Consider the following 217090-nt stretch of genomic DNA (forward strand, 5'->3'; position numbering starts at 1 on the left):
CAGGCCGACTTCGCCAAGTCGGAGGACAACGCCGAGGTCGCGGCGCTGCGCTTTCTGAACTATCCCACGGTGGTGCGCGTCGATCAGGTCGGCTCGGACAGCCCGGCCAACGACGCGCTACAGCCCGGCGACGAGCTGATCAGCATCAATGGTGTCGCGGTGGACAGCGTCGCGGCGGTGCAGCAGACCGTCTCGTCGGCGTCGCCCGGCACCACCATCGAAGTCCGCTACCGGCGTGACGGCGTGGAAGGTACGGCGGCGATCCGGCTCGCGGCCCGTCCCGACGACGCCGAAAAGGGCTATCTCGGCATCACCCCGGTCGAAGTCCCGACCGTCCCGTTCACCATCGAGTTCAACCTCGCCGACATCGGCGGGCCCTCCGCCGGACTGATGTTCTCGCTTGCGGTGGTCGACAAGCTGAGCCCAGGGGAGCTGACCAACGGCACATTCGTCGCGGGCACCGGCACCATCGACGCGGCGGGCGAGGTGGGCCCGATCGGCGGCATCCCATACAAGATGGGGGCCGCGCGCGAGGCGGGCGCGACGACCTTTCTGGTCCCGGAAAAGAACTGTGACGAGGCGCGTCAACAGACGCCGGACGGGCTGCGGCTGGTCAAGGTCAGCACCCTCGACGACGCGGTGCACTCGTTGAATGCACTCGCAAGCGGTGGCGACGCACCGAGCTGCGGGTAACTCACTCCAGAGTTGCGTACAGGGCCTCGACCAGGTTCGGCGCCAGATCGGGGTAGCTCAGCAGTTCGGGTTCGGCGGCGGGGAAGTCGTCTTCTTCTTCGTCGAGTGGACGCAGCTGCATCAGGCACAGCGAGGTGCCGTTGCGCAGCACCCCGGCGAACAACCGGGCATCCCGGCGATCGGGATGCGCCGCCGCGGCGTCGCGTCCGGCCTGATCGGCGGCCTCGGGATCGGCGAGCAGCGGCGCGAGCGCGTCGTCGAGATCGGACTCGGCGTCGGGTGGCAGCACGACAATCTGCTGTGCGAGAACGCAGCCGCTGACCGCCGGTGGCCAGCTGGTGGTCGCGAGAAACTCGTCGAGTGCGGGGGAGTCGCCCTCGATGTGATCGGGGAACGCTTCCTGTGCGATCGGGGTCAGCGCGTGTTCGTCGTCGAGTTGATCGAGCAGCGCGGGCTCGGCGGCGACGAGTTCGGCGGTCGGGACGAGCGCGAAGATCTGCGGTGGCCCGTCCCAGCCCTGCGCGTCGACGAACTCGGCGACCTCTCGAATACAGCGGGCCAGGGACTGCTGGGTGGGGTCGTCCGTCACCGTTGCATCCTCTCATCCGTTCTTCGCGAGCATTTCCGTACAGTGGTGCGAAACGGGCGCGGCGTGCCCCGTTTCGAAGATCATGTGGTTGCGGCGCGGCGGCGTCGCCCGGAGAACACGGAGCGTGGCACGTGGGCATGAGGCCCCCCACCGGGTTACCGTCCTTGTCTCGTCGCAGCAAGGTGCTACTGGTGATTGCGCTGGTAGTCGCCGGTTTGCTGTTGATCGGCCCCCGGCTGATCGACACCTATACCAATTGGCTGTGGTTCGGCGAGGTCGGTTTCCGCGGCGTTTACGTCAAGGTGTTCGTCACTCGGATCGTGCTGTTCCTCGCCGTGGCGCTCCTCGTCGGCGGCCTCGTCTGGCTTGCGCTGTTCCTGGCCTACCGGTCGCGCCCGTTCTCGGTGGGGCAGATCGCCCCGAACGACCCGATCGCCCGCTACCGCACCACGGTGATGAGCCGGCTGAAGTTGTTCGGTATCGGCATCCCGGTCTTCCTCGGCGTGATCTGCGGCCTCGTGGCGCAGTCGAGCTGGGTCACGGTTCAGTTGTTCCTCAACGGCGGCGACTTCGGCATCAACGATCCGCAGTTCGGCCTCGACGTCGGCTTCTACGCATTCAATCTGCCGTTCTATCGGATGGTGTTGAACTGGCTGTTCGTCGGCGTGCTGATCGCGTTCTTCGCTAACCTGATCACGCACTACGTGTTCGGCGGGCTTCGGCTGTCCGGCCGCGAGGGCTCGCTGTCCCGCGCGGCTCGGGTCCAGCTGGCCGTGTTGCTCGGCACCTTCGTCCTGCTCAAGGCGATCGCGTACTGGTTCGACCGATACTCGCTGCTGTCGAGCAGTCGCAAGGAACCGACGTTCACCGGTGCGAGCTACACCGATATCAATGCGGTGCTCCCGGCCAAGCTGATCCTGCTCTCGATCGCGGTGATCTGCGCGCTGGCGTTCTTCGCCGCAATCGTGCTGCGCGACCTGCGGATTCCGGCTCTCGGTATGGCGCTGCTCGTGCTGTCGTCGATTCTGGTCGGCGCGGTGTGGCCGCTGGTCGTCGAGCAGTTCTCGGTCCGCCCGAACGCCGCGGACAAGGAACGCCCGTATATCGAAAGAAATATCGAGGCGACCAGACAGGCGTACGGCATCACCGACGAGAACGTCGAATACAAGGACTATCCCGGCGTGGGTACCAAGGCGCCGCGCGACGTGCCTGCCGACATTGCCACGATCGCCAACACCCGGCTGCTCGATCCGAACGTCCTCTCGCGCACCTTCACCCAGCAGCAACAGCTGAAGAACTTCTACGGCTTCCCGGCCTCGCTCGATATCGACCGATATCAGATCAATGGGGACAACCAGGACTTCGTCGTCGCGGCGCGCGAGCTGTCGCCGAAAAGCTTGACCGGGAACCAGACCGACTGGATCAACCGGCACACCGTGTACACGCATGGCAATGGCTTCGTCGCGGCGCCCGCGAACCGGGTCAACGCCGCGGTTCGCGATGCCGCGAACGAGAGCGCGAACAGCAACAGCGGGTATCCGATCTACACCGTCTCCGACCTCGCCTCGCAGGCCGCGGGCAACCAGATCATCAAGGTCGATCAGCCGCGCATCTACTACGGCGAGGTGATCGCGCAGTCCGATCCGGACTACGCGATCGTCGGCGCCAACGACGGCTCGCAGCCGCGCGAGTACGACACCGACACCGAGCGCTACACCTACGACGGCGGCGGCGGCGTGCCAATCGGCAACTGGTTCAACCGGTTCGCGTTCGCGGCGAAGTACGCCGAGCGCAACATCCTGTTCTCCGGAGCCATCGGCGCCGACTCGAAGATCATCTACAACCGCGACCCGCGCGACCGCGTGCAGAAGGTCGCGCCGTGGCTGACCGCCGACGGCGATGCCTACCCGGCAGTGGTGCAGGGCAAGGTCGTTTGGATCGTCGACGCGTACACCACGCTGGATTCCTACCCGTACGCCCAGCGCAGCTCGCTGGAGGGGCTCGTCGAGGACAGCATCGACCAAAGCACCGGCCGGCTGCTGCCGCGCAAGGAAGTGTCCTATATCCGCAACTCGGTGAAAGCCACCGTCGACGCGTACGACGGCACCGTCAAGCTGTACGAGGTCGATACGAAGGATCCCGTGCTCAAAGCCTGGGAGGGAGTGTTCCCCGGAGCGGTGCAGCCGGCGAGTGAAATCACGCCCGAATTGCGTGCGCACTTCCGGTACCCGGAGGACCTGTTCAAGGTGCAGCGCGAGATGCTCGCCAAGTACCACGTGAACGATCCGGGTGAGTTCTTCACCAACAACGCATTCTGGTCGGTGCCGAGCGATCCGACGATCGACGGTGGCGGTGGCTTCAATCAGCCGCCCTACTACGTGCTGCTCGGCGATCCGAAAACCGGGAAACCGTCCTTCAACCTGACCAGCGCGATGGTGGGTTACAACCGCGAGTTCCTGTCGGCGTATATCTCGGTGAAGTCCGATCCGGACGAGTACGGCAAGTTCACCGTGCTGCAATTACCAACGGACTCGCAGACACAGGGCCCTCAACAGACCCAGAACTCGATGACGTCGGACACGCGCGTGGCGTCCGAACGAACGCTGTTGCAGAACGCGAACCGGATTCAGTACGGCAATTTGCTGACCCTGCCGATCGCCGACGGCGGCATTCTGTACGTCGAACCGCTGTACACGGAACGAAACACCCAGGCGGGCAACAACTCGACGTTCCCGCAGCTGTCCCGCGTGCTGGTGAGTTACCGCGAGCCAGGGCCGCTGGGCGGAGTGAAGGTCGGCTACGCGCCCACCCTCGCGGAGGCGCTCGACCAGGTCTTCGGGACCGGAACCGGCAGCGCGGCCACCGCCCCGGGTGGCGATGCCACGACAGCGGTGCCGGCGGAACCGTCGGTGCCCGTGCCCCAGGAGGGGACGGCGGGCAGCCCGGCACCCGTGCCGGCGCCGATTCCGGCACCGAACCGGGATGCGGCGGTCGTGGAACTCGATGCGGCGCTCACGAATGTGCGCAATGCCCAGCAGAGCGGTGACCTCGCTCAGCTCGGTTCCGCGTTCGAACGGCTACAGGCTGCGATCGACGCCTACCAGGCTGCCGGAGGATAGCTACGGTCACCGCACGCCGTTCCCACCCGGTGGTGTGTGCTGCTAGTCTCACCCCGACCGCGCTGTGGTGGTAATCACTCCACTGCGGCGCTCGGGGTGGAAGGGTGGCAACGATGCCGGCTCGCGGCTCACGGCGGGGTAGTTGTTTTGCTGTGGTAGCGGCACTTTCGCTGGCGATGGGGCTGTGCAGCCCGGCCTCGGCGGCCGCGGGCACGGTGTACATCGGCGATGTGGGCACCGTCTCGGCCGCCCGAGCGGACTGCGGTCCCGGCTCGCTGCCCGAGACCGGGCTGCAGGGCGATGTGCCCGCCGAGGATCGCAATAGCGGCCGCAGTACGCAGGGCTACCGCTGCAACCTGACCCGGCTCGGCGGGTTCCAGGACAAGGGTGCCGGCATCGTATCGGCGAGCTACGACCATTGCTCCTACACCGGCACCCTGTTTCCGGGATCCGTGCTGAACGAGCCGCAGGGTGTGCAAGTCCTCGATGTGTCCGACCCGAACAACCCGGTGCTGTCGACGACATTGCGTGAGCCCGCGATGCTCGGCGGCACGTGGGAAACGCTGAAGGTCAACACCGAACGCAAGCTGCTCGCGGCGACTGCGGTTCCCCTGGTTTTCGGCGCCGGGTACTTCTCGGTCTACGACATTTCCGACTGCGCGCATCCGAGATTGCTCAACACCCGCGCCGGAACCGACCTCACCACGCCGCTCCCGTTTCTCACCCATGAGGGCGGGTTCTCCCCGGACGGCAACACATACTGGGCCTCGGGCATCGGGCCGGGCGTGCTCAGCGCGATCGACATCTCCGATCCGACCAATCCGCACGTCATCTGGAACAGCCTGCAGGGGCTGTCCGAGCACGGGTTCGGGATCTCGCCGGACGGCAACACGATGTATCTGTCGGTGACCAGCGGGATCAACATTCTCGACATCAGCGCGATTCAGCGACGAGACCCCTATCCCGTTGTGCCGCAGTACGGGACGTATTTGTGGCAGGACGGGCAGTTCAACCAGCACAGTGTGCCGGTGACCTACGGCGGCAAGCCGTTCATCTTCAGCCCGGACGAGGCGGGCTCGGGTGGCGTGAAGGTCTTCGATGTGTCCAACCCGGCCGACGCCAAGCTGGTCAACCGGATCAAGCTCGAAATCAACATCCCCGCCAATATCAACGCGAACCTCCGTTCCTCGGGTGGGGGCGGCGTGTTCTCCTACGACTCGCACTACTGCTCGGCCGATCGGCCGGCGGATCCAACCGCACTCGCCTGCTCGTGGTTCTCATCCGGGATCCGAGTGTTCGATGTGCGCGACCCGGCCAACATCCGTGAGATCGCCTACTACAACCCACCCGCGCAGAAGAACCGTGCCCTCGAGCTGACGAACTCCCCGCACGCGCTTTCCTCGTTCCTCGGTGTTCCGTTCCTCGAGTTCGCACCGATCGCACGGGCGATCGCCGACGGAAAAATCGATCCGGCAGTCGCGCTCGGACCGCGCGCGGGCAACATCATCGGCGACCTGTCGTCGGACTGGTGCTCGTCGCCGCCGGCGTTCCATGGCAACCAGGTCTGGGCGACGTGCAGCGACAACGGGTTCATGGCGTTGCAGCTGGACAACAACGTCTATCGGGCACCGGCGAATCAGCACACTGTTGTCGGGTCCTGACGTGCCGCGACGCCGCCTGCTCCGCACCGCGGGATATTGGGCGGCGGGGGTAGCGCTGCTGCTGGTGGGGGCGCTGATCGGATCCTGGTGGCAACAGGGCTCCGACGGCGTCGAAGTCACCTTGTCCAAGACGGACATCGCCTTCGCCCGGGACATGTCGGCCCACCATGCGCAGGCCCTGCTGTTGGCGCAGACGTTGCCGCGCGACGTGGACCCCCAGGTGCGGATGCTCGCGGATCAGATCGTCACCGCACAGAGCGCCGAGATCGCGACGATGCAGGGCTGGCTGACGCTGGCCGATCAGCCCCTCTCTGCTCCCGCAGGTGACGCGGGTACGCACCACGGCCACGACGGTCAGCACGACATCGCAGCGCACGATGCCGGGCAGAACGGGGCCGCGCCGATGCCGGGCATGGCCAGTATCGCGGAAATTTCGGCGCTCGGGCAGGCGCGGGGCGGGGCGGCGGAGGTGCTGTTTCTGCAATTGATGGTCCGGCACCACAATGGCGGGGTCGTTATGGCGCAGGCTGCCTACCAGGACGGTCTGTCCGGCCCGGTGTCGCGCACGGCGCTCGCGATGATCCGGGACCAGGTTGGTGAGGTCGGCCAGATGTCCGCGCTGCTGGCCGCCCGCAACGTGGCGCCCCTACCGTTCCCGTGACAACGAGAGAGCGCCGTCACCGACATTGGTGACGGCGCTCCTTCGAACGCTGTGTAGCTGCGGCTACCGATCTACAGGTAGGCGCCGCAGTGCGGCCAGGCGCCGGGGCCCTGGCTGGCCAGGACGTTCTCCGCGACGCGGATCTGCTCTTCGCGGCTGGCGTTGGCCGGGCTGCCGGAGCCACCGTTGGCGCTCCAGGTGCTCTGGCTGAACTGCAGTCCGCCGTAGTAGCCGTTGCCGGTGTTCGTGCCCCAGTTGCCGCCGCTCTCGCAGGCTGCGACCGAGTCCCAGTCGTTGGCGGCTGCGGTACCGGCGCCGATGCCGACCGGAAGGGCAACCAGCGCGCCGGTCACGGCGGTCATGCCAAGAGTGCGGGTGATTGTGCGTCGCATGTTCGTTCCTCTCTGCGGGTCGTGCTTTCGGCCGATGCACCAAGACGGTAAACATAAATCGCGGATTGGTCACATACCGATAACGACCGCTGGAATTGTTTTAACCAAGATCACCGACGCCATTCCTGCTGCTTAGCGCGTAAATGACATTGCGCGAATTCACTGGCAAATTCATTGGCAAGTTGTGATGCAAGTCACAATAAATTGGACGGGTTCGTCGTGTTTCGAACCGAAAAGGCGCCGCCATCGAATCGATGGCGGCGCCTTTTATGCGTCGAATGACGAACCCGGTATCAGCGAACCCCGAGTGCGGTGTCGATGACCGGAGCGTTCTGCGCGACGACGCCGTCGAGCGCGGGGCCGTTCGTCGCGACGAACCCGTCGATGGTGGCGGTGTTGTCGGTCAGGAATTGATGGAACTGACCCTCGACGCCGTTCTGCTTGGCGACATCGCCCGCAGTCGCCTTGAGCAGGTTCACGAGACCGCCGGTGCTCGACGGCGCCGGCGCGGGCGCAGGCGCAGGCGCCGGGGCGGGCGCGGGGGCCGGGGCCGGAGCGGCTTCCGGCTCGTGCGACGTGGTCAGGTACTGGCCACAGACCGGCCAGGCCCCGGCACCCTGCGTGTTCAGCACATTCTCGGCGACCCGGACCTGCTCGTCCTTGCTGGCGCTGTGCGCGCTGCCCTTGCCGCCGTTGGCGGCCCAGGTGCTCTGGCTGAACTGCAGGCCGCCGTAGTAGCCGTTGCCGGTATTGATGCCCCAGTTGCCACCGCTCTCGCACTGTGCGACGCCGTCCCAGTTGTGCTTGGCCGCCGAGGCGGTGCCGGTCGCGAGACCGAATGGGACTGCGACGAGCGCGCCGGTGATGACGGTCCAGCCGAGTGCGCGCGTTCCGAACTTGCGATTAAGAGCCATTGGTTAAGTCCTCCGTCGCCACCCGACACATGCGTGTCTCTGCCCTGCAAAAATCGGGAGTCCGGTCCGCGGGCAGTGCTGGCGGCGGCGAACCGGGTTGGCCCTCGAGGTTCATTCGGGCCGACACGTCGAAGGTATGTGGGAATCTCCAGAAGGTCACATCGCTATAACGGTGACATCACGCATCAATCGAATCGGCGACATTGAGGGAATTTGCAGTTCACGCAGTATTTCCCGAGTCGTATTTAGGGGGATTATTGCCCTGAAATAGTGACGGTCCTCACTGCCATTTTGTGGCGCGGGTCACGTTCCTGCGATGTCCGTCCCGGATGGCCATCTTCCTGGGGAAATGGCCGCCGCCAGCGCCCTCACGTGCCGATTTGCACCTGTCTCTTGCCGCCCTGTAACGTTGTGTTCACGACGCGGGGTGGAGCAGCTCGGTAGCTCGCTGGGCTCATAACCCAGAGGTCGCAGGTTCAAATCCTGTCCCCGCTACTAGGGAGAACGGCTCCGGAAGCACAGCTTCCGGAGCCGTTTTTCGTCGTTCGGGAACCTCAGCGATGCTCACGATATGACGAGCGCGTCGCGGTTACGAAGATCGGTGACGGGCTTGCCGATTCACGCCCAGGCGACTCGGACGACTAGGACGAGCGATGCCGCTGCGAACCCTGGCTTGGTACTGCAGGCAGGTCCTCTCGTCGAGCCTTTCAAACTTCCAGACGTTGCGGGTTCACATCCCGCACCCCATCCAGCAGGGCCCCGCAAGCGCTTCGGCGCCGTTGTTGTGCCCTGAGGGGGCGCAGCCATAAGATTGGCTTATGCCCCTGTTGGCCGAGTACCGAAGGGCCCGGAGTGACGAGTACGTCGCGCGGCTGCGCCGGGTCCTTGCCTTGCGGGCCATGGTGGCGACCGGGATGTCGCAGCGTCAGATTGCCGAAGCACTCGACATCTCCCAGCCGGCCGTCAGCCAGCAGCTCAAGTTCGCCCGGGATCTCGGCGACGTCCACCCCGAGGTGCTGATCCGAGCCGCGGCGCCGGTACTGAAAGCCCTTGCAGTCGACCACGGGTACTCACGGTTGGCAGTATTTGGGTCCGTCGCTCGTCAGCAGGCTCGCGCTGACTCCGACGTCGATCTGATCGTCGAAGCGCCGGAGGGGACTTCCTCGTTGGCGTTTGTCGGCTTCAAGCAACTCATCGAGAAGGTTCTCGGCCGCGAGATCGATCTCATCGAGTACGGAGGCCTGAAGCCGAAGTTCGACGACGACATTCGCCGCGAGGCCGTGCTGCTGTGATGGAGCGGAAAGCCGCGAAGGAGCTGTTGCACGTTCAAGGCCGGCTGGATCGCGTCGAGGAGGTCATTGAGCGCGGCAAGGAAACCTACCTGGGCGACGACCTGCTGCAGGAGGCAGGCGACTCGCTGATGATGAAGCTTGGCGAGGCCGCCAACCGGCTCTCGAAGCTCGGCGTCCTCGCGCCGGACGGCGTCGAGTGGGCACTTGCCGTGGCGAAACCGAAACTTCCTCATCCACCCGCTACCAGCGGAAATGGCTCCGAAAGCATTGCTTCCGGGGCCATCAACACCGGCGCGGTGTCGGTGATCGCGATCGACACCCCCAAGCCCAAGCCGCCGACGTTCGGAAGCAGCTGATCGTGGTCGTCCACGCATCCCGAGCGCGGACAACACACAGTCACCCGAATCGTGCAGCAGTCCCTTCAATCCGTAAGGACTTCCGATGCGGCACCGATAGGCCGATTGCACGTTGGGTTCGGTGCCGAAGAACAGGTTGGGCACATTGGTCGCCCACTCATCGGTCCGCGCGGCATTCCCGCGGTCGAGTTCGACCCCGAGCCCATCGAGCAGCCCAGCCTTCTCCAGCCCGACGAAGCCCATCGCGAACAGCACCAGACCGCCTCGGTTGACGCCTGACACGACACGACAAAGCCGCCCGGGCATAACGCCCGGGCGGCCCGTCACCGCTATCAGCCCTATCGGCTATCAGCCGAAGGCCAGGCTGCCGTTACCGCTGCCGGTTACTGCTGCCGTTACTGCTGCCGGTACCGCCGCCGTCACCGGGGTTCTCCGGTTCTTCCTCGGTGGTGACGCTGATCGTCTTCGCCGGAGATGTAGAACCGGTGACGCCCTGGGTCCCCGAGTACGCCGCCGTCACCGAGTAGTCACCGTCGGTGGCGAACACGTGCGTGGTGGTGGCGACGCCGTTGACCACGGTCACCGGGTCGCCGAGCGGTGCGCCGTCCAGCGAGAACACAACGGTGCCCGCCGAAGCCGGGCTGACATTCGCGGAAAGCGTGACCGTGTCACCGTTGCGCACTGCGTCCGGCGCGCTCAGCGTCGTCGTGGACTGGGACTGCGCGCCGTTAGTCAGGATGTGGGTGCTGGCCACCGCAGCGGCGCCGGAGTTGAGCTCGCTGGTCCCCGAGTCACGCGGGGTGCATCTGGTCGGAGCCCACGCGGCGATCCCGAGCGCCGTGCCCTTGGCCAGGAAGGTCAGGAAGTTCGTGTCCTTGTTCCACTCCCCGGCAGCACCGGCGGTGCGCACCTTGAGTTCGATGCTGCCGGAATTGCCTGCCTTCAGGTGGGCACGGATCGCGGGCAGTTGGAAGGTCGTGCTCTCGCCGCTGGTGGCCTTGGCAATGATCCCTCCCTCGCTGGAAGTGCTGGACGACGGGCCGTTCCCGATGGTGGCGTTGTTTCCCGACAGCCGGAGGATGGCGCCATTGGCGTCGACCGCACCGGAATCGTTGACACGCAGGACATTCGGGGCCACGCCGCTCAGACCCGAACCGGTGCCTGCGACGACCTCGGCGCCGAGGAAGGTGGCGTTGTCCGGAACCATGGTGTCGATCTTGATGCGCGATATGCTCGCGACCGTTGCAATCGACATCTTGTTGGGCACCGTGATCGGCGGCGGGGTGATGACAACGTCGAACGCCTCTCCCGCGTTGACGGTCGCCGGCATATCAACCGTGATAGTCGCAGCCTGCCACACCTCCTGCGGAGCGACAAGCGTGATCGTCGGGCTGACAAGGCAGCTCGCGGTAAATGCGGTGGCCGTCACGGCCGCTTGGGCCGGGACTGCACCGAATACGGTGACGCCTGCGAGCGCGGCCGCGCCCAAGGGCGTGACGAGCCCGCGAATTCGCTTCTTCTGCACGAGTTCTCCTATGAAATGAAGGTGGTCACGCGGATGTGCCCACCGTTGTCAGGACGCGACGAGGCTGTCCAGCGATCCGGTACCGCCGGTGCCTGACCGACGAGCTGATCTCGACGTTGTCGCCCCGCGGTCGCGGGCGCCGAGATGGTGGTGGCGGTGGCAGCGGTGACGTCGATGATCGACGCCGCGGCGGTGTACCCGAGGGTGGTCTTGTAGGTAACCGAGCCGCCGGGGTAGACGACGTTGCTGCCACAACTTCCTTCCTCAGCAGGACCTGCTTGTCCTGGATGGAACTCGAGGATGCCGGTGGATCGGCCGCGGCGACGCCGCTGCTCACCCCGAGCACCAGACCGGTCGCGGCCGCAGCCGCGAACAGGGTGTCGTGAGACGACGGGGCAGGGTCAAACGCACAGCTACCTCCACCGGACCACCTGCGACGAGGCCCTGTTGTGATCACGGTCATATTTCAGGACGGAAGCGTAGCTGTAACAAAGCGAGTTGAGAAGACCCCGCATTTCACTCACCCGAAAGGTCCGCGTAGGTCGATACGTTGCCTCGTTTGGGAAGGTCCGGATCGTTCTGCGCGTCTCCAACTGTGAGCTGGGGTTTTGCGGTACACGGGGGTGATAGGAGTGTCGTTGGCGAGTCGGAAGGCGATCACCAGGTCACAAGCGGTGAAGTACCGCGATGCGAGCAAGGCCGGCAAGGCGGCGATCTTGGACTTGGTGTGCGCGGTGACCGGGTTCAACCGCGACTACGCGCGGCGGGCGCTGCGGCAGGCGCTGGTGCCACGGGTGGTCTGATCCGCCCCGGTGTGTCCGGAGAGTTTGGTGTGTCCTCGCTTCCTCGGAGGTGGATTGTTGGATTCTTGTGCCACCCTGAGTTGGAGAAGCGGCATGGGGCGAAGCGGATATCCTCCGGAGTTTCGGCGCAGGGTGCTCGATCTGGTCGAGGCCGGCCGCAAGGTGGCCGATGTGGCACGCGACCTCGGTATCAGCGATCAAACGATCTACATCTGGCGGCGCCAGGAGCGGATCGAACGAGGTCTGGAGCCTGGGCTGAGCAGCCCGGAGAAGGCCGAACTCGCGGCGGCGAAGCAGCGTATCGCGCAGCTGGAGGCCGAACTCGCAGTGCATCGCCGTGCGACGGAGTTGATGAAGGAGGCGGTGCGCCCAAAAGACCGGTTCGCCGCAATCGCGGCGATGGCTGAGCAGGGGCTGTCGATCCAGATTGCGTGCCGCGTCCTGGGTGTATCGGAATCCGGCTTCTACGACTGGCGATCCCGGCCGCCGTCGGCGCGGTCGATCCGCCACGCATGGCTGACCGACCAGATCCGCGCCGTGCATGCTGCCTCGCGCGGCGCCTACGGTGCTCGACGCGTGCATGCCGAGCTGCGGCTCGGACGGGGCATCCTGTTCGGCCACAACGCCGTTGAGCTGCTGATGCGTCGCGCGGGAATCACCGGCGCGATCGGACGTCCGAAGTGGCGCCACGCCAAACCCGATCAGATCGCCACCGATCTCATCAACCGCGACTTCACGGCAGAGCGACCGAATTGTAAGTGGCTCAACGACATCACCGAGCGCCACACCCGGGAGGGCAAGGTGTACTGCGCGGTCGTGCTCGACGTGTATTCCCGCCGCGTGGTGGGCTGGTCGATCGATTCCTCACCGACCGCGGCATTGGTGACCAACGCGCTCGGCATGGCTATCGACAACCGTGAGCCGACGGGTGGGACGATCATCCATTCCGGCCAGGGATCGCAGTACGGATCTTGGGCATTTACCAAGCGCGCCAAGAACTCCGGGCTCGTCCCGTCGATGGGCAGCGTCGGCGACTGCTACGACAACGCGATGATGGAGTCGTTCTGGTCCCGCATGCAGGTCGAACTCCTCGACCGACATCGCTGGCAGACTCGCATCGAGCCGGCCAACGCGATCTTCGACTACATCGAGATCTTCCACAACCGACAGCGCCGTCACCCACGGTCGCTATGTTCACGCCGAGCATCCCGAGCCACAGGTTGTCGAGGTGCTGCGCCGACTCGACCTGGCCGACCGGATCGACCCGTTCACCCGCTGCCTGCGGTGCAACGGTCATCTCGAGGATATCGCCAAGGCCGAGATCGAGCATCGGCTCGCGCCACTGACCCGCCTGCACTACAACGACTTCCGTCATTGTCGCGAATGCGACCGGCTGTACTGGCGCGGCTCGCACCAGCAGCGCTTGGCAGATCAGGTCGCGACGATCCGGGCCGAACTCGGCATGGCTGCCGGGCCGATCGACACGGCTTCGGCGGGCACCGCGGCCGGCTGACGGCGGCGTGGTTGTCGCCGGGCGAGCGCTCGGTCGCGCAGCCGTGCGGCGTGGCGCTCCTGCATGCCGTAGAAGTCGAGCGAACCCTCGCCGAGCAGGCCGAGACCGACCGAGACGGCCAGCAAGCACGCGATAATTATGAGGACGGTCATGGTGACCACCGATCTTTCGCCGGAGTTGTGCAGCCGCTCGGACCGCGCGCGCCTCGATGCGCGATTGATGGACACGCCCAAGGTATGGCGGTCGCTCGGCGGTGAGATGAGCAGCGCGCTACTCGAATCGGCGGATCCCCGCTACTTGCGGGACGAGGCCGGTACTCGCTACGGCGGGGCGAAGGTGCTCGACGGAACTTCGAGATCTGCTGGTGACGGGCGAACTCTGGACGACATCGGTCGCAAACACGATTCGCGAGGCCGCCCGCAGCGGCCCCGCGAAATCGGGTGGCGTGCGATTACTGCGGGGGGCGAGAAACGCACTGGGCGAGGTAGAGCCCTTCGCCGAGCTTGTCCATCAGCTCGAGTTGCGTCTCGAGATAGTCGATATGGCCTTCTTCGTCGGCGAGGATGCCTTCGAGCAGCGCGGCACTCGTCGAGTCCTGCTTTTCGCGGCACATCACGATGCCCGGTTTGAGCCGGTCGACCACTTCCTTCTCGACCGCGAGATCGGCCTCGAATTGTTCGCGCACGGTCTGGCCGACCCGCAGCGAGAACAACCGCTGGTAGTTCGGCAGGCCATCGAGGATCAGGATGCGATCGGTGATCGACTCCGCATGGTTCATTTCGTCGAAGGACTCCTTGCGCGTGTACGCCGCAAGCTCGGTATAACCCCAGTTGTCCTGCAGTTTCGAGTGCAGGAAGTACTGGTTTATTGCCGTCAGTTCGCTGGTCAACTGTTCGTTGAGCAGCTTGAGCACATCAGGGTCTCCACGCATGACCGCTCCTCGGGATCATCATGTTCACGTAGCAGCGGGAGGGCTGGTCCCGGATGCCATGTTTCGTTGCCGCCGGGCTGGGGCGGTGATAATAAACCTAGATCAAAACACCGCCGTGGGAGCGCCTATGTCGAACAAACCCGGGACGTCGCCGGACACGTATTCATCCGGCTCGCCGGGCCGAGGTTCATTTGGCCCGCCGGGCCGTGGCCTGCCCTACGTCTTGGCGGCCGATTACCGGATCGACGACATGGCCCGACTGCTCACCACCGTCGGGCACAACCGCGATCAGGTGTTCGAACTCGGGGTCCGGCATCTGGCCATCTACCAGTCGCTGCGCGATCCGAACCGGGTGCTGGTGACGATGGGCATCATGGACCGCAAGCCGCTCGACACACTGTTGCGCTCACCTGCGGTTTTCTCCTGGTTCGACAGCGTCGGCGTCGAGGAGATCCCGCCGCTCTTCGCCGGGGAGCTGATGGAGGAAATCGACCTGGTCGACGACGAAGTGTTCACCGATCCGCCGGGTGGCATTCTCGTTGCCGCGGTGGCGCCGATCCGGGATCTCGACTCGTTGTTGGTCAACGTGCACGACCGGCACCGGCGACTGACCGCGGCCGGTGTGCGCAAGGTCTGGATCTATCGCGCCATCGACGATGGCCACGAGGCAATGGTGCTGCAGGAACTCGACACCATCGGTCACGCGCAGCACTGGATCGACCGGCCGGACTCGGTGGCCGAGTGGATGCGAGGTAACGGTGGGGGGGTCTATCCACCAATATTCGTCGGATCGGCCCGTCATGTATTAAGCTTTGGCAAACCTAAGTAGCCAACGGTGAAAGACGCCCGATGTACGTATGTCTCTGCCATGGAGTGACGAGTCACACCGTGACCGATGCGGTTACGTGCGGTGCCACGACGTCGCGCGAGGTCGCGAACGTGTGCGGCGCGGGCATGGATTGCGGCCGGTGCAAGCGCACCGTCCGGGCGATCATCGCCGCCACACTCGAGGAACGGGCGTGCGCCGGGTAGTAGTGTCTGCCGTCACATGAAGTGCGCCGCCTCGCGGCGCTCCCGCTCGACGGAGGAGACACGGGGTGCCGGACGGCAAGGTCGCGCTGGTGACGGGTGCGAGCCGGAGCGTGGGCAAGGGCATCGCTCTGGGTCTCGGATCGGATGGCTGGACGGTGTATTGCACCGCGCGCGGCCCGGTCGGTTCCGGTGGGCCGCTCGACGAGACCGCGGCCGAGGTGACCCGCCGCGGTGGCACCGGTATCGCCGTGCAGTGCGATCACCGCGATGATTCCCAGATCGAGCTGCTTTTCGACCGAATCGCCGCCGAGTGCAGTGGCCTGGGACTCCTGGTCAACAACGTGTGGGCCGCGCCGAAAGGCTTCCACGGTTTCTCCGAGCGATTCTGGGAGAGACCGCTGACCGATTGGGACTCGCTGGTCGGTGTGGGTTTGCGCGCACACTATGTCGCCTCGGTGCGCGCTGCAAAGCTGATGGTGGCCCGCGGTTCCGGGCTGATCGTCAACATCTCGTCGTTCGGCTCGCGCGGGCACCTGCATTCGGTTCTCTACGGCATCGCGAAGGCCGGGCTGGACAAGATGGCCGCCGACATGGCCATCGAACTCGCCGGCACCGGGGTCGACACGCTGTCGCTGTGGCCGGGGCTGGTTCGCAATGAGCTGATCGTGGCGAGCGGGCTGACCGACTTCGCTGGATTCTCCTTCGAAAAGGCCGAGACCCCCGAGTTTCTCGGCCGGGTGCTGGTCGCGCTCGCGAACGATCCGCGGATCGGCGAACTGAGCGGCTCGACAATCGTCACCGCCGAGGCAGGCGCGCACTACGGCATCACCAACGAGGACGGCACGGCTCCGGAGTCGCATCGCGCGGCGTTCGGCGGCGGCCCCGTTTTCGGCACGGATCGCGTGCTCGGCGCATAGCTGCGAACACCCCCTTTCGCGCGGCCGGTCCGTTAGTGTCGTTTGCGATGGCCCCCCACGGTGCGGCGGAAGGGCACGCGATGTATCGGACACGGCGAAAGCTGGCCGACGGTAGGGAAATTCTCTACTTCGACGCCATCCCGACCGAGCGAAATGCAGCCGACCAGCGCGATCTGCCGTCGACCACCACACACTCGCAAGCCCGTTACGATGCTCTCCTCGGAGAGTGGGTGGTGATCGCCTCGCACCGGCAGAGCCGCACCTTCCTGCCGCCTGCCGATCAGTGCCCGCTGTGCCCTTCCACGGACGATCGGTTCACCGAAATCCCCGAGCACAGCTACGAAGTCGTCTGTTTCGAGAACCGTTTCCCCTCGCTGTCCACGGCCCAGGCGGAGTTCGCCGAGTACGTCACCGGAGCGCCGTTGGCGTTGCTGCGCAACGGTTTCGGCCGATGCGAGGTGTTGTGCTTCACCAGCGACCATGCGGCCAATTTCGCCGAACTCGAACCGGAGCGAGTCCGGCTCGTGGTGGATGCATGGGCCGATCGCACCGCGGAACTGAGCGCGATCGACGGTGTGGAACAAGTCTTCTGCTTCGAGAACCACGGCGAGGAAATCGGCGTGACGCTCTCTCATCCGCACGGTCAGATCTACGCCTATCCGTTCATCACGCCCCGCGCGCAGAAGATCGCGGCCAGTGTCGCGCGGTATCGAGAGCAGCGCGACGGCAACCTGTTCGAGGATTTTCTCGCTGCCGAGCGGGCCGCCGGAATCCGGGTCGTGCAGTCCAACGAGCACTGGACCGCGTTCGTGCCGCCTGCCGCGCGTTGGCCCTACGAGGTGCAGTTGTTCCCGAACCGTCAGGTCGCCGACATACCCGATCTCGACGACGCCGAGCGCGATGCATTCGCCGAGATCTACCTCGACGTTCAGCGGCGCTTCGCGCGACGGTTTCCCGACCCGATGCCGTATATCGCGGCGTGGAATCAGGCGCCCGCGGGTCATCGCGATAGCTGGTGGCTGCACCTGCAGCTGTTCTCCATCCGGCGGGCGCCGGGAAAGCTCAAGTACCTCGCCGGCTCGGAGTCGGGCATGAACGTCTTCATCAACGACACCACACCCGAGGACGTCGCTGCCGAGTTGCGGGATGTTCGATGAATACAGGAGCGGAGCCTGCGGAGCGACCCACGAGCGCGCTCGAGAGCTACCGCGAGGTTTACGGCACAGCGCCGGACGGCTCGTGGGCAGCACCGGGGCGGGTCAACATCATCGGCGAGCACACCGACTACAACAACGGCTACGTGCTCCCCATCGCGCTACCGCACGTTGCGACGTGCGCGGTGGGCGTGACCGATGCCGACGTGGTCCGGGTGGCTTCGCTACAGAAGCCCGGTGAGGTGGTCTCCGTCGAACTGGCGCGGCTGGCGGACAACGACGTGGCGGGCTGGGCTCGCTACCTCCTCGGTGTGGTGCACGAATACCGGCAACGCGGCCACCCGATCGGCGGTCTGGACCTGCTGCTCGACGGTGCCGTTCCGGTCGGCGCCGGTCTCTCCTCGTCGGCGGCCATCGAATGCTCGATCGCGGTGGCTGCGCGAGACCTGTTCGGACTCAAGGTTTCCGACGATGATCTCATTTCGATCGCGGTCGCCGCGGAGAACGACTACGTCGGTGCCCCGACCGGCAGGCTCGATCAGTCCGCGTCGATGCTTTGCACGGCGGGTTGTGCGCTGTTCCTCGACGTCGGCACGGGGGAACGGGCGCAGGTTCCCTTCGATCTCGCCGCCGCCGGACTGGCCTTGCTCGTCATCGACACGAACACCCCGCACCGTCTGGTTGCGGGGGAGTACGCACAGCGGCGCAAGCAGTGCGAGCAGGCCGCTGCCGCGCTCGGGGTCGCCTCGCTGCGTGAGATCGCAGATGTCGCTGCGCTCGAGCCACTCGACGGGGTGCTGTTGCAGCGAGCCCGGCACGTGGTGAGCGAGAATGCCCGGGTACTCGAGGTGGTCGATTTGTTGCGTTCGGACCAAGATCCGAGAACTATCGGGCCGAATCTCACCGCAAGCCATGCATCCCTGCGGGATGATTTCGCAGTGTCGACCATTCAATTGGATACCGCGGTGGAAACCGCGCTCGAGGCGGGCGCGTTCGGTGCCCGCATGGTCGGCGGTGGATTCGGTGGCAGCGCGATCGCTCTGGTCGACACCGATCGGACCCACGCCACAGTGGATGCGGTGCTGCGGCGCTTCGCCGCCGCCGACTTCATCGCACCGCGAACATTCGTCGCGATCCCGTCCGCGGGTGCGCGCCGACTGACCTGATCGAACACGGCCGACGCGCGAAGGAGATTCGATGACGCTAGCAGCCGAGAGCACCCTGCGACTCGATGCGCAATTCGTCGATTACTCGCTGGTGGCACTCTATTTCGTCTTCGTGATGGGCATCGGGTTCATAGCCCGTTCGCGCATCTCGTCGAGTATCGACTTCTTCCTCTCGGGCCGGTCGTTGCCTGCCTGGGTGACCGGTCTGGCCTTCATTTCGGCCAACCTGGGCGCCGTCGAGATCATGGGCATGTCGGCAAACGGCGCCCAGTACGGCATGCCGACGATGCACTACTTCTGGATCGGCGCGGTGCCCGCGATGCTGTTCCTCGGTGTCGTGATGATGCCGTTCTACTACGGCTCGAAAGTGCGCAGCGTTCCCGAGTTCATGCGCCGCCGCTTCGGCACCGGCGCGCACCTGGTGAACGCGCTGAGCTTCGCGATCGCCCAGGTGCTCATCGCGGGCGTGAACCTCTACCTGCTCGGCACCATCGTCAACGTGTTGCTCGGCTGGTCACTATGGGTTTCGGTGATCGTGGCCGCCATCATCGTGCTGTCTTACATCACCCTCGGCGGCCTGTCCGCCGCGATCTACAACGAGGTGCTGCAGTTCTTCATCATCGTCGCGGCGCTGCTGCCGTTGACCCTCGTCGGTCTGCACAAGGTCGGTGGTTGGCAGGGACTGTCGGACAAGGTGAGCGCCGGCCCCGGCGGTCCCGAACAGATGTCCTCGTGGCCCGGCAACGAACTGAGCGGGTTCGAGAACGACTTCCTGTCCGTGTTCGGCATCGTGTTCGGCCTCGGCTTCGTGCTCTCCTTCGGCTACTGGACGACCAACTTCGTCGAGGTGCAACGCGCCATGGCTTCCGATTCCATGTCGGCCGCCCGGCGTACGCCGATCATCGGTTCCTTCCCGAAGATGTTCATTCCGTTCATCGTCGTGATCCCGGGCATGATCGCCGCTGTCCTGGTACCGGAGATGATCGACTACAAGGCCGACCCAGCCGCGCATCCGGACGTGAAGTACAACGACTCGATCCTGTACCTGATGAAGGACGTGCTACCCAACGGCATCCTCGGTGTCGCGATCGCCGGTCTGCTGGCGGCGTTCATGGCGGGCATGGCCGCGAACATCTCGGCCTTCAACACGGTGTTCTCCTACGACTTGTGGCAGCAGTACATCGTGAAGCACAAGCCGGACGACTATTACCTGCGGATCGGGCGTCTCGCCACGGTCGGCGCGACGGTCATCGCGATCTTCACCGCCTACATCGCGTCGAGTTACAGCAACCTGATGGACTATCTGCAGCAGTTGTTCAGCTTCTTCAACGCGCCACTGTTCGCCACGTTCATCCTCGGTATGTTCTGGAAACGCATGAGCGCCACCGCCGGTTGGGTCGGCCTCGTCTCCGGAACGCTGTCGGCGATCACGGTATTCGTCCTGCACGAGAACGAAGTGTTCACCCTGTCCGGTCAGGGCTCGAGTTTCGTCGCCGCGGGCGTGGCCTTCGTCGTCGATATCACGGTCAGCGTGATTGTGACCATGTACACGTCGCCGAAGCCGGCGGCAGAATTGGTGGGCCTGGTGTACTCCGAGACGCCGAGGGAAAGCCTGCGCGACGCGAACGCAGATACCGAGAAGTGGTGGCAGTCGCCGACCAAGCTGGCGCTGATTTCCCTGATCATGGTGACCGCACTGAACATCATCTTCTGGTGACCCGACCGATGCCGAATCGAGGAGGACCGTCATGACGAGTCCGCACGAACATGTCGAAGTAAAGAAGCAGTCGGCGGGTCTGTTCGATATCCGCAACATCATCGGCTCGCTCATACTGATCTACGGCGTAGTGCTGGTGATCATGGGTCTGGTCAACGACTCCGAGGAGGATCTCGCGCCTGCCGACGGCTTCAACATCAACCTGTGGGCTGGTCTCGGGATGGTCCTGCTCGGCCTGTTCTTCATCATCTGGTGCTATCTGCGGCCAGTGGTCGTGCAGACCACCGAGGTGGTGGTGGATGACGACACCGGTGCGGAGCACGTTATCGAAACCGCGGTGGGCGACGAGGTTCCCGGGGAGCGGAAGGCAGATTGAGGCCGTCATGTTGAGCACGATGCAAGACGAGCCGCTGTCGCTGGCCACGCTGCTCCGCTACGGAACCACATTTCATTCCACCGCCGAGGTGGTCACCTGGACCGGTGCCGGGTCCCGCACGATCAACTTCGGCGAACTTGGGTCTCAGTCGGCCCGGCTGGCGAACGCACTGCGCCGGCTCGGGGTGGGTGAGAGCGACCGTGTCGGGACGTTCATGTGGAACAACGCCGAACACATGACCGCCTATGGTGCGGTGCCCGCGATGGGCGCGGTGCTGCACACGCTCAACATCCGGCTGTTCCCGGCGCAGTTGGTGTTCGTGGCCAACCATGCCGAGGACAAGGTGGTGATCGTCGACGGCACACTCGTCCCACTGTTCGCGAAGTATCTGCCCGAGCTGACGACGGTCCGCCACGTCCTCGTCGCCAACGGTGATCCCGCGTCGCTGGAGGCTCCCGCCGGAGTCGAAGTGCACTCCTACGAGGAGGTGCTCGCGGCCGAATCCGACGAGTACGACTGGCCGGTGATCGACGAACGTGCCGCGGCAGCAATGTGTTACACGTCGGGAACCACGGGCGACCCGAAGGGCGTCGCCTACTCGCATCGGTCGATGTGGCTGCACTCGATGCAGGTGTGCACCACCAACGGGATGAATCTGTCCGGCGCGGACCGCACGCTGGCGATCGTGCCGATGTTCCACGCGATGTCGTGGGGCCTGCCGCACGCCGCGCTCATGGTCGGCGCGTCTCTGGTGATGCCGGACCGCTTCCTGCAGCCGGAGCCGATCGCACAGATCCTCGCCGCCGAGAAACCGACCTTCGCGGCGGCGGTGCCCACGATCTGGCAGGGCCTGCTGCATCACCTGGACGAGCACCCGCAGGACATCTCGCATTTGCGCGAGGTGGTGGTCGGTGGGTCGGCTGCGCCGCCGTCGCTGATGCATGCCTTCGAAGAGCGATATGGGGTCAAGGTGCTGCACGCCTGGGGGATGACCGAGACCTCGCCACTCGGCAGTGTCGCGCGTCCGCCGGCGGGTCTGGAGTCGGAGCAGGCCTGGGCCTACCGCTACACCCAGGGCCGGTTCCCGGCGAGCGTGCAGGCCCGGATCGTCGACGAGGTCGAGGGCGTGCAGCCCAACGACGGGGAAGCGGTCGGCGAAGTCGAGGTGCGCGGTCCGTGGATCACCGCCTCGTACTACTCGCCCGACGGCGCGCAGATCGATCCGTCGAAGTTCGACGACGGTTGGCTGCGCACCGGTGACGTCGGAAAGATCACCCCGGACGGCTACCTGACCCTGGTCGACCGGTCCAAAGACATCATCAAGTCGGGCGGGGAGTGGATCTCTTCTGTCGATTTGGAGAACGCGGTGATGTCGCACAAAGGCGTCGCGGAGGCGGCGGTGATCGGCGTGCCGGACGACAAGTGGGACGAGCGTCCCCTGGTGGTAGCGGTCATCGAGGAGGGCAGTGTCACCCCCGAGCAGCTGCGCGAGTTCCTCGACGAGAAGGTCGCGCATTGGCAGTTGCCCGAACGGTGGGCGATCGTCAGCGAGGTGCCCAAGACCAGTGTCGGCAAGTTCGACAAGAAGCGGATCCGGGAGCTCTACGGCAACGGCGAGCTCGACATCGTCACCTTCGACTAGGCCGGTCTACTCCTCGATATCCATCTCGGTGTCTACTCCTCGATATCCATCTCTACGAGCTTGTTGCGCAGCAGCTTCCCGGTCGCGTTGCGTGGTAATTCTTCGAGGAACACGACTTCGCGCGGCACCTTGTAGCGGGCGAGGTTGGCCTTCACGTAGCTCTTGATCTCCTCCGGATCCTTCTTCGCATCCGGGCCGGGAACGACGAAGGCACGCAACCGCTTTCCGAAATCACGGTCCTCCACGCCGACGACGGCGGCGTCGAAAACGTCGGATCGGTCGGCGAGCAGATTCTCCACCTCGAGCGGGTAGACGTTCTCGCCGCCGGAGACGATCATGTCGTCGTCGCGGCCGTCGACGTACCAGAGGCCACTCTCGTCGAAGTGTCCGACGTCGCCGCTGGAGAGCAGGCCGTCGATGATCTCCTTGTGCCGGCCGTCGGTGTAGCCGGTGAAGCTCAGGCCGCTCGAGACGAAGATTCGGCCGATCTCACCGGCCGTGGTGATTTGCTTGCCCTCGTCGTCGTAGAGCCGGACGCGGCAGCCGACCGGCGGCTTGCCGACGGTGCCGGGCGAGCGCCGCTGGTCCTCCGGGGTCGCGACGGTGGCCACCGCGCATTCGGTGGAGCCGTACAGGTTGTACAGCACGGGCCCGAAGACCTCATCGGTGCGCTTGGACAGGTCGGGCGAGATCGACGAGCCGGCGGCGAAGATGACGCGCAGCGCGGAGGTCTCGTATTTGCGGTGCACCTCGGGGGCGAGGTCGACGATGCGCTGCAGCATCGTCGGTACGACGACGAGCACGGCGGCACGGTTTTCGGAAACGTTGCGCAGCGTTTCCTCCGGATCGAATCTGCGCTGCTGGAAGACGATTCGGTTGCCGAGCGCGACCGCAATGCCGAACTGGGACAGGCCGGTGCCGTGGAAGATCGGTGCCGCCATCACCACTGTCTTTTGCTTGGGGAACGGGACGCGGTCGATGAACTGAGCGGAGACAAAGACCGAAACCTTGTCGCGCGGAGCACCTTTCGGAGTTCCGGTGGTACCGCTGGTGAGGATGACCAGGCCGCCCGGCTTGTCGGGCTTGGCGACCTTGGCGGTCGACTGCCCCTCGATCAGGCCCTCGATGGTGAGCGTCGCTGGGTCGACATTGTCCTTGGCGTCAACCCAGGTCAGGATGCGCGGGATGTCGTGCGAAATGGCGTCGAGCAGGCCCATGAATTCGCTGTCGAGCAGGACCGCGCTGACCTGTTCCCGCTTTGCTACGTCGGCGAACTGCGGCTTGGCGAAGCCGGTGTTCATCAGCACCAGGCGCGCGCCCAGCTTGCCGGCGGCAGCCAGGCTCAGCACCAGCCCACGGTGGTCACGGGCCAGCGCCGCGATGACATCGCCCGGCTTGATGCCCTGGTCGTGCAGACCGCGCACCAGCGCGTTGGAAAGCTCGTCCAGCTCGCGATAGGTCAGCTCGCCCTTTTCGTCCTTGATCGCGGGCGAGTCGGTGTACTCGAGCGCGCTGCGCATGATGCCGCCGGCGAAGACGCCGTAGTCGTTCACCAACCGGATGCCGCGGATCGCGTGATCGAGGCGCATCGGGTTCAGGATGCCGCGCTCGCGCAGGACGCCGACGGTCTTGACCAAGTCGCCGACCTTGCGCAGGCTTTCTTGCGGAGCGGAAAGAATTTCAGTCACGTTCTAACCTCCAGCGCCGACCTGGGCACAGGCCGACCGCATCATCGAATCGTCCGGGCGTAGCGAAAGACTAACAGTGGTGTGCGCCACCCAATGAGGCCGCGAGGCTACATCGGAACATCCATCTCGACCAGTACCCGGCGCAGCAATTTGCCGGTGGCGTTGCGGGGCAGTTCGTCGAGGAACACGACGTCGCGCGGCACTTTGTAGCGGGCCAGATTCTCCTTGACGAAAGCGCGGATGTCGTCGGGGTCGGGCTTGCTGCCGAGCTCGGGAACGATGAAGGCGCGCAATCGTTTTCCGAAATCGGCATCGTCCACCCCGATCACCGCGGCGTCGAACACGTCGGGTCGCCGCACGAGTAGATTCTCGACCTCGAGCGGGAAGACGTTCTCGCCGCCGGACACGATCATGTCGTCGTCGCGACCGTCCACGAACAGCAATCCGTTGTCGTCGAAATGGCCGACGTCCCCACTGGACATGAAGCCCTCGATGACCTGCTTGTCCCGTCCGTCGGTGTAGCCCTCGAACGGCGCGCCGTTGTGCACGAAAATCCGCCCGGTCTTGTTGTTGCCGTACACCCGCCGATCGTCGTCGTCGAACAGCGCGACGGAGCACGTTACGGGCGGGCGCCCGGCGGTGCCGGGCGCGATGGCTTGGTCCGCCGGGGTGCCGACGGTGGCAATGGCCACCTCGGTAGAGCCGTACATGTTGTAGAGCACGTCGCCGAATACGTCGCGGGTACGCACCGCGAGTTCGGGGGACAGCGCAGAGCCCGCGATGACGATGGCCTGCAGGGAGGAAGTGTCGCAGCCGGCCCGGACCTCGGCGGGAAGTTCGACGATGCGGTGCAGCATGGTTGGCACCGCGACGAGCATGCTCGCCCTATGCTCGGCGACCAGGCGCAGCGTCGCTTCCGGATCGAAGCGTCGACGCACCACCACCTTGTTGCCCAGCCCGGCCGAGACCAGCCAGGTGATCATCCCGGTGCTGTGGAACAGCGGGGACACGATCACCACGGAATCTTTGCGCGGGAATGGGATTCGATCAACCAACTGCACCGTCGCCAGCGGCGAGGCCTTGCCGCGCGGGGCGCCCTTCGGCAACCCGGTCGTTCCGCTGGTGAGGATGACGAAGCCGCCGAGTTGTTTGGGCGCAGGCAGTGCCGTGCCGGGATGCTTCTGCCCGATCGACTCGATCGTGGGCGCTGCGCTCGACGGTCGGCCCTCGTCCTCGACCCAGGTCAGCACCTTCGGCACGGACGATCCGATGGCATTCGCCAGTGCGGCGAATTCCTCGTCGTGCAGCAGGACATCGACGTGCTCGCGCTCGACCACCTCGGCGAACTGCGTTTTGCCGAACCCGGTGTTCAGCAGGACCACGCGGGCGCCGAGCTTTCCGCCTGCCGCGATGCCGAGCACGAGGCCGCGGTGATCGCGGGCGAGCAGCCCGATCACCGATTTGTCGTGCACACCCAGTTCGGCCAGCCCGCGGGCGAGCGAATTGGACTGTTCATCGATCTCGCGAAAGCTCAGCTCGCCCCGCTCGTCGGCGAACGAGGGAGCGTCTCCGTATTGACGTGCGCCGGAGCGGACCAGCGCGGCCTGCGGGCCGTACTTGCCGGACTCGACGGCGAGTGAGACCACCCGGTCCAGTCGTTTCGGGTCGATCACACCGCGTCGTACCAGGACCCGCACGGCTTGCACCGCCTCGCCAACCGCACCGACCTGTCGTCGCACCGCCGCTAACACCATCGAATCCGCCTCCACCCCGTCGTCTGCACAATAACGCCGACGGCACCCGATTCGGGGTGATTACTTGAGCTCGGCCGAGGACAGCCCGAGGACGCGACGCGCGACGATGAGCTGCTGGATCTGCTGAGTGCCCTCGAAGATGTCGAGGATCTTCGAATCGCGGCTCCACTTCTCCAGCAGTGTCCGCTGCGAGTACCCGATCGAGCCGGCCAGTTCGACGGCTTTGAGCGTGACGTCGGTGCCGGTGCGGCCCGCCTTCGCCTTGGACATCGAGGCTTCCAGCGAGTTCGGCTTCTTGTTGTCGGCCATCCACGCCGCGCGCAGCGCGAGCAGGTAGGCAGCCTCCCAGTCGGCCTCGAGCCGGATGTACTCGGCCGCGGCGGCGTGCTGGCTGTTGGGCGGGGTGTCGTAGGAGATCTCGACACCGGCCTCGGTGAGGATGCGGCGCAACTCCTCCAACGCAGCCCGGCCGACGCCGATGGCCATGCCTGCGACCATCGGACGGGTGTTGTCGAAGGTCTGCATGACCCCGGCAAAACCCTTTTCCACGTTGACTTCCGGGGTGCCGAGGATGTTGTCCGCGGGGATGCGGCAATCCTGCAGCAGCAGCACGGCGGTATCGGAGGCTTTGATGCCCAGCTTGTGCTCGAGACGGGCGACGCTCAGGCCGGGGGCCTCGCGCGGCACGACGAACGACTTGATCGCGGCGCGGCCCTTCGACTTGTCGACGCTCGCCCACACCACGATGTGGGTGGAGCGCTCGCCGGCAGTGACGAAGATCTTCTCGCCGTTGAGAACCCACTCGTCACCGTCGAGTACGGCGGTGGTGGTCACGGCCGCCGAGTCGGAGCCGAAGCCCGGTTCGGTGATGGCCATCGATGCCCAGACCTTGCCGAAGCGCTCGAGCTGTTCGTCGGTGGCGACCGCGGCGATCGCCGCGTTACCGAGGCCCTGGTACGGAATCGACAACATGAGGCCGACGTCGCCCCACGACGTTTCGAGGGCGTTCAGCAGCGCGGACATGTTGCCGCCGTTGGCATTTGCGATGACGTCGGACGTGGGGGCCGCGCCGTTGCGACCCCCACTCGCGCCACCGATTTCCTGGGTGCCGGAGTCGGACAGGCCCTCCACCATGGCGGCCATGGTGTCCAGCTCGACCGGGTATTCGTGTTCGGCGAGGTCGTACTTGCGTGAGATCGGGCGGAAGATCTCCGCGGCGACCTGATGTGCCTGGTTGGCGCTCGCCTTGAGCTTCTTGGGCAGTTCGAGGTTGATCATGTCGGTGTCTCCTGGGGGCTACGGCTCGGGTGGGCGATCGGAGGTCGCTCGATCAAACGAGGACGACGCCCTCGGCGACACCGATGGCACGCAGGTCGCGGTACCACCGCTCCACCGGGTGCTCCTTGGTGAAGCCGTGGCCGCCGAGCAGTTGGACGCCGTCGAGACCGATCTGCATTCCCTTGTCCGTGGCGAGCTTCTTGGCCAGCGCGGCCTCGCGGGCGAAACTGAGGCCCTGTTCGGCGCGTGACGCGCCGCGCATCGTGACCAGACGCATGCCGTCGAGTTCGATCGCGATGTTGGCCACCATGAACGCGACCGCCTGCCGATGGCTGATGGGCTCGCCGAACGCCTCGCGCTCGTTGACGTAGGGGATCACGTAGTCGAGGACGGCCTGGCCGGTGCCGATGGCCAGCGATGCCCAGCCGAGGCGGGCCAGCCGGACCGCGTCGGCGTAGTCGGCCGCGTGCTGGGCGGCGTCGCCGTCGCCCAGGATTGCCGAGGCAGGCACCGCGACATCGGTCAGGATGAGCCGGCCGAGTCCTGCGGCGCGCAGGCCCATGCTCGGGTCGGCCTCGACGACGACGCCCTTGGAATCGGACTCGACCACGAAAAGGGCTGGGCGGCCGTCGAGTTCGGCGGCGACGATGAACAGCTCGGCGTCACCCGCTGCGGGTACGAGCGACTTGACGCCGTTGATCCGGTAGCCGCTCGGCGAGCGAACGGCCTTGGTCTGCAGGGCAAACGGGTCGAACAGGGCGCGCGGTTCCGCCACCACGACGGCGGCGGCGGGCACGTTGTCGCCGGTGAAGGACGGCAGGTAGGTCTGCTGCTGCTCGTCGGAGCCCCACTGCGTGAGTGCGACCGCCACGCCGCTCGGCGCGAGGATCGGCAGCGCGAGGCCCATATCGCCGTGGGCGAGCGCCTCGGCAACGAGCGCGTTGGTCACCGCACCACGTTCGGTGGCCACCCCGTCGAGCTCCTCGGGCACGTTGATCATCGTGATGCCCAGCTCGGCGGCACGCTCGAGCAGGTCGCGCGGTGTCTTGGCCGCTTCGTCCGCGGCGTGCGCGGCGGGACGCAGGATCTCGTCGGCGAAGTCTTTGACGGTCTCGACGATCATCTGCTGCTCGTCGTCGGGCGTCAGATCGAAGTAGTCCTTGCCCTTGGTGGAGCTGTCGGGCAGGCGCTTGGGCTTGCTGCCACCGGCGACGCGGTTGAACGCGCGGGTCGCGGCGCCGAGGGTGCGGAAGCCGGTCTTGGTGCCCTCGTAGGTCACGCGGTTGATCGGTTCGCGCAGGTTGTGGCGCGCTGCGAACTCCGAGCCGGTGATGCTCGTGACCAGGCGCATCGCCGTCCCCATCAGGTCCCGCTTGGGGTGGGTGAGGCCGACGGCGGAAGTGTTGCGTGGGCCGGACGAGCGGCGCTTCGTTGCGTTGTCCTGCTTGGTCATGATCACCAGCTTCTGGAAGTCTCGGGTGCGACGTTGCCTATCTTACTTCAGAGTAAGGTAGCCGTCGAGCGTGAGCCAGAGCACGCCGAGTGCACAGTTGTTCCGGCGCGCGGCCCCCGATTTTCCGGAAGAGCTATGCGCTCGGCGTAAGGCGACCGAGCACGTCGTCGTGCAGCAGCCCGTTGGTCGCCAGTGCGCTACCGCCGTGCGGTCCCGCGGATCCGTCGAGCGCGGTGAAGCGCCCGCCCGCCTCGCGCACCAGCACGTCGAGCGGGGCGAGGTCCCACAGCGACACCTCGGGTTCGGCGGCGATCTCCACCGCACCCTCGGCCAGCAGGCAGTAGGAGAAGAAGTCGCCGTAGCCGCGGACCCGCCACACCGCGTCGGTCAAGTCGATGAACGGCTCGCGGATTCCGCGGTCGTGCCACCCGGACAGGCTGGAGAAGCTCAGGCTCGCCGAGGCGAGGTCACCGATCGCGGATACCCGGATCGGCCGGGCCTGCTCGTTCCCGGACGACGCGAACGCCCCGGCTCCCTGAGCTGCCCACCACCGTCGTTCCAGCGCGGGGGCACTCACCACGCCGACCACGGGCACGCCGTCGACGAGCAGCGCGATCAGCGTCGCCCAGATCGGCACGCCGCGAACGAAATTCTTGGTGCCGTCGATCGGGTCGATCACCCACTGTCGTCCGGTCAGCTTCGCGCGACCACCGAACTCCTCACCGAGCACCGCGTCCTTGGAGCGTTCGATCGTCAGGATCTCGCGCAGGCTCTGCTCGACGGCGAGGTCGGCATCCGTCACGGGCGACAGGTCCGGCTTGGCATCCACGCGCAGGTCGAGCGCCCCGAACCGCTCTCGAGTGATCGCATCGGCCGCGTCGGCCAAGTGCAGAGCGAGTTCGAGGTCGGGCGATTCGATGGTCACGCAGACGACACTATCTGTCGTGTCGGCGCGTCCCCGCGTGTGCGCCGCCGGACTCAGGCCGCTCGGTCGATGTCGCGCGCCGCGGCGAGTGCGCCCGCCCACCACTGCAGTTGGTCGAGCATCATCGCCGCCGCCGACGCCGGTTCGTCGGGTTCGAGCAACTGTCCGTCGCCGTCGAAGAGCTGGTAGTAGCGCGGGAACGAGACGTAGTACCGAACGGTGTGGGCGTTGAGCTCGTTGAAGATCTGGCGCAGGTGCTCGATCGCGAGCAGTCCACCGCTGCCTCCGCTGTAGCCGACGAAGCCGATCGCCTTCGCGTCCCACTGCGTGTAATGCCAGTCGATGGCCGCCTTGAGCGAGGCGGGCACGCTGCGGTTGTAGTCGGGGGTGACGACGACGAACGCGTCGGCCCGGTCGAGCCGGTGGGTGAGCTCGGCCATTCCCGCGGGGCGCGCCATATTCGGTTCGAGCGCCGGGGGTGTGGCAGGTAACTCGAGCGGGATGGGGACGTCGGCGAGGTCGACGACGTCCACCTCGAATCCGCCGTGCCGCCGCGCCTGTTCGGCGAACCAGGACGCCACGACCGGTCCGAACCGTCCCGCCCGAACGCTGCCGACAATCACCGCGAGCTTCAACGGGGCCTCGTACATGGTTCCTCCTCGAATGCGTTGCGGCCGGTGTGTGCCGTCGGTTCCACTCTCGGATCGGCCGCGCAAGTCAACAAGACCGCGCCGAGGGTGGTAGTGAGAGGGCCACCCTGAGCAGGGCAAATCTTGTTAGATTCGGATTCATGAGCGGCAACGAGCTCGGGCTCTTTCTCCGCAGCCGTCGCGAATCGGTGACGCCCGTGCAGGTGGGTCTGCCCACCGGGGCGCGGCGGCGCACACCCGGGTTGCGCCGGTCGGAACTGGCCACGCTGGCCGGGGTGAGCGTCGAATACCTCACCCGCCTCGAGCAGGGCCGTGATCGTCGGCCGTCGGCGGCGGTGCTCGCGACGCTGGCCGATGCGTTGCGGCTCGGCACCGCGGAGCGCATGCACCTGCATCGGCTGACCAAAGAGGCCGACCCGGGATTCCGGTGCCGCGGGGACGTCGCACCGAGCAGCGACGTGCGGCCCACCGTCCGGGCGCTGCTCGATCGCCTCGAACCCACGCCGGCGGTCGTGCTCAATCGCCGCACCGACATCCTCGCGTGGACCGAGGGCTATCGGCGTCTGATGGCGCCCGCCGGGCTGGACCCGACGGACGCGGCCAACCTGACCCGGTTCGTGTTCACCGAACCACGGGCCCGCGCGTTCTATCCCGACTGGAGTCATGTCGCCGACGAGACCGTCGCGCGGTTGAAACAGGGACCGTTCCGCAACGACCCGCATATCGCCGCGTTTGCCGATGAACTCACCCTGACCGCAGGCGCAGAGTTCGCCGATCGCGCCGAGTCCGTCCCGAGTCTGGCGCCGACGAGCGGGATCACCCGGCTCGCGCACCCCGACGCCGGCCCGTTGCGGCTGTCCTACGAGGTGCTCGAGCTCGCCGCGGACGACGATGCGCAACTGCTGGTGCAGCTGCCGGCCGACGAGGCCAGCGCCGCCGCGCTCGACCGGCTGGCCGGCTTGCGCTCCGGCGCGCTGCGCGCGGTCTCCGGCTGACTCGCGCGGTTTTCGGCCGACTGCTCCGGCCGGTAGCCTTGACTCTCGTGCATCCAGACGTCTCCGCAGATCTCGCCGACCTCGCCACCACGCTCGAAACGGTCGAGTCGGTCCTCGATGTCGAGGAACTGCGCCGGCGGATCAACGAGCTCGAGCATCAGGCCGCCGACCCGGACCTGTGGAACGACCAGGAACACGCGCAGCAGGTGACCAGCCAACTCTCGCACGCCCAGGGTGAGCTGCGCCGCGTCGAGGAACTGCGCCAACGCCTCGACGATCTCCCGGTGCTCTACGAGCTCGCCGAAGAGGAATCCGGTGACGCGGCAACCACGGCCCAGGCCGAGGCGGACAGCGAAAGGGCATCGCTGCGCGAGGCGGTCGGCGCGATGGAAGTGCGGACCTATCTGTCCGGCGAGTACGACCCGCGCGATGCGGTGGTCAACATCCGGGCGGGTGCCGGCGGTGTCGACGCTGCCGACTGGGCCGAGATGCTGATGCGCATGTACGTCCGCTGGGCCGAGAAGCACAACTATGGCGTCGAGGTCTACGACACCTCGTACGCGGAAGAGGCCGGCATCAAGAGCGCGACGTTCACGGTGAAGGCTCCCTATGCCTACGGGAATCTTTCCGTCGAGCAGGGCACCCACCGGCTGGTGCGGATCAGCCCGTTCGACAACCAGGGCCGTCGGCAGACCTCCTTCGCCGAGGTCGAGGTGCTGCCGGTCGTGGAACAGACCGACCACATCGAGATCCCCGACGGTGATGTGCGGGTGGACGTCTACCGCTCGTCCGGCCCTGGTGGGCAGAGCGTCAACACGACCGACTCCGCGGTCCGGCTCACCCATATCCCGACCGGCATCGTGGTCACCTGCCAGAACGAGAAATCGCAGCTGCAGAACAAGGTCGCGGCCATGAAGGTCCTGCAGGCCAAGCTGCTCGAGCGCAAGCGGCAGGAAGAGAAGGCCGCGATGGAGGAACTCGGCGCCGGCGGCAACGCGTCGTGGGGCAACCAGATGCGCAGCTACGTGCTGCACCCGTACCAGATGGTGAAGGACCTCCGCACCGAGTACGAAGTGAACAACCCGACCGCGGTGCTCGATGGCGACATCGATCGGTTCATCGACGAAGGCATCCGTTGGCGGATGCGTGAGCAAGCGCAGGTTTGATGACCTCCGTTGCGCTCTTCGAGACCACCGATATCAGCACCTGGCTCCGATCGACGTTCCTCGAGATCGTCCTGGTCGTGCTGGGCGGCATCATCCTGGGAAGGGCCGCGGAGTACACCGGGCGGACGATCACCGCTCGAATCGACCGCGATTTCCAGGACAGCGACGCCCTGGTGCGAAGCGAGGCGGCCAAGCATCGGCATGCGCTGACCCAGGTCCTCACCTGGGTGTTCAAGATCGTCATCTACTTCTTGGTCGCTCTTCAGGTGCTCGAGCTGACGGGTTTCAATCTGGCCGGGCTCACCGTCCCGGCGTCGGTCCTCGGTGCGGGACTCGGCTTCGGCGCACAACGCATCGTGCAGGACATCCTGGCCGGATTCTTCATCATCACCGAACGCCAGTACGGCTACGGCGACACGGTGCACATCGTGGTGACGAGCGCGGTCGAGGCCGAGGGCACCGTGGAGGACGTCACGCTGCGGATCACCAAGGTGCGGTCCCCGGATGGTGAGGTCATCACGATCCCGAACGGCCAGATCATCAAGGTGGATAACCTGTCGAAGGACTGGGCCCGGGCAGCGGTCGACGTGCCGGTTCCGACCGGCGCCGATATCGGCCGCGTCAACGAGATCCTGCACGAGGTCGGCGCGCGGGCTTATCAGGACCGCAAGATCAGCGCGCTGCTGCTCGACGAACCCACGGTGATGGGTGTCGAGAGCCTCGAGGTGGACCGGGTCAACATCCGCATGGTGGCGCGCACGCTGCCGGGCAAGCAGTTCCAGGTCGGCCGGCTGCTGCGCGAGCGGATCGTGGCCGCGCTCGGCAAGGAGGGGATCGGGCTCGCCGCGCCGGTCGCCACCGAAAGTTTGAAGGCTCCCGCCGAGGTTGCCGGAGACGAAGAATGAATCAGGTGCTCGAATCGCTGCGCGGGCTGCAGGTGCGGCGTTCCACGATCTGGCTCTGCGTCGCCTGGGTGGCGATCTTCGTCCTGTACCTGGGGGTCCGTCCGGAACCGGTCACCCCGCAGCAGCAGTCGACCGTGCCGGTGGTGCCGGCGACCCGTACACCCGTGCCGATCGAGACATACGCCCCGACGACCGAGCCGACCACCACGACCACGATCCCGCCGACGAGCACGACGCCGTCGGGCGCATTGAACCGGACCTCGCCGTCGGCTACGACGACCACGCAGGTGATTCCACTGATCCCGAACGAGCTGATCCCACCCGGCTTGCTGCCGGCGCAACCCACACCGACCCCGACCGAGACGCCGCGCTGAACGCAACGCGGGCCATTGCGCAGGTCCCGGGCGTGGTTCGCGTCCGCCGCTACACTGGCTCCCCGTGATCAGCGTCGAGAATGTCTCCAAGTCCTACAAGACCTCGACGAGACCCGCACTCGACAAGGTGAGCGTCGAGGTCGACAAGGGGGAATTCGTCTTCGTCATCGGGCCGTCCGGCTCCGGTAAGTCGACGTTCATGCGGCTGCTGCTCAAGGAGGAGGCACCGACCTCGGGGGAGATCCACGTGGCCGGTTTCCATGTCAACAAGCTGTCCGGACGCAAGGTGCCCAAACTGCGGCAGCGCATGGGATTCGTGTTCCAGGACTTCCGTTTGTTGCAGAAGAAGTCCGTCGAGCAGAACGTCGCCTTTGCCTTGGAAGTGATCGGTAAGCCGCGGTCGGTCATCGAACGCACGGTGCCCGAGGTGCTCGACCTCGTCGGCCTGGCCGGCAAGGCCGACCGCCTGCCGACCGAGCTTTCCGGCGGTGAGCAGCAGCGCGTCGCGATCGCCCGCGCGTTCGTCAACCGCCCGCTCGTGCTGCTCGCCGACGAACCGACCGGCAACCTCGACCCGGATACCAGCGGCGACATCATGCTGCTGCTCGAACGCATCAACCGCACCGGCACGACCGTGCTGATGGCTACGCACGACAACACGATCGTCGACGCGATGCGCAGGCGGGTGGTCGAACTCGATTCCGGACGAATCGTGCGTGACGAGTCGCGCGGCGTCTACGGGGTGGGTCGCTGATGCGCGCGAGCTTCATCTTCGGCGAGGTCTTCGCCGGGCTGCGTCGCAACATCACCATGACCATCGCGATGGTGCTCACCACGGCCATCTCGCTCGGCCTCTTCGGCGGCGGACTGCTTGTGGTGCAGATGGCCGACAAGACCCAATCGATCTTTCTCGACCGCGTCGAGGTGCAGATCTACCTCACCAACGACGTCTCCGACTCCGACCCGGATTGCAGCGGAGACCTGTGCCGCAACATCCGGGCCGATCTGGAGTCCACGCCTGGCGTCGTCGGGGTGGAGTACCTGAGCAAGAAGGACGCCCTGGTCGACGCGCGCGAGCGGACGTTCAAGAACCAGCCGGAGTACGCCGACCTGATCAGCGACAACGCGCTGCCCGCGTCGATGAAGGTGAAGATGAGCGACCCCGAGCGGTACGGCGTCATCTTCGATGCCTTCGAGCAACGCCCGGGCGTGGCGAGCATCCTCAACCAGAAGGACCTGGTCGACCGGCTGGTGAACGTGTTCAACGGCCTGCGCAACGCGGCCTTCGCGCTGGCCATCGTGCAGGCGTTCGCGGCACTGCTGCTGATCGCCAACATGGTGCAGATCGCCGCCTTCACCCGCCGTACCGAGGTCAGCATCATGCGTCTGGTCGGCGCGACCCGCTGGTACACGCAGTTGCCGTTCCTGCTCGAGGCGGTCGTCGCCGCGTTGCTCGGCGCGGTGCTCGCCGTAGTGGGACTCTTCGCGGCGCGCCCGCTGGTGATCGACGGGGTGCTCGGCGACCTGTACGACGTCAACGTGTTCGCCAAGATCACTGCGAGCGACATCCTGACCGTGGCGCCGCTGGTCGTCCTCGTCGGCGTGGGCTTCGCCGCCATCACCGCCTACGTCACGCTCCGGGTGTACGTGCGGGAATAATCCGCTTGCCCGGCGCGCTACCGTTTCGTTGGACCTGGCAACACGTTCGCCGCCGCCCCATCGTTCGACTGAACGGAACCGTTCAGTCGAATAGATCGACTGAACGGTTCCGTTCAGTCGATGGCGGCCCGACGGATTTGTTCGCGAACCGGTCCCTGAGTTGATCGATGAGCACGGAAGGAGGCGCGTCCGCGTGCAGGAAAAAGGCCGCAAGGTTATCGCGACCAACCGCAAGGCGCGCCACAACTACGCGATCCTCGAGACCTTCGAGGCGGGTATCGCGCTCGTCGGCACCGAGGTGAAGAGCCTGCGCGAGGGTAAGGCATCCCTGGTGGACGCCTTCGCCACCGTGGACTACGGCGAGGTCTGGCTGCGCGGTCTGCACATTCCCGAGTACGGCCATGGCACTTGGACCAACCACGCGCCGCGGCGCACCCGCAAGCTGTTACTGCACCGGCGGGAGATCGAGCACCTCGTCGGCAAGTCCCGCGAGGGCAATCAGACGCTTGTGCCGCTGTCGATGTACTTCAGCGACGGCAAAGTGAAGATCGAGCTCGCGCTGGCCAAGGGCAAGCAGGACTACGACAAGCGCCAGGATCTGGCACGCCGCACTGCCGAACGTGAGGTCACCCGCGAACTCGGCCGCCGAGTGAAGGGAATGCGCTGACCTCCGTTCTGCTCGCTCTCGTTGCCGCGGTCGGATACGGGGTGAGTGATTTCGTGGGAGGCGTGGCGTCGCGCCGGGTGGCGGCGCTGCGCGTCGTCATCGTGTCCTATCCCGTTTCGGTGGCAATCGTGCTCGCGCTCGCGCCGCTGTTCGGCGGTACCTTCGATCCGGCCTCGTTGGCCTGGGGTTTTGCGAGCGGTATTGCCAGCGCGGTGGCGGTGTGGTGGTTCTACCTGGCGCTGGCCGAGGGGCCGATGTCGGTGGTGTCGCCGCTGACCGCGATCCTGGTCGCCGGGATTCCGGTGCTGATCGGCCTGATGATGGGCGAGCGACCGGGCCTGCTGGCGTTGGTCGGTATCGCGCTTGCGCTGGTCGCGGTCGTGCTGGTGAGCCGAGAATCACCGGACAATCCGCTGTCCGAGTCGACCGACGGGCAGCAGTTGCGATTCACCCGCCGGGTGGCGCTGCTGACGGTGGGTTCCGGTATTGCCTTCGCGTTCATGTTCGTGTTCCTGCACCAGGTCGGTGAGGGCACGGGGCTGTGGCCACTGGCCGCCTCGCGCCTCTCGGCGACCGCGGTGATCTGGGCCGTCGCGTTCGCCACCGCACAGTTCGTCGCGCCGCGCGGCCGCACGCTGCGGCTCGCGGTCTATATCGCTGTGCTCGACGTCATCGGCAATGCGGCGATGATGTTCGCCCTGCAGGGCTCGATGTTGTCGATGGTCAGCGTGCTCGGTTCGCTGTACCCGGCGGCGACGGTGCTGCTGGCCATGGTGGTGCTCGACGAACGCGTCGCGTCGCTGCAGAAGGTGGGGATGGCGGTCGCGCTCGGCGCGGTCGGCCTCATCGCGGTGAGTTGAGCAGCGTGGCGAAATCGGGATGATTTCGGTCGGTACGCGGAGTTATAGTGTGTAGCCCGGCAAGGTGCCGGGACGTACGGGGCTGAACGGTTTCGACTGCGTACGTTGATTCAGGGGAAGCGTGTCGGTGCAGGCAAGAGACCACCGTAAGCGTCGTTGCAACCAATTAAGCGCCGATTCCAATCAGCGCGACTACGCTCTCGCTGCCTAAGTAGCGAAGCGTGTCTGTCAGTCCGATCCCGCCCTCGGGTCGGGTACTGGCATCAGCTAGAGGGCTTTACCTACCGGCTCGGTCACGGAGTCGGATGGGACATCGAACAGTGACTGGGATCGTCATCCAAGCTTGTTCGCGGGACTTGGAGATCCAAGCAGAGACATAGCGAACTGCACACGGAGAAGCCCTGGAGATGCGGCGGAGGACCCGGGTTCGATTCCCGGCAGCTCCACCCTAAAGAAGCAGGTCAGAGACACACTCTCTGGCCTGTTTTCTTTTCCCATCAACATCTCATCAACATTCGTCTATTACGCTGCCGTCATGGCCTCGCTTCGGAGCGGCACGCGCAAGGACGGCAGCACCTACGTACAGGTGCTGTACCGGCTCGACGGGAAGCAGACTTCGACCTCGTTCGAGGACATGGCGTCGGCGGTGAAGTTCCAGAGTCTGGCCCGCAAGTTCGGACCGGCCAAGGCGCTGGAGGCCATCCGGACGGCTCCAGAGTTGTCTGCTACGACGGTTGAGGAGTGGCTAGATCACCACATCGCGCACCTGACCGGAGTGCGGAAGTCGACCCTCTACGACTACCGGTGTTATGCGAAGAACGACATCGTTCCCGTCCTCGGCGACCTCCCGCTGACTGCGCTTTCGCGCGACGACATCGCCCGATGGACGCAGGTCTTGGCCGACAAGGGTGCGTCGGCCAAGACCATCGCGAACAAACACGGGTTCTTGTCCTCGGCGCTCAACGCTGCTGTTCGCGCGGGGCGCTTATCGGCCAACCCGGCAGCCGGTCAGCGTTTGCCGACGAGCGAGCGGCCCGACATGGTCTGTCTGACCCACGACGAGTTCGCCAAGTTACTCGCCGCGGTCACCGAGCCGTGGCGACCGCTCGTCGAGTTTCTCGTCGCCTCCGGCTGCCGCTGGGGTGAGGCCACGGCGCTGCGTCCGTCCGACGTAGACCGCGAGGCGGGCATCGTCCGGATCGCGCGGGCATGGAAGCGGACCTACGACCGGGGCGGCTACGAACTCGGACCGCCAAAGTCCAAGAAATCCATCCGCACCATCAACATGCCCAAGTCCGTCCTGGACAAGCTCGACTACTCGGGCGACTGGCTGTTTGTGAACCGGGCCGGCCGACCAATCCGACACAACGGGTTCCACGACCGGGTATGGCAACCCGCTATTGAGCGGGTGTGGCCCTCAGTCGATGCTGAAGGCAAGCCCATTGACAAGACCAAACTCGTCCGGCGCCCACGCGTCCACGATCTCAGGCACTCCTGCGCTTCGTGGCTGATCCAGGCCGGGGTGCCGTTGCCGGTGATCCAGGCGCACCTTGGTCACGAAAGTATTCAGACCACCGTGTCGGTCTATGGCCACCTCGACCGGCGGTCGATGCAGGCTGTCGCCGAGGCGATGGACCAGGTCCTGGCAGGCGATCGCTCTTAGTCCTGAAAAAGGCTATAACTTCTCTGTAGGGTTAAATACCAACTGGCACAACAGAATTCCGCAGCCCATGGTTGACAGGCGCGCCGCCCCGCCATACCTTGGTAAGCGGAAACCCGGAACGGATTGCGTCAGACATCGCCGGGGGACCAGATCACTCGGGCTGACAAGTGCAGCGGGGCGCCGGGTGGCGTGATTCCAGCGACCGGCACAGCAAATTACACCGCCATGTCTCTGTTTCTTTCACGCCGCCCGTGGAGGTTCCGCAATGCCCAGCAAGGCAGCCTTCTACAAAGCCCGTTCAGCCGTCGGCAACCTCACCCAGAGCCGATCGGCTGACGACCCCGTCCTGATCGAGGCGCAGCGTCGGATGGCGGAGGAGTCCTTCCTGATCGCCGTCAGTAAGGCGATCGACAAAGCCCCTCCTGTCACGCCGGAGTTGCGCCGTCGTGTAGTCGACCTCCTCGCGGTTATTACCGGGGCTATCGCCTGATGCCCGTCGCCGCTACGTACTCGATCGCCGAGGTCGCCGCCGTATTCGACTGCACCACACGTTGGCTCACCGAGCAGGTCCGCGCTGGCAGGTTCCCGGCCAAGAAAATCGGCAGACACTGGCGGTTGACAGAGCAAGATATCGCCGATGCGCTAGACGCTTGCGCGAACGACTTCCACTGTGCCCCATCTGATGTTGCCATGGTGACCGGTCTGACCCCGCGCAGCCGTAGGAAGGTGGCGGGACTGTGGCAGCCCCGGTGACATAGCGGCGCAGCCGCTTCAATCAGCATTGTCGCCGCCTTATCGGGGGCGCCAGAATCCGAATCTCCTCAGCACCAACCGAAAGGATCACCTTGATGGAATTTGGTGACGATGGGCCTCCCGACCTAGTCGGCCTTCGCGCGCAGCGCGAGGACCGCTTTGGTCGGGTCATCCCCACGCCGATCAAACCCGACATCGGCGACATGATCGAACAGATCAACACGGTCCGCCAGGAGGTCGAGGGCCGGCTCGGTTGGCTGGAAGGCGAATTCGGCCGCCTGACCACCGGCGATCTGTCTCTCCGAGGCTCCGCCGACCGATTCCATGGGGACTGGTGACCATGGCCGACAACATAATTCCGATATTCGACGGTCAGGAGCGTCGACGCCGGCGGGCCATCGCTGAATTCCACGAACGCCGCGAAGCAATCGGGCGGCACAATGCGCGCTTATACAACAGGCGGATCCCGCCGCCGCTGAATCCCTGCCATGCGGGCTGGGTCGCGCTGCTCATAGACGGCTACCGAGGGCTACTGCACAACACCCAGCGCGTGAACCAGACCCTCGCGGAGTTATCCGCGACGGGCAAGCTTCACACCTCGGCTATGCTTGCGCACCTCGGCGAGTTGTCCAGTGCCATCGATGCTGCGCTCGCAGCGGCCGAGGACTGGCGTCCGGGCGACGATTCCAAAGCCCTCACGCCCGAGCTGCATCGGATTGCGGACCACGCCAAGCACGTTTACGCCGTGGGGGCGCGCGACATCTCCGATCTGCAGTACATGCTCGAGCGGCTTGCTTACACGGGCTGCATCGACATCGAGGCGCACAACGAGCTGCAGCACACCGTCTGCTACGACCTCGGCGAGGCGATATACACAGCCACCACCTCTAACTTGCACGACGACGAGCTGTGGGATGGGGGATGGGACGGGGACGACGACACCTACTCGGACGGACGGCAGGTGATGTCTAAGGTGTTTGTCCCCGACTGGGGCGAACTGTTCGAGCCTGTCCTTCGTCGCGACGAGATCAAGGTCTACGGCGATGGAGTGATCAGCGCCTTCCCGGAAGGCATGGTGTGTCAGATCGCTCCACCGAATCCGCAAGAGGACGAGTGCTGGCATCCGCAAGTCGAGATCAGCCTCGCCACGCTACTGCAACGCCCGTGGACGAACGTCGTGCGGGATGGCAAGTAGGCGTGCTGACGGCGGGTCCATCAGGGACTGAGCCGGCACGGCTGTGCAAGCATGTCGTTAACTTCCTGCTCGAAAGCAGTTTCGCGGCAGCCTGCTGAGCGAGGAACGCCGCATGAGGATTCGCGCGGTGCCGATTCCGTAGCGCTCGGTGGGGTCGAGTCGGGCGGCGATTTCCGCGTCGACCTGGGTCGCCCCGCGGCCCGGGGTCGGTGCCTGTTCATGCGCGGAATCCGATCACGCACGTTCTCAGACCGGCCGCAGCGCGGGGTCTTTGGTCCCAGCGTCGTTGAGTCAGAGCAGATTGCCGCTCATATCGCCGCTTGTATTGACTCATTTGCAGGGTCGGACAGCTGCGGCGGGGAGTCACTGGTCGATCTCTATGTACCCGCGGCAGTTGCCGGCCGGGATCGCGAACGGCACCTTGCACAGCCAGCCGCCGGTGTTGATCCGTGCCTACGCCCACAATTTCCCGGGGACCGGGACGTCCAGGATCAGCCCCTCGGCCCTTACCCGGAGTGGGAGGTCGTTCGCGGTGCGGCCGTCGGTGGAGCCGATGTGCACGATGACCGGCGTCGGGGGTCTACGACGCGGTGCGGCGGGGGGTCGAACCCATCCCGCCAACTATCGAACAGACGTTCGATACTACTTCTTCCCGGCTTGCCGCGGACCACGCCCATCCGGCGGCCAGACTCACTGTGTCGCGCCCCACCATCGGGTGAACCCCGCGTTTACGGGGTCGAGAAGGTCGACTCGTTCTGATTCTTTCACGCCGGATAGCAGCGCGGCTTCGTAGTATCCGGACATGCCCCTGAGCGACGGCGACACCTTCGCCGGCTTCCGAATCATCCGCCTACTCGGGGCAGGCGGCATGGGCGAGGTCTACCTGGCCCAACACCCAAGACTTCCGCGACGCGATGCCCTCAAACTCTTGCCCAGGGAATGGTCGGCTGACCCCGACTACCGGTCGCGCTTCGCTCGCGAAGCCGACCTTGCCTCGACCCTGTGGCATCCGCACATCGTCGGCGTACATGACCGCGGCGAGCACGAGGGCCAGCTGTGGATTTCGATGGACTTCGTCGACGGCGTCGACGCGGGCCACCTGCTGGCCGATCGTTATCCAGCCGGCATGCCGCTGGACGAGGTGGCCACAATCGTCACCGCGGTGGCGAGCGCGCTGGATTACGCACACAAGCAGGGCCTGCTGCACCGCGACATCAAGCCCGCGAACATCATGCTGACTCACGTCGACGACGACGGTGACAAGCGAGTGCTGTTGACGGACTTCGGCATCGCCCGCAACGTCGATGACATCAGCGGGCTGACGACCACGAACATGACCGTCGGCACCGTCGCCTACGCGGCACCCGAACAACTTATGGGCGAGGACATCGACGGTCGCGCGGATCAGTACGCCCTGGCATGCACCGCGTACCACCTGCTGGCCGGAGAGCAACTCTTTCCGCATTCGAACCCGGCCGTGGTGATCAGCCGCCACCTCAACGCTGCTCCGTCACCACTGTCCGATGCTCGGCCAGACCTTGCCGCGCTCGATCCCGTGTTCGCCGTCGCACTGGCCAAAAACCCCGAAGACCGCTACGCCCGCTGCCAGGGCTTCGCCCGCGACATCACCGCAGCTGCCACACAGAACGGTGCGGGTTTGCTTGCGACAGCCCGAATCCAGCAGGCACCTGCCCGGACCGCTGTACTCCCGGTCTCAAAAGGCGGCCGCCGCGTGCCGGTATGGACTGCTGTTCTCGTCGTCGCGGTATTGGTCGGCCTCGTAGCTGTCGGCACGGTGCTGTGGAGCCCCTGGGATCAACGAGACGAGGCATCACTCCCCGCTCCCACATCGACTACACCCACAGCGAGCGCCGAACCGGCGCCGACCGCGACCGCCGCCGTCACCTCAAATGTCCCTCCGCCATTGGTCACGAGTAACCCGCCGCCGCCTTCCACAACGCCGGCCTGGACCCTGCAGTACCCACCAGCCTCTGGCGCCCTCGGCGAGCCGTGTTACCCCTCCGGGGCCGTCGCCACCGCCCCGGACGGCACCCTCTACTACTGCACCGATGACGAATGGTCGCTCACCGGCGACGTCCCGAACCTGCCGATGATCGGTGAGTGGTGTACGGCCCCGGGCGCTATCGGCACCGGGCCGGACGGCACCCGCTACTACTGCTCGACAGTGCAATACACCGACGGTCACCAATGGTCACTCACGCCCGGCTTAATCCCTCGACCGAAGCCGTCTCCCGTAGTCGTTACGCCGGGCGCTTCTTGCATGGTTCCCGGCAGCGAGGCTGATTCAGCCTATGGACCCGTGTGGTGTAAACCGACCCGTTACGGCTACTACGCATGGCTGCCATAGGACTAAACCCGATTACCTAAACGTTAGTGCGGCGGCTCACGCCTTCACGAGTCTCCGGTCACCAGCGTGGCCCCATGGTCGGCGTGTAGTCGGAGAACAACTCGCGGTGGATCGCCTCGGTCATGTTCGGCCCGGTCTCCGGGCGCTCGGGCGGACAGTCCGGGGCGCGCGCGGTCGGTCCCGCGGATCGCGGCGACGGTCGTTTCCTCGGGTGCTGCGATACCCCATGTGTGGATGAGCCTTTCGCTCAGTGAATGATTGCGCCGCCAGCGTCGGAGTCGATGTCTACGATGCTGTCCCACCGCTCCGGATCGTCCTCGACCACGATGCCGCGCCCCCTGCCGCGCCAAGCATGCCCACCATCGCACCCGGCCTGCCGGGGCGTTCTGGTGGCCGTCGGGTATCCGAATTGCGGCGCGAGCACATAGCCGCTTCATCGACCGGGGGCCCCGGGAACTGTGCCTGTCGCTGCCGTGAAACGTCGGGCCGCCCAATGCAGCTGGCTCGACGGCGACTCCTCCGAGCATGACGGCAGCTCCCAGAGCTCAATCAAGTCCGGCTGTTGGGGTGAGTCTGCTGCCGTTTCACCGATGAAAGGCCTTCTTGTCGGTCGATTCGTGGGTGGATCGTGCCAATTGGGCGCCCGGGCAGGTGATGTGGGGCCGGTCAGGGAGGTAGTGGTGTCGATTTCGCGTTTCCGGCTCCCATGATCGGGTCTATCGGATTCATCGGGCCGTTCCTGTCCTTGCAGGTCGGAAGGTGTTACCTCCAATTGGATAGCGGGGCTGGGGTCGAGGGGGGTGTCCCGGGCGGCGAGGACCTCGGGGTGGTGGTGTCCTGGACGATGTTGGGGGATACCCCCGGTGCACCGAGCGGTGGCATTGGGCGGTTGGTGGTCTTGGTCAGCGATGTCGGTATGTACCAGCGGTGACCCCGCGCCGATGAGATCCTCGATGGTGGTGAAGACGGCCCGGGATTCTTTGAGTTTGAGTGTTAGGCCGTGGTGTCGGGCTACCTCCTTCATCGTCTGGCGTAACGCCCCGGCGTCGATGTCGGCGACGAGGAATGAGTCATGGATGGGGAGTGGGCAGCGTCCTGTCCGGTGGATCATCTCAGTCATGACCTCAATGGCCATGTCGGAGTCCCGCCGTTGGAATCGGGCTCCGCAGTCTGAGTTGAAGTAGTCCTTGATTCGGCGGTGTTTGTACTCGATGGCCTTCAGGAGGCGGTTGGTGAATGTCTGGTGACCCCACCACCGCTGCTGAGCCTCAACCCCGTTCGCCGCGCGCAGCGCCGCGTCGTCGTGCAGCGCCTTGGCAACTGCCAGGACGGCACTGCGCCGGTTCTGGCCGTTGAACGCGATGTTGACCGCGATCTTGACCACCCGCCGGTCGAATCCGTCGATCTCGTAGGGGTCACCCTCCGGCATCGTCGCGCCGGCCTCCGCGTACGCCATCGTGGGGTGCAGGGTCGAGTAGTCGATTTCGACCATGGGGTGCAAGACGCCGTCGATCATGCACTCCAGTTGGCGACGGTCGCGGGAGCGCATGTTCTGGAACGAGGCGCCGTGGCAGTAGAACCGACCGCCACGGTCGAAGGATCCGTTGAAGATTCGTCGTCCGACGGGGATCTCGACGCGCTTCCCGAATTGCCGCAGATCGAGACGGGAGAGGCTCTCGTTCACCACCGCCACCTGCTCGCGATTGGCGGTCGTTTCGGCGGTGTCCTGGTAGTCGATGATCGTCTTGTCGGCGCCGCGGAGCACGATCGTCTCCGCAGGTAGGGTCAGCCGGCGAGGCGCGGACACGTCGAGGAGTGGCCCCACCAGCGCCACCAGGGCGCCGGTCGCCCATGCCACCGACTGGCGTCCCGGGCTGTTCGTGCACCAGATCCCGGGGGTTTGCAGGATCAGGCCGGCGCTGCCGAGGGTATCCATGCCGCGGACGGTGTAGTGCCAAGTGTTACGTGGGTCGCCGTCGCGGTATCGCCGCGGTGTGCGGTAGGCGTCCTTTCCGCGGGCGAAGTGCACCCCGTTGCCGGTGATCTTCTCCTCGGTGACGAGGGACCGTGCGATACCCGCGATGGCGAGCGTCATCGCGACGGTCAAGTCCTCCGGCAGGTACGGGGCGAGTCGGTCGGCGATCGGCCACAGCTGGTCATCGGCCCACCCCAGAACCAGGGGGCTGTGGTTGCCGAATACCGGGTTGTCGAACAGGGAGCGATAAGTCGTCGTCATGCCGGCCCGCCGCCGGCCCGGGTGGCCAGGATCGCCTGCAACATCGGGATCCGTGGTGGGGCGAGCGGGGATGCCTGGTCGGCCGGCTCCCGATGCTGCGCCTCGTACGACCTGAGTGCGCGCGGTGGTGATGTCCTGCACCGTGATTCGCCTCCAACCAACCGGACGGCCGTCGTTGGCGAGGCGATCTACCTCGTCGCCTCTTCTGGAGGGAACCGGCAATAAATGCAGTGAGCCGGCGTGAGATACGCGACGACGGCACCGGCCTCGCAGAATCCGGGTGGGTTACCGGCCGGATGAGAGGTACCGACGGTCGCGTCGATTCCGCGTGGCAGACAGTGAATCTGCCGACCGTGCATCACCGCGGCCGCACACCCGGACTGCTGGACAGCGCGCGTCCAGCAACACAGCGAACCTGGCGTTGACTTGCCGCTGCTCCACTCGGCAGTCAAGTGCAGGGAATCTGCATACATCCGCGATGCTGGCCAACTGTCCGGCATCCTCGGAGCCGTATCGACTTGGGATGGCACGCCGTGATTGTTTGTTCGTTCGTGCGCGGAGCAGGATTTCCGCGCGCGATTGGCCACCCCGGCGGATGCGCGGACAACCCGACCTTACGTATTGAGGTCGTTCACAATGGCGATCGCCAAGCCCGGCTGACCAATTCGCCGCGCCTGCCGATGCCCCCCACTTCTCTACGAAAGGCGAACTGCAAGTGGGCTATAGGCTGCTCTCGCTATGGTGTCGCACGGCGGCGCCGGCGTATCCTACGAGCAACCTGATTCACAGCACGTCTCGCGAATCGCGAGCGATACAGATGGGCCGATGTTCAGTCCCCACGTGAGGTCTGATCACCAAGCTCGCGCCGGACCCGGCCCGCCACGAGCGCTTTGAGACACACATAAACCCGTACCCGGCACGTCAGGCGACATGGACCGTCACGGCTGCGCCAGCGAAGGTCGTACCGCGTGCGAACGTCGGTTCGGTTTGGGTCCAGGTGATCGGCCCTGCGCGCCCCTGTGCGGCCAGCATGCCGTCGAGCATGGCCGACGCCGGCCCCTGGTGCGAGGTGACCTGGAACGAGCCAGCGGGAATGCACACGGTCGCGGTGTGCGTGGTGTCGAACAATGGCGCTCCTTTGGTGGTGGTGGTGTTCGTGCAGAGGGGTGTTCGTGCAGAACAATTCACACGGTCGCTACCCGCCGTCGGCTGCGGAACGCCATTCCGTCCAATGCCCTCGGAGCCATGCGCGCTGCTTCTCGCTGAGGTCTATGTGGACCCTTGTTCCGTGCAGATCTCGGTATGTCGGGTAGTCCAGCAGTTCGGCGGCGACATCTACAACGCCGGCGCCATCCACCGCGATGAGGCCGATGTCGAACAGCCGATGGATGTCTCGGCGAAGGAGGACGCCGCCCTGATCCTTGTGCTCGCCGACCTTGGCATAGCTGTAGAGGTGACAGGCTTCGAGCGCGTCGGTTGGACACGGCCCGGTGATCGCACATGTTCGGTCGTACTGGGCGAGCAATGCCGCTCGGAATGCGGCTTGCCCGATTCTCACCCGTACCGGCCGTGTCTTGTGCCCGCCGGCTATCTGCTCCGACGTCACGTCGAGGACGCGCAGCGGGTCACCCTGCGTGGCGCCACGTAGCGCGGCGCGAAAATCGTCCCACCTCAGCTGCCGGAAACTGTTCTGCGATTTGGGATACACGCACACGGATCGCAGCGTCGGACCGTCGAGCACACCCTCAAGATCGACCCAAGCTTGTCCGTGGTTGCTGCGATATGTCGTCACCGTCTTTGTCGTGAATTCGGGCTGGTCGAACTCCGCGTGGCAGTCGTCGCACCGATAGGGCGGCTGCATTGTTGACCGCATCACCACATTCGCGCGGCCGCATTCCGGGCATCGGCTGGTCCGTTTCTCTTTGGTGCCGTGCTCGATATGTTCGATCACGGATGCCCCGAGAAGCAGGTTGTCCCAAATGACGATCGCGTCGCCTTCGGCGACAGTGGCGTGGCTCGGCACCGAGCTATCCCACGAGTAGTGCGATGCTGCATCGTCGTCGTAGCGATCGCTGCCTATGAGGCGTCGATAATCCTCCTGCTTCGACTGCGCGAGCCATGCGCGCGCGCCTTCCACCTGTGTCAAACCTTCATCCCCTGGTCTCATCGTCGGCCAATACGTTGGATATACAGGACCGGGCTGACACACCACGGCAATAGGATGACTCGACCGCCAGGACGATCACCGTTACCTGCACTTGCAACCCGCGGCCCCCGGATGCGGACCGGGCAGAAATGCATGTTGTTCACCAGTCACGCCGGGCTGGTTCGGTTCCGCATCCTGGGTCACCGCGCCGGATACTCCAGGAGACCTAGAGCACCTGGCGAGCTCTGCCTACTTGGACTTCGCGGCGACCACATTGGTTCCCACTACCGGCGAGTGGTTCTCTGATTCCTGACCAGGCCGGCATACCCGAGAGGCTTGTCGGCCCGCCGAGTCATACTCGATTCCATGTCGTCCTTCCTTGCCGAACCCGGTGCGCTCACCTCGTGGCGTCAGGTCGTGCTCATGGGCGTGAACACGCGCACATACAAGTTCGCGCTGGGATCGGCGTTGCTCGATCTGGCGCGCGAGGGGCACGACGGTGTGCCATTGCGTGACCTCGCGGCGGCGTACGCGCAGGCTCTCGTGACGCGTCCCGGTGAATTCCCGCAAGCCCCGGCGGCGCAGACCCTCAGCGACGGAGACTTCTTGTCCGTGCTGCGGCGGGAACGGGCCGAATCGCTGGCCGAGGGCAGGCCGAGCGACGAACTCGTCGATGCGGCCGTGAAGTCGATGCCCGGCATGGTGATGCAGAAGTTTCACAACCTGCGCGCGATCGGTGAAGTGCCACATACGTTCTACGAGATCGTCGGCAGGGGGAACGCCCGAATGGTGCGCTTCACGTCCGAGCTGGTGAAGGTCGCAGCCGTGGACACGCTGCTTGTGTCCGAACTCGACGCTCGATGGTCGATCGTGGAAACGTCGTTCGATGCAGGGATCGGTCGAAGTCTGATCGGTGGCGTCGACGTCAGCGTCGACAGTGAGACGCTGTTGGTGCGCCGCGTTGCGGTGACCGGAGTAAGGCAGGCGATTGACGGCTTCCAAGGTGGTCGATGCTTCTACTGCGGTGCGCCGTTCGAAGATCTCGGCGTCGACGTGCACGTCGACCACGTGTTTCCGTTCTCCTGGATGAACACTGGAAGCTGGCGCGGCCCGGATCTCAATCACATCTGGAATCTCGTGCTCGCGTGCGCGCCGTGCAATATGACCAAGAGCAACCGCCCGCCGTCGGCATTGGAAATCAAGCGGCTGCTGGAGCGAAACGATGCTATCGACCTGTCGCCGCATCCGTTGCGCCGCACGATCGAGATCACGATGGGGACCATCGGGCCGACGGCCGCCGACCGAGCCCGTCAGCGACGCGAGTTTGTCGCTGCCGTCTGGCTGCTGACCACCGACGGACCCTCAGGACTTTCCTCACGCGTGTGAAGCAGCACTCGGCAAATACGCGCTGTCAGCGACTGTCGAGGTCCGCCGACCGGCACACGTCACCCATTGGCGGTGTCGCGACAGTCTCCCCACACACCTGGAATTAGTGCGTCCGGTGCGCGCTGCCGCACCGGCACGCCTGCCAGCCGACGAGCACCTTGGTACGCGGTGAACTCGTGCCGGTCGGGCGGTGCTCCGGAGCTACATCAACCCAACCTTTTCCGTGCGGCGCAGGCTCGTCGTTATACGGCTAATCATGCCGCCCGCCGGGTCAAGGAGAGCGCACCTGGCGGGCCTATCTGGTTCCGTTGATGTTTGGGTCAGTAGTTGGCGCAGTAGGCATAGCCGTAGTCGTTGGTGTCGCGGCATTGCAGCACGCCGTTGAGGTAGATCGAGACCGAGGTGTAGTCCGACCAGGAGGGCGCGTCGAAGGACACCAGCAGCGCGTCGGTGACGTCCGGGTCGTACATGGTCACGTCCAGGTAGCCGCAGTAGGTGCCGTTGCTCTGCCGGGTGGGCAGCGTGGTGTAGTACTCGCCGGTCATGTCGCCGTCGGCGGCGCGGTAGTCGAAGTAGCCGTAGCTCGCGTCCGAGCAGACGCCGTAGCGCACCACGTCGTAGGAGGGGGTCGGGGCCGGACCTTCACTGGATCCACTGGATCCCCAGGACTGAGCCGAGGCGGCGGGTGCGAGGACGAGCGTGCTTGCTGCGGCCAGGACGGCGGCAGCGATTGTGCGTTTCATTAGGGTTTGCTTTCTTCTTCGGATGTTGTTTGTTGGACTGGCGGTGGGCGGAGTCGGTTCCGCACGCCCGGCGACCTTGGCCCGCGATTCGCTGCTTCCGAATAGCGGCGGCTTGGGGATATCAGTAGCTCGCAGAATCACGTCGGTCGAGGTCGGCGGGGCTGTAGTCGCCGTAGAGTCCGCGTTGATCGCCCTGCAGGTAGAGCTGGTGCTGGTGTTCGGCACGTTCCGCGAGCGGGTCGGCTGCCGTGGCCATATCCGCGGCGTGGCGGCGGCTGCGGTGGTCGAGGTGCAGTTTCCAAAAGACCGGGGCGCACACGACACTGATGATCGCCATCGAGATCCGCTGCCCGAGCGGGGTCTCGGTGTCGAACAGCGACACCGGGATGGACAAGGTGAAGAACACCGCGCAGATGATGCGCCAGTGCGTCTTCCAGACGGGCACGAACCACCGCCACAGCCGCGCCCAGAACCCCTCCGAGGCTCGGGGAGTGCCTCGTACCGCGAACGGGGACGTGAAGGGGTGGGCGAGGGTCTGCTGCGCCCGTTGATTTGCCGGACGGAGCTGGCCGTCAGGATCGAGTACGAACAGGGTGATGCCGACTGTGTCGGCGTAGTCGACTGCTGCGCGGGTATAAGGCGCGGCAGCGAAGTAGTACAGCGCCGCGTGCTGGTCGGTGCCACGAACGCCCCAGAGTGCCTCCAGCTCGGTCCGTTCGGTCGGCGTGCCGCGCCAGTTCACCCGCGCAAGAGCGCCGCGGGCGCGCACATCGAGTCCGACATCCGAGTTTCCGCCGAGGGCGCGGGCGTCGCTGTAGCCGAAACGCTGTAGGTGTCTGGCCGCATTGGCGGCGGCGTCGGTGGCGGCGCGGATGTAGGTCACGACAGTGTTCTCTCTCGAACCGGAAGGAGGGCCTCGGGTTCGCGCTGGATCAGTTCAGGGTTGGTGACGGGTGATGGCGAACAGTTCGCCGTGTCGCACCGACGTTCGATGGAATGCGCGCTCGATTCCGCTTCGTGTTTCGTGGGAGCGGAAACGAGCGCGGACCGGGAGGTCTACTTTCAGACAGCGGGGGCGACGATTTGCGGGGCGACGATTTGCGGGGCGACGATGTGCGGGGCGACGGCCTCGGGGGCGACGTCTTCGAAGGCGATGTTCTCCCACTTCCACCTCTGGATTCGTGGACCGACCCAGAACAAGTAGATGCCCACCGTCACAACGATTAGCAGGAACCACTTGATCCACATACCGAAAAGCCCCCAGGCCGATCCGGTGAAAACCAGACGTCGGTCATCGATCCAGGAGTGCTTTGCGCGCCAACGTTCCTTGAGCACGAGTGCAAACGGGTAGCAGATCCCGAGGGTGCACACCGTGATCAACAGGGCGAGCAGGCCAGTCCCCACGTAGGTGCCTGCTCCGCCGTCGAAATGGAACCGGCCATGTTGCCGCGCCATGATAGAACTCCGATCTAGTTGTGGATTCACTCATTTCATCGGATCGGGCACGGTGGGCGTTCCGCGGCAAAAGTCACCGAAAACGAGGACGGACGACTCTTGTGCTTTTCCCATTGCTTCCTGCAGACCCCAGTACAGGGCAGTGGGGAGCACCGAGGTCGGAACGGATCGCACAAATTGTTACGTCGCGTGCCTCCGCGCTGAACGAGGGCCGCGAAGCCGAGTTGACCTGGCCTACGCGGACACCGCTGGACTACCCCATCGATCATGTCGACCGTAGTTCTGCCATAGTCCGCAACGTATACCGATGGTAGATCCGCCGACGCTATGGCGCTCTGCATCACGGCGAGGTCGAAACCTATAGTGCTGCTATAGAAGTCTCGTGGCGTGCCGACGATCAAGTAACTTCGAGCGCCGCAGAAAGCCCATGAAAGGTATAGGTGCTTTCGTGCTGCGCCTTGGGTGTTCGCCCTGCGAGACTGACTGGAAGCATCGACCACGGTGCGTCTCCGGTGGAGCGAGGAGTACAAGCCATGCCCTTGTCCGAATCGGCTGCCAACCGGCGATCCCTGGCCTCCCCTGAATTTTGCGTGCAGCCGCTGGGCCACCACCGTTGGGCGAGGGCGACGACGTGGGCGGCGGAGTCTGTGAGGGCCGACTTCGAGCGCAGAGAGCCGCGCTGCCGGATCTGTCGTGATGAGTCTGTCTGCATTGCCGTGAACGGCCTCCTGGACTGGCGCGGTGTCCCAATCATTCGGGAGGGCGGCAACTTCCACCGAATCACCCTGGCCGAGATCCTGCGCAGCATCGAGCCACTCAACGAGGGCCGCGACGCGAGGGACCGGATCACCTACGACAGCCTGTGGATCCACTCCCAGCGGCACTACAGCTTTGCTGGAAAGGTGGCCTATTGGAACGCCAGGGTGGTCAAGGACTTCCGGAATGCCCTACTTGGAGAAGGGGTGTAGCAAACCTATAGATTTGTTGCAGAGAACCGGCCACTAAGTACGAAGAATCGGTCCTCGAGGGTCCGCAACAGCGGCTCGTGAACGTGCTGTGAGGGGGCAGAGCCCGAGTCGGCATTAGATGTTGCGCCACCACTGGCTCACGCGCTCGCGTTGAATTTTGACGTCCTTAGGATCCCATGTGCCCCCCGGTTTGCCGTTCCTGTCGGTAACGAACGCGACCAGGTTCGGCTCGCCGCGCAGATGGCAGTCCCAGGCAATTGCATCGAGAAGACGAATGATTCCCTGGTCCTTGTACTGAAGCCTCCGCACCAGTTGCGTAGGTCCTGATAGGTCGACTCCCTGCCGAGGGAGCCACGCGCAACCAGCAACGGACGGACCTCGTTGACCGAGTCGACCAGTGGCGCAGTAACCGGGCACTCTCGCGGCTCGCTCGGCCACATCGCCTGTCCGACAGTCAGTCGGCTGGTTTGGGCTGAACCTCGCATCTCGTCTCCTCAAGTGTCTCCGATGGGTACACGTCCATCGAGAACACGTCGCTATGTGTTAGCTGCGAAGCCGTCGACCGGTGCAATGTCGCGACTCGGTCGGCGCATCCGCCAAGCTACCGAACGCCCCGGGTAACCCCGGCGAACTTTCGTCGCCGAACCCGGAGACTTGCCCCACTAACGTCCGCTCAACAAATCGTCTCCGCGCAGTTACCGCACTTCGGCACGTCGGCCCGATTCGCGTACCAGGTCGGGGATCAACTCGCGGACGAGCTTCCATCGGTCACCGTGGTGGCATGGCCAATCACACGGCTGTGGACCGACCGCAGGAACTCCAAACGGCAAACAGTTCACCGGCAAGTTCACCAGACCATTACCGGCCGAGGTCCTCTTCGAACGGATCTGTCGCGACAACGGCATCACCGCCCGATTAACCAAACGACGCCCTCCAACGACCACCGGCAGGGTCGAGCGCTTCCACAAGACGTTGCGACGCGAACTTCTCGACGAGACAGGCGCATTCGAATCGATCGAGGCTGCCCAGGCAGGAATCGACGAATGGGTTCACGCCTACAACACCGTGCGGCGCCACCAATCGTTGGACATGGCTACGCTAGCGAGCGGGTCGCACTCATCGCCGACGACCCGGACGTGGCGCTGGATGCTCGGGTCGAGTTGACGGACTTGCTCGTCGAGGCCGACCGGCGGGCGAACGAGAGCTAGCGACTCTGCTGTATGCCGGAAGGGTTTGTGGCAGCGTTATCCCAGCCGCGCCATGGGTGTGCGGCCCGTCGCCGTAGTCATCGCCTCCCGCAGTGGATGACTACTGCCGATCAGGCGTTCGTTGCGCTGCCACAGCGACTCCAGGAAATCTCCGTGCGCCCTCGTGGACGACGAGCAGCGTGCGGTGCTGATCGAGGCCGGATACGACCCGGACAACGCAGAGATCTTTGCGAGATCGACCGGGTGCAGTGGGATCTGTCAATGCTGCAAGACGATCAGAACGACTGACGTGCCCCGCTTGGCCTCGGCGGTCCAGATCATCATCGTGTGAGGTACGACTCCGGTGGATTGCCGATGGTGGTCTCCGGCCACGCGCGCGTATGCGGATCTTTACGCTCGGCAACGTGGAGAAGTCGAAAGCTATAGTGCTGCTATAGAAGTCGCACCGTCTGCCGACATTCAAGGTCGTTCAAGTGCCGCAAAACTACAGCGTTCTCGGCTACGCCGATGGCCCTCGCTCTGAGAGACTGGAACTGGTGCATCGACCACGGTGCATCTGCTGCGGATCGAGGAGTGAAAGCCATGTCCGTATCCGAGGCGCTCGCCACCCCCGTCGACGAACTCATGGATTCGATGCAGTGGGCCCCGCGCAACGGATTTCACATCGAACCCCGATGCCGCGTGTGCCGAAACGACGAGGCTCTAAAGAAGGTGAACGACCTGCTCGCCGGCGGAGCCAGCTACGCGATGGTCTTGCGCGCCCTTGGGGAAGACAACGCCGTGCTCGACAAGTGCGACCGGATCACGCTCGACTCGGTCAGGAACCATTGTGTGCGGCACTTTCCCGTGCAGAATGTGGCCAAGGCAACATACCGGGAGATCCTCGAACGCCGCGCTCGGGAGAACCACGTCGACTTCGTCGAGGGCGTTGTTAACGCGATCACACCGCTTGCATTCCTCGAAACGGTCTTGGTGAAAAGTTATGAGCACCTTGTCGACTCGGATACCAAGGTAGATGTCACTACGGGTATCGCTGCGGCTGGTCGGTTGCAGTCGTTGATCGATTCCGGGGACCAGGGTCGCGATATCGCTGTGTTGAGGACGCAGGTCGGCCAGCTCGCAGACGCGGTCAAGTCCGTAGTGCCGCGGGAGTTGTGGGGGGCGATCGTCGAGAAGCTCGACGAGCTGGAGCAACTGCCGCAGGCCCTCGACGCCGGCGTGGACTCGTTCGATGACGACGACCCGTACGACCCCTTGGAGTTCGCGGAGGCGGACGACGAGTTTTGACCCGTTGGCCGAGGACGATGAGCTTTGAGACCGGCCGCCGCTTTTCAGGCGCCGATGAGAGCTTTCGGTTCGGGAGAGCGCCCACCGATAGCGCGGAAGAGCGGGCCTATGCCAGATCACGATGAGCGGACGCCGGCCTGTTGAGTCGCTTGGTGATGGACGGTGGCGAGCACCGCGGCAACGCGAATCGCGGACGTCGCAGAGCCCCACACCTGCCCTCCCCGGGCGGTAACGTCGGTTAGCTTTCGGATTACCGAACGATGCCTACACCGTCCCCCACGGTCGTTGGGCCCGTTGGCGCAGTCACAACGCGGAGGGTAGTGGACATGTCAGTGGGAGGCGCTCCGGCGTTCACCGAGCTGGACTGCGCCTTGTTGGGGCAGTTCGCGGGCGGTACTCAGACCAGGGATCTGACGGAGGACCAGGTATCGGGCATCGCCGACCTGCGGACCCGCCTCCGCGCCGCGGCAACCTCGGTCGCTGACCAGCTGTCGGTCGACTGGCGGCCGTTCAAGTCGGATGTGAACCGGCCCAGCATCAGCGGCCACGTGGCCAAATTGCTCTGGTCTTGCGCATACCCGTCTGCTTCGCCCCACAAGTCGTTCGGGTTGCAGGTCGCGCTCATCGTCCAACCCAGCGGCGTCGAGCTGTGCTTCTGCCTCGGGTCTGGTGCCAGCCAGTCTAAGTCCGCCCACACTCGCGACGAGCTCGGTCGAGAGTTCGCGCGGGTACACGAGCGGATGCAGACCGCGCCCCGTGGCGTCGTTGAGGACGTCACCGAGCGACTTGGGTCCGACTGGTCGTTTCGCAAGAAATGGCTCATGCCAGCGGGGGCCGGCGAGTTCCGGACCTTCGAGGAGTGGCTCAGGTCCGCTGGCGCCTCGTCCGAAGGTGGAGCCAGCATCTCAAGGTATCTCACGCCGGAGGAGGTGGACGGTGCCGCACCGGCGTTCGTCGACGACCTGGTGCGATTGACGCGCGCAGTCCGCCCGCTCGTGGACTGGGTATACCCGGACGACCGCACGGACATACAGACCGCTGGTCTCGGCGCGGCCGACCTGGCCGTGGAGCCCGATGAGTCGGGACGGATCCCACCTGGGTTCCGACGGGACCTCTTCGACGTCGCCGTCGCCGAGTTGAAGCGTGAGCGCCTCGAGCATGGCGACCTCCATCAGGTGGCGTGCCGCCAGCTGGCTGCGTGGATCGAGCAGCGAGACACCCTGACCGATGATGCCCTTTGGGCTGGTCTTCGCGACCGCTTCCTGCCGTTCGGGTATGTCGAGATCGACGGCAATAGGTACGGCGCGAATTCCCCGACCCCGCTCAATGAGGCCGAGCTCCGTGCCGCGGAACAAGCGGGTCGCGTCACTGCACATGGCAACCTTCACTGGACCGGCCTCGCGAGAGCGGTCGGCAGGGAGCGGGACGATGTGCCGGCGATCAGGGCCGCGATCGACTGGATTCTCGATGAGACAAGCCCGTTCGACGTCCGCATCGCTGCCCTCGTCGGTGGTGATCGGCACGTCCGCGGCTTCGCCATCGCGGTGTGGACCGGCTTCTACGCGATGGTTCGCGACTGGGGACAGCCGGCGGTAAACGCGACGGTGCACGGGGCGTACGAGAAGCTCGGCTGGCCGCTGGTGGAGGACGGTCCCGCGGCTGGAGTGGCGGAGGTCCGCGCACGTGGGGAACTGCTACTCGCCGAGAGTGGGCTTCCTTCGCTCTCCGACATCGACTGGGTGTATTGGCGCGTCCTCGACATGGGGTCGACGGACACCCCCACGAAACAAGCAGGCATCGGACTCATCACTGCTGAACCTCCCGAGAGCCTGAATTGGATGGATGCGTCCGCCGTGCCTGGTGTCCTGCGAAGCGTCGCGGCTGGCGCTGGTCTCTGGTTCGAGTCGTGGGTGCTCGAAGACCTCTACCTCGCACTGCGTACCAAGCCGTTCTTGATCCTCACCGGGCTATCAGGCACGGGGAAGACGAAGGTCGCACTTGCGCTCCAGGATCTGTTGACCGACAAGGACACTCGTGCTTTCGTCTCGGTCCGCCCGGACTGGGTCGATGGCAAGGGCCTGCTCGGCTTCCACAACCTCCTCACCGATACGTTCGTCATGACCGACACGACGCGCCTGCTGCTCGACGCCGAGGCCGAGTTCAAGGCCAGGGGCCGCGATGCGCGTCCGTACATCCTTCTCCTCGACGAGATGAACCTCGCCCGCGTCGAGCACTATCTCGCCGACTACCTCAGCGTGCTCGAGTCGCGGCGCGTCACTCCGGATGGCCAGGTCACCGACGAGCAGATCGTGCTCCACACGATGGGTAGTAACCTCCCGACCAGTGGCGATGGGCGCGCCGTCCCGCCGACGGTCGGCCTCGCGCCGAATGTCTACCTCATAGGGACCGTCAACATCGACGAGACGACCCATCCGTTCAGTCGCAAGGTCCTCGACCGCGCGAACGTCGTCGAGCTGTTCGATGTCGACCTTACGAAGAGTGGCGTTGACGGCTCGACTGGTAACGCCGCGGCTGAGCGGCGCAAGACACGCGATCACTTCGCGCGCGGGGGTCGATTCGTTGACCTCACCGAGCCGAGCCTCGACACACCCTGGCTCACCGAGCTCGTCGCGGTCAACGCCGTGCTCGCACGCGACCGGCTGCATTTCGGGTATCGGGTCCGCAACGAGATACTCGCCTTCGTCGAGCAAGCCGGGGATGGCGGACTTCTCGGAGAGGGCGAAGATGCCAGGCGCGTCGCGCTAGATGTCCAGCTGCTCCAAAAGGTCCTTCCGAAGCTGGCCGGCTCCCGTGAGCGACTCGAGCGTCCGTTGCGTGGACTCCTCGCCGTGTGCCTCACCCCCGGCGCGCGCCGGAACGATCGCGCCGGGCTACTCGCGGATGACCCTGAGCAGCTGTTCACACGGATGGAGGCAATCGCGGGCGGCGATGGTTGGTCCGCCGTCGAGCAGATCCAAGCCGCGACCGGCGATGCGCCCGAGTTGATCGACGGCGAGGACGAGGAGGTCGCGGATGCGACCGAGAACGTCGCTCAGGCCGAATCCCCGGGGCTCCCAGCTGCCCGCGCAATGGTGCGGTCCGGTCCGTGGCCGCTTCGGACCGACGAGTTGCGGTATCCGCGCACCGCCAGGAAAATCGCTCGCATGCTGCTACAGCTCCGCGACGAGGGCTACGCCAGCTTCTTCGAGTGAGCATGCGACGATTCTCTGCGCTCCGTCGCGAACGAGATGGCGTTGTCGTCACCATCGTCGCGTCCGATGGTCGCGAGTCCTGGGACGACGCATTGCCCTTGGTCGCAGGTTGGCGGGGGATCGCTTCACCCCATCGGACCGGGATGTCAATCGAAGAGGACGGTGACTCCGCTCGAGTTGTCATGGAGGAACAGTCGACCTATACGGTGCGCGTGGCCGGTGCGACATGTGAGCGCGCTGGGTTCAGCGAGCCACGCGTGCAGGCCGTCTCCGCTGCGCGAGCCCAGGAGTCTGTATTCCGGCTCGAAACCGGGAACCTCATCGGGCTCACCTCGATAGTCTTCGACCCGACGAGCCCAGAGGACAAGTCCGCGGTCGCAGCGAGGATCCGAGTGCGCAAGCTGGGCGATCCGGACGCGGACTTCGAATGGCTCGTCATGAGCGTGGTCAAAGCCATCCGGGCCCTCGCGCTCACGGTCGCGAGTCCGACAGCGCTGAAGACCGCTCGGACCACGCGCGCAGCCTCTTACGCGTATGAAGACCTAGTCTTTTTGCGTTCGATCGCGAAGGACGTCTCGCAGGCCGTCGAGCAGATCTCCCGCAACCCGCAATGCCGGGTCATCCGGCGCGTCGAGTCGATGGACGCATGGCTGGCTCCGGAGATCGCCCCAGCGCAGCTCGCGTCGATCGCGACGGACCCACGATCGATCGCGATGGTTTCCGAGATAGAGCAGCGACGTCTGGTGTCGCCTGGGGCACGGCAGACGTTCACCAAGTCCGGGCGGACCTTCGGACCGGTGCGGCTGCCCGCGGGCCGGCGAGAGGTCGACTACGACACCTACGAGAACCGCTTCGTCCGCTTCGTGGTGACGAACTTCCGACAGCGGGCTCTCAGCATCGCTGACGCCGCTCGACGAGCCGAATGGCCTTCGCTCGCGCGAGACGCCGACGACCTCGCCGTGCGCTTCGCATCACTGCTCCGGCTCACGCCCTTCGCGGAGGTCGGGGACCTCACGACCTTCGCCTCCACCTCGCAGGTTCTCTTGCGGGAGGACGCATACAACCGGCTGCTGCGTCTATATCGGGAGTTCATCCTCACCGCGGATGTCGTCTGGGACCGGTTCCGGACACTTCAGGAGAACCGCGACGTGGCCCGCCTCTACGAGATATGGGTGTTCCTCGAGACGGTCCGTGCGGTGGGATCGGTCCTTGGCCGTGGAGCACAGGCCGAGGACTCGGCGACCGCGGTGATCCGCACGCTCCCCGACGGCCTTCACGTCAACCTCGCAGAAGGTCGGAAGAGTTCGGTAGCGTTCCGCTTGCCTCATGGTGACGTGCGGGTCACGTACAACGAGTCGTATCGGCATGCCAGCACGGACCCCCGCGAGTTAGGGACCGCCGCTTCGTACTCGCTGACCCTCCGCCCGGATGTCTCCATCGAGGTGCGACGTGGATCGAGGCGGCGCCGGATCTTCCTCGACGCGAAATACCGCCTCGACGGATTCGGTGCCGAGCTCGTGGGTGTCGGGGAGGAGGTCGACGAGCAGCCCGGCCAGCAGGGCACCTTCAAGCCGAGCGACCTCCACAAGATGCACACCTACCGCGACGCTATCGGGGGTGCCTTCGCAGCGGTGGCGGTATATCCGGGGGTCGAGCAGCGGCTGTACCCACCGAGGAGAGCCGACTTCACCACGAGGGGTGGCGTCGGGGCCGTCCCGCTCCGGCCCGGCGACTCGTATGACCCGGCTGTGTTCGTCGAAGCGGTCTCGGCGCTCATGAGGGCAGCCTGGGCGTCGATGAGTTCGACCTTCGAGAACGACGATCCGAACGAACCCCTGGGGTTCGCCGAAGCGGACAGCGGGGTTTGAACCGGTCGACGCCGGAGGAGCCCACGACTCCGCCCCCGGATGACGCCGCAGGTACCGGGTGGAAGCTCGCCGACCGGCTCACAACCGGGCAGATTGCCATTCTGGGTACTACGTCCGGGGCCCAGCGAAATCCGTTGGCGCCTAAACAAATGACCCGATGAAAAATTCCCTATAGTCAGTCTATACGTTGCAGGACAGCAAGATTCAGCATCTTGCGCATCCTTCCGAAGCTGCTACGCTGGAATGCGATCGCCCAGGCCGAAAGGGCTACGGGACCAAGGCGACACGCACCCGCGAGTAGTGAATACGATGACCGGGGCACAGACAACAGATACCGGGCCGACCAAATTTGTCGCACACGCATCAAGCGTTTCCTGGTCGCCTCGTCTGAAAGTTGCCCTATCTCATGGCTACAGCAGATTTTTACCGCTATCGCGGTGTGGTTGGATCGCTCACCCGAAGCCGTCCCGTCGACGACCCCGAATTGGCCCAAGCCCGTGCTGACATGGCCGAGGAGACTCTGGTCGACGCCGTCGCCAGGGCACTGAAGAAGGCCCCTCCGCTGGCACCGCAGGCGCGTGAACGGGTAATCGCACTGCTCTCCGCTCACCCGGTGGCGCAATGATCGTCCAAGACGACATCAGCGCGTTCTTCAACGCCCGGCAGTCGTGTTGGGACGCCGGCGAGCGCGGCGAGCACGCCGGCAAGAATCCGCCAGGGCCCGCCGTTCAGTGCCAGTGCAAGGGTGCAAGTCGCCGTGAACGGTGACTCGGTGCCGATGCGCGACAGCCTGGCGCGTGATATCGAGCATCTGATCCTGGCGGGAGCGACCTACAAGGACGCCCCCGACATCGGGTCGGAGGTGCTCGATCTCATCGACGCCTTTGCCGCCAGATTCCTCAGCCTCTCCCATGACCACTCCCGCCACATGTTCGTGCTGTGGGCGGCGCATTGCTGGTTCATGGATGCGTGGAACCACACACCGAGGCTGCTGTTCGTCTCGCCGGAGGCGGGCTGCGGAAAGACCACCGCGATGGATGTCACCGAGCAACTGGTGCCTCGGCCACTGTCCGCCGCCGACATGTCACCAGCGTCGGTCTATAGCTGCATTGACGAGTCGATGACCTACCAGGGTGGTCGGCCCACGATCTTGCTCGATGAACTCGACGCCGTCTTCGGCAATGGCAAGACTCGAGGCAGCGAGGATTTGAGACGGCTGATCAATGCAGGTCATGGCTGCAACGAGAAGGTGATGCGCAAGATCAACAACAAGGTCAAGCCGTTCCCGGTGTACGGCGCGATGGCCCTGGCCGGGAAAATGAGTATCTACAGCGTGCCCGAGACCGTGCGCACTCGCTGCACCGTCGTTCAGATGCAGAAGTCGTTGCCGGGTGAGGAGTCCGAGCCGTGGGACAGCTTCGTCAACGTGCCCGAGGCCGAACCGATCCGCTGGATGATGCGGTGCTGGGCCGAACTCGTTCACGGCGATGTCCTCGACTACCGGGGGCCGGGCCGTCCGATGATTCCGGCCGGCATCCGCAACCGTGACGCCGACATCTGGAGGCCGCTGTTGGTGGTCGCCGAACTGGCGGGCGGGGACTGGCCGGAGCGAGCACGTGTAGCCGCTGTAGCCGATGTAGCCGCTACGGGAGCACAGGCCATCCCGAGCGATGGCATCGACCTGCTGGCCGACATCAGGGCCACCTTCGACCGACTTGGAGTCGAGGTGATCCACACCACCGACCTGCTGGCCGCGCTGGCCACGATGGACCAGCGTTGGCGCAGGTTGGACGGAAAGAGGCTGGCCCGCACGCTGCACGACTACGGAGTGACCCAGGCGAACAAGAACCAGCGCATCGGTGACAAGGTCACCAAGGGCTATCGGCGGGAGTACTTCGCGACCGCCTGGCAGCGGTACCTGCCTCCAGCGGCTACATCGGCTACATCGGCTACGGACGAGGGGTCCGCCGATGAGTGAACTGCCGACCGACTTCGAGGTGGGTGGCGACACCTTTGCGGTGCGCACGTTCGCCGTGAAGGACGGCAGACTGACCTCCATCACCCACGGCAGCGGGCACTGGAACGACGGCAGGTGCCTGGCGATCTGCACCGTCCACCCCGATGACCCCGACCACATGGTGCCCTCGGAGGACTGCACGTGCGGTATCTACGCATGGTGGAGGCCCGAGCAACTGCTCGACCAATACGAGGATCACGCCAAGCGCGTCATCGCCGTCATCCGCATGGAGGGCGCATGCATCGAGGGCGACCGGGGCGTCAAGTCCAATGCCGCCGAAATCGTGGCGTGGTGGGTCGCTGATTGCGACGACACCGCCATGCTGGCCGCAGCGTGCGAGGCCAGTGCTCCAGGCGCTCGCCGGTTCTTCGACCGGGACGTGATGACCGGTCTCCACCCGACAGGAAGGAGCCACACCAATGGGTGACATCGGGACACCGCGGCGCCGAGTCATCAGGGTGCCGGCCACGCCGATTCGCAAGCCGGCACAGGAGCCAAGCCGTCCCGCCCCCAAGCACGCGCCAGGGCCCGTGCGGGAACCGGTTCCGACGAAATGACCCGCACACTACAAGCGCTGCCGGTGGCCGATGCGATCTGTTCGCCGGGTCGGCAGGTCATCTTCCCGGAGAGGGGCGACCACGAACTGCTCTGGGGAAGCGACCTCAAGGAGGCGCTGCTGTCACAGTGCACGCGGGTGAATTTCGGTGTGGCGCCGCCACATCAGGACATCATGCCGGTCGGGGACGAGACGCTGCGTGGCGCTCACCTGGCCGAGCGATTGGCCGAACACATCGGGCCCCAGCGCCTCCCGTTCGACAAGATGTGGTTCGAGGGAACCTGGCCGGGCCGGATCGGCGACTGGGTTCCGCGCGCGCAGGAGGTGGCCGTCTACACCTCGACGTCGATGCGAGACAGGACCACCGGCAGGTCCACCCTCATCACCGGTGAGTTTGCGCTGACTCTCTTCTTTTTGATGACCGACGGGTCCATCGCCCGCTTCCCGGTCGCCGTTCTGATGCGAGCCGACGCGGAGGGGATCCCGCAACGCATCCGCTATGCGTCGTACTCGGACGCGGGCTCCACCAACGAGCAGGATCGGGCGGCGATGGGAATGGTGCTGCCCACCTTGTGGGCCATCGGCCTGATGAACTGCCGCAACGTGAAGACGCAGGAGATCCACCGGCCGTCGATCAAGACCAAGAAGATGCGCCGGGCCCGCAACACCGGGGCGCTGAGCTATCACACCATCGTGCTGCCCCGGCAGCGCGGCGAGGGCGGCGGGGGTCATATCCCCACGGGCAGAACCCGGTTGCACATGGTGCGTGGTCATTTCGCTACTTACACCCGTGACGCACCACTGTTCGGCAAGCACACCGGAACCTTTTGGAAGCCCTGGCATCTGGCCGGCAGTCCCGATGCCGGAGTGGTCGAGTCGGACTACAAGCTCGATGCCAGCCGAAGAGGATGACCGCAATGACGGACTACCCGGTGACCGGCGGCGGCAGATCCGGCTGGCGATCTCGGTGCCGTCGGCATGGCTGCGTGTTTTGAGCGCCTCCTCAGGTCATGCTGGAGCCATGGCCAAGACAGAGAAGACGTCGTGGGCGATGCTCGCTGCCTTGGTCGAAGCGTGCGGTCCCGGACTCAGTGCAACGGCGGGTAAGTGGGGCCAGTGGATCCCGACGGACTGACTCCAACAGAGCGGATTGACGCAGCCCGGCAGACCGGCTGGAGTCTCATGCGCCTACTCGAGGCGATCGAGCGTGGGGAACTCCTCGCGACACCGCAAGAGATCGCCCGACTCCAGGGGGCGGTGGCGGCCCTCAGCGCGATCGCCGTCGACTTACTCGGAGACGAACCCTGATGGCACGGGACGAAGCTTTAAAATTGACGTCCCTCAATGTTAAACTGGAGCGGTGAGTCAGCCTGTCGTTAACCAGTCCGCACCCCGCCGGCGACGGCGCCGTGGCAGCGCTGTAGCGCCACCCGGAACTGTGGTCACCTACCTGCGCGTGTCGACGTCGGAACAGGCGCTCTCCGGCCTCGGGCTCGAAGCCCAACGCGCGACGGTCGCTGCGTACGCCGAACGCAGGGGGCTGACGATCGTGGCGGAGCACTGCGACGAGGGCATCAGTGCGAAATCCCTGAAGGGCCGCCCTGCCGCACTCGCGGCACTTGCAGCGGTGCGCGCCGGCAGTGCCGCTGGATTGCTGGTGGCCAAGATGGACCGGCTGAGTCGCTCGGTCGTGGATGGTGCGGGCCTGATGGAACGAGCCGCTCGCGAGGGCTGGGCGCTGCACTTCGCCGACCTCGATATCGACACGGGTACTCCCGCGGGTGAGATGGCGGCGAACATCATTATCTCGGGGTCGCAGTACGAGCGCCGATTGATCAGTCAGCGCACGCGGGATGCCTTGGCGGCCAAGCGTGCCCGAGGCGAGCGCCTGGGCGCTGTTCCATCGCTTCCAACGAAAGTCACTCGACGGATCATGACCGAGCGAGCCGAGGGGCTGACCTACCAGGCGATCGCCGACGGGCTGATGGCCGATGGCATCCCGACCGCCCGCGGTAAATCGAAGTGGTATCCGGCCACGATCAAGGCTGTGACCACGAGCGACAACGCGGCTGAACTCGTTTAGGAGGGTGACACCATCTGGCTCCCGCCAACGCTTCCAACAGCGCAGGAGCAGTGATTGCTTCATATCGGTAGCGCACTGGTGCCATTGGCCTGACTTTTCACTGTTGCGGGACGGCGCCGGCCGTCGGGCAATTCACTGCCTGTTCCGCATCCGCTCGACCATCTGCGGATCGGCAAGAGTCGTGGGCCGGCCACGCATCGGGCTGGTGACAAGGCGGACTCGTTCCGCGCCCTCGCGGAGAGTTGCTGGCGCACCGCGGGTTTGGGTGCAGTGGTTGCCGTGCCGGACGTGAACCTTATGGGCAACGAGCAAAATCAAGTTCATCCGACGCCCGCCGCAGCGCCCCGGGTGGACGAGTGGCCGTTTACTGCCGAATCCCGGGGCCGCTGCCTTGAGCGAACCCAGCCACCTAAGAGAACTTTCACGCGTTCATACTTGCTAGCCCGTGGCCCAGCACGGTGAGCCGTGCACGATCCGGGTTGGTTAGTCGAACGTGAAGACCTTGATTCCCGACTGCCCCGCACATGAAGCTCCGTTGGGATCGTTCTGCCGCCCGCCGCATTGGTAACCGAAATACACGTTCCGGGAAGTATCGATTGCCACCCCCCACGGCCAGCTGACTCCTGACACAAGGATGTTCGCCGAGGTTTGGCCAGGCGATAGTTGCATCAATGCGCCGGCTGGTGTGGCTGCGAAGTAGTTGTCTGACTGAGTGTAGTAAACAGTGCCCGTCTGATCTACCGCTAAGCTCAGCGCGGCAGCGCTGGCCAATACTGTCGGAGCGGCCTGCCCTTTTGGCAGCTTGTACAGCCGACCGTTATATAGGTCTGGAACTGAGTATATGACGTTTCCCGCCGTGTCGACTGTCACAGCGCTGAGGCCGCCGGCATTCTCCAGCAGCGTCGTCGGCACACTTTGACCCTTGGGTAACACAAACAACGAACCGCCATGCGACGAACTGTCCGTGAAGTAAACACTGTCCGCGGCGTCGACCGCCACTCCGTACGGAGAATCAAGTCCCGATACGACCGTCACTGCGGTTGTTTTACCCGGGGACCACTTCTTGACTGTGCCGGTGCGTTTTCCCTGGTTGTGTTCGTCAATATTCGCCTCGGTGAAGTACACGTTTCCGTTGGAATCTGCTGCAACTGCACGAGGAGAATTCAAGCCAGACAGCAGAGTCTCTGTCTGACCGTTTCTGAACACCTTCAGGGTGTTATTTGAGTCTGCGAAGAACACCGAACCTGCCGCGTCGACGGCGAGCCCGTTTGGTTGTGTCGCACTAGCAGGCAGGGTGCGCGCATTGCCGCTCGGCGGAGGCGTAGTTGTGGTCGGCGGAGTCGTAGTGGTTGGCGGCGGAGTCGTGGTTGTTGCAGGTGGGGTGGTGGTTGGTGACGTGTTGCAATGGTTAAAAATGTTCCAACCCGGTTGGGGAAATTCGAGGCGTGCAATGGTGTAGGCCCACTGCGTGATAAGGACGTCAACCACAACACCGAATTCGACCCCGATAGACTCGTCGACGTTTACGCAGTGCTTGTTCCATGTCACGCTCGTGTCGGCGTCGATCCCGCCGGTGAGGCCCGCGATGCCCGCGAGTTTGGTTGCGACGTTCAATCCCGGTGCGATCGTGATGTTGCTCTCGGTGGCGTAGTTAGTGACCGAACCGTGGCCTTTCAACGACGTGATCGGGTGGGCGCCGGAATCATCCACCTGCAGCCCTGCTGTGAGTTCGGGAGTGAACGTCGCGGTGAAATTGGTACCGGCGTTTGCGCTAATCGAGATCACCGGCGAGAGCTCAACGTCGATCGGTGGAGTCACCGAAACCGGTATCCGCCACTTTCTTAACGCATTCCCCTTCAAGGTGCATGAGAACGACGTCCCGCTTTCGAGAGCGGCGGTGAATGTGGGATGCGCGGATATGGTGAAGTACAACTTCGTTCGAGCGTTCATGTTGAACGCCCAACGGGTCGAGATCGAATTCCAGGCCAGATCGAACGACTTGATGGCGCTAGGGAATCCGCTACTGCAAGTGAAATGCTCCGAGCCCAGCCCAGCACTGGGGCCTGTGGAAAGGGCGGCTGGATGCATAACCCCAGGCGTGTTGGTGTCGTCGTAGTTGATGACGAAGTCCACGTAGGCCTGATCGAGCGTCGCCGGCGTAGTGGTCACGGTTGTGGAGCCATCGGGATCTGCGGTTACCGCGACGACGGTTCCCAACAAGCCGTCCGGTGCTGTGGCGCTTTCTGCCGCCACCAGGTGACCACCCACGACAGGTGCGTTCACTCCGGGATTGAGCACAGTGGTCTGCGTGCCTCCGGGTGCTCCGGTCACCGAACCCACCTGGTCGGGCGTCGTCACGACCGTGTCCGGTTTGGGCACAATGTTGGTCGGATCAGTCGGGAACGGTGGGACCTCCGCGTCAGTACCGTCCGAGGATCCCGAACCCGCCGACCCCGATCCCGACGACCCGGTATCCGGCAACGCGGTACTAATCGTCGCCGTGCCGACCATCAACGCGACGATCGCCACCATCAACACGACCAGCCGGGCACGCGGACCGGCACTCCCGGTCACAAAATCGCGCAGCACCACCCACATACGTCGAAACAACACACAAGCCCTTCCGTCGGGACCGTGGCCGAGACCAAACACCTCGACGCACCGGGACTGGCGCTGTCCCCCCCGCGGAAGTAAGCCAGAGCAATAGATATCACACGGATGCGCCTGCCTGTCACGGTGGGATCCCGGTCAGTGTGGTATCCGCGAGTACCGCGTCCCGCTCGGTGAACGTCGGTCCGCCACACCGGCATCCACGCGGTGCGCTCGCCGCGAGCGCTTACCGTTGGGCGCCCGCCGGCACCGCATCGCCGAATCCGCGCAATCCGCCTAATCCGTAACGAACCGGTCGAGTGACTCGATAACGCGGCAACGATCACCACTCGCGCCCTGCTCCGCCGGGGAACCAGGAGACGGTTGACCATCTTGAACACCCGTGCCACTCGCGCGGTCGGCGCGCTCGGTCCTGCCGCGGGCCTCGCCCCGGCCGCCCCCGCCGGCGCGAGCGTCGACATCATCGGATCCTGCTTCGGGCTCCGCTGCGATACCTCCAGCATCGACCTGGTCGACGCGATGAAACTCGCGGGCGCCGTTCCGGGCCAGAACGGCGCGCACGTGCTGTACACGAAGAACTCGATGGTGTGCCCCCCGTGGGCAACGCCTGGCAGATCACAACCCGATGCGGAGGGCAGCTTCTGTTCGAAGGGCTGGGGCACACACCTCATCCTCGCAGCGTCGTTGGACCCTCCGGCGGGCAGATCGTGGCTAACACGGCTTCGCATGTCTGGGCCGGGATCGTTTTCGGCGTTGGCACCGCGGTCAAGACCGTTCAGGCATGGTTCAACTCTGACCCGATCGACCTGGGGGCGTTCATGGTCGATGACAACGGTGTCGCAGTCGTCGATTTCGCCGTTCCAAATGTTGCTGTGGGGAACCATCACCTCGAAGTCCACGGCGATGACGGAAGCGTCTACAGCGTCCCGATCTACGTCACGGACGAACCTGTGGAGGAGGGTCCGGTCATCGTGTCCATCGGTGGGTCGAGCATGATCACCCCACCTACAGGTGGACCGGGGGATCCGGGTGGGAGTTCCGGCTCGGCAGATATGGGGAACATCTTCGGTCGATGAGGACCCATCACATCCGGGACGGGGAACCAGGAGACGGTGTGACCATCTCGAACCCCCTCTGTGCCCGCGCGGTCGGTGTGCTCGGTGTCGCGGCGGCACCGAAGCGGCAGCGCTTTGGCCACGGTATTTCGGGACAGGCCAAGCCTGCCGCGCGATCGCGGCCTGCGACAGCTTCTCCAACCGATCGGGAAGACTCGCGACGCCCGCACGGCACATTCGGGCAGTGGTCGCCGCGCACCTGCGTGACCAACCAAGGCCTAGGCCGGCCGGACCCGTTCATGACGAACCGAGAGGTAATGAGTTTCAGTTGAAGATAATGAACATCGCCGCCGCTGCAACCGCTGCGTACAGTCAGCCCGACGGACGATCCCGACTCCTGCGCCCACACAGCGTCCGTAGCGCCGGTGCGTACGGGTTCCAACCGCTGGCCAGGTAGTGCCGCGCTTCGCCCGAGAATCCCATGACCTCGGTCAATTTCACCCGCATGATCAACTCCCGCCTCGGGCAACCCGACCTGCTCGGAAATCTCGCTATGGGGAACGCTAACCGAGGTCGAGTGGCTACGTTCCCTTGCCACCGTGCCCGCCGCCACTGTGTCGAGACGATGTGCCTCCCGCAGGGCGGACCAGGCTGGACCTTACGGACTCGATGAACGGATATCCACCGGGATCGCGTCGCACACGACGTGACCGAACCGTAACAATCGCCGGGCGCACCGCGATGCAGTGCGGGATCGACAGGGTTTGGAAGCCAATGCGCTTCCTACCTGTCACCCGAATCGTGCAGCAGTCCAGTCAATCGTTAAAGGACATTCGATGCGCTACCGCGCTGTCGCTCTTCTCGCAGTCGCGTTCGGCGCGCTGGCCCTCATCATCGCGCCACACGTTGGCGCGACCACAGCGCGGGCTGACAGTGTGGTCACGACCATCCCCGTCGGCGAGTACCGCCCGATCGATGTGGCGATCACCCGCGACGGCGCCCGCGCCTACGTCACCAACCTCAACTCTGCCACGGTGTTGGTGATCGACACCGCCACCAACACGGTGACCGGCACCATCCCCGTCGGCAGTAACTCGTACGGTGTGGCGATCACCCCCGACGGCACCCGCGCCTACGTCACCAACTACAACTCTGCCACGGTGTCGGTGATCGACACCGCCACCAACACGGTGACCGGCACCATCCCCGTCGGCGGTGGCCCGCAGGGTGTGGCGATCACCCGCGACGGCACCCGTGCCTACGTCACCAACACCGCCTCCCTCACGGTGTCGGTGATCGACACCGCCACCAACACGGTCACCGGCACCATCCCCGTCGGCGGCCAACCGTGGGGTGTGGATATCGCCCCCGACGGCACTCGCGCCTACGTGACAGCATCCAACTCGGTGTCGGTGATCGACACCGCCACCAACAGGGTCACCAGCACCATCTCCGTCGGCAACGTTCCGTACGATGTGGCGATCACTCCCGACGGCGCCCGCGCCTACGTCACCAACCTTGACTCCAGCTCGGTGTCGGTGATCGACACCGCCACCAACACGGTCATCGGCGCCGCCATCCCGGTCGCTGGCCGCCCGTACGGTGTGGCGATCACTCCCGACGGCACCCGCGCCTACCTCACCGACCAACGGTCCGACACGGTGTCGGTGATCGACACCGCCACCAACACGGTCATCGGCGCCGCCATCCCCGTCGGCGGCCAACCGTACGGTGTGGCGATCACTCCCGACGGCACCCGCGCCTACGTCACCAACCTTGAATTCACGGTGTCGGTGATCGCAATACCCAAGTCGAACCCGAAGCCGCCGACATTCGGAAGCAGCTAATTGCGGTCGTCCACGCCCGAGTGTGGACAACCGAACGCTCGCGTGGCCTCTGGGCCGTGAGCCGAGCAGCAAGGTCCAAACCACCCGCCGTTTGCTCCGGACTGTCGCAGCCCCTTGCTACTCTCCGCGCGAATTGCATGTCCAAAAGAGGAGTTCCACATTATGCAACCGCCGCGGGCACCTGGCTGGTATCCGGACCCATCGGACCCTGCGAGAAACATTTACTGGGATGGCAATGCGTGGAGCCGACCAGTGTCAAGGCCCGCATCCGCGCCAGTCGAAGCAGACAAGTCCAACATCAGCAAGCAAACAGCGGTTGCGGTTGGCGTATTCGTGCTTGTCGGCATCGGGCTAGTGATGTCCGTGCAATCCGTCAGCCTCTTGACCGGCTCGGGACCGGTGTGGACCGGGGTTGCCGTCGTAGCAGGTGGCACCGCTGTTGCATTCTTCTTACGCGCTGCGGTGGCGGTTCGTGTCGTCGCAGCCGTGCTGTTAGTGGTGGCGGTGCTTAACGGTGCCTACATCGAGAAGCAACTCTCCGACAAGCGCAGTGAGCTGACGCACGTGTTTGACCACCAATAGCAGTCTCGGACAGTTCGACGCTGGCGGCGCGAGGCGTGTACCCGAATCGCGCGGGGCACCCCCACCCTTTTACTGGCTGACGAGAGAGTGCCATGAAACAAGCTGTCTGGGAGAAGTTTTGCGCTCGTTTCGACATACCTGCATCGTGCGTCCCGTTGTTCGCGATGGATGAGGACGGCAACGTTCAACGCAAGACCATCGGGAAGGGTCAGAAGCCGATCTTGATGAGGTCGGGAGACTGCGAGGCGTTGATCTTGTCTGTCACCGACGACCTAGTCCGGGACTGGGAAAGCGATGCCATCAATCATCTAGACGGGATGCTTTACATGATGGGGTGGGAGGAGGACGGCAGGTTCGTGCCTCTGTACATCGGTAAGGCAGAAACCGTTGGGAAGAACTCCGGCAACCTGTCCGCCAACATCATCAACCTGCACAAGAACAAGTCGTTCTTCGCTCGTTGGGGAGACAATTACGCCTACCACATCGGTGACCTGAGTGCTTGCGTGCTACCGGGCCATGAAGAAGTCAAGAAGTTGCCGAAGTATCGGGCATGGGCTAAGTGTCTGTTCATCGACGGCACGACGAAGCTGCACCGACCTGTGTACTTTTGGGCGACCGCGTGGGATTCGTCGCAAGTCGGGGTGTGGGAAGAGTTCGGCCCGACCTCGTTGTCATTCTTGGAGTACCTGCTCATAGGCGTGGCCGGGGGCATCTCGCCGAATCTGCTCAACCGCGAAGGGGTGTCGCGATAGCTGACTGGCACCGGGCCGAGGTTTAGCCACGTTGGAGGTAGTTAGTCGTCGGATAGTTCCGCCAGAGCGCGATAGACGGTGGCGCGGCTGACGCCGAGGGTGGACGCTATCGTGTTGGCCGACTCTCCGCTGTCGCGCATACGGCCGGGCCAGTGCTACCTGATCATCGCTGAGTCTCGAACCCACGGTCGCCCAGTGATCGGCTTTCACGCGTCGCCGACATCCGGGACGTTGTATCGCGCCCTGACATCTGGTCACTTCTTGCCCGGTCGGGTCGCTGCACTTACCATTACGACTCGGGAGCCGGTAGAAGCGAGGCGCGAGCCTCCACCGTCGCGGCATGGCATGGGCTCGACCGCGAGCCAATCGGATATCGCAGCTCCCGACCGTCCGAAGGCTCGCGGCCACTCGTTGTCCCAACACCCGTTAGGGGTAATTTGCCATGTCCAACACCGATCTGAACCGCGAGACGCGCATCGTTCGCGCCGAGCCTGAGCGCATAGCGGTGCGCATCGTGCGTGCCGAGCCTGAGCCGGTGGTGCACCAATCGGTTCGCATCGTGCGCGTCGACCCTGAGCGTGTGGAGCACGCGATGCGCGTCGCCGAGAAGCACCACCTCACCGTCAGACCGTTTACGGGCTCGTTGGGGCCGTACGCGCTCTTGCAGGGGCACATCTTCGTGGCGCAAGGGCTCAGCCTCGAGGAACTCGAAGAAGAATTGCATTCCCGCACAGGGGAATCGCTCGCGTAGTGCGCGAGTTCCGGCGAGGCACTTCGGTTTCCGGTAGTGCCTCACCGGGGCACACCTCACGGAGAAGTACCTACCGCCATTAAGGCGATAGGTACTTCGACCCAAAGGCCCATCGCGGTGGTGGCGCGTGGTTACGCGACCGGACGGCACGAGGCGAGCTAGTTCCTGTTCAGGCCGAACTTTCCCCACGACAACAGCACGTCCTTCCAGTAGTTCTCTCGCGCTCGCACGTGGTCATCTGTCGTTCGCATCGACCAGAACTCCAGGAGCGCGAAGCGCAGATTCACCCGCGCATCGGCTCGGCGATCGTTCCGACTCAGCGAAGCAGCTTCGCCTTCTGCGCTTCAAACTCTTCTGGCGTGAGCACCCCGGCATCCCTGAGCTGTGCAAGCTTCATCAGCTCGTCTGCGACGGATGTAGGCGCGAGGTGGGCTTGAGATTGTGGTTGCAGGGCGGGTCCGAAGTCTTGATGCGCACGAAACCAGTCCTCGATCTTCTGAGCTGTTCCGTAGTTGATCGCAACCTCGGCGAGCGTCGTTCCCGACCCCTGTACAGTCAGCACCTCCTGGAGACTTGAGGCCTTTAGTCGCTTCCTGTCGTCCCGAGTCGCCTTCCGAACCGAAAATCCCACCACGTCGCGGAGTCGCACTTTGAAGGCGGGCAAGAACTTCCCGGTCTGCCGATACTCGACAGTCCCGTCAGGGTTCTCAATCAAACTCCCGTTCCCGAAGCCCAGCCCGTGTGAGATCGGCCTATCTGCCATGCCCGGAGGTCCTTTCGTATTGCGATGTGGACGAGGAGTGTCACTACGCATTCAGTCTGCTGTATTGACGATCGGTCCAGGCCAGTGGCGACGGTCGAGTGTCGCTACCTGGTCGTGGATATTGTGCCGTGATGCCTGCCCGCGACACGCTGAAAACGGTGCGCGTGATCCCTGCAGTGACGTGGTCGGCCAACGAGACCTACGACGGCTTCGCGAACATGGGTCGGTTGGCTCTCGACACCGAGCACGGCCAGTGTGCCTCCTGATGCCCAGGGGCCGCAGAGTGTCTGGTCTGGGCATCGGTATTGCCGTCTGTGACTCGACCAAGTCCGCCACCGGGTAGGTGCCGACCGATCTACGATCAGAGCGTCGCGACAATCCTGTGCAACAAGGGTGCTGTCCGCGTTCGCGCTATGCGTCATCCTCGCCAGGAACAACACGAAGGGACGCGCTTCATGAACGGTCGCGCCGATCCCCGGCAGCGGTGGGATCGCGACATCAGAGGTGGTAGATGACAAGCTTGATTCGGCTGGCGGAAGTCGGATTCCATCCACCTCCCCCTCGTTGAGGAGGTGGACAGACAGACCGACCGACGAGCAACAAGAACCGCAACACCTTTGCCTCCAAGGAAGAGCGCCCGCGATGAGATCGGACAAGAGGCCCTTGACCCACCAGAGGATCAGTGGGCCCATCAGCCTCACGGTCCGGGTCGGCTCGTTGAACCGGCATCCGGCCCCCGGTCGGAGCCCATACTTCCATCGGGCGCTCATAGTGGGGTCCGGGGTCAAACCTCCTTCAACCCGGTCGGATGCCCCGTGATGGTTGTCACCATCTGCTGGGGGAACGGGCTGCCCGGCAGCATGTTGATCCAGTTGATGCAGGCGCGTGCGTCTCTCAGGAAATCGGAAGCAAGATTGTCGACCGCTTGGGCCGCCTTCCCCCGAGCCGGGTACTCGTACTGGGTCACCGTCAGACTGCCGTCCGGGTGTCGGAGCTCGCCACCGCCCGCCGACCGTGCAACATCAACAACGCCGCTGCCCGAGTTAGACACCGACGAACTGGAGAGATTGTGATGCACGAAGTCGCACAGGCTCGCATACCTCGTCTTCGCATCCTGATGGTCCGGCTCAGTAGTCAGACCGTCGATGCAGTTCCCGATGTTGAACGGCTTAAGTCTGGTAGGCGTGAGCCCCTCCGCCGCAAGTAGCGCACGGAACTGCGGGTGGGTTGTCGCGAACCGTGCGCGAACGATCAGACCGAAGAACTTCTCCCCCAAAGGCTTCCAGTTCCTGTCATCGAGCCGCAGCACCACATCCTGCAAACGTGTCGAAATCTCATGCAGGAATGCGCTCAGTTCGACCATGCTTCGGGCGACTCCATACAACGCGACAGGGTTCTGCGCCTCGATCAGCGTTAGAAACCCGTCGATCAGATACAGATGCTTGATCTGGTTGGCCGCCACGAAGTTCTCTCGGTGCAACATGCACGTCTGGTGGATGTGTTTGAACGCACGCACATCAGACTCGGCACGGTTAGCGAGGTCTAACGTGAAGCCCGGCTCGGGAAGTTGAATTGACCTGCCGACTTGGCCAATCAAGCGGCCACGGAGGGCGATGAGTTCGGTGACCGGCGACTCGCCGCCTGTTGATGATGTTGCCATTCGGCGCTCGTTCTCCGGCATGCAAGCGGACTGTACTAGTTCGGCGTCATCACTCGCTGTCGGCTCCCCAACCAGCCTCGATAACTGCTCCGGGCTGGTCAGGCCGTGTATTTGACAAATCTCTGCCGCACACGTTCTCGGAGAACGCCGAGCGATTTCAAGCGAATGAGCAGCCACTCAGGACGGTTGCCGACTACGAGTCCGCGCAGTCGAGCAACCTGTGTGATCCTCGATCGCAACCAACGTCGGTCCGGCTCTGCACTTCGTTTGGTGGACCCAACGACTTGGCGGGTTGAGCATGCGGCCAATCCATGGCCGGTCGTCCTAGACTGCCCACCATGTCGTCACCTGGTTGGGACGTTTCCTCCGGAGAGTTTCTGAGCCGCGAGGATAGGATGCGGCGCTTCGGCGGTAGCAAGCAGAACGGCATAGCCCCTTCGGGGCAGTCGCCGAACGTCTTCATTTATTCGGATCCAAACGCGGCAGCAGAGTTCGGCTACGTCGAAGAATGGGATGCCACCGGTGAGGTGCTCCTCTACACCGGCGACGGTCGGGTGGGGGACCAGAGTTTCGAGCACAGTCGCGGCAATACCGCTGTGCGAGATCACAAGTCGGATGGCCGAGCGTTACGCCTTTTCGAGTCTGCTGGTGAAAAGCCGGGCAGTCAGGAGGTGATCCAACGGTACGTCGGGCGGATGGAGATCGACGATGATGAGCCGTACACCCACCGGCCAAACGTCCCAGACGCGAACGGCGCCCTGCGTTCGGCCATCGTCTTCAAGTTGCGAAGGGTCCACGACGAAACGACACCAGAGGTCGATCGCCTTGCGCAACTATCCGTCGTGCAGAAGCCGGGCGACGACGGACGGGCCGTCGTTTCGACCATTCCGGTTGAGAAGAGCAGCACGGAGAGCTTTGTCGCCGAGTACAAGGCGCTGTCGAAGAAAGAACGCACACGCACCGAGGCCAAGCTGCAGAAGAAGTACACGGACTATCTCGCGACCGCCTATGACCGCGTCGTCTGCCAACACCAGATCCGCATCGACGGACAGACCCTGTACACCGATCTGTACGACGAAGCGATGGACGAACTCATCGAGGTGAAGTCGTCCATCGACCGCAACACGATGAGGCTCGCGCTGGGCCAGATACTGGACTACGCGGAGATCGTGAAACCTGCTCATCGAACGTTAGTGGTACCGGGACGTCCTGGCGATAGCCTCCTGACGTTATTTCATGCGCACAAGATCAAAGTTGTTTGGTGGAATGGCGACACCTTCGAGACTGGCGAGGAGATCGGAACAACGTGACCGCGCACGCCGCGACCCACCTTTCCGCGACACCAGCTGCGCAGACCGGACGCCCGCGACCTGTCGGAGACCGACCCGGTTGCCATACGGAGCGAGCGCCCGAGCAAAATGGCGCGCCAGCGTGAGCGCGGTGACCCGCGCCGGTCGGTTCCCCCGGCACCATCACCGAGTCTCGATTCGAGCAACCGCTGCGGGAATCACCCTGGTTCTGCTTGAGGCCATTGGATGATTGCGCGGGCCGCTTTCTCGGCAACTTCCCACAGCTCGTCGGGGTCGATGCCATCGACCTGTACGTACCGAGCGGGACCATTTTCATCCTGTCCCAGGAACGCGGCTAGTTCGGCATAGCCTGGGTGGCCTCTTATCTCCTTGAAGCTTTGCCAAGTGCCTTTGATTGTCAGTCGCCCGGCAGCGTTGATCGCGAGAGCGAACGGTCGGCGGGGTAGTCCGTGTGGCGTGTCCCCCGTGGATGAGTCCGGGTGGTTCTAGAGTCCTATGCTCCGGATAGGGGCTGGAAGGACGACGAACGGCATGGCTGGACGGAAGCGGCATTCCGCGGAGGAGATCGTGCGGAAGTTGCGGCGCGCGGACGAGTTGACCGCGCAGGGCTTGAGCGGGGACCAGGTCGCGGCGGAGCTGGAGGTGTCGGCGGCAACGTTGTACAACTGGCGGCGAAGCTATGGCGGGATGGACACCGACGGGGCCAAGGAGCTCAAGGAGCTGCGCGAGCAGAACTCCCGATTGAAGCGGCTGCTGGCCGAGGCCGAGTTGGAGAAGGACGCGCTGCGCGAGGTGGCGAAGGGAAAATTCTGAGCCCGACTGCCAAGCGCCGCGCCGTGGACATGCTCACCCAAACGATGGGCCTGTCGCAACGGTTGGCGTGCAAGGCGGTTGGGCTGGCCCGTTCCACCTATCGGCGTACCCCGCTGGCGCAGACTCCGGCCGATCCGGACGCCGAGATGAGGGCCTGGCTGCGCACGTACGCGGTTAAGCATCCCTGCCATGGATTTCGTCGTGCGTGGGCGGCACTGCGCCACGACGAGCACCGCCACGTCAACAAGAAGAAGGTGCATCGGCTCTGGCGTGAGGAGGGTCTGCAGGTGCGGGTGCACAGTCCCCGTAAACGTGCCGGCGCCTCGTCGTTCCCGGCGATCGCCGCGGATGCACCGAAGGTGGTGTGGGCGCTGGATTTCCAGTTCGATTCCACCATCGACGGCAAGGCGGTCAAGATCGCGTCGATGCTCGATGAGCACACGAGGCGGTCGCTGCTGAACATCGTGGAACGCTCGATCGCCGCCGAGCGGCTCGTCACCGAACTCGACAAGGCGTTCGCATTGTGGGGTGGACCGCCGCTGGTCTTGCGGATGGACAACGGACCGGAGCTGATCTCCCAAGCGTTGCAACAGTTCTGCCGTGATCGGGTCGGGATCAGCTACATCCCACCCGGGACACCGTGGAACAACGGCTACATCGAATCGTTCAACAACCGACTCCGCAGGGAGTGCCTCAACCGCAACCACTGGACCAACCTGCTCGAGGCCCGCGTGGTCATCGGCGACTTCAAGGACGACAACAACCATCGACACCGGCATTCGGCGCTGGGCTACCTCACGCCGGCCGAGTACGCTGCCGGATGCACTCACACGCATCATCCCGTGGGCTGCGAGATCGGCTGAACCGAATCAATCACAACGTGGCTCCAGAACCACATGGGCCGACTATCGGGGACCTTCCACGTGCACACGGCAGAACAACCCACCGCGAGGCCGCGTGCCGTACCAGAAGAGATCGCCGCCATCGGGTGGGTGATTCTCGTCGAGGTGGTTCAGAATCTGCGAGAGAATGTTCTGATCGTCGGGGTCTTCGACGGCGGCGATGAAGCTCTGCCGAGTCCATCGGTCGGACTGGCCGTCACCGTGTGCCGCCTTGGCTGCCGCGATCTCCCCGCCGAAGGTTGAAGGAACCAGTAGTTCAAGATCGTTATGGCGAGCATAGGAGAGTTGCAGGGCTGTCACCGAAATCGCGTCGTGGGTGATGCGGTTGAGGTACTCGACGAGCCGTTGCAACTCGCGGTCGATCCGGTCTACCGCAAGACACAGACCGATGGTTGCGTTGTCGATTCGCATGCGGAGTTCTTCAAGGCCTTCGGGTGCGATCCACGCACCCAGGTCCGGGCCACCGCGTGTTGTCCAGGCGGTGCGAAAGCTGTCGAACCCGTCGCCTGAAATGGCTGCGGCATAATCGATGACCTGCCCGATGACCATCCGGCGCTTCTCGGGGTTGGATTCAAGCTTGCATTCCACGACCGTCAACGCCCCGTCGGCGGTGACGATCACCACGTCGGCTGGTCCAGCAGAGGTGGGTAATTCGCGCACGCTCAGCGAACCCTCCGGTACGCCGGGAATCCAGTGCGGCGATGCCGCCAAGACTTCTTGCAGGTGCGCCTCGTTGGCATACGTGGACGACTCCGGGGCGCTCCACGGTCCTGGATCACCGAAGCGGTGCACGAGAATCCTGTTGCTGTCGCTCACTGCTTCTGCCCTGCGATGCTCACGAATGGTGAACCTACCGGCATCCCACCGCCCTGCGGATGCGTTGTTGGCGATTCGAGCTTCCTTGCCTATACCCGATTCAACCCCCTGGGGTGAGAGGGTCTGGCTAGGGTCACGCCGTGGCGATACCTGACTTTCAGACATTGATGCGGCCAGTGCTGGTTGCCGTTGATGGTCCGACCCCGAAGTCCCACGCGCAGATTCGCGACGTGGTCGCCCCCGTGCTCGGGGTCACCGACGAGGACCGCCAGGTGATGCTGCCCAGCGGCACCCAGGCCCTGTTCACCAACAGGGTGGCATGGGCGATCACTCACATGACTCAGGCCGGGCTACTGACCCGGCCCGAGCGGGGTCGCTATCTCCTCAGCGAAACGCGGTCGCACGGTGCTCAACGACAATCCGGAATCGGTTGATATGACCGTGCTGTCCAAATTTCCGGAGTATCAGGAGTTTCGTGCCCGCAAGAGAGGCAAGCCCGTTGAGCAGTCGGTGGCTGTGGTCGCTGATGAGGTTTCACCCAGTGAGTCAATCGGCCAGATTGTCGAGGACTCATACGACGAACTGGCGGCGGAGTTGCTCGACCGCATCCTGGCCCAACCGCCGACCTTCCTGGAGACCCTGTCGCTGAAGCTGCTGCGTGCCATGGGGTACGGCGGGAAGGAATCGCTGCTCGATCACACAGGGAAGCCAGGCGATAGTGGGTTGGACGGGATCGTGCGCCAGGATGCGCTGGCCCTCGAACTGGTCGGGGTGCCGGCCAAGCGGTTTGACAAAGGCAATACCGTGCAGCGGCCCGATATTCAAGCGTTTGTCGGGGCGCTCCAGGGCGCTCAGACGACACGCGGGGTGTTCGTGACAACGGGGAAGTTCTCGTTGGGTGCCCTGCAGTTCGCCGAGAACGTGCCAATGCGGCTGCGCCTCATCGATGGCAAGGAACTCACCCGCCTGATGGTCCGCTACAACGTCGGCGTGCAGGTCCGAGAGACGTTTGAACTGAAGCAAATCGACGAGGAGACCTTCGAGGACTAGCAGGATCGACCTCGTACCGGTTGGGCTGATATGGCCCGCGTAGCAGGTCGGCGATCTTCCAGATCAGGTTGGCATTGGTAGTTACCTGGTGTGGCCTGGCCCAGTGAGAACATCAACGGGTCTCTGCCCGGCCACCGTGTAACACGCCGCTGCGCACGGCGGCACCGTCTGTCGCGGGTTCTTCTACGATGACTCAATTAGTCGAGCCACATTCAGGGAGCGTCGATTTGGCTTACAGCGCGCTTGTTCTGCAACTACTGCTCTCGGCTCCGGGAGACCTCCCCGATGCCCATAAGTCGCAGATCCAACGGTCCATCCGGCTTTGGAACAACCAGCAGGCGCGGTTCTACGGCATTCATTTCAGCAGTGCCGATTGGAAGGAAGGTGGCACGCCTGAGTTTGGGGATTATGCCCAAGGTGTGCTGAACGAGCAGATCGTTGACGACTCAGATGCGGCTGTCGTGGTGTTCACGGATCGACTTGGAACACCCACCCGCGAGCACGAATCCGGCACAGCAGAGGAAATCGCGCTACTACGGGAAGTCGGCAAGGATGTCGCGCTCCTCCTAAACTACTGTCCTCGGCCTCCGCTGGCAGGTTCAGCCCTAGAGGAGAAGAAGCGGCTCGACACGTACATTGACAAGATCGGCAAGCAGGCATTCATCGGGCGATACGACTCTGAACAGCGCCTGGCGGAGGTCATTGGCGCGCTGTTGACACGTATTGCTGCCAAGTATCGGCGTGAGGCAGCACGGGATTTGACCACGCCCAGACCTGTAAGCGGAGTGCCCGGGGAGGACGAGCCGGAAGCCGACGCCAGAGGAGTTTGGCCGCGAATCGAGGTGACTCAATCCGTGTTAACGGACCTTCGGGGCGCTCGAACCCCGCGCCAATGGAGTCTGGTGCTGGAAAGCAACCTGGACGTCCCGGTCAACGACGTCACATTCCGGTACGAAGACGGTGACGGAAATGCCGTCGGAGACTTCGATCTGCGCTGGGACCGTCATAAAACGGTGGACGTTCTCGGGCCACGCGGGTCGGTAAGGTTCCCGATCATCCAGTCATGGGGATCCCCAAATTCCGCATTGTGTGTCGTTGAGTGGACTGACTCGGCGGGCGAACGGCGCTCGACCCGAGCAACCGTGCGTACGTAGAGGGCTACCGGTCACGCAGATAGCGGAACACTGTCGGAGAAGTAGCGGTACACAGTGGCACGGGACACTCCCAACATTTTCGCGATGTCGGTGGCCGGGATGCCCTTCTCCCGAAGTTGACGGGCTTTGGTGGCAGCGGCGTCGTCTACCTTGCGCGGGCGTCCACCCTTGCGCCCGTTCGCGGCGGCAGCGGCCAGCCCGGCGCGGGTGCGCTCAATCATGGTGTCGCGTTCAAGTTGGGCGAAGGCGGCCATGATCGTCAACATCGCTTTGCCCATCGGACCCTCGGTATGCAGACCCTCGGTGAGACTGCGGAATCCGATTCCACGGGACGTCAACTGCTCCACCACCGCGAGTACGTGTTGGGTGTTGCGACCGAGGCGGTCCAACTTCCAGACGGTCAGCACGTCGCCCTCGCGGAGGTGGTCAAGGCACGCATCGAGACCCGGTCGCTTCGCAGTCGAACCGCTGACCCCCTGATCGCGGAACACGCGCTCAACTCCGGCATCGCGCAGCCCGTGGAGTTGGAGCTTCATGTTCTGGTCGATGGTGCTGACCCTTGCGTACCCAATGACTGCCAACTACCGCTCTCGTCTCATAATCCCATAGTGATCTGGGTTTTGATACTACCAGGTTATGAGACTGGTTTTCAAGACACTCGGGGTCCGGGTTACGCCAGGTGAGAAATCGATGGCCCGCGAGTCGTCACGTTCTCATCAACCCATCGTTTTCGAGACACCCGGATCGTCCTCATGAATTCCTGGTATCTGCCGTCTTGGCCGTCGTATCGGTTCTGGCCTGATCGAGCTGGCCACCGATCCAGACTAGTTCGCGCTCATCAGTACTCCCCTATCTGGACAGGGCAGTAGTTCCAGATCGCGGCGCGTATCAGCAACGTGGCATTCTCTTCGGTCAGACCCCTGTCGACCACGGCCTGGTGCGCCGCGTTGTAGCCCCGCGTAGGGATCGCGGCGCAGGCGGTGTGCCCCTTCTCGATGGCCTCGTCGGGGGAGAAGACGCCGTAGTCGAGCATGATCCCCAGCGAAGGCGACTCCCGAAGCTGCCCGAGGTAGGAGCTGTCGACGGGCGAGAACGGTGGTCCGGGCAGCAGCGCCGCCGACCCCGAGTCCAGGAAGGCCGCGCTGGCGACAGCAGGGCACGCGGCGAGGCTGCCGATGGCGAGTGCGCCGATGGCGGCGAGTTTGGTGATAGTGATTTTCATGAGTCTCCACCGTTGTTGTTGATCGTCGGTTGTAGTACCACCGCACCTGGAGCAAGGATGCGCGTTCCGGTCCCCCTCCAGCCCGAGCGACTGGCCCTGCTCCGATTGTTACGGGTCGTTCACCCGTTTCGACACCTCGAAGCAGTCTCGGGATTCCGGTGGTTGATCGTGCAAAAGCCGTGTCTGTATGCCGACGAACTGCCATGTCGGATCGCGTAGACCGTTCCGGACTCCGCGAGTTCTTGCTCTTCCAGAGCACGGGCTTCAGCAAGTTCTTGCGCCTTCTGGGCGCGGGCCTCTGCCGCGAACGCGCGCTTATCCTTCGTCGCTACAAACCAGACGATGGCACCGACGATGGGACCGACGATGTACAGCGCCTCAAACAGCCAACCAGCGACAGTCCGCACTGTCGATGGATTGTCGGCACCAAGCTGGACGGCCAAGTAAGTGCCCAGGAGATAGGGGAAAGCCATCGCGAAGAAGACGTAGAGGGTACCGAACAATTGGACGTTTGCATCCTGTTCCGATCCTGATGATTGGCTCCTGCTCCTGGATGGTCGCCTTCTTCTCCCTGATGATCGCCTTCTTCTCCGGGGCCAAGATGTGCTAGCCGAGAACGGACCCGCACCAATCCCGATCCCGCGTGTCGAGATGCCGCCACGGAGGCCGAATGCGCCTCCACTTATCCCTATGCGCATGACTACAGGCCCGCGCTGCGAACGCCAAACTCGGCCTGGTCGGGTGTGAATCCCTCGCCGCTGGCCAGGGCTGCGTTCCCTGCTGTGGTCGCGATGTTCTTGTACTTCAACTGACTACTCATTACGTGTGTTGTTGGTGATGAACGGGGTCGACTCGACCCCTGGGCCTCATTACGCGGCGCATAGGTGCTCGGCGACCACTGCCTGCGTTCCTCGTGCGGGTGTTGCGTTCGGCCCGCTTCGGAGATCTGTCGCCGAAGAGCATCGCGGCGTTACCGCAGGTGGCGGGGATCACGAATACGTTTTTGATCCCGATGCCAACCGACTGGTGTTCGGCGCGTGTTTTTGCGGGATACCGCACGGTGACGCGCAACGGCTGTGGAATCTGGCGCCACGCATCCCCGAAGCCCGACGCTTCAGCCGCAAATATCGGGGACGCCCCGAACTGATCGACCACATCTTCGTCAGCCACGGCCCTGGTCGGAAGCATCGATCAAGACCACGTCACCACCAACGGTGTTGGACCGACGCCCTCCATCGATGACGCCCCCCAGCAGGCGCGGCGCACCGGGATCTGATCACCGTCCCGTAGCATCGTTCGACCTGTAGCCGGGTCGCGCTACTCGGGAATCCAGTCGGGCGCGCGATCACAACGGCGGGTTCGGCGAGGCGGCTCATCGCTACTGTCCGCCTGGTGGTGGTCCCGTCGCTGCTGGGCGTTCGCTAGGTCCGCAACTTCGGTGCGCTGGTCTTCATCTGTTGCTAGGCGCCAGAGTGATGGGGGGGTTGGGCGCGCGAATCGGCACGGAGCGAGTTCGGGCGCGACACCTGCTCCCATTCAAGCGATCCCAGGCCACCCGTCGGTATCTTCAACCCACCCACCACGCCACCGGGACCGTCGCCGCCGCGTCCACCAAGGAAGGGACTCCGCCGATGGCCACCACCGAACTGGCAGAACTTCTCCCCGCCGAGCGACGCCTCCTCGACACAGCTCGAGCCGGTGAATCCTGCGACCTCATCGACCCAGAAGCTGAACCCACACCTGACGAAGTCGCGGATTGGAACGATCCCGACCGCGAGATCCGCGCAGTGTTCCTTGCCAAATTGATCACCCACCGACACCCCGGCCCACATTTAGAGAAAGTCGCAATGCGAGGCGCGATCATCACCGGCAGACTCGAAGTCATCGGACCGATAGCGATCGTCGAGATCGATTCCAGGTACTGCAGATTCGACGATGATGTGAGCTTCCGCGACGAGGTGACGTTCAGCGGGCACGCGCGGTTCGACGCGGCGAGGTTCGACGGAGACGCGCGGTTCGACGCGAGGTTCAGCGGGGACGCGCGGTTCGACGCGGCGAGGTTCGACGGAGACGCGCGGTTCGACGCGGCGAGGTTCGACGGGCACGCCGGATTCGAGGCGGCGAGGTTCAACAGAGACGCGCGGTTCGACGCAGCGACGTTCAACGGGGACGCGCGGTTCGAGGCGTCGACGTTCAACGGAGACGCCGGGTTCGACACGGCGACGTTCAACGAGGTCGCCTTGTTTTACAAGGCGAGGTTCAGCGAGACCGCCTCGTTCGACGCATCGAGATTCAGCGAGGTCGCCTGGTTCCACTCGGCGACATTCAGCGCGGACGCCTGGTTCCACTCGGCGACATTCGGCGCGGACGCGCGGTTCGACGCAGCGACGTTCAACGGGGACGCGCGGTTCGACGCGGCGACGTTCAACGGGGACGCGCGGTTCGAGGCGTCGACGTTCACGGAACTGTCTTCACTGTCTCTCGATAAGACCCTTGGCGGGGTGGTGTCGTTTGAGCGGACGCGGTTCGGAGGCCCGATCAACGGTGTCTGGGCAGCACGGAGGGTCGTATTCGATGAAGTCCGATTCTTTGAGCCGGTCACTGTTCGGTTGTTCTGTCCGAGCCTGAGCCTTGTCAACGTCGAACTACGCTCGGGAGGCACACTCCAGGTACGCGGTGACATCGACGCAACCGCCGCGACGTTCGGTGCGCGAACAACGATCTCCGACCCGGGAACCGGGGACTGGAACGACTGGCTGGCCGGGCCGCATCAAAGGAGGGTCGTAGGCGGGAAAGTTTCCCACGAGGAGCGTGCCGCTCTCGCGGAACATGTTCTCTCAGCCATCGCCAAACCGACGTCGGTGTGGTCGCTTAGACGGGCGACTGTTGCCGACCTTGAGCTGTCCGCGATCGACCTCACCGACTGCCGCTTCGCTGGCGCACACGGCCTCGACAGAATGCGGATCGACAGCGCCTGCACGCTGCCCACAACCCCCACCGGCACGGGGTTCCGTCGACCTCTGCGGTTCACACGCCGGGACGCTATCGCGGAGGAACGAATCTGGCGCGAACAGCACGCGACTTGGGAGAAGGCATCAACCTCCGCGCCGGACGATCCGGTCGTTGTGGCCACCGATTCAGTGAACATGGACGACACCACCGACCCGTCCGCTCCCGACAGGGGCGCCGATACTGCTCCGCCGGACGCGACGCTGATCGCGGGAATCTACCGCTCGCTCCGTAAGGGCCTTGAGGACAGCAGCAATGAGCCTGGCGCTGCGGACTTTTACTACGGGGAAATGGAGATGCGCCGTCTCGCGCATCGCACAGCGAGCGCCACAGGACGTAAAACATCGCTCGCTGAGCACTGGCTGCTGACCGCGTACTGGGCAGTGTCTGGGTATGGCCTGCGTGCGTGGCGGGCGTTCGCTGCGATAGCTGCCCTGATAATGCTTGGCGCGATCGTATTCGCGACGGTGGGGGTGAAGGACCCTCCCGGGTCGACTCGCGAGGTGTCACTGGTGGACCGGCCCACCGGCGCGGTCTATTACGTGGACGTAGATAAGCCGTCGTTCAACTGGGGGGATGCGTTCGAGTTGGCGGGACGGAACAGCGTGGCGTTGCTACGGAACCCGAGCAACACGCCGGATCTCACCCCGATTGGAACCGCAACCGACATCGCGCTGCGGCTGTCGGTGCCCGTGCTGCTCGCGTTGGCGGTACTGGCGATTCGTGGTCGAACGAAACGCTGATAAGGCCCTACCTTTCACCAGCGGGCGCTGGCGGGTTAAGTAGCGTCGCATGCGTGGAATCGAGAGCAACAGCGTCGGAGGACTTCCGCAGCGTCGTCCTGCGGGGCGCCAACGTGGCGTCGTACAAGTTCGCGCTGGCCAAGTCGATCCTGACGCTCGCCGAGTCCGGCGCGACCTCGGCGTCACTGGAGGATCTCGCGGTTCCGTTCAGTCGCGAGCTGTGCGCGCACCTGGCCGAGGTGGATACGCAGTCCACGTCCCAGGGCAGCAGGTTCCTGGATGCCTGCCGTCACTTCAATGCCGGGGTGATCAGCGAGGACGAGCTGATCACCACGACGGCGCTGCTGGGCTTCAACAACGTCATCGACGCATTCCATGTGGTGGATCGCGCCGATGTCGGCACCCGGTTCTTCGTGGACGAACGGACCCAGACCCTGCGCGGTGTTCGGTTCACCGAGGAGCTACTGGAACTTGCCGCCGAACTCGACCGCAACAACCTGCTCCTGGCGGAGGCCGAGTCGCGCTGGCGGCTGGTGGAGTCCGCATGGGATGAAAGGCGCGCTACAGGAGCGGTTCTGCGCGTGGCGTACGACCGGCCCAGCGAGATGATTGTGCGCGGAATGCTCGGGCACCGTCGCTCCATCACCTGGGTACGTCCGGGGTTGAGCGGCTACCAGGCCAGCCGCTGCTTCTACTGCTCGGCACCGATCACCCCACTCCTTGGCCTGGATCACTCCGCCGACGTGGACCACTTCTTCCCGCACATGTTGATGGCTCGAGGCGTCCTTCTCGACCTCGACGACGTATGGAATCTCGTGCTGGCGTGTTCGGTGTGCAACCGGGGAAGTGCAGGCAAGTTCGACCGACTGGCCCACGGAGACTTTCTGGAGCGGCTGTGGGATCGCAACGAACGCCTGATCAGTAGTCACCATCCGCTGCGGGAGTCGATCATCGCCACGACCGGGCGCTCGCCCGCAGCGCGATTGAAATTCCTGCGCTCGGTGCAAACCCGCGCCACCGATTACGCCCGCGCCGATTGGAGACCGACGCAATGAGCGACGGCAAGCGCTCGTGCGCGACGGATACCCGAGCTGATCCAGCGATCCTGGACGCACAGTTAGGCGTACTCACCGTTCGTCGAGATCGCTTCCCTTGCACTGCGATCCCAGCGGCGGCGTGTAGACGGTCAGTCCGCGCGTCCTACAGAAGTGCGTCCGGTGGAGCCGTCCGCAGGCGCACCACTGCGACCCGACCAGCACGCGCCGGGGTCCGAGTCGGTGACCAGCGGGGCAATGCGTCGGGGCGTCTTTGGACCATCCACGTCGGGTTCGCCGGAATCACCAGCGCGAACATACATGGCGCTCCTCGGGTTTCAGTGGGCCGCTGACGACGGCCAGAGCCTTTTTTGGAAGCGGTTGACCAGCCCTGGATTAGGCTCCTGGACATGGGACCTGGGAAGCCACCCACCATTGTTGGCTTGGTGATCGGCTGCGCCGCCATGCTGACATTTGTCGGTTGTGAAGGAACGGAACTCGACGGCAATTCGTCAACGACCAGTTCGGCTGAAGCGAGTTCGACACCATCCGAGCAGATTCTCAATCAACCGCTCGAATACAACGGAGAAACGAGGTTCGCCTCGTTGACACTGCCCCCGTTACCGGAACTGCCTTTGCCCGACAGCGACGATGTCGGAGTATTCGAGTTCGGTGGGTCATGGGTCGGTACCCTGCGCCTACGCTCGGCATGCACCACCTCCGAGGGACACCGAAAGCAGAATCAGCCGCCGCTGTGGCGTTTCGTTGCTCAGTCCCCGATGTCCGACGATGTCTACTGGCCCAAAGTGGGAATCGACCGCTCGACCCTAGAAACAACCTCAGTCCCGATCCAGGGAAAGATCGTTTTCGAGGACACGAACGACAACCTGATCGAGGCGAGCTATGTTGATACGGCGGGTCAAGTGTGGGGGCTGTCCCAGCAGGGTGTATCGCAGATCAGCGATGACCGCCGTTCAATTTCCTTTAGCGGCATTACCTACAACGAGGAGATGTCCAGCGCACGCGGATCACGTGGGTCTATGACCGTTCGCGGCACGATTAAGTGCGCAGACCCCATGCCTACCACGCTGCCAACGCGGTGGACCGACGTGCCATGGAACTAGCGCGGCGTCAGTGGGCGATCCCGCCATCGCTTCCTGCGCTTCGGGCTGGGCCAGCATCGACTCGATCACCTCGATGACCACCGCGTCGATGGCACCACCTTTGCGGCCCAGGTAGGACAGCGCCGAGTAGCCCGACACCCAGGGCAGCGGCACCACCGGCGGGCCAGCGGGTTCCCCCGACAGCCACTTAAGGGGACGCCCGTGTCACCGCCGAGATCGAGCACCAACTTCTATCCGCACCCGCCAATGCACGCCAGGATTCGGTCACCAGTCGTCGCTCGCTTCCTCATAGCCGTTGTCCGGTTCACAGTCCTCATCGAGATCGTCGGCGTCGGTGCCGACCGTCGTGTCGAGCGCCGGGGAGTCGTCGAGCTTGTCCAGGATCTGCGACCACATCGCAGGCGGCACCGTCGTCCGGACCGCCTCGCCGATCTGGGCCACCTGTTTCTGGAGGCGGGTCAGGTCCGGTTGCGCTTGCTGGGTGTCGAGCAGTGCCTGGAGTTTCCCGGCTGCGGCGATTCCGGTGGACATCGAGATGTCGCAGGTCGATCCCCCACTCGGTGCGAGCGGAGATAAGCGCGGCCACGCCATCGATCACAGCGTCGCCACCGACGAGGACTGTCTGTCAATCTTGATAAGGAACGTCTTGAAGGTCAGCGAGGAGTCAGGGAACACTGTTGTCTCGGACGTGAAATGAGTTTTGCCGCATGCTGTCTCGGTCGCAACGACGATTTCGCGACCTGTGGATAACCGTCATCTTGACTGTTCAGTCGATTCTGACGAGATGGGCCTGGTTATCGCTCGTACGGTCGCAACGCCAGAGAGCCACATCCGACCGCCGCTTGACGGCCTCGATCAAGCCGCGTGTGCACGAGTTACCCCAAACGATGTGACCCAGCCAGTTGCCGCCACGGTCGCGCCTGAGTCCTTCGAGGTAGCGATCGAGCTGGACGAGAGTCGCGCTGGTGGCCACCAACTTGAACTCAGCCACAGCTCGGTCCGGCTCGCTGAACAGGTCGTACCGGTCTTCAGTTCCCCACCCAACCTCCGCCTGTGGTTTCTGGCGGAACATACCTTGCCATGCTTCCGTATTCAGCACGACGTCCCGCATCGGTCCTTCCAAACCCCAGACCTGACTGGCCCGGTTCCAGATCAATCCTTGGTCGGTGAAGTTCACTTCCGGCAGGAGGATCACCGGCGGAAGTGGATCGTCGAGGAGCGAGGCAATGCCTTCCGCTTGGCTGACCGATATGTTCTGGGTGCTTCGGGGCACACCCGGCTTGCCGAACAGTTTTTCCAGGCTGCCGAGCCTAGATAGCTCGGACCGAGGCAAAGGACGACGCAGGGGGCGAAATATGCAGGGTGCGGAGCGGCCAAAATTCTCGGTGGGGAAAGTCGGCCCCTGGAAGTCCACCAGTGCAGTGATTCCGTCGCCGCTCTCGTAGACGAACCCCCGCTCGCCACGGACGGTCCGCTTCAAGCAGGCCCCGATCCCCAAGGATTCCTCCCACCTCTTGGTGGGGAAGAAGTCCCAGTCTGTGTTCTCTGGTCGCCAAACCAAGAGTTGATCAGGCAGCATTCCGATGGTTCCCTGCGTCAATCCGCCCTGGGCGAGGAGAGCCTCCTCGAACTCTTGAATCTCTGCTCGGGTTGGCACTCGGCACCTCAACAATCTGTCTGCGGGATTTTGGTCAGAGCACAAGCTAGATCAGCCGTACGACAAGCACTGGACCGCCTCCAAAAATGTCCCGCAGACGGTCATCGACACCGTGCTCGCCGTCACCGGAACCCAGCTCGGCTATGGGGGGGTTAGCACGGCGCATTAGTCCCTCGACCAGCAGATGGATGCGCTGACAGCAGCGGGTGTTCACGCCGCCCGCATTTACTCGGACAAGCTGTGGGGAACTTCGACCCGCCAGCAGCGGCCTGGCTGCGCTCCTCGACTACGCAAGGCAAGGCGATGCCATCGTCGTGGTCGGTATTGACCGTCTTGGCCGCAACGCCGCCGAGGTCATGATGACGATCCGCGATCTTTGCGAGCGTGGCATCGTGCTGCGGTCAATCGCGACACCCCTTCGCGGTTGAGCAGATTCGGCGAGATGCCCCCGGCCACGCCTATGAGCAGGTACTCCAAGAATGACAACGAGGTCGGGCCGAACTCTTCCCACACCCCGACTTGCGACGAATCCCACGCGGTCGCCCAAAAGTACACAGGTCGGTGCAGCTTCGTCGTGCCGTCGATGAACAGACACTTAGCCCATGCCCGATACTTCGGCAACTTCTTGACTTCTTCATGGCCCGGTAGCACGCAAGCACTCAGGTCACCGATGTGGTAGGCGTAATTGTCTCCCCAACGAGCGAAGAACGACTTGTTCTTGTGCAGGTTGATGATGTTGGCGGACAGGTTGCCGGAGTTCTTCCCAACGGTTTCTGCCTTACCGATGTACAGAGGCACGAACCCGCCGTCCTCCTCCCACCCCATCATGTAAAGCATCCCGTCTAGATGATTGATGGCATCGCTTTCCCAGTCCCGGACTAGGTCGTCGGTGACAGACAGCACTCGCAGTCAAGAAGTCTCAGGGCGTTCGGCCGGGACGTCGCTCCGCGCTGCCCAGCGCCGTCGTTGCGCGCATCGTCGCCGATCGAGGGGCGGGGAAGTCGTTGCGCGCCATCGCCGCTGACCTCGAACGCGTCGGCATCCGCGCCGGGCAGGGGGCACGCAGTGGCGCGCGTCGAGCGTGAAGGCAGTACTCGACTCCCAGGACGCGGCAGCGCTGCGCGACTAGGCAGCGACCGCGTGATGACGGAGCGGGACGAGCGTGTACGCCTCGACCGCCAGGCCGTACTGGAAGGGGGGACGCAGCGTCGCTGCACGCGGCTGGGTGCTGACGAGCAGCCGACCGAAGGTTGGCCTACGGATCAACAGGTAACCTGATTGCCATCACGCGGCGTGTTCGACTCGGTCATCCGCCGTCCGTTCAGTTTCAAGCTTGTACGTGCAGACGGGGTGTGCGGTGGGCATCCGGTCCTGGATCGCTGCGATCGGTAACTTGCGCTCGCGCCGGCGCGAGACCACGGATACCCAAAGCGGATAGGTCGTGGATCATCTCAAAGTATTCGAGCGGCGAAACCGGTGTGTCTCCCACATTTGCGAGCGTTCGGAATCCCAGCACCACACCGCGGGGGTGTCGGTGACGGGAGCATTGTTCCCGCGCAGTCGGCGACGTTACGAGATCGAGTTGATCGCCGAATCGACAATGTCGGATGCATCGCCGAACTCTCCCAGCGGGACGATGATCGCATGCACGTCGAGGATGGAGAAAGGGAACGAGGGCGGGGCGCCGTCGCACGGCAGCCGCCATTGGCGTTCGTGTCGCCAATCGCTTCACGGTTTCTTGCCAGGTTCTGAGTTGTGGAGCTGTGTTCGAACGACCCAAGGCGTCGGCAAAGGATTACCGGAGGTACGGACTGCTTCGTATGATTCGTTGCGCGCGTACCACACTGGCCCTCCTCCACGATCGTAGATAGTGTCCTTGTTCTACGCCGCGCCGCGCCTGCCGCGGCTCTACGGCGGGGATCCTGACTTGCAGCAAGCGATCTTCGATGCGGTGAGCGCAGGCAGACTCAGCATTGTCGACGGCGCGGGGACCGAAGTTGCCGTGACCGCACCTGGGCAGGTCAACCTGACGAGTACGGGTTTGCGCATCGCGCGGCCGCAACTGGCGACCTGCCCGAATTGCGGTCAGTCGGCACACGCCGGTGCTTGTGACACAGCGGGCGTGTCAGGTGGATCTACAGCGGCAGCTGATGAGCAAGGAACCAGTGCGGGCACAGGTGCAACCGGTACCGCGACCGGTTCGGGCACTAGTGGCGGCGGTCAAGTGGCTGCGGTCGAACAGCGGATTGAGTTCTCATTCACTAGTAACCTACTAGCGGGTGCGGACGCTGCTGACCGGTACGCGGCACTCTTCAAGGCGCTCTACATGGTTCTGGACGAACGCCAGATCAGCTACCTCCAAGGCACATTGAAACTGGTCGCGGACGCGGCAGCTGTCGAGCACCTCCGGCTGCTACTCGACGACCTCGGCGTTTCCGCGACCGTCAGGGACGTCTAACGAACCGTTCGACGACACAGAATCCAACCAAGAGGTGTACGAACGGACACCTCCGAGCTCCGGGGGCCCGTGGTACTTCGGAAGAACCTGCGATAAGCGCGAGAGGCAGCACACCGCACCTTCCGGCATTGCTGACACGGCATCGACGTCGCATCGTTCCGCGGGGTACTCAAAGTCCATTGACTTAGCTCTATTTGAGCTGCCACGCGCGGATCTGCGTGGTGAGAACGTCGGTGCCCATGTGGTTCGTCCGGGCGACGTTCAGCGGTGAGATGACCTCGTTCTACAAGGCGACGTTCAGCGGCGAGGACGCCGCGTTCGCATCGCCGCCGACGGCCTCCACTCGCCGCGGCTAACCAGCCAACCGGCCATCGTCCCAGCGTGCGTATCTCCCGACTCGTAGGCACGCACATGCGGAAATAGACCGCCCGCAGCAGAGCCCGGCAGACCTAATGGAATCGTCATCGCGTCCTCCTTTCCGAGGAACAAGCCGACACTATCGACGCCTCGGCCACCGATAGCCAGGCCTCGGTCAAGGCCCTGGTTCATCGTTCGGCAATGCCTTAGCCAAACCCCTGTCAAGGGGCGTGTGCAAGATTGAGCTCGACGCAGGCGTATGTCCGTGGCGCAGCCACGATTACGTCGAACTCGCCACCGCGGAACGAGTCGACTGTTCGAATCTCCTCGACTCTGCGAATACTGCAGTGATGTCCACCGGTCAATTCGAAGAATGCCCACTACAGTCAGCACGAGCGTCAGCACCCTACTGAGGTCTCACACTCCTGAGTCTCCGGATATTTCGGGGCGGCTAAGACCGATTTGGTGCGTGTTCTCGATCGGAGGTCCTTCTGTGGCGGTTGTGGTTGGTGTGCATGGGATCGCGCAGGGGCGGTCGACGCCGGAACGACAGTTGAAGGTTTGGATCGACTCGCTGCGGCTGGGTATGGGGCGAGTTCCTAATGGTTCGGTGCCGACGTTGGCTGTTCCTTTCTACGGTTGGCTGTTCCGCGAGGGGTCTCACTACCTAAGTCCGGATGGGGAGCCGGAGGTCTTTGTCTCGGCAGAGGAGGCATTCGTCGCCGACGCGCTGGAGGAAGATCTGCGGGGTTTGTCGGAATCGGAGCTAGCCGAGTTGGACGAGAGCACGGCGACGCTGGGGCCCCCCGCAGTTCTGCCGCCGGCGTTGCTGCGCGGTGTGGCGGCGGTCGACCGCCGTTGGGGTGGTGGGAAAGGTCTGCTGCGGGTGGGGGTGTTGCGTGAGGTCTATGCGTATTTGCATCGCACAGGCGCGGGGGATGTGATCCGGCAGGCTGTCCTTCAAGAGGTGGAGGGTGAAACTCGGGTCCTTGTAGGGCATTCGCTGGGCAGTGTGGTGGTCTACGACCTCGTGCGGCGTGGCCAAGTTCCGCAGGTGACCACGCTCGTCACGTTGGGGTCGCCCTTGGGCTTGGGGACGGTGCGCCGCGCCCTCGACGTCTCGTTTGCTGGATCTGATACGGGTGCGACGAGTTGGTTCAATGTGTACGACGAGTGGGATGTTGTGACGGGTGGAAGCGGTCTAATGCCAGCAGCGCAGGAGGATTTTCCCGTCGACAACGGTCGGAGTGATCCGCACGCATTGACCCGGTATCTGCGACATGCGGAGACGGCTGCGGCCATCCTCTCGGGTGTACGGGGTTCGGCGTCGTGAGTCAAGCGGGGGCGTACCGTCGCCGCCTAGTGACGATCTCGGTGCGCGACTACCCCGACGAGCCGGAGTCCTTCGCGGCGCGGATCGACGAGCAGGTCAAGGTTCTAGTGACTTGGCTGACCGATTCCAGCCTCGGCGAACAAGCGTTTGAGCATAGCGGCGTCACCCCGAAAACCCGAGACGATATCGAGGATTTTGTTCGGATCAATCGGCTGCGTGAACTCGATCCTGCTGATGTGGTGGTTATCTACGTTACGGGGCATGGCGTGGAGAGTGGCGGAGGGCGCCATTTCTTGTTGCTCGGTGACAGTGATGAGGAGCGTCTTGCCCCAACCGCGTATCGGACGTCTGACCTGCTGGCGGCAGTGTTGGGTACCGATGCCGACCATGTGCTGGTGCTGGTCGATTCGTGCCACGCGGGCGCCGTAAACGAGGAGTGGGCGTCGTTGCGGAAGGACCTCCCCCGTAGCCGCCGCAAGCTGTCGACCTTGGGCGTGTTGGCGAGTGGCGATTTCGACGAGAAATCTCGGATCGGGGAATTCGCTTCGTTGTTGGCTCTGGTATACGAGCGTCTGCGTGGACCCGCTCAAATCGTTCACCAGTTCCTCAGCTTCTATGACCTGGTTACCGAGATCGGTGCGGTCCTGAAAGAGGATTGCAATCGAAACCTTCAGGCGCCGCTGTCGGTATGGCTGCCGAATCCGTTTCACGAACAGAGCCTCTGTCTGCCGAATCCCGGATACAGACCCCGCGTCGAGCTAGTCGAGCCGGCGCGGCAGCAGGTTGCCGTCGATTCGTCGGATTTGGATGACTACTGGGTGTCGCGTGCGAGCGGTCGCGTCGGTGCCGACGACGATACGTGGTACTTCTCGGGGCGCAAGAAACTCAACGAAGATGTGGTGTCATTCTTGCAATCCGGTTCCGGGGTGCTGGTGATCACCGGCGTTGCAGGGTCGGGAAAGTCGGCGGTGCTCGCTCGGGCGGTGACGTTGTCCGATCCGGGCTTCGTGGAGAAACACGTTGACATCATCGGCGGCGTCGACCAAGGCACTCGACCCCCGGTGCGCAGTATCGATGCTGCAGTGCTCGCCCGAGGAAAGCGCTCTGGTCAGATCATCGTTGATCTGATCATGGCTCTGGGGGGCGAGGTCGGGGCAGATGTGGATCCCGTTATTGACGATCTGCGCGGGCTGCTGACGTCCTCGGGTGTGCCGCGAACGCTGGTGATTGACGGTCTCGACGAGGCGCTGCATCCGAATCAGCTCGTCACGGATGTCCTCGTCCCGCTGATCAATCTTCGACACCCGCACACCGCGACACGAATGGTGCGGTTGCTGCTCGGCTTACGTAGCGCAAAGCCAGAGCAGGACATCGAGGTGGATGACGTGGGACGCGCGCTGGTCGACCAACTCCACTGCGCAGCAGCGGAGTTAACACCCGTTCGGCTGGAGCGAACCGACGAAGCGCCAGCGGTGACCAGGGACATCGCGGCGTATGTCGCGGCGGTGCTGCGCCGCTCGGGACCGTACGAGGACGCCTCGACCGAGGTCGTCGGCGCGGCTGCCGGCGCGGTGGCGGAGAGGGTATCGCCGTCGTTTCTCGACGCACGACTCGCCGCACAACAACTGCGCGACGCCGACATGCCGCAAGATCTGAATGACGAGGCATGGTTGGCAACGCTTACCCAGGGGACTGTGGCGTTGTTTCGGGACGATGTGGTCGACGTCGCCGCGGCCGTTGATTGCCGTGCGGTGGAGATCGTCGCGGTCTTGCGCGCGACCGCCTTCGCGTTGGGGCGCGGACTACCTTGGTCACAGGTATGGCCCGCGGTCGCGGCAGCGGTTATAGGCCGCGAGATTCCTGACGCGGACCGCGTCATCGAGGTGGTGATCGCGAGTCGGCTTAGCGGTTACCTGTCCCGGGATGTAGAAGGGGAACGGGTGGTGTACCGGCCCAACCACGAACGGTTGACCGAAACGTTGCGAGATGACGCCGCATCCCTTGTCGCGGACGCCACCGATTACGAACTGTTCGACATTGCGCGGCTGGATGACGATGCGGCGGATGTCCACCAGCGCATCACCGTCGAAATCATCAGTTCCGCAGAATATTTAGCGTCTATCCCACCAAACCCATATCTAAGGCGTTACCTGGTCGAGCACGCCTACCGGGGCGGTGTTCTCGACGACGGCCACATTCCTTCTGCGTTTATACCGTGGGAGCAGGGATCAAGAATACGGGGCAGGCTAGGACTGCCGCCCCCTTTGGACGCGGCGAGCAGTAGGCTCGCGGCGTGGGCGCGGATCGAACCCTACCTACACGACGCGGACGACATGTCACGTCATTCCAGCTACGCATTCGTCTGCGCCGCAGCAGGGTTGGATGCACACATAGACTCATCAAATCTTGCGCTGAAGCCTGTTTGGTCGAAGTGGCAACCGCCGGGAATTGTACTGGCGGCAGCCACCAACCCCGTCTTGAGTGCCGTTCCACTCCGTAGTGGACGATTCCTGCTCGCGATCGGTGACCAAGACGGGCTGCGGTTGTGGGACCCGGAATCTGCCACCCCCGTCGGCAACCACTTTCGGACCGATGGCGCGATACGGAAGTTGGCGGCAATCTCATTGCCGACTGGGCAAGTCTGGCTGGCCACCAGCGGAAACTTGGGTCAGGACGCGGTGCGTTTGTGGGATCCTGAAACCGGCCAGCAGCTAAAAGAACTCGACACCAACGGCGGTGCAGTTGAGGCGCTCACTGGTTTCTCATTGTCTGGCGGGCAGGTCATGGTGGCCGCCAGTATCAACCAAAGGGGTGTGCGGTTGTGGGATCCTGAGACCGGCGACCACTTGCGGGATCTCGACGCTGGTGGCGGCGTAGTGCGAGCCTTGGCGACGGTGACCTTGCCGTGCGGGCAAGTCCTATTGGCTGGTGGCGGCAGCATGGGGTCAAATGGTGTGCGATTGTGGGATCCCGGGACTGGCGAACAGTTGCGAGATCTCGACGCGAGCGGACTAATGGTGGGGAGTTTGGCGGCGATCTCGACGCTTGAAGGGCGAGTTCTGTTGGCAGGCGGGCTAGTTGGACATGTCGTGCGGTTGTGGGATCCAGGGACCGGGCGCCGGGTGCATGATTTCGGAGGCGACGGCGCCGGCCTGGTGGCGTTCTCGTTACCGAGCGGGCGACTCCTGTTGGCCGGCGGACAAGGTGGTCATGGTGTGCGGTTGTGGGATCCTGAGACCCGTCAGCACTTGCGAGATCTTGATGCTGGTGGCGGCGTGGTGTGGGCGTTGACGACGGTGACCTTGGCGAGCGGGCGGGTGATGTTGGTTGGCGGAGGAGGCCTAGAGCGGTATGGCGTGCAACTGTGGGATCCCGAGAAGGCACTAGTCGAAGGTCGCTCCGCCGCTGTCGCCGGCAATGGTGCGGTGGGGGCCATAGCCGCAACCTCAACACGACGTGGACGGGCGCTCTTGGCTGGGACCTTAGAGGACGTGGTTCGGATTTGGGATCCCGAGAGCGGTCAGCAGGTGCGAGATCTCGCCAGCAGCGGAGGTGTGCGGACCTTGACGCCAATCATATTGCAGAGTGGACGGGCGCTCTTGGCTGGGACCTTAGAGGACGTGGTTCGGATTTGGGATCCCGAGAGCGGTGAGCAGGTGCGAGATCTCGCCAGCAGCGGAGGTGTGCGGACCTTGACGCCAATCATATTGGAGGGTGGACGGGCGCTCTTGGCGGGAAGTTCACTGCAGTACTACCGCAGACCGCAGTCGGGGTCACTTATTTGGGATCCCGAGAGCGGCCAGCCGGTGGAAGATCTCGGCCTAAGCGGAGACGGTGCGGCGTGGTCTGAGCTGCTTACCGCAACCACCTTACCGACCGGTCGCGTGCTGTTGGCCGGTGTTAGCACGTGGACATTGCGGTCATGGGATCTCGGAACCGGCCAGGGGGCACGGGATTTCGACACTGGCGGCAGCGCGATAAAAGCCTTAACGGTCGCGAAGCTGGCAAACGGACAATTCCTGTTGGTAGGTGGATGCACGGGGGGTTTGGTGCGGTTATGGGATCTCGAAACCGGCCAGCGGGTGCGAGATCTCAAACTCGGCGGCGGCGCGGTGCGGGCGTTGGCGGCTGTTAACATGCCGACTGGCCGTGTTCTATTGGCCGCAAGTGGTACTGACGGCGTACGGCTCGTGGATCCTGAGACCGGAGGTGAGGTACTCCGGCTGGTCACAGGGAGGGCCGCCACGACGATCATTCCGGTGACTGCAGCTACGGGAATCGGATTGGCGATTTCTGGCCCGGGGGGTGTCGCATATTTCTCGCTTGATAGCGGCCTGTAGTTCGATAGCTGCTATCTTCCGGACCCCCGCGGCAAGGCGTTGCATTGCATCACCCCGAGAAGGGCCAAGTCGGTGTGCGGCCCCTCCGCCCGATCGGCCCAGACCAAGCCGCCCGAGACTGTCGCGCGAGACCGTTCGGCGTCGGTAAATTTGATGACTAGCCTCGACTTTTTCGCGCGGCCTGGTCTGGCTGACCAGCCAGCGCAATGATCTAGTCCCTCCCCGGGATGAACCGTCCCGGGATTGATGCCCTTCCTTCGGTGAGGAGAAGGAGCTTCGCGCCCGAACCCTATCCGGCCGAATACCGTGAGCGAATCAGCGGATGCTGTCTGCGCACTGCGCGGGCCTTGGTTCGCGCGCGGAAGGCAACGGTTTTGACCATTCCGTTCGGAGCATGCCACGGGGTGTTTGGTTGGCACGCCCTTATCATCACCTTTTCACCGACACACGCCTCGCAAGGCCCCGTCGAAGGCGCCACATCATGGCGGGCCATCAGTAGGCAGCGACTCAGTGGCCCCGCCGGGACGATGGGAGCCCGCCGAGCACCTGGCGTCGCGCCTGTTCCAGTCGGGGGCTGCCGACGAGGCCAGCGGGAAGCACGGCGCGGAGACCTTCCATTTGTCGCGGTAAAGGCTTCGGCGGAGGGACTTTGCTCTTCTGGATGAGCTTCGCGCGCTGGTGCAGCCGCCGGTACATCTTGCTGTTGTCCGTCGCTGCGATCGTCCGCGTCTCCTCGACGACGTCGTCGAGTCGCTGAAGTTCCTCCGGCTTGAGTGGACGGGTGATCGCCGCAATCCGGTCGAGCTCGCTATAGATTCGCCCGAACCCCCTACCCTTTTTCTTCGCAGCCGGTGGCTCGCCCGTGTCATCCGGGTCAGCCTTCCCCGCAGGCTGTTGGATGTCGCGGAGGTCGCCGATGCGCGCCTGGACCGCCGTCGCGCGTTCGTAGAGGTTCCTGTACCGCTTGCCACCAGATGCCGAGGCGCGCAGTCGCGCGACGAGGTGGTCGACCTGCTGTACCTCCCCGGCGGTGGGCTCCCGATCAGCCGTTATCTCTTCGGCTCGGCCGACATCCTCCGAGAGCTGTTGGTACTTGGTCTTCTCTGCCACCGGCACCTCTCCCATTCGCGGTCGCGTCAGCGTAAACCTGGGGCTGACACGGGCGAATGTTTCGGAACGTTCGGGTGTCGCTTGCCTGTTCATGTGGGTGTGTTGATGCCATCAACACGATTCGCGTAGCCGCAGGTCGTTTCACGTCTTTTCGCGGCGTCGGTTTCAGCGTTTCCGCAGGTCAGCGTGATTTCTGGCCGAGTTCGATTCCCGGCAGCTCCACCAAAACGAAGCCCGGGCCGGAATATCCGGCCCGGGCTTCGTCGTGTTCGGGGTGTGCCGTCAGCTCATTTCTCGAGCGGCACCATGTGGGGTAGCTCCGTACCCTCCCGCGGGACGAACTCGCCGTCGAAGTTCACGTATCCGGACCACTTCGAAGGCATCGGCATCGAGGGATCGGGGCAAGGCACCGGCTTGCCGTCGGGCCCCTCGCTGCCTTCACCACAGATATTGCTGGTGAAGTACGAACGCTCCTGGACATCGGCCGGCCACGCGTCCGCATGCATGGCGAAGAACTGCACGGGGATGTTGTAGAAGCAGAAGAAGATCGCGCTGACCGCGCCGAAGATCGAGAGGAAGCGGATGAACTGCTGCTTGACGACTCCGCCCTTGACGTTGTCGAGTCCGCGCTCGACAACCGTGCGGCCGCGATCATCGGTGAAGTAACGCAGGCAGCAGAACGCGGCCTGGGCGCCGCCCCACATCAGCGCTTCGTAGAGCGGGTACTGGTAGTAGTGCCCAGCGAAGATTGTCAGTGACTGGATCGAACCGGGGTATACGTAGAGCCCGATCCGGAGGAGCAGACCCTCCATGACGACATCGAAGAAGATCGCATACACGAAAATCACGCCGATCAGACCGAGGTTGCTGATCCCCGGCCACCGCGCCTTGACCTTGCGCATGACCGCACATCCGACGATCGTGCACAGCAGCACGCCGACCGCGTAGCCGGGGGCGTTCATGAGCAGCGGTTCGGAAACCTGCTTGCCGGGCTCCTCGGGCGAGAACCACCCGGGAATGTGCGAGGTCCACGCGCCGCGGTTCCACATCCAGGTGTTGTAGGTGCACCACGTGTTGAAGAAGTTGAGCAGCGGATCCTGGAAGAACATCAGGCCCATTGCGCCGACGAGCATGCCGTCGAGAGTGATTCGCCGTTCCCGAATCCACGGTCGAACGATGAACCAATAGATGGCAATCGGGAAAATGAGCACGATCCCGGCCGTCCACACGGTGAGGACAGTCTTCATCGCCGTCGGCACCGGGGTTGGGCCGGGTTCGATCCGGACGAAATAGGGCCCGGTGACCCACCGGAACCACACGTATAGCTGCAGCGCCAGTACCGCCGCGCCGATGCAGGCCCAGATTCGGACGCGCTTGCTCGACGGCTGGACCTGGGCACCGAGCGTGGCCGCGGCACCGATTGACTCTGTGGGTGGCGATTTCTTCTTCTGCGACAGGTCGCTCATAGCGCTGTCTCCTTCTGGACGGTGCAGTGCAGCTCTCGCGGAGTGGCTCGGCGCTGCGGCACGGATCGACGATGAGATCGACGTCGTACGGGGTCGTAGGCGTCTGGAACAGGTTGCAGATCACGCGTTGTTGACTTGCTGGCGTGCGTGAATATACCCGTGAGAATCTAAACATCCTAATAGTTTCTTAGATCCTATGGCAGAATGCCGGTATGGCTGAGCGCTGGACGCGGGACCGACGGCTCGAGCGCACCCGTTCGCTGCTGTTGGACGCCGCCGAAGAGGTATTCGCGGAGAAGGGCTTCACGACCGCGACTCTCGACGACATCGCCCATGCCGCCGGGTACACCAAGGGCGCCATCTACAAGCACTTCGCTACGAAGGAAGGCCTCTTCCTCGCCGTCAGCGACCGATATTGGCGACGCTACTTCGACAACTTCGCCGAGGTGCTGTCGGCGAAGCAGATCGGCGCGCGTGAACTCGACGAGATCGCGGAGCGCTGGCGGCAACTGAGCCGGGACCGCGGCGCCGAGCATGCTGCGCTGGGCCACGAGTTCACCCTCTACCTACTCCGCAACCCCGATGCGCGAGAGCGAGTGGCGGACAAGCGAAGAGAGGTCGTCGAAGCGCTCAGCGAATTCATCGTGCAGGGCGTCGAGCGAATCGGCGGCACGCTGCTGATATCGCCATTGGCCTTCGCGCACGCGCTCGTCGCGACCAGCGACTCCGTCGTGCTGGCCAGCGAAATCGATGATGTCGATCTGTTCCGGCCGATCATCGAGATGTACGTGTCGATGATCAAGCTGCCTTGAGTCAGCCGACCGGACCGAGCACTCGGTCGGTGTAGGCATTCGAGAACAATCCGCCGGGGTCCAGTTGCTTGCGCATCTCGGCGAAGCGATCCCATTCGGGGTAGCGCCAGCGCAAGGTGTCCGCGGTCTGGAAATGCAGCTTGCCCCAGTGTGGCCGGCCGTCGTAGCCCTCCAGTACTTCCTCGACCGCGTGGAAGTAGCCCTCCCAAGGCATTCCGGCATACATATGCACCGCGATGTAGCAGGTCTCCCGGCCCGTCGCGGGGGAGAGGAATGCGTCGTCGGGTGCGACCCAGCGCACCTCCATCGGGAACGGCACGGCGAAATCGTCGCGCTCGGCGACCTCCTTGACCCGCGCGACCGCCTCGGCGGCATCCTCGCGGGGAATCGCGTATTCCATCTCGTTCATCCGCACGTGCCGCGGCGTGGAGAACACCCGATACGAGCGGTCGACCGCGTTGTTGTACCCGCCTACCCGCGCCGCGAAGCGGTTGATGCTCGGGATGAGCGACGGTCGCGCCTGCCCGATCCGGCACAGCACCTCGAAGGTGTAGTTCTGCAGCAGTATCGAGTTCACCCACTCGAGTGCCGCGGGTGCCGGCTTCTCGGGCCGGTCGGTCCGGTTGTTGCACTTGGTCAGCGCGAGCGGGCTGTGCGGAAAGGCGTAGAACTCGAAGTGGTCGTTGCCGTCGACGTAGGAGTCGAGGTCGGCCAGGACTGCATCGATTTGATACGGCCGGTCGACCGCTTCGAGTACGAACGAGGGAACGGCCTGCAACGTTATTGCGGTGACGATGCCGAGCGTGCCGATGCTGACTCGGGCGGCGCGCCAGATATCGGGCTCGGACTCCGCGCTCACCTCGATCGTCGAGCCGTCGGCCAGCATCAACTCGATGGAGTGCATGGCGGCAGAGAGGTTCATCAGCGTTGCGCCCGTGCCGTGCGTTCCAGTAGCCGTCGCGCCGCCGAGCGACTGCACGTTGATATCGCCCATGTTCGGAAATGCCAGGCCGTGCCCGTGCATCGCTTCGCTCAGTTCGTTGAGCGAGATGCCCGCCTCGACGCGGACCAGTCCGCGGGATCGGTCGACCTCGAGCACCCGATTCATGCGCTCGAGCGACACCATGACGCCATCGGTGAGCGCCGCGCCGGTGAAGGAATGGCCGGCCCCGACGGCCCGGACGCGGTGGTCGGCCGACGACGCATCGGCCAGCACACGACGCAACTCGTCCGTCGTGCGCGGGCGCGCGATGACGGCTGGGCGGCACAGCTGAGAACCCGCCCAATTCCCCCAAGTATTGGTCATCCGTCCAACTATAGGCAAAGTGCTGCACGAGTTATGCAGGTCGCCCATAGAACCTCCCTTCGATGTGCGATGTGTCAGCAGTTGCTCGGGGCCGGCAGACCCGCGAACCGATCGCCGAGATAGCTCACGGCCCGAATCGCGCCCGGCACGATCGCACCGCCGTGGTCCGCGCCGGGAATGACATCGAGCTGCACCGGTGTGCCCGCTGCGCAATAGCGGCCCGTGGTCTGCCGGACCAGATCGAGGCGAACCGGATCGTTGGCGCCGTGCCACTCGTAGATCGGCGTGCGCGGTACGCCCGGGTAGAGCTGCAGGCTGTTCTCGTTCAGCACGGCCTCTCCCGCCGGGTCGGCCTGCAGCGGACCGTTCGCGACGTCGGAGTAGCTCTTGTTGGCTCCGGCCGCCACGATCTGATCGGTGCACGCGTTGGCGATCTGGCCGCGCAACTGCACACCCTCGGGCTTGAGCCGGTCGCTGATGTTGGCCGTCTGCGGATATTCGCGTTCTATGCCCAACGCTGCCGCGAACCCGAGCCCGAACAGCGGCGAACTGGTATTGCCCAGGTCGAGCGCGAGCTGACCGATGTTCACCGGAACCCCACCCTGCGCCGCGCCGACGATCCGCAGCTCCGGCGCATAGCTCGGCGCGAGTGCAGCGGCCCAACCGGTCGCCATGCCACCGCCCGAGTAACCCGCCATGCCGACCGGACTATTGCCGAGCGCGGCTGCGGGGAACCGTTGCACCGCGCGAATCCCGTCGAGCACCAGCCGGCCACCGAGCGCGGCGGCACCGTAGGAACTCTGCGGGCCGAGGTGATCGGGAACGGCCACCGCCCAGCCGCGGGCGAGCAGCGCGTTGAGCGCCGGCGCTTCCTGCAGGGTTCCGTTGAACAGGCTGTGCGATGGAGCGCATTGCAGGCCGAGCGAGTTGATGAACGGCTGATACGACACCAGCGGCCGGTTCGGGCCCCCGACCGCGGGGACCAGCAGCGTGGTCACGGCGGCGATCGGGGCGCCGGCGGAGTTGGTGGAGCGGTACTTCAGCTGCCAGGCCGTGGATCCCGGGAACCCGGGCGCGGGCACCTGACGCGAGGCGAGGACGTCCCCGTTCGCGTGCGCGGCCATATCCGGAGTCTGGGCGTAGAAGGCGTCTGTGTCGGGCGCCGGGTAGATCGGCACCGCGACGGCGGTGCCTGCCGTTGGGAGGGCGGCGAACAGCGGAAATAGCACGGTGGCGAGGGTCGCCAAAGCTCGTCTACGCGTGTCGTGCATGGGTCCGTGCCGCTTCCGAACCGTCATCGGTGTGACCTCCGTCATATTGTCCCCCTCTTTGTGCCCGGTCGGATCACCTTTCAATCGGGAGTACGACCCAGGCCGAGGATTCGGTCGTCCATCGGGCTATTCGGCACGGCATGCTGGATGGATGGCCGTCATTCCGATGTTTCCGCTCGGGGTTGCGCTCCTGCCCGGCGAGCGACTGCCGCTGCAAATCTTCGAACCCCGCTACCTCGCGCTGGTCGACGAATGCCTGAACCGGAGTCCGCAACCGGAGTTCGGTGTTGTGCTGATTTCGCACGGTCATGAGGTGGGCGGGGGCGACCAGCGCACCGACGTGGGCGTGCTCGCCCGGATCATCTCCGCCTACGACCTGCCCGGCGGCCGGCAGCGGCTCGAGTGCGTCGGGACCGAACGCTTTCGGGTGCAGGAATGGCTGCCCGACGACCCGTACCCCCGGGCCGAAGTCGAGAGTTGGCCCGATGACGCCGGCAGCGATATCGACGAAGATGCCGACGCCCTCGTCAATGGTCGGGTGACGGGACTGGCGCAGTTGGCGGCCGAGTTGGCCCAGCGATCCGGTGGACCGCCGCCCGGCGATCCACTCGCAGACCTGCCCACCGACCCGATGCGGCGTTGCTTCGCGCTGGCCGCGCGACTTCCGCTCGGTCAGGCCGACCGGTATGCCCTGCTGGCTGCACCCGATGCGCAGGCCGGGTTCGCCGTTTTGGCCACCGCGCTCGATGACCTCACGGCGGCCGTGAAGTTCCGGATGATGGACCCCGATTTGCCCTGACCAGCACGCCGCGATCGTGATCGAATGAAGTCGGCGGGGATCTCCGCCGGAGATTTGCTCGAAGAGGAGACCGACGTGGCTCACGAACGGGCCGGCCAGCTTGCTGGGCCGGAAGACCTGGAAGACCTCGCCCACCTGGTGACGGCCTATTACAGCCTGACCCCGGATCCGTCGGTTCCGGAGCAGATGGTGGTTTTCGGTACGTCCGGACACCGCGGCTCCAGCCTCAATCGGGCGTTCAACGAGGCGCATATTCTCGCGACCACCCAGGCGATCGTCGAGTACCGCGCCGGTGAGGGCATCACCGGTCCGCTGTTCATCGGCCGGGACACGCATGCGCTTTCCGAGCCGGCGTGGGTGACCGCCCTCGAGGTGCTCGCCGCCAACGACGTCCTCGTCGCGATCGACGCACGCGACCGCTTCACCCCGACCCCCGGAGTGAGCCATGCGATCTTGCGGCACAACCGATCCGGTGCGGCGGCGCAGGCCGACGGCATCGTCGTCACCCCGTCGCACAACCCGCCACGCGACGGTGGTTTCAAGTACAACCCACCCGACGGCGGTCCGGCCGGCGGTGATGCCACCGGCACGATCGCGGCGCGGGCAAACGAGTTGCTGCGCAACGGACTCGACGGCGTTCGACGCACCTCGCTGGACAAGGCGCTCGCCGTTGCCGAGCGCTACGACTACCTCGAGCACTACGTCGGCGATCTGCCCAACGTGGTGAATATGGATGCGATCAAGTCCGCCGGTGTGCGTATCGGCGCCGACCCGCTCGGCGGCGCGAGCGTCGACTACTGGGGTGCGATCGGTGAGCGCTACGGCTTGTCGCTCGAGGTGGTGAATCCGTTGGTGGACGGCACCTTCCGGTTCATGACCCTCGATACCGACGGCAAGATCCGGATGGACTGCTCGTCCCCGAACGCGATGGCTTCGCTGATCGCCTCGCGTGATCGTTACGACGTGGCCACCGGCAACGACGCGGACTCGGACCGGCACGGCATCGTCACCCCGGACGGTGGACTGTTGAACCCGAACCACTATCTCGCGGTGGCAATCGACTATCTGGTCTCGAACCGTTCGGGTTGGCCTGCGGCGGGCAAGGTCGGCAAGACGCTGGTCAGCTCGTCGATGATCGATCGCGTGGTCGCCAGCCTGGGACGCGACCTGTACGAGGTGCCGGTCGGGTTCAAGTGGTTCGTGCCCGGACTCGTCGACGCCGGCCTGGTCTTCGGTGGCGAGGAGAGCGCGGGTGCCTCGTTCTTGCGTCACGACGGCACCGTATGGACCACGGACAAGGACGGCATCATCCTCGCCCTGCTGGCCTCGGAGATTATCGCGGTCACCGGCCAGACGCCGTCACAGCGGTACGCCGAATTCGAGCAGCGATACGGCAGTCCGGCGTACGCCCGGATCGACGCGCCGGCGAGCAGGGAGCAGAAGGCGGAGTTGGCCAAGCTGTCGCCCGATCAGGTGCGTGCGACTTCGCTTGCGGGCGAACCGATCACCGGCATGCTCACCACGGCGCCCGGCAATGGCGCCGCGCTGGGTGGGCTGAAGGTCACCACCGAGAATGCCTGGTTCGCCGCGCGACCATCCGGCACCGAGGACGTGTACAAGATCTACGCCGAATCGTTCAAGGGTGCGGAGCATCTCGCCGAAGTACAGTCCGCGGCACGGGAACTGGTGAGCGAAACGCTTGGAAGCGGGAGCAGCGCGACCGGTGGCTGAGCGGGCCGCGCCGGCCGACACGACGCAGGATCGGCCCGAGCTACCGCCCGAGATCTGGGTGTTGGTGACGGCCAGTTTCGTCATCGCGCTCGGATTCGGCATCGTGGCACCGGCTTTGCCGCAGTTCGCCCGTAGCTTCGATGTGGGCGTCACCGCCGCCTCCGCGGTGATCAGCGCGTTCGCCCTGATGCGGCTGTGCTTCGCGCCGCTGTCCGGACGGCTGGTGCAGCGGATGGGTGAGCGGCCGGTCTACCTGATCGGTCTGATCGTCGTCGCGCTGTCGACCGGTCTCTGCGCGTTCGCGCAGGGCTATTGGCAGTTGCTCGCGTTCCGGTCGCTCGGCGGTATCGGTTCGACGATGTTCACCGTGTCGTCGCTCGGGCTAGTGATCCGGTTGTCGCCGCCGAAGCGTCGCGGGCGGGTGGCAGGCCTGTACGCGACGAGCTTCCTGATGGGCACGGTCAGCGGCCCACTGGTCGGTGGCGCGCTGACCGGGTTGGGTTTGCGGGCACCGTTCGCGATCTATGCGGTCGCGTTGCTGATCGCCGCGGCCGTCGTGTACTTCAGTTTGCGGAATTCCGCGATCGCAGCGCCGGATTCGAACACCGACGTCGAGACGATGACGTTCCGACAGGGCCTGGCGGTGCCCGCGTACCGCGCCGCGCTCGTGTCGAGTCTTGCCAACGGCTGGGCGCTGTTCGGCGTGCGGATGGCGATCGTGCCGCTGTTCGTGGTCGAGGTGCTCGACCGGGACGCAGCGGTGAGCGGGATCGCGCTGACGGCGTTCGCCGCTGGCAATGCGCTCGTGTTGTTCGCTGCCGGGCGGTACTCGGACCGCTACGGTCGGCGGGCGTTCGTCGTTGCGGGCACGGCGATCTCGGGTGTCACCACGGCCGTGCTCGGGTTGGCCGACACGCTGCCCGCGTTTCTGGGGATGTGTCTGATCGCCGGCCTCGGATCGGGACTGATCAACCCCGCCCAGCAGGCCGCCGTGGCGGACATCATCGGGCATGCCCGTGGCGGGCCCGTGCTCGCCGCCTTTCAGATGGCCACCGACGTCGGCACGGTGATCGGTCCGGTTTGCGCCGGCATTCTCGCGCAACACTTCTCCTACGAAGTCGGGTTCGCCGTCACGGGTTCCGTGCTGCTCATCGCGATGGTGGCCTGGTTGGTTGTGGACGACACGCTCGTTCGGTCGATAGGGGAGCAGGCGGACGGCTGACGAGCGACTTATGTCGGTGGCCATAGATAGACTTTCGAATATGAGTTCGAAGGCGGAAGCTGTGGGAGTGCTGGCGGCGCTTCGTGCTGCGGTGTCCGCTGCCTCGGGCCTGGACTTCGGCGGCATGTCGAATCAGGAGCGGCTCGACATGCTGCGAGAGCTGGAGGCCGTTGCTCGCAAGCAAGCGGGTATCGCTCACGAGTTGTTGTCCCTGTTCGCGGAGCAGCGGATCCCGGACGAGTTCGGCTGCGAGCACACGCATCAGGTTGTCGCGGATGCGTTGCGGATCAATCGGAGTGAGGCCAAGAAACGGTTCGCCACAGCCGACCAGCTGGCGACTCGATCGTCGTTCACTGGTGAACCGCTCGAACCCGAACTTCCCGCTACGGCCGCCGGGGTGCGCGAGGGTGTGCTTGGGGATCCGCATGTGCAGGTGATCCGGTCGTTTTTGCAGCACCTCCCGGCGGCGGTGGATGTGGGGACGCGGGAGCAGGCCGAGGCGCAGCTCGCGGGGTTCGCGGCCACGATGCGCCCGGATGAATTGAAGAAGATCGCGGACCGGCTTGCGGTGTACTTGAATCCGGATGGGGAGTTCTCCGATGACGATCGCGCCCGAAAGCGGGGGATCTGGCTCGGTAAGCAAGGTCCGGATCTGATGAGCCGCATCGACGGACTGATCGATCCGGAGTTGCGGGCGTATCTGGAACCGATCTTCGCCAAGCTTGCCGCGCCCGGGATGTGCAACCCCGACGACGAAACACCCACTGTCGATGGTGAACCCGATGCGGAGGCTGCTCGCCGCGATGCCCGCTCGATCGGGCAGCGGCAGCATGACGCGGTGCAGGCGATGTGTCGCGGACTGCTCGCCTCCGGCGAGTTGGGGCAACACCGCGGACTCCCGGTCACGGTGATCGCGTCCACGACGGTGCGTGAGCTCGCCGATCTGGCCGGCTCCGCCACCACCGCGGGCGGATCGCTGCTGCCGATCCGCGACCTGATCCGGATGGCCGGCCACGCGAACCACTACCTCGCGGTGTTCGACGACATCGACAACCGCCCGCTCTACCTGGGCCGTGCCAAGCGGATCGCGAGCCCGGATCAGCGAATTGTGCTGCACGCCCGCGACATCGGCTGCTCGCACCCGGGCTGCACCGTTCCGGGATACCTGACCGAGGCCCACCACATCCGTGAATGGTCGGATGGCGGAGCGACCGATATCGACAACCTGACCTTCGCCTGCCCCGAACACCACAAACTCGTCGGTTCAGCAGGCGATCAGTGGCACACTCGCACGAGGCGGGGCAGCCGGACTGTGTGGACCCCGCCGTTCCACGTCGATCCCCGACAACGCCCTCGTATCAACAGGTTCCATCACTCGAGCGAGATCCTGGTCGGCGGCGACACCGACCCGCCCTGACGCGCCTGGCGCCCAATTCATCTGCTACCCCCCGATCCCGACTCCGATCGCGGAGCCGACCGCATAGGTCGCGCCGATCGCGATGGCGCCGAGGATGAGCTGCCGGATCGCAGCCCGCCACGCCGATCGCGCGGTGAAGCGCGCGGTGAGGGCGCCCACCAGGAGCAGCCCGGCGCATCCGGTGAGCAGGCCCGCGGTCAGCGAGGAGAAGCCGAGCAGGTAGGGGATGAGCGGGATGAGGGCGCCGACGGAAAACAACGCGAATGACGAGATGGCCGCGACGTAGGGCGAGGGCTCCGCGTCGGGGTCGATACCGAGTTCCTGGGTGACGTGCACGTCCAGCGCCCGCTCCGTATCGGTACTGACCTCGGCCGCCGCGCGGGCAGCAGTCTCGGGTGTCATCCCCATCGAAACGAATTGGGCGGTGAGTTCATTGAGCTCGGCCTCCGGGTGGCGCTGCAGCGCGCCACGCTCCACGTTCACCTCCGCGGCGAATTGCTCGTTCTGCGTCGTGACAGAGGTGTACTCGCCGAGTGCCATCGAGAACGCGCCGGCGACCAGCCCGGCGACGCCGGTGAGGACGACGGTGTGCGCGTCGACGCTGGCCGCGCCGACCCCCGCGATCAGCGAGGTATTGCTTACCAGACCGTCCATTGCGCCGAATGTCGCCGCGCGCAGCCAGCCGCCCGAAACATCGGAATGGCGGTGGTCGTACTCGTGGGGGAGTCGGTCGTCGTCCCGCTGCGGGGCAGCCGACGGTTCGTTCACATCGGTAAAACTACGCTGTGCGATCGGTAGGCTCGAATGCTGTGTGGATTCGATGGGTCAGCCTGGCCGCCCGGCTCGGCCTTGCCGGGATCTGGCTGGTGTCCGGATGGCTGAAGGCATCGGATCCGACGCAAACCACGGTCGCGGTCGGCGCTTACCAACTGCTCTCCGACGACCTCGTTCGCCCGGTCGCGAACACCCTGCCGTTCGTCGAGATCGGCCTCGGGCTGTTCTTGCTGCTCGGGCTCGGCGTGCGCGTGGTCTCCGCAGCATCGGCGGCGTTGCTTGTCGTGCTGATCGCTGCGGTTGCCTCCGCCTGGGCACGGGGCCTGTCGATCGACTGCGGATGCTTCGGCGGCGGTGGCCCGGCTGCGGGGGTAACCGCCTGGGACTACCTGCGCGAGATCCTGCGCGACGTCGGGTTCCTATGTTTGGCGGCGTGGCTGATGGTGTTTCCGCGCAGTCCGTTCGCGTTGGGGCCGGGCTCGCGTCCGTTCGACGTCGAACCTGAGCAGACGTCTCAGGAAACGCTGGCACAGTAGCGCTCGAGAGCATCACCCACGACCACTAGAAGACAGTGAGGACACCCGAGTTGAGCCAGAAGCCGACCCGATCCAAGAACCTGCCGCAACCGAAGTCGGATCGTTCGACCTACCTGCTCGGTGGGCTCGCAATCGTGGTGGTTGCAGTGATCGTCATCGGCGGCGTGATCTGGCAGAGCAATCGCACCGAGACGCGCAACGAGGGGTACGGCAGCGTGCAGAACTCCGACGTCACCGCCACGCTCGAGGACAGCGGCGCGGTCCTGCTCGGCCTGCCCGGTGCGGCGAAGACGATCGACCTGTTCGAGGACCCGATGTGTCCCTACTGTGCGCAGCTCGAGGAAACACACGGTCAGGAAGTCGCGCAGGCGATCGACGACGGCAAGCTCGCGGTGCGGTATCACCTGCTGAACTTCCTGAACCGGCTGTCGGCATCGGGTGACTACTCCACCCGCGCAGTGGCCGCGAGCCAGTGCGTGGCGCAGACGGGTGACGGCCCGGCCTACTCGGCGTTCCACGCCGCACTGTTCTCGCCCGAGGGTCAGCCGAAGGAAAACGGCTCGTCCGACCACTCCAACGACGACCTGGCCACCATGGCAAAGGACGCGGGAGCGAACGACGACGCGCAACAGTGCATCAAGGACGGCACGAACGTGCAGTCCGCCGCGGAAGCCGCGACCGCGGGCCAGCAGGCGATGAACGATCTCGGTGCCAACGGCACCCCCGCGGTCTTCGACGGCACGGACGCCGTCGAAACGAATGATCCCGGCTGGGTCGCCGCCCTCATCCAGTAGGCGACGGGCCGCGATTTGTTGGCGTCACCGGCGATGGTGTAACTTCGTTCGAGCAGCCGGGGCCACCCGGAAGCGAAGTTAGGGGCTATGGCGCAGCTGGTAGCGCACCACACTGGCAGTGTGGGGGTCAGGGGTTCGAGTCCCCTTAGCTCCACCGAAACCGCAGGTCAGCGGGTTACGGCAAGATTCAACTAAGGGCGACGTCCCTATAGTGTCCCAAGCGGGTCGGATAATCGCTCCGAAATCCGGCGCAGGGCATCCCATTTCTGCAGGTCGGGCGTCGACCGGTGCACGGCAACCAACACCGAAATGTGGGGGTCTGGGCCAACGTGATTACTCGTCGCCGTGACTACCTTCGAGGCGTTTCGACGGAGCGGGAGCGATCTGTGTCTTGCTGCTTTGCAGGGATTGTGATCCGGTCACGGTAGGTTCCTTGGCGAAGATTTCGTAGGGGGAGACTTCAGCAGTGGCATCGGGGCTCGAGACACCGAAGACGTGGAACCGCCCCGCCTCGCGGACGGCCTTCAGTCCGTCCTCGAACCCGCCGAGCGACCCGGTGGCCTCGATGACGACCCCCCATCCCTCCCCGCTGATCGAGTCCGGGGATATTTTCGGCGGCGCGCTGGGCACCGATTCTCGACGAGCCGTTTGCCTGCGGATTGAATTGCGTAGCAATATCTCGACGAGGGTGCCGATCCCGAAAGGTCATGACCGGTATTCGTCCTCGGCTACGTGTTCGAGCCAGGTAACGACGCGGCCCTCGTTGTCGGCTTCCTGAATAGCGACGTGTGCCATGAATCGGTCGGGTGTCGCACCATGCCAGTGCTCTTCGCCCGGTTCGATGTAGACGACGTCGCCTGGCCGGATCTCCTGGACTTCGCCGCCGCGCCGGGCCACGAGACCGACCCCGTCGGTCACGTACAACGTTTGGCCCTTGGGGTGGGTGTGCCAGGCGGTGCGGGCACCGGGTGTGAAGCGGACGTGTGCGCACCCAACCGCAGACTGATCATCGGGATCGCGGAGGCCGTCGATGTAGACGGCGCCGGTGAACCACTCCGGGGGTCCGGTGACGGTTCGACGGTCGGTTTTCGTGACCTTCATTTCCTTTACCAACTTTTCTCTGTGGCGCGCTGGGATGTCAAAGATGTTGTGATACAAACGAATACGTCGAGATCAGCCAGCAACCAGGGATTGGCAGGTTGATCGGCTTTCGGTGTCGTCGCTAGCGTTCGGCGATGCCGCCATCGTTGCGGTCAGGGCTCTTTTGTTTGTGTCGCGTTGGGTAGGTGATCCGCAGAACGCCCCGGTTCCCCCGATTGGGTCCCGGAGGCGACGATGTCCAGGGTGGGGTGCTGTGCGGTCCATGATGCGAGCAGTCGAAGTCGTTCGGCCGACGGGGAGCCGGGTTCAGCGGCGTATATCAGCATCACGTGGCCGGGTTCGGCGGTGAGCGCGAGTTCCTCGTAGGACAGTACGAGTTCACCGACGATCGGGTGGTGGAATCGTTTCGTGCCGGCGCCGTGGGTGCGGACGTTGTGTGCGGCCCACAGGGTACGGAAGGTCTCGCTGCAGGTGGATAGTTCGCCGACGAGGTCTTGGAGGGCCTTGTCGTGCGGGTCGCGGCCGGCTTCGGCGCGCATGATGGCCACGCACATCTCCGCGAATCGCTCCCAGTCCGGGTAGAAGTCACGCGCGGCGGGGTCCAGGAACTGAAAGCGGGCCAGATTGGGGATCCGGCCGCCGTCGCCGATGACGGGTGAGTAGAAAGCGCGTCCGAGATCGTTTGTGGCGAGGAGGTTTTGGCGTTGATCGCGCACGAAGGCGATGGCATCGGTGATCGACGCGAGTGCCCATTGCAAGCTGGGCCGAGGTGTTGCCGGCTTGGTTGCGCGGCGCCGGGCGCGGCCGCTCGCGGGGATACCGTCGGCGGCACGCGCAAGGTCGAGCAGATGTGCCTGCTCGGTGTCGTCGAGTTGCAGCGCCCGGGCGATGGCATCGAGCACCGATGCGGATGCGCCGGCGATCGCGCCGCGTTCGAGTTTGGCGTAGTACTCGACGCTGACGCCGGCGAGCGCGGCGACCTCGCTGCGTCGTAGTCCGGCCACGCGCCGGTTGGCGCCTGCGGTGATCCCGGCCGTGTCGGGGGTGATCCGGGCGCGGCGAGTCATCAAGAACTCGCGTACCTCGGCTCGGTTGTCCACACCCACGAGGTTAGGACGAACGCGCGGGGTGAGGGGTGCCCTAGTGGTACACCCCTTGTCAGGGACTCCCGCGCCCGCGAACGCCGGGACAGGCTTGTGTCCATGACTCCACCGACATCTCCGGCAAACGTGAGCCGCTCGCTTCCGACCCTGCTGCTGGTGTTGACGGTGTTCGGCCCGATTTCGATGGACCTGTACCTGCCCGCTCTGCCCGCGCTGAGTGTCGATCTGGGCGCGGTGACGTCGGTCGCGCAACTGACGGTCACCGCCTGCCTCGTCGGCCTGGCTGCCGGGCAACTTGTTGCGGGACCGGTCTCGGATCGGTTCGGGCGGCGCGGTGTTCTCCTTGCCGGCACCGTTGCCTACATCGTCACGTCGGCGCTGTGCGCGGTCAGTCCGACCGTCGAGCTGCTGGTGCTCGCGCGGCTCGTGCAGGGCATCGCTGGTGGAGTGGGGATCGTCATCGCTCAAGCTGCAGGCCGTGACATCTACTCCGGGGGCGCACTGATCCGCTTCTACGGGCGGCTGACCGTGGTTGGCGGGTTTGCCGCCATCGTCGGACCACTGCTCGGCGGTCTTCTCAACACCATCACCGACTGGCGCGGCCTGTTCGCCTTTCTGGCCGCGATCGGCGCGGGCATCCTTGTCACCACGTGCGTTGTGTTTCGCGAGACGCTTCCGCTTGGCCAACGTACTCGTGGCGGATTCGCCTACGCCGTGCGGGACTTCGGCTCGTTGCTCGCGGATCGGGTCTTCGTCGGCGCGATCCTCACTCAGGGTTTTCTGTACGCGGCGCTGTTCGCCTACCTGTCCGGGGCGACGTTTGTGTTCCAAGACATCTACGGGCTGTCCGCGCAGCAATACGCGCTCGCATTCGGACTCAATTCGGCTGGGTTCATGACCTTCGGCTACCTCGCCGGACGTGCCTCGGAATCGTGGAGTGTTCCCGGCACACTGGCCGTCGGCGTCGTCTTCGCCGGCGTCGGCGCCGTAAGCCTGCTCACCTGCGGATGGGCGGGGGCGCCCCTGTGGGTGGTGATCGTCTCGTTTTTCGCCCTCGTCGGTGGCGTCGCAGTGTCTTCGCCTCCCGCCACCACACTCGCGCTCTCCGGGTATCCACAGTTGGCCGGAACCGCCTCGTCCTTGATGGGAATGGTGCGGTTCGGTTTGGGTGCTATCGCGGCGCCGCTCGTCGGGGTGGCCGGCGCCACCAGCATCCTTCCCCTCGGCGCGGTGACGACCATCGCAGTCCTGCTCGCCGGTGCCACGGCCCTGGTCCTCGTCGACCGCTCGGCAACCACGACGCCGACCCAAGCCGTGCCACCGATTCCTGTGAAAGTCAATCAGTAAAGGAGAACACCACCATGCGTGGAGTCGTCATGTACGCCCCCGGCGATGTCCGGGTCGAGGAACGGGAGAATCCGGCAATCGTCGAGCCCACCGACGCGATCATCCGTGTCGCGGCATCCTGCATCTGCGGATCCGACCTCTGGCCGTATCGAGGTGCTGAAGAGGTCGACCACACCCCGATGGGCCACGAGTACGTCGGCGTCGTCACCGAGATCGGCGACGAGGTGACCAACGTCAAGGTCGGCGACTTCGTCGTTGGGTCGTTCTTCGCTTCCGACAACACGTGCGAGATCTGCCAGGCCGGGTATCAGTCGCGGTGCGTACACGCCCATCCGATGGGTGCCATCGGCACCCAGTCCGAGTACGCCCGCATCCCGCTGGCAGACGGTACTCTCGTCGCGACTCCGGGACAGCCCGACGCCGATCTGATTCCGTCGCTACTGGCGGCATCCGACGTGCTGGGCACCGGCTGGTTTGCCGCCGTCGCAGCCGAAGCCGGCCCCGGAAAGACCGTCGCGGTGGTCGGCGACGGCGCGGTGGGACTGCTTGCAATCCTGGCCGCCAAGGAACTCGGCGCGGAGCGGATCATAGCGATGAGCCGGCATGCCGACCGGCAAGCCCTCGCCCGTGAGTTTGGGGCCACCGACATAGTCGAGGAGCGCGGCGACGCCGGGGTCGCGAAAATCCAGGAGCTCACCAGTGGGCTCGGTGCGCACAGTGTCATCGAGGCAGTCGGCACTCAGGAGTCGATGATGCAGGCCATCAACGCGACACGTCCGGGCGGGCACGTCGGCTATGTGGGTGTCTCCCACGGGGTGTCCCTCGACGGGCTCGGGCTGTTCTTCTCCGGCGTGCACCTGCACGGCGGTCCGGCACCGGTGCGGCGGTTCCTGCCCGACTTGATCACGTTGATCTGGGATCGAAAGATCGACCCGGGCAAGGTGTTCGATCTGACCATCCCCCTCGACCAGGCACCCGCGGGTTACCGGGCCATGGACGAGCGTCGCGCCACAAAAGTCCTGCTCACCGTCTGACCCGGCCGGCGCCTGGGTGCACGCGAAACCCAGCCGCCGCCAAAGGGTTACCGATGACCATCGACCCGAAGCACTTTCCGGGTGGCCACGTACGAGAAGCGATGCTCGCACTCGACGGACCGAACCGATGACTCGATGGATTCACATTGGCATCAGTACCAGGGTGCTTGTCGCGCTACTCGCCGGGTGCGGCACCATGAGCGGCAGCGAAGTATCGACAACCGCAACGAGCGCCGCCGCTGCCTCCGCCGCGACCGCGGACGCTGGTGAACCGATTGTCGGGACGGTCGTGCGGTTCACCTCCGACCGGACCAGGGTCGAGGTCACCATCGGCGACGACTCGACAGCTGTTCGCGATTTCTTCGGTCTCCCCGACAAGTTGCTGCAGACGGGGACCGGAGTCGCGTCTACCGGTGCGCAGGCGCGTTTCCGTGAGCTCACGGCGAGGCTGGTCGGTGTGTTGAGAGGCCTCGGAATCGATGCGCGGATCGGCGCGGTTCCCGGCGAGTACTGTCCCGGCGGGTGGTCCATCAATGGTGCCGGCCGAGTGAAGCTCGCCGGAACCGCGCAACGCATCATCTCTGGCGCTTGCCTTTTCGGCGCCGAGCTCGTCGTCACCGACCCGGATCCGATCCGGGCCGTGCTGGCCGACGTCAATGCGGCACTCGACGTGGAATTCGACCCCCGCACCGCGTCGGTGCTCACCGACCTCAACCCGGCTGTCACGCTTGACAAAACGCGGGCGGGCATCCGCACTGCTCTGGGAGCGGTACACGAGGTGACCGCAGGCCCTGACGTCATGGCGGAGGCAATCAAGGCGCGTGAATCGCACGCACCATGACAGGCGCGGCGAGCGCTCGCAGATTATGTGGGGAGCTGACCGAACGTCTTGGGAGCGTGTAAGGCGTGTAGCGCGTCCAGTCCTCGATCCCGTCGTGTCCTTCGTGACAACGTCGACGAAATCGACTGCGGTGCAGCTGTCATCGTCGAAGGAGCTAGGAACCGCCTGCCGATTGCCACGAACTTTGTCCGGCCGCGTGAACCGTCATCACCGTGTCCGTTACCAACCACCGCAGGAGCGTCGCGGTTCAGCGCAGTGCGGGGGGTGGCGGCGCGTCGGTCAGCAAGGGAGTGATCCGACGATGCACGCCGCGAGGCCCAACGGCATTGTGATGACAACGGGCAGTTGGATCGTCAGCGGTGCTGGTCCACTGCACAGCCACAGTGCCTCGGTGAACATCAACGTGACGATGGTCGAAATGAGGCCCGTCAGTACGCCGCAGACCGCGCCGGTGTTGTTGAACCGGCGCCAGTTCGGGCTGAGCAGCAGGCTCGGCAGGTGTGCGCTGCCGGCGACCATGAACGCCACGCCCATGAAGTAGGTGATATTGGTGGTGTCGCCGGTGGCCATGGTTTCTCGAAGACCCTCCGACCTGACGTTCCGACCGATCGAACTGCGGCGTGCGCACAGCGCTTCGCCACGATCCCTCAAAGGTTCGCCTGTGCACCTGGAGACAACGGTTGTGCGGCATCGATCGGGCACGCCGCCGCTGCTATCGCCCGCGTGGCGGGAGAATGGTGGAATCGGTTTATGCGCCGGCCGGGGGAGGGAAAAGTGCAGTGTCCCAAGAAAGTCCCCGATGCCGCCGAAACGCTGCGAAGCAGGTGAGACGGCGCGAAACGTGATCTGCCCGCTGAGCTGGGCACATCGGTATGCAGCGAAACAGGCCCGGAACAGCCGAGATTGGCTGCATACATTCTGGCAGTGTGGGGGTCAGGGGTTCGAGGTCCCCTTAGCTCCACCGAAACCGCAGGCCAGCGGGGTACGGCAAGATTCAACTAAGGGCAGTGCCCCTATAGTGGGCCAAGAGCGTCGCGTGACGGGCCCGAAATGGTCCTCGGGGAGTTCATTTTCTGCAGGTCGGCTGTGGGTCGGCGCGCGAGTCATGGTCGTCATATGAACGACGCGCGGATACGCCGTCGGTGTCGGCGACGAATGCCATGGCGGCTTTCCCCCGCGTGATCCGCACGACCGCGGAGTTGATCGCAGCGGCCGTTTGGAACACGACGTTGGTGGCGGTGGATTCCGGTCTGCTGTGTTGATTCAGTCGGCGGCGGCGGTGGTGCCGTCGACGGGGATGGCGCCGTCTACGGCCGTCCGAAAGTCGACGAGCGCCCGCTCGAGATGGTCCGGACTGGTGACGACCACGGCGCCGGTGGCGTGCCGAGCGGTCAGGAGTTTGCTCGTGAACGTGGCGTTTTCCACGGTCGAGCGGGAGGCGCCTTCCTCGGTGATGCGCTGCGGGGACACGCCATTGGCGACGAGCCAGCGTCGCATCGCGGCGGCTTCGGTGACACCGGAGCGGGGAACGCCACCGGTAACGATGATTGGGGCGGTCGGGTACGTGCGCGCCAGAAGCAGGGCCGCTTGCAGTCGCGATTCTAGGACCGGTCGGATCGATCCGTCGGGTAATAGTCCGGCACCGAGCACGACGATATGGGTGCCGGTCGGATTCAGGGTGAGCATCAGCGGCGTCTGGGATGAATTTATGTGCAGCCCGGTGCACAGTCTGATCAGTTGCGGGGTGGTGGATCGGCAGCCACCGACCGTGGATTGGACTGCCTCGGAGTCCGTGGTCGGCGCGACCGTCGGTTGGCTGTGCGCAACCCCGGCCCCGGCGGCGGTCAGTGTGATGGCGACGACGGCGGCGGCGGTGGCGGCGGTCGAGAACTTGCGAATGAACATCGGCATTGGTGTCCAGGGTTTCTGCGCTCGAGGGTTTTGGGGTTGTTGGGCGGGCAGTGGATGGTGTAGTTCCAGTCGGTGGGGTTGGCACCGGTGAACCGGATGTTTGCCGCGTTATCGAGTCAGTTGACCAGTTCGTTACCGGATTGCGAGTTTGGGTTGCCGAATGGCTCGCCAGTGCCGCGCCTGTAAGCCCGACGACACACGCGCCAGGCACCGCGGAACAGGTGACGTTGGCTGCATACACTCCGGCAGCTCGGGCCAGGGTCCGAGTCCCCTTGGCTCCCCGGAAACCGCAGGTCATCGGATTGCAGAAAGACTCAACTAGGGGCAGTGGCCTGTAGCGGGATGTGAGAGTCGGATGCTCGCGCTCGCACCACACAAGGGTGGTTCGAAATTTGCCGTATTGCAGCGAAGCGGTCAGCCCAGCGGCTTCGACCCCTAGTCTCGGTGTCGCTGCTCGCGTCGGTATTGCGATGCGCTGCGACGTGCCGACGCCTTCATGACGAACGTAGGTGGTAGGCCGAGCCGCAGCTGTTGCAACATCGTCGGGATGTCCTCGCAGTGCCAGGCCTCAGCGAGTTTGCCGTCGGTGACCTTGAAGATCTCTTGGCCACCCATCGTGACCGGCCTGCCGGTGGGTGGAATACCGAACAGCTCGATTGGGCCGGTGTTGGATGCGGTCATCGGCCATCGTCTGGTCACGTATCCTTCGTCGGCAAACACGACGTCTTTGTCGAAGTGCATGTCCAGCAATGCTTTTCGGATCTGGTCGGCCGCCCATGGTCACCGGCTGCCGCGTTCGACTGCCCCGGAATCGGTGTGTGATCGACCAAGCCGTCGGCGAGGATTTCGGGCTTGCACTGGACCCATTCGGCCAGTGCCGGATGCGGCCCGCCGAATCCGTCCCGCTCGCACGTCGGCTCAGACCTGCCAGGCCGGTTCGCGGGGTGGTCCTCGCTCAATCGTTCGTCGGGATGAGCGGAAGCGTGCAGAGGCGGTACCCGCCGCGGGGTGCGGGTACCGCCCGTATCGCGATCAGGCGGCCGGTACAGCCGCCAGCCCGTGAGCAATGCCGAGCACTGCGTGCAGCGCGGCGCTTGTGATGTCGGGCTGCGTCGCCGCAGTACCGGCGACCGAGAAGATGAGGATCAGTATCTTCCAGAGCTGTTTCGTGGTCAGTGTGCAGCGGAACGATGCGGAGCTTCCCTCCACGCTGAACGTGACTTTGCCCTTGCGTGCTTTTCGGGTCATGTCGGCCCTCCGATGAGATCGGAAGGTGCGATGTTTCTAGATATCAACGTGCCCTCGTAGGAGGGCGTCCATACAACCCAGTTCGCGCCTTCGGGTGTGAACTGCTGTTGTGGCCGAGCCGTCGCCGGACCGACCGGATGAAACCGGACGCCGACCCCGCCGGACATTCGGTCTCCGTAGGCCCCGGTGGGCCTATCTCCAGTAGGCCACGCGCTGCCACTGAAGTCGAGAGTGCATTCGCCGGACTGTCAGCGTGTATGCGCCGAAACGGGGTGCAAGCGGAACAGCCGAGCGCCTGCTCAGCCTGCGAAGTCGGGGCACAGGTTCGTGGTCGCTGCGCTGACGAACAAGGTGCCCTGGTTGAAGTGGTAGGTCTGTTCGACCGCGCTCATCTCGTCGAGGACCGAGGTTCCGTGGCGGAGGTGGTCGCACGTGGCGTACCCGGCCGCGACCATCTCGTCGGCGGTCTTACCGGGCAACCCGGCGTTGTTGATGCTGATCTCGTCGAGAAACGATGCGGGGGTTGCCGATGCCGTGCCGGCGCCGATGATGCCGGCGCTGAGGCCGGCGACGGTGAGGGCGAAGGTGGCGGCGATGGTGTTGCGGCGAATGCGGGTGGTGAACACGTTGTGGTCCTTTGCTCGGTCGCGATGATCGGGGTTGGGATGTTCTGCACACCGTTTCTCGGTATGGCTCTAACATTGCCCCGTCACGTGGGCCGCGGATACCCACCCTGGGGGTGCGGAGACCGCCCTGCGGGTGGCTCATTGCCGACACCCTGGATGCGGGTTCTGGGGGCCAGGCTCGCTCCCCGGGCGTGCACGACATAGCTGATCCGGCCGCGCCATCCATGCAAGGCGAAGGCCGAGGCGTATTGCGCGATCGATTCCGATCTGCCACCGTCCGGTCAGGTGCAGCAGTTCGGGTCGAGTACGACGCACAGCGCGCTGAGGGCGTCGCGGCGGGGCTGGTGGTAGACGTTCATGCCGCGGCGCTCGGACGTCAGCAGCCCAGCGTTGCGCAGCTGGCCCAGGTGGTGGCTGACGGTGGACTCCGACAGGGTCAGGGCGGTGGCGAGATCGCCAGTGGTCAACTCCTCAGCGGGGGTGGTGAGCAGCATCGACATCAGCTTCACCCGCGTCGGGTCGGCGATCGCCTTGAGCCGCAGCGCCACTTCCAGCGCGGCGCCGTCATCGATCGGACCCGCCGCGACCGGGGCGCAGCAAACGGGCGCAGACATATCGACCACCGGCAGCGTCTTCGGCATGAAGTCAGCATAGCTGATCTTTGACTTATATCGAAAAGGTGGCATCATGGGCCACGGCAGATAGTTCGACATATGTCTCACAGGTGGAGGTCCGGTCATGTCCCGTGTGCAGCTCGCGCTCAACGTCGATGACCTCGACGCGTCGATCACGTTCTATTCCAAGCTATTCGGTGTCGAACCGGCCAAGGTCAAGGACGGGTATGCGAACTTCGCGATTGCCGAACCCCCGTTGAAACTGGTGCTGATCGAAAACCCCAGCAAAGGGGGCTCGATCAACCATCTCGGTGTCGAGGTCGAGTCCAGCGACACCGTGCAGGCCGAGATCACCCGGCTCACCGACGCCGGGTTATTCACCCAGGAGCAGATCAACACGACATGTTGTTTCGCCACCCAGGACAAAGTCTGGGTCACCGGTCCGGCCGGTGAGCAGTGGGAGGTCTACACCGTGCTCGCCGACGCCGACACCTTCGGCACCTCTCCGGAGTCGCTCGCCGCGTCACCGTGCTGTTGAGCACCGGCACCGATCCCCGCGGCGTGGTCGGGAAACTCCCCGTCCTGGACCGGTTGCTGCCGGTATGGATCGGCGTCGCAATGGCCGCCGGTCTGCTGCTCGGAGGCGTGATTCCGGGCCTGGGTGACGTGCTCGGCGCCGTGGAGATCGACGGCATCTCCCTGCCGATCGCGCTGGGCCTGCTGATCATGATGTATCCGGTGCTGGCGAAGGTTCGCTACGACCGTCTCGACGCTGTCACCGGCGACCGCAAACTCCTGATCGGCTCGCTGGTCCTGAACTGGATCGTCGGTCCAGCGCTGATGTTCACACTGGCCTGGCTGTTTCTGGCCGACCTGCCCGAATACCGCACCGGACTGATCATCGTCGGACTGGCCCGTTGCATCGCGATGGTGATCATCTGGAACGACCTCGCCTGCGGCGACCGGGAAGCTGCCGCGGTGCTGGTGGCGATCAACTCGGTGTTCCAGGTGCTCATGTTCGGCGTCCTGGGCTGGTTCTACCTCTCGGTGCTGCCGGGCTGGCTCGGCCTCGAGCAGACCACGATCGACACCTCGCCGTGGCAGATCGCCAAATCGGTGCTGATCTTCCTCGGCATCCCTCTTCTCGCGGGCTACCTCACCCGGCGATACGGGGAGAAGGCGAAGGGCCGGGACTGGTACGAGTCGAGGTTCCTGCCGAGGATCGGTCCGTGGGCGCTGTACGGGCTGCTGTTCACGATCGTGATTCTCTTTGCGCTGCAAGGTGAGCAGATCACCTCGAACCCGGTTGACGTGGTCCGGATCGCGATCCCGCTGCTGGCGTACTTCGCGGTCATGTGGGGCGGCGGCTACCTGCTCGGCATCACCCTTCGCCTCGGATACGCGCGCACCACGACTCTCGCGTTCACCGCCGCGGGCAACAACTTCGAACTCGCCATCGCCGTCGCGATCGCCACCTACGGTGCCACCTCCGGGCAGGCGCTCGCCGGTGTCGTCGGTCCACTGATCGAGGTCCCCGTCCTCGTGGCCCTGGTCTACGTATCCCTCGCGCTTCGCCGTCGGCTGTTCCCCAGCGAAGCGGCCGAATCCGCCACCCCGACAAGGAGTTTCCGCCGATGACGCACGTCCCGAGCGTCCTGTTCGTCTGCGTGCACAACGCCGGCCGCTCGCAGATGGCCGCCGGATTGCTTGCCCACCTCGCCGGCGACCGCATCGAGGTTCGATCCGCCGGCTCATCGCCGGCCGGCGAGGTCAACCCGGCTGCGGTCACCGTCATGGCCGAACTCGGCATCGATATCTCCACGCAGACACCGAAAATCCTCACCACCAACTCCGTCGAGGCCTCCGACGTGGTGATCACCATGGGCTGTGGCGACACCTGCCCCGTGTTCCCCGGCAAGCGCTACCGCGACTGGATCCTCGACGACCCGGCGGGGCAAGGCGTCGATGCGGTGCGCGCGATCCGTGACGAGATCAGAGACAAGGTGGAGGCATTGATCACCGAACTGGCCCAGGGCCCAGTGCGTCGAATCGCAAGCCGTGAGCCTGACACTCGTGGTTAGGATTCGAGTCAGGGAGATGACCGGAAACGTGCGCGGAGGAATTCGCTATGCCCCACACAGTGGACTTCAAGACCGTATCGACAGTCGGCCTGGAAACATCACCGGTCGCATCGGCGCTCGCCGGTCTACGAGCGAACGAGGCCCGATATTTCAAGAACAAGTACGACCACGTCTTCACGGTGGAGCCTGCCGAGGACGCTGAGTCGACCATCAAGTGGGTGAGCCGAATCCTGGAGGACGAGCGCGGCATCGTCATCGCCTCCCGCCCACTCGAGGCCACGGCATTCGAGGTAGCGGGCATACGTTTCGCCTACGTCTTCTACGAGGACGGTCTGTCGATCAACGTCATGTACTCGGTCGACGAGTCCGGCAAGCGGGCGGTTGGGTTCAAGCTCTCCGAGGAGATGGAAATCCCCGCGGAACTTTCCTCGTTCAAGTTCGCGAGGCAGAAGTCGAAGCTGGCGGGCACGATTCGCGGGTCCTACTTCGTCATCAAGAGTCAGTACTGACCTCGAATTGCAGAGCCCGAGCGCGGTATTAGGGAGCGGTTCGGCGACCGTTCACGCCTGGACAGGCGTAGGCTCGAACCACGGATCCACAGCAGACCAAGGTCGGACCGGAAGAAAAGATTCCTCCTCTCGGTTGTGGCGCCCAGCACGAGTACTAGGCACCCACGCGAAGCGAGGCCCATCAACTGGGCACAGCGCGGTGGGCCTGCGTCGGGGCCGGTGACATGGCTTCCGACGCCGAGGCCACATTTCACGGCGCAAACATGCACGCTTGGTAACCAAAGTGGTTCATGCTTCGGACGGCTCTCCTTTTAATTGGGAGCGCCGTCCGACTCGCGTTTGCCGACGTCGCGGGCGAGGGTAGCGATACGGCTCAGCCCGACTGCGGCATGACCTTCACGCTTTTCGCCGGTGGCTCCCGCTCAGCCTGCGAAGTCGGGGCACAGGTTCGTCGTCGCTGCGCTGACGAACAAGGTGCCCTGATTGAAGTTGTAGGTGTGCTCGACCGCGCTCATCTCGTCGAGGACCGAGGTTCCGTGGCGGAGGTGGTCGCACGTGGCGTACCCGGCCGCCACCATCTCGTCGGCGGTCTTGCCGGGCAACCCGGCGTTGTTGATGCTGATCTCGTCGAGAAACGATGCGGGGGTTGCCGATGCCGTGCCGGCGCCGATGATGCCGGCGCTGAGGCCGGCGACGGTGAGGGCGAAGGTGGCGGCGATGGTGTTGCGGCGAATGCGGGTGGTGAACACGTTGTGGTCCTTTGCTCGGTCGCGATGATCGGGGTTGGAATGTTCTGCACACCGTTTCTCGGTATGGCTCAAACATTGCCCCGTCACGTGGGCCGCGGATACCCACCCTGGGGGTGTGGAGACCGCCCTGCGGGTGGCGCATTGCCGACACCCTGGATGCGGCTCGTGTCGTCGTGGGCGACGGCGCGCTAGGTACTCGGCGAGTTCGCGGTTCCCGCGAGGCGGTGGTGTCACATCCCGCTGTGGACCAAGTGATACGAAAAATCGGTAGCTCGGGTCATCTCGTTCGGGTGCGTAGTGCCGATCGGTCATTGGAGTAGGCAACTACTCGCGATTCTTGCTCTCGGGTCGGCGACAGTTGGACGGCGGAAACCGACCAGCCGACGTGATTGTTTCGACGCATGCTCGGCGAACAGATCCGAGGACGACATGACATCCGTATCAACCGACGAGGTCGCGGTCCGGCCCGTACCCGCACCAATCGACGCGGCGCCGACTCGACGCTGGTGGGCGCTGGGCGTGATAGCGATGGCCCAGCTCATGGTGGTTCTCGATGGAACCATCGTGACTATCGCGTTGCCCTATGCGCAGGATGACCTGGCTATCTCCGACGCCAACCGGCAATGGGCGTTGACCTCCTACGCGCTGATGTTCGGTGGACTGCTGTTGCTCGGGGGACGGCTCGCCGACTACCGCGGCCGTCGCCGCATGTTCCTCATCGGCTTGGGCGGGTTCGCGGCATCATCGGCCTTGGCCGGGCTCGCCTGGGACGGCATGTCGTTTTTCGCCGGCCGAGCCCTGCAGGGCGTGTTCGCCGCCGTCCTGGCGCCGGCCGCGCTGGCGCTCATCACCGTCACGTTCGTCGAGCACCGCGAACGTGCCCGTGCCTTCGCGGTGTACGCGGCGGTGTCTGCGGGCGGCGCGGCGATTGGCCTGATCGCCGGCGGTGCGCTCACCGAGTACGTCTCCTGGCGCTGGACGCTGCTGATCAATACCCCGATCGCCGTCGTCGCCGCGATCGGCGGCCTGCTCCTGGTGATCCGCGATCGGCCCGCACAGGTACGTGGCAGCTACGATCTGCCCGGTGCGGTTACGGTGGCCCTCGGCTTGGTCAGCCTGGTCTACGGTTTCACTCGCGCCGCCGAAGCCGGGTGGGGCGCGGCATCCACGGTGATGTTCTTCGGGATTGCGGCCGTCCTGTTGACGATGTTTGTCGTCATCGAGTCACGCGTCACGAATCCGCTGCTGCCCCTGCACATCCCCGGGGAGATCAACCGCGGCGGCGCCTTTCTGACGGCGTTCGTCATCCCGATCCCGCTCTTCGCGATGTTCCTGTTCCTGAGCTACTACTTCCAGAACACGCTGGGCTATACGCCACTGCGCACCGGAGTGTTGTTCCTGCCTTTCCCGCTCGCGATCGTGGTATCCGCCGGCTTTGCGAGCTCGCTGTTGCCGCGGGTCGGGCCACGACCGTTAATGGCGGTCGGAAGCGGTTTGGGTGCAATAGGTCTGGTCTATCTGGCACAGCTGCAGCCCGGATCGACGTGGCTGAGTCTCGTACTGCCGAGTCAGGTACTCATCGCCCTGGGGCTGGGCCTGGTCTTCGTTCCCATGCAGGCAGTCGCGCTGCACCGCATCGAGGAGCGCGACGCCGGAGTTGCCAGCGCACTGCTCAACACGGCCCAACAGATTGGCGGTGCCGTGGGACTGGCTCTGCTGAGCACTGTCGTCGCGCAGGTCTTCGCCCGTCATCCGGGCAGTGCGATCGCGCTCAATCCTGCCACTGGGCAACCGGTCCCGATCGATCCGAACGGATTCACCGCCGCGAACATCCACAGCTACGACGTCGCCTTCTACTGGGGTGCCGGATTCCTGCTGCTCGCGATGGTGGTGAGTCTGGTGACGGTACGGCTGGGGCGAAACGGCCTCGGCGACGAGACCCAGAACGCCGCACATCTCGTGGCCTAGGGTGCGAGTCTCAGGAAGTTCAGTCGAGCCCATCCCAAAACCCGGTGAGCACGGCCGCCCCACGGGCGGGGTCTTGCACCATCCACCAGTGCCCCAATCCGTCGAGGACCTCGGTACGGGCGCCGGCTCGGCCGGCCGCGCGCCGCCGCATTTCGGCGGAGCCGACGTAGGGGTCGTCGGTGGCCGACACGGAGAGGCCGGGCCGAACCGCCGCATTCTCGAGATCGAGTCCGGCTTGCTCCAACGCGGGCTGGCGCGCCGATCGGTACAACTCCAGGATCGCGCGCCCCATTTCCGGGCTCTGGGCTGCGGCGATCCGCTTGCCGATGTCCTCGGGCAAGCCGACCATGGCGTACTGAGCGGCCCGTTCCTCGGGCGTACCGCTCAGCATCATCTCGACCAACTGCTCACCCTCGCCGGGCGCCTGAAACACCCGGGCCATGTCGTGCCACTCATATTCTGGGTCGAACATTCCGACGACGTCGCTGGCCCAACTGCGCACGAGTTCGGGGCGATGCATCACCACGTTCACCACGTGGATGCCGCCGAAGTCGTGCCCGACAAGGTCGACCGGCCGGTCGAGACTTTCCAGCTGAGTTTCGAGCCAGTCACGGTAGGCGAGGTATGTCGCAGAGAAGTCCTCGGGCAGCGGGGAACCGAATCCCGGCGGTGACAACCGCAGCACGTCGTCCCGACCGAGCGCGTCGACGAGCGGGTTCCAGATCGCATCGGTCTCCGGATTTCCGTGCACCAGAACAACTGTCATGGCAGCTTGATCGCAGATAGGTAGAACCCGACAAAGGTGCGGTAGAGGTCGATGTCGTTGAGTTGGCTGTTGAGTTCGACCGAGTCGCTGCTCGCGATGATTGCGTGGGCGAAGGTCATCGGCGGGATCAGCAGGGTGCCGCCGAGTCGGTCGATGCCCTCGACGATGAACTTCGCCAGCGCCTCGACGGCCTCGGTCCGCCTGGCCTCGACCCGTTCCCGCGCCTCGGGGTTGCGAAGGAGATAGAGGTTGAACTCGAGTCCCAGTGCAGCGTTCTCGGGGCCGCGGGCATCGCTCAATTGGCGCCACCGCTCGGCGATCTCATCGATCTCGCGCGCCCCGACCTCCGTCTCCGACGCCATGACCTCGGCAAACTTGTCGAAGTAGCTGCGCCAGTACCGGTCGCTCACGGCAAGAAACAAGTCCTCTTTCGTGGCGAAGTACTTGTAGATCGCCCCCTTGGAGTAGCCGGCGGCCTTGGCGATGTCGTCGAGGGTGGCCGGAACGAATCCCTTCTCCGCGAACACCTGCTCGGCGGCGTCCACGAAAAGCCCGCGAGTGCGTTCGAGGCGTCGCTGTCGCGTCCATGTCTCAACCACAAGGCGAATATTGCCACAGAAAAGGTCTTCCGTCAGCCGATCGGTCACTCATATACTCACGGGGATCTCTTCGGACAACTAGCCGCTCACCCGCGCATGGGGAAGGACAGTCGTGAGCATGTTGGGTAAGAAGGACTCCACCGTCACCGAGTCGCTCGGCGGATCCGCCGGGCTGGGCACAGCAGTAAAACCATCTTCCAAGCCCGTGCTGATCTGGGCCACCATCGGCGGCGCACTGCTGGCCTTCCAGCTGTACGTCTGGCTCAAATGGATGACCGGACCCAATTTCGAGCGTGTGCTGCCCGGTGTCAGCGATCCACCGATGTTCATGAAAACGATCCTGACCATCTGGACCGCCGTCATCTGTATCGGCCTGCCGATCAGCCTGTATTACTTCATCGTCCGGCCGTGGCGGCGGGAGCGGCGAATCACGCTCGACGGCATGCTGCTGGTGTCGATGGGCCTGATGTTCTTCCAGGACCCGCTGCTGAACTACTTCAACACCTGGAGCACCTACAACACCTGGATGTGGAACCGCGGTTCCTGGGTCCAGGACATTCCGGGTTGGCAGTCCTACGGTGAACCGGGCGCCATGATGGCCGAGCCCGTGCTGATGAACGCACCCGGCTACTCCTTCGGTGTCCTGCTGTGCACGATTCTCGGCTGCTGGGTGATGCGTAAGGCCAAGTCGCGCTGGCCGAATATCAGCACGCTGAGTCTGATCGGCATCGTCGTGGTGTGGGCGTTCTTCTTCGACCTGGTGATCGAAGGCCTCTTCCTCATGCCGATGGGCCTGTTCACCTACCCGGGCGCCATCCAATCGCTGTCGATCAACGCCGGCACCTACTACCAGTGGCCCCTCTACGAAGGGCTCATGTGGGGGGGCGTCCAAGCCGGCCTGTGCTGCCTGCGCTTCTTCACCGACGACCGTGGCCGAACAATTGTCGAGCGGGGACTCGATAACGTCCGAGGTGGCGTGATCAAGCAGCAGTTCATCCGCTTCCTGGCGATCTTCGCCGCGGTGAGCGCGATCTTCTTCGTCTTCTACAACCTGCCCGCGCAGTTCTTCGCCATGCACACCGACCCGTGGCCCGAGGACCTGTTGAAGCGCTCGTACTTCACGATGAACATCTGTGGTGACGGGACCGACCGCCTCTGCCCCGACCCGACGATTCCTATGCATCGCAACGGGTCCGGCTACATCAACACCGAGGGGCAACTCGTGATGCCGCCGGGTGTCGAGCTTCCAAAAGTAGTTCCGTTCGAGAAGGGAAACTGAAACGTTGACTGCCACATCTGAAGTCGCGAGTTCCGCGGTGGACGCGCCGTCGTACTGGGCGGTCGGGGACGAAGTGGAGATCTTCCGCGCGGCCGCCAGCCGTGGCGTCCCGGTTCTGCTGAAAGGCCCGACGGGCTGCGGCAAGACCCGCTTCGTCGAGTCGATGGCCCACGCACTCGGTCGGGAACTGATCACCGTTGCCGGCCACGAGGACATGACGTCCGCGGACCTCGTCGGCCGGTTCCTGCTCAAGGGCGGCGAGACCGTATGGGTGGACGGGCCGCTGACGCGGGCCGTACGTGAGGGCGCGATCTGCTACCTCGACGAAATCGTCGAGGCGCGCCAGGACACCACCGTCGTCATCCATCCGCTGACCGATCACCGTCGGCTGCTTCCGATCGATCGACTCGGCACCTCGTTGACCGCCGCACCTGGTTTTCAGCTGGTGATGTCCTACAACCCCGGCTATCAGAGCGTGCTGAAGAACATCAAGGAATCGACCCGGCAAAGGTTTGTTGCCATCGAGCTCGGCTTCCCGCCCGCGGATATCGAAACCGAAATCGTCGCCCACGAATCGGGGGTGGACCTCGCGACTGCACGGGCAATCGTCCGGGTGGGACAGGCAATTCGGAACATCGAGGCATCGCCGCTGCGCGAAGTGTCGTCGACCCGAATGCTGATTCTGGCCGGTGTGCTCGCCAACGAGGGGCTGCCCTTGCGCACCGCGGTCCAGTCCGCCGTCGTGCAGGCGCTGACCGACGATGCCGACATCATCCGCGCGCTCGGCGAACTCGTGAACGCGGTCTTGCCCGAATGACCGAAACCGCGCCGGTGGGGCCGGAGCGTTTCCGGCTCCTCGCCAACTACATCGCCGGCATGGCGATCGATGTCGCCGTGGCACCCGCCGGCCAGCCGGCGCATATCAACAAAGACGCGATTCTCGTGTCGGCGGGTGGCACGGTTGAGGAACAGCGTCGCGAGGTGCTGGTGCAGAGCGCCCTGCTGGGCGCCGGGAGTTTCGACCCTCGCCTGATGAAGGGTTTGCGCGCTCGTCCTGCGATCGCGCGCCGTTACCTCTCGCTCGAGGGGCGGCGCGTGTTGGCCGAGTTGGCCGAACGTATGCCGATCGCGTCCGCGGCGCTTCCTGTCGACGGGACACGCAGAACAGCGAGCTCGGATGAATCACTCGAAATAGCCAAGGGGGACGCCGAAGTCGCCGATCCACCGGCCTGGTTCGGCGTCCTCAAGCCCGCGCAATTGGTGACTGTCTCGGGGCCCGGCACCAAAGCCACGGACAAAGATTTGCGTCTGGAGTTCGACCTCGCCGACATTCCCGAGACCGAGGACGAGGACGAGGAAGACACCGCGAAGTCCGGGGAAAGCAAGATACTCAAGCTGTTCGACAATCCGCTGTTCAGCAACAAGACCATGTCCGACTTCCTTCGCAAGCTGATGGGCAACTCGCGAAGCCCCGGCGAGGAGGCCGCCGGCGGCGAACTCCAGATTCGTTCGATACGGCGCAGCTCGAAGGCCGGCCCCGATGCCCGACCGCTCGCCACCCCCATCCACTTCACCGATGACGGCAAGCCCGCCGCCGCGTTGGGGGTGCGCGGAGTGCTGCACCCGGAGTGGGACACGTTCAACAATTGCTACAAAGAAGACTGGTGCCGGGTTCTCGACTTCCCGCTGGCGGTCCCCGCCGATGTCGCCGACGCGGCCGTGGTTCACGATGAGGTGCTTCGGCGGCGCCTGTCTCGGGTTGGTTTGGGCCCCAAGCTACTTCGCAGTCGCGCCGATGGCGACGACCTCGACATCGAAGCCCTCATCGACCTGTTCGTCGATCTGCGCTCCGGCTACTCGCCGCCCGAACATATCTACACCGAGCGCCGCAAACTTGCGCGCAATCTCGGGGTGCTCATCCTTCTCGATTCGTCGGGGTCGGTCACGGAATCCGATTCCGACGGCCTCGCTGTCCACGAACACCAACGACGCGCGGCCGCAACCATCGCGGCCACCCTCGAAGAACTCGGTGACCGGGTGGCGGTCTATGGGTTCCGGTCCGAAGGCCGGCGCGCGGTTCACCTGCCGGCGATCAAGACGTTCGGGCAGCGGTTCGGCGCGCTCAGCCGCGCTCGTCTGAACCAGCTCCAACCCACCGGCTACACGCGGCTCGGTGCTGCCATCCGTGGCGCGGCCAAGATACTCGAGACCGAAGCGGGGACTCCGAACCGGCTGCTGCTCGTCCTGTCGGACGGCTATCCCTACGACCAGGACTACGAAGGCCGCTACGCCGAAGCCGACACACACAAGGCCTTCGAAGAGGTCCGCGCGGATGGTATTGCGTGCCTGTGCCTTTCGATCGGCGCCACAGCGGACAGCGATGCGCTCGCACGCGTATTCGGTTCCGCCAGCCACGCCAGTGCCGAGAAACTGTCCGAGTTGAGTCCGCGGATGGACGAGTTGTTCCTCTCGTCCCTGAAGGAACTCTCCGTGTCCAGGTCGCGGGGGTAACGATGAAAGTATTGCTGACAGGGGCGATGGGCAACATCGGCTATTCCACTCTGAAGGGGTTGCTCGCCGAAGGGCACGACGTCGTCGCCTTCGATCTCGAATCCAAGCGGGCGCGCAAGCTTGCTTCGGGCCTCGATGAGCGGGTTCGCGTCGTGTGGGGTGACATCACCGACCGGGACGGGCTCCGGCAAGCACTCGACGGCGTGGACGCGGTGATCCATCTCGCGGCCATCATCCCCCCGCTTGCGGACCGCGCCCCGGAACTTGCCCAACGAGTGAACGTCGATGCGACCCTCGGCTTGATTGCCGAAATGGAGGCGTCACCGACGGCGAAACGACTGATCTTCGCGTCGTCGATGGGCATCTTCGGCGATGTCCAGGATCGTGAACCACCGCTTCGTGTCGACACGCCGGTTTCGCCCACCGACGAGTATGGGCGCCAAAAGATCAAGTGTGAGGAAGCGATTCGGGCCTCGGGTTTGCAGTGGAGCATTCTGCGGCTGGCAGCGGTGACGCCGATTCAGTTGCAGGTGCAGGACCCAAGCATCCTGTTCGAGTTCAGCCCCGACGCACGCATGGAGTTCCTCCATCCGGATGATGCCGGCACGGCATTCGCACGCGCTGTCGCCTGCGCGGAATCGATCGGGAAGGTGCTGTACCTCGGCGGTGGCGCCAATTGCCAAACGACCTATCTGGAATTCGCGACCGCACTGATGAAGACGATCGGAATTGGCCCGGTGCCGATCGACGCGTTCCCGCGGACGACACCGCCCCGTTTCTACGGCGACTGGCTGGACACCGAGGAGAGCCAGCGCCTCCTCGGGTTCCAATCGCGAGGAATCGACGAGCAAATCGCGGACATGAAGAAGCACTTCGGTCTGATCGCACCACTCGTCCGCCTCGTGCGCCCGCTCGCGACGTGGTTCGTGGTTCGCAAGTCTCCCTTCCTCGCGGAGAACAGGCGCTGATAGCGTCACCTCGCGGCCGACGATATGTGGCACGGGAAAAGGTAGACGGAAACCTCGATGTGCAGGGAGAGGTTTTCTTCAGTCGTGAAGCCTATTGACGAGTCGACTCCGGTCGTCACCACCGACGTTGTTGTTATCGGGTTCGGCGCAGCCGGCGCGTGCGCGGCCATCACCGCCCGCGAGCAGGGCGCGGATGTGATCGCACTCGATCGGGCCAACGGTGGCGGCGCGACCGCGTTGTCCGGTGGCATCATCTACGCCGGTGCCGGGACGTCCGTGCAAGCCGCGGCCGGTGTCGAGGACACCGTCGAGCAGATGATGGCCTATCTGCGCCTCGAGGTCGGCGACGCCGTCAGCGAAGAGACGCTGGAGAAGTTCGTACGCACGAGCCCCGAGATGATTCAGTGGCTGAGCGACCAGGGCGTGCCATTCGACTCCTCGCTGTGCCCCTACAAGACGTCGTTCCCGAACAACAGCTACTACCTGTACTTCTCGGGCAGCGAGAATTCCGGGGCGTACCGCCGCCGCACCCCGCCGGTGCAGCGCGGCCACCGGGTCAAGGGCAAGGGCACCTCGGGCAAGCAGCTCTACAAGCCGCTGGCGAAATCCGCGCAGAACAAGGGCGTTCAACTCCTGCCGCACACGATGGCGACGGAATTGATTCAGGACGAGTCGGGCCGGGTCACCGGTGTGGTCGCACGGACGATGCAATATGCCCCGGCCCGGATCCGCCGGCTCTACACCGCGGCGTGCGCGGTTTCGGCAAAGCCCGGCATCTACTACCCGCCGCTTCGCAAGCAGATGGAGCGATACCGCGCATCCCTCGAGGAGCGCTATGCGCGCCCGATCCGGGTCATGGCGCGCCGCGGGGTCGTTATCGGCGCGGGCGGCTTCATCGCGAACACAGACTGGGTCAACGAGTTCGCGCCGCAATATGCGAACGGCCTTCCGCTGGGCACCAGTGGCGACGACGGCAGCGGTATCGCACTTGGGCAGAGTGTCGGGGCGATCGCCGAGCGCATGGACAACGTCTCCGCGTGGCGTTTCATCACGCCGCCGAGTGCCTTCATCGGCAGCATCGTTGTCGATGCCAAGGGCCGGCGGATCATCGACGAAAGCCGGTACGGCGCGGCCCTTGGCCAGGCCATTGTGCGGAACCACGACGCCAAGGCATGGATCCTCGCGGATGCCGACCTGATGTCCGAGGCTCGCCGCAATCTCATCAAGCAGACCCTGTGGTTCCAGCGCGCCCAGGTCTCCGCCCTCATGACGCTCGACTCGGTGCGCGGTAAGTCGTTACGCGACGTTGCTGAGGCCGCCGGTATCGACGCCGAGGGACTGATTGCGACTGTCGAGGCCCACAACGACGCCATCGACAGCGGCACGGAAGACCCGGTAGGAAAGCCCGCCGAACTGACTCGGCGGGCCGTTCGAGCGCCCTTCACCTTGCTGAACATCTCCGTCCGGCCGAGCGTCATCAACCCGACCCCGATGCTCACGCTCGGCGGCGTGCGAGTCGACGAGAACAGCAGTGCCGTCCTCGACGAAAGCGGCGATCCGATTCCGGGTCTCTACGCCGCGGGCCGGACGGCCATCGGCGTCTGTTCCGACTCGTACGTCAGTGGGCTGTCGATCGCGGATTGCGTCTTCTCCGGTCGGCGCGCCGGGCGCCATGCCGCACAGCAGGCCTCGGATCTGGCCGACAGCTGGCCGGATCGCGAGTCTGCGTAGCCGAGCTTCGAAAGGGACGTCGCGACGCATATCGCGTCCGACGTCCTTTTTTCGTTGGCAGGGTTCTCGGCTGCTTGCCGGCTGACAGTTCGCCGCCGCCATTGAGATACGTACTTGTATCTCAAATACAGCTCCGTATAGTTGTGGTCGAGGTCACTGGACAGCCACGCGAGGAGGACCGACATGCAGTCGACGAAGCCGGGCGAGTGGGTGGATACCGGAACGCGCCTCGACGAAATCGACTTCACGCGGTGGCGGATGAACATTCCGACCGACCGCTACACGTCTCCCGAGATCGCCGAGCAGGAGCACGAGCGGATCTGGATGCGGGTCTGGCGGGTGGTCGGCCGGGAGAACGAGCTGCCGAACGTGGGGGACTGGAAGGAATACAAGATCGGTGACCAGGCCTACGTGATCGTGCGCGGAAAGGACGGGGTGATCCGCGGTTTCGTCAACGCGTGCCGGCATCGGGGCAACCAGCTGTGTACCGGCGGCAGCGGCAACGTGAAGCGCTTCCTCTGCCCGTACCACCTGTGGTCCTACGACCTCGACGGTCGGCTGCGGGGCGTGCTGCGGGAGACCGAGAACGTGGTCACCCCGCCCGAGAAGGAGGGGCTCTCCCTGCTGCCGATCCCGGTCGAATGCTTCGCCGGATTCATCTTCCTCAACCCCGATCCCGCCGCGGAACCGCTCTCCGAGTACCTCGGACCCGAAGTCGCGGACCTCCTCGCGCCTTATCGTCTCGATGAGATGTACACGGTCATGGACGTGCGAGAGTCGTTGAACTGCAACTGGAAAGTCGTGATGGATGCCTTCGAGGAGGGTTATCACATCTCGGGCATCCATCCGGAGTTGCTGCGGGTGATCACGATCGATCCGAGCACGAGCCGGTACAAGTTCTTCGATAAGCACAGCGTGTCGATGGCGCCGTTCGACGTCGCGAATGCCTCGACGTACGGACCGCAGGAACAGGTCGACGGAATTCTGGAGTTGCCCGGGACCTTCCCATCAGTGCAGGCGCATCTGCCGCGGTTCTCCGAACTGGTCGACGGATATCGCTCTGCCGATGGCGAATTGGAGTTTCCCGAGGGTGTCACCGCGCGCACGCTGCTGCAGCGCGCGACCCGTGAGACGTTGACCGGAATGGGCCTCGACGTCAGCGACCTCACCGATGCGCAGATGAGTGACAACCACGGCTGGGTGTTGTTCCCGAACTTCTTCATGACCATTCGCGCCGGCGAGGCGACGATCATCATGGCCGAGCCGCATCCCGACGGCGATCCGAACAGGTGCTTCTGGCACATCAAGAGCTTCATGTGGCTGCCCGAAGAATTCCGCGAGTCCTTCAAGGTTGAGCCGGTCGAGGTTGAGGAGCCGGGGAGCTATCCGTACTTCCTCGCGCTGCAGCAGGACTACGAGCAGATGCCGCGGCAGCAGGTCGGATTGCGCAACAACCGGCTCGAGTTCATGTCGCTGGTGAAGGAGGAGATCGTGATCGCGCACTATCACTCCGTGGTGGACCGTTACCTCGAGGGCGCGGTGTAATTCTCGGATCCCCGCAGTGAATCAACGTACTTCGAGTGGAGCGAAATTGAGCGAAATCGCGGACCTGATCGGCAACTACTCGGGCCATCGGCGCACGGTGCTCGAATACAGCCAGGTCGTCGGGCGGTTGGTGGCGGCCGCCAAAGGACCAGGTTTTGGCGTGGACGGCTGGGCGCCGCTGGGCAAGCTCGTGGCGGTCGAGGACTTCGTGCGCGTGGGGAACTTCAAAGAGGTGATGAACTGGCACGAATACACCTCATTCCTCACAAACTGGGCGACTTCGGCTGAATGGGACTGCTCCTTCAAACGGATCAGCGAGACTGGCGACGTCGTGTTCCTCGAGCTCGAGGAACGCAGCAAGATGGGAGCGTTCGAGAGCGTGGTGAATTCGCTGAGCGTCTACGAGTTCGATGCCGCGGGACTGATCAAGCGCATCGACGTCTACCTGCAGATGGAATTGCCGAGCAGTGAACTGCTCCAGGGTTACGAAGGGGTGGACATTTCGCAATGACCGACACTGCCAGCACCGCAAAGGGAACCGGCGCGCCGGACGACCTCGATTCGGTCGATTTCTTCACGAATAGCAAGATCCTGCACGATCCGTACGACTATCTGGCCGCGCTGCGCAACGAGTGCCCGGTGCGCCGGGAGACACATCACGACGTAGTCATGGTGACCGGTTACCAGGAAGCACTCGCGATCTACAACGACACCGAGCGCTTCTCGTCGTGCACCTCGGTCACGGGCCCGTTCCCCGGTTTGCCGGTCCCACTCGTTGGTGATGACATCAGCGACATCATCGCGGCGCACGCCGACGAGTTGCCGTTCAGCGATCAATTGCCGACGTTCGATCCGCCCAAGCACACCGCGCACCGGTCGCTGCTGTCGCGGATGATCACGCCGAAGCGGCTCAAGGAAAACGAAGACTTCATGTGGCGACTGGCCGACAGCCAGTACGACACCGCGCTGGCCACTGGCACATGCGAGTTCGTCGCCGACTTTGCGGCGCCGTTCGCGATGCTGGTGATTGCCGATCTGCTCGGCGTGCCCGAAGCCGACCATATCGAGTTCAGCAAAGCCCTCTTGACGTCGACCGGCTCGCTCGGCAGCAGCGAGGGCGAATCCTTGAACCACACGCCGCTCGAGTTTCTCTATCAGAAGTTCGCGGCCTATATCGACGACCGGCGAGCCGAGCCGCGCGGCGACGTGCTCACCGGCGTCGCGTCGGCGAAGTTCCCCGATGGCAGCACCCCCGAGGTGATCGACGCGGTGCGGGTCGCGGCGAATCTCTTCGCCGCCGGCCAGGAGACCACCGTGCGGTTGCTCAGTGCGGCCGTGATGATTCTTGCCGAGGATCAACAGTTGCAGACACGACTGCGTGAAGACCGTTCCCTCATAGCGAATTTCATCGAGGAGTCGCTGCGATTCGAGAGTCCGGTACGCGGTGACTTCCGGCTCTCCAAGGTGCCCGTGAACGTCGGCGGCGTCGACCTCCCCGCCGGCACCACGGTGATGTTGGTCAACGCGGCGATCAATCGCGACCCGCGTCAGTTCGAGAATCCGGACGCGTTCGATATTGCGCGCGGCAACGTGCGCACACAGGTGGCCTTCGGTAGGGGAGTGCACACCTGCCCCGGCGCTCCGCTCGCGCGCACGGAGGCCCGGGTGAGCCTCGAGCGATTGTTCGATCGGACCTCGCGGTTCTGGATCGACGAGGAGTTCCATGGCCCGGCCGATCAGCGTGAGTACCGCTACCTGCCCACGTTCATCCTGCGCGGCCTGACCAAGCTGCATATCAGGTTCGATCCGGCGGGCGATCGATCGTGAGAGTCCGGGTCGACGACGACATCTGCGCTGGGCACGGTGTCTGCGTTGCGACCTGCCCGGAGGTATTTCGGCTGACTGCCGATGGGTTTTCGGAGGTCCTCGTCGACGTGGTCCCGGCCGAGCACGTCGAGGCCGCAAGGACTGCCGTCGAGCAGTGTCCCGAGCACGCCATCGAAATGGAAATCGACTGAGCCAGTGGGATTCGGCTCAGGGGGTTCGGCTCAGTGGGGTTTGGGGGCCACGTTCGCCATCACCATTTGCAGATACGGCCCGTAGAGGTCCACTCCGTCGATCTGCCCGTTGATCGTAATGCCCTCATTGGCGGCGATGAGAAGTCGCGCGAGTGCCTCCGCCGGCATCAGCAGCGAGCCGCCCAACCGGTCGACGTGCGTGGTGATGTACTCCGCGAGCGACCGAATCGTTTCCGCGCGTTGCGCTGCAAGCCGTTCTCGCGCATCGGGATTGCGCAGGAGGAACAGCGAGAACTCGTAGCCGAGTGCAGCGCTGTCCGGGCCGGACATGGTCAGCTCACGCCATCTTTCGGCCAGCTTCTCGACATCGAGGTTGTCGAGGCGCTCGAATGAGGTGATGACGCCCGCGAAACTGTCCAGGAAACGCCGCTGGTGTCGCTCGATCACCGCGAGGAAGAGATCTTCCTTGGTTCCGAAATTCGAGTAGATGGCGCCGCGGGTGTAGCCGGCGACATCGGCGATGTCCTCGAGCGCGGCGCCGCCGAAGCCCTGCTTGGCGAAGACCTCTTCCGCCGCATCCAGCAGCAGGCTACGGGTGTGCTCGACTCGTCGTTGCCGCGTCCATCGTTCCGCCACGAGACTCATCCTCCCAGGCGGTCTGCGGAGTGCGGAACTGTGTGGCCAAACCGGACATACATCGTTGTATTTTAGATACACACTTGTATAGTTGTGGGCGAATGGCCGGTATCGGCACCCGCGGAAGGAATCGCCTGCAATGAAGCTGGAAGACCGCATTGCGAAGCATCGCCGGATGGCCGAGAGCTACCGCGACAAGTACGTATTGCAGAAGGTGGCCGAGGGTGAGACCTACGACGAGTGGGAGTTCACCGATGACGCGGTCTACACCTCGCCGTACTTTGTCGCCGAGCAAGAGCTCGTCCTCGCCGACGTCGCGACGCATTGGGACATTGCTGCCACGATCGAGGCGAAGGCCTACGGCAACGAGTTTCCTGATTGGCGCCCGGTCGGCCACAAATTCTGGCCGGCCGAGAACGGCTTCGTCATGCGGTATCGCTGGGAGGGGACATCGGTCTCCACCGGAAAGGTGATGGGCTTCTACTCGATCAGCTTCGTCGAGACCAACGACGATGCACAGATCGTGCACTGGTCCACCTACGTCAATGACGAGGAGTACGGCCCGTTTCTGGAGTTGGCGATCGGCGCTCGGGGGCCGTTCTACAACGACGAGTACATGCAGGCGCTTTCACGTCATTTCGAAAAGCACGGCCTGACGATGTGATTCACCCCCGATGCCAGCCTGCGAAGAGGAACCGCGCATGACGATCAGTGCAACCGACGCCGCGTATTACGACCCCTGGGACGTCGCCCTCAACGTGGATCCCTATCCGATGTTCAAGCGGTTCCGGGACGAAGTGCCGTTGTACTACAACGAGGCCCACGACTTCTATGCGGTCAGCCGCTTCGACGACGTGAACCGCACTCTGGTGGACAGCGAATCCTTCAGCTCGGGGCGCGGTTCCGTCCTCGAAATCATCAAGTCGGGCATGGAGATACCTTCGGGCGTGCTGGTTTTCGAGGATCCGCCGATCCACGACATCCACCGAAAGCTACTCTCACGGGCCTTCACACCCCGCAAGATCAACTCGCTCGAGCCGCATATTCGCGAGTTCACCCGCACCTGCCTGGATGCGGTGGCAGGGGGTGGCAGCTTCGATTTCGTCGCCGATCTCGGCTCGGTGATGCCGATGCGGGTGATCGGCATGCTGTTCGGCATTCCGGAGGATCATCAGCGCCGGGTGGCGGCCGACGGCGACAAGTTCGTGCGGACCGAGCGCGGCGGGCAGATGACCGACAACCCCGACGGTCCGATCACCGACGGCGAGGTGTTCGCCGATTTCATCGACTGGCGCAGAGAACATCCCGCGGACGACCTCACCACCGAACTCCTCGAGGCCGAATTCACCGACGAATTCGGCGTCACCCGCAGACTCCGTCGTGACGAACTGCTCATGTTCATGAATGTCGTCGCAGTGGCGGGTGCCGAGACGACTACCCGGCTGCTCGGCTGGATCGGCAAACTGCTGTCCGAACATCCGGACCAGCGCGCGCTCTTGGCTGCTGATCGATCGCTGCTTCTCGGGGCGATCGAAGAGATCCTTCGGTTCGAGCCTCCCGCGCTGCAGATCGCTCGCTATGTCACTCGCGATGTCGAGTTCCATGGCACGACTGTCCCGCAGGGCAGCGCGCTCCTCACGCTCGTCGGTGCCGCGAACCGCGACGAACGCCGATTCGGTGACGATGCCGACCGCTTCGACATCACGCGGGCGCCCAAGCAGCACATCACGTTCGGTGTCGGCGCGCACTTCTGCCTCGGGAATGCGCTCGCGCGCCTCGAGGGTCAAGTCGCGTTGGACGAGATCCTGAACCGTTTCCCGGAATGGACGGTCGACCTCGACCACGCTGTCTTCTCGTCGGCGTCGGCCGTGCGCGGCTGGGATAGCATGCCGGCGCGCGTCTAGCGACGAGTGATGCACGGGTGGGCGGATTTGCTCAGCCCGTAGCCACGGATATCGACTTCGTTTCGGTGTAGCCGGCGATGCCTTCGCTTCCGAGTTCGCGGCCGTAGCCGCTGTCCTTGACGCCCCCGAAAGGTGCGAAGGGGTCCATGGTGTAACCCTGGTTGATTCCGAAGGTGCCGGTGTGGATTCGCGCAGCGACGCCGAGGCCACGCTCGACGTCGGCGGTGAACACCGATCCGGCCAGGCCGTAGTCGGAGTCGTTGGCGATGGCCACCGCATCCTCCTCGTCGCGGTAGGGGATGACCGTCAGCACCGGGCCGAAAATCTCCTCGCGCGCGATGCGCATTGCGTTGTCGCCGTTGCCGAACAACGTCGGGCGAACGTACCAACCGGTGTCGAGGCCTTCGGGGCGCTCGGTTCCGCCGACCACCAGCTTCGCCCCTGCGTCGGAGCCGATGCCGATGTAGTCGAGCACCCGGCTCTGCTGGCGCTGGGACACCAGTGGGCCGAGTTGGGTTGCGGGGTCGGCGGGGTCGCCGACGACGAGTGCGGTCATCTCGTCGGCAAGCGCGTCGACGACCGCGTCGTGTCGGTGCGCGGGGACGAGAACGCGGGTGAGCGCATTGCAGATCTGTCCACTGTTGGACAGGCTCGCCGAGCGCACCGCGGCCGCGACCGCCTGCGGATCGGCATCATCGAGCACGATCGCCGCGGACTTGCCGCCGAGTTCCAGGGTGACCTTGGTGAGGTTCGCAGCGCAGGCCGCTGCGACGGCCCGGCCGGCCGAGCTCGAACCCGTAAAGGACACCTTGTCGACTCCCCGATGGCCGACAAGGTGGGCACCGGTCGCCACACCACCCGGCACGACGCTGACGACACCCGGCGGCAACCCGATTTCCTCGAACATCTCCGCGAGTAGCAGCGCATCGAGCGGAGACTCCGGAGCAGGCTTCAGAACGACCGCGCAGCCCGCGAGCAGTGCAGGCACCAGCTTGGTCACGATGAGGAACTGGGGCATGTTCCAGGGCACGATCGCGGCGACGACGCCGACCGGGTCTTTCCGAATATGCAGATCCGAACCGAAGAAACCCGAACGGGTTTCGGTCCACGGAAACTGCGCTGCCACATCGCAGAACGCGCCCATCATCATGGTCGGCAGGCCCACCTGGGCACGCTGCGCAAAGGTGATCGGCGCGCCGATCTGTGCGGAGATAAGTTCGGCCATCTCGCCGCGCCGGGTGCCGTAGACCTCGGCCAGCCGCCGGATCACCTCGATCCGTTCGGCGGGAGTCGTGCGTGACCACGGACCGTCGTCGACAGCGGCGCGAGCGGCCGTCACCGCCCGGTCGACATCGTCCGGGCCGGCGACCGCGACCCGGGCGATGGCCTGCTCGGAATGCGGCGAGGTCACCGTGAGGACTTCGTGTGTGCCGTCCGTGCCACAGTCGCGAATCATGGGCATTTCCTCCGTCGCCTCGATCGTGTGCAGACCTTGAGTATCAACTACTTGTCATTGCCGTTGCAAGGAGATAGCGTCGGTGTCACGAGCCGCGGGACTCGCGCCCCTACGCAGCCTGTGAGATGGCGCGAACGATCCCCGAGGCGCTGTGTGCCACCCGTGGCTGGATCGAATCGAGGAGAATCGATGGCTCGCTTCCCGAAACCGCCGGAAGGCAGTTGGACGCAACACTATCCGGAGCTCGGCACCGGACCGGTTTCCTACGAGGATTCCATTACCCCCGAGATCTGGGAGCTCGAGCGCAAGGCGATTTTCAAGCGTGCCTGGCTCAATGTTGGTCGCGTCGAACAAATTCCGCGCAAGGGTAGTTACTTCACCAAAGAACTCGCGGCAGCGAACACGTCTCTCATCCTGACCCGCACCGGCGACGGAGAGATCAAGGCGTACCACAACATCTGCCGGCACCGCGGCAACAAACTGGTGTGGAACGACCTGCCACAGGAGGAAACCAGCGGCACGTGCCGCCAGTTCACCTGCAAGTACCACGCCTGGCGCTACGACCTCGACGGCAACCTCACTTTCGTGCAGCAGGAAGGTGAATTCTTCGACCTCGACAAGAGCAAGTACGGCCTGGTTGATGTGCACTGCGAGGTCTGGGCCGGCTTCATCTTCGTCAACCTGTCGAAGGGAGCGCCGGAGCAGTCACTGCGCGACTTCCTAGGGCCGATGGTTACCGATCTGGAGGGCTATCCCTTCGATCGCATGACATCGCGGTTCACCTACCGCTCCGAGGTGAAGGCGAACTGGAAGCTGTATATGGACGCGTTCCAGGAGTTCTATCACGCACCGATCCTGCACGGGAACCAGTCGCCGACCGCCTACTCCAAAGCTGCCGCCCAGGCCGGTTTCGAAGCACCGCACTATCAGCTGGACGGGCCACATCGCCTGGTCAGTACCTCCGGCGTGAAGGCCTGGGAAATGGCCGCCGAAATGCGTAAGCCGGTCGAGGACATCTGCCAGAGCGGCTTGTTCGGGCCATGGGAAAAGCCGGACCTCGGCGAGATGCCCGTCGGCCTCAATCCGGCCAAGTGCGATCCCTGGGGTCTGGATTCGTTCCAGCTGTTCCCCAACTTCACCATCCTGATCTGGAGCCAGGGTTGGATGTTGACGTATCACTACTGGCCAACGTCGCACAACACGCATATTTTCGAAGGGACGGCGTACTTCCCGGAGCCGCGCACGCCACGCGAGCGGATTGCCCAGGAGCTCGCGGCCGTAACTTTCAAGGAGTTCAGTCTGCAGGACGCGAACACTCTGGAGGCCACGCAGTCGATGATCGAATCCCAGGTCGTGCGCGAGTTCCTGCTCAACGATCAGGAAATTCTGATTCGCCATCTCCACAAAGAGACCGCCGCCTGGATCGATGACTTTCAGCGCAAGACCGCAGGAGTGAAGTAGACAATGACAGCGTTGCTCCCGTCCGAATTTGTTGATCTCGAGCAGTTCTCGGAATGGATCCTGCCCACCGAGCCGCAGCGTTACGCGAAGCGGCTGGGGAGTCGTATGTCCGAGATGCAGGCGTTCTATGACGCCATCACCCCGCGCGCCGAAGACGCGATCGCCTACTGTGACAAGTTCCGGCTCGACGACTTGCCCGACGACGTTCTCAACTTGATGCACCTGCTGTATTCGATGATCGCGGTGTCGTTTCCTGTGGAGTGCTGGAAACAGCCGCAAATTCCCGATTCCGGTGCCACGAAACTAGACTGCGTGCACGAGCCCGTCCCGTGACGGGCGTGATCGTCCTCGAGGCGGCACGGTGGGTCGACGTCGTTGCGGGACAAGTGCATTCGCCGGCGACCATCGTGGTCGAAGGGACGCATATCGTCGCAGTCGATCCGCATGATCCGCTGCCCGAATCCGCCACCGTCATCGATCTCGGCGACGTCACGCTGTTGCCCGGCTTGATGGACATGGAGCTCAACCTGCTCATCGGCGGCCCGGGCGGGCCCGAGGGCCTGCCGAGCCCGATGCACGGTGTCCAGGACGATCCGGCGTACCGGACGTTGCGTGGTGCGGTCAACGCCCGCACCACGCTCGACGCGGGCTTCACCACAGTCCGCAACCTCGGGCTGATGGTCAAGACCGGTGGCTACCTGCTCGACGTCGCACTGCAGCGCGCGATCGATCAGGGCTGGCACCCCGGTCCCCGTATCCATCCGGCCGGTCATGCGGTGACTCCCTATGGGGGACATCTCGATCCGACCGTGTTCCAGCGTCTGGCGCCCGGCATTATGCCGCTGTCGATCGCGGAGGGAATCGCGAACGGCGTGCCGGACGTGATCGCCTGCGTCCGCTATCAGGTTCGCCACGGCGCCAAGCTGATCAAGGTCTCCGCCTCGGGCGGCGTCATGTCGCACAGCACCTCACCCGGTGCCCAGCAGTACTCCGATGCCGAATTCGAGGCGATCGCCGACGAGGCGCATCGGGCCGGGGTGAAGGTGGCCGCGCATGCTGTCGGCGACACCGCGATTCAGGCGTGCATTCGCGCCGGTATCGACTGCATCGAACACGGCTTCCTGGCCACCGACGAGACGATCCAGATGATGGTCGACCACGGCACCTTCCTGGTCTCTACGACGTACCTCACCGATGCGATGGCGATCGACCGGATCGCACCCGAGCTGCGGGCGAAGGCGGAAGAGGTTTTTCCGCGGGCAAAAGCCATGCTGCCCAAGGCGATTGCCGCTGGTGTCCGCATCGCGTGCGGAACCGACGCGCCGGCAGTACCGCACGGCCAAAATGCGAAGGAACTCGTCGCCCTGGTGGAACGCGGCATGACGCCGTTGCAGGCGCTGCGGTCCGCCACGGTGGTCGCCGCCGAACTGGTCGATGTGGACCACGAACTCGGGCGTCTGGCGCCCGGGTACCTGGCCGACATCATTGCCGTTCCCGGTGATCCGTCGCAGGACATCTCCGCAACGCTCGACGTGCAATTCGTCATGAAGAACGGCCGGATTCACAAGTCTCCCGCCGCCTGATGGCGCCGCCCGCGGGACCTCGTGGGCGGCTCCATTGCGATAGCGTCGAGAGATGGCGAGCGAGGAATCCCGTGGTCGGAACGGGCAGGAGAAGCGGTTGGAACTCACCGACAACACGCTCTGGCTGCTGAAGCAGGCCTTCTATTTCTCCCTCACCACCGTCAACGAGGCCGTCAAGCAACACGGTGTCAGCACCGCCCAGATCGGCCTGTTGCGCCAGCTCACCAACGAACCCGGACTGTCCGGCGCCGAACTCGCCCGGCGTCTGCTGATCACGCCGCAGGGGGTTCAAATCGCTCTCACCGCGCTCGAAAAGCGCGGTCTGGTGCAACGCCGCCAGGACCCGCAGCACGGCCGCATCCTGCAAGCGTTCCTCACCGACGAGGGCAAAGAGGTCGCCGCGGCCGTGGTCAGCGATGCCATTGCCGCACACGAGCAGGTGTTCGGCGTCCTGACTCCCGAAGAGCACGCGACACTGCGCGATCTCCTGGGCCGAGTGGTCGAAAAGGGGACCGGGCACGAGGTCATCAGCGACCACGTCGATCTCTAGGTCGGGTCTCCGGTCGTTGCCCATTTTGGCCAGTTCGTCCTGCTCAACAGCTATATCAAGTAATTGATATGCGGGTATGTCAACTACTTGATAAGGATGCCAAGTAGTTGATACTCTGCAAGAGATGCCCGAGTCCTCGCCTTCCTCGCCCGCCGTCGCGGCTGTGCCCGACGGTTTTGTGCCGTTGCTGGTAACCGACGTGATTCGGGAAACGCCGGACGCCGTGTCCGTCGAATTCGAGGTGCCGCCGGCGAGCCGCCAGCGGTTCCGCTACAGCGCCGGGCAATTTCTCACGCTCTCGATACTTATCGATGGCACCGAATACCGCCGCTGCTACTCGATGTCGTCCACGCCGTCGGTTGGCGAGAACCTTCGGGTCACCGTCAAGCGTGACCGCGACGGGCGCGTGTCGAATTGGATCAACGACAACGTGACACCGGGGGATCGCGTGCACGCCGCCCCGCCGCAGGGCCGGTTCGTGCTCGATGCATCCGACCGTGAGTTCGTTGCCTTCGCCGGCGGCAGTGGAATCACCCCGGTGTTCTCGCTGCTGCGCTCCGTACTCGGGAAGACCACTCGCAGCGCGCGTCTCTTCTACGCGAACCGGGCCGAGAGTTCGGTGATCTTTGCCGACGCGCTCGGCAGCCTGAGCGATCGGCACGCCGGCAGGTTCGAGCTTCGGCACCATCTCGACGAGACGCACGGGGTCGCCAATCCGGAGAGCATCGAATCCTTCCTCGCTGGTGCCGCCGAGTGCGAGTTCTACATCTGCGGCCCTGCACCATTCATGGCGACGGTGGAAGCAGCGTTGCTTGCCGCCGGCGTGCAGAGCGAGCGGATACACGTCGAGCGATTCGCATCGACGGTGCCGGAGCTCACCGCGCAGGACGAGGCCGCGACCGTCACCGAGGAGGTGACGATCGAGCTGGACCGGAAGAAGGTCACGCTGCCTTACCGGGCGGGATACACGCTGATGCAGATGGCCCGGTCGGCCGATATGCGTCCGCCATCCTCCTGTGAGACCGGAACCTGCGGAACGTGCATTGCGCAGGTGACCGAGGGGGCGGCCAGACTGCTCAACAACGACGTGCTCGACGACGACGAGATAGCCGAGGGCTACGTCGTCACCTGCCAAGCCCTGCCCACCACCCGAACGGTCCGGGTGGTTTACGAGTGAGCACAGCCGATACCGATGGAGCGGAAATGACGACACGAGTCGCGGTAGTCACGGGCGGAGCGTCCGGCATGGGCGAGGCCACCTGTCATGAACTGGGTCGGCGCGGCTACAAGGTCGCGGTGCTCGACCTCGATGAGCAAGCAGCGCAACGGGTTACCGATGATCTGCGGGCCGACGGGGTGACCGCCCTTGCGGTGAGTGCGGACGTCACCGACCGATCCGCGGTCGAGAACGCCTTCGCAAAGGTGCGCAGCGAGCTCGGCCCGGTGCACGTGCTGGTGACGAGTGCGGGGCTGTTCGGGTTCTCTGCTTTCACCGAGATCACGATCGAATCCTGGTCGCGCATCATCGATGTCAACTTGACCGGCACCTTCCATTGCTGCCAGGTCGCCCTGCCGGACATGATCGCCGCGGGCTGGGGCCGGATCGTGATGATCTCGTCGTCCAGCGCGCAGCGCGGGTCCCCATTCGCCGCGCACTACGCGGCATCCAAGGGCGGGGTCATCACGTTGACCAAATCGCTGGCACGCGAATATGCCACGGCCGGCATCACGGTGAACAACATTCCACCGTCCGGTATCGAGACGCCGATGCAGCATGCCGGGCAGGCGGCGGGCTATCTGCCGCCGAACGAGGACATTGCCAAAGCGATACCGATGGGCCGGTTGGGTAGCGGAGCGGATATTGCTGCTGCAGTGGGGTTCTTGTGCTCCGACGAGGCGGGGTTCATCACCGGACAGGTGCTCGGAGTCAACGGTGGTTCGGTGCTGTGACCGGTAGAGCAGGCCAATGTGATTCGACGACCAGCAGGAGGTTGGCATGACTGCACCAGCTAAGCCGGCGGCGGGGTCGTGGACCGCGCATTACCCCGAACTGGGTACCGGCCCGGTTTCGTTCCGCGACTCGATCTCCCCCGAGTTCTATGCAGACGAGCGAGAAGGAATCTTCAAGCGTGCCTGGCTGAACCTCGCCCGGGTGGAGGAAACGCCGGCCGTCGGGAGTGTCGCGACCAAGGAGATCGAGGTCGTCGATGCGTCGGTTCTGCTCGTTCGCGGGCAGGATGACCGAATCCGCGCCTTCCACAACACGTGTCGGCAGCGCGGCCATAAGGTCGTCCCGGTCGGCCTGGCCGATGCCGCGGACGCCCGTGACAACTTGGCATGCCCGCGCTGCGGATGGCGTTATGCACTCGACGGCGCTCTGATCCACGTTCCGAACGAGTCGGAGTACTTCGGGCTGGATCGCGCAGCCCATGGCTTGATCGAGGTGCACTGCGATGTCTGGAACGGCTTCGTGTTCGTCAACTTCGACGAAACGCCGCGGCAGACGCTGCGCGAGTTCCTCGGCCCGATGATCACGGGCCTCGACGATTACCCGTTCGACAAGCTGACCGAGCGCTACGAGTGGATTGCGCACAACAACAGCAACTGGAAGATCTTCGCCGACGCGTTCCAGGAGTACTACCACGTTCCGTCGTTGCACAGCCAGCAGGTACCGGCGGCGGTCCGCAAGCCGAATGGCGGATTCACCTGTGCGCATTTCCAACTCGACGGTCCGCACCGCTTGGTATCGACGGCGGGCACACGGCGCTGGCTGCTCGATCCCGAATTCATGTACCCGATCGAACGGGCGACCGAGAGCGGTCTCGTCGGTCCGTGGCGCTCGCCCGATCTCGGCCCCATCCCGGCAGGCGTGAACCCGGGCGGGGTGGAGAACTGGGGAATCAGCAATTTCCAGATCTTCCCGAATCTCGAGATCCTCATCTATCACGGCTGGTACCTGCTGTACCGGTACTGGCCGACCTCGCACAACACCCACCGCTTCGAGGCCTATACCTTTTTCCATCCGGCGCGCACCGTACACGAGCGGATCGAGCATGAGGTCGCGGCCGTGGTGCTCAAGGAATTCGCCCTGCAGGACGCCGGCATGCTCGGCGGTACGCAGGCTGCCCTGGAATACGACATCGTGGACGACTTTCCGCTCAACGATCAGGAGATCCTGGTCCGGCACCTGCACAAGGTGGCAGTCGACTGGGTCGACGAATATCGGTTCGAGCGCGGCGAAACGGTGGTCCGATAATGCCGAACACAATGTTGCCCAGTGCCTTCGCCGATCTCGAGGCGTTCGCACCGACCTGGTGCCTGGCCACTGAAACCGAGCGCTGGAATGCGCGCATTTCCAGCACGCTGCCGCAGCTCCGTGAGTTCTACGATGCCTTCTTCCCGCGGCTGGAGGAGGCGATCGAATATTGCGACAAGTTCGACCTCGATGATCTTCCGGAGGATGCACTCAACTTGCTGCACCTGATCTATTCACTCGTCCTGATCGCGATGGCCGTCGAAATCATGCATCAGCCCGCGCCGGTCGATGGTGCGGACGCCGTGATGATCCGGACCGACGCACCCGTGCCCTGATTGCCGCGTGCTCCTTCGAAGCCCGCTGTCTTCCAACCCTGAGTCTTCAAATCGGAAAGGACAGGCCATGAGTCTGCTGACCATCAACAAACTCACCGACACGGTCGGTGCCGAGGTTGTCGGCATCGATACCGCCCGCATGGTCAGCGACGATGCACTGGCTGAGGCGATTCTTGATGCCTTGGAGGACAACGGCATCCTCGTCTTTCCTGCTGCGCACTTCGATCCGGCGGATCAGGTCGACTTCTGCCGCCGGCTCGGCGCGATCGACCATTCGGCCGACGGTCACCACGCCGTGCCCGGTATCTATCCGGTGACGTTGGACAAGTCGAAGAACTCGTCGGCGGCCTACCTGAAGGCCACCTTCGACTGGCACATCGACGGATGCACTCCGACCGACAACTCATACCCGCAGATGGCGACCGTGCTCTCGGCCGTCCAGGTCGCCAGCAGCGGTGGTGAAACCGAGTTCGCCAGTTCGTATGCGGCCTACGACGGGCTCACCGATGAGGAGAAGGAGCGCTTCGGCTCGCTTCGCGTGGTGCATTCGCTCGAGGCGTCACAGAGCCGGGTCAACCCCGATCCGACACCGGAACAGCTGGCGCAATGGCGATCCCGGCCCACTCACGAACATCCGCTGATCTGGAGTCACCGCAGCGGCCGTAAGTCGCTGGTACTGGGCGCCTCGGCCCACTATGTGGTCGGCATGGACTTCGACGAGGGCCGTGCCCTGCTCGACGAACTGCTCGAGCGCGCCACCACCGCAGAGCAGGTGTACAGCCACAACTGGTCGGTCGGTGACACGGTCATCTGGGACAACCGTGGCGTGCTGCACCGGGCCGCGCCCTACGACGCCAACTCGCCGCGCGAGATGCTGCGCACCACGGTGCTCGGCGACGAGCCGATCCAGTAGTCCTCTTCCACAAACTAGTTCACCTGAACAGGAGTTCATAGATGGCCAAGTCATTGCTGTTCGTCGAGGGCGAGCCCGCCTCGGCAGACGTCCTCGACGATTACCACCGCTGGCACAACGAGGTTCATATTCCCGAGATGCTTGCGCTCGACGGCTTTGTCGGGGCCCGGCGGTGGCAGACCGACGGTGACACCTTCATCACCCTCTACGAGATCGACACCGACGTGGAGACCGCCAAGGCAACCCTGAAGGCGTTCTTCGCCAGTGGCGAGATGTCGAAGCCCGTCGGGGTCGCGACCGATAAGCCGGCGGTCATGCGGTACCTGAGCCTGATCCACGAGGCTCACGACTCGGCGAGCTGACGATCGGGCGAGCTGACAATCGAATGACATCCCGACATCCGCTGCGGTTGGCACCGATGCCGTCCGACGAATGGACCGACGAGGTCCGTTCGTCGCTGACGTCACTGCTCCCCGCCGAGCGCGCCAACCGGGCCGATGCCGGCAATGTGTTGTCCACGCTGGTACGCCACACCGATCTGACCCGGGCGTACCTGCCCTTCAACACCTATCTGCTGCGGGACTCGACGCTGTCGCCGCGCATCCGCGAAGTGGCGCTGATGCGGGTGGTTCACCGTCGAGGCTGTGATTACCTGTGGTCGCATCACATTCCGCTGGCGCATCGTGCCGGGCTCACGGACGCCGATATCGACGGCATTCGCGACGGAGCACCCGCCGACGGGTGCGATCGGCTCGTGGTCGCTGCCGTCGACGATCTCGACACGCAGGGCACCATCTCCGCCGAGGTCTGGGACCAACTCGGCAAGCATTTCGACGACAAGCAACGAATGGATCTCGTCTTCACGATCGGCGGATACGCCCTGCTCGCGATGGCGGTCAACACCTTCGGCGTGGAGGACGAGTGAACAAGGCAGCACCGGAAACCGAGCTGTTCCTGCGAACGGCTCGGAATTTCCTCGACAAGAGCGCATCGGTGAGCCATCAGCGTGCGCTGCACGCAGATGGCCGCTCCTACGACCCGGCATGGTGGGAACAGGCCGCCGGGCTCGGCTGGGCCGGTCTGCTGGTCCCGGAAGAACTCGGTGGCGGCAGCGTGTCGGGCGACGGCCTACACGATCTCGCTGCGATCGCGGAGCTGATGGGAGCCACGGTTGCCCCAGGTCCGCTGTATCCGGTGAGCGTGGTGCTCGCAGGATTGGTCGACGCCGAGAACCGCGCCGACCACGCGAGCACTATCGGCGACCTCGTGGACGGTCGAAAGGTGGCGAGCTGGGCGGTCGAGGAGCCGGGCCGGCAGTTCAGCCCGCACGAGCCGACGGTGGTCGCGACGCGGACGCCGGACGGCTATCGCCTGGACGGCGTGAAGGATCGCGTCGAGGCCGGTTCGGAGGCCGACCTCCTGCTGGTGACCGCGCGCGCCGACGACGGCGTGCGACAGTTCCTCGTCCCGGCAACCGGGGCCGGGGTAACCGTGCGACCACAGCGCAGCCTTGACCTCGTAAAGCATTATGCCCGAATCGAGTTCGATTCAGCAGAGGTCGGCGCCGCTGCGGTGGTGGGTACCGCCGAGCAAACACGGCAACTGATCGGGCGACAGTCCGATATCGCCAACGTCCTACAGTGCGCCGAGATCGTCGGAGCAATCGACACCGTGCTGAAGTTGACCCTCGAGTGGTCCCAGCAGCGGTACACCTTCGGTCGGCCACTGGCCTCCTACCAGGCTCTCAAGCACCGGATCGCCGACATGACCATGTGGCTGCACGCATGTCGCGGGATCACCGCTGGTGCCGTGGCGGAGGTTGCCGCGGGCAATCCGGCCGCCCCGATCTGGGTCGCCGCCGCGAAGTCCTATCTCGGGGAGCATGCCGGACTATTGGTGCAGGAATGCGTTCAGTTGCACGGCGGCATCGGCGTGACCTGGGAGCACGATCTGCACGTCTACCTTAGACGGATCGCTCTGTATCGCAACATGTTCGGTACGACCACCGAGCATCACCGACTGATTGCTCGCAGCGCAGCAGAGGGGACTCCCGCCGCATGACCGAGACAACGGCCCACGCCGCAACGGAATCGGTGCAGGAGTTCGCGGCCCGGGCACGCGAGTGGCTCGCCGAGAACATGCCGCGCCTGGACCCGGCGAATCCGCCCCTGGCCGGCCGTGGCGACGATGCCGCATGGCAGCGGGCGCGCGAACTTCAGCAATTGCTGTACTCGGGCGGCTTTGCGGGCATCTGCTTCCCGCGTGAATACGGCGGACTCGGGCTGGACCCGGCCTACCAACGTGCCTTCGACATCGAAGTAGCGCAGTACGAGATGCCGCTGATTCTCAATGTCCCAACCTTCACCATTTGTGCGGCGACGCTGCTCGATACCGGATCCGAAGAACAGAAACACCAACGTATTTCGGCTGTGCTGCGCGGCGAAGAAGTGCTGGTGCAGTTGCTGTCCGAGCCCAGCGGAGGTTCGGATCTCGCCGGCTTGATCACCCGCGCGGAGCGTGACGGAGACACCTGGGTGATCCACGGCGCAAAGACCTGGAGCACCAGTGCGTTCGCGGCGGACTACGGACTGCTCTTGGTGCGCACCGATCCCACCGTGCCCAAGCACGAGGGACTGACCATGTTCCTCGTACCGATCAATTCACCCGGCGTGGAGTTGCGTCGCATCGAACAGGTCGACGGTTCGAACGACTTCTGCACGGAGTTCTTCGACGGGCTTCGGCTCGGCGACGATGCGGTGGTCGGCGAGGTCAACGGCGGCTGGGCGGTCGCATCGAGGTTGCTGTTCCATGAGCGCCGCGCAGTCGGGCAGGGATCGGAGTTCGCCAGTGGCCGCGGCCGCGAGCGCTCCGAGGAGTCGACCGGCGACCTCGTGGCCTTGGCGCGATCCGTCGGTGCCGCAGACGACCCGCTCGTGCAGGACAAGGTCGGCCGGGTGCTGGCGCGGCGCATGGTGCGCGATCGCCTGGTCGAGCACGTCTCCGGGGCCATGCGGGACGGCTCGTTGCCGCCGGCCGCGGGGTCGATCATTCGGCTCTTCCATTCCGATGTGACGTTCCTCGAGGTCGACACCGCCACGGAGATCGCCGGCGGGTTCGGCGTCGTCGAGGGCGAGGAGCAACTGCTGGGCGTCGGGGAGCGGTATTTGTCGCGTCAGACGGTCGCGCTGGGCGGCGGGAGCAACGAGATGGCTCGCAATGTCATCGGTGAGCGGGTGCTCGGGCTGCCTCGGGAGTACGCCGCCGATCGCGGCGTGCCGTTCAATGAGGTGCGGCACAACCGGCTCTGAGAAGTCGGTTCAGTTTGATGACCAACACCTACATGTGGGTTGTGATTCCGTTGGCCCGGTCCGCCGCGTAGGCTCCGATGGTGACCGATGTTCGCCGTCCGGCGGCGCCGTCAGGTCTCGGGCTCGATCGGCTGCTGATCGATGCGAAGCTCACCGTCCCGCAATCGCGGCCGGGTTGGGTGAGTCCTACGGGATCGGCGTGGACAGCGATGTTGTTGCCCGGCGGGTACACGTTCGAGACCCCACCACCGCTGGTCACCCCGGACGGCATCGTGCCGTCCCGCGACCGGCGCGCGCAAACTGCATCTGCGGACGCTGTTCTGCTACGGCTACACCGGCATCACTCCGGCGATGTGCATGCGGCTCACCGGAATCGGGTCGCAGTACCTGGTCGCGTTCAAGGACCACGAAGGTGGATTTTTCGCCGGCGCCCTGGCCTATGCGTTGACGTTGCCGCCCGACATTCCCGCTGCGCGGTTCTGGTCGGTGACGTTGTGCAAGGGGTTCTTTGTGATCCTGCGCCTGTACAGCCCGCTCGGTTCGTTCTTCGACAAGACCTGGCGGCCCGGCGAGGTCGGGCGGATCGGGTGATGTTCGGAAGCGTTTCACAATGCAAACAGTGCTGGAGGCACCGGTCATGACGGAGAAGCGGTTGACAAGGGAAGAGCGGAAGGCCCAGGGCAAGGCCGCCCGCACGCGGGTGCCGCTGGAGGCGCATGGCGAGTTCGCGCCTGCGCCCGGACGGGATCCGGTGGGGCTGTTGTTGAGTCAGGCACCGTCGCGGGTATCGGAGTTGGTGCCGATCCGGCATGGCCGGATGTTGGTGTCGCCGTTCACCTATTACCGGGGTGCCGCACTGCCGATGGCTGCCGATCTGGCCGCGACGCCGTCCACGGATGTGCGGGTTCAATTGTGTGGGGACGCGCATCTGTCGAACTTCGGTGCGTTCGCCGCACCGGATCGTCGGTTGGTGTTCGACGTCAACGACTTCGACGAGACACTGCCGGGTCCCTTCGAGTGGGACGTGAAGCGGTTGGCCGCCAGCCTGACGATCGCGGGGCGGGACAACGACTTCACCACCGAGCAATGCCGCGCAGGTGTACTGGCCGCTGTCAAGGCATACCGCACCGCGCTGCGCGAGTTCGCTCATATGCCGATGCTCGGTGTTTGGTATGCCCGTCTGGATATCGACGACGCAGTGCGCGGGTTGAGCTCGCAACTCGACGCCAAGCGGGTCCGCAAGACCGAGAAGATGCTGGCGAAGGCGCGCACCCGCGACAGCATGTCGGCCCTGAGCAAGCTCACCACCGTGGTCGGGGGACAGCGCCGGATCATCAGTGACCCGCCGCTGATCGTGCCGGTCGAGGAACTGTTCTCCGACATGGAGGCCGATGCTCTCGCCACGATGATCAATACGCTGCTCGGTAAGTATCTGGGCACCCTGCAGTCGGATCGGCGGCACCTGCTGCGGCAGTTCGATCTTGTTCAGGTGGCGCGGAAGGTTGTCGGTGTCGGCAGTGTGGGCACTCGCGCGTGGATTCTGCTGCTCGAGGCCGGCGACGGCACGGAGCCGTTGTTCTTACAGGCCAAGGAGGCGCAGATATCGGTGCTGGCCGATTACTGTGGCGCCAGCGAGTATGACGATCAGGGACAACGAGTGGTCGCCGGGCAGCACCTGATGCAGGCGGCCAGCGACATCTTTCTCGGCTGGCAACGCACCACGGGCCCCGACGGAATCGAGCGCGACTTCTACGTCCGTCAGTTGCGGGACTGGAAATTCTCCATTCCGATCGAGCAACTGCTCCCGCAGGGGATGGCGGTCTACGCCGGTTGGTGCGGCTGGACCCTGGCCCGCGCCCACGCCCGCTCCGGAGACCGCATCGCGTTGGCCGGCTACCTCGGCAAGAGCGAAACCTTCGACAACGCCATCGCCGATTTCTCCGAGACGTATGCCGATCAGAACGAACGTGATTTCGCAGCGCTGGCCGCCGCGGTCAGCGACGGACGTGCCGAGGCACAGTCGGGCCTCTAGAACTCGATGAGGAATGACCGTGCCGGGCACAGGGGCACGGTCATTCGAGTTTGGCGCCGCCCGTCCGCGCGCGCTCGACCGCGCCGAAGATGATCCGGCCGCCGATACCGAGCAGGAAAAGGTTGGCGAGCATTTGAACGGTGACGACCGCTCGGGTCGTGGCGGTGACGGCGACGATGTCGCCGAAGCCGACCGTCGAAAGGACGGTGACCGTGAAGTACAGCGACCCCATTCGAGACAGGCTCTGCGAGAAGCTGTCCGGGCTCGCCTCGGCCATCAGGTAGTACATGACCGAGCATCCGATCAGGTAGAGCGGTACGACCACCGCAAGCGCCTCGGCGGCCTGTAGGACCGGTGCGGTCGACTGTAGGATCCGCTGAAACTGCCAGGCGATGACTACACCGACGGCAAGGAACACGCCGGCCAGCAACAGCCAGCTGCCCTTGTCGTCGAGTTCGTCCAGCGGCGCAACGAAATACAAGGTGAGGAGTACTGCCGCCGTCAGCGTTGGGCGTACCACCGCCTTGCGCCTTCGGGCACGGCGGGCCCTGCCCGGCAGGGAATTCCGGGAATCCGACATTGCATCACCTCCGCGTCGAACGGGGGTTTCTTTGCGGGCGTCCGATATTCGGGCCTTACCTGCGGTCGGGGGACCAGGTGGCGACGGCCCAGATCACCACGACGGCGATCGCGATGAGCACGATCGACCACGCCGGGTAATAGGGCAGCCACAGGAAGTTGGTAAGTATCGACATCGACGCGGCGATGATCGTCACGATGCGCGCCCAGGTGGCGCCGGTAAAGAGCCCGACCCCGGCGGCGAGCAGCAGCGCGCCGACCAGGATGTGGACCCCACCCCAGATGGTGGTGTCGAACTTGTAGACGTATTCGACGCCGGTGACAAGGACCTCGTCTTTGGCGACCGCGGAAATTCCTTGCAGCACGGACAGCAGACCGATGACGACGAGCAATGCGCCTGCCGCGACCGAAGTGCCGGCTGCGAAGCCTTGCTTGACCGGATGTTCCGTGGGTGTGTGTGTCATGGCTCGCTCCCGGTAGTTGGTCAACCTCCGATTCGATGTTCGTCCGCGGTATGCGCGCGCACATCATGTGATGTGGGTGATGTGTGGCGGCCCGCCAGGACCGATGCTCGACATGTACACCGAATCAGCAACGAATCGATCGTGGAGGCATTCTCATGGCCATGGATACGTTTATCCTGCTCGCGGCGACCTATGAATCGACGGACGCGGCGATCGCCGACTACGACGCGGTGCACACCGTGTACAAGGAGACGGACCTGCTCGACACCTACGACGCTGCCGTGATCAGCAAGAGCGACGGCGGCAAAGTGAAGATCGTCAAGAAGCACGAGCAGCCCACCCGGCAGGGCTCCTGGGGCGGGTTGGGCATCGGACTGGTCGGCGGTGCCTTGGTGGCGCTTTTCCCGGCCGTCGGGATCGGTGCGGGTCTGTTGGTCGGTGGGGGCGGCGGTGCAGCGCTCGGTGCCCTCGCCGGGCACGTGGCGGCCGGGCTGAGCCGCTCGGATCTGAAGGAGCTCGGCGAGCTCCTCGACGCGGGCGACAGCGGCCTGCTGGTCGTCGCCGCGACGGACCTGGAATCGCGGGTGGAGAAGGCGATCGAACGCGCGGACAAGCTCACCAAGAAACAACTCGAGGCGGACGTGGACCAGGTCAGCAAAGAAATCGACGCTGCCTCCGCATAACCCCAGAACATGCCCGTGCGGCTGTGGCCACGAAATTGAATAGCCGGGGAGGCTGACCGATGAGCAGTGCGGACGACGACAAAAGTATCGACCACGCACAGCGGTGGTGGGCGAGGGGCGCATTCGCGTCCGCCGGCGCTGCTGCGGTCGTGCCGATCGTGTCGGCCGGGGTGGCAGCCTCGGTGGGATTGCTCATCACGGTTGTCGGTGCCGTCGTGGTCACGGTCGCGGCGCTGTACTGGTTTCTTGCCGGTCGCCGTGTGGTGCGGTGGGTTTCGCTCGCGATCGCGGTACTGGCGCCGATCGTCGTGCTGGTCGAGTTCGTTGTCGCGGGGCTTCTCGCAGAAGTAGTGGTGACACTCGTACTGGCGGGGCTTGCCGTCTACTGCGGTCGGGCGGCGCTGCGCGGTCGTCGGTGGGCAGCGCGGATGCCCGAGCACGACGTCGCGCCGCCGCAGCGCGCGTTTCTGATCATGAATCCGCACTCGGGTGGTGGCAAGGTCGCGAAGTTCGATCTGAAACGCAAGGCCGAGGAACTCGGGGCCGAGGTGGTGCTGCTCGATGGTCCGGGAATGGTCGACGTCGCCGCACTCGCAAGGCAGGCTGTCGCGGACGGCGCCGACCTGCTGGGTGTGGCCGGCGGCGACGGGACACAGGCGCTCGTCGCTGCGGTGGCGGCCGAACACGACGTGCCGTTCCTCGTGATCAGCGCAGGGACCCGCAACCATTTCGCGATGGATCTAGGAATCGACCGCGCAGATCCCAGTCGGTCGCTCGACGCGCTGCGCGACGGCGTCGAAATGCGCATCGACCTCGGCAGGATCAACGGCCGCGTGTTCGTCAACAATGCCTCATTCGGGGTGTACGCGGAGGTCGTACGCAGCCCGGCCTACCGCGATGACAAGACCGCCACGGTACTGAAGCAATTGCCGGATCTGCTTGGCGCGCAGACAGGTTCACGGCTCGTTGCGCGGATCGGGGAGGTCACGGTGACCTCGCCGCAGGCGATCCTGGTGAGCAACAACCCCTATGGGGCAACCGATCTCGCAGGACTGAGTCGTCGCGACCGAATCGACCGCGGCGTGCTCGGTGCGGTTACGGTGTCGGTGGCGAGTGCTCGCCAGGCGATCGGCCTGCTGCGCCGGGTCAACGTCGGCGGTCTCACCACGCACACCACTCCCGAGGTGATCGTCGAGGCCGATAGCCCTGAGATACCGGTCGGCGTCGATGGTGAGTCACTGATGTTGACCACGCCCGTGCGGTGCACGATCGATACCGGCGCGCTGCGTGTGCGGGTGCCGCGGGATCGGCCCGGTGTGCGGCCTGCGCAGCCCAAAGTCGACTGGGTTCGGCTCCGCGCGCTCGCCGGCCGCCACCGGTGAGCGCCCGGGATAGGTCTGATTCGCGCTTCCTTCCTGTTCGTGCTGATGTGGAGGCGCGCGCTGCTTCACGCAGCAAAGGTTTCTAGAGTGGGATCAGGCTTGCGGCGACCGTGTGCGGGTACACCTCGCTGCGATGTTGGAAGGTCAGCACGTTCGGATTCAGGATCTCGCCGTCGCGGATCTCGATCGCGCGCCCGATGGTCGGATCGGACTCCCATGCGGCGCGGCCTGCGAGCACGGTCCGCAGGTGCGGCAGCAGAGCCTCGCTGATCTCCCAGGTGGCCGAGTTCCAGAGGTATGACGGGCTGTGATCGACAGCGTAGTAGTGCACGTTGTCACCGACCGTGAAGGTAGGAGCGGTGAACGAGGTGGGGCGCGCCCAACTGAAGCCCATCTTCTCGTCGCAGGACACGTCCACAATGAGACTGCCCGGCCGGAACGCGCCGAGGTCCTGTTCGGTGAGGAACGTCAACGGCGCCTCGGTGTCTTGCAGCACGCAGTTGACGATGATGTCGTTCTCGGCCAGGAACGGCGCGAGTGCCACTCGGCCATCGGTAGTGACGACGCAGGTGAGGTCCGGGTTGTCGGAGTCGTGGTCCAGGTGCACGATCTCCACCGAGTGAATCGGTGAGCCGACGGCAGCAACCATCCGATTGGTCAGCACTCGAACGTCGCCGATACCGTGTGCGTTGAGCGCTGTCACCGCTCCTCGGGCCGTGGCGCCGAAGCCGATGACCGCCGCGCGCAGCCGCCGACCGTAAACGCCGGTCGTTCCGAGCAGTTCGAGCGCGTGCAGCACCGAGCAGTAGCCCGCGAGTTCGTTGTTCTTGTGAAAGACGTGCAGCAGGAAGCGACCGTCATGAGTCCAGTGGTTCATCGCCTCGAACGCGATCAGGGTCAACCGCCGGTCGATGGCCAGCTGGGTGACCTCGGCGTCCTGGACGCAATGCGGCCAGCCCCAAACGATCTGGCCTTCCCGCATCTCCGCGAGATCACTGGGCTGCGGCTTCGGCAGCAAGATGACGTCGCATTCGGCGAGCAGCCGGTCACGGGGCAGTAGCCCGGCTACGTACGGCGCCAACTGTTCGTCGGTCACACCGAACGGCTCGCCGTACCCGTTCTCCACATGGATATGTGCCCGAAGGTCGGCGTCGATTCGCTCGAAATGCATCGGATGGATCGGAAGGCGTCGTTCGTTCGCCTTGCGCGAATGTGCCGTGACGCCAAGTTCGAGTAGTGGGCGAGCGTTAGCGCTTCTTGGCATGGAACGCGGTCTCGACGGAGTGATCGGCCGAGTGCGCCTTCTTATCGGCCTTGGCGGCGCGCTTTTCCTTGAGCGACTTGCCGGATTTTTTCGTCATGGACTGACGCGGTGACTTGTCGGACATCATTGGTCCCTCGATTGGGAACCTGAGCGGTCCCGATGCCTCGACGGTACGCCATATTCAGCCGCTATCCCGCATCTCGAGTCGGGGCCCGCCGTGGCGCTCAGGCCGGCGTCGAGAGGTGCTCGATGCTCAGGTCGATCCTTCGCTCATTGGTGATGTGCGTTGCGGCGTTCACCAGCCACTCCAGGCCGTTGCAGAACACGGCCGAGCCCGCCGGGTTCTCGCCGGCGAGGCGAAGTTGGTAGCGCGTACCGGTGACATCGGCGACGGCGAGACGCGCATGGATGGGTTTCACCGGGTCGTATGGCGAAGGAATGTCGTCGATGCGGCACTCGTCGCCCAGTCCGGGTCCGTACACGCGGACCCGGTAATCGATATCCCACTGCGGCGGATGCGACGTGTCGATGCCGAGAATCTCCAGGCGCGCGGACATGCCGCCACCGACAGGCACGGTCGCGGCCGGTGTGTAGTACGTGCGCGCAGTGAGCGGAACGTCGGTAGGTGGTGCGTCCCAGGTGAACGGCCTGGTGGTGCTGTTCGCGGTGTACACGTCGATCGCGCCCGCTGGTATGTCGAATTTCAATGCGCCGTACTCGAACTGGCCACCTTCGATGCGGTACAGCTGACACGACGACGTCGGCGCGTCGTCGAACCAGCCGTCGTCGTCGTATGCGTCGGTGCGGGCACAGCGATCCCAATCCGGCGTGGCGACGGCGACGCCGGTGTTCAGCACGAGCAGCACGGCCGCCGACAGCGCGATCCACAGTGCCCGCATCGCAGTCGCCGTCATCGCGTTCGAGGTACTCACAGTGCCGCCACAGGGATCGTGTAGTGGTCGAGGGTGAACGTCATCGTGTTGCCGGGTGTCAGTTGCAGCGCCGCGTCGACGACGGGATCGCTTCGGGCACATCCCGATGCGGTGCCTTTCCAGAGTGTCGCGTCCAGCCGGACGTCGCGATCGACCCACCCTGCGCCGAAGGACTGCCGGTTGCCGGGTTGCACGACTTCCAGCGCGCCGGCGTGCTCGTAGGGGACTGTCGGATCGAGCATCCCGAACCCGATCCGGCAGGTGTCGCCGAGTCCGGGTCCCCACAGACGCAGGTCGACGTCGAAGGCGTATCCGATGAGGCGGGGCGGGCGCGGGGCGTCCCACGGCCTTGGCCCCTCGTCCCAATACGGGGTCATGCCGTGCCGCGAGCCGGCGCTGGGACGCGGCTCGAACTGCGCGGTGTACTGGCCGAACGGTGCATCCAGTGGTGTCGGCGCACCGACGAAGGCCCGTGCGGTACGGGCGATTTCACCTGCCGAACGGGACCATCGCTCCGTGTAGTACGTTTCGATCGCGCGCGGGCCGACATGGGCGCGTACCGGGCCGAGTTCGAAGTAGCCACCGGTGACGATCATCGCGTGACAGTGCTGCGGCGGATGGTCGTCGCCGTATCCGGCGTAACCCGGATCCTCGAGCGGGAAGCAGCGCTGCCAATCCGGTGCCGAATTCGCGCCGGCAATCCCGCCACCGGTCAGCATCAACGCGGCGACGGCCAGGAGAATGCCGCTACGAATTGTCACGCCCCTTACCAGATGCCCCACCTTCATCTGCGCGCTCACCGTGTACCTCGGTGCCACCGCACTGGGCCGCCTTTCGGTTCCGCCCGTTGGTTGCGCCCATCCATTGGTGCCGGAGATGTTGCGTTACAGTAGATTTTGTCCATCTTTCACCCCTTTCGTAGGCTCTTTGATGATCACCGCACACTCGTTACAGTTCGTCGTGATCGGCAGAGCCGCACCGCAAGAAGCCGGTCAAGGCAGTGGCGACCGCGTCCGGGTTCTCCACCTGCGGGTAGTGTCCGGTCACCGGCTCCTCGTCGAGGGCGACGATCCGCGCATTGGGGAAACGTTCGTTCAGGCGGGGCAGGACGTGCGCTCCGCTGACCGGGTCCGCTGGTCCCCAGATGAACAGCATTGGCCCCCGATACCCTTCCAGCGCCGATCGCCAACGTTCGGCGTTCTCCCGTCGCTCGTCGATGTAGCGCAACAAGCGATGCTGGACCCGCTTTCCGTTGTGCATCGTGGTGGCCCGCCACATGTCGTGCAGGTCGACCTCGCCCACCTCGCGACCGAGGATCTCGCGCAAGGACTTTCGGTACATCGGTTCCGTGATCACGTGTTGCAGCACGACGCCGGCGGGGCCATGGAGCAGCCGTTGCGCCCGCGTCGGGCGATGCAGATCGGGATACAGGCCGCCGTTGAGAAAACCGGCCGCGGTGACCCGGCCTGCATCGCGGTGCAGCAGTTCCTGTGCGACCGACACCCCGTAGTCGTGTGCGACCAGCGCGGTCGGACCGACGCCGAGCCGCCGCCACACCTCCACCACGATCGAGGCTTGCTCGACGATTCGAAAGGCGTGGCCGACCGGCTTGGCGCTCGCACCGAAACCGAGCAGGTCCATGGTCGTCACCCGGTGTCCCGCATCGACGAGCGCCGGGACGATCGGCGCCCAGTCATGCGACGACGTCGGGAAACCGTGCACGAGTGTCACGGGTCGACCGTCGACCGGACCGTCCTGCCGGTAGAAGATGTCGTGACCGTCCCACCGCAGGTGCGTGCCGCCGGAAACCCACTCGTCCAGACCGGGGTGCATCACCGGTCCGCTACGTCCGGCACATTGGCGCAACGTCCGGTTGGCCATCGGAAATGTCCATCACGGTAGCGATGGTAGTTCTGAAATGCGTCGACGGGCCCTGAAATATTCGGCCCGCAGGATGGCTCGAGGTCCCAACCTCAGAGGGCTCAAATAGCGCGCGGCGCACCGATCTTCCGCTTGGCCTTGGTCGCGGGTCGGCGAGCAGGCACGGTCGAGACGAACTCGTGGATGATGTCGGTCACCGCAGCCGGGTCTTCGACGTGCGGGAAGTGACCGAGACCCGGGAGCACGGTGAGACGGCTACCGGGGATGGCGTCGTGGGCGGCGTAGCCGTGTGCGACGGGGATGATGTTGTCGCGGTCGCCCCAGATCAACTGAGTGGGCAGGTCCGACGTCAGGTAGAGCCGCTCGAGCGCGCTCACCGCCTGGCCGCGATAGTCGACCACCGCGCGCAGGGTGCGCAAGAATGCGTGCCTGGTCTCGCGGTCGGCGAGCGAGGCGTACGCAGCCCACATCTCGTCGGCCTGGCCCGACTCGAGCCCCACCCGCGCGAGCCATGAGCGGACCTTGTTGCCGGCCTCGAGCACGGGTTTCGGGGCCACCAGGGGAAGCAGCAATTCGGTGCCGGGCGCCGACAGCGCACGCAGCAGCCAGTTCACGTCGGGGCCCAGGCCACCGCTGCCGATGAGGACGAGGCGGTCGCAGTAATCGGGATGCTGGTAGGCGAACTGCATCGCCACGCCGCCGCCCAGCGATTGCCCGACGACCGTGGCCCGCTCGATCTCGAGCTCGTTGAGCAGGTCGCGCAGCCACGCCGCGAACGCACCGAGCGAATAGTCGCCACGCGGTTTTCCGGACTCGCCGTGGCCGGGTAGGTCGGGAGCGATGACCCGGTGGTTCTGGGATAGCGCCGGCAACACCGAGCGCCAGGTCGCCGAGCTGCCCGCCATACCGTGAATGAGCAGCAGTGTGTCACCACGTCCGACGTCGCGATAGGCGACACGTTGTCCGTGAAGTTCGAGGTGCATGCACGTGGTCATTCGACAGTTCTCCATCAGTTGTCCGGATCCATCGGGGGGCGGTACCGACTTCGAGGTCAATGCCAACGGTAGTGGCATATCGCGTGGAAGGTTGGAGTCGAGCGATGAGTGTCACGTGGGCGGCCGAACGTGTCGCGCCCCGCCGACCGCGTAGCGACGTACGATTCGCATGTGACCCGCAGCACCACTCCGCAACTGCGTGACCTCGGGCTGTTGCGCCGCGTCCGCGATCGGATCGACCGGGAGTACGCCGAGCCGCTCGACGTGGAGGCGCTCGCTCGAGGCGTGAATATGTCGGCCGGTCACCTCAGTCGCGAGTTCCGGCGCGCGTACGGCGAATCGCCGTACAGCTACCTGATGACCAGGCGTATCGAGCGGGCGATGGCGTTGCTGCGCCGAGGCGACCTCAGCGTCACCGAAGTCTGTTTCACGGTCGGCTGCTCGTCGTTGGGCACGTTCAGTACCCGGTTCACCGAGTTGGTCGGAGTGCCGCCGAGCGTCTACCGGCGCGACCATGCGAGCGCCACCGAGGGCATGCCGTCATGTGTCGCGAAACAAGTCACCAGACCGATCAGGAATCGAGAAGCACAGTCCGTTCGTCGCACCTAGCGTCGTCGGTATGGACATTTCAATTGCTTCGAGCTTCCTTCCACAGAACGATCCGGAAGCCGCATTGGCCTTTTATCGCGACGTCCTCGGCTTCGAGGTTCGCAACGACGTCGGCTTCAACGGGATGCGGTGGATCACGGTCGGCCCAGTGGGCCAGCCCGCAACCTCCATCGTGCTGTACCCACCGACAGCCACGCCCGGTATCACCGACGACGAACAAAGCACGATCGCCGAGATGATGGCCAAGGGCACGTTCGGCTCGATCCTGCTGGCCACCCCCGATCTCGACGACACCTTCGAGAAGGTGCAGGCCACCGACGTCGAGGTAGTCCAGGAGCCGACCGAGCAGCCGTACGGGGTTCGCGACTGTGCGCTGCGTGACCCGGCGGGCAATATGGTTCGCATCCAGGAACTGCGCTGAGCCGCTACGGAGATCGACGAACGGAGAACACGGAGTATGCCCACGTCGAAGAAAGCGAACGGTGCTGAATCCGAGCAGGCGCAGCACGTCGCCGATGGTCACGACGTCCTCCGCGTCACGGGCGCCCGCGAGAACAACCTCAAGAACATCAGCGTCGAGATCCCGAAGCGCCGGTTGACCGTGTTCACCGGCGTCTCGGGGTCGGGCAAGAGTTCACTGGTGTTCGCCACGATCGCGGCCGAGTCGCAGCGGATGATCAACGAGACCTACAGCGCGTTCGTGCAAGGCTTCATGCCGACCCAGGCGCGGCCGGACGTCGACGTGCTCGAAGGGCTGACCACCGCGATCATCGTCGATCAGGAGCGCATGGGTGCCAACGTTCGCTCGACGGTCGGCACGGCCACCGACGCGAATGCGTTGCTGCGCATCCTGTTCAGTCGGCTCGGCAGGCCGTATGTCGGCTCCCCGCAGGCATTCTCGTTCAATGTCGCCTCGATCAGCGGGGCGGGTGCGGTCACGACGGAAAAGGGCGGCCGCACCGTCAAGGAGCGCCGCAGCTTCAGCGTCACCGGCGGTATGTGTCTGCGCTGCGAGGGCCGGGGCAGCGTCTCCGACTTCGACCTGACCGCGCTCTACGACGACAGCAAGTCGCTCAACGAGGGCGCGCTGACCATTCCGGGCTACAGCATGGAAGGTTGGTACGGCCGAATCTTCCGCGGCTGCGGCTTCTTCGATCCGGACAAGCCGATCGCGAAGTTCACCAAGAAGCAGCTCAACGATCTGCTGTACAAGGAACCGACCAGGATCAAGGTCGAGGGCATCAACGTGACCTACGAGGGCCTGATCCCGAAGATCCAGAAGTCGTTCCTGTCCAAGGACCGCGAAGCCATGCAACCGCACATCCGTGCGTTCGTGGACCGCGCGATCACCTTTCAGACGTGTCCCGACTGCGAGGGGTCGCGGCTCACCGCGGAGGCGCGCGCGTCGAAGATCAAGGGCATCAGCATCGCCGACGCCTGCGCGATGCAGATCAGCGACCTCGCCGACTGGGTCCGCAAGCTCGACGAGCCATCGGTCGCGCCGCTGCTCACCGCTCTGCGGGAGAACCTCGACTCGTTCGTGGACATCGGGCTCGGCTATCTGTCGCTGGAGCGGCCCGCCGGCACCCTTTCCGGTGGTGAGGCCCAGCGGACCAAGCTGATTCGGCATCTGGGGTCCTCACTCACCGATGTCACCTACGTCTTCGACGAGCCCACGATCGGACTGCACCCGCACGACATCGCGCGGATGAACGACCTGCTGCTGCAGCTGCGCGACAAGGGCAACACCGTGCTGGTCGTGGAGCACAAGCCCGAGGCGATCGCGATCGGCGATCACGTCGTCGACCTCGGTCCCGGCGCGGGCACCGACGGTGGCGAGGTCGTCTTCGAGGGCACAGTCGAGGAGTTGCGGTCGGCCAAGACGCTGACCGGCAAGCACCTCGACGATCGCGCACGGGTGAAGCCGTCGGTCCGAGAATCCTCGGGGGCGCTCGAAGTGCGCGGCGCCGACACGCACAACCTGCAGACCGTCGACGTCGACATTCCGCTCGGCGTGCTTGTCGTGGTGACCGGCGTGGCCGGCTCGGGCAAGAGCTCGCTGATCGACGGCTCGGTGGCTCGCCGGGACGGCGTGGTGTCCATCGACCAGGGCGCGATCAAGGGTTCGCGGCGCAGCAATCCCGCGACCTACACCGGGTTGCTCGAGCCGATTCGCAAGGCGTTCGCGAAGGCCAACGGGGTGAAGCCCGCGTTGTTCAGCGCGAATTCCCAAGGGGCATGCCCGAACTGCAACGGCGCCGGCGTCATCTACTCGGACCTGGCGATGATGGCGGGCGTTGCGACACCGTGCGAGGTGTGCGAGGGGAAGCGGTTCTCCGCCGACGTGCTGGAATACACGTTCGCCGGCTTGGACATCAGCGAAGTGCTCGGGATGTCGGTTGCCCAGGCCGAGAAATTCTTCGCCGACGGTGACGCGAAGCTGCCTGCGGCGCACAAGATCCTGGTTCGCCTCGCGGACGTAGGTCTGGGCTACGTCAAGATCGGCCAGCCGCTCACCACGCTGTCCGGCGGCGAGCGGCAACGGCTCAAGCTCGCCACCCATATGGGTGAGAAGGGCGAGATCTACATCCTCGACGAGCCGACCACGGGCCTGCACCTCGCCGATGTGGAGAACCTGCTCGGGTTGCTGGACCGGCTCGTCGACTCCGGCAAGTCGGTGATCGTCATCGAGCACCATCAGGCGGTCATGGCGCACGCGGACTGGATCATCGATCTCGGTCCCGGCGCGGGACACGACGGTGGCCGGGTTGTCTTCGAGGGCACCCCGGCGGACATCGTCGCCGACCGTTCGACCCTCACCGGTGAGCATCTGTCGGTCTACGTCGGCGCCTGACGCGGCGCGAGTGCACAGTTCTCCGGCGTGTGCGGCCGTCCGATCCGGAATAACTGTGCGCTGGGCGGTAAGAAGAGGGCATGACCACGACGCCACGAACGGTCGCCCGCCTAACGTTGGCCGGCGCGATGATCTTCGCCGGACTCTCGCACCTGTTCTGGGCGCGCGAGGAATTCCAGGCCCAGGTGCCCGAGTCGGTTCCGATGGATCCGGACGGTGTCGTGATGGCGTCGGGCGGTGTGGAGGTCATGCTCGGCGTCGGCCTGGCGACGCTGACCCGCGATCGTGTCAAGATGGGCCGTTTTCTCGCGGCCTTCTTCGTCGCGGTGTTCCCCGGCAACCTCGCGCAGTACCTCAACAAGCGCGACGGGTTCGGGCTCGACAGCGACCGCAAACGATTGGTTCGGCTGTTCTTTCAGCCGGTGCTGATCGCCTGGGCGTTGTGGTCCACCGCGGCGCCGCGCGACAAGCGCTGAGCGGGTTATCGCGTCCCACCGCCCAATCGCCGCAGCAACTCGTCGATCCGCAGCTGTACCGACCCGGTGACCTCATCGGGCGGCATCACGCTGGCGAACAGCGCGGCACCCGACGCGATCACCAGAAACGCAAGCGCATCGATCTCGGTGTCCGCGCTGTGCGTGCCTACGGAATTGTCGGCGACGGCGGTGGTGGCCGGCTTGACCAGGCTCTCCCACAGTCGATGGCGCAATTCAGGATCATGCTCGAGGGTGGTGAGCAGGCCCGGCAGCGCCGACCGGATATCGGGTCGCTCGAATAGGGCGCGGCTGACCGTGATCACCGAGTCGACCCAGCCCGCCGCGGTGGTGCCCACCACCGGGTCGACAGTGGGCAGGTCGCCGAGCGCCGCGTCGAGGACGAGTTCGGCCTTCGACGCCCAACGTCGGCTGATCGTGGCGCGGCCGACCCCGGAGCGCGCCGCGACTGCGCGCACGCTGAGCTCGTTCCAGCCCACTTCTGCCAGCATTTCGCGCACGACGGGCAGGACGCGACCCTCGATCGTTTCGTCACGAGGACGCCCGCCGCGCGGACGTGCGTCGGCGACGGCATTCGTCGAACCCGTCGTGCTCAAGTCTTGACCTCCATTGCTGTGCCACTGGTATCGTAACCGGCGGTACCGTTTCTACGCGGCGCCCCTGATGTTCGAGTGAACCAGGCAGAACCGGCGAAGGTAATGACGATGACCATAAGCGCCAACGAAGACGTAATACGGGCGTCGACCGACCCCCGCGCGTGTCCGTTCATGCACGAGGGTTACGACTTCACCCACCCCGATGCCTTGGCGAACGGCACTCAGCTCTCCGAGTTCGCCCAGCTGCGCAAGACCGCGCCCGTGTGGTGGAACGCCCAGCCCAATCTCGACCTGTTCGGCGACGACGGCTATTGGGTGATCAGCAAGCACGCCGACATCAAGGCGATCTCCAAGGATTCGGACCTGTGGTCGACGAACAAAAAGGGCGTCATCATGCGGTTCCCGGATGAGATGCTGCCCGAACAACTCGAGATGACCAAGGCACTGCTGATCAACCACGATCCGCCGGAGCACACCCGGCTGCGCAAGCTGATCTCCAAACTGTTCACCCCGCGCGCCGTCCACGGCCTGCACGAGAAGCTCGACGAAGCCGCGCGCAAGCTGGTCCGCGAGGCGGTGGAGAAGGGCGAGGGCAACTTCGTCGACGAGATCGCCGGCCCGCTTCCGCTGCTCGCGATCGCGGACCTCATCGGTGTGCCCGAGGAGGACCGGGAGAAGCTGTTCCACTGGTCGAACTCGATGATGAACACCGACGACCCCGACTTCGAAGACGATCCGCAGCAGGCCAACGCCGAGGTGCTCGCCTACGCGTACAACATGGCCGAGCAGCGCCGCAAATGTCCCGCCGACGACATCGTCACCACGCTGGTGAACGCCGATATCGACGGCGAGTCGCTCGACGAGATGGAGTTCGGCTTCTTCGTGATCCTGCTCGCCGTCGCGGGCAACGAGACGACCAGAAACGCCATCGCGCACGGCATGAATGCCTTCTTCGAGAACCCCGATCAGTGGGAGCTCTACAAGCGCGACCGCCCGAAGACCGCGGCCGACGAGATTGTCCGGTGGGCCACCCCGGTGAATGCCTTCCAGCGAACCGCCCTGCGCGACACCGCGATCGGTGGGGTCGCGATCCGTGAGGGTCAGCGGGTCGGCATGTTCTACGGCTCGGCCAACTACGACGAGGACGTCTTCGACCGGCCGTTCGAGTTCAACGTGGCCCGTGATCCGAACCCGCACCTCGGCTTCGGCGGCTTGGGCACGCACTACTGCATCGGCGCCAACCTCGCGCGCATGGAGATCGACATCATGTTCAATGCCATTGCCGATATCGCGCCCGACCTGTCGAAACTCGCTGAGCCGCAGCGGTTGCGCTCGGGCTGGATCAACGGGATGAAGAACCTCTCGGTTCGTTACACGTCCTGACGAGGAGTTCGGCTATGCGACTCAGGGCTCGCATGGCGGGCGCACCACCATAACCGGGCAACGTGCATGCACGACAAGTGCATTGGAGGTGGATCCGAGCAGCAGGCCGCGGAAGCCGCCACGTCCGCGGCTGCCGACGACGAGCAGTTGCGCCTCGTCGGACAGGTCGAGCAGCCGTTCGCGGGGCGCGTCCGGGTAGATCCGGCGCTCGACTCGGACATCGGGGTACTTTTCCTGCCAGCCGGCGAGCCGCTCGGCAAGTACCGCGTGCTCGATGGTTTCGAACTCGATCGGCGGGGTCAGCAAGCCCCGATCGCCGGCGAAATCGCCGGTGGAGAAGGCGGTATCGCTCCACGTGTGCACCGCGACGAGGTTCGCGTTGCGGCGCGAGGCCTCCTCGAAGGCGACGCCGATCGCGTGATCGCTGACCGCGCTGCCATCCACGCCGACCACCACAGATCCGGTCGCGGCAGGCGCGTCGTCGGCGGCGGCGGTGCGCACCACGATGACCGGGGTGTGCGCGTGGCTGGTGACGGCCACCGCGGTCGAGGCCACCGCGCCAAGGCGCCCGGTGCCGGACCCGCCGACCACGACGAGATACGCGTGCTCGGACAGGTCGACGAGCAACCGGGCCGGTGGTTGCGGGGAGACCTCGGCGATGATGTCGAGACTGTCGTCGATGGTGCGGGCCAGTGCGGTGGCGTCGGCGAGGATGCGCTTGCCGGCAAGACGCAGTTCGTATTCGATGCTGGGGACCGCACCATAGTCGGTGCCGTATACCCAGCCCATGTCTGCGAGCCCGATCCCGTACACGATTCGCAGCGGACGCTTGCGGGCGGACGCGAGCTGCGCAGCGTAGCGAACGGCGGCTGTCGCGGCGGCCGAGCCATCGACTCCGACGAGAATGTCGAGTCGCTTGGTCTGCATGTTCGAGGTCATTGCTCCTCCTCGGGCGGGCGCTGGTCAACCCGATCGGTGACGGTTCGAACACCCTCTCCACCAGCCATGATTCGCCCGTTCACGGTGCGCGGAAAGGGACTCGGGTCCCTTGGGCGTGGGACCTTTGTCGGGCAACTAGCATGAGCCGAACCGAAGCGACACCCCGTGTGGACAGCCCGACCCGGGCTGTTTTGGACAGCCCGACCCGGGCGGAGGCAATCGATGACGATCCAGTTCGGGGTTTTCGTCCCGCAATTCCGTATCGACCTCGCCGGAATGCGGGACCGGGCGAGCGCCGCGGAAGAGGCCGGCTTCGACTCGTTCTGGGTAATGGACCACCTGTTCTCGCCCGGAACGCGGCCCACCGACACGCTGGAGAGTTGGACGCTGCTCACCGCGCTCGCGGGCGCCACCACCGACATCCGGCTCGGGCACCTCGTCGGATGCAACCCGCTGCGCCATCCCGCCGTGCTGGCGAAAATGGCGGCCACGCTCGATCGGGTCAGCGGTGGACGCTTCGATCTCGGCATCGGGTGGGGATCGGTGGAGGCCGAGTTCGAGATATTCGGAATTCCGGTCGGCTCCCGTCGGGCACGCGCCGAACAACTCGGCGAGACCCTGGAAATCTTCCGGGCAATGTGCAGCGGTGAGGTGTTCGACTATGCCGGTAAGCATTTCGAACTACGCGGCGCCTACGGTCTGCCGACGCCGGTGCAAGAGCGCATTCCCGTCCATATCGGCGGCGCCGGGGTGCAGTTGACGATGCCGCTCGTCGCCGAGCACGCCGACTGGTGGAACTGCGTCGGCCACGCGCGGCCGCGATTCGACGAACTCGCGCCATTGCGCGGCAATGCCCGAATCTCGGCCCAGTACCCGGTCGGATTCGCCGCCGACGCAGCCGACGTCGACGAGGTCGCCGCGGCGACCGCGCGGCGGATGCCCGAGAGCGGTTGGGGCGAACCGTTACTCGGCACCGCCGATGCGATTATCGAGCAACTGCGCGCCGAGCACGAGCGCGGTGTCGAACTGTTCGTGCTGCGGTTCCACGATTTCGCCGACCCGGCTACGCTGCGCCGGTTCGGCCGTGATGTCATTGCGCCGCTGCGAGGCTGATGTCATTGCTCCGCTACGCGGAGGCCGGGCATGACGTAACGGCGCAGGTGGCGCAGCACCGCGTTGGGATCGTCCGGATCGAGGGTCAGGCCGGGCACCGTGGCGAGGCTGATCAGGATGCGGGCAACCCACTCGCTGACCTCGGCGACGTCGCTGCCCGCGGCGATCTCACCGCGGATCCGAGCGGCCTCGACATAGGGCGACCAGAACAGCGCAAGGTCGGGCACCAGGGCCTGCACGCCGGCGCCTGCACAGGCGGCGAACTCCTCGGGCTCGGTCATCCGCAGGCGCATCACCAGCGCACCCGGCGAGTCGTAGGCGGATCTGCCGAGCCGCACGCCGGCGGCGAGCTGTTCGTCGAAGAATGCGACCTCGCTCAGCTCACGATGTGAGCGCGCCCAGAATTCCTCGTTGAGGCGCACGATCGCGGCGCCGAGTAGCGACTGCTTGTCCGGAAAGTGCCGGTACAGCCACGCCCGCGATACGCCGGCCTCCTCGGCGACCTGCAGGACCGTTGTTGCGCGAATCCCTTTGGCCGCAAGGAGCTTCTCGGCAGCGTCGAGCAGTCGTTCGGTCACCGTGGACGTCGCGGTGCCGACGCCGTCGGTGCGATTGTCGGTTTCGGTCATCGTGGTCCTCGTCTGCCGGGTGGAGAGTGGCGCACTCCGGACTGTAACAAGTTCTAGACAGATCCGAAAATGTGTGTACTGTCCCGGGTAGACAGATTTACGACTCTGTGTACCGTGCTGGTGACCGTACCGCGCGGGCATCGAAGGAGCTGGCGAATGGCACTTCCGGAAACCGCTGTCATCGGCGCGGGGATCAGCGGTCTCACGGCCGCCAAGATGCTTGCCGACTACGGCGTCCCGTACGTCTGTTTCGAGTCCTCGGACCGGATCGGCGGAAACTGGGCCTTCGGTAATCCGAACGGCCACAGCAGCGCGTACCGCTCGCTGCACATCGACACCTCGAAGCATCAGCTGTCCTTCCGCGACTATCCGATGCCCGAGGAGTTTCCGGATTTCCCGCACCACACCCAGATCAAGCAGTACCTCGACGGATACGCCGAAGCGTTCGACCTGGAGCGAAACATCGAGTTCCGCAACGGCGTCACCCATGCCAAGCGTCTCGATGACGGTGGCTGGGAGCTGGCGACCGAAACGGGCCAGTCGCGGCGCTTCGACCTGCTCGTCGTCGCGAACGGACATCACTGGGACCCCCGCTACGCAGACTTCCCGGGCGAGTTCACCGGCGAAAGCATGCACGCCCACCATTACATCGATCCGCAGACGCCGTTCGACTTCACCGACAAGCGGATCCTCGTGGTCGGGCTGGGCAACAGTGCCGCCGACATCGCCGTCGAGCTGTCGTCGAAGGCGTTGGGCAACAACGTGACCCTGTCCACCCGGTCCGGTGCCTGGATCGTGCCGAAGTACATCGCCGGCCGCCCCGCGGACAAGTACTACAAGACCAGCCCGTACATCCCGCTGTCCTGGCAGCGCAAGTTCGCGCAGACCTTCCAGCCGCTGACCGCCGGCCGCCCCGAGATGTTCGGCCTGCCGACGCCGAATCACAAGTTCTTCGAGGCCCATCCGACCCAGTCGGTGGAGTTGCCGTTGCGGCTCGGCTCGGGCGACGTCATCCCCAAGCCGAACGTCAAACGACTCGACGGTGCCACAGTGCATTTCGACGACGGCACGTCCTCGGACTTCGACATCATCATCTACGCCACCGGATACAACATCACCTTTCCGTTCTTCGACGAGAGCTTCATCAGTGCGCCGGATAACCGGATCGACCTGTACAAGCGGATGTTCAAACCGGGCATCGACGATCTGATCTTCGCCGGCTTCGCGCAGGCGACACCGACACTGTTCCCGTTCGTCGAAGCCCAGGCCCGGCTCATCGGCGCATACGCGGTCGGCCGCTACCGGCTGCCGTCGGTCGCCGAGATGAACGAGGTGATCGTGGCCGACATGCAGAAGTACACCGGGCACATGCTCGACCGACCGCGACATACCCAGCAGTTGGACTACTTCCTCTACGAACACGACATGCGTGCCCGCGAGATCCCGGCCGGGGCACAACGAGCGCAACGGCACGGGCCGCCCACCTGGGCCGGCGTCGGGAGCGATAGCGATCGGACCGAACTGACGGCGGGAGCACTGTGATGCGGCAGACTGTGGAGTTCGATTCGCAGGGCACCCCGTGCGAGGCCTGGTTCTACCCGGCCCCGGACGACGCGGGCATCGAACTGGCGTCCCCGGCCGGCCGCCCGGTGGTGGTGATGGCGCACGGACTGGGCGGCACAAAGGATTCCGGACTCGAACCCTTCGCGCAGCGGCTGGCGGCGGCGGGACTACCGGTGTTCGCGTTCGACTACCGCGGGTTCGGCGGGTCGTCCGGCACGCCGCGGCAATGCGTCTCGATGAGCGGCCAGATCGCCGACTACCGTGCCGCGATGACGGCGGCCGCCGCGCTGCCGGGCATCGATCCGAACCGCCTCGTTCTCTGGGGCGTTTCGTTGTCCGGCGGGCACGTGCTGAGCGCCGGCGCCGGCCGCAGCGACGTGGCCGCGATAGTGTCGATCACGCCGATGGTCAACGGATTCGCCGCTGCGCGGATGGCGCTGCGCCACCACACGGCGAGCTCCATCGCACGGTCGAGCACGGCAGGCATGGCCAGTTCGTTCTCGAAGCGGATCGGCAAGCCGCCCGTCATGATGCCGGTCGTCGGCCGGCCGGGCGAGGTCGCCGCCTTGAGCATGGACGGCTACTACGAGGACTACCTCGCGATCGCCGGCCCCACCTGGCGCAACGAGATCGACGCGAGCCTCGGCTCGCAACTCGGCGCGTACCGCGCAGACCGCAGTGCGGCTCAGATCGATTGCCCGACGCTCGTGCAGATCGCCGATTTCGACCGCGGCGCGCCGCCCCGGGCGGCCGCGAAAGCCGCCTTCAAGGCTCGCGCCGAGGTGCGGCACTATCCTTGCGACCATTTCGGCGTCTATTCCGGACAGGATTTCTTCGAGCCGGTGGTGCGTCATCAGACCGCGTTCCTGCTCCGCCATCTCGCCCGGTCCACCGCATCGGCAACGTCTCGCTGAGGAGAACAAACCATGGCCGACACCATCCAGCAGCTGCTTCGGGAACGCGCTGAGAGTGATTCGACCGCAATTATTTACGGCGATCGTCGGGTCAGCTGGCGCGACTACATCGCCGACGCATCCGCCGAAGCCGCGGCGCTGATCGCGATGGCCGACAAGGCCCGCCCGATGCACGTGGGCGCGCTGCTGGCCAATTCGCCGGACATGCTCGTGGCCATGGCAGGCGCCGGTCTCGGTGGCTATGTGCTGTGCGGCATCAACAACACCCGCCGGGGTGAGAACCTGGCACGCGATATCGCCAAGGCGGACTGTCAGATCCTGCTCGTCGATGCCGCGCATCGAGAGCTACTCGAAGGACTCGACCTGCCCGGCGTCACGGTCGTCGACGTCGAGGATCCGCAGTGGCAGCAGAGCTTGGCCGCAGCCGGTGCGCTCGTTCCGCACGCCGAGGCGAGCGCCACCGACACCTACATGATGATCTTCACCTCCGGGACGAGCGGCGACCCCAAGGCCGTCCGGGTGGCGCACCTGATGATCATGTTCGCCGCGGACATGCTCGCCGACAAGTTCGGTCTCACCCCGGACGACGTGTGCTATCTGTCGATGCCGCTGTTCCATTCGAATGCCGTGGTCGCGGGTTTCGGCGTGGCACTGGCCGCCGGCGCTGCGATGGTTCCCGCGAAGTTCTCCGCGTCGGCCTTCCTCGACGACGTGCGTCGCTACGGCGTGACGTACATGAACTACGTCGGCAAGCCGCTGGCCTACATCCTGGCCACCCCCCAGCGTCCCGACGACGGGGGAAACACGCTGCGCGTCGCGTTCGGCAACGAGGCGTCGGACCGCGATATCGCCGAGTTCGCGCGACGATTCGGCACGTATGTGCTCGACGGATTCGGGTCGACCGAGAACGCCGTGATCATCGCCCGCGACTCGGAAACGCCCATCGGGTCGGTTGGCAAGGGGCTGCCCGACGTGGGCATCTACGATCCGGTGACGGTCACCGAATGTGCCACCGCGCGATTCGACGAGGCAGGTGCGCTGGCGAACCCGGACGAAGCGATCGGCGAACTGGTCAACACCCAAGGCAGTGGGTTCTTCTCCGGGTACTACAACGACACCGCGGCCACCGAGGATCGGATGCGGCACGGCATGTTCTGGTCGGGCGATCTCGCCTACCGGGACGCCGAGGGCTGGATCTACCTGGCCGGCCGCACCGCCGACTGGATGCGGGTGGACGGCGAGAATCTCGCCGCGGCACCGATCGAGCGGGTGCTGCAGCGACTCGGCGCGCTCAGCCGTGTCGCGGTCTACGCGGTGCCGGATGCGAACGTCGGCGATCAGGTGATGGCCGCGATCGTGCTGCGCGACAACGAGACCCTCACTCCGCAGGAGTTGACCGACTTCCTCGCCGAACAGCTCGACCTGTCACCCAAGGCGTGGCCACGCTACGTCCGGATCGGCGACGATCTACCGACGACGGCGACGAACAAGATCCTCAAGCGAACGCTGGCCTCGGAGGGCGTGACGGCGGGCGACGGGACGCTGTGGGTGCGCGAGGAGCGGGGCACGGCCTACCGTGCGCAGAATTCGGATGTCGCGGTGGCCACCTCATAATCGGTCCCCCAGTCCGCGGTGATCACGAGCAACTTGCCCCAAAAACTTGGCGAATCGGGGCCATTTACTCGTGATCACCGCGGGAGCCCGGTCACGGCGGGAGCCCGGTGCGGCGCTATTGCGCCAACGCGGCGATCTTGCCCAGCACGTCGGGGTAGCGGCGGGTGTGCGCGCCGCCGTTGAGGTCGATCGCCGCGCCGGTCATCCAGCCGGCCTTGTCGGAGGCGAGGAACACGACCATTTCGGCGATTTCCTCCGCTGTGCCCGAACGGCCGAGCGGGGTGTTCTCGATGTACTCGTCGAGCAGCCCCGGCACGACGGACAGCCCCGCCACGAGTGGGGTGTCCACGAGGCCGGGGGAGATGGCGTTCACCCGGATCTTGCGCGAGGCGAGTTCCATTGCGGCGACCTCGGTCAGCATGAGGACGGCGGCCTTGGCGGCGCAGTAGGCAGCCATACCGGCGGCGGGCTGTCGGCCGTTGAGCGAGGCGATACACACCACGCTCGCGCCGTCGGACACGTGCCGCGCGGCATGCTTGAGTACGAGGAAGGTCCCGGTCTGGCAGACGTCGATCGTGGTCTGCCAGGCGGCGAGTTCGAGGTCGGCGATCGCGCCGGGCAGCGTCAAACCCGCGCAGTTGACCACCGTGTCGATTCGGCCGTGCTCGGCGACGGTATCGGTGAAGAGTCGGGCGACCGTGCCTTCGTCGGTGACATCGACGTTGGCGGCCGTCACCGCAGCACCGAACTCCGCTGCCCGATCGCGGGCCGCGGACTCGTTGACGTCGGCCAGCACCACCGCCGCGCCCTCGCGCGCCAGCGCCGCCACGGTGGCGAGCCCGATTCCCGAGGCGCCGCCGACAACGATGGCGACCTTGCGTTCCGACATCTACCGCTCCTTTGTCTGTGCCGATGAACGTGCCAGATAACGTTGACGCAGTTCGCGTTTGACGACCTTGCCGGTCGCTGTCCTTGGCAATGGTCCGAGGTCGAACACCACCTCGGTGGGGACCTTGTAGTCGGACAGGACCGCACGCGTGAGATCGCGCACGGCTTCGGCGTCGAGGTCGCGAATCCCGTCGCGAACCGTGACCGCAGCGACGAGTCGCTCGCCGCGCCGGTCGTCGGGCACACCGAACGCCGCTACCTCGCTGAAGCGATCCGACTGAGCCAGCGCGGCTTCCACTTCCGCACACGAGATGTTCTCGCCGGCGGAGATGACCAGATCCTTCGCTCGGTCGACCAGATACACCAGGCCGTGGTCGTCGACATAGCCCAGGTCGCCGGTACGCAGCCAGGCGCCGTCGAACGCGTCGGCGGTGTCGTCCGGGCGCCCCGCGTAGCCGGCCATCACGAGCGCGCCGCGCAACTGCAACTCGCCGACCTGTCCGGCGGGTAGCTCGGCGCCGTCCCAATCAACCACGCGCACATCCATTGTCGGACTCATTGCGCCGGAGGTGGTCGGATGTGCGGCGAGAATGTCGCCGCCTGCCGTGCATACACTGCCGCCCACCTCGGTCATACCCCAGCCCGCGCTGCGCCGCGCGTTCGGCAGGCGATCGGCGATGCGGGCGGTGACGTTCGGCGGTGTCGCCTGACCGCCCGGCACGACGTTGAGCAGCGTGCCGAGACGCTCCGCGCCATCGGGCAGTGCGAGCAGATCGTCCACGGTCATCGGCGGTCCGGCCATAAGGCTCAATTGGTACTCGGCGATGAGATCGGCCGCGGCTGAGGCGTCCCAGCGCGGCATCGTGGCGACCCGACCGCCGGCGTTCATCGTCGCCATGAGTGCGGCGATGCCGGAGACGTGGAACAACGGGAAAATGAGCAGGGCAGAAACCGTCGGCATCAGTGTGCGCAGGTCTTCGACGGCAATACCGTATGTTCTGGAGGCGAATTCGAGGTTCGTGTCCGCGACGAAGCGCATGTTCAGCACGACGTTGCAGATGTTGCGATGAGTGAGCAGCACGCCCTTCGGCCGACCGGACGTGCCGGAGGTGAACAGGATCAGACAGACCGAATCGGTATCCGAGACATGCGGTTCGGGTGCCGACCGAGGCGTCGCGGTGAGGTCGGTCAGGTTCGGCGTGGCGGGTGTCTCGGCATCCGTCGCAATAAGCTGTGCCGAGACGCCTGCCGACGCGAGCGTGCGCAGCGACTTCGGGTCGGCGACGATGACGGCGCAGGGCACTTCGACTGCCGCCGCGCCGATTTCGTTCGCGCTCGATCTGCTGTTGAACAGCACGGCGACGGCGCCGATCCGGGTGATCGCGAACAGCGCGATCAGATAGTCCGCTCGATTGTTCATCATGATGCCGACGTGCTCGCCGGGCCCGACCCCATACACCTCGTGCAGGACCGCGGCGAAGCGCCGTGCCCGTTCGAACACCTCGCGGTAGGTCTGCTCGCCGCCGACGCCGACCGTGAGGGTGTTGTCGGCGAAACGCTGCTCGAAATCGGCGACGACGGTGTACAGCGTCGGCGCGGCATGCCGATAGGTCCGGATCGTCGCGCCCCGGACGTGCGCGTCGACCATCTCGAACGGAGCCCCGGGCGCGGTGAGCGCCGCCTCGATCTCGCGATAGGCGGCTACCGGGGACTTCACTTCGACGGTGGAATCCGACACGCCTGCTCCTCTCGATCTGTGACGCTGCGCACACACACTCCGCCATTAGTCATAGCAGGTTCTATGAACTCAGTCACGAAGTCATCCCGGGGCTGGCTATCATCTGCAGTCGTGGTTGTCAGCGCCAAGGGGACGCGGCTGAATCGGCGCGGTCTGCAGACGCGGCTGCACATGATCGATGTCGCGATCCGGTGCCTGGCCGCACCGCCCGAGGGCGAGCAGGTCAGCGCGAATCTGGTCGCGCGCGAGGCTGGGGTGACCTGGGGGACCGTCCAACATCAGTTCGGCGACGCGGACGGCTTGTGGGCCGCGGTGCTCGAGCACATCCTCACCGAGTGGCAGCCGGTGCACGCGGCAACCGGCGATCCCGAGCCACTGGCGAGTCGAATCGATGCCATCGTGACGCGATTCTGGCGGTCGTTGGCCGCGCCGCAGGCTCGTGCGGTGGGGAACCTGCGGCAGTTGCTGCCCGGGAACCGGAGCGAGCTCGAACTCGCTTTCCCGCACAGCGCGGCGGCAATCGCCGCGTGGGACCGGGCGTGGACCGAGGCGTATGCGGGGGCGCTGGCCGGACTCGACGTCGACGAGGAGAAATTGCATCGCGTACGCATCTTCTTGCCGGGTGCGTTACGTGGCATGCGGGCCGAGTCGGAGCTGTCCACCTACTTCGACATCGACGAAGGTCGTCGCGGCATGGTCGAGGCGATCGTGGCGTATCTCAGCTGACCGTGCGGCATGCTGCGATGGGGACCCCGGGGCTGATCATCGGTATTGTCTGCAGGGTTGGTCACGCGTTTTGTTGGTCAGCTCGGCCGGTGTGACGAGACGTAAGGACGTGGTTGACGATGCGTGCGCCGCACGACCCGGACTCGACCCCGCCGCTCGGCCTCGCAGCCGTCGACACGGCGCATTGGGAGCAGCTCGCGCTGCTCCTGGTCGAGGATGATCGGGCCGACGCGCTGCTGGTCGAGGAGCTGATCATCGATGCGGGCGCACCGATCGAGATGACCTGGGCGCCGTCGATGGCGGACGCCGAGCGGGAAATCGCCACGGCCCGGCCCAACTGTGTGCTGCTCGACCTCAATCTCCCCGACGCCCACGGTATAGACGCGCTCGCCAGGATCGGCAGGTTCGACCCGACCATTCCGGTCGTCGTGCTCACCGGCCTGAACGACGAGCATTTCGGTGTCCTGGCGGTCGCGTCGGGCGCGCAGGACTACTTGGTCAAGGGGCGGGTGGAACCGGAAACGCTGCGCCGCGCGGTGCTGTATGCGATCGAGCGCAAGCGTGCCGAGCTCACCGCTGTCGACCTGCACGCCAGCCAATTGCAGGCGCGGGAGAACGCCCGGCTGGAGCGCGGGCTGCTCGCCTCGCCGCTGCTCGACGACGATCCCGGCGTCGAGATCGTCACCCGGTACCGGCCCAGCCGGGAACACGCGTTGCTCGGCGGCGACTTTTTCGATGTCGTGCAGACACCGGACCGCACGGTGCATGTGCTCATGGGCGATGTATCCGGGCACGGTCCGGACGAGGCGGCACTCGGGGTAGCGCTGCGGATCGCCTGGCGCGCATTGACATTCGCGGGCCTGCACGGTTCGGAGCGGATGCGGCAGCTCGAACGAATCCTGCGCACCGAGCGTGCCAAGGACGGCATCTTCGCGACCGTCATGAGCCTCGCCATCCGCGAGGGCAGCCCGATCATCACCGCGGTTCGCGCCGGCCACCCCGGCATGCTGCTGCACGGGCAGGGCACGGTCGAGTGGGTCGAACCCGTCGGCGGTGCCGCGCTCGGCCTGAACACCGTCGCATGGCTCCCGGCGCAGGTGGCGTTCCCGCCTGGTTACGGGCTCGTGCTGCTGACTGACGGCCTGTTCGAGGGCCACTCCGGCCTCGGCAACGAGCGACTCGGCGAGGACGGGCTGCTCGAACTTGCCCGGTCGATCGCATCGCTACCCGGGGCCGAGTTCGTCGACGCCCTGATCGACGGGGCGGAGAAAGCTGCCCAAGACCACGGTGGGCTCGCCGACGACATTGCCGTGGTGCGCGTCGAACGGACATCGTTATGAGCACGAGCGTCTCGCCGGCGACCCACTCCGGCGTCTCGCCACAGCGCGGTGCGCCGCTCACCGTGCAGGGCTGGATGTATCTCGTGGTCTCGGTCATGGGCATCGTGGTGCTCGCCGGTGCCATCGCGGGGGCGGTGTTACTCGACCGGACCAATCAGGTGTCCGACGAGCTGATCGACAACGTCCAGCCCGCGCGGGTCGCGGCGTACCAGCTGCAGGGGGCGTTGCGTGACCAGGAAACGGCGGTCCGCGGGTACAGCATCGCAGCCGACCCGCGGTTCCTGGAGCCGTACTACGAGGGTCAGCGCAACGAAGGCCTGGCAGCGCAGACCATCCGGGATTTGGTCGATGGCCAGGATGAGCTGATGGCCGATCTCGACGCGGTCGAACAGGCCGGCGCGACCTGGCGCAGCTCGTCCGCCGAACCACTCATCGCCGGCGTCGCGCCGGGGAGCCCGAGGCTCGTCGATAGCGAGTCGGCGCTGCAGGGGAAGGTCGAATTCGACCGGATGCGGGTGCTTTTCGACAAGCAGAACGACAATTTGAGCGTGGCTCGTCGGGACGGTATCGAGCACCTCTCGACGATGCGGAGTTGGCGTGACACTGTGCTCGCGGCCATGATCGGCGCCTTCTTCGTCACCGCGATCGTGCTGGTGATCCTGGTCCGATCGGCGGTCACCCGGCCGCTCGGCGCGCTCGCCGCGGCGTGCCGGCGGATCACCGAGGGCAGCTTCGGCGAACGGATCGTGCCGCAGGGACCGAAGGATATTCGGGCGATTGCGACCGATGTGGAGAACATGCGGCAGCGCATCGTCGACGAGCTCGACGCATCGCGCAAAGCCAGAGAGCGGTTGGCCGAGCAGGCCGGGGAGCTCGACGAACAGGCGACCGAGCTGCGCCGGTCGAATGCCGAACTCGAGCAATTCGCCTATGTCGCGTCGCACGATCTGCAGGAGCCGCTGCGCAAGGTGGCCTCGTTCTGCCAGCTACTCGAGAAGCGCTACGGCGACAAACTCGACGAGCGCGGTACCGAATACATCCGCTTCGCGGTCGACGGCGCGAAGCGGATGCAGGTCCTCATCAACGACCTGTTGACCTTCTCGCGGGTCGGACGGCTCAGCACGACACAGGCCGACGTGGATCTGGAAGCGACGGTCGATCTGGCGCTGGGCAACCTGCAGACCTCGATCGAGGAGTCCGGTGCCGAGGTCGTGCGTCCGGATCGCCCGCTACCCCACATTTCCGGCGACCCCACGCTGATGACGATGCTGTGGCAGAACCTGATCGGCAACGCCGTCAAGTTCAAGCGGCCCGGGGTCGCGCCCCGGGTCGTGATCGATTGCGACCGCGCGCCCGATTCCGACGAGGAATGGCTGTTCAGCGTGACCGACAACGGCATCGGCATCGCCGAGGAATTCGTTGACAAGGTGTTCGTCATCTTCCAGCGGCTACACGGTCGCGACGCCTACACCGGCACGGGTATCGGCCTCGCGCTGTGCAAGAAGATCGTCGAGCAGCACGGCGGCACGATCTGGATCGACACGTCCTACACCGACGGAACTCGTTTCCGCTTCACCATCCCGGTTACCGTGGACCACAACTCTGTTGCACTGGGGAGCGAAGCTCCCTCCGTTGCAATTGGGAGCGAAGCTCCACGGCCCTTTCTGGAAGGAACCAACGCATGACACCCGCCGTTCGGGCAATCGACGTGTTGCTCGTTGAAGACGATCCTGGGGACGAGTTGATCACCCGGGAGGCTTTCGAGCACAACAAAATCAAGAACAACCTGCACGTCGCGCACGACGGTGAGGAAGGTCTGGACTTCCTCTACAAGCGTGGCGCCCATGAGGGCGCGCCGCGGCCGGATCTGATCCTGCTCGATCTGAACCTGCCCAAGTACGACGGTCGTCAGCTGTTGGAGAAAATCAAGTCCGACATCGACCTGTGCCATATTCCGGTCGTCGTGCTGACCACCTCCTCGGCCGAAGAGGACATCCTGCGCAGCTACAAGCTGCACGCCAACGCCTACGTGACCAAGCCCGTGGATCTCGACCAGTTCCTGAGCGCAGTGCGCCAGATCGACGAGTTTTTCGTTCAGGTCGTGCGGCTGCCGCAGTTCTGATTCATTCGATGCACGGCTCCGCGTGGGCGCTCAAGCACGCGCACGCCGCGCGGTAAGGAAATCGTCGACGATCTGCGTGTGCGCGGGCTGCGTCAGGGACGGCAGCCCCGCGATCCGCGAGAACACGATGGGCCCGATCAATTGGCAGACGGCCAGTGTCCGATCGAATTCGCCGAGTTCGGCGACCGTTTCCGGGTCACTGAGCAGCTCGTCGAACGGCATCCGGTACTGCTCGATGATCCGGCTGCGCAGCGAGGCGATCGCATCGGGCTGCTGTGGGTCGGTCGATCCGAGCGCGAGCCACGCGAGCGCGGCGACCTGAATCGGCACGTCTTCGATCAATGCGGCCTGGCCGCCGACCAGCTCCACGAGGCGGTCGCGCAGCGAGCCGCGCTGTGGCGGCGGAGATACCGGTGGCACGAGGCGTTCGAAGGCTGCGGCCAGGAGCTCCGTGCTGCTGGGAAAGTGCCGGTACAAGGTGGTCCGGGCGACTCCGGAGGAGCGGGTGACCGCGTCGATCGTCACCGCGTCCACCCCGCCGCTGAGCAGCAGTTCGGTGGCCGCGTCGAGCAGCCGGGCGCGCGAGCGCAGCCGGCGGGGGTCGATGTTGTCCTGATCCTCGGTCTGCCACGCCGTCGTGGTGCTGTGCTCGCTCATCCCTGCCTTGTGGTCGTTTTGCCCGATCGCTCCCGACGCGCGGAGTCTATCGCGGCAAGGCAGTGCAGGTAACGGTGGTAGCGAAGGGATACTTCCGGTCCACCTTCGCGCGAAACATCGGGGTGCGGAAACACCGCATCCCGGCGGGCCTGTCGGCCCACCGGGATGCGGCGTGTTGCGTCTGCGCGAAGGCTACTTCGCGGCCGGCGGCGCGGTGAAGGGCTGCTGGGTCTGCACCAGGTAGTTGATCCCGGCGCCGATCGCGACGGGAACGGTCACCAGCACCGCGCCGGTGAGGGCGCCGAGGGTACCCAGTCCGGCTGCACCGGCGGCGCAGCCTGCCACCCCACCCAGAGGGGCGAGCGGCCCGGTGACGACGGCTCCACTGGCCAGGCCGACAACGCAGCCGGTAACGCCGCCGACGATCAGACCGGTCGCGGTGCCGACGGTGGCACCGATCGAGATGGTGTCCTTCATCCGGTTGAATTCCCACTGCTCGCGTTCCTGCCAGGTCTTGAAACGCGGATCGGGGCCCGCGACCTGGGTGACGCCGGGGACGCCGGCCGTCGCCGCGACCGGGCTAACGGCAACAGCGGCGGGCGCCGGTGCGGGGAGCGCCGAATCGGCGGTGGCGAGCAGCGCAGGGGCGACTGGGGCCAGCGCCGCGGAGACGGGGGCGAGTGGGGCGCTGACCGAGACGGTCCCGGTCGGTCCGGTCATCCCAATCTGGCCGCCACCGACCTGAATGGTCCCGAACGGGGTGGCCAGCGCCGCGGACGCTGTCGGAGCGGCCGCAGGTGCGAGCACCTGGTGGGCAGCGGCACCAAGGAAATCTGTGGCGTTGCTCACGATTTGCTGACCGGGGTCGGTGGTGGGCGCGGGCGCTGCGTTCGCGGTGCCGGCAGCGGCCGCAACGGCGGTGGCGGCCATCGCCGCAACCGCGGCGTAGTTCCTCGTCCTCATGTTTCTGGTGGACCCTTCTGTCGCATGCATGTCTGGGAGTGGTTGGAGAAGAACGCTTTTCCTACACCCAGCGGGACCTGGGGGCGGTCGTGGCGATCAACCGGGGTAACAGTGCGCCGAGGTTGTGACGGATCGGCATCGCAACGGTTGCCGGAACTTGAACAACTCATGACCGTCTGTGCTTGCCTTGTGATAGCTCGGGCAATCCGGGCACGCGGTCGGAGTTCCGCACCGCGCGCAGGGGGGTTGTCATTCGGAAAATGAATAACAGGTGTCCGGAGAGCAAACTGTTTCCTGAGATGATTTACCGGTGAAGCTTTCTTTCAACGAGGCACGGATGATGGCGGTGGTTGTGGAGCGGCTCGCCGGCCGATATCCGCAGATACCGCTTGCCGAAGTCGCGCACGTAGTCGACGATGTGTACGCGAAATTCGCCTCGTCGCCGGTCCGGGATTACATCCCGATGCTCGTCGAGCGGCACGCCGAGCACGAGCTCGCCGCCCGCGAAGGGTGATCCGGACAAAATTAGGTAACAAAAGTTTGTGAAATGCCTGTGCACGCGGGCCCTCCATGGTGTGAAATGCCTACAGTCCCCTTCTCCCGGGGGCGTGGATGAGGAGCAAGTGTGTGGCGGCTTCAGGTCGATGACGACGCGGAAGGTGGCGTGGGTCGGTCCGATCAGCTGCTCTGGGCAGTGGAATCGCCGAGCCCGGTGGTACGGCGGCACGCGCGCGTCGAGCCGGACGAGCGAGCCGACACCACCGAACCCGACGAGCGGTCCGATGTCTTGGAACTCTTGGTTGAGGGCCGGTTTGTCGGCGCGGAACGATTGCCCGGTGAGCGCTCCGGTGTCTTGGAACTCGCCGGTGTGGGCGGGTTTGTCGGTGCGGACCGATCGCCCGGCGAGCGCTCCGAAGTCACCGGACGCGGCGGTGCAGGCCGGTTCGCCAGCGCGGACCGATTGCCGGACGAGGACGGCTCGTGGATGGCCGAACTCGAGGCCACCGTTGGCCCGGCCAGCCGGGGTGATTCTACGGCTCTCGCGCGGGTGCTCGAGATAATCCGTCCGATCGCGCTGCGCTACTGCCGCGGCAAAATCGGGCCCTACGATCGCAGCGGCGTCTCTGCCGATGATGTGGCGCAGGACATCTGTCTCGCCGTGCTGACCGCGTTACCGCGCTACCGCGACGAATCCCGTCCGTTCATGGCATTCGTCTACGGTATTGCCGGGCACAAGATCGCCGACGTGCATCGGGCGACAGGGCGGAACAAGACCGATGCGGTGGCCGAGATGCCCGAGATGCCGTCGGTGGACAACAACCCCGAAGACAAGGTCATCGCGTTCGAGTCCGGCCGCGAGATCGGCACACTGCTCGGCGTCCTTTCCCCGAAGGACCGCGACATCCTCGTCCTGCGAGTCGCACTCGGCATGTCGTCGGAAGAGACAGCGGAAACGATGGACACGACGCCCGGCGCGATCCGGGTCGCGCAGCACCGCGCGCTGGGTAAGCTGCGTGCGGCGCAGGCCCGGGTAGCTGCGGGCGAACCGCTCGACCCGAAGGCCGGGCGCAAGAATCGGACACGGCGACGCAAGAAGGTGGACGGCTAGCCGAGCAGTTCCGGATCGGCCGCGACTCGGTCGCGTACCTCGTCGATGTCGGCCGTGGACACGTCGCGGTGTGTGACGAATCGAAGCTTTCCTGCCGTGACACTGGCACCGATTCCCAGTTCCGCGAGGCGAGCGGCCGCCACCTGCGGGTGCGGTAGGTCGACCAGGACGATGTTGGTTTCGGGCACCATTGCGCCGACTCCGAGTTCGCGCAATCCCGCGGCGAGCCGGGCGGCATTGGCGTGGTCATCGGCGAGCCGGTCCATCGAGCGCAATGCAACCAGCCCGGCCGCCGCGAGCACCCCACCCTGCCTGATGCCGCCGCCGAGCATCTTCCTGATCCGGCGGGCTTCGCCGATGCGGTCGGCGTCGGATGCGAGGACCGAACCGACGGGCGCGCCGAGCCCCTTGCTCAGACACACCTGCACGGTGTCCGCGCCCGCGGCGAGCGTGGCCGGCGAAAGCCGAAGGGCCGCGCTGGCGTTCCAGATCCGCGCGCCATCGAGGTGCACGGCGAGGCCGCTCGCCCGTGCTGCTTGGACGAGGGCGGTCCACTCGGGCGCGGGTATCACCGCGCCGCCGGCGAAGTTGTGCGTGTTTTCCAGGCACAACAGCGTGGTGGTGAGCGTGTAGTACGGGCCGGTGCCGCCGGCGACGGCACGAACGGTGGCCGGTGTCGGGCGTCCCGGGCCGCCGTCGTGCGGAAGGGCCTCGGGCATGCCGTTCGCGATCCACGCCGCGGTACCGAGTTCCGAGCCGAGCACATGCGCGTGCTCGGGCGCGAGGAACCGGTCGCCGCGGCGCAGGTGCAGCATCAGCGCGATCAGATTGCCCATGGTGCCGCTCGGCACCCACAGCGCGGCCGGTTGGTCGAGAAGTTCGGCGACCCGCTCCTCGAGCTCGGCCATCGTCGGGTCGTGATCGAGCACGTCGTCGCCGACGTCCGCGGCGGACATGGCTCGGCGCATCTCGTCGTCCGGAACCGTCACAGTGTCGGAACGGAGGTCGATCTTCGGTACGTGGACGGACATCGCGGCCGGGTCAGTTCTGCTTCAGTGCGCCCCAGCCGTGCCAGGACTCGATCTCGATCCAGGCGCTGACCCGCGGACGGCTGCGTACCACGTAGGGCTTGCCGGTGTAGTGCTCGGAAATCCGGTCGATGTCGACGAGATCCTTGTCCTCGACCCAGTCGACGACCCGGCCCTGGATGCTCAGGTGTGTTACCCAGTCCGATGGGTCCATCGCGGTGAGACTGACCCGCGGATCGTTGCGCAGATAGGAGATGCGCTTGCGGCGGTTGTCCATGTTCACCAGTACCCGGCCATTCTCGTAGAGGTACCAGGTGGCGACCGACACCGGCTGCCCATCGGGGCGGACCGCCGTGATGGTGGCGTAGTTCGGGTGCGCGAACATCTGTGCGGCGTCGTCGGGCAGGGGCGGCTTCGGCATGGGCGACCTCGTGGGCAGTGGTGGATTGGGCAGTGGGGTGGATCGGGCAGGGGTGGATTCGGGTATCGGTCGCGACCTTACCGACTTCGCGGGCGCTGCCCGGAGGTCCGCAGCTCTTTCTCCAGCGGCGTCGGGAATGACGGCACCACCGCGGCGCCTTCGAGCCGCGGGTGCAGCAAGGCCGCGGCGCGGTCCACCGCGCGAGCCGCGGCCTTTCCGCGATCGGCGAGCAGTCCGGTGACGATCGACCCGTCCGAACGCACCGACCACGCGCCGATGATCTCGCCGCCCCACCAGATCGTCGGGCCGATGTTGCCGTTGCGGTCGAACAGCGGTTGCCAATTTTCGGGTAGGTACCAGTCGCGCTGCTTCCATCCCATCGCGGTCGGATCCAGCGCAGGCAGCAAAGTCGCAGTGGGCTTGCCGGGTTCGTCCGGGACGGTGTCGTCGGCGAGGACGAGCCCGCACCCCACGTCGACGGTGTCGAGGGCGGCGAGCGCCTTGCGGGTGGTGCCGAGCGCCCATCCCGTCCACCAGGCGATGTCGGTCTCCGTCGCCGGGCCGAATCGGCGTAGATACAGCTGCACCAGCCGCGCCTTCGCATCCACGACCGGTGGGATGCCGTCGGGCCACCAACGCATGCCGGGTTCCCAGGTATGGGCGCGCGAGGTCCAGCCGCCCCGCGGCTCGGCGCGCACCAGCAGGCTCCGTGCCCCCAACGTCACGAGAACCTGAGTTGTGATGTTGCGCTTGATATCCCACTTCTTGTCTGTGGTGGGCAGTAAGGCGGTGCGCAGCCGCGGCTCGTCGTTGGACAGCTGCGCGGCCGATGCTGCACCGCGGGCGAGGATTGCCCGCTCCACCGAGGCTTCGACCGAAGTCAGCCAGGTTTCGAGATCGTCGGGGAGTTCGGGATCGGTGGGCACGGTACGCAGCTGGGTGAGCAGGCGGGTGCGTTGTTGCGCGGCGATGTCGAGCGCGGCCGCGTGATGGATGACCGGGACCGTCGCGGCGGGCACGACGAACAGTGTCCGGCGCATGGCCAGCATGCGGACCAGACTGCGCTCTTCGTGCAACGCGTGCCCCACGTCGGCGAGGGCGGCGCTCGCGCATCGAGCGAGCACCGATAGGTACACCGATGCCGGCTCGGTCGCGTGCAGCACCACGACACCGGACGCCGCCTCGACCGGACCACTCGCGGTGCCGCCCAGGTGATGCCGCGCGACCAACCGGGCTCGTCGGTGCGCGGTCGAGAACTCCATGGACCATTGCTACCAGGCCTGGACGACACGTCGACTGCGGCGATCGGTAGCAGAGCTAAAGTTTTGTCATGACTGTCAGCGCCGTGGATCCCCGGATCGCCCTCGTCGTCATCGACCTGCAGGACGGCGTCGTCGCCGGACCGGTCGCGCCGATTCCCGCGTCCGATGTCGTCGCCCGCTCCGTTTCGCTCGCGGAGACCTTCCGGGCGCACGGTGCACCGGTCGTGCTGGTCCGGGTCTCGTTCGCCACCGACGGCGCCGATGCGGTGCCCGGGCGGATCGGAGCGGGCCGCGGGAGCAGGCCGCGGCCCGCGGGCTGGGATCGCATCGTCGACGAATTATCCGGCGAGCCAAGCGATATCGTCGTCACCAAGCGCAACTGGGGCGCGTTCTACGGCACCGACCTCGATCTGCAGCTACGCCGCCGCGGGGTCACCCAGATCGTGCTCACCGGCATTGCCACCAGCATCGGGGTCGAGTCGACCGCCCGCGCCGCGCACGAGCACGGGTACCACGTCACGATCGCCGCCGACGCGGTCAGCGATCTCAACGAGTCCGCGCACCGCAACAGTCTCGACTGGGTCTTCCCGATGCTCGGCGAATGCGGCACCACCGCGGAGATCATCGAACTGTTCGAGAAGACGCGTTAACCCGGCTCGTCCGCGATCAGCGCGCGCAGCGCGGCGAGCACGGGCCGCTGACCTTTCACGAGCTTGACCTCGGCGACGTCGCTCGGGAACCACTGCGCGTCGTCGACCTCGGGGAAGCTCTGCCGCCGGCCCGACCGTGGTGGCCACTCCAACTCGAACGTGTTGCTCTGCACGAACCCGAGATCGCCGGTGTACGGCGCGGCGAAGACCATGATCGTCTTCCGCGAGGACTGGCGGAACTCGCCGAGCAGTCGGTAGTCGAGCGCCGGAGCCGGCACGCCGATTTCCTCTTCGAACTCACGCCGTGCCACGGCATGCGGATCCTCGCCCTCGTCGTATTCCCCTTTCGGGATCGACCATGCGGCCTCGTCCTTGCCCGACCAGAACGGCCCGCCCATGTGGGCGAGGAACACGGCGACCCCTTCCGGATCGGCCTGCCGGTACAGCAGAATTCCGGCGCTCGTGGTCGGCATATCGGCCCTTCGTCCAAGTGTGGTGCGACGCACGCTAGCAGGGGTTTGACGCCGTGGGCGCTGGGCTACTCCACGGGCACAGAGCTTTCGCGTCCAACGCGAGAAGGAGGAAGCAGACTATGACGTCGTTCACCGTTCCAGGTCTCAGCGCCGAACAGGGTCTCACCGTGTCGAACACGCTGCAGCAGCGGCTGAGCACGTACAACGACCTGCATCTGACGCTCAAGCACATCCACTGGAACGTGGTCGGACCGAACTTCATCGGGGTGCACGAAATGATCGACCCCCAGGTGGAGACCGTGCGCGGATATGCCGATGCAGTTGCCGAACGAATCGCGGCGTTGGGCAGCGCCCCCAAGGGCACGGTTGGTGCGATCGAGAAGGATCGCGCCTGGGACGACTACTCGGTCGGACGCGACACCGCGCAGGCCCACTTGGCCGCGCTCGACGTCGTCTACGACGGGGTGATCAAGTCGAACCGCGCCGCCATCGACCAAGTCGGTGAGATCGACAAGATCACCGAAGACCTGTTGATCGGGCAGACCGCGGAACTGGAGAAGTTCCAGTGGTTCATCAGGGCGCACCTCGAGAGTGCCGGCGGCAAGCTGGCCAACGAGGGCATTCCCACCGAGAAGGGCGCGGCCAAAGCCGCTCGGTAGGGAATCAGGAGGGAGCGGAACCGCTGGCCGGTCGCGGTCGGGTCACCTCGAGACGATGGTCTCGACGGTGACCCGGTCGGGGTAGAACGCGACATGGCCGGCGATTTCGCCGACTGCCGGGTAGGGCGTCTCGTAGGTCCACACGACGTCGTCGAGGATTCCCTCCGGCGTGCTGAGCGAATAGTAGGAGCACTCACCCTTGTAGGGGCAGTAGGTCTTCGTGTCGCTGCGCTGTAGCAGTGCGGTATTCACATCCTCGAACGGAATGTATTGCACTGCAGGGTAAGCGGACTCTCGCAGGGTCAGCGCGCGATCGGAGCGGGCGACGTCGAGTTCGCCCACCCGCGCCGTCACCGTGGCCGGTGTCGGCTCGACCGAGATCGGGTGGTCGGGCCCAGGTTCGCGCCGCGTCCGTGTCATCGATGCCTCCCGGTTCTTGGGGTGCCTGGCGTCATATCTCCAGCCAACCATCCGAAGCGGCCGCCGATTCCCGGTCAGGAGCCAGTCGGGGCAAAGACGACCAGCGCGCCCGGTTGCTTGACGAACTCGAGGCGTGCGGGGCCGTCGACGACTTCGCCGTCGTAGGCGAACGGGCCGTCCGCCGAACGCTGCACGACCACCGTCGCGCGCGTGTCCTCCCGATAGCGCGGATCTCGTTCGAGATGACCGAGGATTGCAGTAGCGACCGTGCGCAGGCCGCCGAAGAACCCATCGGCGTCCAGCACCCGTACGTCGAGCAGTCCGTCGTCGAGGCGGGTGCGCGAGTTCGGTGCGAAACCGCGTGGTGCGTAGCGACCGGAACCGAGGAAGAACAACGAGGTCCGGTGCCGCCGGCCGTCGATCAGCAAATCGAGCGGTTCGGTCCGGCGGGCCACCTTCAGCAATGCCAGCGCTGCCGCGACCGGCTTGCCGAGCCGTTTCTCGTACTTCTCCCGCGTGGTGACGAACTCCGGGTAGGCGCCGACGCTCGCGGTGTTCACCAGTACCCGGCCGGCGACCCGCGTGACATCGACGCGCAGGGCATGACCTGCGCGCACCGCGGCGAGTGCGGTCCGTGGATCTTCGATGCCCACGTCGGCGGCGAAATGGTTGAACGTTCCGCCGCACAGCACGAGGAGCGGCACGTCGTGATCGACGGCAACGCCGGCTGCGCACGCGACACTGCCGTCCCCGCCGGAGACGCCGAGGACCTCGGCCCGCTGCGCGGCCTCAACGAGCAGTTCGAGCAGGTCGCCGTCCGGCGGGACTTCGATGATTTCGGCCGCGGGAAGTTCGCGGCGAAGCAGTTCGACCGGGTCGGGTCCAGCGCCGACACCCGACGAGGGGTTGATCACGGCGACCACGCCGGCACCGTCCGGACGCGGTGGCTGCGGCGCAGGCTCGGCGACCGGCCCGTCCGGCTCGGGCTCGGGCGTGCGAACGATCCGGTTGACGCCTATCGCGACCGCCCCGCCGAGTGCGATCCCGGCGAGCACATCGCCTGGATAGTGCACGCCGGTGTAGATGCGGCTATAGGCGACCGCGCCGGCCAGCAGTCCGATCGGCACCGCGAGTTCGGGCACCTCCCGGCCCACCGAGAAGGCGAACGCCGCGGCCGAGGCCGAATGGCCGGACGGGAACGAGGGTGAGGTGGGAATGCGCCGGGCCAGCCGCGCGAGCGGTACCCGCGACCGATCCGGGCGGTCGCGCGGAAGTAGCTGCTTGGCAACGAAATTCGCAGTGAAACTGGTGGCGGCGATGGACAGCAATCCGCGGCGCGCGGCGTGGGTCAGCCGTGGGTTGTTCGACGCGATGAGTGCCGCCGCAACCGACGCCCACAACACCGAATGGTCGGCCGTGCGGGTGAGCCGTGGCAATGTCGCGTCGAGCAGCGGACTGTGCGAACTGCTGACCCGGTCGAACGCCTGCATGTCCAGTTCCTGCAGTCGACGAAGCACCTCGCGGAGCCGCCGTGCAGGCTCGTCGCGGCGGTTCGCCCGCTTCGTCAGCCGTTGCATCCAGACAGCCTAGCCATTGGTAGCGAGACCGCTCGGGCTCACCGGATGCCGTCCCAGACCGCACGCAGCGCGGGGTGCGGGTTGGTGACGACGCTGGATTCGTCGTCGAAGCGAATGAGCGTGCGTTCGTCGTCATAGGGTGGCCAGCCGGGGTCGCACGAACGACACCCAGGCGCGGTGCATCGCGTCGGCGACGTGCTGCGGTGGCGTGGGCCCGGTCAGCGCGGCACCGTTCGGATCGGCCAGATTGTCGAACACGAAACCCAGCTCGAGGCTGAGCGTTGCGCCTAGTGCGCCCGTCGAACTGCGGGGTCCGCCAGCCGAACTCGTACACGGTCGCGCGCGAACGCTTCGCGGGCGTCGGCCCGTAGCCGGTGGCGTCACGGATACCGGATCAGGCGGTGGCGGGTCAGGCGCCGTAGGGATTTGCGCCGGCGCGCGACACCACGATCTTCGGCACGACGGCCTGCGCCGAGAGCCGTAGCAGCGCGTCGACGATCTCGACGATGTCCTCGACCGCGATCATCTCCTCGGCCGGGATGCGGTCCTTGATCCAGTCGGTCATGTCGGTGTCGACGAAGGCAGGCGCGACCGAGCAGCCGGAAACGCCGTTACCCGACTCCTCCATGTTCATCGTCTCGATGAGCGAGGTGAGGGCGGCTTTCGTGGCGCCGTAGGCGGCCATCGTCGGCTCCGCGTAGACCCCGGTGATCGACGAGATCGCCACCACCTTGGCGCCGCGCCGCGGTTCCTGTGCGGCGGCTGCGCGCAGCAACGGCAGCGCCCGTTGGATGAGCGCGAACGGAGCCGAGAAGTTAACCGCCACCGTCTTGTCGAGGCGACGCTGCGGGAAGTCCAGCAGCGCGCCCGCGGTGCCGATTCCGGCGTTCAGGATCAATGCACGCATATCGCCGAACGCCTCGGCGTGCCGCGCGACGAGGGTCTCGGCGGCCGCCGGGTCGGCCATGTCGGCGGGGACCACGACCACATTCGGCGCGCCTGCCTCGCGCAGCGACTTCGCAGCGAGTTCCAACGTGTCGGTGCTGCGCGCGGAGATGGTCAGCCCGTAGCCGGACTGTGCGAGGCGGGTGGCGATCGCCAGCCCGATACCGCGGGAGGCGCCGGTGACGAGGGCGCTGGGGCTCATCGTTTTCCTTCGTTCGGTCGTATTGGGTGTCGAGTTGTTCAGCCGTTCAGGGCGGCGAGACCGGCGGCGGCGAAGAGCGGCACGGCCGCGGCGACCTCATCCGTCGTCACGGCGCCGGTGCCCTCGGCTTGGGCAGCTCGCAACCGGTGGTCGATGCCGGCGGCGATGACGGCAAGCTTGAAATTCGCCAGGCCCAGATAGAAATCCCAGTGCGGCAGATCGCTTCCGGTTGCGCTCGCATAGCGCTGCGCCAGATCGTCCGCGCTCGGGATCCGCTCGCTCGACCAGGCGGCATCCTCGTTGAGCACCTTGCTGAACGAGGGATTGCGATAAACGCACATCAGCGCGACGTCGGTCAACGGGTCACCGAGAGTGGACATTTCCCAGTCCAGAACGGCCTCGACGCGTCCGGCATCGGTTTTCGACAGGATCGTGTTGTCGATGCGATAGTCGCCGTGCACGATCGTGGTGACGTCGCGCTCGGGAATCCGGTCGGCGAGCAGCGCGCCGAGCCGGTCCACATCCGGAATCTCGGTCGCCTTCACCCGATCCCACTGGCCGTTCCAGATTTTCACCTGCCTGCCCACGAAACCGGAAGGCTTACCGAAGGTTTCGAGTCCGACGGCGCGGTAGTCCACGCCATGCAGCGCCGCGAGGACGTGGACCAGTTCGTCCACGCAGGACTCGAGCTCGGCATCGGTAAGCGTGTCGAGCTGCCTCGCTGTCCGGATTACCCGGCCGTCGACGTGCTCGACGACCGCGAACGGTGCTCCCATGACCGACGTGTCCTCGCACAGCACTTCCGTGCGTGCGACCGGGACCGGGGTCTGCTGCAGGGCGGCCGCCACCCGGAACTCGCGCACGACGTCGTGCGCCGACGGGGTGAGACCGGCCAGCGGCGGGCGGCGCAACACCCAGCGGGAGCGGTCGTCGGCGACCAGGAAAGTCAGGTTCGAGCGGCCGCCTGCGATGAGCTCGGCGCGCAGCTCCCCGTCGACCGTCACCCCATTGGCGGCGAAATAGCTTGTCAGCGCGGCAAGATCGAGGCCGGCAAGGGCGGTGTCGGTCACCGGCCCGATTCCTTCGCGGCGCTGTCGGCATTTACCGCGACGCGGCGGCGGCGCGCGGCACCGACGGTGCGCTTCGCGATCGCCCAGCGATGCACTTCGGAGGGTCCGTCGTAGATCCGGAACGGCCGGACCTCGCGGGACAACCGGGCCAGCGGCAGGTCGTCGGACACCCCGAGACCACCGCACATCTGAATCGAGCGATCGACGATCCGGCCGACCGCCTCCGCGGCATAGGTCTTCGCGATCGAGGTCGAGTTCGCGGCGCGATCACCGCGGTCGAGTTCCCAGCACGCGTGCAGCAGCAGCGCCCTGGTCGCGGCGATGTCGATCTCGTTGTCGGCGATCATCTGCTGGACCATGCCAAGGTCACCGAGCTTGGCGCCGAAAGCTTCTCGGTCGGCTACCAGATCCACGGCGACATCGTGAGCGCGCCGCGCCGCGCCGAGCCAGCGCATGACGTGCGTCATCCGGGCGGGTCCGAGCCGGACCTGGGCGTAAGCGAAACCCTTGTCGACCTCGCCGAGCACGGCGTCATCGGACAGGCGCAGATCCTCGAACGTCACCTCGCAGTGACCGCCGATCATCGCGCGGTCCAGCGTGGTGATGTGTCGTCCGACGCCCAGTCCCGGCGTGTCGGCGGGCGCGAGGAACATCGTCGCGCCGCCGGCCTGCCCGGGCTCACCGGACGTGCGGGCCATGATGATGAAGTAGCCGGCACCGTCGGCGCCGGTGATGAAGTGCTTGCGGCCGTTGATCACCCAGCCGCCGTCGGTCCGCGTCGCGCGGGTGGCGAGCGCGTTCGGGTCGGATCCGGCACCGGGGGCGGGTTCGGTCATCGCGAAAGCCGAGCGCACATCGCCGCGGGCGAGAGGGGCGAGGAACTGTTCCTTCTGCTCGGCGTTCGCCACATGCGCAAGCATGTGCACGTTGCCCTCGTCGGGCGCGCCGATGTTGAGCGCGATCGGGCCGAACAGGGAGTACCCGCCCGCTTCGAAGACCGGGGCGCGGTCGACCATATTCAACCCGAGACCGCCGTATTCGACCGGCGCGTGCGGCGCGAAAACACCGTGCTCGCGGGCCTTGTTCTGCAAGTCGACACGGACCTCGTCGCCGCCCGCGGCAGCGATGTCGCCGCCGTGTGCGTCCTCGAGGGGCAGCACCTCGGACCGGATGAATTCCGACGTCTTCTCGACGAGGGTCTGTACCTCCGTCGAGTGGGCAAAGTCGATGGCCACAGCAACTCCCTTCACGGCTCTGTCCACACGAACAGACCGAACGCTCGCTCGGTCAGCGAGAGTGACACATGCTTCCGACCACAGTCAAGCGGAGGCGCCGATCGCAGCGCGGGCGATTGCCAGGTATCGCTCGACGATTTCGTCGGGCGCCTGCGGTCCGTCCGGTCGATACCAGGTGGCGACCCCGACGCACATCGTCGTGACCGCTCGGCTCGCATCGTCGGGGTACCGGGTGTGGAACTCGCCGGCCGTCACACCAGCGCGCACGATCTCGTCGAGCATGTGCTGCTGCTCGTCGCGCATCGCGACGTATGCGGACCGGTTCTCCGGCGCCAGGCTGCGAATCTCGGAGGCGCCGACGAAGGCCTGCTCGCGCCGGAACATATGGAAGCGCAGCAGCGACTCCACGATCGCGTCGAAGCGGTTGCTCGGCAAATCCCCGGCATCGGCGACAGCCCGTCGGCTGCGGTCGAGCAACTCGTCCATCACGGTGGTCATCAACTCGGCCAGCAGTGTCTGCTTCGACGGGTAGTGGTGATAGAGCCCGGGTACCGAAAGGCCGGCCCGCGTCGCGATCTCCCGAATGGACGCACCGTCGTAGCCGTTTTCGGCGAAGGCCTCGAGGGCGGCGACCAGCGGGCGTGCCATCTCCGGGGCATCGTAGTCACGCCACGTTGCCGGATCGTCGACGGACCGCGCGCGGGTTTCCATGGCAGTCACGCTATGTCACGCGGTGGTGCGCACCTACCCGCCGACACGAGAACACCCGATTCAAGCGATCGGTTGCCCGTTGCTCTCCGGTCGGCCGTCGCCCTCGAAATGTGCCGACACGCCCTGCCAGCGCAGCTCCACGCAGGTGCCCGTTTCGTCGGACTGAATCGAGGCATCCGTCGTCAGTGCGCGAATCAGCGGAATGCCGCGCCCCCGCAAATGGAGCGGATCGGGCGAGGGATTTCGCCACGAGCCGTGGTCGCGAACGGTGACGACCAGCGTGGCGGTGCGGCGCTCGTACTGGGCGTGCACCTCCACGGTGCCGGGGGCGGCGTCGCCGGCGTAGGCGTGTTCGACGGCATTGGCCAGCGCCTCGTTGACGGCGAGAGTGAGATCGCTCAACTGTTCCGCGGTCGATGCGAGCCGGCGGGTGATCCAATCCCGGAACGCGGTGCGCAATGCCGAGGCCCCGGCCGGGGTGCTGGTGCTGCTGCGCGCGAACGCCACCTCGCTATCGGCCCGAGTTGGGTCGACCGCGCGCGGGTCCGTGGCATTCATGCCGCTGCGGCCTCCCGGCTCACTTCACCGAGAAGGCCTCGAGGGCCGAGTCGAGTGTGGTGTGCAGGGTGAGCAGTTTGTCGATACCGACCAGGCGCATCGGCCGGCCGGTGGCCGGGCCGTCGGCGACGACGGCGAACCGTGCCGAGTTTCCGATCTGCTCGTGTGCGGCGATGAGCACGGTCATGCCGGCAGAGGCCAGGAACTCGACACCGGTCAGATCCACGACGACGGCGGCTGGATCGTTCGACAGCGACGTCAGGATCGAATCGGTGAGTTGCGGCGCGGTCACCATGTCGAGCGTCCCCGAAACGCCGAGGACGACGACGGTGTCATGCCAGGCGACAGCGACCTCGAACCCGGACGCGCCGATTCCCGGCTCGGGAACTCCGGCTGCGTCGTTTCCGGTCGTCGATTCCAACACCGCTCACCACCTACTCAGAGATCTCGCACAGAGGATACGAGTCTGCGGTTACCCGCACAGTTACAACCGGCTGTTTACGGCAGCCAGTTACTGCGAGGCTACGGAACGACTGTCCTGGTGATCAAGCCAGGGAACCCTGTGACGCTTCCCCCTCGCGTCGCGGGATGTGGCCGCGGACGCGGGACTATTGCTGGATGGTCAGGATGTCGCGACGCTCGGTCCGCTCGATGCGGCGGGCCTCTGTCCATGCCAGGGCCGCGATCGCAGTGGCCGCGGACACGGCTGCGACGGGAACGAGCGCGGCGAGCGCGATAAGGATGTACATGCCACTGCCTCCTGAAACCGCGAGGTCACGCGGTGCTACTTGTGAGCGGAAGTCATCGGCGACACAGCAAAATCTAGTGCACCCGTGCCAGTTTTTCGCCCCCTTTGCGGCGTGTCGCATGGCGGCGTGGGCGGAGTCACACCGCATGCCGGCGAGCGTGCCTGCGGCTTTGCCCAACGTTCACCGAGCCGACATATTGCGGCTGTGCACGGGGTGGAGCGCGTTCGTGTGGTGGTGATCAGTGGTGAACCCGGTCACCCACGCGCTGATTCTCAGTTTGTCGCAATCGTCCGATGTCGCCGCGGACCGGGCGGCATCCTTGAAACGTGTGGTCGTCCCAGGCGCCGTGAACTCCACGGCCGCCCCGGACGTGATCTCGACGATTGCTCGACAGCCCCCGAGACTTGGAGATCCCATGAGTGCAGAAGACCTCATGATCAATCGCAGAACCGCCGTCGCGGGTGCGGGAGTGGCGGTTGCCGCCGTCGCATTCGCCGCCGCGTGCAGCAGTGACTCGTATACCGAGTCCGACGCCACCACCAGTGCGGGGGCCAGTCCAGCGCCCGCGGGTCAGGCCGGGAACATCGTCGGCAAGACTTCGGACGTGCCGGTCGGTAGCGGTGCGATCCTCGGCGACGTCGTAGTCACCCAGCCGACAAGTGGCACGTTTCTCGCGTTCTCGCCGGTATGTACGCATAAGGGTTGCAATTGCGACGCGGTGACGGGCGCGACGATCAATTGCCCATGCCACGGTAGCAAGTTCAATCTCGATGGCAGCGTGGCGGTCGGACCTGCGACGCAACCGCTTGCGGCGAAGGCGGTGACCGTCGACGGCGACTCGATCATCGTCACCTGAGGCGGTCGTCGGCGGACACATTTGAATAACGGCGACCGCAGCCGGTTGTCTCTGGCCCAATGTGTTGCAACAGTTACTGATGTTATTGATGTTACTGATGTTGCATATGTGAAAGGAGGCGGCGCGGCTGCGTGAGCGTGCCGGTCCCGATATGAAGAACATCGTCCTCACCGGCGGAGTCTGCGTGGCGTTGACCGCCGCGGTCCTGGCGCCCGGCGGCGCCGCGGCGGATCCGGCTGCCGACCCCATGATGTCCAAGCTGGTCGGCAAGACGGTCTTCCTCGATCCCGGCCATCAGGGGACAGGCCACCGCGAGAACCTCACCCGTCAGGTGAACGACGGCCGCGGCGGCACCAAGGAATGCCAGACCACCGGGATGACCACGCTCGGGGGCGTCCCGGAGCACACGATCACCTGGAACGTTGCGCAGTTGGTCAAGGCGTCGCTGGAAACCCTCGGCGCGACGGTGCAGCTCAGCCGGGCCGATGACACCGGATGGGGCGGCTGCGTCGACGAACGGGCCGCTGCGGCGAGCAAATCGGGTGCCGACGTGGCGCTGAGCATCCATGCCGACTCCGCGCCGGCCACCGACCATGGTTTCCATCTGATCGTGCCCGCGCTACCGATTCCGGACCCGAAGGTGAACGAGGTCCAGTCCGGTAAGGGCCTCGATTTCTCCGAGGCGATGCGCGACGCGTACGTGAAATCAGGCTTCGTGTCGGCGAACTATGCCGGCGTCGTGGATGGTCTGCAGACCCGCGCAGACATCGCCGGACCGGCACTGACCACGGTCCCGCTGGCCTTCATCGAGATGGGCAACGGCGCCAACAGCGAGGACGCCCCACTGCTCGAGACCGAGGACGGTCAGGTCAAGCAGGCGATCGCGATCACCACCGGCATCGTCGGCTATCTGCTCGGCAACACCTCGCCCTCGCCCGGAACCGATGTGCGTGGAACGCCGCCGAGTGCGAATCCCACGAATCCGGGCACCGCACAGCCCGGCACGACGAAACCGCAGGCACAGAAGTCGACACCAGCCACACCCGGTGACCGCAAGGAAGGCGGCACCCTCGACTCGGTGCTCGGGATGCTGTCCCCGTTGCTCGGGGCGCTCGGTATCGGCGACGAGGGATCGGTGGACGGCGAGATGGTCGACCTGATCTCCCAGCTGGCAAACACGCTGCTCGACCTGGTGCTGAACTCCGACCTTCTCGGCGGCGGCAAGTAGCCGAGCGGACCTGCTCCTACAGCCCCACCCATTCGGACACGCCGTCATCGAAGTGCTGGCGCTTCCAGATCGGCACCTCGTGTTTGATCCGCTCGACGAGTTCGGCACAGGCACGGAACGCCTCGGCGCGGTGCGGTGCGGCGACGGCGGCGACAAGCGCGAGATCGCCGATCGCGAGATCGCCGACCCGGTGAATCGCGGCCACCGGTAGACCTGTGGCGGCCGCGACCTCCGCGCAGCAGGTCTGCAGGAACCGTTCCGCGTCGGGATGCGCGTGGTACTCGAGCGCCGACACCGCCTGTCCGCCATCGTGATCGCGCACCACCCCGGAAAACAGCACGACCGCGCCGTGCTTGCGCCCGGACACCGCGGCGTCCACCACCGCCGGGTCGAGCGGTTCCGCCGAGATGCGCGCCAGCACCTCGAGCGCGGGCACGTCAGTCATGGGCACCTCCGCCGGCCGCCTGCTCGATCAGATGCTTCAGTAGCGGTTCGAGAACCTCGAGCCCGTCCCGCACGCCGCCGGGCGATCCGGGCAGGTTCACCACGACGGTATCGCCGACCAGGCCGGCAACACCACGGCTCAACGAGGCCAGCGGGAACTTCGCCGCCCCCTTGGCCCGGATCGCCTCCGCGACACCGGGCAGGTTTCGGTCGAGCACGGCCAGCGTCGCCTCGGGTGTCGCGTCGGTCGGCGACGCGCCCGTCCCGCCCGTACTGACCACGATCGAGGGCGCCCCGTCGAGGGCGTCGGTCAGGCCGGTGGCGATCTGCGCATCGGCATAGACGAGCGGACCGCGGACGGTGAAGCCACGCTCGGCGAACCACGCCGCGATGACCGGACCCGTGGTGTCCTCGCGGGTGCCGCGCGCCGCGCCGGTCGACGCGACGAGCACCGCCGCGGTGAGCTCGCCGACCGCCCGGTTGGCGCGCTCGACGGCAGGGGCCGCGCCGGAACGCTCCCAATGCCCGCTCTTGCCGCCGTCTTTGGTGAGCAGCCGGACGCCGTTGAGGGTCGCGGCCGGGTCCACCGCCTTGACCATGTCGTGCAGCGTCAGGCCGGCCACCGCCACTGCGGTGAGCGCCTCCATCTCGACGCCGGTCGGGCCCTTCGTTTTCGCTGTCGCCTCGATGGTGATCGAGTTGCTGGTGAAGTCGAAGCGCACATCCACCGACGACAGCGCCAACTGATGGCATAGCGGAATCAGTTCGGATGTCTTTTTCGCACCGTTGATCCCGGCGATCCGCGCGGTGGCGAGCACGTCGGCCTTGGGCATGTCGTCGGCGCGGACGAGCGCCACCACCTCCGGAGTGGTGAGCAACTCGCCCGCGGCGACCGCGCGGCGCGCGGAGTCGTGCTTGGCGCTGACGTCGACCATCCGCGCCCGGCCTTCCCGATCCAGATGCGACAACTCGCTCATAGCGGCCACACTTGCACACTCGTCCCGGCGTCCAGCGCGGTGACCTCGGCCGGTACCTCGATCAGCACATCGGCACGTGCCATCGCGGCGATCAGATGCGAGCCGGGACCCGACACCAACTCGACGCCGCCCTGCGTGACATGGCCGCGCAGGAACTGTTGTTTGCCGGCCGGGGAGACGAGGTCCGCGCACAGCGGCAGCGGCTCGGACTGCAGCGGTGCCAGCCCGGCGAGCGCCCGCAGCGTGGGGCGGGCGAAAATCTCGAACGAAACGAGCGTGCTCACCGGGTTGCCCGGGAAGCTGATGACGGGGATGCCGTCGACGACCGTGAGCCCCTGCGGCCCGCCCGGCTGCATCGCGACGTGCGCGAACCAGCCGCCCAGGGGAGTGAGCGCCTCACGCACGACCTCGAAATCGCCCATCGACACACCCCCCGAGGTGAACACGACATCCGCGCCGGACGCAGCCTCGCGCAGCGTCGCGAGGAACGTCGGCGCGTCGTCGATGCTGTGCGTAACGGCTGTGACTTCGCCTTCGCTGGCCGTGATTGCGGTCGCGAGTGAGGTGCCGTTCGAGTCGTAAATCTGTCCCGGCCCAAGCGGAGTGCCGGCCGGGACGAGTTCGGCGCCGGTGGTGATGACCGCGGCTCGCAGCCGCCGGCGCACCGGCACGGTGCCGACGCCCGCAGCGGCCAGCGCCGCGATGTGCTGGACCCCGAGGCGGCGGCCGGCGGGCACGAGCAGGTCCCCGTTGCGCACGTCCGACCCGGGTTCGCGGACGAACTCACCCGCCGTGCGGCCGCGTTGCACCGTCACGATCGCGCCGTCGGTGGTGGTGTCCTCGACCGGGACGACACAGTCGGCACCGGTCGGCAGCGGCGCGCCGGTCATGATCTTGATCGCGGCGCCCACCGGAAGGTCGCGCGGCCCGTCCCCGGCGGCGACGGTTCCATGCACCGGCAGCGTCGCCGGCACTGCGGCGACATCCGTCGATCGCACCGCGTACCCGTCCATCTGGGAGTTGCGGAACACCGGCAGATTCACCGGCGACATCACGTCGGCGACGACGACCCGGTGCAGCGCGGCGCGGACCGTGATCTCCTCGGTGCCCAGGCTGTCGGCGGTGGGCAGCGCCTCGGTGACGATCTGCAGGTGCTCGGCGACCGTTCGCGTCATACCGGCAGGCTATCGCCAAACGTTTGCGGTCGAACATGACCCGCGGGTGGCCTGCAATTGCCTGGACACGGTCGTGTGTATGTGACCAACACGGCGGTGTGGGCATACTGGGGGCATGACGTTGGTCGACATCGGGATTCCCGTTCTCCGGGACGCGGTGGACGCGCGCGCCGACCGGCCCGACGTGCCGTACCTGCTCGACCGGTTCGGCCGGATCGCGCGGGATCTGCGGGTCTCCATCACCGAGCGTTGCTCGTTGAGATGCACCTACTGCATGCCGGAGGAGGGTCTGCCGGCGATACCTGCGGATCGGCTGCTCAGCGCCGCGGAGATTGTGCGCGTCGTCGAACTCGCGGTACGCATGCTCGGCATCCACGAGGTGCGTTTCACCGGTGGCGAGCCGTTGATGCGCCGCGACCTCGAGGACATCATCGCCGGTTGTGCCCAGCGGCTGCCCGACGTGCCGCTGATGATGACGACCAACGCAATCGGTCTCGAGCATCGCGCGCAGCGGCTCGCGGACGCGGGGCTGCGCCGGGTGAACATCTCGCTGGACTCGGTGGATCGCGCGGAATTTGCCAAGCTCACCCGCCGCGATCGGTTGCCCGCGGTGCTCGCCGGCATCCGGGCCGCGGGCCGCGCCGGGCTCGCACCGGTGAAGGTGAACGCCGTGCTCATGCCCGACACGCTGGCCGGCGCGCCGGAGCTGCTGGCGTGGTGCCTCGACGAAGGTTGCGAGCTGCGCTTCATCGAGGAAATGCCGCTCGACGCGGACCGGGAATGGGCGCGGGCGAACATGGTCACCGCGCAGCAGCTGCTCGACATGCTCGGTAGCCGATTCGACCTGGTCGAGGTCGGTCGCGACGACCCGTCGGCCCCGGCCGAGCAGTGGATGGTGAACGGTGGTCCGGCCACGGTGGGGATCATCGCCTCGGTGACCCGGTCGTTCTGCGAAACGTGTGACCGAACCCGGCTTACCGCCGACGGCATGATCCGCTCCTGCCTGTTCAGCGACCACGAGGTGGATCTGCGTGGACCGCTGCGGGCCGGTGCGAGCGACGCCGAACTCGCGCAGTTGTGGCGCGCCGCCATGTGGCAGAAATGGGCCGGGCACGGCATCAACGCCGAAGACTTCGTGCCGCCGGACCGCTCGATGGGGGCGATCGGTGGCTGACGTGCAGGTCGATGTGCGGTACTTCGCCGCCGCCGCGGATGCGGCGCGGTGCGCGAAGGAGACCATCGCTCTGCCCGCCGCCGCGACGCTCGGCGATTTGGCGGCGACGCTGATTCAGCGGCACGGACCGGACATGACCCGCGTGCTGAAGGTCGCGGCATTCCTCGTCGAGGACGAGCTGACCAGGGACCGCACCCAGCCGATAGCACCGCGCGTGGACATCCTGCCCCCGTTCGCCGGTGGCTGAGCGCGCCGATACCTTCCGCAAGGCGAAGTCGGGAGTGCATCCGGACTTCTATCTCGCCGAGGCCGCGGGATTGCGCTGGCTCGCCGACGGTGGCGCCCGCGTGGTCGACGTGCTCGACGTCGACTCGGCGCATATCGACCTGGCGCGGATTGACGAGTCGGCGCCGAGCGAACGGTCTGCGCGCGAATTCGGTGCGACACTGGCCCGGATGCACGACGCCGGCGTCGGTGTCGAACAGGACGCGCGCGTCGGTGGCGAGCAGTTCGGCTGTCCACCAGCGGGATTCAGCGGGCAGTTGTTCATCGGCGCGCGAAAGATGAGCAGCACCAGGCACTCCCGTTGGGGCGAGTTCTACGCCGTGGAGCGAGTGTTGCCCTTCGTTCGCATCGCCGTCGATGCAGGCAGCGTGCGCGCCGATCAACTCGCCGACATCGAGCGGGCATGCGCAACCGTGGCGTCGGGCGCGTTCGACGACAACGAGCCACCGGCCCGGATCCACGGAGACCTGTGGAACGGAAACGTCTTGTGGACCCGCGCGGGTGCGGTGCTCATCGACCCTGCGGCCCATGGTGGGCACCGGGAGACCGATCTGGCGATGCTCGAACTGTTCGGACTGCCGTACCTGCACCATGTGCTCGACGGCTACCGGATGGTGCATCCGCTGCGTCCTGGGTGGGAGACGAGAGTGCCACTGCACCAACTGCATCCGCTCGCGGTGCACGCCGCGAGTTACGGCGCCGGGTACGGACGCAGCCTGCACGCGGCGGCACTGGCGGTGCTCGCGCTGGCGTAGCGCGGTGTCGATGACGGGCTGGCCCGGGCCCATTCGCACGCCTGCTGGTCAACCCTCGCCAGTTGATCTACTATCTCCGGTAGTAGACATTCTGAGTTGGGGGAGGCTCGGCAATGGAACACACTGCGTCGTCACGACAACGGGCGGGAATCGTCGGCGGGGGAATCGGCGGTCTTGCAGCGGCAATCGCACTTCGCAAAGCCGGCTGGGACGTCACCGTGTACGAGCAAGCGTCCGAGTTCGCCGAGGTGGGCGCCGGCCTCGTACTGCTCCCCAATGCTTTGGCAGCGCTGGACGAAATTGGCGTTGGTGACGACATTCGGGCGAACTCGCATCCGTATAGCTTGGGCGGGATCAGAAATCCGCGCGGACGAATTCTGATGTCGCACAGAAAAGGTGCCGGTGGCCGCGACCCGGTCATTGTTCACCGCGCCGATTTGATCGATGTGTTGGTTCGCGCGCTGCCCGCCGGGTGCCTGCGCACCGGAACCGCGGTGAACAGTGTCGGTGTCGACGGGGAGGTCGTCACGGCCGCGGGTGCCGATCGCTACGACCTCGTCGTCGCCGCCGATGGAGTGCACAGTGTTGTCCGACAGCAGATCTGGCCGGGTGAGGGAAGCGTCGAAGGTTCCGGCGTGACCGCCTGGCGTTGGATCATCGATGCACCGCCGCCGAGTTGGGTCGGGCAGGTGTGGGGCAACCGAGAGGAATTCGGCATTCTCCCATTGACCGGCGGCCGCACCTGGGCTTACGCCGGTGCGCGAGGCGGAGTCGACATCCTCGAGCATTTCGCCGATTGGCCGGAACCGGTGTCGCAGCTGGTCGCGAACGCCGATCCGACCCGGATCATCGAACACGAGCTACTCGAGATCCGACCCCCGAAGTCGTTGATACGTGGGAAAATTGCGTTGATCGGCGATGCCGCGCATGCGATGCACCCGCACCTTGGGCTGGGTGCCGCCACTGCGATCGAGGATGCGGTCACACTCGCTGCCTTCGCGACCGACCTACCGGGCTACAACAAGGATCGACGTCGTCGGGTTCGCACCTCGCAATGGCTTTCGCGCCGAATGTCGAGAGTCATAATGCCGGCCAATCGTCCATTCGCGGCCGTTCGTGATGTCGTCATGGGGTTGACTCCCGGCGTCCTCGCCCTGTCGGTGTTCGGTGTGGTCAATCGCTGGCGGCCCCGGCCGATCACGTGCCGGACGGAGTGCGATGAACGTGTCGAACTCCAGGAGGAGATCCCGACTATCGACAAGCGCATTGCAAACGAAAAGTAGAGATCTGCACGCCACAACCCGGGTGACCGTGACCAGTCGGCCCTCGCAGATGGTCATCGAGATCGGCACCCGGGTGGCCGAGCGTCTCAACCTCTAGCCGCCGGCGCCGGAAAGCATGCCCCGGTCGGCGAGCCGCACCGCGACGCGCTCACCGGTCTCGAGCGACTCGACCGCGGCCGCACACACCGCGGCCGCGGCGTACCCGTCCCAGGCGCACGGGCCGTCGACCTGGTCGTCGGTCCCGGCACCGCTCCGCACCGCGTCGACCCAACGCTGCAACTGGGTGTCGTAGGCGCGGGCGAAGCGTTCGCGGAACCCTGCCGGTATCTGCCCGCCCCAGCGGCCGGTCGTGCTCCGGCGGACGAGTCCGACGTCGAGACCGATCATCGCGCTGCCGCGTTCGCCGACGACCTCGGTGCGCACCTCGTAGCCGACGCCGGTGGTGACGAACAGTTCGACATCTACGTGCCGGCCCGATTCGGTGCGCAGTAGCGCGATCAGCGGATCGCGGACACCAATGGGTGCACCGGGATTCGGGGTGGGCGTGATGATCTGCACCGCCGCGATTTCTTCACCGAACAGGAACCTGGTCACATCGATCTCGTGGACGAGTGAGTCCCGCAGGATCATCGCGGCATCGAAGCCGGGCGCGGCGGTGGCGTTGCGGTGCACGCAGTGCAGCAGCAGCGGCCTGCCGAGATCGCCCGAGTCGAGGAGAGACTCGAGCGCGACGTACTCGTCGTCGAAGCGACGCATGAAGCCAACCTGAATGAGCCTGGACCCCAACGCTACTTCCCGGGTGACGACGTCGAGGGCACTGGCGACGTCGGTGGTGAGCGGCTTCTCGCACAGCACCGGCCTGCGGAGCTCGAGACACGCGACCAATTGCTTCTCGTGTGCGGCACCCGGTGTGGCGAGCAGCACCGCGTCGACCTCGGGATCTGCTATTGCATCGAGCGGATCGGCGACGACGCGGCAGCCGGGAACGCTCGCTGCGACATGTTCGGCGCGCTCGGTGACCAAATCGCTGACAACGACGACGCGCGCGCCCGCGGTCCGTGTCGCAAGCCGCGCAACGTGATCGGCGCCCATCGCGCCGACCCCCAGCACCGCGACCCGCACCTCGCCGATAGCCGTCATCGGCGGAACCGGAGGGACGGGACGGTGCACGAGCCCAGGTAGCGACGGGTGCGTCGCGCGATCGGGAGCGGGACATCGGCGTCGCACGGGTACATGTCCTGCTCGACGATCGCGAACAGGTCGAGTTCGAGTCGCGCTACGGCCGAAAGCAACGGCGGCAGCTCGGGAACACCGAGTGGTGGCTCGACCATGACGCCGAGCCGCACCGCCTCGGCGAACGACAGATCCTCGGCAGCGACCTTGGCACGGATCTGTGGGTCGACCTGCTTGAGGTGCAGATACCCGATCCGTCCGGACGTGCGCTCGAGCACGGTGAGACTGTCTCCGCCGCAGTAGTCGATATGACCGGTGTCCAGGCACAGATCGACGAAATCGGCGTCGGTGGCGTCGAGGAAGCGGTACACGTTTTCCGCGCTGTCGATGTGGCTGTCCGCATGCGGGTGGTATTGCGCTCGGACCCCGTAGGTTTCGAACATCGCCCGGCCGAGGGCATTCATTCCCTCGGTCTTCCGTTTCCACTGCGCGGCAGTCAGTTCGCGGTTCTCCAGCACCGCGCCCGAGCCTTGATCGCGCCACATCTGCGGGATCACCACGACCGACGTGCCGCCGACCACCGCGGTCAGCCGCGCGACGTCGGCGGCCCGCTGCCAGGTCCCGGCCCACGAATCGTCGCGGTGCAGATACTCGAAAACCGTTCCTGCCGAGACCTTCAGGTCGCGGCCGGCGAGTTCGTCGGCAAGCTTCGCCGGATCGGTCGGCAAGTACCCGAAGGGGCCGAGCTCGATCCACTCGTAACCGGCCGCGGCCGCCTCGTCGAGGAATCGCGGATAGGGAGTCTGGTACGGGTCGTCGGCGAACCAGACACCCCAGGAGTCCGGCGCGGTGCCCACCCGGATCGTCCCCATCTCTGTTGGCTCCCTTCGTGACTCAGTCGGCGGACGGGCGTAGATAGGGCTGCTGAATCCGCTTCCACCGCAAATAGATCTCGTACGCCTCGCGCGTGGCGGGCACACTCGACGTCTCGGCGATCGGGACGTCCCACCACGATCCGCCCTCCGGTGGCGCCGGGCGTGGATCGGTCTCGACGTGAATCACCGTGCTCGACTCGGCGGCGATGGCGCGGCGTACCGCGGCGGTGAAATCGGTCGCCGTGTCTGCGCGGACCACATCGACCCCCAGACTCGCCGCGTTGGCGGCCAGATCGACCGGCAGGCGTGCACCGTCGAGCCGTCCGGTCTCGCCGCGGAACCGGTATTCGGTGCCGAACCGCCCGCTGCCCAACGATTCCGAGAGTGTGCCGATCGAGGCGAAGCCATGGTTCTGTACCAGTACCACGATGACCTTGACGCTTTCCTGGACGGCCGTGACCAGTTCGCCGGGCATCATCAGGTACGAGCCGTCCCCGACCAGAACGAACACGTCCCGGTCGGGCGCGGCGAGTCGTGCCCCGATGCCGCCGGCGATCTCATAGCCCATACAGGAGTAGCCGTATTCGACGTGGTACCCCTTCGGGTCTCGGATTCGCCACAGCTTGTGCAGGTCACCCGGCATCGAGCCGGCCGCGCAGACCACCACGTCGAGATCGGCTGACAACGAGTTCACCAAGCCGATCAGCTGGGTCTGCGTCAGCCGTGCGTCCGGGTCGGTGACGCGGTACGCGGCGTCGATCTGCTCCTCCCACGCCGTGACGAGTTCGCAGACCAGCACGCGATAGTCGGCGTCAACGTGATAGTCGCGCAGGGCCGTGCCGAGCGCAGCAAGCGCCGCACGGGCATCGGCCACGACCCCTACCGCGGATTGCTTTGCCGCGTCGAACGGGGCGACGTTGATGTTGACGAACCGCACGTCCGGGTTCGCGAACGCGGTGTGCGAGGCGGTGGTGAAATCGCTGTATCGCGTACCGATCCCGATCACCACGTCGGCGTCGGCGGCGAGGTCGTTCGCCGCGGCAGTGCCGGTGACCCCGATCGCGCCGACCGACCGCGGGTCGTCGTGGCGTAGGCAGCCCTTGCCCGCCTGCGTGACCGCAACCGGAATCCCGGTCCGTTCGCAGAACCGGGCAAGGTCCTCCGCCGCTCCGGAGTAGATCACCCCGCCACCGGCGACGATCAGCGGACTGCGGGCCGACCGGATCACCGCTGCGGCGCGTGCGATCGCCGCGGCTTCTGGTGGTGGCCGACGGACTTGCCAAACACGCTGCGCGAAAAATGATTCCGGCCAGCTGCACGATTCGGCCTGCACGTCCTGGCCGATCGCGATGGTGGCGGCCCCGGTCTCGGCGGGGTCGGTGAGCACCCGCATCGCGCCGAGCAGGGCCGCGGGCAATTGTTCCGGTCGGGTGACCCGATCGAAATAACGTGAGAGCGGACGGAATGCGTCGTTGACGGTGATGTCGCCGGCGGCAGGTGATTCGAGTTCCTGTAGGACCGGCGCACTCACCCGGGTGGCGAAGGTGTCCGCGGGCAGCAGCAGTACCGGGATCCGATTGATCGTGGCCAATGCGGCGCCGGTGAGCATGTTCGTCGAACCGGGGCCGATGCTCGTGGTGACCGCCCAGGCCTGCAGACGGTCGCGCTGTCGGGCGTAGGCGACGGCGCTGTGCACCATCGCCTGTTCGTTGCGGCCGAAGACGAACGGTAGCGCGGGCCTGGTGTTCGTCTCGGCGGCGTCGATCTCGTGCTGCAGCAACGCCTGTCCGATGCCCCCGAGATTGCCGTGGCCGAAGATGCCGAATGCGCCGGCGAAGAATGGGGTCCGCGCACCGTCGCGTTCGACGAACTGCGCGGCGAGGAAGCGCACTACCGCCTGCCCGACGGTCAACCGCACCCGGGCTTCGGGTTCGGGAGTTCTCGACGGGAGCGGCGGAGTGGCTGCCATGTCTCACGCTCCGGGTTCGGTGGCAGTGTGGTGCAGGGGCAGGCGCGGGTCGATCTCCAGGTCCGCCCAACTGTCGCGGACCCAGGCATGTGCGGGATCGTCCACGACCCGCCAGGCGCGCTCCGGGCCGGGGCCGGCCATCACGTTGAGGTAGTACAGGTCGTACCCCGGTGCCGCGACCGACGGTCCGTGGAACCCGTGCGGGACGAGCACGACGTCGCCGGTGCGCACTTCGGCCAAGACGTCGATCGGCCGCGTGTCGGTGCCGTAGACCCGGTGAAAGCCGAACCCGGGACCGCCCGGCCCGTCCGCAACCTCGAAGTAGTAGATCTCCTCCAACTCGGATTCGACCGCGGAACGTTCGTCGTGCTTGTGCGCCGGGTAGCTCGACCAGTTCCCGCCGGGAGTAATCACCTCGACCGCGATCAGCGAGTCGGCCGCGAAAGTGTCTGCGGCACCGAAGTTGTGCACCTGCCTGCTGCAGTTGCCCGCGCCGCGCAGTTCGATGGGCACATCGGCGGCAGGCAGTCTGCGGTTGGGCAGCGAGCGGGTGGCGCGTGCCCCGCAGATCGCGAACCGGCCGGTGCCGGCCAGGCGGTACTCGGTTCCGATCCCGAGGTAGACCATGTCTGCCGGACCGTCGAAAACCGAAGTGCGGGGGGATAATTCGAATCTTTGTCGCCCGCATTCGACGACGCCCGAACCGGCAAGCGGAAGGATCATCACCTCGGTGCCGCCGGTGTGCAGCGCACGCGAAGCCGTGCCGTCCGGATGCTCGCCCAGATCGATCACCTGCAGGCTGGTTTCCGACCACCCCGCCGACTCGGGTGTGACGTCGACCGTGAGCGGCGGTGCCGCGTTGCCGGCCCGGATGTGCTGCTCAGACATCTGCCGGCTCACTGCGTTCGGCGAGGGCGGCGACCTCTGCGGCGGTCGGCATCGCGGTCGAGCACTCGAGCCGGGAGGCGACGATGGCGCCCGCGGCGTTGGCATTGCGCAATGTCTGCTCGAGCGACAGGCCGGCGAGCAGGCCGTGGCACAGGCTGCCGCCGAATCCGTCGCCCGCGCCGAGGCCATTGACCACGCCGATGTCGTGCGCCGGTACGGTCACCGACTCGTGTTTCGTGCGCCCGAGTACACCGCCCGGGCCCTGCTTGACGATCGCAAGTTCGACGCCGAGGTCGAGCAACGCGTCGGCGGCCTTGTCCGGATCCTTCGTGCCGACCGCGATCTCGCACTCCGCGAGATTGCCGACGGCGACATTCACCCGGCCGAGCGCGGCGCGGATCTGCTCGGTAGCCGCGGTCTCGGACGCCCAGAATGCCGGACGGTAGTCGAGGTCGAGCACCGTGTACCGGCCGCCGTCTTCGGTTTCGCGTTCCTGCCAAGCGGCGAAATGAGCACGGCGACTTGGCTCTTCGCACAGGCCGGTCGCAGTCGACCAGTACAGCCGGGCGGAACGGACCACCTCCGGGTCGATATCGGCGACGTCGATTTGCAGATCCGGCGCGCTCGGGCGGCGGTAGAAGTAGATCGGGAACCGGTCGGGCGGGAAGATCTCGCAGAAGGTCACCGGCGTCGGGTACACGGCGTAGCTGCGCACGAACCGGTCGTCCACTCCGAGGTCGGTCAGTGCGGTGCGGACGAATCTGCCGAACGGGTCGGTGCCGACACCGGACACGAGTGCTGTTCGCGCACCGAGTCGCGCGGCGGCCACCGCGACGTTGGCGGCGCTGCCGCCGAGGAACCTGCCGAACGAGGTGACGTCCTCGAGCGCGACACCCGTCTGCAGTGGGTAGAGGTCGACCCCGCACCGCCCGATCACGAGCACGTCGTACACCGGCGCCTCGTCGTTTCGGGTCGCCCGCTCGGCTGTGCTGGTCAAGCCCGACCCCCTCGCATCTACGGCGCTTCGACATCTACCGCGTGGTCTCGAAGCCTCGATCTGCCCGCGTGCCGAGTATGTCAAAGAAGCCGACGGCTTCGGGGGGCTACTTCCGAGTCAGGGTGACGATCTGGTTGCCTGCGGTCAGTGTCAGCGTGGCGCCGTCGAGTGTCCAGGTCGGCTGCTTCTGCAGCAGGTCGGTGACCCAGGCGTCCGCGCCGATCGTTTCGGCGCTGCAGTCGTTCGTGGTGGATTCCAGGTCCGTGACGGCGAACCTGCCATCGGACAGGTCGACACCGGCGGTGGCCGTGTTGCAGCCGGCGTCGAGGGTCGCCTTGTCGTCGTCGGTGAAGCCGAGCTCGAGCGGCCCGCCGCCGGGGATCGGGGGACCCTGCACTTCGGTAGAGATGTACACGTGTCCCACCGGTGACGGGGCGGGCGCACTGTCCACGGAATCGCTGTCGTTCGAACAGGATGTGATGCCGAGCAGGGCGGGGACCCCGACCAGGGTGATCGCGGCGAGCTGACCGGTCTTCCACATGGTCGACAACCATAGTGCGAGCTATGTGCGGGTCAGTTCGGCGGCGTCATCCGTCGCGCCAGGTCGGCCCAACGGTCCGCGATGGTCGGCAGTGGGATGTGCAGCGCGCGCACTTGATGCAGTACGAGATCCGCGTCGAGGGCGGCGAGCAGGGTATCCGCGAGCAGACGCACGTCCTCGCGGTGGCCGGCAGCGCGCAGCAACGCAGACACGTGCGTCACCGCGACCAGGTAGGGCGGCGCATCGAAGCGGGACTCCCGGGTGCTCTCCGCGGCACGCATAATGTCGCCCTGGGTCTCGACCATCGCCAGGCGCGCGCGACCGAACGCGACGAGCCGATCCACCGGCTCGGCGCCGGGGCCCAGGGGTGGCGGGCCGAACATGAACGCGGCCTGCAGTTCCTGCTCGCTGTGGTCGAGCAGGGCGAGCATCAAACCCGCGCGACTGCCGAACCGGCGAAAGACGGTGCCCTTGCCCACTCCGGCGGTGGCCGCAACCGCTTCCATCGTCACCGCCGCCACCCCCCGATCGGCGACGAGCAGCGTGGCCGCGTCGAGCAGTAGCCGTCGGTTGCGTGCCGCGTCCCTGCGCTCGGCCGTCGCGTCTGCGCGCGGGAGTCCGCGAACGGGGAGCGGGAAATCGGGCGGCGGCACCGGTCGATGGTACGTGCCGGAATAATCCGGACCGTGGTCCGGTTATGCTGACGTCGGTTGGTTTCAGACGAATGAAGGGTATCGAAAAACTATGGCGACAACGCGAGTGCTCGCATTGGTCGGCAGCCTGCGGGCGGGATCGGTGAACCGTCAGCTTGCCGAGACCGCGGCCCATGTCGCGCCGGAGGGCGCCGAGGTGACGATCTTCGAGGGGCTCGCCGACGTGCCCTTCTACAACGAGGACATCGATGTCCCCGGCAAGGAGTCCGAGGCTGTGCAGGCGCTGCGCGCGGCGGCCGGTGCGGCCGACGCCCTGCTGCTCGTGACCCCGGAATACAACGGCACCATCCCCGCCGTGCTGAAGAACGCGATCGACTGGCTTTCCCGGCCGTACGGAGCCGGCGCCGCAGCCGGCAAGGCGGTCGCGGTGATCAGCGCCTCGCCGAGCCAGAACGGCGCGAAGTGGGCGCACGACGACACCCGCAAGGCCGTCCGGATCGCCGGCGGCAAGGTGCTCGAGGACGTGGTGCTCGCCCTGGGCGGCACGGTGCAGAAGTTCGGCGAGGGCCACCCGCGCGACAACGCCGAGGTTGCCGGGCAGGTCGGTGACGTCGTGCGGCGTCTGGTCGAGGCTGCCCAGTCGGAGCTCGTCTCCGCCTGATCGCAGGCGCTCCGCGAGAGTGTCGATCGAGCCCATCGCCCGCAGCAGGATCGCGGGCGGTGGGCACTTTCGTGTCGGACCCGTGGTGTCAAATCGAAGTGTGCGGTTCGGAGCCTCGAACGCGGGCAGAAATGTGACCTGCGACACGCCGAGTGGCGTCGGAAAACGGGTTGTCACAGGAGTCTCGAGCTGGGAATTCCATCCATGTGACTCGCAACATGTCGTGTTCGCTGTTTATGTCGGCCACTAGGTGTAGTGTCTGAGAAGTTGAAACGGCCCGATCCGAACAAGCCGCAGTCGCCAGTCCGGCAGGGCCAGGAGCACGCCTTTTGGCGGTGTTCGTTTCACCCACAGCAGTCAGTAGTGCGTAGCAGTTTTCAGGCCGGAGAAAGAGGTATCGATGACCGTCACCGTCTACACCAAGCCAGCCTGCGTCCAGTGCACCGCGACCTACCGGGCCCTCGACAAAGAAGGCATCGAGTACTCGGCGGTCGACATCTCCGAGGATCCGGCCGCGCGCGATTTCGTGATGGCGCTCGGCTACCTGCAGGCGCCCGTCGTGGTTGCCGGTGATGAGCACTGGTCGGGCTTCCGTCCGGACCGGATCAAGTCGATCGTGGCCAGCGCCGCCTGACGTCGGCCGGCTCGCCGGGGTCGCCATCGAGACGTCGGCCGGCTCGCCCGGCATCCGACGAAGGAACTTTCGAGGGAGGCGAGCCGATGACCTCGCTCATCTATTTCTCGAGCGCATCGGAGAACACGCACAAATTCGTGCAACGGCTCGAACTGCCGGCCTCGCGGATTCCCGTGCACGACCGGGACGGCGACGTCCATGCCGACGAGCCGTACGTGCTCATCGTTCCCACCTATGGGGGCGGTAGCCACGTCACCGGCAGGCGCGGGGGATTCGTACCCAAGCAGGTTGTCCGGTTTCTCAACGATGAGCACAATCGCTCGTTGCTCGCGGGTGTGATCGCCGCGGGTAACACCAACTTCGGTGAGACGTATTGCTATGCCGGAGAAGTGATTTCGCAGAAGTGTCGGGTTCCGTACCTGTATCGCTTCGAACTTATGGGGACCACCGAGGACGTGCAGCGCGTCCGAGAGGGATTGGGATTGTTTTGGCAGCAACGGCAGTGGCATCCAGTGGGCGTGTAGAACAGCACGTTCCGTCACATTCGGCATCCACCGAAGGGCTCGATTATCACGCCCTCAACGCGATGCTCAACCTGTACGGCCCGGACGGAGAGATCCAGTTCGACAAGGACCGCGAGGCGGCCCATCAGTACTTCCTCCAGCATGTCAACCAGAACACGGTGTTCTTCCACAATCTTGACGAGAAGCTGGACTACCTGATTCGCGAAAACTATTACGAGCGGCGGATTCTCGACCAGTACACGCGCAACTTCGTCAAGTCGCTGCTCGACCTGGCGTACTCGAAGAAGTTCCGGTTCCCGACCTTCCTCGGCGCGTTCAAGTACTACACCTCGTACACGCTCAAGACGTTCGACGGAAAGCGGTACCTGGAGCGGTTCGAGGACCGGGTCTGCATGGTCGCGCTCACTCTCGCCGCCGGTGACGAGCAGTTGGCCATCGAACTGGTGGAGGAGATCATCTCCGGCCGCTTCCAGCCGGCGACGCCGACGTTCCTCAACTCGGGCAAGGCGCAGCGCGGCGAGCCCGTCTCGTGCTTCCTGTTGCGCATCGAGGACAACATGGAGTCCATCGGCCGCTCGATCAACTCGGCGCTGCAGCTGTCCAAGCGTGGTGGCGGAGTTGCGCTGCTGCTGAGCAACATTCGCGAGCACGGCGCACCGATCAAGAAGATCGAGAACCAGTCTTCCGGTGTCATCCCGATCATGAAGCTGCTCGAAGATTCGTTCTCCTACGCCAATCAGCTCGGTGCCCGCCAGGGTGCCGGTGCGGTGTACCTGCACGCGCACCACCCGGATATCTACCGGTTCCTCGACACCAAGCGGGAGAACGCGGACGAGAAGATCCGGATCAAGACGCTCTCGCTCGGTGTGGTGATTCCCGACATCACCTTCGAGCTGGCGCGCAAGAACGAGGACATGTACCTGTTCTCGCCGTACGACGTGGAGCGCATCTACGGCGTGCCGTTCGCCGATATCAACGTCACCGAGAAGTACTACGAGATGGTCGACGACAAGCGCATCCGCAAGTCGAAGATCAAGGCGCGCGAATTCTTCCAGACGATCGCGGAGCTGCAGTTCGAGTCCGGCTACCCGTACATCATGTTCGAGGACACCGTGAATCGGGCGAACCCGATCGCGGGCAAGATCACCCACTCGAACCTGTGCTCGGAGATCCTGCAGGTCTCGACGCCGTCGACCTACAACGACGACCTGTCCTATTCCCATGTGGGCAAGGACATCTCGTGCAACCTCGGCTCGCTCAACATCGCCAGGGCGATGGACTCGCCGGACTTCCCGCAGACCATCGAGGTGTCCATCCGGGCGCTCACCGCGGTGTCGGACCAGACCCACATCGATTCGGTGCCCTCGATCGAGCAGGGCAACAACGACTCGCACGCCATCGGCCTGGGGCAGATGAACCTGCACGGCTACCTCGCGCGCGAGCGGATCCACTACGGATCCGAGGAGGGTATCGACTTCACCAACATCTACTTCTATACGGTGCTGTTCCACGCGCTGCGTGCCTCGAACAGGCTCGCCATCGAGCGGGGAACCCATTTCAAGGGCTTCCCCGACTCGAAGTACGCCTCGGGTGAGTTCTTCGACAAGTACACCGATCGGGAGTGGTCGCCGCAGACCGACCGGGTGCGGCAGATCTTCGCCGACGCCGGCGTGGAAATTCCGACGCAGGACGACTGGCGGGCGCTGAAGGAGTCGGTGCAGACGCACGGCATCTACAACCAGAACTTGCAGGCCGTTCCGCCGACCGGATCGATCAGCTACATCAACCACTCGACATCGTCGATCCACCCGGTCGCATCGAAGATCGAGATCCGCAAGGAAGGCAAGATCGGCCGCGTCTACTACCCGGCGCCGTACCTGACCAACGACAACCTGGAGTACTACCAGGACGCGTACGAGATCGGGTACGAGAAGATCATCGACACTTACGCCGCGGCGACGCAGCACGTCGACCAGGGTCTGTCGCTGACCCTGTTCTTCAAGGACACGGTCTCCACGCGCGACCTGAACAAGGCGCAGATCTACGCGTGGCGCAAGGGCATCAAGACGCTCTACTACATCCGACTGCGGCAGATGGCGCTCGAGGGCACCGAGGTGGAGGGTTGCGTCTCGTGCATGTTGTAGGCGACCGCGGGGCACAGCGAAGCGAGGAACGGACATGGTGAAACTCATCGATCGCGTATCGGCGATCAACTGGAATCGGGTGCCCGACGAGAAGGACGCCGAGGTCTGGGACCGGCTCACCGGCAACTTCTGGCTGCCGGAGAAGGTGCCGGTGTCCAACGACATCCCGTCCTGGAATACCCTCACCGCGCACGAAAAGCAGCTCACCATGCGGGTTTTCACCGGGCTGACGCTGCTCGACACGATTCAGGGCACGGTCGGTGCGGTGAGCCTGATCCCGGATGCGATCACGCCGCACGAGGAGGCGGTGTACACCAACATCGCGTTCATGGAGTCGGTGCACGCGAAGAGCTACAGCTCGATCTTCTCGACGCTGTGCTCCACCCGCGAGATCGACGACGCGTTCCGCTGGTCGGAGGAGAACGTCAA

At 65.2% G+C, this 217090-nt stretch carries 215 protein-coding genes, 2 tRNA genes, 1 other RNA gene and 5 pseudogenes (1 of these 223 only partly in view); 138 read left to right on the plus strand and 85 right to left on the minus strand.

All coding sequences use genetic code 11. From position 1 onward, the window contains the following. Positions 1-693, plus strand: partial view of a PDZ domain-containing protein gene (locus OG921_RS15650; protein WP_266113393.1) — the 3' portion only. The gene continues 333 nt to the left of window position 1, outside the view; only the last 693 of its 1026 coding nucleotides appear in the window; its start codon lies off the left edge, out of view; it ends in the stop codon at positions 691-693. A 1-nt stretch (position 694) separates the two neighbouring features. Here the strand turns inward: OG921_RS15650 and OG921_RS15655 are convergent, their stop codons facing one another. Beyond that, a complete protein-coding gene (locus tag OG921_RS15655) occupies positions 695-1282 on the minus strand; it encodes a PPA1309 family protein (RefSeq protein WP_266113394.1) in 588 nt (195 codons plus the stop codon). Between the two features lie 131 nt (positions 1283-1413). Between OG921_RS15655 and OG921_RS15660 the strand changes: the two genes are divergently transcribed. The 3 genes from OG921_RS15660 (at position 1414) to OG921_RS15670 (ending at position 6723) form a co-directional block, all read left to right on the plus strand. Continuing rightward, positions 1414-4401, plus strand: a complete 2988-nt coding sequence (locus OG921_RS15660; protein WP_266113395.1) for a UPF0182 family protein — start codon at positions 1414-1416, stop codon at positions 4399-4401. Between the two features lie 176 nt (positions 4402-4577). Then, positions 4578-6062 (plus strand): LVIVD repeat-containing protein, encoded by a 1485-nt coding sequence (locus OG921_RS15665; protein WP_266113607.1) that lies wholly within the window; start codon positions 4578-4580, stop codon positions 6060-6062. Between the two features lies 1 nt (position 6063). Next, the gene (locus tag OG921_RS15670) at positions 6064-6723 is read left to right on the plus strand and encodes a DUF305 domain-containing protein (protein ID WP_266113396.1); all 660 of its coding nucleotides are present in this window, start codon (positions 6064-6066) and stop codon (positions 6721-6723) included. A 71-nt stretch (positions 6724-6794) separates the two neighbouring features. On the opposite strand, the gene OG921_RS15675 is transcribed toward OG921_RS15670, so the two are convergent. Together OG921_RS15675 and OG921_RS15680 are read right to left on the minus strand one after the other, a co-directional pair. Beyond that, positions 6795-7115, minus strand: coding sequence for a transglycosylase family protein (locus OG921_RS15675; RefSeq protein WP_266113397.1), 321 nt, complete (start codon positions 7113-7115; stop codon positions 6795-6797). A gap of 293 nt (positions 7116-7408) precedes the next feature. Further along, complete coding sequence (locus tag OG921_RS15680) at positions 7409-8029, minus strand: transglycosylase family protein (RefSeq protein ID WP_266113398.1); 621 nt, start codon at positions 8027-8029, stop codon at positions 7409-7411. A gap of 421 nt (positions 8030-8450) precedes the next feature. Between OG921_RS15680 and OG921_RS15685 the strand changes: the two genes are divergently transcribed. From OG921_RS15685 to OG921_RS15695, 3 genes are all read left to right on the plus strand, one after another. Beyond that, positions 8451-8524, plus strand: a tRNA-Met gene (locus OG921_RS15685). A gap of 323 nt (positions 8525-8847) precedes the next feature. Further along, positions 8848-9321 (plus strand): nucleotidyltransferase domain-containing protein, encoded by a 474-nt coding sequence (locus tag OG921_RS15690; protein ID WP_266113399.1) that lies wholly within the window; start codon positions 8848-8850, stop codon positions 9319-9321. After that, a complete protein-coding gene (locus tag OG921_RS15695) occupies positions 9321-9677 on the plus strand; it encodes a hypothetical protein (protein ID WP_266113620.1) in 357 nt (118 codons plus the stop codon). The genes OG921_RS15690 and OG921_RS15695 overlap by 1 nt, the downstream gene beginning before the upstream one ends. A 370-nt stretch (positions 9678-10047) precedes the next feature. On the opposite strand, the gene OG921_RS15700 is transcribed toward OG921_RS15695, so the two are convergent. Next, positions 10048-11202, minus strand: coding sequence for an Ig-like domain-containing protein (locus OG921_RS15700; protein ID WP_266113400.1), 1155 nt, complete (start codon positions 11200-11202; stop codon positions 10048-10050). A gap of 638 nt (positions 11203-11840) precedes the next feature. Between OG921_RS15700 and OG921_RS15705 the strand changes: the two genes are divergently transcribed. From OG921_RS15705 to OG921_RS26725, 3 genes and pseudogenes are all read left to right on the plus strand, one after another. Continuing rightward, the gene (locus tag OG921_RS15705) at positions 11841-12005 is read left to right on the plus strand and encodes a hypothetical protein (protein ID WP_266113401.1); all 165 of its coding nucleotides are present in this window, start codon (positions 11841-11843) and stop codon (positions 12003-12005) included. A 93-nt stretch (positions 12006-12098) separates the two neighbouring features. Beyond that, positions 12099-13172 (plus strand): annotated as a pseudogene (locus tag OG921_RS26720) (IS3 family transposase); the annotation flags it as partial. Further along, positions 13105-13518, plus strand: a complete 414-nt coding sequence (locus OG921_RS26725; RefSeq protein WP_353962100.1) for a Mut7-C RNAse domain-containing protein — start codon at positions 13105-13107, stop codon at positions 13516-13518. The pseudogene OG921_RS26720 and the gene OG921_RS26725, both read left to right, overlap by 68 nt. Before the next feature lie 451 nt (positions 13519-13969). Here OG921_RS26725 and bfr read toward each other — a convergent pair whose 3' ends face one another. After that, positions 13970-14449, minus strand: a complete 480-nt coding sequence (gene bfr, locus OG921_RS15715) for a bacterioferritin (protein ID WP_266113403.1) — start codon at positions 14447-14449, stop codon at positions 13970-13972. 127 nt (positions 14450-14576) lie between these two features. On the opposite strand from bfr, the gene OG921_RS15720 reads away from it, so the two are divergent. The 8 genes from OG921_RS15720 (at position 14577) to OG921_RS15755 (ending at position 22453) form a co-directional block, all read left to right on the plus strand. Beyond that, positions 14577-15278 carry a fatty-acid--CoA ligase gene (locus OG921_RS15720; protein WP_266113404.1) on the plus strand — a complete coding sequence of 234 codons (702 nt, stop codon included), beginning with the start codon at positions 14577-14579 and terminating at the stop codon, positions 15276-15278. Positions 15279-15298: 20 nt separating this feature from the next. Then, positions 15299-15481, plus strand: coding sequence for a bacterioferritin-associated ferredoxin (locus tag OG921_RS15725; protein ID WP_266113405.1), 183 nt, complete (start codon positions 15299-15301; stop codon positions 15479-15481). Between the two features lie 65 nt (positions 15482-15546). Then, positions 15547-16398, plus strand: coding sequence for an SDR family NAD(P)-dependent oxidoreductase (locus OG921_RS15730; protein ID WP_266113406.1), 852 nt, complete (start codon positions 15547-15549; stop codon positions 16396-16398). A gap of 101 nt (positions 16399-16499) precedes the next feature. Then, a complete protein-coding gene (gene galT / locus OG921_RS15735; protein WP_266113608.1) occupies positions 16500-17555 on the plus strand; it encodes a galactose-1-phosphate uridylyltransferase in 1056 nt (351 codons plus the stop codon). Further along, positions 17552-18718 (plus strand): galactokinase, encoded by a 1167-nt coding sequence (gene galK, locus OG921_RS15740; protein ID WP_266113407.1) that lies wholly within the window; start codon positions 17552-17554, stop codon positions 18716-18718. Before galT ends, galK begins: the two co-directional genes overlap by 4 nt. A gap of 31 nt (positions 18719-18749) precedes the next feature. Further along, complete coding sequence (locus tag OG921_RS15745; protein WP_266113408.1) at positions 18750-20435, plus strand: sodium:solute symporter family protein; 1686 nt, start codon at positions 18750-18752, stop codon at positions 20433-20435. Between the two features lie 31 nt (positions 20436-20466). Then, positions 20467-20811: a cell wall anchor protein gene (locus tag OG921_RS15750; RefSeq protein WP_266113409.1), complete on the plus strand. Its 345-nt coding sequence runs from the start codon at positions 20467-20469 to the stop codon at positions 20809-20811. A gap of 7 nt (positions 20812-20818) precedes the next feature. Then, positions 20819-22453 carry a long-chain fatty acid--CoA ligase gene (locus OG921_RS15755; protein WP_266113410.1) on the plus strand — a complete coding sequence of 545 codons (1635 nt, stop codon included), beginning with the start codon at positions 20819-20821 and terminating at the stop codon, positions 22451-22453. A 32-nt stretch (positions 22454-22485) separates the two neighbouring features. Here the strand turns inward: OG921_RS15755 and OG921_RS15760 are convergent, their stop codons facing one another. From OG921_RS15760 to OG921_RS15785, 6 genes are all read right to left on the minus strand, one after another. Then, on the minus strand, positions 22486-24132 hold the full coding sequence (locus tag OG921_RS15760; RefSeq protein ID WP_266113609.1) for an acyl-CoA synthetase: 1647 nt from the start codon (positions 24130-24132) through the stop codon (positions 22486-22488). 116 nt (positions 24133-24248) lie between these two features. Continuing rightward, positions 24249-25895, minus strand: a complete 1647-nt coding sequence (locus OG921_RS15765) for an acyl-CoA synthetase (protein ID WP_266113411.1) — start codon at positions 25893-25895, stop codon at positions 24249-24251. A gap of 60 nt (positions 25896-25955) precedes the next feature. Continuing rightward, on the minus strand, positions 25956-27173 hold the full coding sequence (locus OG921_RS15770; protein ID WP_266113412.1) for an acyl-CoA dehydrogenase family protein: 1218 nt from the start codon (positions 27171-27173) through the stop codon (positions 25956-25958). A gap of 52 nt (positions 27174-27225) precedes the next feature. Further along, positions 27226-28632 (minus strand): acyl-CoA dehydrogenase family protein, encoded by a 1407-nt coding sequence (locus OG921_RS15775; RefSeq protein ID WP_266113413.1) that lies wholly within the window; start codon positions 28630-28632, stop codon positions 27226-27228. A 127-nt stretch (positions 28633-28759) separates the two neighbouring features. Next, complete coding sequence (gene hisN / locus OG921_RS15780) at positions 28760-29551, minus strand: histidinol-phosphatase (protein WP_266113414.1); 792 nt, start codon at positions 29549-29551, stop codon at positions 28760-28762. A 53-nt stretch (positions 29552-29604) separates the two neighbouring features. After that, positions 29605-30201 (minus strand): NADPH-dependent FMN reductase, encoded by a 597-nt coding sequence (locus OG921_RS15785; RefSeq protein ID WP_266113415.1) that lies wholly within the window; start codon positions 30199-30201, stop codon positions 29605-29607. 140 nt (positions 30202-30341) lie between these two features. On the opposite strand from OG921_RS15785, the gene OG921_RS15790 reads away from it, so the two are divergent. The 15 genes from OG921_RS15790 (at position 30342) to OG921_RS26630 (ending at position 42806) form a co-directional block, all read left to right on the plus strand. Then, complete coding sequence (locus OG921_RS15790; protein ID WP_266113416.1) at positions 30342-31196, plus strand: helix-turn-helix domain-containing protein; 855 nt, start codon at positions 30342-30344, stop codon at positions 31194-31196. A gap of 47 nt (positions 31197-31243) precedes the next feature. Beyond that, positions 31244-32362: a peptide chain release factor 2 gene (gene prfB / locus OG921_RS15795; protein ID WP_266113417.1), complete on the plus strand. Its 1119-nt coding sequence runs from the start codon at positions 31244-31246 to the stop codon at positions 32360-32362. After that, positions 32362-33267: a mechanosensitive ion channel family protein gene (locus tag OG921_RS15800; protein WP_266113418.1), complete on the plus strand. Its 906-nt coding sequence runs from the start codon at positions 32362-32364 to the stop codon at positions 33265-33267. Before prfB ends, OG921_RS15800 begins: the two co-directional genes overlap by 1 nt. Beyond that, positions 33264-33641, plus strand: a complete 378-nt coding sequence (locus tag OG921_RS15805) for a hypothetical protein (RefSeq protein ID WP_266113419.1) — start codon at positions 33264-33266, stop codon at positions 33639-33641. Before OG921_RS15800 ends, OG921_RS15805 begins: the two co-directional genes overlap by 4 nt. A 64-nt stretch (positions 33642-33705) precedes the next feature. Then, positions 33706-34395, plus strand: coding sequence for a cell division ATP-binding protein FtsE (gene ftsE / locus OG921_RS15810; protein WP_266113420.1), 690 nt, complete (start codon positions 33706-33708; stop codon positions 34393-34395). After that, the gene (gene ftsX / locus OG921_RS15815) at positions 34395-35300 is read left to right on the plus strand and encodes a permease-like cell division protein FtsX (RefSeq protein WP_266113421.1); all 906 of its coding nucleotides are present in this window, start codon (positions 34395-34397) and stop codon (positions 35298-35300) included. Before ftsE ends, ftsX begins: the two co-directional genes overlap by 1 nt. Positions 35301-35493: 193 nt before the next feature. Then, positions 35494-35967, plus strand: coding sequence for an SsrA-binding protein SmpB (smpB, locus tag OG921_RS15820; RefSeq protein WP_266113422.1), 474 nt, complete (start codon positions 35494-35496; stop codon positions 35965-35967). Between the two features lie 8 nt (positions 35968-35975). Then, complete coding sequence (locus OG921_RS15825) at positions 35976-36827, plus strand: DMT family transporter (RefSeq protein WP_266113610.1); 852 nt, start codon at positions 35976-35978, stop codon at positions 36825-36827. 78 nt (positions 36828-36905) lie between these two features. Further along, positions 36906-37276, plus strand: a transfer-messenger RNA (tmRNA) gene (gene ssrA, locus OG921_RS15830). An 86-nt stretch (positions 37277-37362) separates the two neighbouring features. Then, on the plus strand, positions 37363-38490 hold the full coding sequence (locus OG921_RS15835; protein WP_266113423.1) for a site-specific integrase: 1128 nt from the start codon (positions 37363-37365) through the stop codon (positions 38488-38490). 265 nt (positions 38491-38755) lie between these two features. Beyond that, positions 38756-38980: a hypothetical protein gene (locus tag OG921_RS15840; RefSeq protein WP_266113424.1), complete on the plus strand. Its 225-nt coding sequence runs from the start codon at positions 38756-38758 to the stop codon at positions 38978-38980. Beyond that, a complete protein-coding gene (locus tag OG921_RS26730; RefSeq protein ID WP_353962099.1) occupies positions 38980-39243 on the plus strand; it encodes a helix-turn-helix domain-containing protein in 264 nt (87 codons plus the stop codon). Before OG921_RS15840 ends, OG921_RS26730 begins: the two co-directional genes overlap by 1 nt. Positions 39244-39338: 95 nt before the next feature. Then, on the plus strand, positions 39339-39581 hold the full coding sequence (locus tag OG921_RS15845) for a hypothetical protein (protein WP_266113425.1): 243 nt from the start codon (positions 39339-39341) through the stop codon (positions 39579-39581). Then, positions 39578-40438, plus strand: coding sequence for a hypothetical protein (locus tag OG921_RS15850; RefSeq protein WP_266113426.1), 861 nt, complete (start codon positions 39578-39580; stop codon positions 40436-40438). Before OG921_RS15845 ends, OG921_RS15850 begins: the two co-directional genes overlap by 4 nt. An 802-nt stretch (positions 40439-41240) precedes the next feature. Further along, positions 41241-42806: a serine/threonine-protein kinase gene (locus OG921_RS26630; RefSeq protein WP_323182798.1), complete on the plus strand. Its 1566-nt coding sequence runs from the start codon at positions 41241-41243 to the stop codon at positions 42804-42806. A 433-nt stretch (positions 42807-43239) separates the two neighbouring features. Here the strand turns inward: OG921_RS26630 and OG921_RS15860 are convergent, their stop codons facing one another. The 3 genes from OG921_RS15860 to OG921_RS15870 all read right to left on the minus strand — a co-directional run bounded on the left by OG921_RS15860 (position 43240) and on the right by OG921_RS15870 (position 47179). Next, the gene (locus OG921_RS15860) at positions 43240-44742 is read right to left on the minus strand and encodes a hypothetical protein (protein WP_266113427.1); all 1503 of its coding nucleotides are present in this window, start codon (positions 44740-44742) and stop codon (positions 43240-43242) included. Positions 44743-45963: 1221 nt separating this feature from the next. Further along, a complete protein-coding gene (locus tag OG921_RS15865) occupies positions 45964-46170 on the minus strand; it encodes a hypothetical protein (protein ID WP_266113428.1) in 207 nt (68 codons plus the stop codon). 67 nt (positions 46171-46237) lie between these two features. After that, entirely contained in the window at positions 46238-47179 is a 942-nt protein-coding gene (locus tag OG921_RS15870; protein ID WP_323182806.1) for an HNH endonuclease, read from the minus strand. Between the two features lie 375 nt (positions 47180-47554). On the opposite strand from OG921_RS15870, the gene OG921_RS15875 reads away from it, so the two are divergent. Then, complete coding sequence (locus tag OG921_RS15875; protein ID WP_266113430.1) at positions 47555-48574, plus strand: HNH endonuclease; 1020 nt, start codon at positions 47555-47557, stop codon at positions 48572-48574. 320 nt (positions 48575-48894) lie between these two features. Here OG921_RS15875 and OG921_RS15880 read toward each other — a convergent pair whose 3' ends face one another. The 3 genes from OG921_RS15880 to OG921_RS15890 form a co-directional block, all read right to left on the minus strand. After that, positions 48895-49317 (minus strand): hypothetical protein, encoded by a 423-nt coding sequence (locus tag OG921_RS15880; protein ID WP_266113431.1) that lies wholly within the window; start codon positions 49315-49317, stop codon positions 48895-48897. A 121-nt stretch (positions 49318-49438) separates the two neighbouring features. Next, positions 49439-50200, minus strand: a complete 762-nt coding sequence (locus tag OG921_RS15885; RefSeq protein WP_266113432.1) for a hypothetical protein — start codon at positions 50198-50200, stop codon at positions 49439-49441. A gap of 179 nt (positions 50201-50379) precedes the next feature. After that, the gene (locus OG921_RS15890) at positions 50380-50772 is read right to left on the minus strand and encodes a DUF898 family protein (RefSeq protein ID WP_266113433.1); all 393 of its coding nucleotides are present in this window, start codon (positions 50770-50772) and stop codon (positions 50380-50382) included. Between the two features lie 533 nt (positions 50773-51305). Between OG921_RS15890 and OG921_RS15895 the strand changes: the two genes are divergently transcribed. The 12 genes and pseudogenes from OG921_RS15895 to OG921_RS15950 all read left to right on the plus strand — a co-directional run bounded on the left by OG921_RS15895 (position 51306) and on the right by OG921_RS15950 (position 63971). Beyond that, positions 51306-51740 (plus strand): hypothetical protein, encoded by a 435-nt coding sequence (locus tag OG921_RS15895; RefSeq protein WP_266113434.1) that lies wholly within the window; start codon positions 51306-51308, stop codon positions 51738-51740. 822 nt (positions 51741-52562) lie between these two features. Beyond that, positions 52563-52847 (plus strand): annotated as a pseudogene (locus OG921_RS15900) (integrase core domain-containing protein); the annotation flags it as partial. Next, positions 52784-52948: a hypothetical protein gene (locus OG921_RS15905; protein WP_266113435.1), complete on the plus strand. Its 165-nt coding sequence runs from the start codon at positions 52784-52786 to the stop codon at positions 52946-52948. The pseudogene OG921_RS15900 and the gene OG921_RS15905, both read left to right, overlap by 64 nt. Positions 52949-53530: 582 nt before the next feature. Continuing rightward, on the plus strand, positions 53531-54235 hold the full coding sequence (locus OG921_RS15910) for a hypothetical protein (protein WP_266113436.1): 705 nt from the start codon (positions 53531-53533) through the stop codon (positions 54233-54235). 326 nt (positions 54236-54561) lie between these two features. Then, positions 54562-57447 (plus strand): hypothetical protein, encoded by a 2886-nt coding sequence (locus OG921_RS15915; RefSeq protein ID WP_266113437.1) that lies wholly within the window; start codon positions 54562-54564, stop codon positions 57445-57447. Positions 57448-57590: 143 nt separating this feature from the next. Next, positions 57591-59315: a DUF2357 domain-containing protein gene (locus tag OG921_RS15920; protein ID WP_266113438.1), complete on the plus strand. Its 1725-nt coding sequence runs from the start codon at positions 57591-57593 to the stop codon at positions 59313-59315. Between the two features lie 406 nt (positions 59316-59721). Next, on the plus strand, positions 59722-59940 hold the full coding sequence (locus OG921_RS15925; RefSeq protein WP_266113439.1) for a hypothetical protein: 219 nt from the start codon (positions 59722-59724) through the stop codon (positions 59938-59940). 132 nt (positions 59941-60072) lie between these two features. Further along, positions 60073-61293 (plus strand): DUF3631 domain-containing protein, encoded by a 1221-nt coding sequence (locus tag OG921_RS15930; RefSeq protein WP_266113440.1) that lies wholly within the window; start codon positions 60073-60075, stop codon positions 61291-61293. Then, entirely contained in the window at positions 61286-61759 is a 474-nt protein-coding gene (locus OG921_RS15935) for a hypothetical protein (protein WP_266113441.1), read from the plus strand. The genes OG921_RS15930 and OG921_RS15935 overlap by 8 nt, the downstream gene beginning before the upstream one ends. A gap of 126 nt (positions 61760-61885) precedes the next feature. Then, the gene (locus OG921_RS15940) at positions 61886-62800 is read left to right on the plus strand and encodes a hypothetical protein (RefSeq protein WP_266113442.1); all 915 of its coding nucleotides are present in this window, start codon (positions 61886-61888) and stop codon (positions 62798-62800) included. Positions 62801-63070: 270 nt separating this feature from the next. Beyond that, positions 63071-63196, plus strand: coding sequence for a hypothetical protein (locus tag OG921_RS15945; RefSeq protein WP_266113443.1), 126 nt, complete (start codon positions 63071-63073; stop codon positions 63194-63196). 52 nt (positions 63197-63248) lie between these two features. Beyond that, positions 63249-63971, plus strand: coding sequence for a recombinase family protein (locus tag OG921_RS15950; RefSeq protein ID WP_266113444.1), 723 nt, complete (start codon positions 63249-63251; stop codon positions 63969-63971). Positions 63972-64454: 483 nt separating this feature from the next. Here OG921_RS15950 and OG921_RS15955 read toward each other — a convergent pair whose 3' ends face one another. Further along, a complete protein-coding gene (locus OG921_RS15955; RefSeq protein WP_266113445.1) occupies positions 64455-66569 on the minus strand; it encodes a hypothetical protein in 2115 nt (704 codons plus the stop codon). Between the two features lie 608 nt (positions 66570-67177). On the opposite strand from OG921_RS15955, the gene OG921_RS15960 reads away from it, so the two are divergent. From OG921_RS15960 to OG921_RS15975, 4 genes are all read left to right on the plus strand, one after another. After that, on the plus strand, positions 67178-67657 hold the full coding sequence (locus tag OG921_RS15960; protein ID WP_266113446.1) for a hypothetical protein: 480 nt from the start codon (positions 67178-67180) through the stop codon (positions 67655-67657). 815 nt (positions 67658-68472) lie between these two features. After that, positions 68473-69483, plus strand: a complete 1011-nt coding sequence (locus tag OG921_RS15965) for a YncE family protein (RefSeq protein WP_266113447.1) — start codon at positions 68473-68475, stop codon at positions 69481-69483. Positions 69484-69645: 162 nt separating this feature from the next. Then, positions 69646-70065, plus strand: coding sequence for a DUF2510 domain-containing protein (locus tag OG921_RS15970; protein WP_266113448.1), 420 nt, complete (start codon positions 69646-69648; stop codon positions 70063-70065). A 92-nt stretch (positions 70066-70157) separates the two neighbouring features. Further along, on the plus strand, positions 70158-70817 hold the full coding sequence (locus OG921_RS15975; RefSeq protein WP_266113449.1) for a hypothetical protein: 660 nt from the start codon (positions 70158-70160) through the stop codon (positions 70815-70817). A gap of 41 nt (positions 70818-70858) precedes the next feature. On the opposite strand, the pseudogene OG921_RS15980 reads toward OG921_RS15975, so the two are convergent. Then, a pseudogene (locus OG921_RS15980) lies at positions 70859-70982 on the minus strand (helix-turn-helix domain-containing protein); the annotation flags it as partial. Between the two features lie 277 nt (positions 70983-71259). On the opposite strand from OG921_RS15980, the gene OG921_RS15985 reads away from it, so the two are divergent. Then, positions 71260-71568 (plus strand): hypothetical protein, encoded by a 309-nt coding sequence (locus OG921_RS15985; protein ID WP_266113450.1) that lies wholly within the window; start codon positions 71260-71262, stop codon positions 71566-71568. A 316-nt stretch (positions 71569-71884) separates the two neighbouring features. Here the strand turns inward: OG921_RS15985 and OG921_RS15990 are convergent, their stop codons facing one another. Beyond that, a complete protein-coding gene (locus OG921_RS15990; RefSeq protein ID WP_266113451.1) occupies positions 71885-72331 on the minus strand; it encodes an SHOCT domain-containing protein in 447 nt (148 codons plus the stop codon). Between the two features lie 131 nt (positions 72332-72462). Here OG921_RS15990 and OG921_RS15995 point away from each other — a divergent pair, with 131 nt between their 5' ends. Further along, positions 72463-72597 carry a hypothetical protein gene (locus OG921_RS15995; RefSeq protein WP_266113452.1) on the plus strand — a complete coding sequence of 45 codons (135 nt, stop codon included), beginning with the start codon at positions 72463-72465 and terminating at the stop codon, positions 72595-72597. Positions 72598-73115: 518 nt separating this feature from the next. Here OG921_RS15995 and OG921_RS16000 read toward each other — a convergent pair. Continuing rightward, positions 73116-74012, minus strand: coding sequence for a hypothetical protein (locus OG921_RS16000; RefSeq protein WP_266113453.1), 897 nt, complete (start codon positions 74010-74012; stop codon positions 73116-73118). 317 nt (positions 74013-74329) lie between these two features. Here OG921_RS16000 and OG921_RS16005 point away from each other — a divergent pair, with 317 nt between their 5' ends. Together OG921_RS16005 and OG921_RS16010 are read left to right on the plus strand one after the other, a co-directional pair. Continuing rightward, complete coding sequence (locus OG921_RS16005; protein ID WP_266113454.1) at positions 74330-75301, plus strand: hypothetical protein; 972 nt, start codon at positions 74330-74332, stop codon at positions 75299-75301. 531 nt (positions 75302-75832) lie between these two features. Beyond that, positions 75833-76977 (plus strand): IS3 family transposase gene (locus OG921_RS16010; RefSeq protein WP_266113455.1). Its coding sequence is split into 2 segments (ribosomal slippage): positions 75833-76100 and positions 76100-76977, totalling 1146 coding nucleotides; the frame shifts between segments, so codons are not numbered across the junction. Positions 76978-77019: 42 nt separating this feature from the next. On the opposite strand, the gene OG921_RS16015 is transcribed toward OG921_RS16010, so the two are convergent. Beyond that, positions 77020-77832 carry a hypothetical protein gene (locus OG921_RS16015; RefSeq protein WP_266113456.1) on the minus strand — a complete coding sequence of 271 codons (813 nt, stop codon included), beginning with the start codon at positions 77830-77832 and terminating at the stop codon, positions 77020-77022. Between the two features lie 140 nt (positions 77833-77972). Between OG921_RS16015 and OG921_RS16020 the strand changes: the two genes are divergently transcribed. The 3 genes from OG921_RS16020 to OG921_RS16030 all read left to right on the plus strand — a co-directional run bounded on the left by OG921_RS16020 (position 77973) and on the right by OG921_RS16030 (position 80036). Next, positions 77973-78266 carry a winged helix-turn-helix domain-containing protein gene (locus tag OG921_RS16020; protein ID WP_266113457.1) on the plus strand — a complete coding sequence of 98 codons (294 nt, stop codon included), beginning with the start codon at positions 77973-77975 and terminating at the stop codon, positions 78264-78266. Next, a complete protein-coding gene (locus OG921_RS16025) occupies positions 78238-78882 on the plus strand; it encodes a restriction endonuclease (protein ID WP_266113458.1) in 645 nt (214 codons plus the stop codon). Before OG921_RS16020 ends, OG921_RS16025 begins: the two co-directional genes overlap by 29 nt. Positions 78883-79109: 227 nt before the next feature. Beyond that, entirely contained in the window at positions 79110-80036 is a 927-nt protein-coding gene (locus OG921_RS16030; protein ID WP_266113459.1) for a hypothetical protein, read from the plus strand. An 11-nt stretch (positions 80037-80047) separates the two neighbouring features. Here OG921_RS16030 and OG921_RS16035 read toward each other — a convergent pair whose 3' ends face one another. The 3 genes from OG921_RS16035 to OG921_RS16045 form a co-directional block, all read right to left on the minus strand. Beyond that, complete coding sequence (locus tag OG921_RS16035) at positions 80048-80617, minus strand: recombinase family protein (RefSeq protein ID WP_266113460.1); 570 nt, start codon at positions 80615-80617, stop codon at positions 80048-80050. A 257-nt stretch (positions 80618-80874) separates the two neighbouring features. Further along, positions 80875-81258, minus strand: coding sequence for a DUF732 domain-containing protein (locus tag OG921_RS16040; RefSeq protein ID WP_266113461.1), 384 nt, complete (start codon positions 81256-81258; stop codon positions 80875-80877). 119 nt (positions 81259-81377) lie between these two features. Further along, on the minus strand, positions 81378-81761 hold the full coding sequence (locus OG921_RS16045; protein ID WP_266113462.1) for a hypothetical protein: 384 nt from the start codon (positions 81759-81761) through the stop codon (positions 81378-81380). A 1128-nt stretch (positions 81762-82889) separates the two neighbouring features. Between OG921_RS16045 and OG921_RS16050 the strand changes: the two genes are divergently transcribed. The 3 genes from OG921_RS16050 to OG921_RS16060 all read left to right on the plus strand — a co-directional run bounded on the left by OG921_RS16050 (position 82890) and on the right by OG921_RS16060 (position 87168). After that, positions 82890-85010 carry a pentapeptide repeat-containing protein gene (locus OG921_RS16050; protein ID WP_266113463.1) on the plus strand — a complete coding sequence of 707 codons (2121 nt, stop codon included), beginning with the start codon at positions 82890-82892 and terminating at the stop codon, positions 85008-85010. Between the two features lie 53 nt (positions 85011-85063). Further along, entirely contained in the window at positions 85064-86065 is a 1002-nt protein-coding gene (locus OG921_RS16055; protein ID WP_266113464.1) for an HNH endonuclease domain-containing protein, read from the plus strand. Positions 86066-86454: 389 nt separating this feature from the next. After that, on the plus strand, positions 86455-87168 hold the full coding sequence (locus OG921_RS16060; RefSeq protein WP_266113465.1) for a hypothetical protein: 714 nt from the start codon (positions 86455-86457) through the stop codon (positions 87166-87168). Positions 87169-87432: 264 nt separating this feature from the next. Here OG921_RS16060 and OG921_RS16065 read toward each other — a convergent pair whose 3' ends face one another. Further along, positions 87433-87699, minus strand: coding sequence for a hypothetical protein (locus OG921_RS16065; protein WP_266113466.1), 267 nt, complete (start codon positions 87697-87699; stop codon positions 87433-87435). Here OG921_RS16065 and OG921_RS16070 point away from each other — a divergent pair. Then, positions 87692-87865: a hypothetical protein gene (locus OG921_RS16070; protein WP_266113467.1), complete on the plus strand. Its 174-nt coding sequence runs from the start codon at positions 87692-87694 to the stop codon at positions 87863-87865. The genes OG921_RS16065 and OG921_RS16070 overlap by 8 nt on opposite strands. A gap of 69 nt (positions 87866-87934) precedes the next feature. On the opposite strand, the gene OG921_RS16075 is transcribed toward OG921_RS16070, so the two are convergent. Beyond that, entirely contained in the window at positions 87935-88825 is an 891-nt protein-coding gene (locus tag OG921_RS16075; RefSeq protein WP_266113468.1) for a hypothetical protein, read from the minus strand. A 184-nt stretch (positions 88826-89009) separates the two neighbouring features. Here OG921_RS16075 and OG921_RS16080 point away from each other — a divergent pair. Continuing rightward, positions 89010-89229, plus strand: a pseudogene (locus OG921_RS16080) (recombinase family protein); the annotation flags it as partial. On the opposite strand, the gene OG921_RS16085 reads toward OG921_RS16080, so the two are convergent. After that, positions 89180-89728, minus strand: a complete 549-nt coding sequence (locus OG921_RS16085; protein WP_266113469.1) for a hypothetical protein — start codon at positions 89726-89728, stop codon at positions 89180-89182. The pseudogene OG921_RS16080 and the gene OG921_RS16085 overlap by 50 nt on opposite strands. A gap of 967 nt (positions 89729-90695) precedes the next feature. Between OG921_RS16085 and OG921_RS16090 the strand changes: the two genes are divergently transcribed. The 4 genes from OG921_RS16090 to OG921_RS16105 all read left to right on the plus strand — a co-directional run bounded on the left by OG921_RS16090 (position 90696) and on the right by OG921_RS16105 (position 97313). Further along, positions 90696-91283: a hypothetical protein gene (locus tag OG921_RS16090; RefSeq protein WP_266113470.1), complete on the plus strand. Its 588-nt coding sequence runs from the start codon at positions 90696-90698 to the stop codon at positions 91281-91283. Between the two features lie 221 nt (positions 91284-91504). Beyond that, entirely contained in the window at positions 91505-91639 is a 135-nt protein-coding gene (locus OG921_RS16095) for a hypothetical protein (RefSeq protein WP_266113471.1), read from the plus strand. Positions 91640-92193: 554 nt separating this feature from the next. Next, positions 92194-92973: a hypothetical protein gene (locus OG921_RS16100; RefSeq protein ID WP_266113472.1), complete on the plus strand. Its 780-nt coding sequence runs from the start codon at positions 92194-92196 to the stop codon at positions 92971-92973. A gap of 29 nt (positions 92974-93002) precedes the next feature. Further along, positions 93003-97313 (plus strand): hypothetical protein, encoded by a 4311-nt coding sequence (locus OG921_RS16105; protein WP_266113473.1) that lies wholly within the window; start codon positions 93003-93005, stop codon positions 97311-97313. A gap of 507 nt (positions 97314-97820) precedes the next feature. Here the strand turns inward: OG921_RS16105 and OG921_RS16110 are convergent. Together OG921_RS16110 and OG921_RS16115 are read right to left on the minus strand one after the other, a co-directional pair. Further along, positions 97821-98423: a hypothetical protein gene (locus OG921_RS16110; protein ID WP_266113474.1), complete on the minus strand. Its 603-nt coding sequence runs from the start codon at positions 98421-98423 to the stop codon at positions 97821-97823. 287 nt (positions 98424-98710) lie between these two features. Further along, positions 98711-99889 (minus strand): spirocyclase AveC family protein, encoded by a 1179-nt coding sequence (locus OG921_RS16115; protein WP_266113475.1) that lies wholly within the window; start codon positions 99887-99889, stop codon positions 98711-98713. A gap of 212 nt (positions 99890-100101) precedes the next feature. Between OG921_RS16115 and OG921_RS16120 the strand changes: the two genes are divergently transcribed. Next, a complete protein-coding gene (locus tag OG921_RS16120) occupies positions 100102-100701 on the plus strand; it encodes a TetR/AcrR family transcriptional regulator (protein ID WP_266113476.1) in 600 nt (199 codons plus the stop codon). Between the two features lies 1 nt (position 100702). Here OG921_RS16120 and OG921_RS16125 read toward each other — a convergent pair whose 3' ends face one another. Both OG921_RS16125 and OG921_RS16130 read right to left on the minus strand, forming a co-directional pair. Then, positions 100703-102007 carry a D-arabinono-1,4-lactone oxidase gene (locus OG921_RS16125; RefSeq protein WP_266113477.1) on the minus strand — a complete coding sequence of 435 codons (1305 nt, stop codon included), beginning with the start codon at positions 102005-102007 and terminating at the stop codon, positions 100703-100705. Between the two features lie 74 nt (positions 102008-102081). Beyond that, positions 102082-103278, minus strand: a complete 1197-nt coding sequence (locus tag OG921_RS16130) for a lipase family protein (protein ID WP_266113611.1) — start codon at positions 103276-103278, stop codon at positions 102082-102084. 151 nt (positions 103279-103429) lie between these two features. Here OG921_RS16130 and OG921_RS16135 point away from each other — a divergent pair, with 151 nt between their 5' ends. The 4 genes from OG921_RS16135 to OG921_RS16150 all read left to right on the plus strand — a co-directional run bounded on the left by OG921_RS16135 (position 103430) and on the right by OG921_RS16150 (position 108447). After that, positions 103430-104077: an LON peptidase substrate-binding domain-containing protein gene (locus OG921_RS16135; RefSeq protein WP_266113478.1), complete on the plus strand. Its 648-nt coding sequence runs from the start codon at positions 103430-103432 to the stop codon at positions 104075-104077. Positions 104078-104152: 75 nt separating this feature from the next. Continuing rightward, complete coding sequence (gene pgm / locus OG921_RS16140) at positions 104153-105808, plus strand: phosphoglucomutase (alpha-D-glucose-1,6-bisphosphate-dependent) (RefSeq protein ID WP_266113612.1); 1656 nt, start codon at positions 104153-104155, stop codon at positions 105806-105808. After that, positions 105801-107030 carry an MFS transporter gene (locus tag OG921_RS16145; RefSeq protein WP_266113479.1) on the plus strand — a complete coding sequence of 410 codons (1230 nt, stop codon included), beginning with the start codon at positions 105801-105803 and terminating at the stop codon, positions 107028-107030. The genes pgm and OG921_RS16145 overlap by 8 nt, the downstream gene beginning before the upstream one ends. A gap of 40 nt (positions 107031-107070) precedes the next feature. Continuing rightward, positions 107071-108447, plus strand: a complete 1377-nt coding sequence (locus OG921_RS16150) for an HNH endonuclease signature motif containing protein (protein WP_266113480.1) — start codon at positions 107071-107073, stop codon at positions 108445-108447. Positions 108448-108471: 24 nt separating this feature from the next. Here the strand turns inward: OG921_RS16150 and OG921_RS16155 are convergent, their stop codons facing one another. Beyond that, positions 108472-109215, minus strand: coding sequence for a VIT1/CCC1 transporter family protein (locus OG921_RS16155; protein WP_266113481.1), 744 nt, complete (start codon positions 109213-109215; stop codon positions 108472-108474). Between the two features lie 41 nt (positions 109216-109256). Between OG921_RS16155 and OG921_RS16160 the strand changes: the two genes are divergently transcribed. The 3 genes from OG921_RS16160 to OG921_RS16170 all read left to right on the plus strand — a co-directional run bounded on the left by OG921_RS16160 (position 109257) and on the right by OG921_RS16170 (position 110705). After that, complete coding sequence (locus OG921_RS16160) at positions 109257-109757, plus strand: MauE/DoxX family redox-associated membrane protein (protein WP_266113482.1); 501 nt, start codon at positions 109257-109259, stop codon at positions 109755-109757. A 50-nt stretch (positions 109758-109807) separates the two neighbouring features. Beyond that, positions 109808-110551, plus strand: a complete 744-nt coding sequence (locus tag OG921_RS16165; protein WP_266113483.1) for a DsbA family protein — start codon at positions 109808-109810, stop codon at positions 110549-110551. Between the two features lie 81 nt (positions 110552-110632). Beyond that, positions 110633-110705, plus strand: a tRNA-Ala gene (locus OG921_RS16170). 179 nt (positions 110706-110884) lie between these two features. On the opposite strand, the gene OG921_RS16175 is transcribed toward OG921_RS16170, so the two are convergent. The 3 genes from OG921_RS16175 to OG921_RS16185 all read right to left on the minus strand — a co-directional run bounded on the left by OG921_RS16175 (position 110885) and on the right by OG921_RS16185 (position 112752). Continuing rightward, on the minus strand, positions 110885-111181 hold the full coding sequence (locus OG921_RS16175; protein ID WP_266113484.1) for a zinc-binding dehydrogenase: 297 nt from the start codon (positions 111179-111181) through the stop codon (positions 110885-110887). A 75-nt stretch (positions 111182-111256) separates the two neighbouring features. After that, positions 111257-111652 carry a cupin domain-containing protein gene (locus OG921_RS16180; RefSeq protein WP_266113485.1) on the minus strand — a complete coding sequence of 132 codons (396 nt, stop codon included), beginning with the start codon at positions 111650-111652 and terminating at the stop codon, positions 111257-111259. A gap of 152 nt (positions 111653-111804) precedes the next feature. Next, complete coding sequence (locus OG921_RS16185; RefSeq protein ID WP_266113486.1) at positions 111805-112752, minus strand: helix-turn-helix domain-containing protein; 948 nt, start codon at positions 112750-112752, stop codon at positions 111805-111807. Positions 112753-112854: 102 nt separating this feature from the next. On the opposite strand from OG921_RS16185, the gene OG921_RS16190 reads away from it, so the two are divergent. The 3 genes from OG921_RS16190 to OG921_RS16200 all read left to right on the plus strand — a co-directional run bounded on the left by OG921_RS16190 (position 112855) and on the right by OG921_RS16200 (position 115977). After that, positions 112855-114102, plus strand: coding sequence for a multidrug effflux MFS transporter (locus OG921_RS16190; protein WP_266113487.1), 1248 nt, complete (start codon positions 112855-112857; stop codon positions 114100-114102). Positions 114103-114116: 14 nt separating this feature from the next. Next, on the plus strand, positions 114117-115136 hold the full coding sequence (locus OG921_RS16195; RefSeq protein WP_266113488.1) for a zinc-dependent alcohol dehydrogenase family protein: 1020 nt from the start codon (positions 114117-114119) through the stop codon (positions 115134-115136). 196 nt (positions 115137-115332) lie between these two features. Next, a complete protein-coding gene (locus OG921_RS16200; protein ID WP_266113489.1) occupies positions 115333-115977 on the plus strand; it encodes a hypothetical protein in 645 nt (214 codons plus the stop codon). A 291-nt stretch (positions 115978-116268) separates the two neighbouring features. On the opposite strand, the pseudogene OG921_RS16205 reads toward OG921_RS16200, so the two are convergent. The 6 genes and pseudogenes from OG921_RS16205 to OG921_RS16230 all read right to left on the minus strand — a co-directional run. Beyond that, positions 116269-116613: pseudogene (locus tag OG921_RS16205) on the minus strand (cation acetate symporter); the annotation flags it as partial. 627 nt (positions 116614-117240) lie between these two features. Then, the gene (locus tag OG921_RS16210) at positions 117241-117888 is read right to left on the minus strand and encodes a YdcF family protein (protein ID WP_266113490.1); all 648 of its coding nucleotides are present in this window, start codon (positions 117886-117888) and stop codon (positions 117241-117243) included. 435 nt (positions 117889-118323) lie between these two features. After that, on the minus strand, positions 118324-118650 hold the full coding sequence (locus OG921_RS16215) for an ester cyclase (RefSeq protein WP_266113613.1): 327 nt from the start codon (positions 118648-118650) through the stop codon (positions 118324-118326). Positions 118651-118920: 270 nt separating this feature from the next. Next, positions 118921-119136 carry a hypothetical protein gene (locus OG921_RS16220; RefSeq protein WP_266113491.1) on the minus strand — a complete coding sequence of 72 codons (216 nt, stop codon included), beginning with the start codon at positions 119134-119136 and terminating at the stop codon, positions 118921-118923. A 299-nt stretch (positions 119137-119435) separates the two neighbouring features. Beyond that, entirely contained in the window at positions 119436-119762 is a 327-nt protein-coding gene (locus tag OG921_RS16225) for a DUF732 domain-containing protein (RefSeq protein ID WP_266113492.1), read from the minus strand. A 281-nt stretch (positions 119763-120043) separates the two neighbouring features. After that, complete coding sequence (locus OG921_RS16230) at positions 120044-120403, minus strand: Rv2640c family ArsR-like transcriptional regulator (RefSeq protein ID WP_266113493.1); 360 nt, start codon at positions 120401-120403, stop codon at positions 120044-120046. Between the two features lie 97 nt (positions 120404-120500). Here OG921_RS16230 and OG921_RS16235 point away from each other — a divergent pair, with 97 nt between their 5' ends. From OG921_RS16235 to OG921_RS16250, 4 genes are read left to right on the plus strand one after another with little or no spacing between them, the layout of a single operon-like run. Beyond that, on the plus strand, positions 120501-120914 hold the full coding sequence (locus OG921_RS16235) for an ArsI/CadI family heavy metal resistance metalloenzyme (protein WP_266113494.1): 414 nt from the start codon (positions 120501-120503) through the stop codon (positions 120912-120914). Next, entirely contained in the window at positions 120911-122014 is a 1104-nt protein-coding gene (gene arsB, locus OG921_RS16240) for an ACR3 family arsenite efflux transporter (protein ID WP_323182800.1), read from the plus strand. The genes OG921_RS16235 and arsB overlap by 4 nt, the downstream gene beginning before the upstream one ends. Continuing rightward, on the plus strand, positions 122011-122457 hold the full coding sequence (locus OG921_RS16245) for an arsenate reductase ArsC (protein ID WP_266113495.1): 447 nt from the start codon (positions 122011-122013) through the stop codon (positions 122455-122457). Before arsB ends, OG921_RS16245 begins: the two co-directional genes overlap by 4 nt. Before the next feature lie 47 nt (positions 122458-122504). After that, positions 122505-122966, plus strand: coding sequence for a phage tail protein (locus tag OG921_RS16250; RefSeq protein ID WP_266113496.1), 462 nt, complete (start codon positions 122505-122507; stop codon positions 122964-122966). A 422-nt stretch (positions 122967-123388) separates the two neighbouring features. Here the strand turns inward: OG921_RS16250 and OG921_RS16255 are convergent, their stop codons facing one another. Further along, entirely contained in the window at positions 123389-123715 is a 327-nt protein-coding gene (locus OG921_RS16255) for a DUF732 domain-containing protein (protein WP_266113497.1), read from the minus strand. 429 nt (positions 123716-124144) lie between these two features. Between OG921_RS16255 and OG921_RS16260 the strand changes: the two genes are divergently transcribed. Further along, entirely contained in the window at positions 124145-125683 is a 1539-nt protein-coding gene (locus OG921_RS16260) for an MFS transporter (protein ID WP_266113498.1), read from the plus strand. A 19-nt stretch (positions 125684-125702) separates the two neighbouring features. On the opposite strand, the gene OG921_RS16265 is transcribed toward OG921_RS16260, so the two are convergent. Both OG921_RS16265 and OG921_RS16270 read right to left on the minus strand, forming a co-directional pair. Beyond that, a complete protein-coding gene (locus OG921_RS16265) occupies positions 125703-126449 on the minus strand; it encodes an alpha/beta fold hydrolase (RefSeq protein ID WP_266113499.1) in 747 nt (248 codons plus the stop codon). Continuing rightward, positions 126446-127048 carry a TetR/AcrR family transcriptional regulator gene (locus OG921_RS16270; protein WP_266113500.1) on the minus strand — a complete coding sequence of 201 codons (603 nt, stop codon included), beginning with the start codon at positions 127046-127048 and terminating at the stop codon, positions 126446-126448. The genes OG921_RS16265 and OG921_RS16270 overlap by 4 nt, the downstream gene beginning before the upstream one ends. Before the next feature lie 118 nt (positions 127049-127166). On the opposite strand from OG921_RS16270, the gene OG921_RS16275 reads away from it, so the two are divergent. From OG921_RS16275 to OG921_RS16315, 9 genes are all read left to right on the plus strand, one after another. Continuing rightward, the gene (locus OG921_RS16275) at positions 127167-128327 is read left to right on the plus strand and encodes a spirocyclase AveC family protein (RefSeq protein WP_266113615.1); all 1161 of its coding nucleotides are present in this window, start codon (positions 127167-127169) and stop codon (positions 128325-128327) included. Between the two features lie 4 nt (positions 128328-128331). Further along, the gene (locus OG921_RS16280) at positions 128332-129144 is read left to right on the plus strand and encodes a CbbQ/NirQ/NorQ/GpvN family protein (protein WP_266113501.1); all 813 of its coding nucleotides are present in this window, start codon (positions 128332-128334) and stop codon (positions 129142-129144) included. After that, on the plus strand, positions 129141-130838 hold the full coding sequence (locus OG921_RS16285) for a nitric oxide reductase activation protein NorD (protein ID WP_266113502.1): 1698 nt from the start codon (positions 129141-129143) through the stop codon (positions 130836-130838). Before OG921_RS16280 ends, OG921_RS16285 begins: the two co-directional genes overlap by 4 nt. A gap of 2 nt (positions 130839-130840) precedes the next feature. Continuing rightward, positions 130841-131806: an NAD(P)-dependent oxidoreductase gene (locus OG921_RS16290; protein WP_266113503.1), complete on the plus strand. Its 966-nt coding sequence runs from the start codon at positions 130841-130843 to the stop codon at positions 131804-131806. A gap of 84 nt (positions 131807-131890) precedes the next feature. Beyond that, positions 131891-133537 carry an FAD-binding protein gene (locus tag OG921_RS16295; RefSeq protein WP_266113504.1) on the plus strand — a complete coding sequence of 549 codons (1647 nt, stop codon included), beginning with the start codon at positions 131891-131893 and terminating at the stop codon, positions 133535-133537. Positions 133538-133720: 183 nt separating this feature from the next. Next, positions 133721-135082 (plus strand): aromatic ring-hydroxylating dioxygenase subunit alpha, encoded by a 1362-nt coding sequence (locus tag OG921_RS16300; protein ID WP_266113505.1) that lies wholly within the window; start codon positions 133721-133723, stop codon positions 135080-135082. 46 nt (positions 135083-135128) lie between these two features. After that, complete coding sequence (locus OG921_RS16305; protein WP_266113506.1) at positions 135129-135593, plus strand: hypothetical protein; 465 nt, start codon at positions 135129-135131, stop codon at positions 135591-135593. Continuing rightward, a complete protein-coding gene (locus OG921_RS16310; protein WP_266113507.1) occupies positions 135590-136909 on the plus strand; it encodes a cytochrome P450 in 1320 nt (439 codons plus the stop codon). Before OG921_RS16305 ends, OG921_RS16310 begins: the two co-directional genes overlap by 4 nt. After that, a complete protein-coding gene (locus tag OG921_RS16315) occupies positions 136906-137100 on the plus strand; it encodes a ferredoxin (RefSeq protein ID WP_266113508.1) in 195 nt (64 codons plus the stop codon). Before OG921_RS16310 ends, OG921_RS16315 begins: the two co-directional genes overlap by 4 nt. A 30-nt stretch (positions 137101-137130) precedes the next feature. Here OG921_RS16315 and OG921_RS16320 read toward each other — a convergent pair whose 3' ends face one another. Beyond that, positions 137131-137736 (minus strand): TetR/AcrR family transcriptional regulator, encoded by a 606-nt coding sequence (locus OG921_RS16320; RefSeq protein WP_266113509.1) that lies wholly within the window; start codon positions 137734-137736, stop codon positions 137131-137133. A 139-nt stretch (positions 137737-137875) separates the two neighbouring features. Between OG921_RS16320 and OG921_RS16325 the strand changes: the two genes are divergently transcribed. Together OG921_RS16325 and OG921_RS16330 are read left to right on the plus strand one after the other, a co-directional pair. After that, on the plus strand, positions 137876-138400 hold the full coding sequence (locus tag OG921_RS16325; protein ID WP_266113510.1) for a hypothetical protein: 525 nt from the start codon (positions 137876-137878) through the stop codon (positions 138398-138400). A gap of 37 nt (positions 138401-138437) precedes the next feature. Further along, positions 138438-139640 (plus strand): cytochrome P450, encoded by a 1203-nt coding sequence (locus OG921_RS16330; protein ID WP_266113511.1) that lies wholly within the window; start codon positions 138438-138440, stop codon positions 139638-139640. Between the two features lie 31 nt (positions 139641-139671). Here OG921_RS16330 and OG921_RS16335 read toward each other — a convergent pair whose 3' ends face one another. Beyond that, a complete protein-coding gene (locus OG921_RS16335; RefSeq protein ID WP_266113512.1) occupies positions 139672-141096 on the minus strand; it encodes an aldehyde dehydrogenase in 1425 nt (474 codons plus the stop codon). 189 nt (positions 141097-141285) lie between these two features. Here OG921_RS16335 and OG921_RS16340 point away from each other — a divergent pair, with 189 nt between their 5' ends. From OG921_RS16340 to OG921_RS16410, 15 genes are all read left to right on the plus strand, one after another. Then, entirely contained in the window at positions 141286-142557 is a 1272-nt protein-coding gene (locus OG921_RS16340) for an aromatic ring-hydroxylating dioxygenase subunit alpha (protein WP_266113513.1), read from the plus strand. Between the two features lie 3 nt (positions 142558-142560). Continuing rightward, complete coding sequence (locus OG921_RS16345; protein ID WP_266113514.1) at positions 142561-142890, plus strand: hypothetical protein; 330 nt, start codon at positions 142561-142563, stop codon at positions 142888-142890. Further along, positions 142887-144140: an amidohydrolase family protein gene (locus OG921_RS16350; protein WP_266113515.1), complete on the plus strand. Its 1254-nt coding sequence runs from the start codon at positions 142887-142889 to the stop codon at positions 144138-144140. The genes OG921_RS16345 and OG921_RS16350 overlap by 4 nt, the downstream gene beginning before the upstream one ends. A 97-nt stretch (positions 144141-144237) precedes the next feature. Then, positions 144238-144690, plus strand: a complete 453-nt coding sequence (locus tag OG921_RS16355) for a MarR family winged helix-turn-helix transcriptional regulator (RefSeq protein WP_266113616.1) — start codon at positions 144238-144240, stop codon at positions 144688-144690. Between the two features lie 124 nt (positions 144691-144814). Beyond that, a complete protein-coding gene (locus OG921_RS16360) occupies positions 144815-145867 on the plus strand; it encodes a ferredoxin--NADP reductase (RefSeq protein ID WP_266113516.1) in 1053 nt (350 codons plus the stop codon). Positions 145868-145893: 26 nt separating this feature from the next. After that, positions 145894-146640 (plus strand): SDR family NAD(P)-dependent oxidoreductase, encoded by a 747-nt coding sequence (locus OG921_RS16365; RefSeq protein ID WP_266113517.1) that lies wholly within the window; start codon positions 145894-145896, stop codon positions 146638-146640. A 46-nt stretch (positions 146641-146686) separates the two neighbouring features. After that, the gene (locus OG921_RS16370; RefSeq protein ID WP_266113518.1) at positions 146687-147946 is read left to right on the plus strand and encodes an aromatic ring-hydroxylating dioxygenase subunit alpha; all 1260 of its coding nucleotides are present in this window, start codon (positions 146687-146689) and stop codon (positions 147944-147946) included. Beyond that, positions 147946-148281, plus strand: coding sequence for a hypothetical protein (locus OG921_RS16375; protein ID WP_266113519.1), 336 nt, complete (start codon positions 147946-147948; stop codon positions 148279-148281). The genes OG921_RS16370 and OG921_RS16375 overlap by 1 nt, the downstream gene beginning before the upstream one ends. Before the next feature lie 67 nt (positions 148282-148348). Then, positions 148349-149194, plus strand: a complete 846-nt coding sequence (locus tag OG921_RS16380) for a TauD/TfdA family dioxygenase (RefSeq protein ID WP_266113520.1) — start codon at positions 148349-148351, stop codon at positions 149192-149194. Positions 149195-149235: 41 nt separating this feature from the next. Further along, on the plus strand, positions 149236-149556 hold the full coding sequence (locus tag OG921_RS16385) for a DUF4286 family protein (protein ID WP_266113521.1): 321 nt from the start codon (positions 149236-149238) through the stop codon (positions 149554-149556). A gap of 23 nt (positions 149557-149579) precedes the next feature. Then, positions 149580-150119, plus strand: coding sequence for a carboxymuconolactone decarboxylase family protein (locus tag OG921_RS16390; protein ID WP_266113522.1), 540 nt, complete (start codon positions 149580-149582; stop codon positions 150117-150119). Beyond that, positions 150116-151255, plus strand: a complete 1140-nt coding sequence (locus tag OG921_RS16395) for an acyl-CoA dehydrogenase family protein (protein ID WP_266113523.1) — start codon at positions 150116-150118, stop codon at positions 151253-151255. Before OG921_RS16390 ends, OG921_RS16395 begins: the two co-directional genes overlap by 4 nt. After that, on the plus strand, positions 151252-152502 hold the full coding sequence (locus tag OG921_RS16400; protein ID WP_266113524.1) for an acyl-CoA dehydrogenase family protein: 1251 nt from the start codon (positions 151252-151254) through the stop codon (positions 152500-152502). Before OG921_RS16395 ends, OG921_RS16400 begins: the two co-directional genes overlap by 4 nt. 357 nt (positions 152503-152859) lie before the next feature. Next, a complete protein-coding gene (locus tag OG921_RS16405) occupies positions 152860-153093 on the plus strand; it encodes a DUF1214 domain-containing protein (protein WP_266113525.1) in 234 nt (77 codons plus the stop codon). Between the two features lie 19 nt (positions 153094-153112). Next, a complete protein-coding gene (locus OG921_RS16410; protein WP_266113526.1) occupies positions 153113-154534 on the plus strand; it encodes a DUF2252 domain-containing protein in 1422 nt (473 codons plus the stop codon). Positions 154535-154574: 40 nt separating this feature from the next. Here the strand turns inward: OG921_RS16410 and OG921_RS16415 are convergent, their stop codons facing one another. Further along, positions 154575-155114, minus strand: a complete 540-nt coding sequence (locus OG921_RS16415) for a potassium channel family protein (RefSeq protein WP_266113527.1) — start codon at positions 155112-155114, stop codon at positions 154575-154577. 55 nt (positions 155115-155169) lie between these two features. Beyond that, positions 155170-155577, minus strand: a complete 408-nt coding sequence (locus tag OG921_RS16420; RefSeq protein WP_266113528.1) for a hypothetical protein — start codon at positions 155575-155577, stop codon at positions 155170-155172. Between the two features lie 161 nt (positions 155578-155738). Between OG921_RS16420 and OG921_RS16425 the strand changes: the two genes are divergently transcribed. Further along, positions 155739-156260 carry a DUF1269 domain-containing protein gene (locus OG921_RS16425; RefSeq protein ID WP_266113529.1) on the plus strand — a complete coding sequence of 174 codons (522 nt, stop codon included), beginning with the start codon at positions 155739-155741 and terminating at the stop codon, positions 156258-156260. 59 nt (positions 156261-156319) lie between these two features. Beyond that, positions 156320-157642 carry a diacylglycerol kinase family protein gene (locus OG921_RS16430; RefSeq protein WP_266113530.1) on the plus strand — a complete coding sequence of 441 codons (1323 nt, stop codon included), beginning with the start codon at positions 156320-156322 and terminating at the stop codon, positions 157640-157642. Between the two features lie 82 nt (positions 157643-157724). Here OG921_RS16430 and OG921_RS16435 read toward each other — a convergent pair whose 3' ends face one another. The 5 genes from OG921_RS16435 to OG921_RS16455 form a co-directional block, all read right to left on the minus strand. Next, a complete protein-coding gene (locus OG921_RS16435) occupies positions 157725-158906 on the minus strand; it encodes a N(5)-(carboxyethyl)ornithine synthase (RefSeq protein ID WP_266113531.1) in 1182 nt (393 codons plus the stop codon). A 224-nt stretch (positions 158907-159130) separates the two neighbouring features. Next, positions 159131-159838, minus strand: coding sequence for a hypothetical protein (locus OG921_RS16440; RefSeq protein WP_266113532.1), 708 nt, complete (start codon positions 159836-159838; stop codon positions 159131-159133). After that, complete coding sequence (locus tag OG921_RS16445) at positions 159835-160599, minus strand: hypothetical protein (protein ID WP_266113533.1); 765 nt, start codon at positions 160597-160599, stop codon at positions 159835-159837. Before OG921_RS16445 ends, OG921_RS16440 begins: the two co-directional genes overlap by 4 nt. A gap of 187 nt (positions 160600-160786) precedes the next feature. Further along, the gene (locus OG921_RS16450) at positions 160787-161719 is read right to left on the minus strand and encodes an alpha/beta fold hydrolase (RefSeq protein WP_266113534.1); all 933 of its coding nucleotides are present in this window, start codon (positions 161717-161719) and stop codon (positions 160787-160789) included. Between the two features lie 101 nt (positions 161720-161820). Further along, entirely contained in the window at positions 161821-162714 is an 894-nt protein-coding gene (locus OG921_RS16455) for an alpha/beta fold hydrolase (protein WP_266113535.1), read from the minus strand. A 171-nt stretch (positions 162715-162885) separates the two neighbouring features. Between OG921_RS16455 and OG921_RS16460 the strand changes: the two genes are divergently transcribed. From OG921_RS16460 to OG921_RS16475, 4 genes are all read left to right on the plus strand, one after another. Further along, positions 162886-163323: a helix-turn-helix domain-containing protein gene (locus OG921_RS16460; RefSeq protein WP_266113536.1), complete on the plus strand. Its 438-nt coding sequence runs from the start codon at positions 162886-162888 to the stop codon at positions 163321-163323. Positions 163324-163333: 10 nt separating this feature from the next. Next, positions 163334-163744 (plus strand): VOC family protein, encoded by a 411-nt coding sequence (locus tag OG921_RS16465; RefSeq protein WP_266113537.1) that lies wholly within the window; start codon positions 163334-163336, stop codon positions 163742-163744. A 36-nt stretch (positions 163745-163780) separates the two neighbouring features. Next, positions 163781-166177, plus strand: coding sequence for an excinuclease ABC subunit UvrA (locus OG921_RS16470; protein WP_266113538.1), 2397 nt, complete (start codon positions 163781-163783; stop codon positions 166175-166177). An 80-nt stretch (positions 166178-166257) separates the two neighbouring features. Next, positions 166258-166653: a DoxX family membrane protein gene (locus OG921_RS16475; RefSeq protein WP_266113539.1), complete on the plus strand. Its 396-nt coding sequence runs from the start codon at positions 166258-166260 to the stop codon at positions 166651-166653. A gap of 5 nt (positions 166654-166658) precedes the next feature. On the opposite strand, the gene OG921_RS16480 is transcribed toward OG921_RS16475, so the two are convergent. After that, the gene (locus OG921_RS16480; RefSeq protein WP_266113540.1) at positions 166659-167267 is read right to left on the minus strand and encodes a TetR/AcrR family transcriptional regulator; all 609 of its coding nucleotides are present in this window, start codon (positions 167265-167267) and stop codon (positions 166659-166661) included. Positions 167268-167375: 108 nt separating this feature from the next. On the opposite strand from OG921_RS16480, the gene OG921_RS16485 reads away from it, so the two are divergent. Next, on the plus strand, positions 167376-168650 hold the full coding sequence (locus tag OG921_RS16485; protein WP_266113541.1) for a cytochrome P450: 1275 nt from the start codon (positions 167376-167378) through the stop codon (positions 168648-168650). A 21-nt stretch (positions 168651-168671) separates the two neighbouring features. Here the strand turns inward: OG921_RS16485 and OG921_RS16490 are convergent, their stop codons facing one another. Beyond that, positions 168672-169589 (minus strand): universal stress protein, encoded by a 918-nt coding sequence (locus OG921_RS16490; protein WP_266113542.1) that lies wholly within the window; start codon positions 169587-169589, stop codon positions 168672-168674. Positions 169590-169811: 222 nt separating this feature from the next. On the opposite strand from OG921_RS16490, the gene OG921_RS16495 reads away from it, so the two are divergent. Further along, positions 169812-170702 carry an LLM class flavin-dependent oxidoreductase gene (locus tag OG921_RS16495; protein WP_266113543.1) on the plus strand — a complete coding sequence of 297 codons (891 nt, stop codon included), beginning with the start codon at positions 169812-169814 and terminating at the stop codon, positions 170700-170702. 2 nt (positions 170703-170704) lie between these two features. On the opposite strand, the gene OG921_RS16500 is transcribed toward OG921_RS16495, so the two are convergent. Continuing rightward, the gene (locus OG921_RS16500) at positions 170705-171331 is read right to left on the minus strand and encodes a TetR/AcrR family transcriptional regulator (RefSeq protein WP_266113544.1); all 627 of its coding nucleotides are present in this window, start codon (positions 171329-171331) and stop codon (positions 170705-170707) included. 156 nt (positions 171332-171487) lie between these two features. On the opposite strand from OG921_RS16500, the gene OG921_RS16505 reads away from it, so the two are divergent. Genes OG921_RS16505 through fadD1 form a run of 3 tightly spaced genes read left to right on the plus strand, consistent with a single transcriptional unit; the run spans position 171488 to position 175422 of the window. Further along, positions 171488-172873: an NAD(P)/FAD-dependent oxidoreductase gene (locus tag OG921_RS16505; protein ID WP_266113545.1), complete on the plus strand. Its 1386-nt coding sequence runs from the start codon at positions 171488-171490 to the stop codon at positions 172871-172873. Further along, positions 172870-173808 (plus strand): alpha/beta hydrolase, encoded by a 939-nt coding sequence (locus OG921_RS16510; RefSeq protein ID WP_266113546.1) that lies wholly within the window; start codon positions 172870-172872, stop codon positions 173806-173808. Before OG921_RS16505 ends, OG921_RS16510 begins: the two co-directional genes overlap by 4 nt. A 12-nt stretch (positions 173809-173820) precedes the next feature. Then, complete coding sequence (fadD1, locus tag OG921_RS16515; protein WP_266113547.1) at positions 173821-175422, plus strand: fatty-acid--CoA ligase FadD1; 1602 nt, start codon at positions 173821-173823, stop codon at positions 175420-175422. A gap of 115 nt (positions 175423-175537) precedes the next feature. Here fadD1 and OG921_RS16520 read toward each other — a convergent pair whose 3' ends face one another. Both OG921_RS16520 and OG921_RS16525 read right to left on the minus strand, forming a co-directional pair. Then, complete coding sequence (locus OG921_RS16520; RefSeq protein ID WP_266113548.1) at positions 175538-176311, minus strand: SDR family NAD(P)-dependent oxidoreductase; 774 nt, start codon at positions 176309-176311, stop codon at positions 175538-175540. Next, complete coding sequence (locus OG921_RS16525) at positions 176312-178048, minus strand: class I adenylate-forming enzyme family protein (protein WP_266113549.1); 1737 nt, start codon at positions 178046-178048, stop codon at positions 176312-176314. A 111-nt stretch (positions 178049-178159) separates the two neighbouring features. Between OG921_RS16525 and OG921_RS16530 the strand changes: the two genes are divergently transcribed. The 4 genes from OG921_RS16530 to OG921_RS16545 all read left to right on the plus strand — a co-directional run bounded on the left by OG921_RS16530 (position 178160) and on the right by OG921_RS16545 (position 182236). Beyond that, a complete protein-coding gene (locus OG921_RS16530; RefSeq protein WP_266113550.1) occupies positions 178160-178774 on the plus strand; it encodes a TetR/AcrR family transcriptional regulator in 615 nt (204 codons plus the stop codon). A 119-nt stretch (positions 178775-178893) separates the two neighbouring features. Next, positions 178894-180114 (plus strand): PP2C family protein-serine/threonine phosphatase, encoded by a 1221-nt coding sequence (locus OG921_RS16535; RefSeq protein ID WP_266113551.1) that lies wholly within the window; start codon positions 178894-178896, stop codon positions 180112-180114. Continuing rightward, positions 180111-181799, plus strand: a complete 1689-nt coding sequence (locus OG921_RS16540; protein WP_266113552.1) for an ATP-binding protein — start codon at positions 180111-180113, stop codon at positions 181797-181799. The genes OG921_RS16535 and OG921_RS16540 overlap by 4 nt, the downstream gene beginning before the upstream one ends. Beyond that, positions 181796-182236 (plus strand): response regulator, encoded by a 441-nt coding sequence (locus OG921_RS16545; RefSeq protein WP_266113553.1) that lies wholly within the window; start codon positions 181796-181798, stop codon positions 182234-182236. Before OG921_RS16540 ends, OG921_RS16545 begins: the two co-directional genes overlap by 4 nt. Positions 182237-182266: 30 nt before the next feature. Here the strand turns inward: OG921_RS16545 and OG921_RS16550 are convergent, their stop codons facing one another. Together OG921_RS16550 and OG921_RS16555 are read right to left on the minus strand one after the other, a co-directional pair. Then, a complete protein-coding gene (locus OG921_RS16550) occupies positions 182267-182893 on the minus strand; it encodes a TetR/AcrR family transcriptional regulator (RefSeq protein WP_266113554.1) in 627 nt (208 codons plus the stop codon). Positions 182894-183085: 192 nt separating this feature from the next. Beyond that, positions 183086-183856 carry a hypothetical protein gene (locus OG921_RS16555; RefSeq protein ID WP_266113555.1) on the minus strand — a complete coding sequence of 257 codons (771 nt, stop codon included), beginning with the start codon at positions 183854-183856 and terminating at the stop codon, positions 183086-183088. Between the two features lie 310 nt (positions 183857-184166). On the opposite strand from OG921_RS16555, the gene OG921_RS16560 reads away from it, so the two are divergent. Both OG921_RS16560 and shbA read left to right on the plus strand, forming a co-directional pair. Continuing rightward, positions 184167-184370 (plus strand): three-helix bundle dimerization domain-containing protein, encoded by a 204-nt coding sequence (locus OG921_RS16560; RefSeq protein WP_266113556.1) that lies wholly within the window; start codon positions 184167-184169, stop codon positions 184368-184370. Positions 184371-184481: 111 nt separating this feature from the next. Then, positions 184482-185465 (plus strand): RNA polymerase sigma factor ShbA, encoded by a 984-nt coding sequence (shbA, locus tag OG921_RS26635; RefSeq protein WP_323182803.1) that lies wholly within the window; start codon positions 184482-184484, stop codon positions 185463-185465. Here shbA and OG921_RS16570 read toward each other — a convergent pair. The 3 genes from OG921_RS16570 to OG921_RS16580 all read right to left on the minus strand — a co-directional run bounded on the left by OG921_RS16570 (position 185462) and on the right by OG921_RS16580 (position 188176). Then, complete coding sequence (locus OG921_RS16570) at positions 185462-186496, minus strand: low specificity L-threonine aldolase (protein ID WP_266113557.1); 1035 nt, start codon at positions 186494-186496, stop codon at positions 185462-185464. The genes shbA and OG921_RS16570 overlap by 4 nt on opposite strands. Before the next feature lie 10 nt (positions 186497-186506). Next, positions 186507-186914, minus strand: a complete 408-nt coding sequence (locus OG921_RS16575; protein ID WP_266113558.1) for a pyridoxamine 5'-phosphate oxidase family protein — start codon at positions 186912-186914, stop codon at positions 186507-186509. A 77-nt stretch (positions 186915-186991) separates the two neighbouring features. Next, positions 186992-188176, minus strand: a complete 1185-nt coding sequence (locus tag OG921_RS16580; RefSeq protein WP_266113559.1) for a winged helix DNA-binding domain-containing protein — start codon at positions 188174-188176, stop codon at positions 186992-186994. Positions 188177-188244: 68 nt separating this feature from the next. Between OG921_RS16580 and OG921_RS16585 the strand changes: the two genes are divergently transcribed. After that, positions 188245-188826, plus strand: coding sequence for a hydrolase (locus OG921_RS16585; protein ID WP_266113560.1), 582 nt, complete (start codon positions 188245-188247; stop codon positions 188824-188826). Here the strand turns inward: OG921_RS16585 and OG921_RS16590 are convergent. Next, positions 188823-189299 (minus strand): NUDIX domain-containing protein, encoded by a 477-nt coding sequence (locus OG921_RS16590; RefSeq protein ID WP_266113561.1) that lies wholly within the window; start codon positions 189297-189299, stop codon positions 188823-188825. The two genes, OG921_RS16585 and OG921_RS16590, sit on opposite strands and share 4 nt — an antisense overlap. A gap of 119 nt (positions 189300-189418) precedes the next feature. Here OG921_RS16590 and OG921_RS16595 point away from each other — a divergent pair, with 119 nt between their 5' ends. Next, entirely contained in the window at positions 189419-189958 is a 540-nt protein-coding gene (locus tag OG921_RS16595) for a Dps family protein (protein WP_266113562.1), read from the plus strand. 42 nt (positions 189959-190000) lie between these two features. Here the strand turns inward: OG921_RS16595 and OG921_RS16600 are convergent, their stop codons facing one another. The 10 genes from OG921_RS16600 to OG921_RS16645 all read right to left on the minus strand — a co-directional run bounded on the left by OG921_RS16600 (position 190001) and on the right by OG921_RS16645 (position 197425). Further along, the gene (locus tag OG921_RS16600) at positions 190001-190378 is read right to left on the minus strand and encodes a DUF427 domain-containing protein (RefSeq protein ID WP_266113563.1); all 378 of its coding nucleotides are present in this window, start codon (positions 190376-190378) and stop codon (positions 190001-190003) included. A gap of 74 nt (positions 190379-190452) precedes the next feature. Next, a complete protein-coding gene (locus tag OG921_RS16605) occupies positions 190453-191955 on the minus strand; it encodes a bifunctional phosphatase PAP2/diacylglycerol kinase family protein (protein WP_266113564.1) in 1503 nt (500 codons plus the stop codon). Positions 191956-192087: 132 nt separating this feature from the next. Further along, positions 192088-192213 (minus strand): hypothetical protein, encoded by a 126-nt coding sequence (locus OG921_RS16610; protein ID WP_266113565.1) that lies wholly within the window; start codon positions 192211-192213, stop codon positions 192088-192090. 151 nt (positions 192214-192364) lie between these two features. Further along, on the minus strand, positions 192365-193102 hold the full coding sequence (locus OG921_RS16615; RefSeq protein WP_266113566.1) for an SDR family oxidoreductase: 738 nt from the start codon (positions 193100-193102) through the stop codon (positions 192365-192367). A 38-nt stretch (positions 193103-193140) separates the two neighbouring features. Continuing rightward, on the minus strand, positions 193141-194172 hold the full coding sequence (locus OG921_RS16620; protein WP_266113567.1) for a phosphotransferase family protein: 1032 nt from the start codon (positions 194170-194172) through the stop codon (positions 193141-193143). Further along, positions 194169-195407 (minus strand): acyl-CoA dehydrogenase family protein, encoded by a 1239-nt coding sequence (locus OG921_RS16625; protein ID WP_266113568.1) that lies wholly within the window; start codon positions 195405-195407, stop codon positions 194169-194171. The genes OG921_RS16620 and OG921_RS16625 overlap by 4 nt, the downstream gene beginning before the upstream one ends. Before the next feature lie 84 nt (positions 195408-195491). Further along, on the minus strand, positions 195492-196118 hold the full coding sequence (locus OG921_RS16630) for a TetR/AcrR family transcriptional regulator (RefSeq protein WP_266113569.1): 627 nt from the start codon (positions 196116-196118) through the stop codon (positions 195492-195494). A gap of 60 nt (positions 196119-196178) precedes the next feature. Beyond that, positions 196179-196676, minus strand: coding sequence for an ATP-binding protein (locus OG921_RS16635; RefSeq protein WP_266113570.1), 498 nt, complete (start codon positions 196674-196676; stop codon positions 196179-196181). Positions 196677-196695: 19 nt separating this feature from the next. Next, a complete protein-coding gene (locus tag OG921_RS16640) occupies positions 196696-197100 on the minus strand; it encodes an STAS domain-containing protein (RefSeq protein ID WP_266113571.1) in 405 nt (134 codons plus the stop codon). Between the two features lie 184 nt (positions 197101-197284). Continuing rightward, the gene (locus OG921_RS16645; protein WP_266113572.1) at positions 197285-197425 is read right to left on the minus strand and encodes a hypothetical protein; all 141 of its coding nucleotides are present in this window, start codon (positions 197423-197425) and stop codon (positions 197285-197287) included. Between the two features lie 415 nt (positions 197426-197840). Here OG921_RS16645 and OG921_RS16650 point away from each other — a divergent pair, with 415 nt between their 5' ends. Beyond that, the gene (locus OG921_RS16650; RefSeq protein ID WP_266113573.1) at positions 197841-198281 is read left to right on the plus strand and encodes a Rieske (2Fe-2S) protein; all 441 of its coding nucleotides are present in this window, start codon (positions 197841-197843) and stop codon (positions 198279-198281) included. Positions 198282-198432: 151 nt separating this feature from the next. After that, the gene (locus tag OG921_RS16655) at positions 198433-199509 is read left to right on the plus strand and encodes an N-acetylmuramoyl-L-alanine amidase (RefSeq protein WP_266113574.1); all 1077 of its coding nucleotides are present in this window, start codon (positions 198433-198435) and stop codon (positions 199507-199509) included. A 16-nt stretch (positions 199510-199525) separates the two neighbouring features. On the opposite strand, the gene OG921_RS16660 is transcribed toward OG921_RS16655, so the two are convergent. The 3 genes from OG921_RS16660 to glp are packed head-to-tail and all read right to left on the minus strand — an operon-like array spanning position 199526 to position 202105. Next, entirely contained in the window at positions 199526-199954 is a 429-nt protein-coding gene (locus tag OG921_RS16660) for a molybdenum cofactor biosynthesis protein MoaE (protein WP_266113575.1), read from the minus strand. Then, positions 199947-200930 (minus strand): bifunctional molybdenum cofactor biosynthesis protein MoaC/MoaB, encoded by a 984-nt coding sequence (gene moaCB / locus OG921_RS16665; protein WP_266113576.1) that lies wholly within the window; start codon positions 200928-200930, stop codon positions 199947-199949. Before moaCB ends, OG921_RS16660 begins: the two co-directional genes overlap by 8 nt. Beyond that, positions 200927-202105: a gephyrin-like molybdotransferase Glp gene (gene glp, locus OG921_RS16670; protein WP_266113577.1), complete on the minus strand. Its 1179-nt coding sequence runs from the start codon at positions 202103-202105 to the stop codon at positions 200927-200929. Before glp ends, moaCB begins: the two co-directional genes overlap by 4 nt. A gap of 115 nt (positions 202106-202220) precedes the next feature. Between glp and moaA the strand changes: the two genes are divergently transcribed. From moaA to OG921_RS16690, 4 genes are all read left to right on the plus strand, one after another. Next, the gene (gene moaA, locus OG921_RS16675; RefSeq protein WP_266113578.1) at positions 202221-203279 is read left to right on the plus strand and encodes a GTP 3',8-cyclase MoaA; all 1059 of its coding nucleotides are present in this window, start codon (positions 202221-202223) and stop codon (positions 203277-203279) included. Next, on the plus strand, positions 203272-203526 hold the full coding sequence (locus tag OG921_RS16680) for a MoaD/ThiS family protein (protein ID WP_266113579.1): 255 nt from the start codon (positions 203272-203274) through the stop codon (positions 203524-203526). Before moaA ends, OG921_RS16680 begins: the two co-directional genes overlap by 8 nt. Then, the gene (locus OG921_RS16685) at positions 203519-204319 is read left to right on the plus strand and encodes a fructosamine kinase family protein (RefSeq protein ID WP_266113580.1); all 801 of its coding nucleotides are present in this window, start codon (positions 203519-203521) and stop codon (positions 204317-204319) included. Before OG921_RS16680 ends, OG921_RS16685 begins: the two co-directional genes overlap by 8 nt. A gap of 113 nt (positions 204320-204432) precedes the next feature. After that, positions 204433-205602: an FAD-dependent monooxygenase gene (locus tag OG921_RS16690; protein ID WP_266113581.1), complete on the plus strand. Its 1170-nt coding sequence runs from the start codon at positions 204433-204435 to the stop codon at positions 205600-205602. A 93-nt stretch (positions 205603-205695) separates the two neighbouring features. On the opposite strand, the gene OG921_RS16695 is transcribed toward OG921_RS16690, so the two are convergent. The 7 genes from OG921_RS16695 to OG921_RS16725 form a co-directional block, all read right to left on the minus strand. Continuing rightward, complete coding sequence (locus OG921_RS16695) at positions 205696-206733, minus strand: Gfo/Idh/MocA family protein (protein WP_266113618.1); 1038 nt, start codon at positions 206731-206733, stop codon at positions 205696-205698. 5 nt (positions 206734-206738) lie between these two features. Beyond that, positions 206739-207647: a sugar phosphate isomerase/epimerase gene (locus OG921_RS16700; RefSeq protein ID WP_266113582.1), complete on the minus strand. Its 909-nt coding sequence runs from the start codon at positions 207645-207647 to the stop codon at positions 206739-206741. Positions 207648-207669: 22 nt separating this feature from the next. Then, on the minus strand, positions 207670-209619 hold the full coding sequence (gene iolD, locus OG921_RS16705) for a 3D-(3,5/4)-trihydroxycyclohexane-1,2-dione acylhydrolase (decyclizing) (RefSeq protein ID WP_266113583.1): 1950 nt from the start codon (positions 209617-209619) through the stop codon (positions 207670-207672). 3 nt (positions 209620-209622) lie between these two features. Further along, positions 209623-210507, minus strand: coding sequence for a 5-deoxy-glucuronate isomerase (gene iolB / locus OG921_RS16710; protein WP_266113584.1), 885 nt, complete (start codon positions 210505-210507; stop codon positions 209623-209625). Continuing rightward, a complete protein-coding gene (gene iolC / locus OG921_RS16715) occupies positions 210500-211504 on the minus strand; it encodes a 5-dehydro-2-deoxygluconokinase (protein WP_266113585.1) in 1005 nt (334 codons plus the stop codon). Before iolC ends, iolB begins: the two co-directional genes overlap by 8 nt. A 106-nt stretch (positions 211505-211610) precedes the next feature. Continuing rightward, positions 211611-212045: an META domain-containing protein gene (locus tag OG921_RS16720; protein ID WP_266113586.1), complete on the minus strand. Its 435-nt coding sequence runs from the start codon at positions 212043-212045 to the stop codon at positions 211611-211613. Positions 212046-212077: 32 nt separating this feature from the next. Next, a complete protein-coding gene (locus OG921_RS16725; protein WP_266113587.1) occupies positions 212078-212698 on the minus strand; it encodes a TetR/AcrR family transcriptional regulator in 621 nt (206 codons plus the stop codon). Between the two features lie 91 nt (positions 212699-212789). On the opposite strand from OG921_RS16725, the gene OG921_RS16730 reads away from it, so the two are divergent. From OG921_RS16730 to OG921_RS16750, 5 genes are all read left to right on the plus strand, one after another. Then, positions 212790-213359 (plus strand): NAD(P)H-dependent oxidoreductase, encoded by a 570-nt coding sequence (locus OG921_RS16730; protein WP_266113588.1) that lies wholly within the window; start codon positions 212790-212792, stop codon positions 213357-213359. Between the two features lie 400 nt (positions 213360-213759). Then, positions 213760-213993 carry a glutaredoxin-like protein NrdH gene (gene nrdH / locus OG921_RS16735; protein ID WP_266113589.1) on the plus strand — a complete coding sequence of 78 codons (234 nt, stop codon included), beginning with the start codon at positions 213760-213762 and terminating at the stop codon, positions 213991-213993. A gap of 86 nt (positions 213994-214079) precedes the next feature. Continuing rightward, a complete protein-coding gene (gene nrdI / locus OG921_RS16740; protein WP_266113590.1) occupies positions 214080-214517 on the plus strand; it encodes a class Ib ribonucleoside-diphosphate reductase assembly flavoprotein NrdI in 438 nt (145 codons plus the stop codon). A gap of 62 nt (positions 214518-214579) precedes the next feature. After that, complete coding sequence (gene nrdE / locus OG921_RS16745) at positions 214580-216661, plus strand: class 1b ribonucleoside-diphosphate reductase subunit alpha (protein WP_266113591.1); 2082 nt, start codon at positions 214580-214582, stop codon at positions 216659-216661. A 34-nt stretch (positions 216662-216695) separates the two neighbouring features. Then, the coding region (locus OG921_RS16750) for a ribonucleotide-diphosphate reductase subunit beta (protein ID WP_266113592.1) at positions 216696-217090 on the plus strand (395 nt) is incomplete at its 3' end.

Origin of the sequence: Aldersonia sp. NBC_00410 (assembly GCF_026342035.1) — a bacterium.
Classification (GTDB): domain Bacteria; phylum Actinomycetota; class Actinomycetes; order Mycobacteriales; family Mycobacteriaceae; genus Aldersonia.

Bases quoted from the DNA above. Each gene is read 5' to 3' on its own strand.
- OG921_RS15665 (WP_266113607.1), top strand. From the start codon at position 4,578: ATGGGGCTGTGCAGCCCGGCCTCGGCGGCCGCGGGCACGGTGTACATC.
- OG921_RS15675 (WP_266113397.1), bottom strand. From the start codon at position 7,115: ATGCGACGCACAATCACCCGCACTCTTGGCATGACCGCCGTGACCGGC.
- OG921_RS15680 (WP_266113398.1), bottom strand. From the start codon at position 8,029: ATGGCTCTTAATCGCAAGTTCGGAACGCGCGCACTCGGCTGGACCGTC.
- OG921_RS15690 (WP_266113399.1), top strand. From the start codon at position 8,848: ATGCCCCTGTTGGCCGAGTACCGAAGGGCCCGGAGTGACGAGTACGTC.
- OG921_RS15695 (WP_266113620.1), top strand. From the start codon at position 9,321: ATGGAGCGGAAAGCCGCGAAGGAGCTGTTGCACGTTCAAGGCCGGCTG.
- bfr (WP_266113403.1), bottom strand. From the start codon at position 14,449: ATGCGTGGAGACCCTGATGTGCTCAAGCTGCTCAACGAACAGTTGACC.
- OG921_RS15720 (WP_266113404.1), top strand. From the start codon at position 14,577: ATGTCGAACAAACCCGGGACGTCGCCGGACACGTATTCATCCGGCTCG.
- OG921_RS15725 (WP_266113405.1), top strand. From the start codon at position 15,299: ATGTACGTATGTCTCTGCCATGGAGTGACGAGTCACACCGTGACCGAT.
- galK (WP_266113407.1), top strand. From the start codon at position 17,552: ATGAATACAGGAGCGGAGCCTGCGGAGCGACCCACGAGCGCGCTCGAG.
- OG921_RS15745 (WP_266113408.1), top strand. From the start codon at position 18,750: ATGACGCTAGCAGCCGAGAGCACCCTGCGACTCGATGCGCAATTCGTC.
- OG921_RS15750 (WP_266113409.1), top strand. From the start codon at position 20,467: ATGACGAGTCCGCACGAACATGTCGAAGTAAAGAAGCAGTCGGCGGGT.
- OG921_RS15755 (WP_266113410.1), top strand. From the start codon at position 20,819: ATGTTGAGCACGATGCAAGACGAGCCGCTGTCGCTGGCCACGCTGCTC.
- OG921_RS15765 (WP_266113411.1), bottom strand. From the start codon at position 25,895: ATGGTGTTAGCGGCGGTGCGACGACAGGTCGGTGCGGTTGGCGAGGCG.
- OG921_RS15770 (WP_266113412.1), bottom strand. From the start codon at position 27,173: ATGATCAACCTCGAACTGCCCAAGAAGCTCAAGGCGAGCGCCAACCAG.
- OG921_RS15785 (WP_266113415.1), bottom strand. From the start codon at position 30,201: ATGTACGAGGCCCCGTTGAAGCTCGCGGTGATTGTCGGCAGCGTTCGG.
- OG921_RS15790 (WP_266113416.1), top strand. From the start codon at position 30,342: ATGAGCGGCAACGAGCTCGGGCTCTTTCTCCGCAGCCGTCGCGAATCG.
- OG921_RS15800 (WP_266113418.1), top strand. From the start codon at position 32,362: ATGACCTCCGTTGCGCTCTTCGAGACCACCGATATCAGCACCTGGCTC.
- OG921_RS15805 (WP_266113419.1), top strand. From the start codon at position 33,264: ATGAATCAGGTGCTCGAATCGCTGCGCGGGCTGCAGGTGCGGCGTTCC.
- ftsX (WP_266113421.1), top strand. From the start codon at position 34,395: ATGCGCGCGAGCTTCATCTTCGGCGAGGTCTTCGCCGGGCTGCGTCGC.
- OG921_RS15835 (WP_266113423.1), top strand. From the start codon at position 37,363: ATGGCCTCGCTTCGGAGCGGCACGCGCAAGGACGGCAGCACCTACGTA.
- OG921_RS15840 (WP_266113424.1), top strand. From the start codon at position 38,756: ATGCCCAGCAAGGCAGCCTTCTACAAAGCCCGTTCAGCCGTCGGCAAC.
- OG921_RS26730 (WP_353962099.1), top strand. From the start codon at position 38,980: ATGCCCGTCGCCGCTACGTACTCGATCGCCGAGGTCGCCGCCGTATTC.
- OG921_RS15845 (WP_266113425.1), top strand. From the start codon at position 39,339: ATGGAATTTGGTGACGATGGGCCTCCCGACCTAGTCGGCCTTCGCGCG.
- OG921_RS26630 (WP_323182798.1), top strand. From the start codon at position 41,241: ATGCCCCTGAGCGACGGCGACACCTTCGCCGGCTTCCGAATCATCCGC.
- OG921_RS15860 (WP_266113427.1), bottom strand. From the start codon at position 44,742: ATGGATACCCTCGGCAGCGCCGGCCTGATCCTGCAAACCCCCGGGATC.
- OG921_RS15875 (WP_266113430.1), top strand. From the start codon at position 47,555: ATGTCGTCCTTCCTTGCCGAACCCGGTGCGCTCACCTCGTGGCGTCAG.
- OG921_RS15880 (WP_266113431.1), bottom strand. From the start codon at position 49,317: ATGAAACGCACAATCGCTGCCGCCGTCCTGGCCGCAGCAAGCACGCTC.
- OG921_RS15890 (WP_266113433.1), bottom strand. From the start codon at position 50,772: ATGGCGCGGCAACATGGCCGGTTCCATTTCGACGGCGGAGCAGGCACC.
- OG921_RS15895 (WP_266113434.1), top strand. From the start codon at position 51,306: ATGCCCTTGTCCGAATCGGCTGCCAACCGGCGATCCCTGGCCTCCCCT.
- OG921_RS15905 (WP_266113435.1), top strand. From the start codon at position 52,784: ATGGGTTCACGCCTACAACACCGTGCGGCGCCACCAATCGTTGGACAT.
- OG921_RS15910 (WP_266113436.1), top strand. From the start codon at position 53,531: ATGTCCGTATCCGAGGCGCTCGCCACCCCCGTCGACGAACTCATGGAT.
- OG921_RS15915 (WP_266113437.1), top strand. From the start codon at position 54,562: ATGTCAGTGGGAGGCGCTCCGGCGTTCACCGAGCTGGACTGCGCCTTG.
- OG921_RS15920 (WP_266113438.1), top strand. From the start codon at position 57,591: ATGTCAATCGAAGAGGACGGTGACTCCGCTCGAGTTGTCATGGAGGAA.
- OG921_RS15925 (WP_266113439.1), top strand. From the start codon at position 59,722: ATGGCTACAGCAGATTTTTACCGCTATCGCGGTGTGGTTGGATCGCTC.
- OG921_RS15935 (WP_266113441.1), top strand. From the start codon at position 61,286: ATGAGTGAACTGCCGACCGACTTCGAGGTGGGTGGCGACACCTTTGCG.
- OG921_RS15940 (WP_266113442.1), top strand. From the start codon at position 61,886: ATGACCCGCACACTACAAGCGCTGCCGGTGGCCGATGCGATCTGTTCG.
- OG921_RS15945 (WP_266113443.1), top strand. From the start codon at position 63,071: ATGCGCCTACTCGAGGCGATCGAGCGTGGGGAACTCCTCGCGACACCG.
- OG921_RS15955 (WP_266113445.1), bottom strand. From the start codon at position 66,569: ATGTGGGTGGTGCTGCGCGATTTTGTGACCGGGAGTGCCGGTCCGCGT.
- OG921_RS15965 (WP_266113447.1), top strand. From the start codon at position 68,473: ATGCGCTACCGCGCTGTCGCTCTTCTCGCAGTCGCGTTCGGCGCGCTG.
- OG921_RS15970 (WP_266113448.1), top strand. From the start codon at position 69,646: ATGCAACCGCCGCGGGCACCTGGCTGGTATCCGGACCCATCGGACCCT.
- OG921_RS15975 (WP_266113449.1), top strand. From the start codon at position 70,158: ATGAAACAAGCTGTCTGGGAGAAGTTTTGCGCTCGTTTCGACATACCT.
- OG921_RS15985 (WP_266113450.1), top strand. From the start codon at position 71,260: ATGTCCAACACCGATCTGAACCGCGAGACGCGCATCGTTCGCGCCGAG.
- OG921_RS15990 (WP_266113451.1), bottom strand. From the start codon at position 72,331: ATGGCAGATAGGCCGATCTCACACGGGCTGGGCTTCGGGAACGGGAGT.
- OG921_RS15995 (WP_266113452.1), top strand. From the start codon at position 72,463: ATGCCTGCCCGCGACACGCTGAAAACGGTGCGCGTGATCCCTGCAGTG.
- OG921_RS16000 (WP_266113453.1), bottom strand. From the start codon at position 74,012: ATGCCGGAGAACGAGCGCCGAATGGCAACATCATCAACAGGCGGCGAG.
- OG921_RS16005 (WP_266113454.1), top strand. From the start codon at position 74,330: ATGTCGTCACCTGGTTGGGACGTTTCCTCCGGAGAGTTTCTGAGCCGC.
- OG921_RS16040 (WP_266113461.1), bottom strand. From the start codon at position 81,258: ATGAAAATCACTATCACCAAACTCGCCGCCATCGGCGCACTCGCCATC.
- OG921_RS16050 (WP_266113463.1), top strand. From the start codon at position 82,890: ATGGCCACCACCGAACTGGCAGAACTTCTCCCCGCCGAGCGACGCCTC.
- OG921_RS16060 (WP_266113465.1), top strand. From the start codon at position 86,455: ATGGGACCTGGGAAGCCACCCACCATTGTTGGCTTGGTGATCGGCTGC.
- OG921_RS16065 (WP_266113466.1), bottom strand. From the start codon at position 87,699: ATGTCCACCGGAATCGCCGCAGCCGGGAAACTCCAGGCACTGCTCGAC.
- OG921_RS16115 (WP_266113475.1), bottom strand. From the start codon at position 99,889: ATGAGCGACCTGTCGCAGAAGAAGAAATCGCCACCCACAGAGTCAATC.
- OG921_RS16120 (WP_266113476.1), top strand. From the start codon at position 100,102: ATGGCTGAGCGCTGGACGCGGGACCGACGGCTCGAGCGCACCCGTTCG.
- OG921_RS16125 (WP_266113477.1), bottom strand. From the start codon at position 102,007: ATGACCAATACTTGGGGGAATTGGGCGGGTTCTCAGCTGTGCCGCCCA.
- OG921_RS16130 (WP_266113611.1), bottom strand. From the start codon at position 103,278: ATGCACGACACGCGTAGACGAGCTTTGGCGACCCTCGCCACCGTGCTA.
- OG921_RS16135 (WP_266113478.1), top strand. From the start codon at position 103,430: ATGGCCGTCATTCCGATGTTTCCGCTCGGGGTTGCGCTCCTGCCCGGC.
- OG921_RS16150 (WP_266113480.1), top strand. From the start codon at position 107,071: ATGAGTTCGAAGGCGGAAGCTGTGGGAGTGCTGGCGGCGCTTCGTGCT.
- OG921_RS16180 (WP_266113485.1), bottom strand. From the start codon at position 111,652: ATGAAGGTCACGAAAACCGACCGTCGAACCGTCACCGGACCCCCGGAG.
- OG921_RS16190 (WP_266113487.1), top strand. From the start codon at position 112,855: ATGACTCCACCGACATCTCCGGCAAACGTGAGCCGCTCGCTTCCGACC.
- OG921_RS16195 (WP_266113488.1), top strand. From the start codon at position 114,117: ATGCGTGGAGTCGTCATGTACGCCCCCGGCGATGTCCGGGTCGAGGAA.
- OG921_RS16200 (WP_266113489.1), top strand. From the start codon at position 115,333: ATGAGCGGCAGCGAAGTATCGACAACCGCAACGAGCGCCGCCGCTGCC.
- OG921_RS16210 (WP_266113490.1), bottom strand. From the start codon at position 117,888: ATGCCGATGTTCATTCGCAAGTTCTCGACCGCCGCCACCGCCGCCGCC.
- OG921_RS16220 (WP_266113491.1), bottom strand. From the start codon at position 119,136: ATGACCCGAAAAGCACGCAAGGGCAAAGTCACGTTCAGCGTGGAGGGA.
- OG921_RS16230 (WP_266113493.1), bottom strand. From the start codon at position 120,403: ATGCCGAAGACGCTGCCGGTGGTCGATATGTCTGCGCCCGTTTGCTGC.
- OG921_RS16235 (WP_266113494.1), top strand. From the start codon at position 120,501: ATGTCCCGTGTGCAGCTCGCGCTCAACGTCGATGACCTCGACGCGTCG.
- OG921_RS16245 (WP_266113495.1), top strand. From the start codon at position 122,011: ATGACGCACGTCCCGAGCGTCCTGTTCGTCTGCGTGCACAACGCCGGC.
- OG921_RS16250 (WP_266113496.1), top strand. From the start codon at position 122,505: ATGCCCCACACAGTGGACTTCAAGACCGTATCGACAGTCGGCCTGGAA.
- OG921_RS16260 (WP_266113498.1), top strand. From the start codon at position 124,145: ATGACATCCGTATCAACCGACGAGGTCGCGGTCCGGCCCGTACCCGCA.
- OG921_RS16265 (WP_266113499.1), bottom strand. From the start codon at position 126,449: ATGACAGTTGTTCTGGTGCACGGAAATCCGGAGACCGATGCGATCTGG.
- OG921_RS16275 (WP_266113615.1), top strand. From the start codon at position 127,167: ATGTTGGGTAAGAAGGACTCCACCGTCACCGAGTCGCTCGGCGGATCC.
- OG921_RS16285 (WP_266113502.1), top strand. From the start codon at position 129,141: ATGACCGAAACCGCGCCGGTGGGGCCGGAGCGTTTCCGGCTCCTCGCC.
- OG921_RS16290 (WP_266113503.1), top strand. From the start codon at position 130,841: ATGAAAGTATTGCTGACAGGGGCGATGGGCAACATCGGCTATTCCACT.
- OG921_RS16300 (WP_266113505.1), top strand. From the start codon at position 133,721: ATGCAGTCGACGAAGCCGGGCGAGTGGGTGGATACCGGAACGCGCCTC.
- OG921_RS16310 (WP_266113507.1), top strand. From the start codon at position 135,590: ATGACCGACACTGCCAGCACCGCAAAGGGAACCGGCGCGCCGGACGAC.
- OG921_RS16325 (WP_266113510.1), top strand. From the start codon at position 137,876: ATGAAGCTGGAAGACCGCATTGCGAAGCATCGCCGGATGGCCGAGAGC.
- OG921_RS16330 (WP_266113511.1), top strand. From the start codon at position 138,438: ATGACGATCAGTGCAACCGACGCCGCGTATTACGACCCCTGGGACGTC.
- OG921_RS16335 (WP_266113512.1), bottom strand. From the start codon at position 141,096: ATGATTCGCGACTGTGGCACGGACGGCACACACGAAGTCCTCACGGTG.
- OG921_RS16340 (WP_266113513.1), top strand. From the start codon at position 141,286: ATGGCTCGCTTCCCGAAACCGCCGGAAGGCAGTTGGACGCAACACTAT.
- OG921_RS16345 (WP_266113514.1), top strand. From the start codon at position 142,561: ATGACAGCGTTGCTCCCGTCCGAATTTGTTGATCTCGAGCAGTTCTCG.
- OG921_RS16360 (WP_266113516.1), top strand. From the start codon at position 144,815: ATGCCCGAGTCCTCGCCTTCCTCGCCCGCCGTCGCGGCTGTGCCCGAC.
- OG921_RS16365 (WP_266113517.1), top strand. From the start codon at position 145,894: ATGACGACACGAGTCGCGGTAGTCACGGGCGGAGCGTCCGGCATGGGC.
- OG921_RS16370 (WP_266113518.1), top strand. From the start codon at position 146,687: ATGACTGCACCAGCTAAGCCGGCGGCGGGGTCGTGGACCGCGCATTAC.
- OG921_RS16375 (WP_266113519.1), top strand. From the start codon at position 147,946: ATGCCGAACACAATGTTGCCCAGTGCCTTCGCCGATCTCGAGGCGTTC.
- OG921_RS16380 (WP_266113520.1), top strand. From the start codon at position 148,349: ATGAGTCTGCTGACCATCAACAAACTCACCGACACGGTCGGTGCCGAG.
- OG921_RS16385 (WP_266113521.1), top strand. From the start codon at position 149,236: ATGGCCAAGTCATTGCTGTTCGTCGAGGGCGAGCCCGCCTCGGCAGAC.
- OG921_RS16390 (WP_266113522.1), top strand. From the start codon at position 149,580: ATGACATCCCGACATCCGCTGCGGTTGGCACCGATGCCGTCCGACGAA.
- OG921_RS16400 (WP_266113524.1), top strand. From the start codon at position 151,252: ATGACCGAGACAACGGCCCACGCCGCAACGGAATCGGTGCAGGAGTTC.
- OG921_RS16405 (WP_266113525.1), top strand. From the start codon at position 152,860: ATGCGGCTCACCGGAATCGGGTCGCAGTACCTGGTCGCGTTCAAGGAC.
- OG921_RS16410 (WP_266113526.1), top strand. From the start codon at position 153,113: ATGCAAACAGTGCTGGAGGCACCGGTCATGACGGAGAAGCGGTTGACA.
- OG921_RS16415 (WP_266113527.1), bottom strand. From the start codon at position 155,114: ATGTCGGATTCCCGGAATTCCCTGCCGGGCAGGGCCCGCCGTGCCCGA.
- OG921_RS16420 (WP_266113528.1), bottom strand. From the start codon at position 155,577: ATGACACACACACCCACGGAACATCCGGTCAAGCAAGGCTTCGCAGCC.
- OG921_RS16425 (WP_266113529.1), top strand. From the start codon at position 155,739: ATGGATACGTTTATCCTGCTCGCGGCGACCTATGAATCGACGGACGCG.
- OG921_RS16430 (WP_266113530.1), top strand. From the start codon at position 156,320: ATGAGCAGTGCGGACGACGACAAAAGTATCGACCACGCACAGCGGTGG.
- OG921_RS16435 (WP_266113531.1), bottom strand. From the start codon at position 158,906: ATGCCAAGAAGCGCTAACGCTCGCCCACTACTCGAACTTGGCGTCACG.
- OG921_RS16450 (WP_266113534.1), bottom strand. From the start codon at position 161,719: ATGGCCAACCGGACGTTGCGCCAATGTGCCGGACGTAGCGGACCGGTG.
- OG921_RS16455 (WP_266113535.1), bottom strand. From the start codon at position 162,714: ATGACCACGTGCATGCACCTCGAACTTCACGGACAACGTGTCGCCTAT.
- OG921_RS16465 (WP_266113537.1), top strand. From the start codon at position 163,334: ATGGACATTTCAATTGCTTCGAGCTTCCTTCCACAGAACGATCCGGAA.
- OG921_RS16470 (WP_266113538.1), top strand. From the start codon at position 163,781: ATGCCCACGTCGAAGAAAGCGAACGGTGCTGAATCCGAGCAGGCGCAG.
- OG921_RS16475 (WP_266113539.1), top strand. From the start codon at position 166,258: ATGACCACGACGCCACGAACGGTCGCCCGCCTAACGTTGGCCGGCGCG.
- OG921_RS16485 (WP_266113541.1), top strand. From the start codon at position 167,376: ATGACCATAAGCGCCAACGAAGACGTAATACGGGCGTCGACCGACCCC.
- OG921_RS16490 (WP_266113542.1), bottom strand. From the start codon at position 169,589: ATGACCTCGAACATGCAGACCAAGCGACTCGACATTCTCGTCGGAGTC.
- OG921_RS16495 (WP_266113543.1), top strand. From the start codon at position 169,812: ATGACGATCCAGTTCGGGGTTTTCGTCCCGCAATTCCGTATCGACCTC.
- OG921_RS16500 (WP_266113544.1), bottom strand. From the start codon at position 171,331: ATGACCGAAACCGACAATCGCACCGACGGCGTCGGCACCGCGACGTCC.
- OG921_RS16505 (WP_266113545.1), top strand. From the start codon at position 171,488: ATGGCACTTCCGGAAACCGCTGTCATCGGCGCGGGGATCAGCGGTCTC.
- fadD1 (WP_266113547.1), top strand. From the start codon at position 173,821: ATGGCCGACACCATCCAGCAGCTGCTTCGGGAACGCGCTGAGAGTGAT.
- OG921_RS16520 (WP_266113548.1), bottom strand. From the start codon at position 176,311: ATGTCGGAACGCAAGGTCGCCATCGTTGTCGGCGGCGCCTCGGGAATC.
- OG921_RS16535 (WP_266113551.1), top strand. From the start codon at position 178,894: ATGCGTGCGCCGCACGACCCGGACTCGACCCCGCCGCTCGGCCTCGCA.
- OG921_RS16540 (WP_266113552.1), top strand. From the start codon at position 180,111: ATGAGCACGAGCGTCTCGCCGGCGACCCACTCCGGCGTCTCGCCACAG.
- OG921_RS16545 (WP_266113553.1), top strand. From the start codon at position 181,796: ATGACACCCGCCGTTCGGGCAATCGACGTGTTGCTCGTTGAAGACGAT.
- OG921_RS16550 (WP_266113554.1), bottom strand. From the start codon at position 182,893: ATGAGCGAGCACAGCACCACGACGGCGTGGCAGACCGAGGATCAGGAC.
- OG921_RS16555 (WP_266113555.1), bottom strand. From the start codon at position 183,856: ATGAGGACGAGGAACTACGCCGCGGTTGCGGCGATGGCCGCCACCGCC.
- OG921_RS16570 (WP_266113557.1), bottom strand. From the start codon at position 186,496: ATGTCCGTCCACGTACCGAAGATCGACCTCCGTTCCGACACTGTGACG.
- OG921_RS16575 (WP_266113558.1), bottom strand. From the start codon at position 186,914: ATGCCGAAGCCGCCCCTGCCCGACGACGCCGCACAGATGTTCGCGCAC.
- OG921_RS16580 (WP_266113559.1), bottom strand. From the start codon at position 188,176: ATGGAGTTCTCGACCGCGCACCGACGAGCCCGGTTGGTCGCGCGGCAT.
- OG921_RS16585 (WP_266113560.1), top strand. From the start codon at position 188,245: ATGACTGTCAGCGCCGTGGATCCCCGGATCGCCCTCGTCGTCATCGAC.
- OG921_RS16590 (WP_266113561.1), bottom strand. From the start codon at position 189,299: ATGCCGACCACGAGCGCCGGAATTCTGCTGTACCGGCAGGCCGATCCG.
- OG921_RS16595 (WP_266113562.1), top strand. From the start codon at position 189,419: ATGACGTCGTTCACCGTTCCAGGTCTCAGCGCCGAACAGGGTCTCACC.
- OG921_RS16600 (WP_266113563.1), bottom strand. From the start codon at position 190,378: ATGACACGGACGCGGCGCGAACCTGGGCCCGACCACCCGATCTCGGTC.
- OG921_RS16605 (WP_266113564.1), bottom strand. From the start codon at position 191,955: ATGCAACGGCTGACGAAGCGGGCGAACCGCCGCGACGAGCCTGCACGG.
- OG921_RS16615 (WP_266113566.1), bottom strand. From the start codon at position 193,102: ATGAGCCCCAGCGCCCTCGTCACCGGCGCCTCCCGCGGTATCGGGCTG.
- OG921_RS16630 (WP_266113569.1), bottom strand. From the start codon at position 196,118: ATGGAAACCCGCGCGCGGTCCGTCGACGATCCGGCAACGTGGCGTGAC.
- OG921_RS16635 (WP_266113570.1), bottom strand. From the start codon at position 196,676: ATGAATGCCACGGACCCGCGCGCGGTCGACCCAACTCGGGCCGATAGC.
- OG921_RS16645 (WP_266113572.1), bottom strand. From the start codon at position 197,425: ATGTACATCCTTATCGCGCTCGCCGCGCTCGTTCCCGTCGCAGCCGTG.
- OG921_RS16650 (WP_266113573.1), top strand. From the start codon at position 197,841: ATGAGTGCAGAAGACCTCATGATCAATCGCAGAACCGCCGTCGCGGGT.
- OG921_RS16655 (WP_266113574.1), top strand. From the start codon at position 198,433: ATGAAGAACATCGTCCTCACCGGCGGAGTCTGCGTGGCGTTGACCGCC.
- OG921_RS16660 (WP_266113575.1), bottom strand. From the start codon at position 199,954: ATGACTGACGTGCCCGCGCTCGAGGTGCTGGCGCGCATCTCGGCGGAA.
- moaCB (WP_266113576.1), bottom strand. From the start codon at position 200,930: ATGAGCGAGTTGTCGCATCTGGATCGGGAAGGCCGGGCGCGGATGGTC.
- glp (WP_266113577.1), bottom strand. From the start codon at position 202,105: ATGACGCGAACGGTCGCCGAGCACCTGCAGATCGTCACCGAGGCGCTG.
- moaA (WP_266113578.1), top strand. From the start codon at position 202,221: ATGACGTTGGTCGACATCGGGATTCCCGTTCTCCGGGACGCGGTGGAC.
- OG921_RS16690 (WP_266113581.1), top strand. From the start codon at position 204,433: ATGGAACACACTGCGTCGTCACGACAACGGGCGGGAATCGTCGGCGGG.
- OG921_RS16700 (WP_266113582.1), bottom strand. From the start codon at position 207,647: ATGGGGACGATCCGGGTGGGCACCGCGCCGGACTCCTGGGGTGTCTGG.
- iolD (WP_266113583.1), bottom strand. From the start codon at position 209,619: ATGGCAGCCACTCCGCCGCTCCCGTCGAGAACTCCCGAACCCGAAGCC.
- iolB (WP_266113584.1), bottom strand. From the start codon at position 210,507: ATGTCTGAGCAGCACATCCGGGCCGGCAACGCGGCACCGCCGCTCACG.
- OG921_RS16720 (WP_266113586.1), bottom strand. From the start codon at position 212,045: ATGTGGAAGACCGGTCAGCTCGCCGCGATCACCCTGGTCGGGGTCCCC.
- OG921_RS16730 (WP_266113588.1), top strand. From the start codon at position 212,790: ATGGCGACAACGCGAGTGCTCGCATTGGTCGGCAGCCTGCGGGCGGGA.
- nrdH (WP_266113589.1), top strand. From the start codon at position 213,760: ATGACCGTCACCGTCTACACCAAGCCAGCCTGCGTCCAGTGCACCGCG.
- nrdI (WP_266113590.1), top strand. From the start codon at position 214,080: ATGACCTCGCTCATCTATTTCTCGAGCGCATCGGAGAACACGCACAAA.
- nrdE (WP_266113591.1), top strand. From the start codon at position 214,580: ATGCTCAACCTGTACGGCCCGGACGGAGAGATCCAGTTCGACAAGGAC.